This is a genomic window from Mucilaginibacter calamicampi, from assembly GCF_042676765.1.
GTDB classification, from domain to species: Bacteria; Bacteroidota; Bacteroidia; order Sphingobacteriales; family Sphingobacteriaceae; genus Mucilaginibacter; species Mucilaginibacter calamicampi.
In genome coordinates, this window is the sequence record NZ_JBHTHU010000001.1 from 518,191 (window position 1) to 748,876 (window position 230,686).

At 43.1% G+C, this 230,686-nt stretch carries 223 protein-coding genes and 2 tRNA genes (2 of these 225 running past the window's edge); 107 read left to right on the forward strand and 118 right to left on the reverse strand.

The window, feature by feature from the left end; translation table 11 throughout:
- The 4 genes from trpD to trpA form a co-directional block, all read left to right on the forward strand.
- Positions 1-294 carry the final stretch of an anthranilate phosphoribosyltransferase gene (gene trpD / locus ACFQZS_RS02285; protein ID WP_377096901.1) on the forward strand. 696 nt of this gene lie to the left of the window's left edge, so the window shows 294 of its 990 coding nt (coding positions 697-990); its start codon lies off the left edge, out of view; its stop codon occupies positions 292-294.
- A 1-nt stretch (position 295) separates the two neighbouring features.
- Positions 296-937: a phosphoribosylanthranilate isomerase gene (locus ACFQZS_RS02290; RefSeq protein WP_377096902.1), complete on the forward strand. Its 642-nt coding sequence runs from the start codon at positions 296-298 to the stop codon at positions 935-937.
- Positions 921-2,102, forward strand: a complete 1,182-nt coding sequence (trpB, locus tag ACFQZS_RS02295) for a tryptophan synthase subunit beta (RefSeq protein ID WP_377096904.1) — start codon at positions 921-923, stop codon at positions 2,100-2,102. Before ACFQZS_RS02290 ends, trpB begins: the two co-directional genes overlap by 17 nt.
- Positions 2,103-2,188: 86 nt before the next feature.
- A complete protein-coding gene (gene trpA / locus ACFQZS_RS02300) occupies positions 2,189-2,962 on the forward strand; it encodes a tryptophan synthase subunit alpha (RefSeq protein ID WP_377096906.1) in 774 nt (257 codons plus the stop codon).
- Positions 2,963-3,197: 235 nt separating this feature from the next.
- Here the strand turns inward: trpA and ACFQZS_RS02305 are convergent, their stop codons facing one another.
- On the reverse strand, positions 3,198-6,851 hold the full coding sequence (locus tag ACFQZS_RS02305; protein WP_377096908.1) for a carboxypeptidase-like regulatory domain-containing protein: 3,654 nt from the start codon (positions 6,849-6,851) through the stop codon (positions 3,198-3,200).
- Between the two features lie 247 nt (positions 6,852-7,098).
- Here ACFQZS_RS02305 and ACFQZS_RS02310 point away from each other — a divergent pair, with 247 nt between their 5' ends.
- A complete protein-coding gene (locus ACFQZS_RS02310; protein WP_377096910.1) occupies positions 7,099-9,045 on the forward strand; it encodes a glycoside hydrolase family 97 protein in 1,947 nt (648 codons plus the stop codon).
- A gap of 327 nt (positions 9,046-9,372) precedes the next feature.
- On the opposite strand, the gene ACFQZS_RS02315 is transcribed toward ACFQZS_RS02310, so the two are convergent.
- On the reverse strand, positions 9,373-11,991 hold the full coding sequence (locus ACFQZS_RS02315) for a TonB-dependent receptor (RefSeq protein ID WP_377096912.1): 2,619 nt from the start codon (positions 11,989-11,991) through the stop codon (positions 9,373-9,375).
- 323 nt (positions 11,992-12,314) lie between these two features.
- Between ACFQZS_RS02315 and mgtE the strand changes: the two genes are divergently transcribed.
- From mgtE to ACFQZS_RS02340, 5 genes are all read left to right on the forward strand, one after another.
- Positions 12,315-13,664 (forward strand): magnesium transporter, encoded by a 1,350-nt coding sequence (gene mgtE / locus ACFQZS_RS02320; RefSeq protein ID WP_377096914.1) that lies wholly within the window; start codon positions 12,315-12,317, stop codon positions 13,662-13,664.
- 40 nt (positions 13,665-13,704) lie between these two features.
- Entirely contained in the window at positions 13,705-14,016 is a 312-nt protein-coding gene (locus ACFQZS_RS02325) for a nucleotidyltransferase family protein (protein WP_377096916.1), read from the forward strand.
- Positions 14,006-14,341, forward strand: a complete 336-nt coding sequence (locus ACFQZS_RS02330) for a HepT-like ribonuclease domain-containing protein (protein WP_377096918.1) — start codon at positions 14,006-14,008, stop codon at positions 14,339-14,341. The genes ACFQZS_RS02325 and ACFQZS_RS02330 overlap by 11 nt, the downstream gene beginning before the upstream one ends.
- 27 nt (positions 14,342-14,368) lie before the next feature.
- Positions 14,369-15,382 carry a biotin synthase BioB gene (bioB, locus tag ACFQZS_RS02335; RefSeq protein ID WP_377096919.1) on the forward strand — a complete coding sequence of 338 codons (1,014 nt, stop codon included), beginning with the start codon at positions 14,369-14,371 and terminating at the stop codon, positions 15,380-15,382.
- Positions 15,383-15,648: 266 nt separating this feature from the next.
- Entirely contained in the window at positions 15,649-16,440 is a 792-nt protein-coding gene (locus ACFQZS_RS02340) for a murein L,D-transpeptidase catalytic domain family protein (RefSeq protein WP_377096921.1), read from the forward strand.
- Between the two features lie 71 nt (positions 16,441-16,511).
- Here the strand turns inward: ACFQZS_RS02340 and ACFQZS_RS02345 are convergent, their stop codons facing one another.
- Positions 16,512-18,044: a L,D-transpeptidase family protein gene (locus ACFQZS_RS02345; protein ID WP_377096923.1), complete on the reverse strand. Its 1,533-nt coding sequence runs from the start codon at positions 18,042-18,044 to the stop codon at positions 16,512-16,514.
- Positions 18,045-18,130: 86 nt separating this feature from the next.
- On the opposite strand from ACFQZS_RS02345, the gene ACFQZS_RS02350 reads away from it, so the two are divergent.
- On the forward strand, positions 18,131-18,646 hold the full coding sequence (locus tag ACFQZS_RS02350; RefSeq protein ID WP_377096925.1) for a DinB family protein: 516 nt from the start codon (positions 18,131-18,133) through the stop codon (positions 18,644-18,646).
- 9 nt (positions 18,647-18,655) lie between these two features.
- Here the strand turns inward: ACFQZS_RS02350 and ACFQZS_RS02355 are convergent, their stop codons facing one another.
- From ACFQZS_RS02355 to ACFQZS_RS02380, 6 genes are all read right to left on the reverse strand, one after another.
- Positions 18,656-20,431 (reverse strand): glycoside hydrolase family 9 protein, encoded by a 1,776-nt coding sequence (locus ACFQZS_RS02355; protein WP_377096927.1) that lies wholly within the window; start codon positions 20,429-20,431, stop codon positions 18,656-18,658.
- Between the two features lie 69 nt (positions 20,432-20,500).
- Positions 20,501-21,712: an MFS transporter gene (locus tag ACFQZS_RS02360; protein ID WP_377096928.1), complete on the reverse strand. Its 1,212-nt coding sequence runs from the start codon at positions 21,710-21,712 to the stop codon at positions 20,501-20,503.
- Between the two features lie 225 nt (positions 21,713-21,937).
- Positions 21,938-23,035 carry a chorismate synthase gene (gene aroC / locus ACFQZS_RS02365; RefSeq protein ID WP_377096930.1) on the reverse strand — a complete coding sequence of 366 codons (1,098 nt, stop codon included), beginning with the start codon at positions 23,033-23,035 and terminating at the stop codon, positions 21,938-21,940.
- A gap of 137 nt (positions 23,036-23,172) precedes the next feature.
- A complete protein-coding gene (aroA, locus tag ACFQZS_RS02370) occupies positions 23,173-24,453 on the reverse strand; it encodes a 3-phosphoshikimate 1-carboxyvinyltransferase (protein ID WP_377096932.1) in 1,281 nt (426 codons plus the stop codon).
- A 2-nt stretch (positions 24,454-24,455) separates the two neighbouring features.
- Positions 24,456-25,583, reverse strand: coding sequence for a chorismate mutase (locus ACFQZS_RS02375; RefSeq protein WP_377096933.1), 1,128 nt, complete (start codon positions 25,581-25,583; stop codon positions 24,456-24,458).
- 36 nt (positions 25,584-25,619) lie between these two features.
- Positions 25,620-26,531: a prephenate dehydratase gene (locus ACFQZS_RS02380; RefSeq protein ID WP_377096935.1), complete on the reverse strand. Its 912-nt coding sequence runs from the start codon at positions 26,529-26,531 to the stop codon at positions 25,620-25,622.
- A 449-nt stretch (positions 26,532-26,980) separates the two neighbouring features.
- Here ACFQZS_RS02380 and trxB point away from each other — a divergent pair, with 449 nt between their 5' ends.
- The gene (trxB, locus tag ACFQZS_RS02385) at positions 26,981-27,937 is read left to right on the forward strand and encodes a thioredoxin-disulfide reductase (protein WP_377096937.1); all 957 of its coding nucleotides are present in this window, start codon (positions 26,981-26,983) and stop codon (positions 27,935-27,937) included.
- Positions 27,938-28,006: 69 nt separating this feature from the next.
- Here the strand turns inward: trxB and ACFQZS_RS02390 are convergent, their stop codons facing one another.
- The 6 genes from ACFQZS_RS02390 to ACFQZS_RS02415 are packed head-to-tail and all read right to left on the reverse strand — an operon-like array spanning position 28,007 to position 32,921.
- The gene (locus ACFQZS_RS02390) at positions 28,007-28,696 is read right to left on the reverse strand and encodes a lycopene cyclase domain-containing protein (RefSeq protein ID WP_377096939.1); all 690 of its coding nucleotides are present in this window, start codon (positions 28,694-28,696) and stop codon (positions 28,007-28,009) included.
- Positions 28,696-29,160: a beta-carotene hydroxylase gene (locus ACFQZS_RS02395; protein ID WP_377096940.1), complete on the reverse strand. Its 465-nt coding sequence runs from the start codon at positions 29,158-29,160 to the stop codon at positions 28,696-28,698. Before ACFQZS_RS02395 ends, ACFQZS_RS02390 begins: the two co-directional genes overlap by 1 nt.
- A 13-nt stretch (positions 29,161-29,173) precedes the next feature.
- Complete coding sequence (gene idi, locus ACFQZS_RS02400; RefSeq protein WP_377096941.1) at positions 29,174-29,665, reverse strand: isopentenyl-diphosphate Delta-isomerase; 492 nt, start codon at positions 29,663-29,665, stop codon at positions 29,174-29,176.
- A 31-nt stretch (positions 29,666-29,696) separates the two neighbouring features.
- On the reverse strand, positions 29,697-30,533 hold the full coding sequence (locus ACFQZS_RS02405; RefSeq protein ID WP_377096943.1) for a phytoene/squalene synthase family protein: 837 nt from the start codon (positions 30,531-30,533) through the stop codon (positions 29,697-29,699).
- 4 nt (positions 30,534-30,537) lie between these two features.
- Complete coding sequence (locus tag ACFQZS_RS02410) at positions 30,538-32,034, reverse strand: phytoene desaturase family protein (protein ID WP_377096944.1); 1,497 nt, start codon at positions 32,032-32,034, stop codon at positions 30,538-30,540.
- On the reverse strand, positions 32,034-32,921 hold the full coding sequence (locus tag ACFQZS_RS02415) for a MerR family transcriptional regulator (protein ID WP_377096946.1): 888 nt from the start codon (positions 32,919-32,921) through the stop codon (positions 32,034-32,036). The genes ACFQZS_RS02410 and ACFQZS_RS02415 overlap by 1 nt, the downstream gene beginning before the upstream one ends.
- A 191-nt stretch (positions 32,922-33,112) precedes the next feature.
- Between ACFQZS_RS02415 and ACFQZS_RS02420 the strand changes: the two genes are divergently transcribed.
- The 6 genes from ACFQZS_RS02420 (at position 33,113) to ACFQZS_RS02445 (ending at position 40,841) form a co-directional block, all read left to right on the forward strand.
- On the forward strand, positions 33,113-35,431 hold the full coding sequence (locus ACFQZS_RS02420) for a family 20 glycosylhydrolase (RefSeq protein WP_377096948.1): 2,319 nt from the start codon (positions 33,113-33,115) through the stop codon (positions 35,429-35,431).
- Positions 35,432-35,437: 6 nt separating this feature from the next.
- Positions 35,438-36,139: a hypothetical protein gene (locus ACFQZS_RS02425; protein ID WP_377096950.1), complete on the forward strand. Its 702-nt coding sequence runs from the start codon at positions 35,438-35,440 to the stop codon at positions 36,137-36,139.
- Positions 36,140-36,254: 115 nt separating this feature from the next.
- Positions 36,255-38,330: a BatA domain-containing protein gene (locus ACFQZS_RS02430; protein ID WP_377096951.1), complete on the forward strand. Its 2,076-nt coding sequence runs from the start codon at positions 36,255-36,257 to the stop codon at positions 38,328-38,330.
- A 9-nt stretch (positions 38,331-38,339) separates the two neighbouring features.
- Positions 38,340-39,599: a dihydroorotase gene (locus tag ACFQZS_RS02435; RefSeq protein WP_377096953.1), complete on the forward strand. Its 1,260-nt coding sequence runs from the start codon at positions 38,340-38,342 to the stop codon at positions 39,597-39,599.
- 7 nt (positions 39,600-39,606) lie between these two features.
- The gene (locus tag ACFQZS_RS02440) at positions 39,607-40,275 is read left to right on the forward strand and encodes a hypothetical protein (RefSeq protein ID WP_377096955.1); all 669 of its coding nucleotides are present in this window, start codon (positions 39,607-39,609) and stop codon (positions 40,273-40,275) included.
- A gap of 17 nt (positions 40,276-40,292) precedes the next feature.
- Positions 40,293-40,841: a DUF4199 domain-containing protein gene (locus ACFQZS_RS02445; protein WP_377096957.1), complete on the forward strand. Its 549-nt coding sequence runs from the start codon at positions 40,293-40,295 to the stop codon at positions 40,839-40,841.
- A gap of 77 nt (positions 40,842-40,918) precedes the next feature.
- Here the strand turns inward: ACFQZS_RS02445 and rseP are convergent, their stop codons facing one another.
- The 11 genes from rseP to ACFQZS_RS02500 all read right to left on the reverse strand — a co-directional run bounded on the left by rseP (position 40,919) and on the right by ACFQZS_RS02500 (position 51,920).
- A complete protein-coding gene (gene rseP / locus ACFQZS_RS02450) occupies positions 40,919-42,244 on the reverse strand; it encodes an RIP metalloprotease RseP (RefSeq protein ID WP_377096959.1) in 1,326 nt (441 codons plus the stop codon).
- A 13-nt stretch (positions 42,245-42,257) separates the two neighbouring features.
- Entirely contained in the window at positions 42,258-43,442 is a 1,185-nt protein-coding gene (locus ACFQZS_RS02455; protein ID WP_377096960.1) for a 1-deoxy-D-xylulose-5-phosphate reductoisomerase, read from the reverse strand.
- Between the two features lie 53 nt (positions 43,443-43,495).
- Positions 43,496-44,995, reverse strand: coding sequence for a GH3 auxin-responsive promoter family protein (locus ACFQZS_RS02460; RefSeq protein ID WP_377096962.1), 1,500 nt, complete (start codon positions 44,993-44,995; stop codon positions 43,496-43,498).
- Between the two features lie 3 nt (positions 44,996-44,998).
- Positions 44,999-45,769, reverse strand: coding sequence for a hypothetical protein (locus ACFQZS_RS02465; protein WP_377096964.1), 771 nt, complete (start codon positions 45,767-45,769; stop codon positions 44,999-45,001).
- 6 nt (positions 45,770-45,775) lie between these two features.
- Positions 45,776-46,759, reverse strand: coding sequence for a glycosyltransferase (locus tag ACFQZS_RS02470; RefSeq protein WP_377096966.1), 984 nt, complete (start codon positions 46,757-46,759; stop codon positions 45,776-45,778).
- Between the two features lie 111 nt (positions 46,760-46,870).
- On the reverse strand, positions 46,871-47,839 hold the full coding sequence (locus ACFQZS_RS02475; protein ID WP_377096967.1) for a glycosyltransferase family 2 protein: 969 nt from the start codon (positions 47,837-47,839) through the stop codon (positions 46,871-46,873).
- Between the two features lie 663 nt (positions 47,840-48,502).
- Positions 48,503-48,973 carry a hypothetical protein gene (locus ACFQZS_RS02480; RefSeq protein ID WP_377096969.1) on the reverse strand — a complete coding sequence of 157 codons (471 nt, stop codon included), beginning with the start codon at positions 48,971-48,973 and terminating at the stop codon, positions 48,503-48,505.
- A gap of 115 nt (positions 48,974-49,088) precedes the next feature.
- Positions 49,089-49,958, reverse strand: a complete 870-nt coding sequence (locus tag ACFQZS_RS02485; protein WP_377096971.1) for a DUF4259 domain-containing protein — start codon at positions 49,956-49,958, stop codon at positions 49,089-49,091.
- A 312-nt stretch (positions 49,959-50,270) separates the two neighbouring features.
- On the reverse strand, positions 50,271-50,861 hold the full coding sequence (locus ACFQZS_RS02490; protein WP_377096973.1) for a hypothetical protein: 591 nt from the start codon (positions 50,859-50,861) through the stop codon (positions 50,271-50,273).
- The gene (locus ACFQZS_RS02495) at positions 50,848-51,345 is read right to left on the reverse strand and encodes an RNA polymerase sigma factor (RefSeq protein WP_377096974.1); all 498 of its coding nucleotides are present in this window, start codon (positions 51,343-51,345) and stop codon (positions 50,848-50,850) included. The genes ACFQZS_RS02490 and ACFQZS_RS02495 overlap by 14 nt, the downstream gene beginning before the upstream one ends.
- A gap of 47 nt (positions 51,346-51,392) precedes the next feature.
- Positions 51,393-51,920: a hypothetical protein gene (locus ACFQZS_RS02500; RefSeq protein WP_377096976.1), complete on the reverse strand. Its 528-nt coding sequence runs from the start codon at positions 51,918-51,920 to the stop codon at positions 51,393-51,395.
- 66 nt (positions 51,921-51,986) lie between these two features.
- Here ACFQZS_RS02500 and ACFQZS_RS02505 point away from each other — a divergent pair, with 66 nt between their 5' ends.
- From ACFQZS_RS02505 to rpmA, 4 genes are all read left to right on the forward strand, one after another.
- Positions 51,987-53,378 carry a dicarboxylate/amino acid:cation symporter gene (locus ACFQZS_RS02505; protein ID WP_377096978.1) on the forward strand — a complete coding sequence of 464 codons (1,392 nt, stop codon included), beginning with the start codon at positions 51,987-51,989 and terminating at the stop codon, positions 53,376-53,378.
- A gap of 275 nt (positions 53,379-53,653) precedes the next feature.
- A complete protein-coding gene (locus tag ACFQZS_RS02510; RefSeq protein ID WP_377096980.1) occupies positions 53,654-54,073 on the forward strand; it encodes a hypothetical protein in 420 nt (139 codons plus the stop codon).
- 71 nt (positions 54,074-54,144) lie between these two features.
- Entirely contained in the window at positions 54,145-54,453 is a 309-nt protein-coding gene (rplU, locus tag ACFQZS_RS02515; RefSeq protein ID WP_294794047.1) for a 50S ribosomal protein L21, read from the forward strand.
- Between the two features lie 101 nt (positions 54,454-54,554).
- On the forward strand, positions 54,555-54,986 hold the full coding sequence (gene rpmA, locus ACFQZS_RS02520; protein ID WP_377096982.1) for a 50S ribosomal protein L27: 432 nt from the start codon (positions 54,555-54,557) through the stop codon (positions 54,984-54,986).
- Between the two features lie 58 nt (positions 54,987-55,044).
- Here rpmA and ACFQZS_RS02525 read toward each other — a convergent pair whose 3' ends face one another.
- From ACFQZS_RS02525 to ACFQZS_RS02555, 7 genes are all read right to left on the reverse strand, one after another.
- The gene (locus ACFQZS_RS02525) at positions 55,045-55,482 is read right to left on the reverse strand and encodes an energy transducer TonB (RefSeq protein ID WP_377096984.1); all 438 of its coding nucleotides are present in this window, start codon (positions 55,480-55,482) and stop codon (positions 55,045-55,047) included.
- 131 nt (positions 55,483-55,613) lie between these two features.
- Positions 55,614-56,015: an energy transducer TonB gene (locus ACFQZS_RS02530; protein ID WP_377096986.1), complete on the reverse strand. Its 402-nt coding sequence runs from the start codon at positions 56,013-56,015 to the stop codon at positions 55,614-55,616.
- Positions 56,016-56,027: 12 nt separating this feature from the next.
- Positions 56,028-57,002 carry a polyprenyl synthetase family protein gene (locus ACFQZS_RS02535; RefSeq protein ID WP_377096988.1) on the reverse strand — a complete coding sequence of 325 codons (975 nt, stop codon included), beginning with the start codon at positions 57,000-57,002 and terminating at the stop codon, positions 56,028-56,030.
- Between the two features lie 20 nt (positions 57,003-57,022).
- A complete protein-coding gene (rnr, locus tag ACFQZS_RS02540) occupies positions 57,023-59,161 on the reverse strand; it encodes a ribonuclease R (RefSeq protein WP_377096990.1) in 2,139 nt (712 codons plus the stop codon).
- An 84-nt stretch (positions 59,162-59,245) separates the two neighbouring features.
- Complete coding sequence (locus tag ACFQZS_RS02545; RefSeq protein WP_377096992.1) at positions 59,246-60,937, reverse strand: ABC transporter ATP-binding protein; 1,692 nt, start codon at positions 60,935-60,937, stop codon at positions 59,246-59,248.
- Complete coding sequence (locus ACFQZS_RS02550) at positions 60,937-61,644, reverse strand: 3'-5' exonuclease (RefSeq protein ID WP_377096994.1); 708 nt, start codon at positions 61,642-61,644, stop codon at positions 60,937-60,939. Before ACFQZS_RS02550 ends, ACFQZS_RS02545 begins: the two co-directional genes overlap by 1 nt.
- Before the next feature lie 137 nt (positions 61,645-61,781).
- Positions 61,782-62,405 (reverse strand): YhcH/YjgK/YiaL family protein, encoded by a 624-nt coding sequence (locus ACFQZS_RS02555; RefSeq protein WP_377096996.1) that lies wholly within the window; start codon positions 62,403-62,405, stop codon positions 61,782-61,784.
- Positions 62,406-62,732: 327 nt separating this feature from the next.
- On the opposite strand from ACFQZS_RS02555, the gene ACFQZS_RS02560 reads away from it, so the two are divergent.
- The 4 genes from ACFQZS_RS02560 (at position 62,733) to ACFQZS_RS02575 (ending at position 67,111) form a co-directional block, all read left to right on the forward strand.
- Positions 62,733-64,043: an MFS transporter gene (locus ACFQZS_RS02560; RefSeq protein WP_377096998.1), complete on the forward strand. Its 1,311-nt coding sequence runs from the start codon at positions 62,733-62,735 to the stop codon at positions 64,041-64,043.
- A gap of 44 nt (positions 64,044-64,087) precedes the next feature.
- Entirely contained in the window at positions 64,088-65,125 is a 1,038-nt protein-coding gene (locus tag ACFQZS_RS02565; protein WP_377097000.1) for a LacI family DNA-binding transcriptional regulator, read from the forward strand.
- An 81-nt stretch (positions 65,126-65,206) separates the two neighbouring features.
- Positions 65,207-66,481 carry a hypothetical protein gene (locus ACFQZS_RS02570; protein ID WP_377097002.1) on the forward strand — a complete coding sequence of 425 codons (1,275 nt, stop codon included), beginning with the start codon at positions 65,207-65,209 and terminating at the stop codon, positions 66,479-66,481.
- A 57-nt stretch (positions 66,482-66,538) separates the two neighbouring features.
- Positions 66,539-67,111 carry an outer membrane beta-barrel protein gene (locus ACFQZS_RS02575; protein ID WP_377097004.1) on the forward strand — a complete coding sequence of 191 codons (573 nt, stop codon included), beginning with the start codon at positions 66,539-66,541 and terminating at the stop codon, positions 67,109-67,111.
- Here ACFQZS_RS02575 and ACFQZS_RS02580 read toward each other — a convergent pair.
- The 5 genes from ACFQZS_RS02580 to ACFQZS_RS02600 form a co-directional block, all read right to left on the reverse strand.
- On the reverse strand, positions 67,108-68,280 hold the full coding sequence (locus tag ACFQZS_RS02580; RefSeq protein ID WP_377097006.1) for a DUF3667 domain-containing protein: 1,173 nt from the start codon (positions 68,278-68,280) through the stop codon (positions 67,108-67,110). The genes ACFQZS_RS02575 and ACFQZS_RS02580 overlap by 4 nt on opposite strands.
- Positions 68,281-68,324: 44 nt before the next feature.
- The gene (locus ACFQZS_RS02585) at positions 68,325-69,584 is read right to left on the reverse strand and encodes a nucleoside permease (protein ID WP_377097008.1); all 1,260 of its coding nucleotides are present in this window, start codon (positions 69,582-69,584) and stop codon (positions 68,325-68,327) included.
- A 139-nt stretch (positions 69,585-69,723) separates the two neighbouring features.
- Positions 69,724-70,323 carry a bifunctional nuclease family protein gene (locus ACFQZS_RS02590; protein ID WP_377097010.1) on the reverse strand — a complete coding sequence of 200 codons (600 nt, stop codon included), beginning with the start codon at positions 70,321-70,323 and terminating at the stop codon, positions 69,724-69,726.
- A 30-nt stretch (positions 70,324-70,353) separates the two neighbouring features.
- Positions 70,354-71,331 (reverse strand): electron transfer flavoprotein subunit alpha/FixB family protein, encoded by a 978-nt coding sequence (locus tag ACFQZS_RS02595; RefSeq protein WP_377097012.1) that lies wholly within the window; start codon positions 71,329-71,331, stop codon positions 70,354-70,356.
- Between the two features lie 14 nt (positions 71,332-71,345).
- Positions 71,346-72,083, reverse strand: coding sequence for an electron transfer flavoprotein subunit beta/FixA family protein (locus tag ACFQZS_RS02600; RefSeq protein ID WP_377097014.1), 738 nt, complete (start codon positions 72,081-72,083; stop codon positions 71,346-71,348).
- Between ACFQZS_RS02600 and ACFQZS_RS02605 the strand changes: the two genes are divergently transcribed.
- The 4 genes from ACFQZS_RS02605 (at position 72,064) to ACFQZS_RS02620 (ending at position 74,912) form a co-directional block, all read left to right on the forward strand.
- On the forward strand, positions 72,064-72,471 hold the full coding sequence (locus tag ACFQZS_RS02605; RefSeq protein WP_377097016.1) for a heme biosynthesis protein HemY: 408 nt from the start codon (positions 72,064-72,066) through the stop codon (positions 72,469-72,471). The genes ACFQZS_RS02600 and ACFQZS_RS02605 overlap by 20 nt on opposite strands.
- Positions 72,472-72,476: 5 nt before the next feature.
- A complete protein-coding gene (gene chrA, locus ACFQZS_RS02610) occupies positions 72,477-73,670 on the forward strand; it encodes a chromate efflux transporter (protein ID WP_377097018.1) in 1,194 nt (397 codons plus the stop codon).
- 78 nt (positions 73,671-73,748) lie between these two features.
- Positions 73,749-74,228, forward strand: a complete 480-nt coding sequence (locus ACFQZS_RS02615) for a pyrophosphohydrolase domain-containing protein (protein WP_377097020.1) — start codon at positions 73,749-73,751, stop codon at positions 74,226-74,228.
- A gap of 3 nt (positions 74,229-74,231) precedes the next feature.
- Positions 74,232-74,912, forward strand: coding sequence for a pseudouridine synthase (locus ACFQZS_RS02620; RefSeq protein WP_377097022.1), 681 nt, complete (start codon positions 74,232-74,234; stop codon positions 74,910-74,912).
- A gap of 259 nt (positions 74,913-75,171) precedes the next feature.
- Here the strand turns inward: ACFQZS_RS02620 and ACFQZS_RS02625 are convergent, their stop codons facing one another.
- On the reverse strand, positions 75,172-75,642 hold the full coding sequence (locus tag ACFQZS_RS02625; RefSeq protein WP_377097024.1) for a hypothetical protein: 471 nt from the start codon (positions 75,640-75,642) through the stop codon (positions 75,172-75,174).
- Between the two features lie 103 nt (positions 75,643-75,745).
- Between ACFQZS_RS02625 and ACFQZS_RS02630 the strand changes: the two genes are divergently transcribed.
- Together ACFQZS_RS02630 and ACFQZS_RS02635 are read left to right on the forward strand one after the other, a co-directional pair.
- The gene (locus ACFQZS_RS02630) at positions 75,746-76,009 is read left to right on the forward strand and encodes a hypothetical protein (protein WP_377097026.1); all 264 of its coding nucleotides are present in this window, start codon (positions 75,746-75,748) and stop codon (positions 76,007-76,009) included.
- Between the two features lie 9 nt (positions 76,010-76,018).
- Complete coding sequence (locus ACFQZS_RS02635; protein WP_377097028.1) at positions 76,019-76,264, forward strand: DUF1456 family protein; 246 nt, start codon at positions 76,019-76,021, stop codon at positions 76,262-76,264.
- A gap of 95 nt (positions 76,265-76,359) precedes the next feature.
- Here the strand turns inward: ACFQZS_RS02635 and ACFQZS_RS02640 are convergent, their stop codons facing one another.
- The 11 genes from ACFQZS_RS02640 to spt all read right to left on the reverse strand — a co-directional run bounded on the left by ACFQZS_RS02640 (position 76,360) and on the right by spt (position 88,484).
- Positions 76,360-76,914 (reverse strand): CAP domain-containing protein, encoded by a 555-nt coding sequence (locus ACFQZS_RS02640; RefSeq protein ID WP_377097030.1) that lies wholly within the window; start codon positions 76,912-76,914, stop codon positions 76,360-76,362.
- Positions 76,915-77,017: 103 nt separating this feature from the next.
- On the reverse strand, positions 77,018-77,806 hold the full coding sequence (locus ACFQZS_RS02645) for a hypothetical protein (RefSeq protein ID WP_377097032.1): 789 nt from the start codon (positions 77,804-77,806) through the stop codon (positions 77,018-77,020).
- Between the two features lie 171 nt (positions 77,807-77,977).
- Entirely contained in the window at positions 77,978-78,916 is a 939-nt protein-coding gene (locus ACFQZS_RS02650; protein WP_377097033.1) for a phosphatase PAP2 family protein, read from the reverse strand.
- A complete protein-coding gene (locus tag ACFQZS_RS02655; RefSeq protein WP_377097035.1) occupies positions 78,917-79,537 on the reverse strand; it encodes a sterol desaturase family protein in 621 nt (206 codons plus the stop codon).
- Positions 79,538-79,544: 7 nt separating this feature from the next.
- Positions 79,545-80,117: a DUF4833 domain-containing protein gene (locus ACFQZS_RS02660; RefSeq protein ID WP_377097037.1), complete on the reverse strand. Its 573-nt coding sequence runs from the start codon at positions 80,115-80,117 to the stop codon at positions 79,545-79,547.
- Between the two features lie 7 nt (positions 80,118-80,124).
- Positions 80,125-80,841: a CDP-alcohol phosphatidyltransferase family protein gene (locus tag ACFQZS_RS02665; protein WP_377097039.1), complete on the reverse strand. Its 717-nt coding sequence runs from the start codon at positions 80,839-80,841 to the stop codon at positions 80,125-80,127.
- Positions 80,842-80,857: 16 nt separating this feature from the next.
- Entirely contained in the window at positions 80,858-83,410 is a 2,553-nt protein-coding gene (locus tag ACFQZS_RS02670; RefSeq protein ID WP_377097041.1) for a DUF5686 and carboxypeptidase-like regulatory domain-containing protein, read from the reverse strand.
- Between the two features lie 321 nt (positions 83,411-83,731).
- Positions 83,732-85,054: an inositol-3-phosphate synthase gene (locus ACFQZS_RS02675; RefSeq protein ID WP_377097043.1), complete on the reverse strand. Its 1,323-nt coding sequence runs from the start codon at positions 85,052-85,054 to the stop codon at positions 83,732-83,734.
- Positions 85,055-85,081: 27 nt separating this feature from the next.
- Entirely contained in the window at positions 85,082-86,068 is a 987-nt protein-coding gene (locus ACFQZS_RS02680) for an NAD-dependent epimerase/dehydratase family protein (RefSeq protein ID WP_377097045.1), read from the reverse strand.
- Positions 86,065-87,183, reverse strand: coding sequence for a hypothetical protein (locus ACFQZS_RS02685; RefSeq protein ID WP_377097047.1), 1,119 nt, complete (start codon positions 87,181-87,183; stop codon positions 86,065-86,067). Before ACFQZS_RS02685 ends, ACFQZS_RS02680 begins: the two co-directional genes overlap by 4 nt.
- 86 nt (positions 87,184-87,269) lie before the next feature.
- Complete coding sequence (spt, locus tag ACFQZS_RS02690; protein ID WP_377097049.1) at positions 87,270-88,484, reverse strand: serine palmitoyltransferase; 1,215 nt, start codon at positions 88,482-88,484, stop codon at positions 87,270-87,272.
- A 353-nt stretch (positions 88,485-88,837) separates the two neighbouring features.
- Here spt and ACFQZS_RS02695 point away from each other — a divergent pair, with 353 nt between their 5' ends.
- The 6 genes from ACFQZS_RS02695 to ACFQZS_RS02720 all read left to right on the forward strand — a co-directional run bounded on the left by ACFQZS_RS02695 (position 88,838) and on the right by ACFQZS_RS02720 (position 97,058).
- Positions 88,838-90,169, forward strand: coding sequence for a TolC family protein (locus ACFQZS_RS02695; protein WP_377097051.1), 1,332 nt, complete (start codon positions 88,838-88,840; stop codon positions 90,167-90,169).
- 42 nt (positions 90,170-90,211) lie between these two features.
- On the forward strand, positions 90,212-91,351 hold the full coding sequence (locus tag ACFQZS_RS02700; protein WP_377097052.1) for an efflux RND transporter periplasmic adaptor subunit: 1,140 nt from the start codon (positions 90,212-90,214) through the stop codon (positions 91,349-91,351).
- 22 nt (positions 91,352-91,373) lie between these two features.
- Positions 91,374-94,544 carry an efflux RND transporter permease subunit gene (locus ACFQZS_RS02705; RefSeq protein ID WP_377097054.1) on the forward strand — a complete coding sequence of 1,057 codons (3,171 nt, stop codon included), beginning with the start codon at positions 91,374-91,376 and terminating at the stop codon, positions 94,542-94,544.
- A gap of 313 nt (positions 94,545-94,857) precedes the next feature.
- Entirely contained in the window at positions 94,858-95,385 is a 528-nt protein-coding gene (locus ACFQZS_RS02710; RefSeq protein WP_377097056.1) for a hypothetical protein, read from the forward strand.
- Between the two features lie 113 nt (positions 95,386-95,498).
- Complete coding sequence (locus tag ACFQZS_RS02715; RefSeq protein ID WP_377097058.1) at positions 95,499-95,936, forward strand: hypothetical protein; 438 nt, start codon at positions 95,499-95,501, stop codon at positions 95,934-95,936.
- A gap of 144 nt (positions 95,937-96,080) precedes the next feature.
- Positions 96,081-97,058, forward strand: coding sequence for a Kelch repeat-containing protein (locus ACFQZS_RS02720; protein ID WP_377097059.1), 978 nt, complete (start codon positions 96,081-96,083; stop codon positions 97,056-97,058).
- Between the two features lie 921 nt (positions 97,059-97,979).
- Here the strand turns inward: ACFQZS_RS02720 and ACFQZS_RS02725 are convergent.
- The 3 genes from ACFQZS_RS02725 to ACFQZS_RS02735 form a co-directional block, all read right to left on the reverse strand.
- Complete coding sequence (locus tag ACFQZS_RS02725) at positions 97,980-99,236, reverse strand: aspartate kinase (protein WP_377097060.1); 1,257 nt, start codon at positions 99,234-99,236, stop codon at positions 97,980-97,982.
- Positions 99,237-99,294: 58 nt separating this feature from the next.
- Positions 99,295-99,762, reverse strand: a complete 468-nt coding sequence (locus tag ACFQZS_RS02730) for a GNAT family N-acetyltransferase (RefSeq protein ID WP_377097062.1) — start codon at positions 99,760-99,762, stop codon at positions 99,295-99,297.
- Positions 99,763-99,867: 105 nt separating this feature from the next.
- Entirely contained in the window at positions 99,868-100,557 is a 690-nt protein-coding gene (locus ACFQZS_RS02735) for a YggS family pyridoxal phosphate-dependent enzyme (RefSeq protein WP_377097064.1), read from the reverse strand.
- Positions 100,558-100,597: 40 nt separating this feature from the next.
- Between ACFQZS_RS02735 and ACFQZS_RS02740 the strand changes: the two genes are divergently transcribed.
- The gene (locus ACFQZS_RS02740) at positions 100,598-101,083 is read left to right on the forward strand and encodes a DUF4296 domain-containing protein (RefSeq protein ID WP_377097066.1); all 486 of its coding nucleotides are present in this window, start codon (positions 100,598-100,600) and stop codon (positions 101,081-101,083) included.
- 7 nt (positions 101,084-101,090) lie between these two features.
- Complete coding sequence (locus ACFQZS_RS02745) at positions 101,091-103,451, forward strand: endonuclease MutS2 (RefSeq protein WP_377097068.1); 2,361 nt, start codon at positions 101,091-101,093, stop codon at positions 103,449-103,451.
- Positions 103,452-103,697: 246 nt separating this feature from the next.
- Here ACFQZS_RS02745 and ACFQZS_RS02750 read toward each other — a convergent pair whose 3' ends face one another.
- Together ACFQZS_RS02750 and ACFQZS_RS02755 are read right to left on the reverse strand one after the other, a co-directional pair.
- Positions 103,698-105,233: a carbohydrate-binding domain-containing protein gene (locus tag ACFQZS_RS02750; protein WP_377097070.1), complete on the reverse strand. Its 1,536-nt coding sequence runs from the start codon at positions 105,231-105,233 to the stop codon at positions 103,698-103,700.
- 131 nt (positions 105,234-105,364) lie between these two features.
- Entirely contained in the window at positions 105,365-106,018 is a 654-nt protein-coding gene (locus ACFQZS_RS02755) for a metal-dependent transcriptional regulator (protein ID WP_377097072.1), read from the reverse strand.
- 157 nt (positions 106,019-106,175) lie between these two features.
- On the opposite strand from ACFQZS_RS02755, the gene ACFQZS_RS02760 reads away from it, so the two are divergent.
- A complete protein-coding gene (locus ACFQZS_RS02760) occupies positions 106,176-108,563 on the forward strand; it encodes a TonB-dependent receptor (protein ID WP_377097074.1) in 2,388 nt (795 codons plus the stop codon).
- A 362-nt stretch (positions 108,564-108,925) separates the two neighbouring features.
- Here the strand turns inward: ACFQZS_RS02760 and ACFQZS_RS02765 are convergent, their stop codons facing one another.
- From ACFQZS_RS02765 to ACFQZS_RS02780, 4 genes are all read right to left on the reverse strand, one after another.
- Complete coding sequence (locus ACFQZS_RS02765) at positions 108,926-109,342, reverse strand: hypothetical protein (protein WP_377097076.1); 417 nt, start codon at positions 109,340-109,342, stop codon at positions 108,926-108,928.
- A 144-nt stretch (positions 109,343-109,486) separates the two neighbouring features.
- On the reverse strand, positions 109,487-109,903 hold the full coding sequence (locus ACFQZS_RS02770) for a hypothetical protein (RefSeq protein ID WP_377097078.1): 417 nt from the start codon (positions 109,901-109,903) through the stop codon (positions 109,487-109,489).
- A gap of 85 nt (positions 109,904-109,988) precedes the next feature.
- Entirely contained in the window at positions 109,989-110,309 is a 321-nt protein-coding gene (locus tag ACFQZS_RS02775) for an RNA recognition motif domain-containing protein (protein ID WP_377097079.1), read from the reverse strand.
- A gap of 48 nt (positions 110,310-110,357) precedes the next feature.
- Entirely contained in the window at positions 110,358-112,175 is a 1,818-nt protein-coding gene (locus ACFQZS_RS02780; protein WP_377097081.1) for an AAA domain-containing protein, read from the reverse strand.
- A gap of 216 nt (positions 112,176-112,391) precedes the next feature.
- Between ACFQZS_RS02780 and ACFQZS_RS02785 the strand changes: the two genes are divergently transcribed.
- Positions 112,392-113,408 (forward strand): LLM class flavin-dependent oxidoreductase, encoded by a 1,017-nt coding sequence (locus ACFQZS_RS02785; RefSeq protein ID WP_377097083.1) that lies wholly within the window; start codon positions 112,392-112,394, stop codon positions 113,406-113,408.
- Here ACFQZS_RS02785 and ACFQZS_RS02790 read toward each other — a convergent pair.
- Positions 113,405-114,007, reverse strand: a complete 603-nt coding sequence (locus ACFQZS_RS02790) for a class I SAM-dependent methyltransferase (protein WP_377097085.1) — start codon at positions 114,005-114,007, stop codon at positions 113,405-113,407. The two genes, ACFQZS_RS02785 and ACFQZS_RS02790, sit on opposite strands and share 4 nt — an antisense overlap.
- A 196-nt stretch (positions 114,008-114,203) precedes the next feature.
- Between ACFQZS_RS02790 and ACFQZS_RS02795 the strand changes: the two genes are divergently transcribed.
- From ACFQZS_RS02795 to ACFQZS_RS02845, 11 genes are all read left to right on the forward strand, one after another.
- The gene (locus ACFQZS_RS02795; RefSeq protein ID WP_377097087.1) at positions 114,204-115,796 is read left to right on the forward strand and encodes a serine hydrolase domain-containing protein; all 1,593 of its coding nucleotides are present in this window, start codon (positions 114,204-114,206) and stop codon (positions 115,794-115,796) included.
- Between the two features lie 397 nt (positions 115,797-116,193).
- Positions 116,194-116,916, forward strand: a complete 723-nt coding sequence (locus tag ACFQZS_RS02800; RefSeq protein ID WP_377097089.1) for a hypothetical protein — start codon at positions 116,194-116,196, stop codon at positions 116,914-116,916.
- Positions 116,913-119,693, forward strand: coding sequence for a TonB-dependent receptor (locus ACFQZS_RS02805; RefSeq protein WP_377097091.1), 2,781 nt, complete (start codon positions 116,913-116,915; stop codon positions 119,691-119,693). Before ACFQZS_RS02800 ends, ACFQZS_RS02805 begins: the two co-directional genes overlap by 4 nt.
- On the forward strand, positions 119,668-120,894 hold the full coding sequence (locus ACFQZS_RS02810; protein WP_377097093.1) for a DUF4249 domain-containing protein: 1,227 nt from the start codon (positions 119,668-119,670) through the stop codon (positions 120,892-120,894). The genes ACFQZS_RS02805 and ACFQZS_RS02810 overlap by 26 nt, the downstream gene beginning before the upstream one ends.
- A 6-nt stretch (positions 120,895-120,900) precedes the next feature.
- On the forward strand, positions 120,901-122,121 hold the full coding sequence (locus ACFQZS_RS02815) for a DUF4249 domain-containing protein (RefSeq protein ID WP_377097095.1): 1,221 nt from the start codon (positions 120,901-120,903) through the stop codon (positions 122,119-122,121).
- Between the two features lie 11 nt (positions 122,122-122,132).
- Entirely contained in the window at positions 122,133-123,332 is a 1,200-nt protein-coding gene (locus tag ACFQZS_RS02820; RefSeq protein ID WP_377097097.1) for a DUF4249 domain-containing protein, read from the forward strand.
- Positions 123,333-123,341: 9 nt separating this feature from the next.
- On the forward strand, positions 123,342-124,472 hold the full coding sequence (locus tag ACFQZS_RS02825) for a DUF4249 domain-containing protein (protein ID WP_377097098.1): 1,131 nt from the start codon (positions 123,342-123,344) through the stop codon (positions 124,470-124,472).
- A gap of 1 nt (position 124,473) precedes the next feature.
- Entirely contained in the window at positions 124,474-125,661 is a 1,188-nt protein-coding gene (locus tag ACFQZS_RS02830) for a DUF4249 domain-containing protein (protein WP_377097100.1), read from the forward strand.
- A 7-nt stretch (positions 125,662-125,668) separates the two neighbouring features.
- Complete coding sequence (locus ACFQZS_RS02835) at positions 125,669-126,886, forward strand: DUF4249 domain-containing protein (RefSeq protein WP_377097102.1); 1,218 nt, start codon at positions 125,669-125,671, stop codon at positions 126,884-126,886.
- A gap of 64 nt (positions 126,887-126,950) precedes the next feature.
- Entirely contained in the window at positions 126,951-129,338 is a 2,388-nt protein-coding gene (locus tag ACFQZS_RS02840) for a hypothetical protein (protein ID WP_377097104.1), read from the forward strand.
- Positions 129,339-129,725: 387 nt separating this feature from the next.
- The gene (locus tag ACFQZS_RS02845; protein ID WP_377097106.1) at positions 129,726-131,204 is read left to right on the forward strand and encodes a TonB-dependent receptor; all 1,479 of its coding nucleotides are present in this window, start codon (positions 129,726-129,728) and stop codon (positions 131,202-131,204) included.
- A 30-nt stretch (positions 131,205-131,234) separates the two neighbouring features.
- Here ACFQZS_RS02845 and ACFQZS_RS02850 read toward each other — a convergent pair whose 3' ends face one another.
- From ACFQZS_RS02850 to ACFQZS_RS02865, 4 genes are all read right to left on the reverse strand, one after another.
- Positions 131,235-132,116, reverse strand: a complete 882-nt coding sequence (locus ACFQZS_RS02850; RefSeq protein WP_377097108.1) for a ThuA domain-containing protein — start codon at positions 132,114-132,116, stop codon at positions 131,235-131,237.
- An 82-nt stretch (positions 132,117-132,198) separates the two neighbouring features.
- Positions 132,199-133,125: a sugar phosphate isomerase/epimerase family protein gene (locus ACFQZS_RS02855; protein WP_377097109.1), complete on the reverse strand. Its 927-nt coding sequence runs from the start codon at positions 133,123-133,125 to the stop codon at positions 132,199-132,201.
- 144 nt (positions 133,126-133,269) lie between these two features.
- On the reverse strand, positions 133,270-134,283 hold the full coding sequence (locus ACFQZS_RS02860; RefSeq protein WP_377097110.1) for a cytochrome d ubiquinol oxidase subunit II: 1,014 nt from the start codon (positions 134,281-134,283) through the stop codon (positions 133,270-133,272).
- Positions 134,284-134,431: 148 nt separating this feature from the next.
- Complete coding sequence (locus ACFQZS_RS02865) at positions 134,432-135,745, reverse strand: cytochrome ubiquinol oxidase subunit I (RefSeq protein ID WP_377097112.1); 1,314 nt, start codon at positions 135,743-135,745, stop codon at positions 134,432-134,434.
- 304 nt (positions 135,746-136,049) lie between these two features.
- On the opposite strand from ACFQZS_RS02865, the gene ACFQZS_RS02870 reads away from it, so the two are divergent.
- The gene (locus ACFQZS_RS02870; protein ID WP_377097113.1) at positions 136,050-138,656 is read left to right on the forward strand and encodes a M1 family metallopeptidase; all 2,607 of its coding nucleotides are present in this window, start codon (positions 136,050-136,052) and stop codon (positions 138,654-138,656) included.
- Between the two features lie 113 nt (positions 138,657-138,769).
- Entirely contained in the window at positions 138,770-139,327 is a 558-nt protein-coding gene (locus tag ACFQZS_RS02875) for a DJ-1/PfpI family protein (protein WP_377097115.1), read from the forward strand.
- Positions 139,328-139,457: 130 nt separating this feature from the next.
- On the opposite strand, the gene mdh is transcribed toward ACFQZS_RS02875, so the two are convergent.
- Complete coding sequence (gene mdh / locus ACFQZS_RS02880; protein ID WP_377097117.1) at positions 139,458-140,396, reverse strand: malate dehydrogenase; 939 nt, start codon at positions 140,394-140,396, stop codon at positions 139,458-139,460.
- A gap of 395 nt (positions 140,397-140,791) precedes the next feature.
- Between mdh and ACFQZS_RS02885 the strand changes: the two genes are divergently transcribed.
- Positions 140,792-141,802 carry a glutamine synthetase beta-grasp domain-containing protein gene (locus tag ACFQZS_RS02885; RefSeq protein ID WP_377097119.1) on the forward strand — a complete coding sequence of 337 codons (1,011 nt, stop codon included), beginning with the start codon at positions 140,792-140,794 and terminating at the stop codon, positions 141,800-141,802.
- A 57-nt stretch (positions 141,803-141,859) separates the two neighbouring features.
- On the opposite strand, the gene ACFQZS_RS02890 is transcribed toward ACFQZS_RS02885, so the two are convergent.
- The gene (locus tag ACFQZS_RS02890) at positions 141,860-142,258 is read right to left on the reverse strand and encodes a gamma-glutamylcyclotransferase family protein (protein WP_377097121.1); all 399 of its coding nucleotides are present in this window, start codon (positions 142,256-142,258) and stop codon (positions 141,860-141,862) included.
- An 88-nt stretch (positions 142,259-142,346) separates the two neighbouring features.
- Between ACFQZS_RS02890 and ACFQZS_RS02895 the strand changes: the two genes are divergently transcribed.
- The 3 genes from ACFQZS_RS02895 to ACFQZS_RS02905 all read left to right on the forward strand — a co-directional run bounded on the left by ACFQZS_RS02895 (position 142,347) and on the right by ACFQZS_RS02905 (position 145,748).
- Positions 142,347-143,705: a glutamine synthetase family protein gene (locus ACFQZS_RS02895; protein ID WP_377097123.1), complete on the forward strand. Its 1,359-nt coding sequence runs from the start codon at positions 142,347-142,349 to the stop codon at positions 143,703-143,705.
- Between the two features lie 63 nt (positions 143,706-143,768).
- Positions 143,769-144,806, forward strand: coding sequence for a hypothetical protein (locus tag ACFQZS_RS02900; protein ID WP_377097124.1), 1,038 nt, complete (start codon positions 143,769-143,771; stop codon positions 144,804-144,806).
- 78 nt (positions 144,807-144,884) lie between these two features.
- The gene (locus ACFQZS_RS02905) at positions 144,885-145,748 is read left to right on the forward strand and encodes an HAD-IIA family hydrolase (RefSeq protein WP_377097126.1); all 864 of its coding nucleotides are present in this window, start codon (positions 144,885-144,887) and stop codon (positions 145,746-145,748) included.
- Here the strand turns inward: ACFQZS_RS02905 and ACFQZS_RS02910 are convergent, their stop codons facing one another.
- Both ACFQZS_RS02910 and ACFQZS_RS02915 read right to left on the reverse strand, forming a co-directional pair.
- Positions 145,749-146,327, reverse strand: coding sequence for a nucleotidyltransferase family protein (locus tag ACFQZS_RS02910; protein ID WP_377097128.1), 579 nt, complete (start codon positions 146,325-146,327; stop codon positions 145,749-145,751). It abuts the gene before it with no gap.
- Positions 146,324-147,466: an XdhC family protein gene (locus ACFQZS_RS02915; RefSeq protein WP_377097130.1), complete on the reverse strand. Its 1,143-nt coding sequence runs from the start codon at positions 147,464-147,466 to the stop codon at positions 146,324-146,326. Before ACFQZS_RS02915 ends, ACFQZS_RS02910 begins: the two co-directional genes overlap by 4 nt.
- 137 nt (positions 147,467-147,603) lie before the next feature.
- On the opposite strand from ACFQZS_RS02915, the gene moaA reads away from it, so the two are divergent.
- Genes moaA through moeB form a run of 5 tightly spaced genes read left to right on the forward strand, consistent with a single transcriptional unit; the run spans position 147,604 to position 152,513 of the window.
- On the forward strand, positions 147,604-148,593 hold the full coding sequence (gene moaA / locus ACFQZS_RS02920; RefSeq protein ID WP_377097132.1) for a GTP 3',8-cyclase MoaA: 990 nt from the start codon (positions 147,604-147,606) through the stop codon (positions 148,591-148,593).
- Positions 148,594-148,626: 33 nt separating this feature from the next.
- A complete protein-coding gene (locus tag ACFQZS_RS02925; RefSeq protein ID WP_377097134.1) occupies positions 148,627-149,829 on the forward strand; it encodes a molybdopterin molybdotransferase MoeA in 1,203 nt (400 codons plus the stop codon).
- A gap of 2 nt (positions 149,830-149,831) precedes the next feature.
- Positions 149,832-150,308, forward strand: coding sequence for a cyclic pyranopterin monophosphate synthase MoaC (moaC, locus tag ACFQZS_RS02930; RefSeq protein ID WP_377097136.1), 477 nt, complete (start codon positions 149,832-149,834; stop codon positions 150,306-150,308).
- Positions 150,268-151,458, forward strand: a complete 1,191-nt coding sequence (locus tag ACFQZS_RS02935) for an NTP transferase domain-containing protein (protein WP_377097138.1) — start codon at positions 150,268-150,270, stop codon at positions 151,456-151,458. The genes moaC and ACFQZS_RS02935 overlap by 41 nt, the downstream gene beginning before the upstream one ends.
- Positions 151,455-152,513 (forward strand): molybdopterin-synthase adenylyltransferase MoeB, encoded by a 1,059-nt coding sequence (gene moeB, locus ACFQZS_RS02940; RefSeq protein WP_377097139.1) that lies wholly within the window; start codon positions 151,455-151,457, stop codon positions 152,511-152,513. The genes ACFQZS_RS02935 and moeB overlap by 4 nt, the downstream gene beginning before the upstream one ends.
- A 14-nt stretch (positions 152,514-152,527) precedes the next feature.
- Here moeB and ACFQZS_RS02945 read toward each other — a convergent pair whose 3' ends face one another.
- Together ACFQZS_RS02945 and ACFQZS_RS02950 are read right to left on the reverse strand one after the other, a co-directional pair.
- Positions 152,528-152,947, reverse strand: coding sequence for a molybdenum cofactor biosynthesis protein MoaE (locus tag ACFQZS_RS02945; RefSeq protein WP_377097141.1), 420 nt, complete (start codon positions 152,945-152,947; stop codon positions 152,528-152,530).
- 13 nt (positions 152,948-152,960) lie between these two features.
- Entirely contained in the window at positions 152,961-153,203 is a 243-nt protein-coding gene (locus ACFQZS_RS02950; RefSeq protein ID WP_377097143.1) for a MoaD/ThiS family protein, read from the reverse strand.
- A gap of 303 nt (positions 153,204-153,506) precedes the next feature.
- On the opposite strand from ACFQZS_RS02950, the gene ACFQZS_RS02955 reads away from it, so the two are divergent.
- The 9 genes from ACFQZS_RS02955 to ACFQZS_RS02995 all read left to right on the forward strand — a co-directional run bounded on the left by ACFQZS_RS02955 (position 153,507) and on the right by ACFQZS_RS02995 (position 161,708).
- Positions 153,507-154,151, forward strand: a complete 645-nt coding sequence (locus ACFQZS_RS02955) for a redoxin domain-containing protein (RefSeq protein WP_377097145.1) — start codon at positions 153,507-153,509, stop codon at positions 154,149-154,151.
- Between the two features lie 106 nt (positions 154,152-154,257).
- Complete coding sequence (locus ACFQZS_RS02960; protein WP_377097147.1) at positions 154,258-155,154, forward strand: alpha/beta hydrolase family esterase; 897 nt, start codon at positions 154,258-154,260, stop codon at positions 155,152-155,154.
- 118 nt (positions 155,155-155,272) lie between these two features.
- Entirely contained in the window at positions 155,273-156,565 is a 1,293-nt protein-coding gene (locus ACFQZS_RS02965; protein WP_377097149.1) for a phenylacetate--CoA ligase family protein, read from the forward strand.
- A gap of 85 nt (positions 156,566-156,650) precedes the next feature.
- A complete protein-coding gene (locus tag ACFQZS_RS02970; RefSeq protein ID WP_377097151.1) occupies positions 156,651-158,201 on the forward strand; it encodes an HAL/PAL/TAL family ammonia-lyase in 1,551 nt (516 codons plus the stop codon).
- Entirely contained in the window at positions 158,198-158,926 is a 729-nt protein-coding gene (fabG, locus tag ACFQZS_RS02975) for a 3-oxoacyl-ACP reductase FabG (protein WP_377097153.1), read from the forward strand. Before ACFQZS_RS02970 ends, fabG begins: the two co-directional genes overlap by 4 nt.
- Positions 158,926-159,339, forward strand: coding sequence for a 3-hydroxyacyl-ACP dehydratase (locus ACFQZS_RS02980; RefSeq protein WP_377097154.1), 414 nt, complete (start codon positions 158,926-158,928; stop codon positions 159,337-159,339). The genes fabG and ACFQZS_RS02980 overlap by 1 nt, the downstream gene beginning before the upstream one ends.
- A complete protein-coding gene (locus tag ACFQZS_RS02985; RefSeq protein WP_377097156.1) occupies positions 159,339-160,460 on the forward strand; it encodes a beta-ketoacyl synthase N-terminal-like domain-containing protein in 1,122 nt (373 codons plus the stop codon). The genes ACFQZS_RS02980 and ACFQZS_RS02985 overlap by 1 nt, the downstream gene beginning before the upstream one ends.
- A 36-nt stretch (positions 160,461-160,496) precedes the next feature.
- Positions 160,497-161,201, forward strand: coding sequence for a tRNA1(Val) (adenine(37)-N6)-methyltransferase (locus tag ACFQZS_RS02990; RefSeq protein ID WP_377097157.1), 705 nt, complete (start codon positions 160,497-160,499; stop codon positions 161,199-161,201).
- A gap of 9 nt (positions 161,202-161,210) precedes the next feature.
- On the forward strand, positions 161,211-161,708 hold the full coding sequence (locus tag ACFQZS_RS02995; RefSeq protein ID WP_377097158.1) for a metallophosphoesterase family protein: 498 nt from the start codon (positions 161,211-161,213) through the stop codon (positions 161,706-161,708).
- A 168-nt stretch (positions 161,709-161,876) separates the two neighbouring features.
- On the opposite strand, the gene rnhA is transcribed toward ACFQZS_RS02995, so the two are convergent.
- Both rnhA and ACFQZS_RS03005 read right to left on the reverse strand, forming a co-directional pair.
- On the reverse strand, positions 161,877-162,347 hold the full coding sequence (rnhA, locus tag ACFQZS_RS03000; protein ID WP_377097160.1) for a ribonuclease HI: 471 nt from the start codon (positions 162,345-162,347) through the stop codon (positions 161,877-161,879).
- A 79-nt stretch (positions 162,348-162,426) separates the two neighbouring features.
- Positions 162,427-164,517, reverse strand: coding sequence for a heavy metal translocating P-type ATPase (locus tag ACFQZS_RS03005; RefSeq protein WP_377097162.1), 2,091 nt, complete (start codon positions 164,515-164,517; stop codon positions 162,427-162,429).
- A gap of 118 nt (positions 164,518-164,635) precedes the next feature.
- On the opposite strand from ACFQZS_RS03005, the gene ACFQZS_RS03010 reads away from it, so the two are divergent.
- Positions 164,636-164,709, forward strand: a tRNA-His gene (locus ACFQZS_RS03010).
- A 105-nt stretch (positions 164,710-164,814) separates the two neighbouring features.
- Here the strand turns inward: ACFQZS_RS03010 and ACFQZS_RS03015 are convergent.
- Complete coding sequence (locus ACFQZS_RS03015; protein WP_377097163.1) at positions 164,815-165,309, reverse strand: nuclear transport factor 2 family protein; 495 nt, start codon at positions 165,307-165,309, stop codon at positions 164,815-164,817.
- Between the two features lie 354 nt (positions 165,310-165,663).
- On the opposite strand from ACFQZS_RS03015, the gene ACFQZS_RS03020 reads away from it, so the two are divergent.
- Both ACFQZS_RS03020 and ACFQZS_RS03025 read left to right on the forward strand, forming a co-directional pair.
- Positions 165,664-166,281, forward strand: a complete 618-nt coding sequence (locus ACFQZS_RS03020; RefSeq protein ID WP_377097165.1) for an acetate uptake transporter — start codon at positions 165,664-165,666, stop codon at positions 166,279-166,281.
- Positions 166,282-166,300: 19 nt separating this feature from the next.
- A complete protein-coding gene (locus ACFQZS_RS03025) occupies positions 166,301-166,681 on the forward strand; it encodes an SRPBCC domain-containing protein (RefSeq protein ID WP_377097166.1) in 381 nt (126 codons plus the stop codon).
- Positions 166,682-166,814: 133 nt separating this feature from the next.
- Here ACFQZS_RS03025 and ACFQZS_RS03030 read toward each other — a convergent pair whose 3' ends face one another.
- A complete protein-coding gene (locus tag ACFQZS_RS03030) occupies positions 166,815-167,249 on the reverse strand; it encodes an OsmC family protein (protein ID WP_377097168.1) in 435 nt (144 codons plus the stop codon).
- Between the two features lie 86 nt (positions 167,250-167,335).
- Between ACFQZS_RS03030 and ACFQZS_RS03035 the strand changes: the two genes are divergently transcribed.
- Positions 167,336-167,812 carry a hypothetical protein gene (locus tag ACFQZS_RS03035; RefSeq protein ID WP_377097170.1) on the forward strand — a complete coding sequence of 159 codons (477 nt, stop codon included), beginning with the start codon at positions 167,336-167,338 and terminating at the stop codon, positions 167,810-167,812.
- Between the two features lie 79 nt (positions 167,813-167,891).
- Here ACFQZS_RS03035 and queG read toward each other — a convergent pair whose 3' ends face one another.
- Positions 167,892-168,830, reverse strand: a complete 939-nt coding sequence (gene queG / locus ACFQZS_RS03040) for a tRNA epoxyqueuosine(34) reductase QueG (protein WP_377097172.1) — start codon at positions 168,828-168,830, stop codon at positions 167,892-167,894.
- 68 nt (positions 168,831-168,898) lie between these two features.
- Here queG and ACFQZS_RS03045 point away from each other — a divergent pair, with 68 nt between their 5' ends.
- Positions 168,899-169,165, forward strand: coding sequence for a hypothetical protein (locus ACFQZS_RS03045; protein WP_377097174.1), 267 nt, complete (start codon positions 168,899-168,901; stop codon positions 169,163-169,165).
- Positions 169,166-169,237: 72 nt separating this feature from the next.
- On the opposite strand, the gene ACFQZS_RS03050 is transcribed toward ACFQZS_RS03045, so the two are convergent.
- From ACFQZS_RS03050 to ACFQZS_RS03100, 11 genes are all read right to left on the reverse strand, one after another.
- Positions 169,238-169,855 (reverse strand): GIN domain-containing protein, encoded by a 618-nt coding sequence (locus ACFQZS_RS03050; protein WP_377097176.1) that lies wholly within the window; start codon positions 169,853-169,855, stop codon positions 169,238-169,240.
- Positions 169,856-170,110: 255 nt separating this feature from the next.
- The gene (locus tag ACFQZS_RS03055; protein ID WP_377097178.1) at positions 170,111-171,034 is read right to left on the reverse strand and encodes a polysaccharide deacetylase family protein; all 924 of its coding nucleotides are present in this window, start codon (positions 171,032-171,034) and stop codon (positions 170,111-170,113) included.
- A gap of 90 nt (positions 171,035-171,124) precedes the next feature.
- Positions 171,125-172,147 (reverse strand): Holliday junction branch migration DNA helicase RuvB, encoded by a 1,023-nt coding sequence (gene ruvB, locus ACFQZS_RS03060; protein WP_377097179.1) that lies wholly within the window; start codon positions 172,145-172,147, stop codon positions 171,125-171,127.
- 224 nt (positions 172,148-172,371) lie between these two features.
- Positions 172,372-173,103: a polyprenol monophosphomannose synthase gene (locus tag ACFQZS_RS03065; RefSeq protein ID WP_377097181.1), complete on the reverse strand. Its 732-nt coding sequence runs from the start codon at positions 173,101-173,103 to the stop codon at positions 172,372-172,374.
- Positions 173,104-173,216: 113 nt separating this feature from the next.
- A complete protein-coding gene (locus ACFQZS_RS03070; RefSeq protein ID WP_377097183.1) occupies positions 173,217-174,926 on the reverse strand; it encodes a peptide MFS transporter in 1,710 nt (569 codons plus the stop codon).
- Positions 174,927-175,010: 84 nt separating this feature from the next.
- Positions 175,011-175,931 (reverse strand): hypothetical protein, encoded by a 921-nt coding sequence (locus ACFQZS_RS03075; RefSeq protein ID WP_377097185.1) that lies wholly within the window; start codon positions 175,929-175,931, stop codon positions 175,011-175,013.
- A gap of 26 nt (positions 175,932-175,957) precedes the next feature.
- Positions 175,958-177,145: an acetyl-CoA C-acyltransferase gene (locus tag ACFQZS_RS03080; protein ID WP_377097187.1), complete on the reverse strand. Its 1,188-nt coding sequence runs from the start codon at positions 177,143-177,145 to the stop codon at positions 175,958-175,960.
- A gap of 295 nt (positions 177,146-177,440) precedes the next feature.
- The gene (locus ACFQZS_RS03085; protein WP_377097189.1) at positions 177,441-177,614 is read right to left on the reverse strand and encodes an Arc family DNA binding domain-containing protein; all 174 of its coding nucleotides are present in this window, start codon (positions 177,612-177,614) and stop codon (positions 177,441-177,443) included.
- Positions 177,607-178,113 carry a hypothetical protein gene (locus tag ACFQZS_RS03090; RefSeq protein WP_377097190.1) on the reverse strand — a complete coding sequence of 169 codons (507 nt, stop codon included), beginning with the start codon at positions 178,111-178,113 and terminating at the stop codon, positions 177,607-177,609. The genes ACFQZS_RS03085 and ACFQZS_RS03090 overlap by 8 nt, the downstream gene beginning before the upstream one ends.
- A 10-nt stretch (positions 178,114-178,123) precedes the next feature.
- Positions 178,124-178,648 carry a hypothetical protein gene (locus ACFQZS_RS03095; RefSeq protein WP_377097192.1) on the reverse strand — a complete coding sequence of 175 codons (525 nt, stop codon included), beginning with the start codon at positions 178,646-178,648 and terminating at the stop codon, positions 178,124-178,126.
- A gap of 1 nt (position 178,649) precedes the next feature.
- Positions 178,650-179,507 carry an SPFH domain-containing protein gene (locus tag ACFQZS_RS03100; RefSeq protein WP_377097194.1) on the reverse strand — a complete coding sequence of 286 codons (858 nt, stop codon included), beginning with the start codon at positions 179,505-179,507 and terminating at the stop codon, positions 178,650-178,652.
- Between the two features lie 178 nt (positions 179,508-179,685).
- Here ACFQZS_RS03100 and ACFQZS_RS03105 point away from each other — a divergent pair, with 178 nt between their 5' ends.
- The 13 genes from ACFQZS_RS03105 to ACFQZS_RS03165 all read left to right on the forward strand — a co-directional run bounded on the left by ACFQZS_RS03105 (position 179,686) and on the right by ACFQZS_RS03165 (position 191,458).
- Entirely contained in the window at positions 179,686-181,752 is a 2,067-nt protein-coding gene (locus ACFQZS_RS03105) for an HD family phosphohydrolase (RefSeq protein WP_377097196.1), read from the forward strand.
- Between the two features lie 135 nt (positions 181,753-181,887).
- Positions 181,888-181,974: transfer RNA gene (locus tag ACFQZS_RS03110), tRNA-Ser, on the forward strand.
- Between the two features lie 252 nt (positions 181,975-182,226).
- On the forward strand, positions 182,227-183,549 hold the full coding sequence (locus ACFQZS_RS03115) for a site-specific integrase (protein ID WP_377097198.1): 1,323 nt from the start codon (positions 182,227-182,229) through the stop codon (positions 183,547-183,549).
- 83 nt (positions 183,550-183,632) lie between these two features.
- Positions 183,633-183,890, forward strand: coding sequence for a helix-turn-helix domain-containing protein (locus tag ACFQZS_RS03120; RefSeq protein ID WP_377097200.1), 258 nt, complete (start codon positions 183,633-183,635; stop codon positions 183,888-183,890).
- Between the two features lie 5 nt (positions 183,891-183,895).
- Entirely contained in the window at positions 183,896-184,198 is a 303-nt protein-coding gene (locus ACFQZS_RS03125; RefSeq protein ID WP_377097201.1) for a hypothetical protein, read from the forward strand.
- Position 184,199: 1 nt separating this feature from the next.
- A complete protein-coding gene (locus ACFQZS_RS03130; RefSeq protein WP_377097203.1) occupies positions 184,200-184,718 on the forward strand; it encodes an ORF6N domain-containing protein in 519 nt (172 codons plus the stop codon).
- A gap of 125 nt (positions 184,719-184,843) precedes the next feature.
- Positions 184,844-185,101 carry a hypothetical protein gene (locus tag ACFQZS_RS03135; RefSeq protein ID WP_377097205.1) on the forward strand — a complete coding sequence of 86 codons (258 nt, stop codon included), beginning with the start codon at positions 184,844-184,846 and terminating at the stop codon, positions 185,099-185,101.
- 10 nt (positions 185,102-185,111) lie between these two features.
- A complete protein-coding gene (locus tag ACFQZS_RS03140; RefSeq protein WP_377097207.1) occupies positions 185,112-185,717 on the forward strand; it encodes an AAA family ATPase in 606 nt (201 codons plus the stop codon).
- Positions 185,718-185,785: 68 nt separating this feature from the next.
- A complete protein-coding gene (locus ACFQZS_RS03145; protein ID WP_377097209.1) occupies positions 185,786-186,040 on the forward strand; it encodes a hypothetical protein in 255 nt (84 codons plus the stop codon).
- Positions 186,041-186,189: 149 nt separating this feature from the next.
- Positions 186,190-186,600, forward strand: coding sequence for a plasmid mobilization protein (locus ACFQZS_RS03150; RefSeq protein WP_377097211.1), 411 nt, complete (start codon positions 186,190-186,192; stop codon positions 186,598-186,600).
- Complete coding sequence (locus ACFQZS_RS03155; RefSeq protein WP_377097213.1) at positions 186,567-187,718, forward strand: relaxase/mobilization nuclease domain-containing protein; 1,152 nt, start codon at positions 186,567-186,569, stop codon at positions 187,716-187,718. Before ACFQZS_RS03150 ends, ACFQZS_RS03155 begins: the two co-directional genes overlap by 34 nt.
- 2 nt (positions 187,719-187,720) lie before the next feature.
- The gene (gene mobC, locus ACFQZS_RS03160; protein WP_377097215.1) at positions 187,721-189,616 is read left to right on the forward strand and encodes a conjugal transfer protein MobC; all 1,896 of its coding nucleotides are present in this window, start codon (positions 187,721-187,723) and stop codon (positions 189,614-189,616) included.
- 54 nt (positions 189,617-189,670) lie between these two features.
- Entirely contained in the window at positions 189,671-191,458 is a 1,788-nt protein-coding gene (locus tag ACFQZS_RS03165; protein WP_377097217.1) for a DNA topoisomerase, read from the forward strand.
- A gap of 150 nt (positions 191,459-191,608) precedes the next feature.
- On the opposite strand, the gene ACFQZS_RS03170 is transcribed toward ACFQZS_RS03165, so the two are convergent.
- Positions 191,609-191,803 (reverse strand): hypothetical protein, encoded by a 195-nt coding sequence (locus tag ACFQZS_RS03170; protein WP_377097219.1) that lies wholly within the window; start codon positions 191,801-191,803, stop codon positions 191,609-191,611.
- A gap of 24 nt (positions 191,804-191,827) precedes the next feature.
- The gene (locus ACFQZS_RS03175; RefSeq protein ID WP_377097221.1) at positions 191,828-192,169 is read right to left on the reverse strand and encodes a hypothetical protein; all 342 of its coding nucleotides are present in this window, start codon (positions 192,167-192,169) and stop codon (positions 191,828-191,830) included.
- Between ACFQZS_RS03175 and ACFQZS_RS03180 the strand changes: the two genes are divergently transcribed.
- Positions 192,168-192,701, forward strand: a complete 534-nt coding sequence (locus tag ACFQZS_RS03180; protein WP_377097223.1) for a LexA family protein — start codon at positions 192,168-192,170, stop codon at positions 192,699-192,701. The genes ACFQZS_RS03175 and ACFQZS_RS03180 overlap by 2 nt on opposite strands.
- Positions 192,685-193,938 carry a Y-family DNA polymerase gene (locus ACFQZS_RS03185; protein WP_377097225.1) on the forward strand — a complete coding sequence of 418 codons (1,254 nt, stop codon included), beginning with the start codon at positions 192,685-192,687 and terminating at the stop codon, positions 193,936-193,938. Before ACFQZS_RS03180 ends, ACFQZS_RS03185 begins: the two co-directional genes overlap by 17 nt.
- Positions 193,939-194,005: 67 nt before the next feature.
- Here the strand turns inward: ACFQZS_RS03185 and ACFQZS_RS03190 are convergent, their stop codons facing one another.
- Positions 194,006-194,974 (reverse strand): SDR family oxidoreductase, encoded by a 969-nt coding sequence (locus tag ACFQZS_RS03190; protein ID WP_377097227.1) that lies wholly within the window; start codon positions 194,972-194,974, stop codon positions 194,006-194,008.
- Between the two features lie 3 nt (positions 194,975-194,977).
- A complete protein-coding gene (locus ACFQZS_RS03195; RefSeq protein WP_377097228.1) occupies positions 194,978-196,498 on the reverse strand; it encodes an FAD-dependent oxidoreductase in 1,521 nt (506 codons plus the stop codon).
- Between the two features lie 172 nt (positions 196,499-196,670).
- On the opposite strand from ACFQZS_RS03195, the gene ACFQZS_RS03200 reads away from it, so the two are divergent.
- The 5 genes from ACFQZS_RS03200 to ACFQZS_RS03220 all read left to right on the forward strand — a co-directional run bounded on the left by ACFQZS_RS03200 (position 196,671) and on the right by ACFQZS_RS03220 (position 200,338).
- Positions 196,671-197,834, forward strand: a complete 1,164-nt coding sequence (locus tag ACFQZS_RS03200) for a zinc-dependent alcohol dehydrogenase (protein ID WP_377097230.1) — start codon at positions 196,671-196,673, stop codon at positions 197,832-197,834.
- 16 nt (positions 197,835-197,850) lie between these two features.
- Positions 197,851-198,645 carry an SDR family NAD(P)-dependent oxidoreductase gene (locus ACFQZS_RS03205; protein ID WP_377097232.1) on the forward strand — a complete coding sequence of 265 codons (795 nt, stop codon included), beginning with the start codon at positions 197,851-197,853 and terminating at the stop codon, positions 198,643-198,645.
- Between the two features lie 118 nt (positions 198,646-198,763).
- On the forward strand, positions 198,764-199,369 hold the full coding sequence (locus ACFQZS_RS03210) for an SOS response-associated peptidase family protein (protein ID WP_377097234.1): 606 nt from the start codon (positions 198,764-198,766) through the stop codon (positions 199,367-199,369).
- Entirely contained in the window at positions 199,369-199,956 is a 588-nt protein-coding gene (locus tag ACFQZS_RS03215; protein ID WP_377097236.1) for an alpha-ketoglutarate-dependent dioxygenase AlkB family protein, read from the forward strand. The genes ACFQZS_RS03210 and ACFQZS_RS03215 overlap by 1 nt, the downstream gene beginning before the upstream one ends.
- A gap of 40 nt (positions 199,957-199,996) precedes the next feature.
- A complete protein-coding gene (locus ACFQZS_RS03220) occupies positions 199,997-200,338 on the forward strand; it encodes a response regulator (RefSeq protein ID WP_377097238.1) in 342 nt (113 codons plus the stop codon).
- Here ACFQZS_RS03220 and ACFQZS_RS03225 read toward each other — a convergent pair.
- Together ACFQZS_RS03225 and ACFQZS_RS03230 are read right to left on the reverse strand one after the other, a co-directional pair.
- Positions 200,335-200,565 carry a KTSC domain-containing protein gene (locus tag ACFQZS_RS03225; protein ID WP_377097240.1) on the reverse strand — a complete coding sequence of 77 codons (231 nt, stop codon included), beginning with the start codon at positions 200,563-200,565 and terminating at the stop codon, positions 200,335-200,337. The two genes, ACFQZS_RS03220 and ACFQZS_RS03225, sit on opposite strands and share 4 nt — an antisense overlap.
- Before the next feature lie 2 nt (positions 200,566-200,567).
- A complete protein-coding gene (locus ACFQZS_RS03230; protein ID WP_377097241.1) occupies positions 200,568-200,762 on the reverse strand; it encodes a hypothetical protein in 195 nt (64 codons plus the stop codon).
- Positions 200,763-201,535: 773 nt separating this feature from the next.
- On the opposite strand from ACFQZS_RS03230, the gene ACFQZS_RS03235 reads away from it, so the two are divergent.
- Complete coding sequence (locus ACFQZS_RS03235; RefSeq protein WP_377097243.1) at positions 201,536-201,979, forward strand: Hsp20/alpha crystallin family protein; 444 nt, start codon at positions 201,536-201,538, stop codon at positions 201,977-201,979.
- A gap of 390 nt (positions 201,980-202,369) precedes the next feature.
- Here the strand turns inward: ACFQZS_RS03235 and ACFQZS_RS03240 are convergent, their stop codons facing one another.
- A complete protein-coding gene (locus ACFQZS_RS03240) occupies positions 202,370-202,900 on the reverse strand; it encodes a DUF1810 domain-containing protein (RefSeq protein WP_377097245.1) in 531 nt (176 codons plus the stop codon).
- Entirely contained in the window at positions 202,866-203,087 is a 222-nt protein-coding gene (locus ACFQZS_RS03245; protein WP_377097247.1) for a hypothetical protein, read from the reverse strand. Before ACFQZS_RS03245 ends, ACFQZS_RS03240 begins: the two co-directional genes overlap by 35 nt.
- Positions 203,088-203,180: 93 nt before the next feature.
- On the opposite strand from ACFQZS_RS03245, the gene ACFQZS_RS03250 reads away from it, so the two are divergent.
- The 3 genes from ACFQZS_RS03250 to ACFQZS_RS03260 are packed head-to-tail and all read left to right on the forward strand — an operon-like array spanning position 203,181 to position 203,927.
- Positions 203,181-203,309 (forward strand): hypothetical protein, encoded by a 129-nt coding sequence (locus tag ACFQZS_RS03250; protein ID WP_377097249.1) that lies wholly within the window; start codon positions 203,181-203,183, stop codon positions 203,307-203,309.
- Between the two features lie 5 nt (positions 203,310-203,314).
- Positions 203,315-203,593, forward strand: a complete 279-nt coding sequence (locus ACFQZS_RS03255; RefSeq protein WP_377097251.1) for a hypothetical protein — start codon at positions 203,315-203,317, stop codon at positions 203,591-203,593.
- 10 nt (positions 203,594-203,603) lie between these two features.
- Entirely contained in the window at positions 203,604-203,927 is a 324-nt protein-coding gene (locus ACFQZS_RS03260; protein ID WP_377097253.1) for a hypothetical protein, read from the forward strand.
- Between the two features lie 30 nt (positions 203,928-203,957).
- Here the strand turns inward: ACFQZS_RS03260 and ACFQZS_RS03265 are convergent, their stop codons facing one another.
- The 3 genes from ACFQZS_RS03265 to traK all read right to left on the reverse strand — a co-directional run bounded on the left by ACFQZS_RS03265 (position 203,958) and on the right by traK (position 206,768).
- On the reverse strand, positions 203,958-205,115 hold the full coding sequence (locus ACFQZS_RS03265; protein ID WP_377097255.1) for a hypothetical protein: 1,158 nt from the start codon (positions 205,113-205,115) through the stop codon (positions 203,958-203,960).
- Positions 205,115-206,086, reverse strand: coding sequence for a conjugative transposon protein TraM (traM, locus tag ACFQZS_RS03270; RefSeq protein WP_377097257.1), 972 nt, complete (start codon positions 206,084-206,086; stop codon positions 205,115-205,117). Before traM ends, ACFQZS_RS03265 begins: the two co-directional genes overlap by 1 nt.
- Positions 206,087-206,219: 133 nt before the next feature.
- Positions 206,220-206,768 (reverse strand): conjugative transposon protein TraK, encoded by a 549-nt coding sequence (gene traK, locus ACFQZS_RS03275; protein WP_377097547.1) that lies wholly within the window; start codon positions 206,766-206,768, stop codon positions 206,220-206,222.
- Between traK and ACFQZS_RS03280 the strand changes: the two genes are divergently transcribed.
- Positions 206,694-206,849, forward strand: coding sequence for a hypothetical protein (locus ACFQZS_RS03280; protein WP_377097556.1), 156 nt, complete (start codon positions 206,694-206,696; stop codon positions 206,847-206,849). The genes traK and ACFQZS_RS03280 overlap by 75 nt on opposite strands.
- Here ACFQZS_RS03280 and traJ read toward each other — a convergent pair.
- Genes traJ through ACFQZS_RS03305 form a run of 5 tightly spaced genes read right to left on the reverse strand, consistent with a single transcriptional unit; the run spans position 206,839 to position 209,907 of the window.
- Positions 206,839-207,822 carry a conjugative transposon protein TraJ gene (traJ, locus tag ACFQZS_RS03285; protein WP_377097259.1) on the reverse strand — a complete coding sequence of 328 codons (984 nt, stop codon included), beginning with the start codon at positions 207,820-207,822 and terminating at the stop codon, positions 206,839-206,841. The two genes, ACFQZS_RS03280 and traJ, sit on opposite strands and share 11 nt — an antisense overlap.
- Positions 207,819-208,457 carry a TerB family tellurite resistance protein gene (locus ACFQZS_RS03290; RefSeq protein WP_377097261.1) on the reverse strand — a complete coding sequence of 213 codons (639 nt, stop codon included), beginning with the start codon at positions 208,455-208,457 and terminating at the stop codon, positions 207,819-207,821. The genes traJ and ACFQZS_RS03290 overlap by 4 nt, the downstream gene beginning before the upstream one ends.
- Positions 208,444-209,043: a hypothetical protein gene (locus tag ACFQZS_RS03295; RefSeq protein WP_377097263.1), complete on the reverse strand. Its 600-nt coding sequence runs from the start codon at positions 209,041-209,043 to the stop codon at positions 208,444-208,446. Before ACFQZS_RS03295 ends, ACFQZS_RS03290 begins: the two co-directional genes overlap by 14 nt.
- The gene (locus ACFQZS_RS03300) at positions 209,030-209,677 is read right to left on the reverse strand and encodes a conjugal transfer protein TraI (protein WP_377097265.1); all 648 of its coding nucleotides are present in this window, start codon (positions 209,675-209,677) and stop codon (positions 209,030-209,032) included. Before ACFQZS_RS03300 ends, ACFQZS_RS03295 begins: the two co-directional genes overlap by 14 nt.
- Positions 209,674-209,907, reverse strand: coding sequence for a hypothetical protein (locus ACFQZS_RS03305; RefSeq protein WP_377097267.1), 234 nt, complete (start codon positions 209,905-209,907; stop codon positions 209,674-209,676). The genes ACFQZS_RS03300 and ACFQZS_RS03305 overlap by 4 nt, the downstream gene beginning before the upstream one ends.
- Before the next feature lie 164 nt (positions 209,908-210,071).
- Here ACFQZS_RS03305 and ACFQZS_RS03310 point away from each other — a divergent pair, with 164 nt between their 5' ends.
- Both ACFQZS_RS03310 and ligD read left to right on the forward strand, forming a co-directional pair.
- The gene (locus tag ACFQZS_RS03310) at positions 210,072-210,278 is read left to right on the forward strand and encodes a DUF3606 domain-containing protein (protein ID WP_377097269.1); all 207 of its coding nucleotides are present in this window, start codon (positions 210,072-210,074) and stop codon (positions 210,276-210,278) included.
- A 6-nt stretch (positions 210,279-210,284) separates the two neighbouring features.
- On the forward strand, positions 210,285-212,957 hold the full coding sequence (ligD, locus tag ACFQZS_RS03315) for a DNA ligase D (RefSeq protein ID WP_377097271.1): 2,673 nt from the start codon (positions 210,285-210,287) through the stop codon (positions 212,955-212,957).
- Here the strand turns inward: ligD and ACFQZS_RS03320 are convergent, their stop codons facing one another.
- From ACFQZS_RS03320 to ACFQZS_RS03350, 7 genes are all read right to left on the reverse strand, one after another.
- Complete coding sequence (locus ACFQZS_RS03320; protein WP_377097273.1) at positions 212,958-215,378, reverse strand: TraG family conjugative transposon ATPase; 2,421 nt, start codon at positions 215,376-215,378, stop codon at positions 212,958-212,960.
- Positions 215,365-215,673, reverse strand: a complete 309-nt coding sequence (locus ACFQZS_RS03325; RefSeq protein WP_377097275.1) for a DUF4133 domain-containing protein — start codon at positions 215,671-215,673, stop codon at positions 215,365-215,367. Before ACFQZS_RS03325 ends, ACFQZS_RS03320 begins: the two co-directional genes overlap by 14 nt.
- 68 nt (positions 215,674-215,741) lie before the next feature.
- A complete protein-coding gene (locus ACFQZS_RS03330; RefSeq protein WP_377097277.1) occupies positions 215,742-217,865 on the reverse strand; it encodes a xanthine dehydrogenase family protein molybdopterin-binding subunit in 2,124 nt (707 codons plus the stop codon).
- Positions 217,866-217,869: 4 nt separating this feature from the next.
- The gene (locus ACFQZS_RS03335; protein WP_377097279.1) at positions 217,870-218,856 is read right to left on the reverse strand and encodes an FAD binding domain-containing protein; all 987 of its coding nucleotides are present in this window, start codon (positions 218,854-218,856) and stop codon (positions 217,870-217,872) included.
- Positions 218,853-219,632, reverse strand: coding sequence for a (2Fe-2S)-binding protein (locus ACFQZS_RS03340; RefSeq protein WP_377097281.1), 780 nt, complete (start codon positions 219,630-219,632; stop codon positions 218,853-218,855). The genes ACFQZS_RS03335 and ACFQZS_RS03340 overlap by 4 nt, the downstream gene beginning before the upstream one ends.
- Positions 219,633-219,687: 55 nt before the next feature.
- Positions 219,688-219,981 carry a DUF4134 domain-containing protein gene (locus tag ACFQZS_RS03345; RefSeq protein ID WP_377097283.1) on the reverse strand — a complete coding sequence of 98 codons (294 nt, stop codon included), beginning with the start codon at positions 219,979-219,981 and terminating at the stop codon, positions 219,688-219,690.
- Between the two features lie 4 nt (positions 219,982-219,985).
- Positions 219,986-220,450: a hypothetical protein gene (locus ACFQZS_RS03350; protein ID WP_377097285.1), complete on the reverse strand. Its 465-nt coding sequence runs from the start codon at positions 220,448-220,450 to the stop codon at positions 219,986-219,988.
- Between the two features lie 98 nt (positions 220,451-220,548).
- Here ACFQZS_RS03350 and ACFQZS_RS03355 point away from each other — a divergent pair, with 98 nt between their 5' ends.
- The gene (locus tag ACFQZS_RS03355) at positions 220,549-220,755 is read left to right on the forward strand and encodes a helix-turn-helix domain-containing protein (protein ID WP_377097287.1); all 207 of its coding nucleotides are present in this window, start codon (positions 220,549-220,551) and stop codon (positions 220,753-220,755) included.
- A gap of 13 nt (positions 220,756-220,768) precedes the next feature.
- On the opposite strand, the gene ACFQZS_RS03360 is transcribed toward ACFQZS_RS03355, so the two are convergent.
- From ACFQZS_RS03360 to ACFQZS_RS03380, 5 genes are all read right to left on the reverse strand, one after another.
- Positions 220,769-220,888, reverse strand: coding sequence for an ATP-binding protein (locus tag ACFQZS_RS03360; protein WP_377097549.1), 120 nt, complete (start codon positions 220,886-220,888; stop codon positions 220,769-220,771).
- Positions 220,889-221,146: 258 nt separating this feature from the next.
- Entirely contained in the window at positions 221,147-221,701 is a 555-nt protein-coding gene (locus ACFQZS_RS03365; RefSeq protein WP_377097288.1) for a hypothetical protein, read from the reverse strand.
- Between the two features lie 73 nt (positions 221,702-221,774).
- Positions 221,775-223,940, reverse strand: a complete 2,166-nt coding sequence (locus ACFQZS_RS03370) for a hypothetical protein (protein ID WP_377097290.1) — start codon at positions 223,938-223,940, stop codon at positions 221,775-221,777.
- A 7-nt stretch (positions 223,941-223,947) separates the two neighbouring features.
- Positions 223,948-224,910: a FecR family protein gene (locus ACFQZS_RS03375; protein WP_377097292.1), complete on the reverse strand. Its 963-nt coding sequence runs from the start codon at positions 224,908-224,910 to the stop codon at positions 223,948-223,950.
- Positions 224,901-225,512 carry an RNA polymerase sigma-70 factor gene (locus ACFQZS_RS03380; protein ID WP_377097294.1) on the reverse strand — a complete coding sequence of 204 codons (612 nt, stop codon included), beginning with the start codon at positions 225,510-225,512 and terminating at the stop codon, positions 224,901-224,903. Before ACFQZS_RS03380 ends, ACFQZS_RS03375 begins: the two co-directional genes overlap by 10 nt.
- A gap of 116 nt (positions 225,513-225,628) precedes the next feature.
- On the opposite strand from ACFQZS_RS03380, the gene ACFQZS_RS03385 reads away from it, so the two are divergent.
- Positions 225,629-225,865, forward strand: coding sequence for a hypothetical protein (locus ACFQZS_RS03385; protein WP_377097296.1), 237 nt, complete (start codon positions 225,629-225,631; stop codon positions 225,863-225,865).
- A 324-nt stretch (positions 225,866-226,189) separates the two neighbouring features.
- Here ACFQZS_RS03385 and ACFQZS_RS03390 read toward each other — a convergent pair whose 3' ends face one another.
- The 4 genes from ACFQZS_RS03390 to ACFQZS_RS03405 form a co-directional block, all read right to left on the reverse strand.
- Positions 226,190-227,806, reverse strand: coding sequence for a hypothetical protein (locus ACFQZS_RS03390; RefSeq protein ID WP_377097298.1), 1,617 nt, complete (start codon positions 227,804-227,806; stop codon positions 226,190-226,192).
- Between the two features lie 19 nt (positions 227,807-227,825).
- Positions 227,826-228,578, reverse strand: coding sequence for a hypothetical protein (locus ACFQZS_RS03395; RefSeq protein ID WP_377097300.1), 753 nt, complete (start codon positions 228,576-228,578; stop codon positions 227,826-227,828).
- A 95-nt stretch (positions 228,579-228,673) separates the two neighbouring features.
- A complete protein-coding gene (locus tag ACFQZS_RS03400) occupies positions 228,674-229,312 on the reverse strand; it encodes a response regulator (RefSeq protein ID WP_377097302.1) in 639 nt (212 codons plus the stop codon).
- Positions 229,313-229,387: 75 nt separating this feature from the next.
- A protein-coding gene (locus ACFQZS_RS03405; RefSeq protein ID WP_377097304.1) for a tetratricopeptide repeat-containing sensor histidine kinase crosses the window boundary here: on the reverse strand, positions 229,388-230,686 show its 3' portion. 483 nt of this gene lie beyond the right edge of the window; 1,299 of the gene's 1,782 nt are visible here — the last part of the coding sequence; the start codon falls outside the window, past its right edge; it ends in the stop codon at positions 229,388-229,390.

Genomic DNA, 230,686 nt, shown 5'->3' on the forward strand with positions numbered 1-230,686 from the left:
ACTTTTTCATCAGAAGGTGAAAAGATATATTCGCCGGAAAGTTTAGGCTTTACCCGTTTAAATCCAACAGAAATTGCAGGGGGCAGCGATGTGCCGGAATCTGCCGCGATATTCAGCAAAGTTTTAAAAGGCGAGGGAACCGGGGCGCAAAACAATGTTGTATTGGTAAATGCAGCGCTTGCTATTAAAACTATTAAGCCATTAAGTAGTTTCGGCGATTGTTTTTACGAGGCGGAAGAATCGCTTATGCAAAGCAAGGCGCTTAAAAGCTTTAAGTTATTATTGGGCAATTGATATGAAAATTAAGGTTTGCGGGTTACGCGATGCGGAGAATATAAAAGCTGTAGCGGCGTTGGGTTCGGATTATATCGGGCTTATCCGTTATGATCTGTCTCCACGCTATGTAAACAACCTTGATGATGCCGGATTAAACGATATTCCTGAAACAATTTTAAAGACCGGTGTTTTTGTTAACGAAAGCGCAGAAAAAATACAGCAATTGATAGATGAGTATGGCTTAAACGCCATTCAGTTACACGGTAATGAAAGTGCCGATTTTGCCGCCGCATTCAAAAACAAAGTTGTAGTTTTAAAGGCGTTTGGAGTGGGTGAAAGCTTTGATTTTAAACAGTTAGAAAATTACGCAGGAAGTGTTGATTTTTTTCTGTTTGATACCAAGACAGCAGCGCACGGTGGCTCGGGCCAAAGCTTTAACTGGGATATTTTAAATGACTATCATTTAGATGTTCCGTTTTTTTTAAGCGGTGGACTAAGCATTGACAATCTGCACGAGATAGCAAGTATTAAACACCCGCAGTTTTACGGAGTCGACCTTAATAGTCGTTTTGAAACGTCGCCGGGAATGAAAGATATAGAAAAACTAAAAAAGGCATTTGCCATTGTAAAACAATACACCACGAATGAAATACGGAGTTAACGAGCAGGGCTACTACGGCGATTTTGGCGGGGCCTACGTGCCCGAAATGCTTTACCCCAATGTGGAAGAACTAAGGCAGCAGTACTTGTCAATAATTAGCGAGGCGGGTTTCCGTACCGAGTTTGATCAGTTGCTGAAGGACTATGTAGGCAGGCCGTCGCCGCTGTATTTTGCAAAGCGATATTCTGAGAAATACGGTGCAAACATCTTTCTTAAACGGGAGGACCTTAATCATACCGGCTCACATAAGATCAACAATGCCATTGGGCAAATCCTTTTAGCCAAACGCCTTGGTAAAAAACGCATTATAGCCGAAACCGGAGCAGGCCAGCATGGTGTTGCCACGGCTACAGTTTGCGCGTTAATGGGGCTGGAGTGTATTGTGTATATGGGCGAGATAGATATGGCGCGGCAGGCACCCAATGTATCGCGCATGAAAATGTTGGGGGCTAAGGTAGTTCCGGCTACATCCGGTAGTAAAACATTAAAGGATGCCACCAATGAGGCCCTGCGCGATTGGATTACCAACCCGGTTGATACGCATTACATTATAGGGTCTGTTGTAGGGCCGTATCCATACCCTGATATGGTGGCGCGCTTTCAATCCATCATCTCGTTTGAAACTAAAAAACAATTGTTTGAACAAACAGGTAGTGAACTGCCTCAGTACGTAATGGCATGTGTTGGCGGTGGCAGTAATGCCATAGGCATGTTTTATCATTTTTTAGATGAAGACAGCGTACAGCTAGTTGCCGTTGAAGCTGCCGGAAAAGGCGTAGACAGCGGCCACTCTGCCGCGACAACCTTTTTAGGCCGCGAGGGAGTTTTGCATGGTAGCCGTACCATTTTAATGCAAACAGATGATGGGCAGGTTGTTGAGCCTTATTCTATATCTGCCGGGTTAGATTATCCGGGCATTGGGCCGCAGCATGCACATTTGTACAAAATTAAAAGAGCGCAGTACGCCAGCGTTACAGACGACGAAGCCTTACAGGCAGGTTTGTTATGCTGCCAGTTGGAGGGTATTATCCCGGCAATAGAGTCGGCGCACGCGTTGGCGCAATTAGAGAAAATGAAATTTAAGGCAAACGATAATGTGGTGATCTGTCTTTCGGGCAGGGGAGATAAGGACCTGGACACATATATAAAACATTTTGGATATTAGGTAGACGATGGTTCATGGTTAATGGTTCATAGTAAAACATTGCAACCAACATCCATGATCTGTTAACTATCAGCTATGAACTAACCATGAATCGCTTAAACCAACTCTTTCAAGAGAAAAAGAATAACCTTTTATCCATCTATTTTACGGCGGGTTACCCCGGATTGAGTTCGACGCTGGATATAGCCGAAGCGCTTGAAAAAGCCGGTGCCGATTTTCTGGAGATTGGCTTTCCGTATTCCGACCCAGTGGCTGATGGGCCTACCATTCAGCATAGCTCAGAGCAGGCGCTTAATAACGGTATGACGTTGAATGTGTTGTTTGAGCAGTTAAAAGATCTGCGTAAACGTGTTAGCATCCCCATTCTGCTTATGGGCTATGTAAACCCTATTGTGCAGTATGGTGTAGAACGTTTTTGCAAAAAAGCGGCGGAGGTAGGGGTAGATGGCGTAATTGTGCCCGACCTGCCCATGTATGAGTATGAAAGCATGTACGCTCCATTTTTTTTAAACAATAACCTAAGCAACATATTCCTGGTTACTCCACAAACCTCGGCTGAGCGTATCAGGAAAATAGACGAGTTGAGTAACAGCTTTATTTACCTGCTGTCATCATCATCTATAACCGGGGGAAGTTTGAACGTGTCTGTTAATATTGAAGATTACTACAAGCGGGTAAAGGCAATGCAGTTGAACAATCCCACCATTATAGGTTTTGGCATTACTGATAAGGCATCATTTGATAAAGCCTGCGAGTACGCCAGCGGCGCTATTGTGGGTAGTAAGTTTGTTAAACTGTTAGGGGAGGAGAGTTACCTTCAAAAGATACCGGCCTTTATTAAATCTATAAAGCAAGCCTAATTACACTGTGTTTTACTGAATGCGGGTGTTGCAGCAATACAGGCAACACTTTGCAACACTTGCAACATTGGTTTTTGCATGTATTTGATTGTCAGTTTTTTATAACTATTGAATGTTTAAACATGCAACACTTTGCAACAGACATATTCGTCTGGAAATTTAGCTGTAAATTTGGTGTAATTGTCTGTATAACAGATTGTTGTAAATAGGTATAAAATACGCGCATGCAACACTTTTATTGGGTAACTGTATACTTAAATATCTGTTTGGCAATTCTTCCGTAATCATCTATCCCCTCAATAGTAACGCGGTAGGTGCTTGGTACGCTGTGAGTAAAATAACTTAGCCGCGCCTTTCCGTCTGTACCGGTGTTTACATTTGGATTCCAGTAAATGGTTGGCCGCCACCTATTAATAATGTTTGTGGATGTTACAGTATAATCAGGAGCGTAAAACTCGCGCGCGGTATCAAAACCGTTTTCAAACCGGAATAGTTTAACAGGCGATGTTTTTGTAGAGCCTGGCGCGTAATGTTCCTGTTCGAAGGTCCAGTAATCTAATTCGCCGCCTTTTGTAGTAATAACAACTACGCCATTACCGCCGCTCATACCATAAGCTGCGGCGTTGCTTCCCTTTAAAACTTCTACACTTGATACTTGCCCTGCCGAAATTGTTCTAAGCCCGTCAGGTCGTTCTATGCCATTAACAAAAACAGCCATTGGTTTGTTGCTTCTTCCACGTGCTACTAATGAGACGTTGTGCTGCGAATCTACAACAGCCATAACCCCACGCAGCTTTAAAGCAAGGCATTCGCCAAGACTACTTCCCTGGCAATCCAACAAGTCTATAAAGGTTACCACCTGGTCTGGCGTGCCACCCATGTTAGACGATCTCTCTTTGATCATATCCTTTATTGTTGGTTCAGTTTTTTTCTTTTCATTTATAAGTACCTCATTGAGCTGTATACCCAACATATTGCCTGTTTTTAGTTCTTCAATCCTTTTAGCAATTTTGTTTATGTACCGGTTAATGTCATCACTCATGGTTGTGTCAGTCATTATCTCGTCTGCAATAATCGGAGGCTCATATTTATCAATTGCCACAATCAGGCCTTTATTTTTGTCTTTCGCTACAGCGTAGAATGGCTCGCCTCTTTTAACCGGGATATTGTTAAAAATAAATTTGCCGTCCACATCTGAAACTGCAGTTAAAGCAGGCCCTCCCGTAGGAAAGAACAAACCAACTACACTTGATGCTGCAGGTTTTCCCTTAGCTGTAAATAATTGCCCACTCAGCAAGGAAGACGTGTCTTGCGGCACGTTAAGAACTTGCGATTGGCTTGACGCTTGTTTTTTACCGTTTTGTGTTTTAACAGTAAGTAGTAAATTATCCAGGCGGTTAAGCGTTTCTACATCCATAGCAGAAAGGTCATAGCTTAGATCATTTGTGCAATTTTTTAACTTAACGGTACTTAACAGATCATTAAATATATCTTTAGCGTTTATATCATTTACTGCTATATCCGCTTCATTATTTACCGCTACAGAAAAGTTGCCGCTTACGGGTCTGCCTTCCAGGTCAGTTACGGCAATACTCAGGTCAACTTTTTCATATGGTTTGTATATTGCCTTGTTAGAAGTAATTGCTACATTGAGTTTTCTGTTAGTTTGATTATATACCATTCTTTGTGCGATAACGTTGCTACCGGCGGCGTATAAATTAAACTGCAGCATACCTGCCGGGAGTTCTGTTTTTGAAATAACAATGCTGTCCCGGCCTGTAGCTAATAACTTATCTGCTTGATACTGTACTCTGTCAGCAGCTTTAATTACAAGGTTAAGAGGAGTTTGGCTATTGAGATCGGCAGTGTTGAGGTATACTATAATGTCATTATCATTTTGTTTTACAGCCATATTAACGCCGGCTGCCTGTGCCTGTTGTAAAGCAAAGCGTTTTTCTTGTCCGTTAGGTAATGTTAGCACCGCCCGGTATTTACCGTCTTTTTGTGGTTTTAAATTAAAGACGCTAACGCCGTTTTCATCGGTTTCAAATTTAGCTATATGGCTTCCAACCTCGTTGGCTATGTAGCCTGATGTTTTGTTAAGCGGTTTACCCAACGCCGAAACTTTAATTGCTACGCGCGAGTCTATATAATTAAGCAACGTACCTCCTTCCGGAAAAAACTGAAGTTTCAGGCTATCTGAAACAGACGGCGAATTTTGCGTTAGTGCATTACCATTTAACTTAGCCGGTGCCGAACTAAGGTTGGCTATAACAACGGTTTTGTAAAAAAAGCTGTTACCATTGCTTTGGGTATTATTAGTGTAAGCCCTCAGCATGTACGTGCCATTTTTAAACAGGCTGTCACTAAGCGCTATTTCTCCCCAGCTTATGCCCGCGTTTAAAGGTAAACGCAGATTCTTAACTATATTTTTCTTCCCGTCTATCAGTTCAACAAAACAAATTTTGCTATCTGTAGACGGCCTGTTATAGGCATCCACAACATATAGTTTCATCCAGGCTGTGTCGCCGGTTAAATACCAGGGCCTGTCCATTTGTATGTGGATCTTTTCAACGGGCATGGGCATCAGCAATTGGTTTGAGTTTGCCGCTAATGTTGTTTGCTCTTTTATATCTGCCGGTAACAGTTCTTCCGGTAACACATCGCCAACACGCTGCCAACCCCAAAAGCCCTCAATCATTACACCTTTTTGCGAATTTAGTGTGCCGTTTTTATTCAATACTATATTATCATCCAACTGATAAAGCCTTGAAATTTGCGCGTTTGGCACCGGGATATATAAATGTGCGCCGCTGTTTAAAAACTCTACAGGCTCACTTTTGCGAACATAACAAATGTAAAAACGGGTAGTATCATTGCGATTTACCAATAAGGGTAGATTTAAAACCCTGTTCAAATCCGAATTTTTAAGCAGCAACTCCGGATTAATAGGTTTAATATTAGCCTGGTCAATCATTATTCGGGATATACCTGCCAAACGGCCTCGCGCCGAACCGGAAATGTTATAGTTGGCTGTTTGACGCAACTCCGAGTCGGCAATTTTAAAAATCTTAAATCCTTGTCCCTCAGTAGTTCCGTTATAAAGACTTCTGAAAAAATGCTGCATGGAGCCATAGTAAACAGACGAGCGATTCTGTTCCCATTCTTTTTGTTTTTTTTCGTCGCCTTTCAGTTCCTCAAAATATATTTTGCCTTTGTAAGAAAATGATTGCTCTTGCCGGTTAAACGAAAACGAATTTAAGAGGTAATAGACATTATAACCCAACCCGGCATTTTCTATTTTAATAAAGTCGGTAGAACTGGCGGTTAAAGTGCCTGCGCCATTAATGTATTTGAACCTGAGTACATCACTATTAACAATTTTACTCTTTTTTGCAATGCGCGACTGTCCAATAAATACTTCTGTAAACATTTTTAAATAACGGGCGCGGTTTCCGTCGGGTTTAGCCGTTATCTTCGCTTCATTAAGCGAAATAGCGTCCGGCTTTAAAGTAAAGTTTATATTAAGTGATTTGGTTGAAATGGTGAGACGTTGTGTAATGGTTACAAAACCCATCATACGCACAAGCATTTCATAATTACCTGCAGGTACGCCGCTTAATTTAAACCTACCCTCACCGTCTGTACCTGCCGCCCATTTTGAGTTGCTTAAAAAAATCGTTGCGCCGGGTAGGGGCTGGCCGGTTTCGTCTGTAACGCGCCCTGTAATATTAAATAGGGTGCTGTCTGCCTGTATAGGGTTAGCTTTATTACCACTAAGTTCATATGCAAATGAGTGCTGAGCGCAAAACAATAAGCAAATACCCCAAAACACAGCAATAGCTACGCCATGCAAATAATTAAGAGTATTGATATGCTTACTATTCACTTTTTAGAGAATTGTGGCTGGTTAAGCAGTATAATTGGTTTATGGGTTTTGTATAGACTAAAGTTACTATAAATTACAAAGTATTATACCACTATTAAACTAAAATTAAATTTTTAGTTGGTAGCGCAACATCCTGCACTAACAAGGATATCCATTAAAAAAAATCGCGGAAAATAATAAGTGTTTTAAAAACAATTATACATTTGCTGTTAGTTGATCACAAACCATTCTGATACCAAACATTATTATGAAATTTTTTAATTCAGCGCTGCTTGCGGTAGGCTTAAGCGCGTTTACGCTTAACACGTATGCCCAGGACATTTCGGTTGTTAGCCCGGATAAGCAATTAAGTGTAAACATTACCGTAACTGATGGAAAACCGGCTTACTCGGTAACTTACAAAGGTAAAACCATGTTAGATAAGTCGCCTTTAGGCCTTACAACTAACGAGGGCGACTTTACTACGGGCATGAAATATTTAAGCAATACCCAGGGTGTTGTTGATAAAAACTATACACAGGACAAGATAAAACGCTCGCAAATACATTACGCGGCCAATAAGTTGATCTATGTGTTAGAGAACGCTAAGCAACGCAAATTGAATGTAGAGTTCCAGGTAAGCAATAACAATATAGCTTTCCGTTATGAGATAGAGCCAATGGGCGAACGCCTGTCATGCGTGGTTGAAAAAGAGGCTACAGGGTTTAAGTTCCCATCGGCCACAACTACCTTTTTATCTAACAACATGACGCCTATGACCGGCTTTGCCCGTACTGCCCCAAGTTATGAAAGCGCTTATGTTGCCGATGCGCCAATGGTAAAACCACGCCCTGCTACAGAAGGTTATGTGTTCCCCGGTTTGTTTCATGTTGGTACTGATGGTTGGGTGCTGTTGTCAGAAACAGGTGTATCTAGCCTTTACTGTGCTTCGCATCTGAGCGAGATATCTGCCGATGGTGTTTATTCAATTGAGTACCCGAATGTTAAACAAAACAATGGGTTCGGCTCTACCGGAGCCGCTATAGCTTTGCCGGGTTATACCCCATGGCGCACAATTACCGTTGGCGATAATCTAAAACCAATTGTAGAAACTACCATTCCGTATGATGTGGTTGATCCTTTATATAAAGCATCAAAGATCTACAAATACGGTAAAGGCACTTGGAGCTGGATACTATGGCAGGACAACAGCATGAACTATGCTGATCAGGTTAAGTTTATTGATCTGGCTGCAACACTTAAGTATGATTTTATTTTGATGGATGCTTTGTGGGATAAAAATGTGGGTAAAGAGAAAATGGCGGAGCTGGTTAAATACGCGGCATCAAAAAAAGTAGCCGTGTTTTTATGGTATAACTCGAACGGTCAGTTTAATGACGCACCGCAGGGGCCACGCAATAAAATGAATACCTCTATTGAGCGTAAAAAAGAAATGAAGTGGCTGCGCGATATTGGCGTGGTTGGCCTTAAGGTTGATTTCTGGGGTGGCGACAAGCAAGAAACCATGCGCCTTTACGAGGATGTATTATCAGACGCTAATGATTACGGCCTGATGATTGATTTTCACGGAGCAACCTTGCCGCGCGGCTGGGAGCGGATGTACCCTAACTACGTAGGCACAGAAGCGGTTTTGGCATCAGAGATGGTATATTTTAACCAGGGCAACCGTCAAACAGAAGCTGTTTATGCTACCTTCCACCCGTTCATTCGCAACGCGGTAGGCAATATGGAGTTTGGCGGAACATTTTTAAATAAGTATCTTACTAAAACCAATAAAGACAGGAGCCCACGCTTAACCACTGATGCTTTTGAGTTGGCTACAGCTGTTTTGTTCCAAAACTCGGTACAGTTTTTCGCGCTTGCTCCTAATAACCTTACAGATGTGCCGCCGTTTGAAATTGATTTTATGAAAACGGTACCCACTACCTGGGAAGAAACGCTTTACATTGACGGATACCCGGGTAAAAGCGCGGTAATAGCACGTCGTTCCCAGGGCAGATGGTACATAGCCGGTGCTAACGCGGGTAAAGAAGTTTTAAAACTGAAGCTTAACCTGCCTATGATTGCCGGTAAAAAAGTACAGCTTTATAATGACGACAGCGCTAAGGCCACTTTCACAAAACAAATTGACATAGCTAAAAACGGTGAACTGGAAATAGAAATTCAGCCAATGGGCGGGTTTGTAATAAAGTAATAATATCGAAATTTGAGTTAATTAAGCCCTGCAGTAGCAGGGCTTTTTTTGTGAATATTCTTTCCGCGCTTCATCGCAAGCGCAGCATAGCGACCTCCTTGGGACAGTCCGGCGACTTGTAAATCAGACATACGTGGCGGATAAGCTTAAAGAGATAGCCACGCTGCGCTCGCTATGACGTTGTTGGTTAAGAGGGGAATCGCACGACCCTTCGCTTCTTTTTTAATTTTTCGAACAACCACGGATCTAAAGCCTTTTTGTGTATGCTTGAAAACAAAAAAGGCCGTCCTTTCGGAGCGGCCTTCAACCTATCAATTGTATATAAACCTATAAAGAATATCTTAGAGTAATACCTAAAGTTCTTTGGTCGCCCAATACCCCTGCGTAATGGCCCGCGTTACCACCTGCCGGTAATAGCTGCTCAAAATAGTTTTGGTTAAGCAGGTTACGGCTCCATATGTAAGCGCTTATACCGCGGGTAGCCTTAAAGCCTAAACGGGCGTTAAGCAAGCCATAACCGGCTATGTTTAAATAAGCCGATGGAGAAGCGCTTGACGAGAATGATGAACGGAAAGAACCATCAGCCGCTAAAAAGAATTTTGAAGTAGTGTTACCCAGGAAGCTTGCATCAGTATCGTACTCAGCGCCCAACGCGCCTGCCCATTTAGAAACACCCGGAAGTGCTGCGCCGGAAATATCTTTAAACGCAGGTAACAAGCCGGTTTCTTCTAACGGAAGGGGGGCATTGGTGAACTTAACATACTTGGCGTTAGTATAAGCAGCGTTTCCGTAGAATGAGAAATGCTGGCTTACTTTATAATTACCATCCAATTCTACGCCTTTTACGTTCACTTTTTCGGCATTGGCAATGTAACCACGGTTAACGGTCAGGTCGGGCGATTGAACGTTGGTTTGGTAATTGTCTATATCCGAGTTGTGGAACGTAACGTTTAAAAGGAAGTTATTTACCGGTGTGCTTTTAAAGCCAATTTCGTAGTGATGGGTCTTCTCTGGTTTAATAACAGCATAATCTAAAATAGTTTTACCAGCCTCTGGCGATGGCAAACCGGCCACATTTACACCTACAGGCTTATAGCTTGTTGAGTAAGTAGCGAAAGCATTTAACCTGGTGCTTGGCCTGTAAGCGGCAGTTATTGAGTAAGTAAAATTGTTCTCGTCAATACTGGTGGTATAAGACTGGCTGCTGTACACACCGTTTTTAATTTTTTGCAATTCAGCTTTTACCGCTGCGCTGTAGCTGCTGTTAGCTATATCTAAACCACCTCTTGCCTGGCGATCATAAAATACATCCTTTTTATCATAGTTTATGCGCACACCCGGTACAATGTGGAAGTTTTTTGCCAATTCATAATCAACACTGGCAAAGGCCGCCGCGCTTTTTGATTTGATAGATGAGTTGGTATATATTCCGTAGCCCTCTAACAATCCCGGCGTAGCCCATAACTGATCGTTGGTGGTGCCTGGTGTATTAGCGTTGTTACCGGTTGAACTTTTTGAAAACCGTGCCTGCGCCGAGCCTGATTCTTCTGTACCTGTAGTTTTAACCTCCTGGTCCAGATAGAATACACCAACAACACCGCTCAGATTTTTAGCAAAGTCGCCTGCATAACGTACTTCCTGCGACCAGTTATGATGTTTTGATGGATTTTGTGATTTTGACAATACCGGTAGCCCTGTAAAATCGCGGTCGTTTGACGGATCCCAGTTCCAGTAACGATAGGCGGTGGTAGAAGTTAAAGTACCCGGACCGATCTTAAAATCGCCGTTTAATGAAACACCACCCAATTGGTTGCCTGATCTCCAAGGCGTATCATGATCTATAACACGGTCAAAAGCATTCAGGCTTGGCAGAGTGTACCCAAGATCGGCTATAATAGCGTTAAACTGACGATAAGCTGCCCGTTTGGTTGGCGCAACACCGGCAACTACCTGGGCATAACCCTCAGGCTTCTGATCAGACGCGTCTCCCGCTAAAGTGATGGATACATTATCAGATGGTTTGTATAAAAATTGTAAACGTGCGCCTAAGTTATTGATATCGTTTACTGCACGGCCGGTACGAACGTTTTGTACCAAACCATCGCGTTGCGTACCCGAAAACGATAAACGAGCAGCGATAGTTTTACTTAACGGACCGGTTATAGCAGCCTTACCCTGTACGTAACCGTAGTTGCCAAAACTGGTTTCGAAAGTATAACCTGGGGTAAAACTTGGCTTGCGCGTGGTGATATTAAAGGCACCTGCAGCAGTATTTTTACCAAATAAGGTACCCTGAGGGCCGCGTAACACTTCCACGTTTTCTACGTCGATAAAGTCAAATGTAGCGGCAGCAGGGCGTGCGTAATAAACGCCGTCTACATACACACCTACACCCGGATCTAAACCATCGTTAGTTAAACCGAACGGTGAGCCAATACCACGAATATTGATGCCTGTGTTACGGGGGTTTGATGTATACAATTGTAATGACGGCACAAATTGCTTAACGTAGTTAATGTTAAATGCGCCGGCCTGATCGATCTGCGCACCACCTACAACTGAAACGGGGATAGGAACATCCTGTAAAAGCTCCCGGCGGCGGCGTGATGTTACCACGATCTCGCCCAACAGATCATCTTCAACCAATGTAAGATCAATAGGAGTGGTTTGGAAAGTCAAAACCTGGAAATCCTGTGGTTTAAAACCAACAGATTTTACCTGAAGGTAAAAAGGAGGCTCCAGTTTGGGAGTAATGCTGAACACGCCCTGCTCATCCGCAGCAACAGCGATTGTTGTGCCTCTAACTGTTACGGTAGCCAATGGTACCGGCTCTCCTTTAGAGTTTTTTACAACACCTGTTACTACATTCTGTGCAAGTGCTGCCGGAGAAGAATAAACGAGGAAGGTTATTAGTAAGAATTTTATAGTGTTTTTTAGATGTTTCATTGTAATTATTGTGCTTTAATTTTTTTGATGTGTGTTATTGTTTAAGGTGTGGGGAACGGACATTAGCAACAACAACAGGATAAAGCGATTCGGCGGATGTAAAGTTTAATCATAATAATATATAAATTCTATAGATTTAGTCGACAAAAATATTAATTAAAATCGCTTCGTCAATATTTTTTTTAATTATTTTATTAAGATGTTAATTTACAGTTGTTTATGAATTGGATTAAAAGGATTGTGGTTTTAGAAAAAACGGTTAACAATAGCTTAGCACACACTTTTAATCTTACTTATTCCATATCAAATGCTTATTTTGCCGCATGCAATCTTTTGAAGTAGATAAGAAGGACCTGAGCCGTGTAAAAGCGGCCCTTGAGGGCGATGATGCCGGCTTAGCGGAGGTATTGCAAGATTACCATGCTTCAGAAATAGCTATATTATTTGAGCGATTACCCTCCGAAGCTCACGAGCGTATCATTAATATCCTGCCTACTGAAATTGCTTCAGAAGTTATTTCAGAAATGGATGAGGAGTCGCATCCGGAGGAACTGCTTATTAACCTTGATCCCGAAAAACGTTCTGAGATTGTAAGTGAGCTGGATTATGATGATGCCACCGACCTTATAGCCCAACTGGAAGAACACGAACAGCAGGACCTGCTGGAGAGTATGGATGAGGAAGATGCATCTAGCATACGCGCGTTATTAAGCTATGGCGAGAATACTGCCGGTGGTTTGATGAACTCCTCGCTGATAAAGGTCAATATCAGGCAGGATAAGAAAGGCGCGCTGGATGATATTATACGGCAATCTGAAGAGATGGAGGAATTTTACACCATTTATGTGGTGGAAGACGACGACACCTTACAAGGCGTGGTATCCATAAAAAATATTATAAAGGCACATGCCGATGCTAAAATAAGCAGTTTGCTAAAAGCCGACCCGGTTTATGTTAATGCGGACGTTGACCAGGAAGAGGTAGCGCGGCTGATATCGCAATACAACCTTACCACCATCCCCGTTGTTGATGATCACATGAAGTTGCTGGGCCGAATTACGGTTGATGATATTATCGACGTAATGGAGGAGGAGAGCACTGAGGACATTCTAAAGTTCTCGGGTGTATCAGAAGATGAGGAACTGAGCGGTAGCTGGCAGGATGCAGTAAAGAGTCGTTTGCCATGGCTGGTTTTAAACCTAGCCACAGGTTTTTTGGCGGCGGGTGTGGTGCGGCACTTTGCTTCTGTGCAGGTTGCCATTCCAACCATTGTAGCATATATGACTATTGTTAGTGGTATGGGGGGTAACGCTGCTACTCAAGCGCTGGCGGTAACCGTGCGCCGTATATCTTTAAGTGATTTAACAGATAGCCAGGCTTACAGAACTGTTTTAAAAGAATTTTCTGTAGGGTTGATCAATGGCGCGGTTAACGGGTTAATTGTTGGGGCATTTGCATTTGTTTATGACGGCAGCCCAATGATGGGTGTAGTTTTGTTTTTAGCCATGACAGGGAATCTTTTTATCGCAGGTTTAACCGGGGCAACAATTCCGTTGGTTTTAAAGCGGGTTGGAATAGATCCGGCGGTTGCATCATCCATTATCATCACCACGTTTACAGACTGTGCAGGTTTTTTCTTACCCTTGTGGTTTGCCAGCAAGTTTTTGCTGTAAGGTTAAAATAGTAATCGGTTTAATTGTAATTTTGTGAATTATGCTTCATCCGATAATACAGGCGCAATTACCAATTATTGTAAGGTTGTTTGAAACCCACAATGTAAAACGCGCCTATGCTTTTGGGTCTGTAATAAACGACAACTTTAACGACAGTAGCGATATCGACCTATTGGTTGATTTTGACGATACCGTAAATACGTTGGATAGAGGGAGAATATGGTGGGATTTGCATGACGAACTAAGATCTTTGTTCAACAGAGAGGTGGATTTGCTTATAAATGGGTCATTAAAAAACCCCTATTTACGTGCAGATATTGATGAGAAAAAGCAATTGATATATGCAGCGTGAATTAAAGAAGTATCTGTTTGACGTGCTAACATCTATTGAAAATATTGAACAGTTTGTTGGAACTAACAACGATTTTGAAAGTTTCAGCGGTAATCTTATGCTTCAACACGCCGTTGAACGAAATTTAGAAATTATAGGCGAAGCTGTAAATAATATACTTAAATTATATCCGGACATACAAATTACTGATGCGAGGAGAATTGTTGATACCAGAAATAAAATAATCCATAGCTACGATAATGTACATCCTGAGCAAATATGGAATATAATAATTAATCATTTATCAGCACTGAAGCGGGATACACAAACGCTTTTAGGAGGATAATTAATACTTATAAAAAATAAATACAGAATGACCGAAGTAAGACATAACTGGACCCGCGAAGAGATTGCTGAAGTATACCACACACCGTTGCTTGACCTTGTTTATAAAGCGGCGACTATGCATCGTGAAAATAAAGATTACGCAGAAGTACAGATAAGTTCGCTGATATCTATAAAAACCGGCGGCTGCCCTGAGGATTGCGCTTATTGCCCGCAGGCCGCACGCTATAATACAGGTGTTGATGTGCATGCCATTATGCCGAAGGAAGAGGTTATTGCAGTTGCAGAAAGAGCAAAAGCCGGTGGTGCTTCAAGACTTTGCATGGGCGCCGCGTGGCGCGAGGTGCGCGATAACCGTGATTTTGATAAGGTAATTGACATGGTGAAAGCCGTGAATGGTTTAGATATGGAGGTATGCTGCACCTTAGGTATGCTAACCGAGGGCCAGGCACAGCGTTTAGCCGATGCAGGCCTGTATGCTTATAATCATAACCTTGATACATCAGAAGACGATTATAAACGCATTATTACCACCCGTACTTATGATGATAGATTGCAGACACTGGAACACGTACGTAAAGCCAAGATCTCTGTATGCAGCGGTGGCATAATAGGTTTAGGCGAAACGGTTGAAGATCGCATCTCTATGATCAAAACACTGTCCAATCTACCTCAACACCCTGAATCGGTTCCAATTAACGCGCTTGTTCCTGTTAAGGGAACGCCGTTGGCAGAGCAGCCGCGCGTTTCTATATGGGATATGGTAAGGATGATAGCCACTACACGTATTGTTATGCCTAAAACGGTAGTACGCCTTTCGGCAGGCCGCACCGAAATGAGTACCGTTGAACAAGCTTTTTGCTTTATGGCGGGTGCTAACTCTATCTTTGCAGGAGAGAAACTGTTAACCACGCCTAACCCTTCATTTGATGAAGATATGGCTATGTTTGAGTTATTGGGTTTGTCGCCACGCAAAGCCTTTAAAAATGGCCGACATGAGATAAAAGAGATCAAGGAAATGAGTATTAATGAAGTGATATAACTTTATCTAAAAATAAAAGAAGAAAGGCCGGATATCCGGCCTTTCTTCTTTTATACTCACTATGTTTTAAACCTTTCCTCAAACTTGCTGTCATTGTATGGCTGATAAGATTAGATATTGAATAAGTATATTAAATTAATTTTTTAAGAAAATTAATTTACTTAATGGCAATATTGTGACAAGCAATAAGCCTATTGTTAAATATTATTCGTATATTTGTTCTATCCAATTCGCCACAAGCAATTTATAATTTTAAATTAGAAAATATGAGAAAACATTTTTGGTGGGTAAGCTGCGTTTTTTTGATGTTATGTGTTACAGTAATTAGCTGGGCACCTGCAGAAGGTAAGAAAGTTGTAGCGACCACAAAAAGCGGATACTCTGCTAAAGAGTTGTTTAATGAATACGTAAGTTCGGTTTATCAGGCTGCCAGCCTGAATCAAACCGGGTTAAGTCAGCAAGTATTTGAAAAAGCTTTAACCGGCTATTTTAACCTGAAAGCGGCCAACAAATTGTCGGAAAAAAGTGGAATAATAACCGTAGTTGATTTTACAAAATCAAGCCGCGAAAAACGCATGTGGATAGTTGATATCCTAAACAAAAAGTTATTACTTAACACATGGGTAGCACACGGACAGGGTAGTGGCAATGATATGGCCGACCATTTTTCAAATACCAATGAGTCGCACCAAAGCAGCCTTGGTTTTTATGTTACTGATGATGTTTATTTTGGTAAACATGGCCGCTCTTTACGTTTAGATGGTATGGACGCGGGTTTTAACAGTGCCGCACGTAACCGTGCTATTGTTGTACACGCTGCTGATTACGTTAGCCAGGGAGCGATAGCTCAGTTAGGCCGCTTAGGCAGAAGCCACGGTTGCCCTGCTGTTTCGCCGGAGGTTATTGATATGGTTATTAACAACATTAAGGGCAAAACCTTATTGTTTATTAATGGCAATGATACCAATTACACATCAAAGTATTTGAATGATGCGTTTGAAAGCAACTTTGCTTTTAATGCGGCACCTGCCGAAAAGGATTCATTGCCAAAGATCTAGTCAAACAAAAATATTTTTATACAAGAAAGGCGCTTCTAATTAGAAGCGCCTTTCTTGTATGCGTTGTGTTTTTAAACGGATATCATTTTGTTCATATGTGCATACAACACAATATCCAGGCCGTAAACATCCCGCCTGAATTGCAGGGTGCCGGTATCGTCAAGCCAGCAAGTTACGTAGGTAAGGTAAACCGGTACCTTTTTAGGAACGGCAATATCAGTGGGTTCGGTGTTATTACCGGCCATGTCTTTAACTATCCTGTCGTACTTTTCTCCGCTGCCAAATAATGCTAAAGCCAGTTCCTGTGGTTTCTCTAAACGCACACAGCCATGACTTACAGCGCGAACAGGTTTATTAAAGGCTAATTTTGCTGGCGTATCATGCAGATATACGCTGCTGCTATTGTTAAACAAAAACTTTATTTTACCTAATGCATTGCCATCGCCCGGGCGCTGTTTAAATGAATAGGTATCTGCAGGTGCACTTGCCCAATCAATGGTTTCCGGGTCGCTTACTTTTTCGCCATCCTTATAAACATCAATTCCTTCATTGTCTAAGTAGTAAGGGTCTCTTGCCGCAATTTTCATTATCTCTTTAGACGCGATGCTTTCAGGTATATTCCAAACAGGGTTAACCTGTACGCTGTGGATCATGCTATTTAATTGTGGTGTTTCACGAGAGAAAGGGCGATCGATCTTATCGCTTTCGTCGTACTCCGTTAATTTATCCTGCATGTCAACATTCCGGCCTTCCCCCACACAAACTTTCATATTCAGGGTAGAATGGCCATTTTCCATCACATCCAGGCGATAGTCAGGAATGTTAACCACCACATACTTATCAGCAGTTGGTTTATTTTTCCAACGCAATCTTTCCAGGTTTACCGCCAAAATTCGTTCACTTTCTTCGGCCGTCATTCCAGGTACCTGTGTGTTACCAGCCAATGCTTTTTGTAAGGCGATGTATTGCGGATCTTTAGGCTGAATGCTATCGAGGTAGTTTTTAAGGTTAGCAGTCTGAAAAACCTGCAGCATTGATAAGCTATCAGGGCGTTTAGTTTCTGTATAATACCGCTGATAAATACGACGCGGACTAATTACACCAAACTGCAAGGCGTTGGAGTAGTTAACCATGGCATTTGCAGTTAAAATTTCCAGTTCCGCTAAATCATGATAAGCCTCGTCTAAAGTTTTAATGGCTTTCTTATCATGCAATTTATTGATAAGCGCGTTGATTTGATCTGCCTGAAAAATTTTAGGGTTTAAGCCATGCGCTTTAGCTTTAAAAAGATATTCGTTAGCCGGATTAAATTTTTCCTTTATGATTTGATCCATCACAAAAACGGCATCGTAATCATTGTTCTTGTAAAACGGAAGAATAACTTGTCGCTGAGTAATTTTAGTCTTCTCATCCGCAAGTAATTTTTGAAACACTTCCGAGAAGCCCTCGGGGGTTACGTCTTTAAAAACCTTATTTTTACTGGCAGCAAAAAGTTGCTTACCCATGTCTGACCTGCTTTTTTTACAGGCCTGAAATGTAAATGCAGTTATTATAGCCAAACAGGCTATAAAGTATTTTATAAGCTTTGTATTGTTATTTATCATAAACTTTGATTTTTCGGAGTAATGCAATAGCTGTACCAATAAATAATTCAACAGAGATATTATAATAAACCACATAGAAAAATAATATGGCAGAACAGCATCAACGCGAAGTTTGGTTACGGGGGCCTTTACCCAATGTGCCCGCTTTGTTACAGCCGGTTGCACATGCGTTATTGCAGGCCAAAGAAGAAGTTAACAGGTTGATGGCCGATTTTCCGGAAATTTATTTATGGATTCAGCCCGTAGGTATGGCTTCGCCGGGCTTTCATTTGCAGCACATGGCGGGTGTTATAGACCGGTTATTTACTTACGCGCAAGCAGAGCCGTTAACGCAGCATCAGATGGATTTTTTGCATGGCGAAGGAAAAGCGCCCCAAAATCAGGACAGCGTTGCAGCTTTATTAGATGGTTTTGCAAAAAGGGTGGATGAAGCGGTTGAAAAGCTGAGCGCTGTTGATGAGGCTACGCTTACAGAAGTTCGCGGGGTAGGTCGCGCGCAAATACCTTCTACCGTGATAGGCCTTTACGTCCACGCTGCAGAACATGTTATGCGGCATTTGGGTCAGCTATTAGTTACTGTCCGAATGCTAAAGGGCGGCTGATGCTATAAATTATTTGGTATAACCTGCCGAAGTTTTTAGTGCCTCAATGGCATTGGCTAAATAAGCAAATGGTGCGTTCCAATTAATAGCTATTTCGTTAGAAGCGTAAGCCTGGTCATTATCAGACAGTGCGCGGTTAGGTATTTTTGTAGGTAAAGGTACCTTATCCTGTTGGCTTGGGTTTGGCCCGCCGGATAGTAAGCCCGGTACAGGGTCAACAACACCGTCGGCAACTGATTGGCGATGGTGGGGGTGCATAATGGGTTTATGGCCAAACCCGGTAACCAGCGAGTAACTTGTGCCGTTACGGCCCAGTAAATAATCTAAATTGGCTAATGCTGCGTTTAGGCATTGCTTGTTTTTTGTTAACAAATAAGCATTTATCAAGGCAATTCCCTGATTGGCAGCATTCGAGCTGCTTCCCCAATTAAAGTCACGGGCAGACCGCCCCATAGCTGTTTGATAAGCGGATAAGGTAGCGGGATTTGACAAGCTATCAGCAAAAGCAGTGAGTTTATCGCTTAATACAGGTATGACAGGTTTTAAAGATGAAGTTAAGCTGCCGCGATTGCGTAATAAACTATAGTAAGCCAACATACGCACCTGCGACCAGGATGGTATTGACAAACGAATATTATTCAACGCTAAATTTTTAAGATAAGCCTCATCTTTAGTAGTTATATACAATTCGGCAGCGGCCCAATCAAATTCATCGTCAAACCGGCCATCGCCATAACCGCCTGTAACTACTTTTGGTTCAAACTGCTTATTCATGGCATCCTGGTTATAGGCCATTTTTGGACTGGCCAATGCCCATTGCCAGGCACTTACTGCCGCTTTAAGGCACGAATCGGCCAAGCCGGGTACTTGTTTTTCAAAAGGTTTTAAAATTCTGCTCGCCTGGGCCATAACAGCAGCAAAATCAAGTGTGGCCGCTGTGCCTTTTTGTACTACATAACGTGGCATAACAGCCTTATCCGGCATTATCATCCCATCAAATGAGGCGTTGGTTAATTTATTGTATACACCACCATCATTTGGGTCCTGCATGGCTAACATCCAGCGTAAGTTCCATAAACATTCATCCAGTACATCAGGTAATTGATTGTTGCTTTCGGGGATATTTAAAGCAACGGTTTTCATGTGCGCCGGGAAATCTTCATACAACGAAAACAGCGTGCCCATGGTTATACCACTATTAACTATGTAGCTATTATAATCGCCCGCGTCATACCATCCGCGTGGAACAGAAATTATACTTCCTGCGGGCCGTTGACCAGTCGCGGCAGATGGGTGTACCAATACATCATTACCCATATGCCCGGCTGGTCGGGTCCATTTGCCTGCATATTTTTCAAGTAACGGGATAGAAGCCCGTTGATAATAAAACCCTTTTATAGCTGCCGCTGCTACTTTTTGATGAATATCAATATTAACAGCAAACGGATAGCTATAATTAGCATCAGGTACATTTAAAACATAATTTCCCGCTTGCTGTAAGGTTGAGAAATCAGCCAGGTAAATAGTACGGCCAGACAGATCTGGTTTTGCTGATGGCGTTAATGTGCCGCTAAATATTGTTTTACCATTAACTGCTTGTATAGTAAATTTCTGAGGGCGATCTGTAAGTATTATTGCAGTTTTTGGCGCTTTGGGATAAAACCCCAATTGGTTTAGACGAATACTATCTGACGCAGGTAAGCCCGATTGAGCATTTGCAAATGCCGCGACAAACATGCAGGCGCTAAATATCATACCCGCAAAAACGCTAAAGTGATTTTTCATGATCTATAATGGTTGCACTAATATACTAATGCAACCTTATAGTTGGAATAGTGGTTAAGCTTTAATAGCCTAAATTGCTGGGCGGCTCATTATCTTATAAAGATAATAGTAACCAATAGCCGCCAGGAAACTAATACCGCCAAATATCCACCATAGTAAATTAAAGCCGCCAAACGCTATTACATTGCTGCCGAAAAACGGCGCTACAATTTGAGCCGCAGACCATGACATGCTGTATAATGCAGCATACTCGCCGCGGTTGTGTGGCGTTGTACGGCTTATCCAGAAGGAATTCATAAAAGGCATGGCAAACATTTCGGCGAAGGTGACCAGTACAACCACAATTACAGCAGCCGCAGCCCCGGGTGGCAATATGTTCAGCAAAATGTAAGCGATGCCGCCCAAGCCCACGCCGCCAATTATGTAAACCATCTTATTACGCCGGCCTTCAAGTTTATGTATCATCACCATTTCAATCACTACAATTAACCCGCCGTTCAAAGCCATCAGGAAACCGATAAACTGCTCGCTAAAGTGCCAGTCTATTTTAAAAAATACCGGCTGCATAATCATAAACTGATAAAAGCATATGGCAAACAAAGTGGCCAATACTATAAAAGCCAAATAGATATTGTCTTTATAAGCAGATGTTTTTATAGTAGCTGTATCAGGCTTTTTTATGGTTTTAGCTACAGCTGCGCGGGGCATTAAAAATAATAGTAACACAGCCGCGACAATGTTGGTACAACCATCAACCCAAAACAACAAATGATAACTGAGCGAAGCTAAAAATCCACCTAAGCCACCACCAACCGCCCAACCCAGGTTTACGGCTAAGCGGTTTAAAGAGTAAGAACGGGTTTTGTTGGTATCATTGCTGTAATGAGCAATAGCAGCAGAATTTGCAGGGCGAAAAGACTCGTTACAAAGACTTAACACAAAAGTTCCAATGGCCAAAGCAACAAAACTTTGCAGAAATCCTATCAATATAAAAAACAGGCCACCGCTTAATAACGCGCCCACTTGCATGTCGTAAAAGCCTATCTTATCCACCAGTTTACCGCCTAAAAAAGCGCCTGCAAGTGCACCCACACCAAACAGCGCCATTATACTGCCTGCCTGTACAATGGTAAAATGTAATTGCTGAATGCAATAAATACTCATGAACGGTACCACCATAGTACCGCTGCGGTTAATAAGCATTACGATGCTTAAGTACCAGCTGTTTTTGGACAGGCCGCTGTAAGCGTCTTTATAAAGTTGTGCGGTGTAGGAAAGCATTGTGTATAGTTTAGCATGTGTATCTATTTACATGCTAAGGTTTATACGATGAGAATGAGAAAGGTAACCCAGACGGATAAACATTATTTTGCATCACCTACACTGAGAAAACCGGACAAATTTTACACCCTTTAAGAATTTGTAAAATTCACTAATAAAGCAAAAAGCGATGGGTGTACCCATCGCTTTTTAATCATAAAATCTTAAAATTCTATAAATCTCAGTTCAGACGGGTAATTGCGTATTCCGGTTTCGTAACCAATGGTCTGCAATCACCAACGCTGCCATGGCCTCTACAATAGGCACAGCACGTGGCACCACGCAAGGATCATGACGGCCCTTGCCTGATATCTCGGCAGCGTCGCCGGCGGCGTTAATGGTAGCCTGGTTGTGCATAATGGTTGCAACCGGTTTAAAAGCCACTTTAAAATCAATAGGCATGCCGTTGCTTATGCCACCTTGTATACCGCCTGAGTAATTACTGATGGTTTTGATATCTCCGGCCGCATTTTTAACAAACACATCATTATGCTCAGAACCCCTCATTTCGCTGCCTTCAAAACCCGATCCGAATTCAAAGCCGTGTACCGCATTAATGCTTAGCATAGCCTTACCCAGGTCAGCATGCAGTTTATCAAAAACTGGGTCGCCTAAACCAACAGGACAATTTAATATATGACAGCTTACTTTACCGCCAACTGTATCACCATCCTTGCGCACCGAGTCAATAAAAGCTATCATCTCGTTAGCTGTAGCCGGGTCGGCACAGCGAACAATGTTTTTTTCGCGTTCAGCTATAAAATCATCAGCGCTTAGTATCTCAACATTAGGCGCGTCAATTTTACCAACGCTGCTTACATGCGCTACAATTTCAATACCCTGTGTTTTTAGCAGTAATTTGGCTAAGGCTCCGGCAGCTACACGCGCGGCAGTTTCGCGCGCTGATGAACGGCCCCCGCCACGATGATCGCGGATACCGTATTTAGTTTGGTAAGTATAGTCGGCGTGCGACGGGCGGAAAACGTCTGTATTATGGCTGTAATCCTTTGAACGCTGGTCCTCATTTGGTATCAGCATCATAATAGGCGTGCCTGTTGTTTTACCTTCAAATACACCCGAAAGAATACGCACCGTGTCGCTTTCTTTACGCTGGGTTGTAATTTTAGACTGGCCGGGCTTACGCTTATCCAGTTCGCCCTGGATATAATTCAGGTCTACATCCAGCATAGACGGACAGCCATCAATTATTACCCCTATGGCTTCGCCATGCGATTCGCCAAATGTTGTTATCCTGAATAATTGCCCGAATGAATTGCCTGCCATATAGCCCCCTAACCCCCTAAAGGGGGAATGATTATTTAGCCCCCCAGCCCCCTAAAGGGGGAGCGATAAAATAGAAATCCTATTAGGGATAGGATAATAATAAATTTTGATTCCTCCAAAATTCCCCCTTTAGGGGGTTAGGGGGCTTCCACTTTAAATCCCACCTTCTCCAGATCTGTCCAGAACGCCGGGTATGATTTTTCAACAACTTGGGCGTCTTCTATTTCCAGTTCGGGTATCAGTAATGCTAAGGGCGCAAAGGCCATAGCCATACGGTGGTCGTCATAAGTTTTAATGAACATGCGCTCCGGAATGAATTTTCCGCCGCAATCCAGTGTGTATGTTTCATTATCCTCAATTAGTTTAACACCCATTTTGGCCAGTTCGTTCTGTAAAGCTGCCACCCGGTCGGTCTCCTTTATTTTTAAGGTTTCCAGTCCGGTAAAAGTAGCTTCGTGACCCAACGCGGCACAAACAACGATGACAGTTTGCGCCAGGTCAGGGCATTTTTTCAAATCGAACAGTTTTTTGCTGATAGGTTTTGCCTCTTTTTTTAGTAGAACGCCACCATCTTTAAACTGTGAGGTGATACCAAAGTTGGCCATTATCTCGGTAATAACGCTGTCACCCTGAAGGCTGTATGCCGTTAATCCGGTTAAAAAAAGTTCCGCTTCGTCAGCCAAAGCCGCTATGGAAAACCAGTACGATGCCGCGCTCCAATCCGGCTCTACCGGTAGCGCAGTTTCTTTAAACTCCTGGTGAGCAATGCTTATTACATTCCCTTCCCAGTTGTGTTTAATTCCGGCCTGCTCCAGCATGGCCAGGGTCATTTCAACATAAGGGCGCGATGTTAGATCGCCGTCAATATGCAGATCTAAACCCTGAGGTAGTTTTGCAGCAATTAGCAACAGCGCTGTAATATACTGACTGCTGATGCTGCCCTTTATGCTTACGCTATTGGTTTTTTGCTCCAGGTTGCCTTTGATATGGATAGGGGGAAAGCCCTCGTTTTCTACATAGTCTATCTCTGCACCCAACTCGCGCAACGCGTCAACCAAAATGCCTATGGGGCGTTGTTTCATACGCGCGCTGCCTGTTAAAATCACTTCTTCGGGCTGTAAGGTATAATAGGCAGTTAAGAAGCGCATAGCCGTACCTGCGGGACCGATGTTTACAGTTGTAAGTTGTGTGTTGTGTGTTGTAGGTTCTTCTGTGTCACCTGCAACTTGCAACTTATAACTTAGAACTTTTGATAACGTCACAGCGTCCGCAGCATCCGAAACGTTTTGCACCTTTACTTTACCATTGCTCAGCGCCTCAATAACAAGCGCGCGGTTGCACTCGCTTTTTGAGCCGGTAAGGTTAACGGTGCCGTTGGCGGTTTTGCCCGGCTTAGAGAGCAGAATATTAGCACTCATTATTAGGCGTGTGTAAGTTTCTCAGCTTGTTGACCTGCCTGATCTTTATTCATGATCTCTGTTTGCCTGCGGATAGACTCGTTGTGTACCAACTCTAAAAACTTCTCAGTAAACTCTTCGCTTAATTTCAAAGCCTTACCGTAGCTGATAGCCTTTTGTAAGATCTCGTCCCAACGGTTTACCTGTAAAATGGTAATGTTGTTATCACGTTTGTAAGTGCCTATTTCTTCAGCAATTTTCATACGCTCGGCAATTTTTTGGATCAACAGGTCGTCTATCTTGTCAATAGCACCGCGCAGATCATGCAATTTATCTTTAACAACAGCATCACCCACTTCCGGTTTACGCAATACCAAACGATCTATCAGATCAGCCAAAGCAGCCGGAGTAACCTGTTGTTTAGCATCTGTCCAGGCCACGCTTGGGTCAATGTGCGATTCGATAATTAAACCTTGCATATCCAGGTCAAGCGCTTTTTGCGATACGTAACCAATCAGATCACGGTTACCGGTGATATGGCTTGGGTCGCAGATAATTGGTAAATGCGGAGCCAAAGTTTTTAAATGGATAGCGATATCCCACATTGGCTCATTACGGAAAGCTGATTTTTCGTATGATGAAAAGCCGCGGTGAATAGCTGCTAATTTGGTGATACCCGCGTTATTGATACGCTCAATAGCGCCAATCCATAAAGAAATATCAGGGTTTACCGGGTTTTTAACCAATACCGGTATATCAACACCTTTTAAAGCGTCGGCAATTTCCTGTACAGTAAAAGGGTTAGCGGTTGAGCGTGCGCCCACCCATAAAATATCAACACCAGCGGCTAAAGCTTCTTCAACGTGTTTAGCGGTAGCAACTTCAACAGCGGCTGGTAAGCCGGTTTCTGCCTTGGCGCGTTTTAACCACTCCAGGCCAATGCTGCCAATGCCTTCAAACTCGCCGGGGCGGGTACGTGGTTTCCAGATACCTGCACGTAAAGCAGTTACTTTACCGGTGTTTTTTAATAAGTGGGCAGTCGCCACTAATTGATCTTCTGTTTCGGCGCTGCATGGGCCTGCAATTAAAAAAGGTTCATTAACGGCAGTTATCCAAGAGCTTAGCGGCTGTATGTTTAAATTAAGTTTCATCGTTTTAATTTGGTTGCGAATGTCTGTAAATCTGTTTTATTTATCTAGTTTTTTTATACTTATATACTTGCGTGCGGGTTTTTCGGCTTTTGCTGTGGTAACAGCTTTTTCGCCTTCTTCTTCATAGCGAAGATATTCGCCCAGAATGTTAAAGTTGTGGGTGTATTTAAGCACTTGTTTAACAGCGGCATCATACTGTTTGCTGTCTTCCCATTCTACATCAACATAAAAGTTATACTCGTGGCGCTTACCAAGTACCGGCATTGACTGAATTTTACTCATGTTAACACCCTGATCGGCAAAAATATTAAGCACTTTGGCCAACGCGCCCACCTGGTTACTTACCTGGAAGCATAACGAAGCCTTATTAGGTGTTTGTTTAGCTACGTTATCGTGCGTAGTCAATATCAGAAAACGGGTATAATTTTTTTTGTTTGATTCTATTCTACGCTCAATAATATCCAATCCATATAATCTGGCTGCAAGTACATTGGCAATAGCAACGGTATCTGTAAGCTGCTCATCGCGGATGCGTTTGGCGCAGGCAGCCGTATCACTGCTTTCTACAATTTTTAGTTGCGGGTATTCGTCCAAAAACTCATTACACTGGCGTATAGCCATTGGGTGCGATGTGACGTACTTAATTTGATCAAAAGCTACACCCGGCAAAGCCATTAAATGCAACTGGATAGGTAAGTAAACTTCGCCAACTACCGGAAAGTTATAGCCTAATAGCAGAGAGTAATTAGGCAGAATGCTGCCGGCAATACTATTCTCTATCGCCATAACAATATAATCTGCTTGTTTATTCTCCAGCGCAACAAATGTCTGCTTGAACGAGTCGCACTCAATCGTTTCAATGTTTTCGCCAAAATATTCAAATGCAGCCTGTTCATGGAACGATGCCCGTATTCCCTGTATAGCTACTCTTGGTTTATCTTTTTTCATAAATGCGCTTAAAGCAAAAAATCCCGGCTTTCTGGGCCGGGACTTTTCAATTTCTTGTTATATGTTTTGCATATTAGTCCCGGCTCGTACTGGTAAAGTAAAAGTAGTAGCCATAAAAATATGCATTGTTAAATTTCATTGTTGTTTTTATTACGATGCGAATATACGGTAAAAAACCATATGTCAATAGAAAATTTTTATTTTTTACAAAAAAGATTCCCAAACAGAATTTTATTTGGCGAATGTAGCCTTTCACGGTTTTATAAAGCAGGTAGTTTTAAATTTGCAGTAGGCATTTTTTCTAATTCTGAAATTACTGACGCGTATTTTGATTATACTTCCATTAACTTAAAACTGTTAACTAACCAAGCAAACTAACAATAAGCTGACCAATGCCTATTGCTGAGCACGGCAATAAAGCTTACTTTTGTTTGCAATTTTTAAAACTGATGTCTGAAAATATAGAACACGTTAAGTGCCTTATCATAGGTTCTGGTCCTGCAGGTTACACTGCTGCAATATATGCGTCTCGCGCCGACTTGAAACCGGTTATGTACACCGGCATGCTTGCTGGTGGCCAACTAACTCAAACTACCGATGTAGAAAACTTCCCCGGTTATCCGCACGGAATAATGGGGCCTGAAATGATGGAAGATTTCCGCAAGCAGGCAGAGCGTTTAGGTACCGAGATTCGTTTTGGTTATGTTAGCTCTGTTGATTTCTCAAGCCTGCCGCATAAAGTTGTGGTTGACGACGTGAAAACCATTACTGCTGATACCGTTATTATATCAACCGGGGCTTCGGCTAAATGGTTGGGTTTAGATTCTGAACAGAAATACAGTGGTTTCGGCGTATCTGCCTGTGCAGTTTGCGATGGTTTCTTCTTTAAAGGGCAGGATGTGGCGATTGTGGGAGCAGGCGATACCGCTGCCGAGGAAGCTACTTATTTAGCTAAATTGTGCCGTAAGGTTTACATGATAGTTCGCAGAGATGAGTTCCGGGCATCAAAAGCTATGGTGCATCGCGTACTGAATACCAAGAATATTGAACTGCTTTACAATACAGAAACCCAGGAGATATTAGGCGATGGACAAAGTGTTAATGGCGTAAGGGTTAAAAACAATAAAACTAACGAAGAAAGACAATTGGATATAACCGGTTTCTTTGTCGCTATCGGCCATCAGCCTAATACAGAAATATTTAAGGATTACATTCACATGGACGAAACAGGTTATATAAAAACCCGTCCCGGTTCAACCGAAACTAATGTTGAAGGCGTGTTTTGCTGCGGCGATGCCCAGGATCATATTTACCGCCAGGCGGTTACTGCTGCCGGTACAGGCTGTATGGCTGCGATCGATGCCGAGCGTTATTTAGCGGCGAAAGAGCACGTTGTAACTGCTTAATAATATTGAAGACTTAGAATAGATTGAAGCCGCCTTTGGGCGGCTTTTTTGTGCGGCGACTAACGATAATCAGGCCTTGCTTAAATTGCGTAACCATTGGTAAAGCCAGGTATTAATAAGCACCAGCCCCATTCCATAAAACACATCTTCAACAGGTATCGTCAATATCCGCGGACCCATAATGTGTTCGGGGTTGTACCAAACAACAGGAGCAGATAAACCTGTCCCGGTTAGTAAACCATTAACAATCAGGAAGGGGATGAGTAGGATGGCATAAACAACGTAAAACTGCCCAAGCCAGCTTACCTTTTTGTAATGAACTAATATTATTAAAACAGCCATTAACACAAAGGCCGATCCTGTGTAATACTGCTTATGAAAAATACCGGCTAAAATTATCAAACCGGTAACCAAACCATAGTTAATAAAAACGAGAGCGCCTTTTAAAATTGTGGGTTTAATAACCCTTGTAAGGCAATCAAAAGTAAATACGCAGGAGTAAGGAATGCAGATAAAGAAAAATATCTCTTCCAGTGGTAAGTTGCCAATGTAAATCCCCGTGAGGTAAGTTTTGTTAAAACCCCAAATGCCAAGGTGTGTAAAACAGCTATCCCAAATAACATAGCACAGGCTTGTTATAACTATAGCCGGGAGCAGTGCATACCAATACTTGTAAAGACCGCTACGCGGATGAAACGATACCAACAAAGGCACCAATACACTCAGCAGATCTATCAGCAGATAGGTGTATTTGATCATTAAGCAGCAGTTTTTTTATCCCGAAAATACTTCATCGGTACCCAAAGCATCCCAAAGCACTCTCCATGCTCTTTACCTAAATGTTTATGGTGCATTTTATGCGCCCGGCGTATACCCAGCAAGTAAGAGTTATTGGTATTACGAAACCATTTTATGCGCTGATGAATAAAAATATCATGTACTATAAAATAGCAAAAACCATAGGCGGTAATGCCAATACCTATATACAAAGCAAATGTGGCTTCGGTATAAATACCCAACGCTAAACAGGCAATCCCCGGCGTGGCAAAAATCAGGAAGAAAAAATCGTTATGCTCTAAAAATCCATATTGTTCCTTATGGTGATGATCCTCGTGTAAATTCCAAAGCAAACCGTGCATAAGGTATTTATGTGCCAGCCATGCCACGCCTTCCATTCCCAAAAAAGAACCTATTGCAATTAATATATATATAACAACCTGCATGGTATACTAATTTTTAATGCTTCAGACATATTTTAAACCACTCACTGTAATGCTCCGGATTTTTGACTAAGTCGTCCTCAAGTGCTTCCCTGCTAATATATTTAAATGAAGCAACTTCGCTTGCATCGGGGTTGGGCAGTTCGTCTGTTATGCCCATAAACACGTGGTCGTACTCATGTTCTACAAGTCCGTGATCTAATTCTGCCCGGTAGGTAAAACTGAACCAATAGGCCAGGTCACACACCATACCCATTTCTTCTTTAAGCCGCCTGTTAGCCGCATCTAAAAGTTTTTCGCCGGGCCGCGGATGGCTACAGCAGGTGTTGCTCCATTTTCCGGCCGAGTGATATTTTTCAAACGCCCGTTGTTGTATCAAATAATCGCCCTGCGTGTTAAACACAAAAATAGAGATAGCCCGGTGCAATATCCCCTTACGATGGGCCTCCATTTTTTCCATCACACCTAACTCTTGGTCTTTGTCGTCCACCAAAATCACACTTTCCATATAGTCATTTTAAAGGGGTGTTAAAATTCTTTTATATCCAGTTTAATTTATGCTTAAGCATTGTATCAAATAATAACGCAATTTTGCGCCGGTTAGATATGCGGAACCGCGTAGAAAAGACGTTGCAAGCACCGGCCAGCTTAATTTTTTCAAATAGTTGCTGATAGTAGCGATAGGCCAGGAACACCCCCCGGCGCGAGGAGCGTGGCAAATCACGAATACCTTTTAATGCTTCGCATAGGTCGGCTTCTATATCCATTTCTATCCTGCGTTTATCCGTTTCTGTAAATTGGGCCAGGTCAACTCCGGGAAAATACGATCTGTTAAGTTGCTGGTAGTCCGCGCCAATATCCCTCAAAAAATTGATCTTTTGAAACGCTGCACCCAGTTTCATTGCCCGTGGTTTTAGCTCGTTATAGGTTTGCATATCGCCACCTGTAAACACATAAAGGCACATTAAACCCACCACCTCTGCCGAACCCAATATATATTCTTTGTACTTCTCCTGGTCATAATTTTGAATGCCAAGATCCATTTGCATGCTGTAAAGAAACTGATTAATTAATTGATGGTCTATACCATACGCACGCACTGTTTGCTGAAACGAGTTAAGGATAGGGTTAAGACTAATGCCATTGCCTATCGCCTCAAAACAATCTTTTTTAAACTGATCAAGTAAAAGTTGTTTATCATAGTCGTGAAAACTATCTACTATCTCATCAGCAAGCCTTACAAAGCCATAAATAGCATAAATAGGGTCGTGCAGTTTCTTATCCAGAAAGCGGATGCCTAACGAGAAGCTTGTACTATATCGCTTGGTTGTTAATTTGCTGCACTCAGCCGATAACTGATCAAATTTCTCCTTCATGTGCTTAGCTTTTTAAATATTTTAATAATTGGTGCGCCGCTACATTGCCTGAAATAATAGCTGGTGGAACACCCGGCCCCGGCACGGTAAGGTGACCGGCAAAAAACAGGTTCTCTACTTTTTTATTGCGGATGGACGGTTTAAACAGCGCGGTTTGGCGCAAGGTATTGGCCAAACCATATGCGTTACCTCCAAAAGCGTTGTAGTCTGCCTGAAAATCAGCAATGCAATAACTCTTTTTGTAATCAATATCTTGGCTGATGCTTTCGCCGCAATAGGCCTCCAGGCGTTTTATAATGAGGTCAAAATACCGGGACCGTAGTTCTTCCGTGTCAATAATACCTACAGCCAATGGCATCAGTATAAAAATGTTTTCGTGGCCGGCGGGAGCTACGGTATTATCAGTTTTTGAAGTACAGCACACATAAAATAAAGGCTTTGATGGCCATTGTGGTTCGCGGTAGATCTCGTGAGCATGTGTTTTAAGTTCTTCATCAAAAAACAGGTTATGATGCTTAAGCCGGGCTATCTTTTTTTTAACACCAAGATAAAAAATAAGAGCAGAAGGGGCCATTACTCTATTTTGCCAATATGCGGGCGTGTAGTTGCGGTACTGCGTCTCAAGCAGTTGCTGGTCTATGTGATGGTAGTCGGCGCTGCCTATCACGCCGTCAACGGTATCATCACCAACGCTGGTATGGATTTGGCTTATTTTTTTATCCTTGATATCAAACCCCTTAACTTTTGCGCTGGTGTAAAACTTAACGCCCTGCCTTTCGGCAACAGTTTTCATGGCAGATATAACACTGCCAAAACCGCCTGCCGGATACCACGTACCCAGAGCAAGCCCGGCATAGTTCATCAAACTGTAGAGCGCGGGGGTGTCCTCTGCCATTGCACCTAAAAACAGGGCCGGAAACTCCATAAGCGCCCTGAGTTTAGCGTTTTTAAAATGCTTTTTTACATGCGCGCTAAGCGATGTGAACACCTGAAGCCTTAACAATCCTTTCGCCAGATCCATATCGGCAAACTCGGTAACGGACAGGCCCGGTTTATAAACCAATTTATTAATACCAATGTTATACTTGTATTTAGCTTCGCTTAAAAAGTAGCGTAAAGCTGCTGCACCGCCTTTCTCGGTTTGATCAAACAGGTTGATCAATTCTTCCAGGTTAGCGGGTACCTCAAATACATCATCCTTACCAAAAACAATGGCGTATTGCGGATCTAAGGCTTGTAGTTGATAAAAGTCGGAAGGTTTATAGCCCATATCCCCAAAAAACCTATCGAATACGTCGGGCATCCAGTACCAGCTTGGCCCCATATCAAAGGTGTAGCCATTGTCTGTTTTGAACTGACGAGCCCGCCCGCCTATGGTTTCGTTCTTCTCATAAACGCTTACCTCGCAACCGGCTTTTGCCAAATACGCCGCTGCACTCAGTCCGGCAAAGCCTGAACCAATAACTGCAACATGTTTATGCAATGTGGAAGTGCTGCTCATCAATTTGTTATAACCTGTTCCAATGCATCCGGTGATGCTATCCAATTAACGTTGGCCGGAAAACTTAATCCGCCCAGCACTTTTGTATTGCCTGATAAATAGATGTTAGCATGAGGGATCTGTGCCGATAACGAGTTGATATAAGCTTGTGCATTTCCCAATGGCCTTACCCGCGTCATAAAAAAAAGCAGGTTTTGCGGCTTAGTAGCCTCCAATGTATTTACCAGAGATGACAAAGGCACCTTAGGCCCCAGATAAATAACCCGTTGTCCATTTGCACGAAGTAAATAATTAGCCAATAGCAACCCAATATCATGGTCTTCATCCTCCGGCAAAAAAAGCAGCCAGCCCGGGGCATTGTTACGCTGATTTACAGTGCAACTGTCTACAGCCGCATAAATTTTTTGCCTGATAATGTGCGATAGGAAATGTTCCTGAGAGGCGCACAGTCCGCCGTTGAGCCACATTAAACCCATGCGTACAAGGGTGGGGTAAATAACTGATTTGTAAGTAGCCAACATGCCATTTTGTTGGATAGATGTGGCTATTAATGCACTTATTTTCTGTTCATTATATACTAAACTGTTGTTAATTATCTGCGATATGAAAAACTCGTGCCGGTTTTGAGCAGTGGCTTCCCTATCAATGTCTTGCTGCAATAGATCAGCCATATCACTGTTACTCAATCCGCAGGCACGCGATATTTTGTGCCCGGCATGATAAAGCCCCGAGATACATAGCAGTCTTCTTAACTGCTCATCATCATAAAAACGCGTATTGCCGGTAGTGCGTAATGGTTTGAGAGCGCCATACCTGCGCTCCCATATCCTTATGTTATGCACTGATATGCCCGATAGCTGCTCCAGATCGGAAATAGAATATTGCATTTTTGTCTAAATATTTACCTGCTAAATTTAGACAAATAACTTTTGATTGATCAAATTGTTTTACTACTATTTGGAATGATAAGGGCCGGAAAGCAACAACGAAACTTTGTGGCATTATTTTTACAGGGTATGTGCCCTAGTGTTTTAATAAAATTTTAAATTCACCAACTCAATTATTGATGAACCTGTTTATGTTGAAAAGAGCCCGGTTATTTCTTGGCATATTGTCTGTTTTTTTTACAACCGCTTTAAAAGCGCAAGATACTGACCCGAATATGGGTATAATACCGGCACCTGTTTCCGTTAAAAAAAATGCGGGCAATTTTGTGCTGAGTGGCCAAACCACATTGTTGGCCGATAGTATTGATAACAAAGCTGTTTTGTTTTTGGCAGACTATCTGCAAAATAAAATAGCGTTACGCGTTCAGCCCAAACAAAATTCGGGGCAAAGCAATGCCAATAGTTTAGTGCTAACAAGCATTGGTTCTGAAACTTTACCTGCAGATGGTTACCGCCTAAGCATATCGCCGCAAAATATTACCATAATTGGTAAGGGGGCGGGTTTGTTTTATGGAATACAAACACTTATACAACTTATTCCTACTGAGCGCGCTGCTGCCATTAATATCCCCTGTGCGCTGATAGAAGATTTTTCGCGTTTTAAATACCGCGGCTTTATGCTGGACGTGTCGCGACACTTTTTCTCGGTTGAGACGGTAAAGAAATATATAGACCTGATGGCGACCTATAAGTTGAATAATTTCCATTGGCATTTAAGCGACGACCAGGGATGGCGGGTTGAGATAAAGAAATATCCCAAGCTAACCGAGATAGCCAGCAAACGGGCCGAAACGCTTATAGGTAATTATCACGACCGCCAGCCCCAGCAATTTGATAGCACGCCTTATGGTGGCTTTTATACTCAGGAAGAGATTCGCGATGTGGTGCGTTACGCTGCGGCAAAATATATAAATATCATTCCCGAAATTGATATGCCGGGCCACTCTAAAGCTGCCCTGACGGCCTATCCTGAGTTTGGCTGCAATGCGCCCGACACCTACACGGTATCGGGCACCTGGAGCGAAAGACATGATGTGTTTTGCCCCACTGAGGCAACCTTTACTTTTTTGCAGGATATTCTGACAGAGTTAATGGCGCTATTTCCGGGTAAGTACATACATATAGGCGGCGATGAGGTTGCCAAGGACGATTGGAAAGCCAATACGTTTTCGCAGCAATTGATAAAACGCCTAAAGTTAAAAGATGAAAAAGGCCTTCAAAGCTACTTTATGCGCCGCATGGAAGAGTTTGTTAACTCAAAAGGGCGTGTGGTTATAGGCTGGGATGAGATATTGGAGGGTGGCCTTCCACCTAAAGCTACTATAATGAGCTGGCGCGGCGAAGCGGGTGGTATAGCTGCCGCGCAGCAAAATCATGAGGTTATAATGGCTCCGAGCAATCAAGCGCTTTATCTTGATCATACACAAGGAACAAATTTGAATACAGAACCCGTGGGTATTGGTGGTAATGCACCCATACAAAAAACTTACGCTTACAATCCTACACCTGCGCAGCTTACGCCAGATCAGCAGAAATATATTATAGGCGTACAAGCCAACTTGTGGAACGAGTATATTGCAACTCCCAATAAGGTAGAGTATATGCTGCTGCCGCGGTTTATGGCGCTCTCAGAAATTGCATGGACGCCATTGGCTAATAAAAACTTTACCGATTTTATGGAGGTAAGGATACCGCAACATCTGGCAATTTTAGAGAAAAATAACTATAACTATCGCGTGCCAACTGCTATTGGGGGCAAAGATACCATCATGTTTGGCAGCCAGTTAAGCGCGCAGCTTAAACCATCAGTAAAAGGGGCTAAAGTGTATTATACCATAGATGGTTACACACCAAACGAAACCGACCTGGAATACAAAGCGCCTATCAGTCTGAGTATTCCGCTAACGCAGTACCGCGAGTTGCAAACCGTGGTTATAACGCCGGGTGGAAAAAGAAGCAACGCCACCAAAACTGTTGTTTATAATAAAACACCATTTCCGCCGGTTGAATATACAGCCAACAGGGCCGGACTATTATATCAATTATTTCCCGGCAATGATTTTACTAACGTGCGTCAATTAAGCTTGTCTACCGCGCCTTTTGATACTTTGCAGGTGGTTAAAAGCTTTAATACTTTACCCTTCCGTAAAATTGCCAACTCGTTTGGTGTAATTTATAGCGGCTACCTGCGTGCAGATGAAGATGGCGTTTACGGCTTCTCAACACTATCTGACGATGGCTCGATGTTGTATATTGATGATGTGCCTGTGGTAGATAATGACGGAAGGCATTCGCCGTTAGAGAAAGGCGGGGCGGTTCCGCTGCAAAAAGGTTTTCATAAAATTACTATAAAGTATATTGATGTACGTATACCCGGAAAAATACAGGTATTTATGACCATGCCGGGAAAACCTAAAGGGGAGTTATCGCCCGAATCACTCTTTTATTAAATGTAGATGAAAAAGACCGCGATTTTTTTTATACCCGCGCTTTGCGCAATTATTGCTGCTTGTAACAACACCGAAAAACCGGTAGTTAAAGCGCCGGTCAATACCGCGCCGGCAGTAATGGCCCCATTCAGGTATCATAAGCTGGTAGAGGTATCGCCCGGGCAATATTATGATGTATTGAGTTGGGGTAGAGCTTCAACGGATACAGGATCTTTTGTCATCCTGCATTCTGATTCATCGGGTCGTAAATACAACACCACAACCGGAGATCTGGATGGCAAAATAGCCGAAGTTTTTAATACAGATATGGATGCCGACGGCAATCCGGAAATATTGATACAAGCTAAAAGTACCGATACAACTAAACGCGTAAATATTTATGCCTTTGAGTTCAATAACAATTCGGCACGTAAAATTGATTTCCCAAGCCTTAAAAGTTCCAAAGCTAACTACCGGGGGAAAGACAATTTTTATATCCAGGAAGGCAAATTAATCCGCGAGTTTCCTTCGTATACCGGCAATGGCAGCGAAGCGAAACCAACAGGCGGCAAGTTTAAACTACAGTATACTTTAAGCGGCAACGAGTTTGATATCAAAACGCTGGTAAAAGATTCGACATTGAAAGAAGAGCCGGTGGTGCAAGCCGCCCCAAAGAAAAAGGAAAGCACAAAGAAAAAAACCACCAAAAAGAAACGCCGGAGAAGATAGCGTTTAGGGGCTTTGTTGAAATGATTTTTGTGTTGGTGATATTCTCTTTACAATTGGTTTAAATATTTTGATGCTAATGCCTTTTTTGCATATTTGTATATAACCCATTAAGCCTGTGCATTTTTTATATCCTGCTTTTTTATTCGCGTTAGCGTCGCTTGCTATACCTGTAATAGTGCATCTGTTCAATTTTCGCAGGTATCAAAAGGTTTATTTCAGTAATGTACAGTTTTTAAAGAGCATACAAGAGCAACAGTCATCACGCCGCAATGTAAAAGAGCGGCTTATTCTGGCATCGCGTTTATTGGCATTATTTTTTTTGGTGCTGGCTTTTGCCCGCCCTTATCTACCCGGAAAACACGCGGAGATAGCTGGCCCGAGGCAGTTAGTAAGCATCTTTATTGATAACTCGTATTCCATGCAGAACCTTAACAGGGAAGGTTCATTGCTTGACGAAGCTAAACGCAGGGCTAAGGAGATAGCCGCGGCTTATACCAATAATGATCGTTTTCAGCTGCTTACACAGGATTTCGAGGGTAAACATCAGCGCCTGCTTACGCGCGCGGAGTTTTTTGACGAGGCTGATGCCGTTAAGATCAGTCCGCGTAACCACAAACTGCAGCAAATAATTTACAGGCAGCAAAGCCTTTTGGACATGCAGCCCGAGGCAGAGCGCTCTGTATATATCCTGTCCGATTTTCAAAAAAACATAGCTGACGCCAAACCTTTAAAAAGCGATACCAGCTTGCATATAAGCCTGGTTCAATTAAAGGCCAGCACGCCCGCTAACGTGGCGGTTGATTCTGTTTGGCTACTTAGCGCTATCCATCGCCCCGGTGAAACGGAGAAGATGTTAGTTAAGCTGCATAACTATGCAAACGAAGCATCGACGAAAATACCGCTCAAATTGAGCATAAACGGCGAACAAAAAGCATTGGGTGGTTTCACTATCCCCGCGCATTCTTCGCAAGTGGATACACTCACTTTTTCAGGCCTTACAGCCGGATGGCAGCGTGGCGAGATAAGTATGCAGGATAACCCTGTTACATTTGATAACCGCTTCTTTCTCAGCTTTAATGTTAAAGAGAAGATGCCGGTGCTGCTAATAGATGGGGGCGTTGCAAATCCCTTTTTAAAAGCAGTTTTTGGTTCTGATCCTTTCTTTGCGGTGAGCCGTGTACCTGAGGGCAATGTAGATTATGCCTCATTAAGTACTTATCCGCTTATTGCCATAAGCGATGTCCGTATGGTTTCACCGGGCCTGTCGCAGCAGCTAACTACCTATGTTAAAAAGGGAGGAACACTCGTTGTATTTCCCGCTACGGACGCCGACCTTGTTAATAACCGCTCTTTCCTGCAAAATTTAGGAGCGGCTTACCCTGAGCAGATGGCAACGGAGAATGTTAAGGTAACATCGCTTAATTTACAAAACCCGGTTTTTAAAGACATTTTCGAGGCGTTCCCTAAAAATCCCGATCTGCCGCTGGTTAAAAAATATTATCACCTTAATTCGGCAGTAAAAATGCAAAGCGAAAACGTGATGCAATTGCAGAACGGTTATTCTTTCTGGGCGGGATATAACAGCGGTGCGGGGAAAGTCTATGTATCTGCAGTACCATTAGCGGAGGAATTCAGCAATTTGCCCCGCCACGCTTTGTTTGTGCCGATAATGTTCAGAATAGCATTATTAAGCGGACGCGAGCAGCCCTTATTTTATAGCATGGGACATGACGATGTTATAGAAACCTTGCCTATACAATCATCAGAAAAGCAATTGTTAAAACTGACAAAAGCGGGTAAAAGTATTATTCCTGATGTGCGGCAACAGGAGGGAAGCACACTGCTTTATGTATCCGATCAATTGGAGGAAACCGGTTTATACGATCTGAAAAAGCAGGATAGCACAGTTGCCGTTATGGCTTTTAATGACAACAGGGCGGAGTCTGATATGAGCTACTACAGTACCGCAGACCTGGATAATATTGTACCCGAAGCGCGGGGCGTTATACAAACTACAAAGGCGTCGTTAAAAGATGTTATAGGTACATCAAATTTTGGCACGCAATTATGGAAACTTTGTATAATTTTGGCATTGGTTTTTCTGGCTGCGGAAATACTGCTGATAAAGTTCTATAAAACGGATCAGCGGATGCTTTTGCGGGACGAGGAGCCTACACCAGTCCACACATAAACAGCGCGAATGAATTTGCTTATCAAATCAGCTACAGTTGTTGACCCCAACTCACCCTTCAATCAACAAGTTGCCGATATTTTAATAGAAAAAGGAACTATAACAGCCATAGCCAAAGAAATTGAAGCCAAAGGCAACGTTTTTGATGCAAGGGGTAAATATGTAATACCCGGCTTTTTTGATCTTAACTGCAACATTGGCGAATTGGGCCTTGAGTCAAAAGAAACACTGCAATCTGGCACCAAAGCAGCGGCAGCAGGTGGTTTTACAGGCATAGCTTTAATGCCCAATACGCATCCGCCGGTCCATTCAAAGGCAGAAGTAGAGTATTTATCTAACCGCGCTAAAAACAATCTGGTTGACGTGTATCCACTGGGTACCATATCACATAAACGGGAGGGTAAAGATCTGGCCGAGATGTATGATATGTATCTAAGCGGCGCCAAGGCCTTTACAGACGGCACACGCCCCGTTAGTGACGCCGGCCTTATGGAGCGCGCGTTGTTATATACAAAGGGTTTTGAAGCGCTGGTTTTCTCTTATCCCGAAGATCCGGCGATAGCGGGTAAGGCCAAAGTTAACGAAGGGGAGGTTAGCACTTTGTTAGGTATGAAAGGCATCCCTTCACTGGCAGAAGAGCTTATTGTAGCACGTGACCTTTATCTGGCAGAGTACACGGATTCAAAAATACATTTCAGCACCATCTCAACAACCCGGTCTGTTGAATTGATCAGAGAAGCTAAGAAAAAAGGGATCAAGGTAACATGCGATGTAGCCGCGCATCACCTTGTGCTATCAGACCAGGCTTTAATGGGCTTTAACAGCCTTTATAAGGTAAAACCACCCCTACGTACCTCGGCAGATCTGAAGGCGCTTATAAAGGGCTTAAACGATGGTACTATTGACGCCATTGTAAGCCAGCATACGCCACACGAGATAGAGTTTAAAGATGTTGAATTCGAGGTGGCCGAATATGGCATGATAGGCCTGCAAACGGCCTTTTCTCTCGCCTTAAAGGCGGGATTGTCATTAGAAACAATCGTGCAGAAATTGTCTGTCAACCCACGGAATATATTAAGTGTTGAGGTTCCGGTTATAACAGAAGGCAAACCGGCAAATGTTGTTGTGGTTGATAAAAATGCAGAATGGCACTACAACAGGGGCAATAATTTTTCCACCTCATCCAATTCGCCTTATTTGGGCCAAAGTTTAAAAGGTAGCGTAATGCTCACCTGTAACAATAATCAATTGTTCGTATCTGATAAATAATAAAGCGATGATAGATCCTAAAGTTAATTCGGCCCTTAACGCTGCCATGCAGGCATTAACTCAATACGCAAATGCCGATGCAGGTAAATTGACCAGGCAATTAGAAGAGGTTTTTTCATTAGAAATGGACTTCTTAACAAAGGTAGATGCGCTGGACAAAACAGTTGACGATAATCCAAAACTGGAAGGTTTGCGCGAAATATTGTTTGATCTGCTGATGATCAACTTTTTTAGCGCCGATGTTAAAAAGCTGGAAGAAGATTACCTGGATAGTAAAGAGTGGGAGGATATTGAAGAAGAAACGCTTGACAGAGGTACTGAGCTGCTTAATTTATTACTATACTTGAATGAGTGCGCGGATGAAGACATAGCGCCCGAACTGGAGGATTACCTGAAAGAATTCTTGCTGGTTGACGAAGATGAGTTCCAGGACGAATATCGGATATATGAACCGGTTATAGCTAACCAGATACTAATGGAAAGCCCGCTTAAAGAAATTGCAAAGGTTGCCGGGAAACTGCCCGAAGATTCTGAGCTTAAAGAGATTTTTTATGCGATGATGTGTTTTTTTCAAAACCCTGAAGCGGACAAAGCGGAACAAGAAGCCATAGCGGAAAATGCTGAAGAAAAAGAGTTTTCAATGCCGGTATTCGCTATATTACAGTCGTTTATTTAAACCTTAAAAAATAAAATATGGAACAATTAGTATTACCCCCCAATCCTACTAAAGTGGCAACCAAATGGGCATTAATTAATGCATTAACAGCTATAATTATTACCTATTTAATGCATTTTTTGAATGTGCCGGTAAAGTCGCCGATACAATACATATCATATGTGTTCTTTATAGCGTACTTGTTTTTATCTCAAAAGGAATTCAAAGATCAACTTGGTGGTTTCATTACGTTTGGTCAGGCTTTTTCTACAGGTTTTAGATATGCCGTTTTTACAGGTTTGTTAACTGCCGTATTTATCTATCTGTATTATTCGATATTAAACCCTGAAGCATATGATAAGATCCTTGAGATAACGCAAACATCAATGGAAGAACAGAATGCGCCAAGCTCTCAAATAGAAAAGACCATGGATATTATGCGCAGCTGGGGCCCTTTACTTTCTGCATTCGGCGTGGCGGTGGGTTCGGCTATCATGGGAGCAATTGTAAGCCTTATAACCGCAGCAATACTCAAGAAAGAGCGTTCTCCACTTGATATTGCCGAAAGCGCTGTTGATCCGGAATAAGAATTAAGTTGCATAACAAAAAAAGGCCTTCCGTATATTCGGGAGGCCTTTTTTTGTTATAAGAAACTTTGTTTAAATCACTTTTTCAAAACCTGTTTCACAATATCATTGCCGAATACAAATACCATTAGCGAGATCAACAAAACAAATCCAACGATCTGAGCGCGTTCTAAAAATTTGTCGCTTAGTGGTTTTCCTTTTATCATTTCAATTATCAGGAACACTGCATGACCACCATCCAATGCCGGGATAGGCAACAGGTTGGTAAAGGCAAGTACCATAGAAAGGAAGCCTACCAGGCTCCAGAAATGCATCCAATCTAAAGTTGTACCAAACATATTGGCAATGCCCACAGGGCCAACAACTGCTTTGTTAAATTTAACATCGCCCGAAAATACTTTTGAAAGGCCTTTAATATTGTCTGTAAAAGTGCCCCAGGCTTTTGATGCACCAACCGGTAACGATCCAATTACTCCGTATTTTACCGTAACATCAGCCGGCAAATTGAAATCAGCATAAAAGCCAATAGTACCCTCTGCGCTTATCTGCGCGGTTAAATGCCTTGCGGAGTCTGCGCGTAAAACGGTAAGATATACAGCTTTGCCCTTGTTTTGTTTAAGGGTAGCCTGCAGTTCATCGTAAAATTTGATCTGCGTATTGTTGATAGCAATTATGCTGTCGCCTTTCAATAAACCGGCTTTTGCAGCTCCGCTGTTGGGTGTAACAGAATCAACCGTGAAGGTTGTACGGGGCCTTATGAATTGCTCAATTCCATAGTCTGCCAAATAGCCTATAGTGTTAGATGGAACCTTAAGCTCGAATGTTTTATTGTCTCGTTCTACAGTTAAAACACTATGATCAAGCAAAACCTTTGAGCTGATAAGTTCCTGAAAACGCTCTACCGGTTTGCCATTAACTGCTATAATTTTATCACCGGCTTTAAGTCCTATTTTTTCGCCTATAATACCCGGTGAAATTCCGTTGGTAACGCTGTTATTCGGAATGTAAGTTTCGCCCACTTTAGCAGTTATCATCCAAAAAATGAAAATGCCTAATACCACGTTAACAATTATACCACCCAACATAACAATAAGGCGCTGCCATGCCGGTTTTGAGCGAAATTCCCAGGGCTGTGGCGGGCCGGCCATTTGCTCGGTATCCATAGATTCATCTATCATGCCGGCTATTTTAACATAGCCACCCAAAGGCAGCCAACCTATACCGTATTCAACATCTTTATAAGTAAATTTAAACAGACTAAAATTCCAGGCGTCAAAAAACAAATAGAATTTTTCAACCCTTATTCCAAAAGCCCTTGCGGCTAAAAAGTGGCCAAGCTCGTGCAGTATCACCAAAATCGAGAGCCCCAGTATCAACTGGCCAACCATTATTACTATACCCATATGTTATTTTATATCAAATTGCAGCACCTTTAACGGTTTTATGCTGTATTATATTTTGCGCAAATATGCGTGTTTCTTTGTCAGTATTCAAATAGTCATCAAGCGTTGGACTATCAAGGTATGCGATATGTTTCATGCACGCTTCAATTATATCGCTTATTTCTAAAAAACCAATTTTATCGCTCAAAAAACCTGCAACAGCTACTTCGTTAGCCGCGTTAATTATACACGGCATGTTTCCGCCATCATTAAGCGCCTTAAATGCCAGGCCAAGGTTACGGAAGGTTTCGGTGTCGGGTTTTTCAAAGCTTAGGTTTGGATATGCCGTAAAATCAAACCGCTTAAAATTATTCTGTAAACGTGCAGGATAGGCCAAAGCGTATTGAATGGGTAACTTCATATCGGGCAAACCCATTTGCGCTTTTATAGAGCCATCATTAAACTGAACCATTGAATGAACAATAGACTGCGGGTGAACAATTACTTCTATCTTATCATTATCGATATCAAAAAGCCATTTCGCTTCTATAACTTCCAACCCTTTATTCATCAGGGTGGCGGAGTCAATAGTGATCTTGGCACCCATTACCCAGTTGGGGTGTTTAAGGGCATGCTCACGTGTAACTGTTGCCAAAAAAGCAGCGTCTTTACCCCTGAATGGCCCGCCGGAAGCAGTAAGAATAAGTTTTTCTATTGACTTATTATCCTCGCCAACCAAACACTGGTAAATGGCAGAGTGCTCTGAATCGACCGGTAATATTTTAACATTATGCTTTTTAGCCAGGTCGGTAATTAATTCGCCTGCAACAACTAATGTTTCCTTGTTTGCTAACGCGATGGTTTTACCTGCTTTAATTGCAGCGATTGTGGGCTGTAAACCGGCAAAGCCAACCATAGCGGTTAAAACTATATCAATATCCGGATGGGTAACGGCATCTATTATGGCACTAATACCTGCAATTACCTTAATTGGAGTATGGGCGAGTGCTTGTTTAACTTCGAGATACTTAGCGTCATCGCATATAGCTACATATTCCGGGTTGAATTGTAACGCCTGTTGTATTAGTAAATAAGCATTGTTATTTGCCGTCAACAGGAAAGCCTTGAACAAGGAGGGGTTTTCTGCAATTACTTCTAACGCCTGCGTACCAATACTGCCTGTTGAGCCAAGAATGGCTATATTTTTAGGATTGTTCAATTTCTATTATAAATGCATTACCACGAGAACCCGTAATAGCATGGTTTAAATTATTAATCAATATACTGCTGCAGCCCCTCTGCTATCTTTCTGTCGTTTGATAAACGGGGAACTTTATTTTGACCGCCAAGTTTGCCCTGCGATCGCATAAAGTTAATAAATGCATCTTTTTTTAGGCGTCTTATTATCAAAGGTTGCAAAATATTGCCATCAATAAGGTCAAAATAATAAATATTTTTTGCCTGTAGCGCCTTGTCAACTTTTGCAGCAAATGCGGGCATATCCAGTGGCTCGGCACCGAATTCAACAAGCCATTCGTGATAGGGTAGTTGCCCTTCACCCGGGTTTACCTGCGGTGCCACAGTAAATTCAACAATATCAATTCCCTCATTATTGGCAACGGTCATTAAAGCATGCTCTACCTCTTCACCAATAACATGTTCGCCAAAGGCAGAGATATAGTGTTTTATCCTGCCGCTTACTATTATCCTGTACGGATTTTTAGAAACGAATTTAACGGTATCGCCAATGCTGTAGCCCCAAAGCCCTGCGTTGGTATTCATTATCAACGCGTAGTTTTTATCCAGTTCAACATCTTCCAAACTTATACGGGTAGGGGTGTCGTTAAAATACTCGTCAGAAGGAATGAATTCGTAGAAAATGCCTGAATCAACAAGTAGTAAAAGCCCCTTCTCTTTTTGTGAGTCCTGAAAAGCTATAAAGCCCTCAGAGGCGGGATAGGTTTCAATGGTATCAATGGCGAAGCCAATACTCTCCTGTATGCGGGCGCGATAGGGTTCAAAATTTACGCCGCCGTAAACGTATAATTTAAAGTTAGGGAAGATGTCTTTTATTTTTTTACCGCCGGATGCAGCCGAAAGTCTGTCGAAATACATTTGGCACCAGGGTGGTATGCCCGATATGAGGCGCATGTCTTCCTTCAAAGTTTCCGCAACAATCGCATCAACCTTTTGCTCCCAATCATCAATACAATTAACATCATGACTTGGTAGCCGATTTTTTTGAAGGTAAGCAGGAACATGATGCGCTACTATACCTGATAGCCTGCCTGTTGGAATTCCGGCCTTTTCTGCCAGTTCAGGGCTGCCTTGCAGGAAGATCATTTTACCATCTACGAAGTCAGATTTGCCGGTCTCGTGAATGTAGCTTAGTAAGGCGTTACGTGCCGCCTTAATATGGTCGGGCATGCTCTCTTTGCTTATGGGGATATATTTTACGCCCGATGTTGTGCCTGATGTTTTGGTGAGATAGGCTGGTTTGCCGGGCCAAAGCACATTTTCTTCACCATCAATTACACGCTTAATGTAGGGGGTAAGCTCTTCATAATCGCGAATGGGGACAAGGCGCTTAAAATCATCATAAGTTTTGATCTGGTCAAAATGATGGGCACGGCCAAACGCGGTTTGTTTGGCCTGTTCTATTATTTGATGAAAAGTTTTCTGTTGGAGTAATACGGCGTTGCCGCGTATTTTGTTGATATCGCGGTTTACCCATGCCGCAAATACTTTGCTTAATATGGCTTTTAAACCCATAACTTAATCTGTCTCGGCAATGCCATCATCTATATCCTGGTGCGCATAAACCAATTTGCGGTAAGTTACCATTACCAGCACCTGCACGGTTGGAAACGCTATTACAAACCACAAATAAAAGGCAAGCCGTAAAATGAAGCTGTCTTCGTCGGGATCAAAAAGTTTAATGGATGTTAAGATAATCAACAGGGTGGCTACCATAAAACCTAATATGATAAGTACCACGCCGAGTGTCTTGAAAAAATGGTCCTTAGTTATTAAAAAGCTCTGCAGCAATGCTTCGTAAGCATGCGAGTCTTCGTCAACAACAAAGCAAACGCAAAATATAGATCGTATTAACAAGTAGCCAATTGCCACAGCTTCTAAAAACTTAGCTATATTTTGGATAACAGGCCAGTTTTGAAGCAGCAAATTAATAAACCAGAATGTTCCGATAAGCAATGAATAAGACAAACCAATTATAATGAAACGAAAAGCCATAGGGAAGGACGGCCAGATTTCTCTGAACTCAAACTCGTAGTATTGCTTGTCCATCAACGTAAGAATTAGCTTATAAAAACTTAACGCCAGGTAAGATTGTACCAGCATTTGTATAAAAAGAACCAGCAATTGATAACCTATCGAGTCGTCAAGTAAAACAAACGAGTTAACAAATTCGGTGAAACCAATAACCACTAAAGAAATAATGGAATATATGGCCAGGATGGCAAAATTGCCCCTCAGCACATTCCATGATGTCTTTATAGTTTCTGCAACCGAAAAAGGATGGTACATGATATATTATAAAGTAGGTACTTGTTTTTTTAACACAATGCGTTTCCAAAAATCCTGCATAAAGCCTAAACCATATGCCGTTAGCTGAATAAAGGAAGCCACCACCCCCAAAAGTGCAATTTTTAGCGATTTGTTTTTCCACCATGCGTGAAAAAATATTAACATAATTATCAGCGCCAGTATAATATTGAAAAATATGCCTAACGGAGGGTAAAATATGTTGCTCAGTATCATAAATATAAGAAAAACCGTAAAAGCTGCCGGGAAAAAATGAACCAATTTCAAAGTGTCCGGAAAGAACTTGTAGATATTGATACGGGCGCGGCCAAAAAAATGGATCTGCTTATAAAACTGCGCCAAATTAGTACGGCGCTTGTGATAAACCTTGGCCTCGGGTATCAGGCCGATCTTAAAACCGAAGGAGTGTATACGGATGCTATACTCAATGTCTTCGCCCAAACGGGTTATTTTAAAGCCTCCTGCTTTTTGCCATGCGGCTCTTGATAAGCCCATGTTGAAGCTGCGTGGATGGAACTGCCCCCCAATGGCTTTTTTATTGCCTCTGATCCCTCCTGTAGTGAACGGCGATGTCATGGCATAGCTAATGGCTTTTTGAGTAGGGGTGAAGCTTTCATGCGCCGCATCAGGCCCTCCGTAAGCGTCGAGCCAATGGGTAGCAAGCGAATCATTAACAATTTGAAGATAGTCTGGTGGTATCAGGCAGTCCGAATCAAATATTATAAAATAATCGCCTTTGGCGCGTTCAAACGCATAGTTACGGGCAAAACCCTGACCGCCGTTTTCTTTAACGTAGTAGCGCAGGTCGAGTTGATCCGTAAAACCTTTTACAATATCTGCAGCATCCAGTTTGGAGCCATCCTCTATAACCAAAACCTCAAAGTGTTTGTAGGTTTGCTGCACAAGCGTTTCCAGCAGTTCTTTTATCTCCTGCGGGCGGTTGTATAGGGGGATGATTACGGAGAAAAACATTTTGTTAATGTGCAGATATGCGGATTCGCAAATATGCAGATTGTTTGTGTTGACAATTATAGTTTAATGAAATTTTAATTTGCACATCTACTCATTTGCATATCTGCACATTCATATCACATCATCAATCTGGTATCTGTTACGGTCAGGCGCGCTACGGGCAACCAGTTCTGCAACAAAGCCTGTTAAGAACAGTTGTGACCCGAGTAATATTGCCACTAAAGCAAAATAAAACAAAGGGTTATCGGTAGCGTCGCGATACGGAATATGCAGGTGGTGCTTTGCATTTTGCCAAATGATATATTTCTTTTCCGCTACTATCCAAACAGCCAAAACAAAACCTAAAAGGAAGCTTAATGTGCCCATCAAACCAAAAAAATGCATGGGACGTTTGCCAAACTTGCCTACAAAGAATATCGATAGCAGATCTAAAAGTCCGTTGATGAACCTGCTCATGCCAAATTTGGTGGTGCCGTATTTACGAGCGCGGTGCTCAACAACCTGCTCGCCAATTTTGGTGAAGCCTGCCCATTTGGCTATAACCGGTACATAGCGGTGCATTTCCCCATATACCTCTATGTTTTTTACTACAGCCTTGCGATAAGCCTTTAAGCCGCAGTTAAAATCGTGCAGATTATCTATGCCCGACATTTTGCGGGTGGCCCAGTTGTATACTTTGGTAGGTATGGTTTTACTCAGCGGGTCATAACGCTTAGCTTTCCAGCCGGATACCAGGTCGTACTTGTCTTCGGTTATGCGGCGGTAAAGGGCGGGTATCTCATCGGGGCTATCCTGAAGATCGGCATCCATGGTGATGATAACATCGCCTTGAGCGTGCTCAAAGCCGGTATTAAGGGCAGCTGATTTGCCGTAGTTACGTCTGAACCTTACACCCCGAATAAACGGGTTGTTTAACCGCAGCTTATTGATCATATCCCACGAGCCATCGTTACTGCCGTCATCAACCAGAACTATTTCGTAAGTAAAATGGTTCTCGTCCATCACCCGGCTTATCCATGAGGTTAGCTCTGGTAGCGATTCTACTTCGTTGTATAAAGGTACTACTACTGATATGTCCATTTATAGGGCAGGGTGGGATAAACCCATGCAAAAATATAAAAATTGAGGAATGGTTAAGCTAATGTTAGATTAATGCCTTGTTAAAAGCTGTAAAATCTATTTAAATGCTTGTTATTTAGTGTATTGTTAAAATGAAAATCAGTAAAAAGTGGTACACCGTTTGGTACACTTTTGAGTATACTAAGATTTGAAAACGTTAAGCAAACTCCGCTGGCCTTCATTAGACTGTTATGCTTATCCTTGCTGCTCAAAATAAATTGTTTTTTTGTTGTCCTGTTTTCTGATTCGTAAAATCAAAACAAAATCTATAGAAATTGTGGTTCCTACCCAAACAAATAGCACAATCGGACTAAAATCTTCTGAAGCTGGAAATGATAGCAATTTTAAAGTGAGCCAGCTTTTAAAAATTATCGATAATAGATGTATTATAGTAAAGTAGACTTTATTGACTGCTTTATTAGAAAAAAAAGTTAATACGTCCGTCAACACAACAAAGAACATAATTGACGAGAATATTAAAAGGGATACGTTTTCAGGATTTTTAAAGACAAAAATTTGATGGCCCGCAGCCCCCAATATGGCTATCGATAGTAACCCAAAGAGTATAGAACTTATAATGTTTACTGTGACAGTTAATCTCATCTAAACGCTAAACAATGCTTTTCAATACGGATAATACCTTTCCTCTTCCTCCTTCAATCCAAACTCCTTTTTTAACATAAATAAAATTCCACTGCCAATCATCGTGAAAACTATACTTGCCACCCAGATCCAGTAACCCGACCGGTACTCTGTTATGTAAGATACCTTGCCGGGTTTTTGATCTGCTATTTCATTGCAAAGCAAAAAAGACAGGGATAAAACCGAGGAGGCGATGCTGAAGTAAAAGGCTTTTTTAATATCCTTTTTTAAGAACCACCAAACCGCCCACAGCAGGGGGTTGGCGTACCAAACCATACCGGCTACGCTTAAAATGCCGCCTATAGCGCCCAATGCCACCAAGGCTAATCCGTTCCAGTTGCCTCCGCAATTGCTTACGGTGCAAAACCCTTCTTGTGTTAGTGATATGATATAAAGTAATACGCCAAGAATGTAAACTACTTTAAGCGCTATGTTATAAGGTTTGTTTTGCATGGCTTACACCAAAACTAAATAAAAAAGCTGAAGGGTGCTGTTTCAGAGGTAGGAATTTTCGCTATCCACAACATAATTTTTTACGTCAGTGATATTTAGTTTAAAGTGATTGCTATCACCATAACTTCCACCATTTGCGTTTGGTAATTAATTGGGTTAACTTGATAGTCTTAATTGATTTTGGCTTTGTAGCTTCGGATGCTAATTGCATTTCAGCGGTGTCTTTCATATCCCACGCTGCTGAAAAGGAAGGCTTAAATAAGTAGCCTTTGCCACTATCATTTCGTATATCATATTCAACATTAACTGCAATTTTACCTACTACCTCATAAAATGCAGCATAATCTTTAAAGTATAGATCAGGGTAACGCCAGATAGCGTCGACATTGTCATCCCAATTGGCGAAATTACGTATGAGCACTTCAGACGCTTCAAAATCTCTGATTGATGGCTTTGTAACTTCATTGAGCCTTGTTGTTACCACAAGATTGCATGCAGTTTGTGGGTTATTGTCTGTTGCCAATATAACTGCCCCGCCATAATTGCCATTGTCCATTTTAAAAGCCAGGCAATCCCCGGTTTGAAATATGGGCGTTCTGTTCTTGTGCTTTTTACTTGATTTGGCTCTTGGCCTGTCTGATTGTATTTTTTGAAGAAATTTTTCTAAAACAGCTGTGCGTTTTTTAATATCTATGTGAGTCGCATCGTTGGCTAACCAAGTCTGTATGTCATCGCCAGAAGATATTATGTTTTCTATTTTTGACAATGTCTCGTTATCCAAGGATTTTGTTTCCCATAAGGCTAACCCAAGCGCAAACCAAATATTATTTCTGTCTTCGTCAACCTCAAGATTGTCGGCATTTTCATTCAATATGTATTTTGCAATATCGGCAGGCTGATTTCCCTTATTATATTGATCAAAGAACTCATCATACACATCCATGAAAGTATCATTCTCCTTTATTCCTGTTCCCCATGTGCCCATAATTGCTTACTAAAAATTGATAATTGTAGTATATATTGGTTGTTCCTAATTTAATTGTTTTTTGTACTAGTTGGACAAGTTATTGAATACGCCGATTTGGCTTGTAGGAAAGCGAGACTTTAGGACAAAGGTATAGGGAGTAACAATAAGGGGGGATTTATAAGTAGCGTTGAGTTTTAAAAAATAATTGTCATTCTGAGCGACGGCGAAGAATCTTGTAAACCATAGCAGTCCGAGCGCAGGATTAGTAAAGCGTGTAAGATTCTTCGCCGTTGCTCAGAATGACAACCTATCTTTCAACAACGCTATAAATTAATCAAACTGCTCCTGCAGCCTAACCAGTCTGTCAATCAGTAAATTCAACTTCTCCTGCTCAGATTTTACAAAATGCGAGCGGATGTAAAAGCTGCAAAACAATATAAATGCTATGTAACCACCGTAAGCAAAGGTTTTAAACGCTGCCGAAGCGCTTTGTAGCACCTCAAAGAAATAAAGCAGCAGGCCGGTGCTTATTAAAACAACGTAAAGGTTATATAACCAGCCGTAAACTTCGTTGCGGTTTTTTTGATATTCTTTAAGGCTTTGCAGGTACTCGGTGGGGTTAATGGTAACATCCTGTTTGCTGATAATGCGGTAATCTCTTACCATCATCATAATATATAGGGCCATGGTAATCAGAATAATAATTATTCCGGCGTAAGTAACCCAGGAGTTAAAAACAAAAAACAGCATAGCTGCTAACAAACCCGCCAGGCATATGCCCATACCTGTAATGTTCCAAAACAGCTTGCTGCTCATTCCACTAATTCCCCTCTTCACCTGCTTCAGCACATCATCTACTGAAAGCTGATCCCGCTTTGGCTGCTCTTGCCAAACCGACATTAAATGATCAAAGTCTTTCATACTGATTATATAATTCTGTTAACTTTTGTTTTATACGAAATATCTTAACCCGCAGATTGCCTTCGGATATGCCCGATATATCTGCAATCTCCGGGTAGGGCAGTTCATCCAGCACCATTGTAATGATGATCCTTTCAGACTCCTCCAGCTTTGATATACATTTATAAAGCAGTGCTACCTGCTCGTTCTTAGGCGAATAATCTTCCGGCTTGCTATCAGCAATCTCCGGCGTTAATTCGTCTTTAGCTTGTCTTTTTTCTGATCGTAAATAGGTTAGGCAGGTATTTACCGCAATGCGGTAGATCCAGGTAGATATCATTGCCTGATTGCGAAACTTATCCAGGTTTTGCCACACTTTTAAAAAAGTTTCTTGTAGCAGGTCATTCGCCGCGTCGTCATCGCCGGTATAACCATAGCATAAATGGTATATCTTTTTTGAGTTGGTTTGAAAAATCTGCTTAAAAACAGCTTCCTTGTCTGACACGTTCAGTTAATGATTTTTGTTATTGAGACGCGAATATAAGCACTATGTTACAACACGTAAACATTCTTGTTAAACCAGGGATGCTTTTTTTCGGCATTCTCTAACAGCAGTTCATATTCGCTTAGGTAGTCAGCCTGCACATCTTCGTGCAGTTTACCTATGGTGGTCTTAATCTTTTCTATCTGCCGGGTTAATATCAATCGCAAAGGTTTGTAGCTGCTTTTGCGGTCGGCATATTGCAGGTAGTTATTGCAAAAGTTGATCAGCAGATCTATCTCCGCTTCCTTTGCAGCTATAAATTTTGTGTATTTACCTATCAGCCTTAAAATTTTACGCAGATATTTTGCAGTATTATAGCTCTGTACGGGCAGCTGACTAAACATAAAACCCACCTCGGCTTTTACCTTTTCTATAAATGCCGCCTGGTTATCGGCCTCAAAAAGTAAATAAGCCAAAAGCTCCTTATTTTCTTTTTTATGGCGGGCCAGCCGTAAACACAGATCGGTTAATTGCAATGCAGATAAATGCTGCAGTTCTTTTTTTATATCCTGTAAGCCGTAAGTGCTGGTACTCATTTATGTGATTAATTTATTTAATTTTATCGCTGGCTACTACGCCCCATTAACTGATGTACTTAAATTATGAAAAAAAATAAACTCACCTTATATATATTTATAGCGCTGATAGCTGGTATTTTGCTTGGCTATGTATACAATACTTCGGTATTAAGTACCTATAATAACAAAATTAGTGCCGCCGAAACAGCTATAAAAACCATAAACAATACACTGGCCGCATCTGCCGATACCACCACCGCTGCATACAGTCAGTTAAAAGCAGAGCGCGCTGAACAAAACAAGATCCGCGCAGAAAACAACCAACTGCGCGAGGGCAAGGTAGAGTATTTTACAATTTTAAGCGATATTTTTCTACGCCTGATAAAAATGATCGTGGCGCCATTAGTGTTCACTACGTTGGTTGTCGGTGTAGCTAAAGTAGGGGATATTAAAGCTGTGGGGCGCATTGGTGGTAAAACCCTGCTTTGGTTTATAAGCGCTACGCTGGTATCGTTACTGTTGGGTATGGTATTGGTTAACTTTTTTGCACCGGGCGCGCACATGAATATTATGCTGCCCGATAGCCACCTGAGCACCGGTATTCAAAAAACAGCGCTATCATTAAAAGACTTTATTACCCACGTTTTCCCCAAAAGCTTTTTTGAGGCGATGGTAACCAATGAGATCTTGCAGATAGTTGTATTCGCGCTGTTTTTCGGAGTAGCAACAGCATCAATAGGCGAGAAGGGCGAGATTGTAATAAAAGCGATGGATGCCATTGCGCATGTTATAATGAAGATCACCACATCAGTAATGGGCCTTGCGCCGTTTGCTGTATTTGGTGCAATAACGGCTATAGTGGCCAAGCAGGGCTTAGGCATTATATCTACCTATGCAGTGTTTATAGGCGAGTTTTATTTTTCGCTGTTAATATTATGGCTGGTGATAATCTTTGCCGGATTTGTTGTATTAAAAGCGCGCGTGTTTAACCTGGTGGGTAAAATAAAAGATGCCATGCTAATTGCCTTCGGCACCTCAACCAGCGAGGCGGCTTACCCAAAATTGCTTATAGAACTGGAACGCTTTGGCTGCAGCAATAGAATATCCAGCTTCGTATTGCCGTTGGGGTATTCCTTTAACCTGGATGGCTCTATGATGTACATGACCTTCGCTTCTATTTTCCTGGCGCAGGCTTATAATATACACCTTTCGTTTGCGCAACAATTATCAATGCTTTTGGTGCTGATGTTAACCAGCAAGGGCATTGCAGGAGTGCCGCGGGCATCATTGGTGGTTATTGCAGGCACCATTGCCATGTTCAACATTCCGGAAGCTGGTTTGGCTTTACTAATAGGTATTGATCCCTTGCTTGATATGGGACGCTCGGCTACCAATGTTTTGGGTAATGCTATGGCAACGGCGGTTGTGAGTAAGTGGGAAGGGGAGTTGGAGGGAAGTGTTAATGATATTGAGTGAATGAGTGAGTTAGTGAATGAGTGAATGTTTCTGCTGCATCTCTAGTTCTATAAAATTAATCATTAAATCACCCATTCACTAATTCGCTCATTATTCCACTATTTGTATCTTTGCCGCCTGATTGAACTGGGGTTGTGAAATTAATCACTCATTCACTCAATCACTCATTCACTCATTATAACTCCATGATACAATTATCTAAGACAAAAAAAATACTCCTCGCGCTATGCATTATATTGCCATTTGTAATATACTGCGTGTATTATTATGCTATTATGATAAAGAATGCGCCGTATAAGTTTACAGAATTCGAGTCGTTTTCTTATCAATTTGGTCCCAGACAAAGTATGCTTAATAGCTATAATTCAAAGACAGGCGAATATCAATATGTAAACGACCGTGATTCGGTTGTTAAAACGCAGTTAAAACTGAATAAAGACGACCTGCTTTACCTGCACCGCAAAGCTGCCTCTTTAGGCTTTTGGGATTTCCCGGTTAACGAGATCGGCGACAGCATTAAAACAGGAAGGCAACCGCTTAGATATATAATAGAGTTTAAATATCAACGCAAAAGCAAACGGGTAACCTTTGATCAGAACTACGATAACGACCCTAAACTGATTGACGCCAACGTGAAGATGATAAAAGAAATAGAGCTGGTAATGGCGCAGGCAGAGGGAAGGCAGAAAAAGTAATTGGGTGTTGTTTATTGAAATTCTTATTTCTATATTTGCACCTCGAATTTTAAAACAATAATTAACAAACCATGTACGCAATAGTAAGTATAGCCGGACAGCAATTTAAAGTTGCTAAAGACCAGCAGATCTTTGTACACAGATTACAAGGTGACGAGGGCGCTAGTATTGAATTTGACAGTGTGTTGTTAGCGGAAAACGAAGGTAAATTCAAATTAGGTTCTGATTTGAGTGGCGCTAAAGTATCAGCTAAGATCTTGTCTCATTTAAAAGGTGATAAAGTAATTATCTTCAAAAAGAAAAGAAGAAAAGGTTACAAAAAGAAAAACGGTCACCGTCAGCAATTTACCAAGATCGAGATCACCGGTATAACATTATAATTTAGGTTGTACGTATTACGTTTTACGTTGTACGTAGCGATATTAAAATAAGGATTAACAACGTAGTACGTATAACGTAAAACGTATAACAAAATAAAAAGATGGCACACAAAAAAGGAGCCGGTAGTTCACGAAACGGCCGTGAGTCGCATAGCAAACGTTTAGGTATCAAGATATTTGGTGGTCAGCCTGCAATTGCCGGTAACATCATCGTTCGTCAGCGTGGTACTAAACACAATCCTGGCCTTAACGTAGGTTTAGGTAAAGATCATACTTTATTTGCATTGGCAGATGGCCAGGTAATTTTCAAAAAGAAAGCAGACAACCGTTCATATGTTTCTGTTATCCCTTTTGAAACTGCTCCGGTAGCAGAAGATGCTGCCCCTAAAGCAGCTGCAAAAGTTGAAGCAAAAGCAGTTGAAGTAGAAGCACCGGTAGCCGAAGAGGCTCCAAAAGCTAAAAAAGCACCTGCAAAAAAGAAAGTTGAAGAAGCAGAAACTGCTGCTCCTGCTGAAGAAGCCGCTGCTGAGTAATTAGCTAACGCGATAAAATATAAAAAGGCCCTTATCAATTTGATAAGGGCCTTTTTGTTTAAAGAATATTAAAATTATTATCCGGATCAACGTACTCCAGCAACTCAAAGTTGATGGGTATTGAGCATACCATACGTACCGGTATGCCATTTTTTGTGGCTGGTTTCCAACGGTCGAGTTTTTTTGCTACACGTAATATCTCTTTATCTTGTATTACGGATAAGCCCCGTACTACTTTCAGATCGCTCAGGTGGCCGTCGCTTTCAATCGCCATAATTAGATAAACTTTGCCTTTACGCAGGTTCATCCTGTCCCAATAAGTGTATGGGATGCGTTTTAAACGTTTATAAAATTTCTCCATGCCACCCTCAAACTGTGGCATATTATCTGCATCATTCAATGCAAGGTTCACACTGGTGTTGGCAGAGGTACCTTGCTGCGACCACGCGGATAAGGCAATAAAAACGGCAACGCAAGTAAATATCAGCTTTTTCATAACCGCAAATAAACGCTTGGTTAAAATTTGATTGGTTAAATAAAAATAAGAATTATCCAACGTCAAATCAAAAATAAAACTTGCCGTATCAGCTGGCATGTGTTTGGCCAGAAGGGAAGCAAGCCCACTGCTTAAAATTTCATCGGATATACAAAATTAATAGGGTAGGTAAATTGCGCGCGCACCGGCTCGCCATTGACTATACCAGGGCTCCATTTAGGCGAGATACCTACAACACGTAGCGCTTCGGCATCCAGTTCTTTCGCTACCGGACGGATTATTTTACCATTGGTAATGCTGCCATCTTTTTCAATCACAAACGTTACTATCACCCTACCTTGATTTCTTTTAAATCCAGACGCGGCCGGGTAATGGACGTTCTTCGCGATGAATGTAGCGAACGCACCAGTGCCGCCCGGAAATTCCGGCGCTTTATCAGTGGCGAGATATATTTTATTTGCAGTGGTGTCACTTTGCGCATTTACTGTAAATGCCACCAAAGTAATGAATAAGGTTAACAAGGTTTTTTTCATAGAACCAAATTACTAGTTTTCCCTAACCATTAAGCTATCCGCAAAACTTCTCAAATATTCTTTTTTTTCAGGGGCAAGCGCTAATTCATCAAGAGCAGCAAAGGCTTTATCAGCATATTTATGCATTTCGGTTTCGGCGTGTTGCCTTACATTAACGGCATTATATATGCTTGTAACTGCTTTTACTTTTTCGGTAGCATCATATTGCGATGCGGCAAGCCAGTTATCTAGTTCCGTCTTGTTTTTAGCGTCTGCCAGTTCAAGAGCCTTAATCAGCAGATAAGTTTTTTTGTTGGATAGGATGTCTCCTCCAACTTGTTTACCAAATTTCTCCGGGTCGCCATAAACATCCAGTATGTCATCCTGTAGTTGGAAGGCCAGCCCCAGGTTCTCGCCAAATTCTAAAAGCAGGTTGGCATCCTTCATATCAGCTCCGCCTACAAGCGCGCCTATTTTCAAAGCTCCGCCCAATACAACAGCGGTTTTAAGGCGTATCATCTCAATATATTCGCTGATATTTACATCATCGCGCTGTTCAAATTCCATGTCTAACTGCTGCCCCTCGCACACGCCCACCGCGGTATCATTAAATATATTTAAAATGGTACGCAGCAAATGGTCTTCCACTTGCATAATCAGCTTGTAGCCCTCAATCAACATCACATCGCCTGATAGGATGGCCGTATTGGCGTTCCAGCGCTCATGTACCGTAGTTTTACCACGGCGCAGGGGTGCCTTATCCATAATGTCATCATGCATCAGCGTGAAGTTATGGAACACTTCAATGGCCAGTGCAGGCGGCATGGCTTTTTCAATATCGCCATCAAACAGGTCGCAGGTCATAAGCAACAAGGCCGGGCGCATGCGTTTGCCGCCTAGGTCAAGTATGTAACTTATGGGTTCGTATAATTTAGCAGGATAAGGGGGGAAGTTGATTTTCTCAACAGCTTTTTGTATTAGTATTTGTAATTCTTGTATGTCTCTCATGTGTAAATGCCAGGCGTTTATCAATCCTGAACTAAAGAAAAATCTATCTGTTTTTTAGTAAGGTCAACATTTTTAACGCGGATCTTCACTTCATCACCCAGGCGGTAGGTTTTCTTTTTCCGCTGACCGATGATAGCGTAGTTTTTCTCGTCTAAAGTATAAAAATCATCAGAAATATCGCGCAAACGGATCATACCCTCGCACTTATTTTCAATTATCTCTACATACATACCCCACTCGGTAACGCCCGAAATAACCCCTTCAAAAATGTTTCCTACCTGATCCTGAAGATATTCTGCCTGTTTGTATTTAACAGATGCACGTTCGGCATCAGCAGCTCTTTTCTCCATTTGCGAGCTGTGCTGACTCATTTTTTCGTACATATCTTCGCTAACAGACTGGCCACCGTTTAGATAATGGAACAATAAACGGTGCACCATTACATCCGGGTATCGGCGTATGGGCGACGTAAAGTGTGTGTAATAATCAAACGCCAAACCGTAATGACTGCTGGTTTTGGTAGTATAAATAGCCTTCGCCATTGAGCGTATGGCCAAATGGGTTAAAACATTCTGCTCTTTTTTACCCTCAACATCTTCCATAAGGTAGTTAAGGGAGCGTGCTATCTCTTTATCAGATTTGGTATTGATCTTATACCCAAAACGCGCCGCAAACTGCGCGAAACTATTCAACGCATCCGGCTTAGGCGAGTCGTGCGCGCGGTATACGAACGTATATTTATGCTTACCCTTGCCTTTTTTGGCAATAAACTCTGCCACCTTACGGTTGGCTAACAGCATGTAATCTTCTATTAATTTGTGGGCATCCTTACGCTCTTTAATGTAAACGCCGGTAGGTTTACCTTTCTCGTCAAGCTTAAATTTAACCTCGGTTGTTTCAAAGCTGATGGCACCGTTTTTAAATTTACGGTCGCGCAGGATGTAAGCTAACTCGTTCAGCTTTAATATTTCGTCCTTAAAGTCACCTTCTTTGGCTTCAATAATTTCTTGCACCTCCTCGTACGTAAAGCGACGGTTGGAGTGAATAACCGTTTTACCAAACCATTCATTTACAATATTGGCCTGCTCATCCAGCTCAAATACAGCAGCGAAACACAGTTTATCCTCGTTGGGGCGCAATGAACATAGTCCGTTAGATAAGCGCTCAGGCAGCATAGGAATAACCCTGTCAACCAGGTAAACTGACGTTCCCCGCTCAAAAGCTTCTTTATCAAGCGCTGAATCGGGTATTATGTAGTGCGACACATCAGCAATATGCACACCTACTTCGTAATTGCCGTTCTCCAGCTTTTTAAACGATAAGGCATCATCAAAGTCTTTAGCGTCAAATGGGTCAATAGTAAAGGTGAGGGTATCTCTAAAGTCGCGTCGCTTTGCAACTTCAGCGGGAGTTATATCGGCTGAAATTTCCTCGGCATCTTTTTCAACTTCGGCAGGAAAGGAGAGCGGGAAACCGTACTCGGCCAAAATAGCGTTCATTTCGGTGTCATTCTCACCCTGCTCGCCTAATACGTGTTTTATACGCCCAACAGGGTTGCGTGCTCCAGCGGGCCAGTCGGTAATTTCTGCTACCGCCTTAATACCGTTTTTGGCAGAATTGAGCTCGCCCATCGGTATAAAGATGTCGTGCATCATTTTGCGGTCGTCGGGTATTAGAAAAGCGTACCGCTCAGACATTTTTACAACGCCGGTGAACTCGGTTTTAGCCCGTTGCAATATTTCAATTACCTCACCTTCCTGGCGGCGGCCCTTGCTTTTAGCGTATACATATACTTTAACGCGGTCGCCGTTAAGGGCATTGCGTAGTTTGCGGGGAGCAACAAAAATGTCGCTCTCACCTTCATCATCAGTTACTATAAAGGCTGATCCGTCATTAGTAAGATCCACCTTGCCTTCAACAAATGTTTTTAACTCAAGCAGTTGGAATTTACCCGGCGAGATCTCTTTTAACACCTGTTTAAACGTTTCGTCTTTCAGTATGTCGCCTATAACGTCGCGCGATTCAGGATCGCGGATATTTAGTTTAGCTGATACCTGTTTGTAGTTTAATGGCGTATTTCCATTTTGCTCAAAAACATCCAGCACCAGCTGGGTGAGCACTTTATTTATAGATGAATTGGTATTCTTTTTTTTAGACATAGGGTAGATAAATATTAAAAATGAGCGCATAACGCAACATTTTTATCAAAGATAATCAATTATAGCTACAAAGAAGTTTAGCAATTATACCGGTATCGCGTCAATCAATTTCTGCGTGTACTCATTTTTGGGCGCTGAATAAACATCATCAGGATAGCCAACTTCAACTATCTCCCCTTTGTTCATCACCATCATCCTGTCGGATATATGCCTGATCACAGCCAGATCATGCGAGATAAAAATATAGGACAGGCCTAGATCCTGCTGCAACTCACGTATAAGATTCAATACCTGCGCCTGTACAGAAACGTCTAATGCAGAAACCGACTCATCGCAGATGATAAATTTAGGCTGCAGGGCCAGCGCCCTTGCAATTACTATGCGCTGCCGCTGCCCGCCCGAAAACTCATGCGGATAGCGGTTAAAATGATCTGGCGATAAATTTACGCGCTCTAAAAGGTCCATTACCTTTTGCCTGCGTTGGGTGTTACTATTGTAAAGCTTGTGCACCTTAAGCGGTTCCATTATAGATTCGCCAATGGTTAATTGTGGATGTAATGAAGAATAAGGATCCTGAAAAATGATCTGCATATTGCGCCTTATCTCTCTCAATTCTTCACCTTTTAAACCACGTACATCTGTACCCTCAAATGTAATGCTTCCGGATGTTGGCTCTATCAGCCGTAATATACTTCGTCCAAGCGTTGTTTTACCACAGCCCGATTCGCCAACCAATCCCAATGTTTCTCCGGGGTACACATCAAAGCTTACATCATTAACTGCTTTAACAACCGTTTTATCACTACTGAATAAACCGCTACTTTGACCAAACCAGGTGCTTAGGTTGTTTACTTTCAAAATAGGCTCAGCGGAATAAAGTTTTTTTTGCCTGGCCAATATTTCTCCCGGTTTATAGCTATTCGCCGCGCGTATCGTTTCAATGGTTGCCGATTCATCTGCCAGAAAATCAGCAATTACAGGTAGTTTTTTTAAGCGCATGGCTATAGATGGACGACATGCCAATAACCCTTTTGTGTAAGCATGCTGTGGATTGTTAAATAAAGATGCAACATCACCCTGTTCAACAATCTCTCCTTTATACATCACCAGCAAACGGTCGGCTATTTGGCTTACCACCCCCAGGTCATGCGAAATGAATATCAAACTCATTCCGCGTTGTTCCTTCAGCTTTTGTAGCAGATCTAATATGGTTTTTTGTACGGTTACATCTAACGCGGTGGTGGGTTCATCGGCAATTAATATCTCCGGATCGGCAGCCAAGGCCATCGCTATCATTACCCGTTGTTTTTGCCCGCCTGATAATTGGTGGGGGTAACTATCAAAAATAGCTTCGGGGCGCGGAAGTTGCACTTCTTTAAACAACTCAATTGCTTTAGCCTTTGCCTGTGCTTTGTTTAACCCAATATGTAACTGAATAGCTTCAATTACCTGATATCCGCAGGTTAATACCGGGTTTAGCGATGTCATGGGTTCCTGAAAGATCATGGCCATGCGGTTGCCGCGAACGGAGCGCATTTGCTCTTCGCTTAAGGTAAATAAATTGACACCTTCTAATTCTGCCTCTCCGGATATGGCTGCGCCGGAGGTACCCAACAACCTCATTAAAGCAAGGGAAGTAACTGATTTCCCTGAGCCCGACTCGCCCACTATGCCCAACGTTTCGCCTTTGTTTAAGTTAAAATTAATACCTGTAACAACTTTAAAAATGCCGTTGCCGGTATTAAATTCAACAGTTAGGCCGGTAACTTTTATCATTAGCTTACAATAGTTATATTTTCATCGGCAATGAGTTCTTCACCACGGTACCGCCGTAACAGTTGCGCGGTTGCAATAACATCTTTTTGGCAATAGGTGCTTATACGCTCCAGTTGATTATCCTTCCAGTAAACATCGCCAACCATGCTGCCGTCAATGTCATCTTTTGGGGTGGGAATATTAAAAATAGTGGTGAGCAGGTTAAGCGATGTAAAGCTTTTATAATCGCCAAACTTCCATAACTCCATAGTATCTAAATGATTAATTTCCCATGGTTTTTTACCTGCTATTTCTAATTGCGAAGGCAGTGCCAGGCCATTTATCAGCATACGGCGGCACAGGTAGGGGAAATCAAACTCTTTGCCATTATGGGCACATAAAACCAGGGTGTTCGGCTGCGCCTTAAGCATTTTTATAAAGCTGCTCAATATCTCGCGTTCATCATGCCCGGCAAAAGATTTAATGCGCATACCCATATTGGCACCGCCGGTAAAAATGCCTACCGAGATGCAGATTATCTTTCCAAATTCCGCCCAAATTCCTGCGCTACGATAAAAGTCTTCGGCCGTTTCCTCTTTCCGGTTGTAAAGTGTTTTTTTGTCCCAAAGAAGTTTTAAATTTTCGGGTACCTCGGCGTGCGTACTGTATTGCGGAACGGTCTCAATATCAAGCACCATTAAGTTATTCAGATCGTATTGCTCAAGCATTTTAAAATGCAATTAATTTAAGGCAATATAGTAATTGTGCCGATGCTTATCCAAGCGGGTTTGCTTGTGGGTATAAAAATAGCAAAGGGTACCACTAGTGATACCCTTTGCTTAATACTATATAACGTTTAGTGATACTATAATTTCGCGGCTTTTACCTTAACCACTATCTTTTTATCTCTATCCGGTCCGTCGTCTGTTTTTATAGCAGGGCGATGTGATGTTTTAGGGAAGAATATTAATAAGGTCTCCGGGTCGCCAACAAAATATTCGCCTGGTAGTGAGCTTTCATAAAAACCAATGTCGCTGCCGGCGTTAAACGGGGTTGCCCATTTTGCATCTGCAGGTGGGGTCATCTTACCCATTTTTTCTTTACCGCGTATAACCATTTGCAGGTCAATGTATTTTTCATGTACTTCCCATCTGCTTACATCAAACGTTTTTAAAGGGCCATCGGTTGTGATGCCGTAAGCATTGGTTCCACTTACCGGTTTGGTACCGGTAGGCAGATCTTGCAGGTTGGTTGTAGCTAAATAGGTAAAAACGCTATCCCATAACGGTTTATTAGCGTGATATTGCGCTGCAAACTGAAGATAATCTACACTTTCAGAAAGTTTTGGTTTAAATCCGTTGCGCCATTCGCCTTTATCTGCCCAGGCTTTAGCTGTTTTCTCGGTCCATTTGGTTTGCGCAAACGCGCTGTTAACGGCCACACTTAAAATTAAAAGGCAAACCAGTTTGTAAATGAATGTACTTCTCATGTTTTTGAAATTCTGTTAAAGGGTCACTTAAAGTGAAATAATTGGATTTATAGACCAATAATACGAGTATTAGTTTAAAGTAGGCAAAGGCAAGGGTAAAAATTATGCTATAATAACATTGCAGTATCTGTTTTGCCTATTTCGATTTCGTAAAAATTAAGCCCTTGTATGCTTTTTAATTATGGCAACTAATTGTAAAATTGCCGATATAACAAACACAAACTGTTTATTTATTACCTGCTGAATGGTGTTTAAGCGGATTGTATTGTTAAATTTATAAACGCATAATATATATTGCGCCACACGCGGCGCTGTTAGTAAACCAAAATGAACCAAACAAAAACAGGTAATTATCGCTGGACGATTTGTGCATTGCTATTTTTTGCTACAACTGTAAACTATCTTGACAGGCAGGTAATTAGTTTGTTAAAATCAGACCTCACCACACAATTTAGCTGGGACGACGGCGATTACGCAAACATTGAGATAGCATTTAAATTATCATACGCAATTGGTTTGCTTATTTCGGGCAGGCTTATTGACAGGCTTGGTACCAAAATGGGTTATTTTTGGGCAACTGCCTTATGGAGTATATCAGCAGTTTGCCACGCTTTTGCAAACAGTACGCTTGGCTTTGCTGTGGTGCGTACTGCATTAGGTTTAAGCGAGTCGGGTAATTTTCCGGCGGCTATAAAAACAACTGCAGAGTGGTTCCCCAAAAAAGAACGGGCGCTTGCAACTGGTATATTTAATTCAGGAGCTAATATTGGCGCTATCATCGCCCCCTTAACAGTTCCATTTATAGCTGTAGCATGGGGGTGGAAATGGGCATTTATCATTACAGGATCTATCGGCTTTATATGGTTGGTTTTATGGCTGATATATTATGAAATTCCTGCTAAGCAAAAAAGAGTAACACAAGCGGAGTTGAACTACATCAATAGTGATATGGATGAAAAAGACAAGGCCGATAAATTAAAGGAGGATAACAAAGTATCGTGGTTTGCATTGTTAAAGTTTAAGCAAACCTGGGCTTTCTCTGTAGGTAAGTTTTTAACAGACCCTATATGGTGGTTCTATCTTTTTTGGTTGCCGGATTTTTTAGAGAGCCAGTACGGGTTAAAGGGTACCCAAATAGCCGTGCCTGTTGCGCTTGTTTACACGATATCTACGTTTGGCAGCGTGCTTGGTGGATATCTTCCAAAAAAACTTATTGATAATAACTGGCCGGTTTTTAAAGCGCGTAAAACTTCTATGTTAATTTATGCCATTGCCGTTATACCTATTGTATTTGCTCAAGTATTAGGCAACATAAGCATGTGGCTGGCCGTACTAATAATTGGTTTTGCTGCATCAGCTCACCAGGCCTGGAGTGCCAATATATTCACTACCGTGTCTGACATGTTTCCTAAAAAGGCTATAGGTTCAATTACCGGCATTGGCGGTATGTTCGGTTCTGCAGGTGGTGTTTTGCTGTCGTGGTTGGTACAGAAGAAAATGTTTATGCATTATCGCGAAATCGGCCAGATAGAAACCGCGTATTACATTATGTTTTTTGTATGCGGAGCGGCCTACTTACTCGCCTGGTGTATTATGCATTTGCTGGTACCAAAGATGAAACAGGTTGAGCTTGATTAATTAAATAGTATTATATATTTGTATAGTTTTAATAACACAGATTTATGAGTAGTTACAAAGCCTTAACCATGAATGATATTGCGAAAGCATTAAATCTTTCTGCGTCAACGGTTTCAAAAGCGCTTAGCGATAGCTACGAGATCAGTGAGAAAACCAAGCAACTGGTTAACGACTATGCTAAGCAAAATAATTATCGCCCTAATTTAATAGCCCAAAGCCTTAAGCAGGGTCATAGCAATTCTATTGGCGTAGTGGTGGCTTCTGTGGATAATCCATTCTTTTCGCAGATTATAAACGGAATTGAATCAGTTGCGTATAACGAGGGTTACAATATCATCATCACCCAAACGCACGAATCGCACGAGCTGGAAGTGCAGAACGTAAACCACCTGGCTCACCGCTCTGTTGATGGTATGCTGGTAGCTATATCAACAGAAACACAAAATATAGAGCACCTTAAAAAGCTGCAACAACAGGGACTGCCTATCATATTTTTTGACCGCGTAACCGACGATATGGACACCCATAAGGTTACGGTTGAAAATTTTAAAAGTGCCTACGACTCCACCGCTTATCTTGTCAGCCTCGGCTATAAAAGAATAGCGCATATAACATCTTTGGATGATACCTCTGTTATGCGCGAGCGTTTGGCGGGCTACGAAAAGGCTTTGGTTGACAATGGTTTTGAGGTTGACCAGGAACTGGTAAAGCATTGTCATGGTACCGGGCGCGACAGGACTAAATTAAAGGAAGCTTTAGACGAGCTGTTTGCTTTAAATGATGCTCCGGATGTTATTTTTTCGGCATTTGATAAAATAACCACGGTGGCTTTATCTCTGCTTCATGAAATGAAGAAATCAGTGCCGGAAGATGTGGCCTTATTAGGTTTTACTAATACCATATTGGCTGACATTATAAACCCGCCGCTTACAAGCATAACCCAACCTGGTTTTGAAATGGGTAAGGAAGCTACCAGAATGCTTATTCACCTGATAAAGGACGAACATTTAGTTACCAAGTTTGAAACCATTGTGTTGCCCACTGAACTGGTTGTGCGCGATTCATGTCCGCCTAAAAAGTAAGTTATTGTTTTAAATCCTTGTGAATACTTTATCAGTGAGGTGTTCTGTCCTCTAAAAATTATTACCGCAAACCAACCTTTCATGAAAAACAAATTTCTTTTCGTCTGCCTTACTTTGTTGTTAATACCTGGTTTTCTATTTGCCCAAGCTAATTTTCGCCCGGCAACAATTGTCAGAATAAATGGCGAAGCGATATCAGGGTTAGTTAAATATGAAGGATGGAGTAAGTCGCCTGCCAGCGTTGTATTTAAAAAGAATACGGCTGAGGCTCAGACCGAGTCGCTTTCTGCCAGAGATATAAAAAGCTTTAGTATAGATGGTGTTGAGGAGTATGTTGGCTATACTGGTTTTGTCAGTACAAATAAAAATGAAGGCCCTGAAATTCCTTACACTCGCGATTCGACAGTAAAGTCAGTTGCCGTTTTTTTGCGTGTAGTTTCAAAAGGTTCAAACGTTCAATTACTCGCTTATCGCGACGAAGTTAAGACAGCCTATTTTGTATCCGATAAAAATGAGACACCGGCGGAGTTAAAATTTTACCGGTATTATAATAATACCGACAGAATAGTTACTTCTGCACCATTCCGGCAGGTTTTAATTGGTTTGCTGGAAAAATACAGAGGAGCCGATCCTAAGTGGTTCAGCGAAGTTGGCGTGGCAGATTATAACCTTTCAAGCTTGCAAAAATTTATAAAAACCATTAATAACGATCAAACTCAAAATATTTCGACTGCAGGTTCTCGGTTTTTTATCGGTGCATCCGGCGCATACAAAAGAATAACCTTGTCGGGCCCCAAGGACTTCAGTTTTCAGCCTACTTCTATTGTTTCGCCCGTTATTAATTTGGGTTACGATTTTTATAGTAACAGGTTTGTACAAAGAACTATTTTGAGACTTGAAGCATCTGTAACGCAGGTTTCACCTACCATAAACGGCAAGTATTCTTATTTTAGGTATAAAACTTTACTTGTAAGTTTTAAGCCTCAGCTGCTCTACAATTTTGTTAACGATAAAAAGGTGAAACCGTTTTTAGGTGTTGGCGTTGGTATAAACATTCCGGCCAGTTCTTCTAACGGCGTTACCGCTACAGAAAGTGGGGTAGTTTTAAGTAACGGATTAGCTATTCAAGCCAAAGGCGAAAGCTTTAAAGCGTTGCAAGCTGGCGAGACCGTCAGAAATCCATATGGTGCAAATAACGTATTTATCACACCCGAAATTAAGGCGGGTTTAGCTTTCAATAAAAAGTTTGAATTGATAGCCTCGGGAACCTTAGTTTCTACATCACTTATACCCAGCTTTAAACACGAAATTTACACCTATTCAATCGGATTTAATTATTATTTGCAAAGCAAGTAACAGATTATTAATACATAATATCTTTTTACTTATAACTTTGTTTAAAAGCTCTATCTCATGAAAAAGACCGTATCTACATTATTACTTAGCGCAGTATTATGCTTGTCAGCATCCGCGCAGATATTGCCAAAATTTCAATTTGGCCTTAAGGGCGGCGTTAATTTAACCAGCCTGTCAAAATCGGGTACTTTTAAAAGCGATAATCAGGCGGGTTATTTAGGGGGGGTATGGATGCGTTTTGGCGCACTCGGTTTTAATTTTCAGCCCGAGGCCTACGTTACAAGCAAGAACGTTACCGTAGAGGGAAGCAACGCTAAATTTACCAGTATAGACGTGCCGTTGCTATTTGGCGGTAAAGTAGGGGCACTTGGCTTTGGAACCAGATTTTATACAGGTCCGCTGGTATCATTCGCCATTAATAAAGATCAGAATTTTGGTACAGCTGCTTCAAACGCGTTAAGGCTAAATTATAAAGATCAGAATTTTGCATGGGCTTTAGGCGCAGGTGTAGATATCCAGAAAATATCTGTTGATCTGCGCTATGAAAAAGGGCTCACCAGCCAAAGCTATGGTGCCGGTTCAACCAAAATAAACTTGTTTAACCTGTCGTTAGGGTATCGTTTATTCTAAATACCAAATATAGCGGTAATAATTACCAGCAATATTAAAGAGACGCATAAGGCAAACAGGTAGCTGAAGAAAAGACCTGTTGTTTTGGTTATTGTTCTGAAAACGCTCCTTTTATAAACTACCCGCAACGACCTGTAGAGATACCATAATACCGCTATAACGCCTGTTATATTTAAAAATTTGTCAAATCCTAGCCAATCATTCGGTCTTGCCATTTTTAACAGCATCCAAATGGTGAGGAACAGGAACATAAAACAATGAAAGTGAAACGCGAAGATGAGGTGCTCAACGTAATACTTTTTGTTTTTGTAAAAGGATATCTTAAGCATTAAAGCAAACAAGGGTAGCAATAAGAACATCATTTTAGGGGCATTATGTTTAATGCCCTCGTTGATCATTTCCTGGCCGTTTTCACCACCTTTTTCCTTCCATGCATATTTCTTTTTTTGGAGATATCGCTCCAAAAAATCGTCGCGTTTATCGGCAGGTAATTTTTGTTGATCATTCAGATATTTATCATAGCTGCCGTCATCGGTGGTGGCAATTACAAATTCAGATAAGCCATTGTAACTGTAGGTAGTATCCAAATCTCCCTTCTTGCCTTTTCTTACCCTAAATTTATTAAATACATATGTTGTATCTTGTTTACCGGCCTTATTGGTTCTAACGCTTATACTTTCAACAAACTCCGTGGTATCGGTTTTGCCGCCGTGTTGCAAGCTAATTCTGTTTAGGGTTGATTGGATAAGCTTTTTTTGTTCCATAGTAAGCACGGTGCTGTCTTTAACAGCATCTGCAGCGTTGGCCCGTTCTTTAGCAGCGTGTTTTTTACCGCTACCGATATTAACTACGTCATTATCTGAATGACTAAATAATAAAACAAAATAAACCAAACTGACAAAAATGTACATTTTAACCGGGTGCAGGTATTGCACACGCCTGCCGGCCATGTATTCGTTGGTTAATTTGCCTGGGCTAAAAAATAAAGGTTTTAGGGTATGAAAAAACTGATGATCAAAATGAAAGTAATCGCTTACCGCATGGGTTATCATGTGGCCAAAGCTTTCCTTTATTTGCAGATTTTCTTGCCCGCACGAGTGGCAGTATTTGCCCTGTAACTCACTTCCGCAGTTTAAGCAATCATTCTCTTGGCGGTAATGTTTTTTCATTGCCCGGTGATATATAATGAGGTTTTAAATTGTATTACTTTACATTAAGCATGCTTTATGGCATGTTTAAGCGCGGCATTGTGCTTGTATTTAAATACTAACGGGAAGATAATTGCTATCACGAGGGCATAGCCCGCAAAAGCCAGCCATATGCCGTGCCAGTTTTTACTGCCATTGCCAAGCGTAAAATAAGCGTCTATAATATGGCCACTAATTAAGCTGCCTAATAAAGCGCCAAAACCATTCACCATCATCATAAATAATCCCTGCGCGCTTCCCCTTATCTCGGGTGTTGTTTGCGTTTCAACAAACAATGATCCTGATATATTGAAGAAATCAAACGCCATACCGTAAACAATACAGGAAAGTATTATCATCCAAAGCCCATCAGCCGGGTTGCCAAAAGCAAATAAACCAAAACGCAATACCCACGCCAGCATGCTAAATAACATTACATACTTAATGCCGAACTTACGCAGAAAGAAAGGTATGGCCAGGATGAAAAGCGTTTCTGAGATCTGCGATATAGACATGATAATAGCCGGATATTTAACAGCTATGGTATCTTTATACGCGGGGTTGGCGTCAAAATCATGAATATAGGTATCGCCGTAAGCATTGGTAAGTTGTAATGCAGCCCCCAATAGCAGCGAGAAAAGAAAAAATACCGCGAAGCGGGAATCTTTAAATAGCTTAAAAGCATTAAGACCCAAATCGCCGGATGCTAGCACACCGGTAGCCTTGTTAAACAACGGACGGCATTTTGGCAGCGTGAAGGAATATAAACCTAATATCAACGACACTGCAGATGCTATATAGAATTGATTAGCGCTGGTTTCATTATGCGTTAAACTGACTGTCCATAATGCAGCGATAAAACCCACCGTTCCCCATGTGCGTATAGGAGGGAACTCCTTAACCACATCCATATTAAGATTTTTTAATGCTGAATAGCAAACGGTTATGGACAACGAAAGCGTAGGCATGTAAAATACCATGTTTAGCAGGATCACCCAGAAAAACAGGGTTGGATCATTTACCAAAGGTAAAGAGAAAAGCACAACAGCACCGCAGATATGCATTGCACCATAAAGCTTCTCGGCATTGATATAACGGTCTGCAATTATGCCTGTAATGGTGGGCATAAAGATAGCCGATATGCCCATGGTAGAAAATATGGCCCCAAACTGAGCGCCAGACCAGCCTTTATTTTGAAACCAGTAAGCACCTACGGTAAGTAGCCATGCTCCCCATATAAAAAATTGCATGAAATTTAGCAGTATTAAGCGGAACTTAATATTCATATGGGGGCCTTAGATATGAGGACAATAAAACAGTTAATTACGAGGGGAAATTAAGGAAATATTTCGGATTTCGGATTTGTGATTTCGGATTTTGTACTTCAACCCGATAAATCCGAAATCAAACATCCGCAATCCGATATCACGAAGCTTTTCTGCGGTTCAGCTCATCGCGAATTTTAGCTGCTTTTTCGTAGGATTCTTCCGCCAAAGCGTCTTGCAGTTTAGATTTTAGCTCATCATCACTTAGCGCAGAAAAACCCGCTACCGGATTTACCGGTGTAATATCCTCGGGCGTTTCAGAAATATTTTCAAGGTAAACAAACTCATTACCTTCAATAACTATCCCAGCGCTTGAAAGAATGAATTCGTAGGTATAGATAGGACAATCAAATCTTACAGCAAGAGCAATAGCGTCTGATGTACGGGCATCAATCTCCAAAGTCTTTTTACCGTCGGTACATATCAGCTTTGAATAAAATATACCATCCACCAAATTATAGATCACCACTTCCTGAATAGAGATGTGATAGGCTTCGGCAAAGCTTTTAAAAAGATCGTGCGTAAGCGGGCGACTGGGCGTCATTTTTTCAATTTCAATGGCAATGGCTTGTGCCTCAAAACTCCCTATAATAATGGGCAATCTTCTCCTGCCATTAATTTCGCCCAAAACCAGCGCATACGCGCCCGATTGTGTTTGGCTATAAGACAACCCTACAATATCGAGCTCTATTTTTTTCATATTATTACCCATCACAACCTTATTCCTGTTTTATGCTGCTTTTTTAAAGTTTTTAATAGCTGCTATCAATTTTGGTACCACTTCAAAAGCATCGCCAACAATGCCATAATCAGCTACCTTAAAAAAAGGTGCGTCAGGGTCCTTATTAATAACCACAATTGTTTTTGATGAGCTAACGCCCGCCAGGTGCTGTATTGCTCCCGAAATTCCTACCGCAATATACAAATTTGGGCTCACAGCTATACCGGTTTGTCCAACATGTTCGCTATGCGGCCTCCAGCCGGCATCTGATACCGGTTTTGAACAAGCTAAAGCCGCGCCCAAAATTTCTGCCAGTTCTTCTAACATGCCCCAGTTTTCGGGCCCTTTCATGCCCCTGCCGCCTGAAATGATGATCTCTGCCTCGGGCAAGGGAACTTTATCTGTAGTCTGCACAATTTCTTTCAGCATCGCCTTAAAATCCGGCTCATTCAATGTGGCGTTGAATGCTTCAATCTGTTCCGGTTTAACGCTATCAACAATTTTATAAGCGTTTGGCGTAAGCGATATCACTTTATTGGCTGATGTTAACTCAACCATAGCAAATGCTTTTCCTGAAAAGGCCGTTTTCTTAACAGTGAATTTACCACCATTTTGTATTGGTAATGCCATAACACCGTCGGCTACACCCGCATTCAGTTTAACACCTAAACGTGGTGCCAATCCTCTACCTGAAAATGAATTGGACAGAATAACGATTGAAGCGCCTTCGCTTTTAGCTACCTGGGCAATTACTGACGCGTAAGCCTGGTTGACAAAGTTTTTAAGTTTATCGTGAGATACAGTTAGGATCTTATCAGCGCCGTATTGAGCAAGTTGTTTCAGTTCCGCATTCTCCACATCGCCAATAGAGAGTGCTGTTAATGTGGTATTACTTTGATCGGCAATGGCACGGGCATAACTTACAACTTCAAAAGCTGATTTTTTGAAGCTGCCGCCGGCGTTTTCCGCATATACTAAAATAGACATAATTGAATTTTGATTTAAATAACACGCGCCTCATCATGCAGTAACCCCACTAACTGGTCGGGGTTATCTGCTGCCACCAATTTAACCTGCCCGCGCGGTGCCGGTGTTTCATAACCTATAATCAAAGAATTTGTTTCTACACTTACGGCATCAACAACGGTTAGCGGCTTGGTACGCGCCGACATAATGCCACGCATGTTGGGTATCTTAGGTTCGGTAACACCTTCTGCGCAACCCACAACCAATGGCAGGGGTATAGTTAAAATCTCTTTTCCGCCTTCAATTTCCCTTTCAACAATAGCGTTACCGCTGTCAATATCTAATTTTTTAGCGATAGAAACCGATGGGATATCTAATAGTTCGCCTAACATACCCGCGACCTTTGAGCCATTATAATCAATGGATTCGCGGCCTGTAAGTATTAGGTCAAAGCTGTTATCCTTTGCATATTTAGCTATTTGGCCGGCTACAAACAACGCGTCAAGCGGTGAGGCATTTACCCGCACAGCATCAGTGGCGCCAACCGCCAAGGCTTTGCGTATCGTAGGCTCAGTAGTAGCTTCACCAACATTAATGACGGTAACCGTGCCGCCGTTGCCTTCGGTAAGTTCAACAGCGCGGGCAAGGGCTATCTCGTCATACGGATTGAGTATGAACTGCACGCCACTTGTATTAAATTGCGTGTTGTTGTTGGTAAAAGTTATTTTTGTGGTGGTATCAGGAACATTACTTATGCATACCAGTACTTTCATAGACAAACAGGTTTTTACAAATTTAGACAAAAAAGGCATAGTTTTAAAAATGGAGATAAGCAGATTAGAGAAGCTACTGGAGTTTATTAAGAGCGAACCCAACGATGAATTTTTAAAATATGCGCTTGCTACAGAGTATCTGCGTTTAAATGAGACAGATAAAGCCTTGTATTACTATGAGGACCTGGTAAACAATCACCCTAATTATACGGGTACCTATTATCACTTAGGTAAACTTTATGAGGCGTTGGGGCGCAAGGATGATGCCATCACTACTTATCAAAGCGGCATGGCGGTAACCAAAGCGAAACGGGATAACCACGCTTTCTCTGAATTGCAGGCTGTTTACCGGGAAGCTGTTGGTGATGACGACGACGAGGATTGGTAGGACAAATGAATAAACGCAAACTTCTTTTTATACGCGACGTAATTTTTTACACGTTTACCGCTTTTGGAGGGCCGCAGGCGCACATAGCCATTTTGCTGCGCGAGTTTGTACAAAAACGCCGGTATATAACAGAGGAAGAGTTGGTTGAGTTAAACGCCCTTGCGCAGCTTTTGCCGGGCCCTTCTTCAACCCAAACATTAGTAGGCATAGCGTGGAAGGTGGGAGGCTTTCGCATGGCTATAATCACTTTTATTATCTGGGTATTCCCCTCGGCGGCCATTATGTGCTTTGCGGCCATCAGTTACAGCATGTTCTCCAATCATGAAAAGGTAGCTGCCGTATTGCGTTTTATGCAGCCAATGGCTATTGGTATAGTTGCTTTTGCCACCTACAGTTTTGCACAGCGTTTTTTGACAACCCGCACCGGCAAAATGCTTGCAGCGGGGTCTATGATAGCTACGCTTATTTTGCAATCGCCATACGCATTCCCCTTACTTATTTTATTAGGGGGGATAGTTTCTTCTGCTTTGGAAACGCAGCCGCAGGAGAATGAGTTGAGGGTAAAATTATTCTCTAATGTCAACCCCAATAAGGTTGCGTATTTTATTGGCATACTGCTGGCATTTGCTGCTTTGGGTGCAGTGATTAACCGTACATCGCCGTTTAGTTTACCCGTTAGGTTGTTTGAGAACTTTTACCGTAACGGGATTTTGATTTTTGGGGGTGGGCAGGTGCTGATACCCCTGATGTATACTGAATTTGTTGAGATGAAGCACTATTTAACCAGTGCCGAGTTCCTGTCGGGTTATGCCTTACAACAGGGTTTACCCGGGCCTACTTTTTCATTTACTTCTTTTCTGGGGGGCATTGCCATGGCTAAAAATGGCATCGGCGGACAAATCGTAGGGAGTATTATTGCCGTGGTGGGTATAAACATGCCCGGTTTTATATTGATAACATTCATTGTTCCGTTTTGGGATGATCTAAAAAAGATAACGCGTATTAAAAACTCTATGAGCGGCATCAATGCCGTAGCTGTAGGCTTTATGGCCACCGCGTTTATTTTACTCATGAAACCCTTCGCCACTAACTGGATGGCTTATGGCCTGATAGTGGCCACATTTTTACTTATGCGGTTCACCAAGATTAAAACGCCCGTAATTGTACTTATAGCAGTAGCGTTGGGTTTGATTTTTTAAACACCGCTCTCAAACTTACCAACAACTTGTAGTTTCACAGCCTCAATACTTAAATTAGTAGGCTCAATAAACATTTACATGGACATTTCAATAAAAGACCCAAGCCCATTAACCCAGGTAGCAGAGTTTCATACCACTTTTAAACACCCGGTATTGCCAAAGCCAATTATTCCGGCAATGGAGCGTTGCAAGCTGCGTATTGAGCTTTTAAGCGAGGAGCTAAAAGAGTTGCAGGAAGCTGTTGACAATAATGACATAGTTGAGGTAGCTGATGCCCTTTGCGATCTGCAATATGTATTAGCGGGTGCCGTACTTGAGTTTGGATTAGCCGAAAAGTTTAAGGACCTGTTTGATGAGGTGCATCGCTCTAACATGAGCAAAGCCTGTAAAACTGCCGAAGAAGCTGATGCAACCGTAGCGCATTACAAGCTAAATAATAACACCGATTCTTATCACCAAAAAGTGGAAGATCTGTTCCTGGTTTACCGTACGCCTGATAATAAAACACTTAAATCGGTTAATTATTCGCCTGCTGATCTGCGGAGCATATTAGGGTAGGGAATGCTCGAAATACTATACCGGGATGAGCACCTGATCGCCATCAACAAACCGCACGACATGCTGGTGCACCGCTCATCAATTGCTGCAGATGTTGAAGAGTTTGCTATGCAGATCCTACGCGATCAGATAGGAGCGAAGGTGTACCCGGCTCATCGCATTGACCGCAAAACAGGTGGTGTATTGCTCTTTGCATTGAATAAGGAAACCGAAAAAGCCATGCAGCAGCAGTTTATGAACAACCAGGTTCATAAAAAGTACCTGGCTATAGTCAGGGGGCATACCCCGGATAGTGGCGAGATCGACTATCCGTTAAGAAAAGAAAACGGCACCCTTCAGGATGCCTTTACTGCCTACCGCACTATCCAACGCGCGGAGTTGCCTGTGCCGTTGGGTAAGCATGAAACATCCCGCTACTCGCTTGTTGAGGCTGAGCCTACAACAGGGCGAATGCACCAGCTACGCAAGCATTTTGCCCATATCTTTCACCCCATAATTGGCGACCGTACCCACGGCTGCAACAAGCAGAACAAGCTATTTAAGGAAAAATGGGAAATGACCACCATGTTACTTCACGCTTCCCAGCTATCTTTTAAACACCCGGTGACTGATGAGTTGGTTAACATTAACGCGTCTTTGCAGCCAAAATTTGTGGATGTGATGAGCACTATGGGTTGGGCTTGATAAGCAGGGGGTGTTGCAGATATATATGCAACACTTTGCAACAACTTGCAACAGCGTTTTTTGTATGTTGTTGATTATCAATTTTTTATAACTATTGCATGTTTAAACATGCAACACTTTGCAACAGACGTATTCGTCAGGAATAATAGCTGTAAATTCGGGTTAATCATTTGATATTAAGCTAATTATAGTTTAACCATATTTAAAATTTTTCTGCAACACTTTCGAAGAGTTTTGTGCTTATATAAATTAGCCGGTATTATTTAATTAGTTGTCTTGCATTTTCAACTTGAGGAATAATAGTGCTTATAATCTCATCATATTTTGTTTTTCTGTCACCTGAAACATCGTAATAGCCCACTACAATGTTATAGTATTTTATTTCCTTCCAAAACTTGCCGTTATGAGAACCATGGATTGTTGATGTGTCGTTTAAAATATAATGACTCAAGGAATAAGTACCATACTTTTCTGTTTTGTAATCTTCCACACCTCCGCCGCCTTTTATATCATTAGTAACGTATATTACAGATCCGTCATTCATCCTGGCTTCACCAAATTTTTCCATAAGTTCTGCATTATGGTTTTGCCATTTTGCGATTTTGTGTTCAAAAGGAATTGAAAGTTTGTAAGCGTAGTCAGTACCCTGAAATTTGAGTTCGCGCTTCGAGGAGCAACTAATCAAAAGCAAAAATTGTATACTTATTATGGATATTCTAACTGCTTTCATTATTGATACCTGATTAAATATAAGGATTTTCTTTAAGCGAGCAATATTACTTCCTTACGTCAGTATTCCAAACAAACTTATTATACCTTTGTAGTGATACATCATGGCAGACCATATAACATTTAAACTTTATCGCGATAGCGATATACATACTATCACTATTACCGAAGTTAAAGAGGTTATCCCAGGGAAAAGTGCGATAAGCGGGGTTTTTAAGCTGACGGAGGGTAAAACTAATTTAGGAAACATCGTTTTTGACGATGCCATGAACCAATGGGAATACACCGCGTTGGGTGACCTTACCCACAAAGAGGCTGCAATTGTGGCTACTTATATAAAAGACAAAATAAAAGCACAATCTGTATAAGCGGCAAACATGAGCAATAACGACGTAATGAAAAAGCTTAGGGTAGCGCTTAAGTTTACTGATGATGATATTATAAAGGTGCTGGCGCTGGTTAACTTCCGGATAACCAAGACAGAGATAGGCGCTATTTTCAGGGCGGATGATCATCCTAACTTTAAACCCTGCGGAGATCAGATATTAAGGAATTTTCTAAACGGGCTTATTATACATCAACGTGGCCCGCGGCCACCGGCAAAGCCTAAAACGGATATTTAACTACATATGTCATTGCGAGGAACGAAGCAATCGCAAGGAGAAAAGTCCACATGCAAAGTTCGCGATTGCTTCGTTCCTCGCAATGACATTAGGTTTTATTCCCGCTCAATTATCCGCGCTTTCCCACTTTTTATAAGCTTCTTCACCTCATCAGAAAACTCTTCGCGGCCGCCAAAATCCTGCACCCAATAGGTGTTGTACCAGGCTACGCCAATTTCTTTAAAGCCCGGTTGCATTAAGTTATAGCAGTGTCCTTCGCTTTTAAACCAGCCATCGGTTACTTCTTCAATGCTTAGTTGCCCCTGTGCAATGTTTTCGCCTACCTGGTAGGTTCTAAAACCTTTACGGCCGTATCCGGCTGCTTCAATCCTGTCAACTATCTTACGGCCGTCTTTACTGTCATGGCTAAAGTAGCTTTTTTTATACATGTCCTTAGCGTGGCCCATTGCTGCATCTTCCAACTGCTCATTCCATACCAATGGTGGCGCGGGTTTCATATATTGTCTGCCGCAGTTGCAACCTTTTTGGCGAACCTTATTTATCCGTTCCAGAAACTCCTTTTTAAATTTATTGCCGCTTGGTATATCCTGTTTAGCGCCGGTACTTACTGAAAACAAAAAAACAGAAAGTGTCAGTATCAAAAATCTCATGCCGGTAAGACGCTGTGGACGTTTAGGGGTTTAACCTGATGCGTTTTTTACTGCTTTTTACGCCTCAAAAAAACAATTAAAAGTATAAGAATAATTGCAGCTATTATAAAGACGCTATTCTTTTGGAAGAAGCCGTGCGATCGGTCTTCCTGACCATTTTGGCTGGTACTTTTTTTTTAACATCGGCTGAGTCTGCTGCTGCATTTCTTGCGGCAATAGCCAGTTCGGCTTTATTTAAGCTATCGTCAATAAAGTTATGCCTGTCCATAGCTATAGTGCCTTTTTTGAAGTTCTTCATTCGGTTGTATAGCAGGGCAAAATTTAGCTGCACGGCAGATTCAGTACGCGGGTCTTGATTGGCTACGGATAGCTTTAAAGCCTCGTTTAAATCGCCCATGGCCAACGAGTAATCTTTTATATCCATTTTTATTGCTGCCAATTTGATCAACGATTTCATAACGTTAGGCACATCATTAATGGCTCTTGAGAATGTGTTTGATTGCAGAATGAACCATTTGGCCTGCGGATATACTTTTTTTGAATGATAAACCATTGCCAGGTTATCAAAGCAGTTGCGCATGCCGACGGTATCATCATACCGCGAAAACAGGTGCAAGGCCTTGTAGCTATAGTCTAATGCGTCATTTTGGTATTTAAGCTTGATCTTTTTGTTAGCAATGGTATCGTATTTTAAATATTGTACGGCTATTTCGGCATAAAGAAATGCCTTAACCGAATCATTCTGTGTTGAATCAACCTGTGATTTTAACATAGCTATCCTGTCTTCGGTAGATGATAGCTGTGTTTGCTTCAGGCTATCAATAGGAGGCAATGCCGCAAACGAGGTGGAGACGGTTATTAACGCGATAATAAAAAGGCAAAGTTTCTTCATAAAAAAATACACGCTGGTAACGGCAAATAATGGTATTCAAATAATGTGCCTGCTTTGTTGGCAAAGCAGAAAGCGTACTATGCGTATAAGGAGCGCAATAAAAGTATTCAGAAGATGAATGTAGGGAAAAATAAGTGTATACAAAAGTTTACACTATTTACGCAATGGTATTTACTGTATAACAGTTTCGTACCTGTCAACAAACTTGCGGAAGGGTTTTACTTTTTTTAAGATGAGGTTGAACAGGCTTATCCCCGCAACGGCGCAGGCTATGCCGGCCAGTACATCTAAAATATAATGGTGACTGGTGTAAATAGCAGTTAGCCATATACCCACCATTACCGTAGCCAAAATTACGTTAGCAAAACCCAGTTTGTTTTTTATGCCATAATAAACCACAATTATGGGATAGGCCGAATGCAGTGAAGGCATGGCCGCGAACACGTTAGAGCCCTTTTGGTAAATAGAACCGAACAGGTTAATGTGAAAATATTGGTCAAACCGCGCAAGGCCGCCGGTGCTACCGGGGGTATTAGCGTGAAAAACAAAGCCATGTTCTTGTATATACCAGGGCGGTGCAGCCGGAAAAGAGTAATAAATGACAAAGCCCAAAAGGTTTACCAAAAAAAACGTCATGGCAAAGCAAAGAAACTGCCGCCTGTTTTTAAAGAACAGAAAGGCACCAAAACCCAGGGGGACAGGGATCCAGCAAAGGTAAAACAGGCCGCCAATTATGTCTAATATATGCCTGGCATTTATTTTCCAATACTCATTTGGAGTAAGTATCTGGCCATTTACGTTTATGCCGAACAGCTTTTTTTCAAAATTGTACAGGTCGGCCATATGCACGGGGTTAAAAGTATAGTTGGGCAAGGCTTTCATGTAATCAAAAAGCATCCAGTATACTATAAACACGGAAAAGCCGATAATGAACTTGCGAGTTATATCTGATACATAAAAGCAGGCGTTGAATATGCCTACTAACACCACCTGATCTGACTTGAAGCCAACAATCCACGCCGATAGCAGTAAATACGCTACAGATAATAGCGTTACTGTTATTATTGAACGGGTATTAACTGCTAAACTGTGATTAACAGTGCCATTCATTTATTTCCTGATAAAATCTGAGCGGAAAATTTTATCCCAAAGGGGAGAAGTTACGCCATAACCTTTATCGGGATCCTGGTAATGATGAAGCATGTGGTGCTGCTTTATTTTTTTCCAGATATTGCCTTTAAAGTTAAAGTGGTGAATGGCGTAATGAGAAATATCGTAAAAAAGATATCCTAATATAAAGCCGGGGAAAAACGCGAAAACATAACTCTCCGGCAAAATAGCGTTAAACAAAAAGTAGAAGCCGGTTGCTAACGGAATACTTACCGAAGGTGGCAAAACCAGGCGCTTTGCATCGCTTGGATAATCGTGGTGTACGCCGTGGAAAATAAAATGCAAACGCAAGCCCAATTTGTTTTTTGGTACGTAATGAAACACAAAACGATGCATTATATACTCTGTAAACGTCCAAACAGCTAAGCCAATAAAGAAAAATTCTATGTAGGTTAAAATCCCAAGGTGCCTGTTAAAAAGCGCCATGTAGGTAGATGCCAGTATAACCGGAACAAATATATACAAGGGCACAGTGTAGTGCACCTTTGACAGGACTTCAAGCAGGTCGCTTTTAAACATCCTAACAGATTCCTGTGAATTTGATATATACTTCTTTTTCATAATGAAATCAAGGCTTAAAGCGGTGTATTATTTCTTTGCCGGTTGCTTGTTCTGTGCCTTTTAATTCAACATAAACAATGTTTGGCAACCAAAAAGATCCGCCTTCAACTTTTACAAAGATACGATTAAGCATGATTTGCTTTTGATCTGCAGTAACGAAAATATGATATTTATTATCATCGGCTTTTTTTAACACCAGCGGAAGCTTTTTGTACGATACAAACCTAAGGTCGAACTGCTCGTCATTCAATTTTTTTGAGGTCATACCATATGCAAATTTGCGCTGTATGTAATTCAAGTCCTCTTTTTGCCCTTTTTCTGCATATTTTATCCAGTAAATATGCAATGGCGCTTCAACATCAAGCTTCCCGCTTTTGTCAACGTTCAGATCGTATACAATAGTATTTGTATTCGGGTCACGCTGCACATAAAACATGGTGTTAGGGTTATCAGGCGGGGTGGGCAGTTTCTCCTCGTTTGATATAACCTTGGTGTTCTTGTTTTTTTTATCCTGTGAAATGGCCGGGTTTGGCGGCATTATATAAAAAACGGATAGTAATAGTGTAAAAATTAGCTTCATCAAAATATTAAACCTTTTCTTTCTCCAACAAATTCTTTTTTGCTTCTCTAAGGCGATTAAACGCGGTAATATTGGTTAAAACCGCGAGTATGGTAATAGGGATAGTGAATATTGACATGGTTTCAAAAACATGAAACTTTAATCCAAAAGCGTATAATTTATAGTCGCCACCTATGTATAAGGATGCTACGCCGCATAACATGGCACAAACCCCAATAGTTACCACCCGCTCCGGGCGCTGCATAACGCCGCCTTTACACTCAACACCCAGGCCTTCTGCACGTGCCCTTACGTAACTCACCATCATTGATCCTATTAAAGCAACAAAGGCAAAAATAGAGCTTAAAAAATAATGGTGTGCCACCAGATAGTAACAAATTCCTAAAAACATTATTAATTCGCTATACCTGTCAAGAACCGAGTCGTACAATGCGCCAAACGTTGATTTCATGTTGCCCAGGCGCGCCACCTGCCCGTCAAGCATATCAAACAGGCCTGCAAAAAGTATTAGGCCACCGGCCCAGCCTACGTAGGTAAGATCACCGCGATGGCCCCTTTCGCCGCCGATAATAAAAATTACAGCAACGCCCATGTTTAAAACAAAGCCTATAGTGGTAACCGCGTTAGGGGTAAGGCCAACTTTTATTAAAAGCTTAACAAACGGGTCTATTATTCTGTAAATCCCTAACTGTAAACTGGTTCTGATAGATGTTTGTTGCTGCATTCCCCCAAATTAACAATTAAAATTCAAATTTAACCCTTGCCCTGAAACCGTAAGGTGATACCTCCGGGTGGTCAAGATAACTAAAGCGCCTAACAAAGTCTACCCGCAAAAGTTTAAATATATTCTCTACACCAACACTACCTTCCATATAAGGTTCATTACCCAGGCCATAAGTAATTGGCGCGCCTGTAGCAGTAACCGGAAACTGAAATAATGATTTGTTTAGTGCCGGGTTGTTTGTATCGCTCAGCCCGCCTTTAATTGCTTTAAATGATGCAACTTCCCGCCATTGTAACTTTTTAAGCAAAGGTATTTTATTGAAAAAGAAACCCTGAAAATGCTGATCAATATTGATGCTGACATATTTATCACTTACAAACTCCAAAAAGTTCATCAGGTTATAAGAGTATAGATCGTAATTGAAAGACTGGTTTGCCCTGAATATGTTAAGCAAAGGATAAGGTACAGTGCTAAACATCCTGCCACCTTCAATAAATGTATCGGCCCAACCTAATTGCGATAAATATACCCGTTTATCAATACGCGCGTGCAGATTATGGTAGTTGTATTGACCACCAAAAAGTTTGTTGATACCGACAGTATAATCCACAGAGAAAATAGGATACTTGTTAGGGATAGGAATACGGTATAATTTGGTTGGGTAAAATTTCTCATTAGGCGCATACCTGAATGCAAACGTTGCATCGGTGGTGGTAAGATCCTGGATGCGCCCGGTGTTGTTTTGATAGTATAATGAACCTGCAGGCGTTTGCTTAAGATTTCTGAAAGTAAAGTTGTAGCTCAGGTGATTTTGAAACTCCCTTACATAGTCAAATTTATACAGATCGTTATATAGGTACTTATCGTTGGTTCCCCTTGTAAATGATAGCAGGATATTATCGCGTTGCACAAACTGCAACTGTGCGCCCGGCACCTTAGTATCCCGGTTAAAGCTGAAACGCACATAATGCTGCGGGAATTTATAGATGGATTTATTATTCAACGAATAAGTACCGCTTAAAAAATACTTCCATTTTTCATCCTTAAAGCCGTAGGCTAAATAGGTTTCAAAGTAATAACGCTTGCTCAGATCGGTTGTAGTACGGCCGCCTAAACGCAGTTTCAAACCTTCAACAGGGTTAAAGCTGTAAAAGGTGTTTGCAGGGCCCATCTCAAATGGTCCAAACGATTTATAGCCCGCCAGCAGAAGCGTAGCAATGTCCGCCAATCGTTGAAACGATTTCATATGGGTCAAGCTGTCGATGTTTGAGTATACCTTTGACTCAGCACCGGTCAGTTTATCCAGCCTGTTGTTTTCCCAGAACGCGTCAGGGCGTTTTTTCAGTTCATCAATTTCATCTTCGCTCTGTTTTTTAGTAAAAGCGGTATCTGGCGGGAGTTGGTTAATCCGGTAATTGCCGTAGCTAAACGTTCTTATACCAACCAGGCCCCCATTTCTTTTTTTGCCGGTTTTAAATTCGGCCTGGGTAGTACTTTTAATTACGTGATAGCGTCCGTCAGCGTTTTTTTCAAAGTCCTGACTAATATTCATCCACTCCAGGTAGTTAACGTTAATGTGGTTGTTAACGCCTAACTTAACTCTTTGTACAGCATAGTTGCTATCAATAGTTACATAGATCTTACCTTCAAATAAAATATCCGCTGTATTGCGTGGGGTAAAACTCAATTCAACCAATTTGCTGCTATCCGCAGTAACTATTGTATCAGTAATAAAAAACTTGTAGTAATTAGGCGAATTATCAGATATAGGGCTCAGAAAGTTCTTGGTAACCAGGAAAATATTATTTTCATAAATATCCACCTTGGCATACATGTTTTTTAAATAGTCGCCAAAACCATCGGCATCTATAAAGGCGCCAAGATCTGTCTTTTTGGTGCCTTTTATAATGGTGTTCTCGGCCTCAGGGTTTCTTCTGTAATAGTATTGCGACAGTTTTTCGTCCAGATAAAATGGTGTCAACGTTTTTCCCGGTACAGTTATACTATCGCGGTTGTCCAGTAAGAATGCATATTTTCTGAAAGCCTTTTTATCTGTAAGGGTGGTAGATAGGTTGCTCAACGCAAACTGCAGCCTGTCGTATTCCAGATACTCTACATAGTTATAGCGTTCAGGGCTGTTTTTAGCTTTGTTGGCAATAACGCGGCGGATAAGTTCAACAGCGGGGTTTTCGCGGTTACGGTACCTAACTTTGGCGCCAGATTTTATTTCAACTTCTGTTAATTCCTGCGCCGAACGTTGCAGGCTAATAGTACCCAAAGATTGCGTTTTACCCGGCTGGATATTCAGCAACATATCTTTATAACCAATAAAAGAGATCTTTACCTGCTGAAGCTGCCTGCTGGTGCTTAAAGTAAATTTGCCGTCGTTGTCTGTGGTAACGCCAATGGTAGTACCCGGAAATGATACAGTAACAAAAGGAAGGGTTTCTTTATCAGTAGCATCGATAACTTTTCCGCTAACTACAGTAGCCTGCGCAAACAAAAAAGTTGAATACAATAAGGATAAAGCTGCAACAAAAAGCGTCTTTAATAATAGTCTAAAATTCATCTAATAATATACTAACCAATTTGTAACCGCCTTTGCCACATCAATATCCTTTACCCCGGATATATCTAATTGTATACGCCGCTGCAAACCGGTTTTAAATTAAGCTGCAAAGATATGCAAAAATGCGTCAGACTTCTGTGGTCAAAAAGTCAAATAGTGGCCTGTCTTTTTGCTACACCTATTATACGCACTCAGGCGAATTTTAGATTGTTAACGGCCGCATTTGTTACCATAGTATCGCACCTGCCGTACAGTTAACAAAAAAGTCGTTATCGCAAGGTTAAATCATGCAATAACGACTTCAGTATTATTATTTTATGCCTATTGTGCTTCGGCCAATTCTTCGTAATAATCTAAACCCAGGTGAGTGATCAAATCTTCACCCATCATATGGCGCAGCGTGTTTTCCAACTTTGCCAGTTGTTTGAATATATCATTCTCAGGGTGCAAGCCAGGCGCGGTTTGTGGCGATTTAAGGTAAAACGACAACCATTCCTGTACTCCGCTCATATTAGCACGTTTAGCCAAATCGCAGAACAGCGCAAGGTCAAGCGCGATAGGAGCAGCCAGGATAGAATCACGGCAAAGGAAGTTGATCTTGATCTGCATTTTATAACCTAACCAACCAAAAATGTCAATATTGTCCCAGCTTTCTTTGTTATCGCCATGCGGCGGATAATAGTTAATACGTATTTTATGGTAAATATTGCCATAAAGCTCCTGGTTGTCCTCAGGTTTAAAGATATCTTCCAGTACACCCAGTTTTGAAACCTCTTTAGTTTTAAAGTTATCAGGATCGTCTAATACCAAACCATCGCGGTTACCCAAAATGTTATCAGAGAACCAGCCGTTAACGCCTAAAGAACGTGCAGCAAGGCCGGGGGCCAAAATGGTTTTCATTAAGGTTTGACCGGTTTTAAAATCTTTACCGGCTATTGGAGTTTGTGTTATTTTAGCCAGCTCAATAAGTGCCGGGATATCAACAGTAAGGTTAGGCGCGCCATTAGCAAATGGTATACCTTGTTTTAAAGCCGCGTAAGCATAGATCATGCTTGGCGATATTAATTTATCGTCGGCTTTTAAACCTGCCTCAAATTTATCTAAAGTGCTGTGCACGTCTGATGCTTCGTAGTAGATCTCGGTTGATCCGCACCATACTAAAACTATCCTGTCGCAACCGTTTGCTTCTTTAAAGTTTTGTATGTCTTCAATAACCTGTTGCGCTAATTCATAACGTGTACCTTGTTTTACGTGGGTGGCAGTTAAGTTTTTAGCATAATTTTGATCAAATGCCGCTTTCATCGGCACAACTGCTTCTAACTCCGGTTTTATTTTGGCCAGAAGGTCTTTTTCCAAAACCGCTGCTTTTGAAGCTGCTTCATAGACATTATCCGGGTATACATCCCAACCACCAAAAACCACATCGTTAAGACTGGCCAGCGGTACAAAATCTTTTATTTTGGGGCGTCTGTTCTCTGTTCTTTTACCTAAACGGATGGTACCCATCTGGCTAACAGAGCCTATAGGTTGTGATATACCTTTTCTAACGGCCTCAACGCCGGCAATTAACGTGGTTGCCACGGCGCCCAAACCCGGGATCAAAATACCCAGTTTGCCGTTGGCAGGTTGAATGTTACTCTTCATTATTGTGTAAATGTAAATTATATTTATTTAAAGCCAGTTGTTTTGTTTGTACCAGTTGATAGTCTCCTTAACGCCCTTATTTAGATCGTATTGAGGAGCAAATCCCATATCTTTACTTGCCGCCCCAATACTGCATATCCAATTAACCGCTGTAAGCTCATTTAGTTTTTCACGGTTCAGTATTGGCGCTTCACCTTTCAAATTACTTACTTTTTCGGCTATGGTTGCTATCAATCTCATAAAATTTACAGGAATGTGAAACTTAAACGTTTTTCCTGTCAAAATTTTTCTTGCTTCCGTACCTAAATCATACTTGGTATAACTTTTACCGTCGCTTAAATTGTAAGCCTGCAGGCCCCCGCTTTTTAATGCGGATATACATGCACTGGCCAGGTCTGTAACATAAATAAAGCTAAGCCGTTGTTCCGCCCGGCCTATATAGCCTTCAATCCGTTTGCTCAGCTGTTTAAAAAAAATAAAAATACCCGTGTCTCTCGGGCCATAAACAGCGGTTGGTCTAAGTATGGTATAATTTAACCCTGTTACGGTTTTTAACTTTTGCTCTGCAAGTAATTTGCTGGCACCATAAGCCGTTACGGGGTTGGGCGTTGTTTCTTCATTAATAACACCATCAATATTATTCAATGGGCCAATTGCTGCCAAACTACTTACTAGCACAAACTTTTTAACATCCACACCTGCTTCAACCGCCGCTTTGGCAAGATTCAAAGTATATTCAGCATTTATGGTATTATATTCCTCAATCGTTCGTGCGCGGGTAACGCCCGCGGCATGAATTATAAAGGTGTATTTTTTTTCTTGTATATCCTTTATCAGCGCGTCCGGATCATTATAAGCCAGGTCCGTATATTGAATATCAAATTCGCTCAGATGCTTTATATTGCTGCTCTTTCTAACTGCCGCAACCACTTCCATATCATTCCTCAGCGCTTCTTTTATCAGGTGATATCCTACAAAACCACTTGCACCGGTTATTAAAACCTTTTCCTTCATATCTGTTTCTGATACAAGCGGTATGTTTTATAAGGATTGCCTTTTATAGCTATAATGGCTTCGTTTATCATGGTATTGTTCTCCAGTGTCCATCCGGCTTCTGCCCATTTTAAACCCCTGGCGGTATAGTTTTTTATAATGGTACCGTATAAAACAGCCTCTATACCCATTTTGCGGTAGCCATCAATAACTCCCAAAGCGTATATGCGCAGGCTCTGTATCTTCTTTTTACCAAACAGCAGTTTAAAAATCCCTGTAGGCAGCAAGCGGCCGCGTTTTATGGTTTTAAATATCTCGTTATAATTTAAAAGCGCTAAACCAAATGCCACTATTTTACCTTCCTGCTCTGCAACCAACGCAAAGTCTCCGTCTAATATTAATTTCAAATCGTTAGCCAGATAGTTGAATTCGTCGTCGGTTAGCGGAACAAACCCTGTATTCTGGTCCCAGGCGGAGTTGTAAACCTCGCGAAGTTTAGCAGTTTCTTCTTTGAAGTTCTTTACATTTATTTTACGGATAACAATATTATTTCGCTTTAAACGCTCCTGTAAAGCATTAAGCAGGCGTACAGATTTATCATCGTAATTATTGCCGTCCCAGTGCCAGGCTATCAGGTCTACGTCCTTATCAAAACCAGCTTTGTCTATCAAATCGGCGTAGTAAGGGAAGTTATAAGTTTGCATTAAAACCGGCGAGCTGTCAAATCCCTTCACCAGCAGGCCACAAGGCTCGTTAGTTGAAAAGTTAACCGGGCCCAAAAATCTTCCTGTAACGCCTTTGTCCTTTAACCAATCCGCAGCCACTTTAAATAACAGATCAGCGGTTTCCTGGTCGTTTATACAATCAAAAAAGCCGAAGAAACCATCGTTAGCCTTGTTATACTCGTTATGCGCGTTGTTTAAAATAGCTGCAATACGGCCCGTAACTTTACCTTCCTGATAAACCAGAAAGCCCTGCAACTTATTATGTTTATGAAAAGGGTGCTTGGTTAACAGATCGCGCTGTGCTATAAACAGCTCGGGAACATAATAGGGATCATCTTTATATAGGTCGTGCGGAAAATCTATAAAAGCAGCCAGCTCTTTTTTTGAAACTACCGGAATTATTTTTTTCATTAAAAACGACTAAAGATAAAATTGGTCTATATAAAATGTGCGGCTATTTTTAATAGCCGCACATCTGCAAAAAATATGATAAATATTTAAATCCGTTCTTTTACACCCATACCAAGCGGCACACCAACCTCTTTAAATGCCCTGGTTATCTTTTCAACGGCCTCATCAATTTGTTCAAAAGTGTGAGTAGCCATTAAAGAAAAACGAAGTAAAGATGAGTCCGAAGGTACAGCTGGCGAAACTACCGGGTTAACAAATACGCCTGATGATTGCAGGTGCTTAGTAACCAGGAAGGTTTTATCGTTGTCGCGTACAAATATCGGTAGGATAGGGCTTTCTGTTGGGCCAAGGTCAAAACCTTCGTCCAATAAAAGTTTCATTGCATAATTGGTGTTGTCCCAAAGCTTTTGGATACGCTCAGGCTCAGATTCTATAATATCCAATGCTGCTATAACGCTGGCTACAGCTCCGGGGGTCATGCTCGCGCTGAACATTAGTGAGCGGGCCCTGTGTTTCATATAATCAATAACATCAGCATCAGCGGCTATAAAACCGCCTAATGATGCCAGGGACTTGCTGAAGGTGCCCATTATCAGGTCAACATCATCAGTAAGGCCAAAATGCGATGCTGTGCCTGCGCCCTTATGGCCAATAACGCCTAAGCTGTGCGCGTCATCAACCATTATGTTTACACCATATTTCTGTGCCAGCTCAACAATTTCGGGTAGTTTAACAATATCACCCTCCATGCTGAATATACCGTCAACAGCAATAACCTTAACCGCTTCTTCTGGTAGTAAGCTTAATTTACGCTCCAGATCGGCCATGTCATTGTGCGCGTACTTTATAACTTTTGAAAATGATAAACGGCTGCCGTCAATTAGCGATGCATGATCATACTCATCTAATATCAAATAATCGTTACGGCCGGTAACGCATGACAAAACGCCTAAATTTACCTGGAAGCCTGTGCTGAATAAAACGGCGGCTTCTTTACCTACATAACTTGCTAACCTGTCTTCTAATTCTACGTGTATATCAAGTGTACCATTCAAAAACCTTGAACCTGCACAACCGCTACCATACTTGTCAATTGCCTTTTTTGATGCTTCCTTTATTTTAGGATGATTAGTTAGACCAAGGTATGAGTTTGAACCAAACATCAGCACGCGCTTCCCCTCAATAATCACCTCCGTATCCTGGCCGGACTCGATAGGCCTAAAATAAGGATACAAGCCCTTCTCCCTGATCATTGCTGCATCTTTGAATTGAGCAATTTTCTCATGTAGTTTTTTAACCATGTATTAACCCTGCTTAAATTTTTTGTAAAAATACCACGAATAAGCTTATAACCTATATTTAGTATGTAAATTTTTTTAACATCATGTTTTTAAACACAACGCTATTCCCACTCGGCAAATTAATTAAATTTTTTATTTATTTGAGGAGTCAATTTTTAAATTTTTTTAAAAAGTACCAAAAAACGTTAAAAAATTGGCTGTTTATACCTGTAATGTATAATTTAGGTAAAATTTTTAATGCTGCTTTTTATTCGTTACAAATCCTCCCATCTTCGCAGCTCCTTTAGTTAATTAAACGATTGATTAATATAAACGTCCTCGCTCCATCCCAGGGCTTTATTATATCTGCATCTATGAAAAAAAAGTGTTTTCTTTTAATTATTTTAACCTACAGTATACCACAGTTGCTACTGGCGCAAACCGCCACAGACAGCTTACCGGCTGTAGTTTCGCTTAAACAAAGTATATCTTTTGCTTTACGCAACCAGCCGGCCATTAAGCAAGCCGCTATAGACAGGGCCATTAATGAAAGGGATATTGATATCTCACTATCATCGTGGTTGCCACAGATCAGCTCCACCAATCAGTACCAGCATTACTTTAAAGGCGGGCCGGTAAATGCTGCCCAGGTTAACGCGGGCGGAAGTGGTGGTGCTCTTCGCGAATTCTCAAGTTTAGGCGCTCAGCTCAATCAAACTATTTACAATAACGAGGTGTTGCAGGCATCAAAAGCGTCAACTTACAGCCGCTTGCTGTATCGTCAAAACGAAGTTAGTACGCAGATAGATGTAGTTTCTGATGTGAGTAAAAGTTTTTTTGATGTGTTACTGTCGCAAAAACGGCTTAATATCATTAATGAAAACATTGCCAGGCTGCAACGTAGTTTAAAGGATGCTACCAGCCGTTACCAGGCCGGCGTGGTTGATAAAATTGATTATAAGCAAGCTACCATAGCGTTAAATAACGAGGTAGCATCGCGCAAGCAAACTATTGAGGCTGTAAAAAGTAAAATGGCCACGTTGAAACAAATAATGGGTGTGCAGGCCAACAAAGATTTCTCGCTCACTTATGATTCTACCCGTTACGAGCAAGAGGCTATAATTGATACCAATCAGGTTTTAAGTTATACTAACCGTGTAGAGTATCAGTTGCTGCAAACGCAAAAAAACCTGCAGAACGTTAATGTTAATTATTACAAGTACGGCTTTTTGCCTTCTCTTTCGGCTATTGGTGCTTATAATATGTTGTTTTTAAACAACAGCCTCTCTAACTTGTACAGCAAATCGTTTACTAATGCTTACGCGGGGCTATCGTTAACCATACCTATTTTTCAGGGCGGGCGCAGATTGAAGAGTTTAAGTAAGGCGCGTTTGCAGGTTGAGCGTACCGATCAGGATATTTTAAATCAGCAAAACGTTATCAGCACACAATATGTGCAGGCGCTGGCGGCCTATAAAAGTAATTACACCAGTTGGAAAACACTTAAAGAGAATGTCGCGCTGGCCGCTGATGTTTACAACGTGGTAAGTTTACAATATCGCGAAGGGATTAAAACTTATCTGGATGTGATAGTTGCACAGGCTGATCTGCGTACTTCTCAGTTAAATTACTATAACGCGCTGTTCCAGCTATTGGCCAGTAAAATAGATGTACAAAAGGCTTTAGGAACACTGCCGGTTGAATAATATTAAATTAAAAAATTGTCTTTTATTATAATATAATACCTAATGAAAAAATATAATATCCAATTGTTTGCCGCAATTATAGCTTTGGCGATCACGTCATGTAAAGATCAGCAGGCCGCGCAAAATGCTGCACCGCCGCCAATACCTGTAGCAGTTGCCGAGGCGCAGAATGCCGACGCTGTTTATTACGATCAGTACCAGGGCACAGTAGTATCTACCAATAATGTAGAGCTGCGTAGCGCGGTGACAGGATTTATTACGGGCATATTTTTTAAAGAGGGCGATATAGTGCAGAAGGGAAAGACCCTTTACGAAATAGACCGGCGCAAATATCAGGCGGCTTACGCGCAGGCTAATGCCCAATTGATTAGCGCACAAGCAAATCTGACTAAAGCGCAGAAGGATATTGACCGCTACAATATGCTGTTAAAGAATGATGCCGTTGCCCGCCAAACTGTTGACCAGGCTACTGCTAATTACGAGATGAGCAAAAGCCAGGTTGAAGTAGCTAAAGCGGCTATTGAAAGCGCCAAAACAGACCTTTCTTATTCATTAATAACCGCCCCGGTTACCGGCCGTATTGGTATTTCGCAGGTAAGGTTGGGCTCGCAGGTTACGCCGGGTAGTACCTTGCTGAATACCGTATCAAGCGAAAACCCGATTGCCGTTGATGTGGTAGTGAATGAGCAGGACATCAATCGTTTTTACGAACTGCAGCGCAAGGTGACCGACTCAACTTTCAGGCTTCAATTATCAGACGGCACAGTTTACCATAAAAGCGGAAGAATACTGGCGGTAGACAGGGGAGTGAATAACCTCACCGGAACCATAAAGGTGAGAGTTGAATTTTCTAACCCGGATGGCTTATTAAAAGATGGGATGAGCTGTGTTTTAAAAGTTTTAAATAATGATTCGGGCAATCGCCTGCAAATACCTTATAAGGCTGTTTCTGAGCAAATGGGAGAGTTTTTTGTATTTGTATCGCATGATACTACCGCCAGCCAGCAAAAAGTTACGCTGGGTCCGCGCATAGGCAGCAATATAGTTGTAATGAACGGCATAAAGGCCGGTGATAAGGTAATTACAGACGGTTTTCAAAAACTGCGCGACGGTGGCAAAATAACATTGGGCGGTCCCGGCGCAGCTGATGCCGCAGGACAGGCAAAACCACAGGCAAAATAAAGGGCGGATAATATAATATAGAATGATAGCAGAAACTTTTATCCGAAGGCCTGTTACGGCCATCGTAATATCATTGGTGATAGTTATTGTGGGCATACTGGCAATAGCCACGCTTGCCGTAGGGCAGTATCCTGATATAACGCCACCAACCGTACAGATATCAGGTAACTACGTGGGCGCAGACGCCCAAACGGTTGAGCAAACCGTTGCGACGCCTGTAGAGATACAGGTGAACGGAACGCCCGGAATGACCTACCTGCAAAGTAACAGCACCAATAACGGCGCCATGAGCATGACCGTTAACTTTGAGCTGGGTACCGATATTAATATAGCCGCGCTTGATGTGCAGAACAGGGTGGGCATAGCAACACCAACCTTACCGCAGGAAGTACAACGCCTGGGCTTAACCGTGCGTAAACGTAACCCAAGTATTTTAATGCTGGTGGCCATGTTTTCGCCTAAGGGTACGCATGATGTAACCTTTACTGATAATTACGCCAATATTTTCGTTCGCGACGCGCTTTTACGTACCAAAGGAGTAGGAGACGTGATAAGCCGCGCCGATGACTTTAGTATGCGTATATGGCTAAAGCCCGATAAGTTAGCGGCCTTAGGCATGACAGCTGCCGATATAACCCAAGCCTTGCAGGAACAAAACGCACAGGTAGCTGCCGGAACTGTTGGCGCTACGCCGCAGTTAAAGGGACAGACATTTGAGTACAGCGTTTTGGTAAAGGGGCGTTTAACCAGTAAAGCCGAATTTGAGAATATAGTGGTACGCACCCAACCCGCTAACGGCGCTATAGTGCATTTAAGGGATGTGGCGCGTGTTGAGTTAGGTAAATTTAACTATGCCGGTAATTCTTACGTTGATGGCAAGCGGGCATCGTACCTGTTGGTTTACCAGGCACCTAACAGCAACGCGCTTGAAACTGCCGAGAATGTGTATGCCACCATGGATCAGATGAAGAAAAGCTTCCCGAATGATATTGCCTACATGGTGCCTTTTGAGGCGGTAACGGTGATAAAAGTTTCGGTGCACGAGGTGGTTGAAACATTGGTGATAGCCTTGGTGTTGGTTATTATAGTAGTGTTCCTGTTTCTGCAAAGCTGGCGCACAACGCTTATTCCGGTATTGGCTATCCCGGTATCTATTATAGGTACGTTCATTTTCTTTATTCCGCTGCACTTTACTATAAATACGTTAACGCTGTTTGGCTTTGTGTTAGCTATAGGTATTGTGGTTGATGATGCCATTGTTGTGGTTGAGGCCGTACAGCACTATATGGACGAGAAAAACATGTCGCCGGTTGATGCTACGCGACACGCCATGAAAGATATCTCGGCCCCGGTTATCGCCATAGCGCTGATATTGGCAGCGGTGTTTGTACCAGTTGGTTTTATACCGGGCATAGTGGGCAGGCTGTATCAGCAATTTGCTATAACCATAGCTATATCGGTAATAATATCGGCCTTTGTGGCGCTATCGTTAACACCGGCTTTGTGTATACTGATCCTAAAACCACATAAAATAGACGATAAGTCAAGAGGCCTGGATAGATTCTTTTACCTGTTTAATACCTGGTTTGACCGTGTTACCGGAAAGTATCGTAACGGCGTGCACCGGGGTATAAAGAACTCCAGGTTTGTAGTTGTTATTTTGATCTGCATTATTGTAGGTACGGTTTTCATGTTCATGAAAAAATCAACCGGCTTTATTCCGGTAGAGGATGAGGGACGGATCTACGTTACCTATGATCTGCCCGAAGCATCATCAACAGAAAGAACAGTGGCTGTTTTAAAAGATGTGATGACAACCCTTGACAGCGTACCCGAGATAGGGCATTATGCTGCTTTAGGGGGCCTTAACGTAGTTAACTTTGCAACAAAATCAAGCAGCGCCACCGTGTTTGTTCAGCTTAAACCCTGGGATGAGCGGAAGAAAACCTCGCTTGAATTGGTGGGTTATCTGCAACAAAAGTTAACTAAATACAAAGAAGCTAATGTAACTGTTATTCCGCCGCCGGCTATCCCCGGTTTGGGTAACAGCTCCGGTTTTGCATTTATGCTGGAAGAGAAAGAAGCTGGCGGCGATATAACAAGTTTCCAAACCGTGCTCAACAACTTTGTAGCCGAGGTGAACAAACGGCCTGAAATAGCAAAGGCATACAGTTTCTTTACTGCCAAAACCCCCGCATATCAACTTACAATAGACCGTGAAAAGGCAAAGCGCCTTGGCGTACAGATCAGCGATATTAATAACGCTTTGCAGGTTTACATGGGTAGCTCATACATAAATGACATGACTTTATATGGCCGCACGTTTAGAGTGTTGGCCCAGGCAGATACTAATTATCGCACTAATATTGACAATATAGGGCAGTATTTTGTGCGTAACTCTGTGGGTAATATGGTGCCGTTAAGTACCCTTACTACCTATAAAATGATGGAGAATGCGCCGCTTATAACGCACTTTAACCTGTTCAGGGCTGCTGAGATTGATGGTACAGCTAAGCCGGGCTACAGCAGCGGCGATGCCTTAAACGCGTTGGAAGAAGTAGCAGCGCAAACGCTGCCTCAAGGATATGGCTATGAGTTTACAGGTTTAAGCCGCGAAGAAAAGCTATCGGGTTCAAAAACTGTATATATCTTTATGCTATCTGTAGGGTTTGTATTCCTGTTCCTTGCGGCTTTGTACGAGAGCTGGTCCGTACCGTTCTCTGTATTATTAGCAGTACCGTTGGGTGCAATGGGAGCTATTCTGTTTCTTACATTTAATAAAGGGCTGGATAATAACGTATACGCGCAAATTGGTTTGATAACGCTGATAGGCCTTGCTGCCAAGAATGCCATTTTGATTGTGGAATTTGCAAAGGAGCGTGTAGATAGGGGAATGGAGCTGGAAAAATCAATATTAGAAGCAGTAAGATTACGCTTGCGACCTATTATAATGACATCGCTTGCCTTTATTTTGGGCGTACTGCCTTTGCTGTTTGCATCAGGTGCCGGAGCTATTGCGCGTAAAACTATCGGCTTTACTGTGTTTGGTGGTATGCTTGCAGCAACCTTGTTGGCTATTTTTATAGTGCCTGTATTGTTCTTTTTAATAACACGCGTTGCTTATGGAAAAGAAAAGCTGGCCGAATTGCAACGAAATTATAAGCCTGATCCGGAACACGACCCGCAGACTTAATAGGATATTGGTATAAAAAAGGCCTTCAGTGAAAATTGAAGGCCTTTTTTGTTTTATAAAGCAGGGTTTACCATACAAAATGAACTAAAAACAATGCACTATTCTTAATCTCACGCCAATTATATCAGCTTGTTCAAATAAATGCTTTCGCCCAAGCCAACCAATTTGAATATCAGCATTTAAGCCGCTCATTCTACAGTAAAATGGATCAGATAACAATTCGTTGAATGTTAAATTGTACAGTTTTTGGCACAATGGCAAAGTATTTGAAATAATACCGGCATTAATACTTACTTAAAAGATAGACACAACAATGAAAAAACTAACAAAATTAGCTGCTGCAGCTATAGTGGGTGTAGCACTTTTTATCGGAACAAATGCAAATGCACAATCAGATAGTAGACTACGTTTTGGAATAGCTGCAGAAGTTGGTGTACCTACCGGCGACGCATCTAATGGTTCAAACATTTATGCAGGTATAACTCCACGTTTGCAATATGGCGCTGACGAAGGATTAGCTTGGACCCTTACATCTGGTTTTTACAATTTCTTTGGAAAAAATTACACTGTTGGAAACACAACCTTTAAAGCTAAAGACGGCGGCTTAGTACCGGTTAAAGTTGGTGTTAAAGGGTTTTTTGCCGAAAATCTATACTTTGGTGCTGAAGCGGGTGCTGGTTTTGAAACTAATTCAGGTGGCAACACAAAATTGATCGTTGCTCCGGGTTTAGGTTATGCTAACGATAAGTGGGATATTTCTGCACGTTACGAAAACTTCTCTGGTCAAAGCAACAATTATGGCTTAGTAGGTTTGCGCGTAGCTTACGGGTTTAAATTGTAATAATAAGCATCTCTCACATTTACGCCTCCCGATTTTTCGGGGGGCGTTTTTTGTTTTAATGGATTGCGAAGGATTTTGCTGAATAACCCGTCTAAATTCGTAAATTTAAACGGATGAAAAATAGAATTGTATTACTTGCAGCGGCCCTGTTGTTCGCATCAGTTTTAAAAGCACAGCAACCGCCCCCGCCGGGTGGTATGCGCCTATCTCCGGAAGAAAGACTTAAAAGAGCTACCGAGCGTTTAGGAAAGGAACTTGCCCTTAAGCCTGACCAGAAACAGAAGCTTACAGCGGCTTTTAAAGATTTCTTTGCAAGTATGGAAAAGCTTCGTGGTGATGGGCCGCCACCACCGCCGCCGCCTCCGGGAAAGAAAGAAGACGTTGATAAATTGGTTGCAGCCCGCGATAAAAAACTAAAAACGATACTTACTGCCACGCAGTTTAAAAAGTACCAGCAAATAGAGAAGGAAATGCGGATGCGCAGACCGGGTGGTCCACCTGATGGAAGGGGAGGTCCTCCGCAAGGCCCGCCACCGCCGCCGAGGCAATAATCTATAAACGTAAACGCTATTGAGCTGCCTCAATGGCGTTTATTGTTAATACAGGTTTGTGTTATTTGAAGGAATATGATACATTTAATGCTTAAACCAATTAGGGCGTCTGTAACCTTAACGCAGGCCGCATTAGAAATTATTATGAAACGCACCGCACTTTTTATATTGCTTGTCTGCCTTTTTATGGACGCATCATACGCGCAGTTTGAGAAATACTCGTGGAAGATAATTGAAACAACCGGGAATTATATCCCACGCGAAGAGTGTGATTTTGTTGCGGTTAAAGACAAGTTCTATCTGCTTGGCGGGCGTGGGATAACCGACGTGAATATTTTCGACCCCAAAGCAAACACCTGGACTAACGGCGCAAAACCGCCCATAGAACTGAATCACTTTCAGGCGGTGGTTTATAAAGACGAAGTATATTTGTTGGGAGCCATGACGGGTCGTTATCCGCATGAACAGCCTGTTGCAAATATTTACATTTACACCCCTAAAACGGATACCTGGCGCACAGGTGACGAGATACCTGCCGACAGAAGGCGCGGATCTGGCGGGGTTGTGGTGTACAAGGATAAGTTTTATATGGTTACGGGCATATTAGATGGGCACTGGACCGGCAATGTTACCTGGTTTGATGAGTATGACCCGAAGACTGGCAAATGGACGAAACTGGCAGACGCACCTGCAGCGCGAGACCATGTACGGGCCGGGCTTATAGAAAACAAGTTGTATTTAATTGGCGGGCAACAATCCAACACTATGGAGAAGAAAGGGTTGACAGGTGTAGTTGCATCAGTTGATGTATTTGATTTTAAAACCGGAAAATGGAGCACAGAAACCGCCAAACTACCTACATTACGCGCCGGAAATACAACATTAGCTATAAAAAACGACCTGTTTATAATTGCCGGTGAAAGCGCCGCGCAACGTAAATCGCACAACGAAGTTGAAGTTTATAATGTTAAAACAGGTGTTTTTCGTACCATGCCACCATTGGTTGAGGGGCGCCATGCTGCCGGAGCGGTTGTTTACAAAAATAAAATTTACACGGTTGCAGGCGTGGGCAATTCGGGTGGTTCGCCGTTGTTAAAATCAATTGAGTTTTTTAGTGAGTGATATCTTGTTTTTATTTCCTTACACTAAGGTATACCAAAATAATATATAAGCTGAGCGGTTTTTATATCAATTGAATTTTCTGTGATCATTAATTGTCATCAATTTAGATATTTAATTTTTGCTTATTGCTGTTCATTCGCGATCAAACAATTCAATACCGGGAATTTTTGGTACACCAAATGGCGCACTTTTAGATACACTAAGCTATTTGCTATAAAGTTTTAAAAAGTTTAAAAGGGACGAGAAGCGTTTGCGCTCTATCCATACCCGACATTCTCGCGCCAGCGGGGGTAAAATCCTTTACACCCCAGACTTCAAACAACGAAGCGCGCAAAACCAGGTTAGCTGGGAGATCTACAACACTTCTTTATCTTAATCTTTTTTTTCCAATGCCTTTCTACTTTCCTTATATCTTCCAAAGAAACAATAAACGACGGTTTACCGTTCGTGTAAATCAATGTCCAGGAAAAACCATTAAAAGTATATACAACTTTAGATATCAGTGGTGAATTTTCAATATAAATTTTGTTATTTGTTGGTTCTTTCACATAAAAATATTTGTAGTTAAAATCGCCTTTATCCGGCTCAAGTATTTGTGTCAAAAGCATATGAATAGCGATGGCCTTTGTTGAATCTTCTATGTTACACAGTAACTTACTAAGTTTGTTTTTATCATGGATATTGAACAAGATCTTACCCTCATTGATTAGGTATACCTTTGCCACGAAATTTCCGTCGACAGAAACCGATTCCCAACCTAGTTTATTAATAAGGAAACAAGTAGAATCTATTTTAGCATTTTGATTTTGTGCAAATGCTGTATTTGTAAGCCATAGAAGGCATGCCAAATATCGGCACTTTATTGTCAACTGTGACAATATGGAAATTTTGTTGACACGTCTTTCATAATTAACCATCGAACTACTTCAACACCACCTGCGCCGTATTCCTACTCACCTGCTCCAATAAAACTGTTTTACCACGGCTTAAATATTTAAGCGTTGTTTCTCCGTAGTGCCTTACGGTTATTAAGGTCAAGCCGGTATTGTATCGTACTTTGTAGGCATCGTCAAAAACGGCTATTAACTTACCAAAGCTTTCCTCTTTATGGTCAATACAAATGCTAAAACTCAGCGCAGAGGTTTGCATAGTATTTACTTTGACGTTATTGGCGGCAAATCTGCCAAAAATGTCACTTAAATGATTCTCGGTTATAAAGGAATAATCTTTGGGAGATAGCGATAGCAATACCTGGTTCTGCTTTAAAATGATTACAGGCTTCTCAAAAACCGGGTTAACATTGCCGCCAATAACAGTACCCTGCGCTGTCGGATCGCCAAAAGGCTTAACCAGTAGCGGTATATTAGCATTTTGCAGCGGCTTAATGGTTTTTGGGTGAATGACTGTAGCGCCGTAATACGTCATTTCTATGGCTTCGTTATAGCTAAGCACATCAAACTTAACAGTGTCTTCAAAATATTTAGGATCAGCATTTAACACGCCCGGTACATCTTTCCAGGTGGTAACAGATTCTGCACCTAAACATGAAGCAAATATTGACGCGGTATAGTCTGATCCCTCGCGCCCTAATGTAGTTGTAAAATTCTCAGATGTCCCGCCTAAAAAGCCCTGGGTAATTACAAAACCTTTTTGAAGCAAAGCCGGTACATTTTTACTTATGCTCTCCCTGGTCTTATCCCATAATACCGTTCCCTCGCGATAGGTATTGTCTGTATGGATGTAGCCACGAACATCTAACCACTGCGTTTTTAATCCACTTTTATTTAAGTAGGCAGCCGCTATGCGTGTTGATACTAATTCGCCGATAGATACGATCTGATCATAAATGAAGTCGTAATCATCATGCGGTTCTTCTTCAATCATCCAGTCTATCTCAACAAAGGTGTTGGCCACTTCATCAAAAACAGGATGCGTAGCTTCAAACAGCTCGGCCATTATGATATAATGATATTGTTTTATGTCTTCAAACAGGCTATGCACATGCTCAGACCCATCAACATAAGCTTTGGTCAGCGCTTCTAAAGCGTTGGTGGTTTTACCCATTGCCGAAACCACAATCAGCAGTTGATTGTCTTTATACTGGTCAACCACGTTTGCCAGATTAGTAATACCTTTTGCATCCTTAACAGATGCGCCGCCGAATTTAAAAACGAGCATTATTTAAAGTATTGAATTATTGCCGTGTTAGGGCGTAAAAGTGATCTGTTTTTTTAACTTAATTATTTAGCAGTTTTTCTCTGGACACAGAAACGTTCAACCAGCCTGCTTCAATATTAGCCCCATACTTCTTATAAAAGTTAATGGCGGGTTCGTTCCAGTCAAGCACCTGCCAAACCGCACCGCTATATCCTTGTTTTTTGGTCTCATCCAATATCCGCTCAAGTAACATTTTACCTATGCCCTTGCCGCGCATGGTTTCTGTAACTAAAAGATCCTCCAGATACAAACGAAGGCCTTTCCATGTAGAAAAACGGATGTAATACAAGGCAAACCCAACTATCAGGCCATCCACTTCTGCAACGAAGGCCCGCCATACAGGTTTTTCGCCAAAACCGGCATCTTCAAATTCCTGCAAAGTAACGGTTACTTCCTCGGGAAATTTTTCAAAAACGGCAAGCTCATTCACCAGTTCCAGCAGGCGTGTGCAATCTTCTTTTACAGCATATCTCAGGTTTATTGTCATTGGTTATTAGTCATTTGGCATTAGTCATTGGTTATCAGTCATTAATGGAGGTGACCCGCTTTCTAAATAAATTCGAAATCGAACATCCGAAATCCGAAATCAAGATCAATTGTTTTTCCAGTGTTTTATTACGCGGCCTCCAAAAATTGTGCTGCCAACACGTATCATATTGCTTCCCTGTTCAATTGCTATTTCATAATCAGATGACATGCCCATGGATATGATGCTAAAGCTATTATCTTTTCGGAAAAAACTCTGCTTCAGCCCTTCAAAAAACGTCTTAAGCTCGTAAAACTCGTCTTTAAGTTGTTTCTCTTTATCTGTATTAGTGGCTATGCCCATAACCCCACGTATGCGGATGTTTTTTAGTTCGGCAAATTCATCGGCACGTAACAATTCAATCGCTTCATCAAAACCAAGGCCGAATTTAGTTTCCTCGTCTGCTATGTATACCTGTAGCAGGCAATCAATTACACGGTTGCTTTTTAATGCCTGTTTATTTATCTCCTGCAATAATTTTAGACTATCAACAGATTGTATCATGGATATAAACGGTGCGATATACTTTACCTTATTGCTTTGTAAATGGCCAATTAAATGCCATTCTATATCATTGGGCAATTGTTCTTGCTTCTCTACCAGTTCCTGCACCATATTCTCGCCAAAAACGCGTTGTCCTGCCTGGTAGGCTTCCATAACCTCGGCAGTAGTTTTAGTTTTTGATACAGCTACTAAAGCAACGTTTTGGCCGGCTATTTGGCTTTTTAAATTATTAATGTTATCGGCAATGCTCATTTATCGTAATTTTGTTCTTTTAAAACCGCTAAATTAAGTAATGCGCAAACATCTTATCTTGTTTTTTTTGGCTTTGTTTTTACTCGTTTCCTGCAAGGATGGTAAAACATCTGGTGATGTTATTGAAAAAGACAGAATGGTGCGTATATTATCAGAGGTTCACATAATTGATGGTACTATATCGCAACACGGTGCAAAGGATAGCCTTTATAAATATGGAACTAACCGCTACGGCCTGTTATTTAAAAAATATGGTGTAGACCCGGCTTTATTTAACAGAAGCGTAAAATATTATGCGGAAAGACCGGAGGAAATGACGGAGCTTTATGATAGCGTAGCCGTTTTATTGCAAATTACAAGTGATTCTCTGGATAAAATTCAGGCCAAAAAAATGCAGAATGAACTTAAGCAATTGCAGGAAAAAAATAACGCGGAGAATAAAAGGAGGGCTGACTCGATAAGCCGCGATTCAGCAAAAAAAGCTGCCCAACCCATTAAACTAAAAATAGATAGTCGAATTCATTAATAAATTGATGCTTTACCCGAATAATAGTATTGATAAGCTGGGTTTTACCGAGGTAAAGGAGTTGATAAAAGCGCATTGCCTGAGTGTTATGGGTCAGCAAATGGTTGACAAGATCCAGGTGATGAACAATTTTGACCTGATAAAGAAGTTTCTAAGTCAGGCAGGTGAGTTCAAAAGCATTTTGCTAAACGATGCCGCCCTGCCAATTCACCATTTTTTTGATATAAAATCATTAGCTAATAAAGCAAAACTGGAAGGCGCTTTTTTAACCGAGGAAGAGTTCTTTCAGGTACAGTCCTCGTTATCAACGGTGTTTGCGGTAATAGCATATTTTAATGAAAGGGAAGGGCAGTATCCTAACCTGGAAGCGCTGTTTGAGCATTTGCCTATTGAAAAGGCTATCCTGAAAAAGATAGAGCTGGTTATTGATCCAAAAGGGAAAATAAAGCCCAATGCTTCGCGAGATCTGGCTGATATCACATCAGGAATAGCCAAGGCAGAACAGGACGCCCGCAGAAAAATTGACCAGATATTTAAAAGCGCTTCATCAAACGGATGGACAGCCGATGGTTCCTTAACCATCAGAGACGGGCGGCTTTGTATTCCCTTATTGGCTGAAAACAAGCGCAAATTAAAAGGGTTTATTCACGATGAATCGGCATCAGGGCAAACCGTTTATATGGAGCCCGAAGAGGTTTTTACGCTGAATAACCTTATCCGCGACCTTGAATTTGAGCGCCGCCGCGAAATTGTGAAAATACTTACCGCCTTAACCAGCGAGTTAAGGCCGTATGTACCGCTCTTGCTATCCTACCATAGTTTGCTTACCAAATTGGATTTTGTTAGAGCCAAAGCACTTTTTGCTATAGATATTGAAGCAGACATGCCACAGGTGGTGAATGACGCTACACTTAAGTTAACTAATGCGCGCCACCCTTTACTGTTTTTAAACTTTAAAAAGGAAGGGAGAACAGTTGTTCCGCTTAATCTGAAGATTGACGACGGTACACGCATTGTTGTAGTGTCAGGACCTAACGCGGGTGGTAAATCTGTTTGTATGAAAACGGTAGGCTTACTGCAGATCATGGTGCAGTCTGGCCTGTTAATTCCGGCGGATGAAGCGAGCGAAGTAGGCGTATTCAAACAGTTTTTTGTTGATATTGGTGATGACCAATCGATCGAAAGCGATCTGAGTACTTACAGCGCGCACCTGTCAAAAATGAAAACCTTTGTTGAGCAGGCCAACGGCAGATCGTTAATATTGATAGACGAATTTGGTACAGGAACCGATCCGCAGTTTGGCGGACCGATAGCCGAAGCTGTATTAGAGTCGCTTAATAGTAAAAAGGTGCGCGGAATGGTTACTACGCACTACTCAAACCTAAAAATATTCGCCGGCAATACCGAGGGGATTGAGAACGCTTCTATGTTGTTTAACAATGTGGAAATGCAGCCGCTATACATTTTAGAAGTGGGTAAGCCGGGCAGTTCATACGCTTTTGAGATTGCTCAAAAGATTGGTTTGCCGCGCCAGGTGCTTGATCTGGCTAAAACCAAAATAAGCGCCGGACAAAAAAATGTGGATACCCTACTGGTTGGCCTGGAACGCGAGAAGAAGGAAATATTGGATACCCGTATTAAACTTGACCGCCAGCAAAAGCATGTAAACCTTTTATTGACAGAGAACGAAAAGCTGAAAAGCTATCTGGAAGAGAATAAAAAGGAACTGATACGAAAGGCAAAAGACGAGGCAAAAAACATCATTCTAAACGCCAATAAATTAGTTGAAAATACCATTGCCGAAATTAAAAGCAACAACGCAGATAAGGAGAAAACCCGCACACTGCGTGATAACCTGAGCCGCGAGCTGGAAAAGAACATTATAAAAGCGCCTGCACCAAAAGTTGCACCGGCTACTGATGAATTAAACGTTGGCGACTGGGTAAAGTTAACCGACTCGGAAACAACGGGGCAGGTAATGGAAATTGCCAGAGACAACATTATTATAGCCATAGGCGATCTTCGTACGGTAGCGAAAAGGAAAAGGGTGCAAAAAATCTCCAAATCAGCAGTGCCAAAAGAGATTCGCCGGAGTTTTAGTGCCCAGACAAGTGATCTGGCGAGTTTTAACCCGGAGATTGACGTACGGGGTATGCGCACCGAAGATGCAATAGCAGCCATAGAGCGCCTGTTTGATCGCGCCCTGATGATGGGTTACGGCAGTTTAAAAATATTGCACGGCAAAGGCGATGGCATATTACGCAAAATGATAAGGCAATACCTAAAGAAATATGATCAGGTTGACCGGCTGGAAGATGAACATGCCGACAGGGGCGGGGATGGAATAACTTACGTCTACTTGAAATAGAAAAAAGCTTTTTTTTAAATAAAATACAACCAAGCAAATTATTGCTCCGTATAACCTGTGAAAGAAACAGTGTAATATGCAATTTTCTGACAAAGATCATTATTCTGAAGTACCTGCAGGCGTTAAAATTCTGAACTGGGCGGTAGCTATCCTGATAGTTGTTGATCTGTTATGGATCATTTTTTAATAAAAAAACAAAGCCTGATAATTGCGTTACCAGGCGTCGCTTTTTATTATGACGTTTGATTAGCCAGCGCTTATAGAACCTCCGCTTTGTGTAACAACTGTTGTTGTTGTAAAAGTAGTTGACGTTTTATTTCCTTTATTATAAGTGCCACTCATAAACAGGCCATTAAAGTTTACTGTTGATCCCGACACGCTTCCTTCTGTGTAAACGTTATAAACAGTTCCGGCTTTTAGCTTAGCAGATGCAAATAATAAGGTGGTGTAATTTTTAGGAGCCTGAAAAGTTAAGGCTTCAACGCCATCTGCCGACTCGATATGTACTATTTGGTTGGCGTTTGCCCCGCTCATAACCAAAGCGCGAACAGTTGAAGTAGTGCTTGGCGCGCTGGTAGCGCCACCTGTTGCTACTAAAATACCACCTGTTATTTTCAGTACATGTGCATCACAATCAATTCCGGCTTCGGGAGCAATAGAGCCAATGGCTACCAGTTTGCCACCGGTCATGGTAAATGTTCCGTTTGAATCAACAGCGTCATTACCAAGACTTGATGCATAAATACTGCCCCCGTTTATGTAAACCGCTGTGCCGGCATTTATACCGTCGTCTTGTGATACAAGCTTAACATCGCCCTTATTTATAGTTACGGCCGCCAAACTTTCTAGCGCTTCGCCAACTGAAGTAACGGTTAATGCACCGCCGTTAATATTCAAATAAGGGACAACTAACGGATCAGTACCCGAATAATCCAATGTAATTCCTTTATCATCAGCATTAATAGTGGTATTCCCGTTGTTGAAAATTGCAAAGCCTTGTTCTACCTGAAGTCCGTCATCTTTAGCGGTTATTTTTACAACTCCGCCATCCACAACAAAATAATCGTTGGCATGTATACCATCGCCTTTGGCGTTTACTACCGTTACGTTGCCGCTACGGATGCGGATGTGGTCATCGCTTACAATACCATGCTTGTTGTTGCCGGTAATTTGTACACTACCCGTACCGCTAAATACTATTTGCCCTTCAGAAAATACGGTGCCTTTGGCATCTTCCGAGCCTATTTTCTTATACGTTGTTCCGTCAATAAGTGTATTTGTAGTGCCGGCGGCCAATACAATAAATGCCGTTTTTTCTGATTGGATGTTTATAGCAGGTCCGTCATCATTGGTAATGCTCGCGTTGTTTAGGGTAAGCTTAAACTTAAAATCGCTGTAAATTCTAAGCGAGCCGTTGGTGGTTGTACCTGTAACTGTATATTCAACATTGTCCACGGTAGAACGTATAACCAGGTCTGCGCCACTTTGCAGTATAGATACGCCTGTAACAAGCGGATTGGTAACAGTAGCGGTAGTTCCGTTCATGGTAATTGCTACGTTGCTTGTAAAGGTTGCATTCTCCACCAGATCACCAGGTTCCGCCCCAACAGCTGTTGAGCCTTCCGCTGTCCCTTTGGTAATTCCGGTACTGTCAATAACAGCGGTTGTTGATACGGGTGGTGTTGGCGTTTCGCCGCCGGAGCTCCCTTTTTTGCAGCTGACAAGCGCGGTAAACAAAAGTGTTATTAATGCAAGCGTAAGGTTTGTAGAAATTTTGTTCATAATAATAGTTTGAACAAAAATAAGCAATTATAAACCCTTGGTGCTAAACCGATTGATAAATTAACGTAACATTAATAATAAAAACATACGGAATTAACATTGGCCCTTAAAAGCCAAAAAACGCTCACTAATCAGCTTATCAATATATTTTCGCTGAATTTTTGGGAAACGGTAACGTTATCACCCTCATTGATCTTTATCACCAAAGATCCGTCGTAACTTATCTTTTCAATCACCTTTATTTGAGAGTTAATTCCGATGCCCAGCTTAACCAGGTATTGCAAAAAAGCGGTACTCGTATCCCGTACGGCCGCAACCCTGCAGTTAGCACCCGTTTTGGCATCTGATAACGTAACGGTGTAAGTTTTAGGGAGCTTGCCGCTAGCGGTAGGTATAGGATCGCCATGCGGGTCGTACTCGGGGAAGCCTAAAAACTTATCCAGCCTGTCAGCCAGTGTAGCATCGCTTATGTGTTCCAGCTCTTCGGCTATGTCGTGTATCTCGTCCCAGTGATAGCCCAGTTTCTCCAACAGAAAAACCTCCCACAAACGATGCTTGCGCATTATCAGTATAGAATCTTTTAAGCCCTGTTGGGTTAGGCGCGCGCCCTTTTTCTTATCATATTCTATCAGGTTTTTATCCGTCAGCTTTTTTATCATATCAATTACCGATGCTGCATTGTTACCCAATGCTTCGGCGATAGCAGTAGCTGTTATTTTCTCATCAGATTTTTGCGACAGTCTGAGAATGGCCTTAAGATAATTCTCTTCTGATAGTGTGTTCATCTTTTTTTTGGTTTACCCAAAACTATGTAAAATAATTTTAGTTAAATAAAATTAGGTATACCTAATTTTATTTATTTGTTTTGCAATATAATTTAATTTAGAAATGTTTAATACTTTGTTCAGGGTTTGTTTTGTATTGTTAACTATATGTTCGGCTATGGTAAAGGCCCAAACGGGTAGCATAAGCGGTAAGGTTGTTGTTAAAGATCAACCACTTGCAGCTGCATCTGTAAAGATAACAGGTACTTCAATCGGTATAAAAACAGATGAGAATGGATATTTCCGGTTAAATAATATATCCCCGGGCCAACATGAACTGCAGGTTTCGGCAATAGGTTACGCATCACAAAAGCAATGGGTAAAAGTTATGGCCGAATCTTCATCTGAGTTAACTATTGCCCTAACACCTGTTGAAACCAACCTGAACGAGGTAGTAATAACCGGTGTAACACGAGCCACGCAAATACGCAATAATCCTGTGCCTATAGCAGTAATGAATAGTAGGGCCATCAACAGTCAGGCTAACACTAATATAGTTGATGCCATCACCCGCAGCATCCCCGGTGTTAGCGCGGTAACTACCGGACCAAATATTTCTAAACCTTTTATAAGGGGATTGGGGTATAACCGCGTTTTAACTTTGTATGACGGCGTTAGGCAGGAGGGGCAGCAATGGGGGGATGAGCACGGTATTGAGATAGACCAGTTCGGCATAAGCAGGGTAGAGGTAATTAAGGGCCCAGCCAGCTTAACCTACGGTTCTGATGCTTTGGCAGGGGTAATTAACATGATACCTGATGTGGTTTACAAAGACGATAACAAATTACACGGCGATATAAGCACAGAGGCGCACACTAACAACGGCAGTTTAGGGGCATCATTGGGCCTCAATTATAAAAATGGCGATTGGAAGTATAGCGCGAGAAGCTCAGTGAAACGCGCTCATGATTACCGCAATAGTGTGGATGGCTTTGTTTACAATACAGGTTTTAACGAGCTTAATTTATCTGCAATGGCTAAGGTAGATAAACAGTGGGGAGCGTTTAAAATAGCTGCAAACTTATATAACAACCAACAGGAGATACCCGATGGCAGCCGCGATCAGTTTAGCCGCCGCTTTACAAAACAGGTTGATGAAGCGGGTACTGACGATATCACCAACCGGCCTATTGTTAGCGATGCTGAATTGCGATCGTATAAACTTTCACCTTTGTATCAGCATATACAACACTACCGCGTTTACACACACGGTGTATTAAATGTGGGGCAGGGAAATATAGACGCGCTTTTTGCCGTTCAGCAAAGCGTGCGCAGAGAGTATAACCATCCCACAGCTCCTGAGCAGCCGGGCCTGTATGTTGTGTTAAATACGCTCAATTATGATATCAAATATAACCTTCCTGAATTGCAGGGCTGGGAGGCCACTATCGGGTTAAATGGGATGTTTCAGGGCAACAGGAGCAAAAACGGTACAGCCTTCCCGATACCGGATTATAACCTTTTTGATGCCGGAACTTACGTGCTGGTTAAGAAAAAAATAGGTGATTTTAATGTTTTAGGTGGCTTGCGCTACGATAACCGGAATATTAACTGGAACGATTTTTACGTTGGGACGAACGCTGCCACGGGCTTTGAGAGGAAGGGCACAGCAGCAGATATCGCGGCAGGAGCACCTCTTCAATTTCCGGCTTTCTCTAAAGTATATCACGGCATCTCCGGGAGTGCAGGGCTTACCTATAATATAACAGAACGCGTTTTGTTAAAAGCTAACATAGCAAGGGGTTACCGTGCGCCTAATATTACCGAGATAGGCTCAAACGGTCTGGACCCCGGCGCGCATATAGTTTACCTGGGCAACCGCACCTTCGCGCCGGAATTTAGCTTACAGCAGGACCTTGGTTTCGCGGCTTATTTGAAAAATGTTGATATATCTGCCGAAGTGTTTAATAACAACATTACCAATTATATATTTCAATCTAAGTTAACAGACGCGGCAGGCAACCCGGTTATTATTGTGCCCGGTAATACCACCTACCAGTACCAACAGGCCGCCGCAAGGCTGTGTGGTGCAGAGTTAACGGTTAACCTGCATCCGCAGCAGCAAAAATGGCTTAACTTTAATAACAGCGTTGCTTATATAAGGGGAGTGAAGAATGGCGCGAATGGCACCCCTGCAGAATATCTGCCGCTTATCCCGCCACTACACGCGCGTTCTGAAATAAAGGCGATGATCAACAACTTCTACATAAAAGCCGCTGCAGATATGTACGCCACTCAAAACCGCTTTTACGCTACTGATGATACTGAAACGGCTACGCCAGGCTACAGCTTATTTAGCTTAGGTACCGGCATCACCGTGAAAAATAAAGCTGATAAAACAGTGTTTGAGCTGTCTGTAATGGCCGATAATATTTTTGATAAAGCCTATCAATCGCACCTTAACCGGTTAAAGTATTTTGAGTATTACCAAACATCACCAAATGGCCGGTATGGCATTTATAATATGGGGAGGAATGTTAGTTTCAGGCTTACGGTACCGTTTTAGAAGAACGTGGGGTGTTGCAGAAAAACAGGCAACAGTTTGCAACACTTGCAACAGTGTTTTTTGTACCTTATTGATTATAAGATTTTTATAAATATTAAATGTTTAAACATGCAACGATTTGCAACAGACGTATAAGTCAGAGAGGTTAGCTGTAAATAATTGCTATGTAATTCATTATTAGCATATTAAAAAATAAAAAAATTGTGCGCTTTTTTGGTATGGCTTGCAACAACCTATTGCTGTAAAATAAAGATAATGAGGCACGGCCAGGATTGGTTTTAATGTGGTTTAGGCACAAGTTGTCATTTCCCGCTTGCCCGGCCGGGAAACTTTGCGCCAGGGGGATTAGCCAGGCGAGGATACTATTTAGTTCTTTTTACAAACTCAAAACTCTTTGAAAAATAGTTTTTGTAAACCTTATATGATGAATCAAGATACACAACCTTCAATCTATATCGTTTATGTCCAAATTGCCACGGAGCTAAGATTTTTCTCAAAGGCAGGCTTATTATTTTTTTTTGTTGGGGCTTAATGTCGTTGATGAGCGCAGTTTTTTCCAGCGGTCGGGTGATGTCAATAGCTATACCACTCCAGCCATCGTCGTCACAACACTCTATGCCAATATAACAACCGTACTTATTGTTGCGGTCGTGATTTACAATGGCAAATTTGATATTTTGATTTTTATCATACTTTGCCGCCAAACCCTCAATTTCTATTATGTTATTATCGCTTTGTAAAGACAACAGTAACAACAGAAGGATAAATAAGCTTTTCATAATCGTCTCTATTTAATATTTTTCCGTCCCTGCAGCGTCTCCTGTAAGCGACCCTGCGGAGCACAATTCCATAGTTGTTAAAAGGCACGAGAAGCGTTTGCGCTTTTACCCTACCCGACATTCTCGCGCCAGCGGAGGGGGATATTATTTGGTTTTTTTTACCAACTGAAAACTCTTTGAAAAGTAATTTTTGTAAACCTTGTATGATGAATCAAGATACACAACCTTTAATCTATATAGTCTAAATCCAAATTGTCTTACATCTAAGATTTTTCTTAAAGGCAGGCTTATCGTTTTTTTTTGTTGGGGCTTAATGTCGTTGATGAGCGAAGATTTTGACAGTGGTCGGGTGATGTCAGTGACTAACCCTCGCCAGCCATCGTCGTCACAATACTCCATGCCGATAAAATAACCGTATTTGTTGTTGTGGTCATGATTAACTATGGCAAATTCGATATTTTGATTTTTATCATATTTTGCCGCCAAACCCTCAATTTTTATTACGCTATTATCGCTTTGTAGAGGCAACAGTAACAACAGGGGAATAAATAAGCTTTTCATAATCGACTCTATTTAACACCATTTCGTTATTCGGCAAGCCTGGAGGCTTGCCGGGCGGGATTAACAGTAGCTAAGGTCGGGGTAATTAATTACGCTGCAACCTCGGCCGCTTATTAAATGTTTTGGGTGGATATTTTGGTCGGCTTGGGGCTTTCTTTTGTTGGTCTTCTTCTACAATATTCAATAGTAAATCACGTCCGGCAATTTGGGTTCCGTTTAGTGCTTCCATAGCCTGTTCTGCTCCGGCACGGTCAGTAACTTCTAAAAAAGCATAGCCTTTGCAAATTTTTGTTTTTTTGTCGCGTACAATTTTTATTGTCTGTACATCAGCATAAAGGGCAACCCGCTGCACAATTTCCATCTCCGTCATATCAAGCGGAAAGCCGCCTATAAATAATTTAACCATTACTATTGTTTGAAAACTTTATAACCTAAAGATATACATTTTGTTTTATTAATATTCCCACACACTTTCATAGCCGCCCAGGTTTTCTGCATAGGCAATAAGCTCAGCATAAAAAGGAGTTTGCGCAAGCGTAGCGCTATCGCCCACCATTACAAGCTTAAGCCTGGCGCGGGTCATGGCAACGTTCATGCGGCGGTAGTCGTTCAGAAAGCCTATAACGTTGCTGCTATTGCTCCGCGTAAGCGATATATATATCACATCGCGCTCCTGGCCCTGAAAGCCATCAACTGTATTTACCTCTGCCGCATTTCCGGCTAACAACTCTTTTAATAAATTAACCTGCTCTTTATAGGGGGCAATAACAGCTATGCTCAGGGCCGCAGGGTAATCCATTGCTACAATATGCCTGACTATAAACGCAGCTTCCTCCGGGTTAATTGTGCTGGTTCCTTCGCTTTGCTCTTCATAACCTGCGCCCGCGGTATCTATAAAAGTAAATGGCTTATCGTTGTAATTTAAAACACGGTTAGCCACACCTGGGTGTGCAACCAACCTATTCTCATAAAACTTTACCGATGAAAAACCCATTATCCGGCTGTTCATGCGGTATTGTTCTTCCAGCAAGGTAACAGCGTGTGGTTGGAGTGTCGCGCATTTTTCTAACAGGGTAGTGCTCAGGCCCTTTTGCTGCGACTTTACAGTAGGAGGGAGTTGCAGGTGATCGCCGGCCATAACAAGGCGCTGCGCCTTTAAAATAGGGATCCAGGCGGCGGGTTCCAACGCTTGCCCGGCCTCGTCAATTACAACGGTGTTAAATTTTAAGTTTTTTATGGTGTAATGGTTGGCTCCAACCAGGGTAGCTGTAATAACCTGCGCTTTGCTTATCACATCATCGCTTATAAACTCCTCTATTTTGGTCGCGTCGCGCGTAATACGATGGGCCTCATCAAATAAGGCTTTACGTTGCTCACGCTCTGCTTTGCCGAAGTTACGCTTGTACTTATGCGCCATGTTTTTAAACTCCGACGCGTTCTTTTTTAGCTTTTTTACATCCTTTATCTGGCTGTGCTCTGCCATGCGGCTTTCCAAAGTAAGGCGCTGCAAACGCTCTGTTACCCTTACCGGATTGCCTATACGCAGTACATTTAAACCATTTTCATCCAGTTTTTCGCTTAGTAGATCAACCGCGGTATTGCTGGGCGCAACAACCAGTATTTGCGGCTCCCCCCGCTCAACCAATACCGTAATAGCGGCTACAAGGGTAGTGGTTTTGCCTGTTCCAGGCGGACCGTGTACAATGGCCAGATCCCGAGATCCTATAATGTTGGCAATAGCGTTTTGCTGGGATGTGTTTAAGGCAGCATTTGTGTAGGGTATCCGGGCTATCGCAGCATTTTCACTTCTTGTAAGCACTTTAATTAAATGGCTGTCTGTTTTTTCAGCCTGTTTAAGGGCGGCCTGCATTTCGTTGTAACTGTGGTTATCAAACAGCAGGTCAACGCCCAATTTGCCATCGCTTGCCCAATCGGGTAGTTCTTCCGTTAGCAGCGTGATCCGCATACGATCAGCGCCAACATAGGTAACGTTTCCATTCAGCCGGTCGGCATTATCATGATTAGAAAACAAAGCGACAGAGCTGCCGAAACGCAGTTGATGGGGTAGGTCTTTATGGGTAGTGCGCTCAACTTCTATGCTCAGATAATCGCCACGTGTTGGTTCGGTATTGCGTATGGCAATAGGGTACCAGCACAGCCCTAATGCCCGGCGCTGTGCCGCGCCGGTGCCTGCTGTAAGGCTCGCAAAAGCCGTCTCATCAGCAGAACGCTCAATGGCCAGTAAATCTAAAAGCGCTTTAAAGTAACTCATAAAACAAGGGCGCAAGTATAGGTAAAAAATGAATTCTGTATTCAATACAGAAATTTATGCGAGCCATAAAATAGATTGAAAATTTTTCAATATTTTATCTAATATTTCTTTAAAATATTTATAATCAAATTATTGTAATATTTACTTATACTAAAACTTTAAATTTTAAAATACCTCTGTTATTCAGTAATTTTGATGTTGTAACATTTATTTATTATGGAAATAGGGATAGATAGTTTTGCATCGGCCATGTATGGCTCCAACCATTTAAGCAGCGTTGATGCCATGGCGCAACTGTTGGAGCGCATTAAACTGGCCGACGAGGCAGGTCTGGCGGTATTCGGAATTGGCGAGCATCATAAAAAACAATTCCTTGATTCTGCCACCGCTGTTATACTGGCTGCTGCCGCCGCACAAACAAAAAATATACGTTTAACCAGCGCGGTAACCGTGCTTAGCGCTGCCGATCCCGTGCGCATTTATCAAAGCTTCGCCACGCTTGATCTGATCTCAAAAGGCCGGGCAGAGATAGTGGTGGGACGAGGATCATCTATAGAAGCATACCCATTATTCGGTTTTAATTTAAATGATTACGACGCGCTTTTTAAAGAAAAACTGGATCTGCTTTTGCAAATAAGAGATAATGAGTTTATCACCTGGCAAGGCAGGTTCAGGGCGCCATTAGATAATCTGCCTGTTTACCCCAGGGCATTGCAGTCCAACCTACCCATATGGTTAGGCGTTGGTGGCACACCCGCGTCATTTGCGCGTGCCGGTACGTTGGGGCTGCCGTTAATGGTGGCAATTATTGGTGGCGATACCCATCGGTTTAAACCATTGGTTGACCTTTACCGCGAGGCGGGACAACGCGCCGGTTTTACGCCTGAACAATTAAAAGTAGGATTGCATTCACCGGGCTATGTGTCTGACAATAATGAGCAGGCGGTTGAGGAGTATTATCCGGGTTATGCAGAGCTTTGGACAAAACTGGGTAAGGAGCGTGGCTGGCCACCTGTAACAAGGCCGCATTTTGATTCGTTGATAGCGCCAACTGGTGTGCTGGTTGTTGGCGGGCCAGAGCGCGTTGCCGAAAAGTTATTGCGCCACAGCGAGGCATTAGGCGGGGTTGACCGTTTTACTTTTCAAATGGATAACGCGGGGTTAACGCACAAGCAATTGATGAGATCTATTGAATTGATAGGCGAGAAGGTAATACCGCTAGTAAATGCTTAGCGGTACATCCAAACGGTGTAATCCTGGTCGTCGTAATCGTCTTTAAGTATAACGGTATTGCTTAATGTTCGGCAATAAACTATTATTATCTCCGGCTCATACGATACCAGTAACCCGCTGCCGGGTACATATTTCAAAAGATTGAATGCCAGCCCCGCTTTGCAGCTTTCAAATAATCTGCTTATCGCTTTAAAAATATACCCCGAATCGTTGCTGCCATAATTGAGTGAGCCGCTGGCGAAAACATAATCGACTACAGGCAGATCGGCATTCATGAAATTGCGGGCTATGAATGTAACGCTCGGCAGGTGCCCATATCTATTTTTAGCTTCTTCCATTAGTTCGGGTATTTGCTCAACACCATAATAATGTGCAGGTTGGTTATCCGTTGTCAGAAATACCAGGAGATCGGCGTAGCCGCAGCCGGCATCTAAAATGGTTTTGCCCTTTAAGTCGGCTATACCCGTTAATGCTTCAAAACGTATTTGCTGATCATTGTAATTTAGCCAACCCAGCGCCAGGCTGCTTTCACTGCCATGCAATGCGGCCATGTTGCGATGGTAGTTGAATACCGCGCCCGAATCGTCTAAAGAGTGCATACTTCAAACTTAATAAAAATAGCCGTTTGCATAAGGCGGGTACCCGCATAATACATGGCTAATTAAATACATAGCACTTATTGTGCTTGCTTATTATATATATTTGATAGGTTTTCCAATTATAACCACAATCCTTTTTTCTGGTTTTTAAACGCCTGCAAAGGCAATAGCATATTAATAATTAATTGTTTGCATTATGACAGAAGTGAACACAAGAAGAAAATTTATTAAGCAAATTGGCTTAGGTACAGCCGGATTGGTTGTTGTGCCGTCGTTATTATCGGCGTTTCCGGCCTCGGCAAAAGGGGTTAACAATCTGCCCCGCAGCACGCCCGAAGCACAGGGTGTATCATCAGAAGCGTTAAGCAAGTTGTTTGACGCTATGGACGCCAGCGAAATTGATTTTCATAGCATTATGGTAATGCGTAACGGCTTTGTAATTGGCGAAGGATGGTGGGCCCCTTACGCTCCGCAATACAAGCATAGCTTATACTCGTTAAGTAAAAGCTTTACTTCATGCGCTGTAGGTCTGGCCATTAACGAAGGGCATTTTACAGTTGAAGATAACGTTACCAAGTTCTTCCCTGAGCTTTTACCTGCGCAGATAAGCCCCAATTTAGCTGCCATGAAGGTTAAGCATTTGCTAACCATGAACACAGGTCATAAAACCGCACCCAACTTAGCCGGCGCTAACTGGGCCAAAACGTTTTTGGATACGCCTGTTGAGTTTGAGCCCGGTACCAATTATGTGTATAATACTTCGGCTACCTACATGTTATCTGCCATTGTAACAAAAACTACCGGTAAAACCGCGTTGGAATTTTTACGGCCGCGCATACTTGAGCCTTTAAAAATTGAAGGAGCCGATTGGGAGGTTAGTCCGCAGGGTATCAATTCCGGCGGGGTAGGCCTGAGGGTGCGTACTGAGGATATAGCAAGTTTTAGTCAGCTTTATTTGAACAAAGGCAAATGGAACGGTAAGCAACTGATACCGGCTTCGTGGGTTGAAGCATCAAGCAAAAGCTACTGGGATTTTAAAACTAATCCGTTTGGTGGTTCGTCGCCTAAGGAAAAGGATGACTGGCAACAGGGTTATGGTTACCAGTTTTGGCGCACCAAACATAACGGTTTCCGCTCTGACGGGCTTTACGGCCAGTTTGGTATTATATTGCCTGATGAAAATTTAGTTGTTGCCATAACCGAAGAAAGCTTTAAAACCCAGCAAACGCTTGATTTTGTTTGGGACATACTTTTACCGGGACTTACAAAAGGTAAACTACCAGCCAACAGCGCGGCGTTAGCAACCTTAAAGGATAAACAGGACGCGTTAAAAGTAGATTTTAAGGCAGGCCAAAATTCCTCTCCTTTAGCCGGGACAGTATCTGGCAAGAAAATAGTTTTAGAGAGCAATACATTAGGCGCAAAGGCGGTAACATTCAACATCGCTAACAATAACTGCGAACTTACCGTGCATTATGACAATGGAGACCGTAAATTAAATTATGGTTTCGGCAAATGGGAGTTAGCTAAAAATGGCAAGGTAATGTACAAGCAACTGCCTTTCCCGGTACCTGGTTTACCTGATGTAAGCACCGAGGTGGCAGGTATGGCTACCTGGAAAGATGCCAATACCCTTTATCTGGCTGACCGCCCGGTTGAAACCGTGAACAGCGATTCGCTCACCGTTACTTTTGATGGCAGCAATGTAAAGCTGGCCCTGCTTAACAGCGTAGTTGAAGCAAGAAAACAAAAAGACCCACGCCCGGAACTAACCGGTAAAATAGCCTGATAAGAATTGAACTTAATTTAAAAAGGGTAAAACAGATACGTTAGTCTGTTTTACCCTTTTTGTTTTTATGTTTATATAGGGCATTTTATCCGGAAATAGCTCAAACAACTAAAAATTTAATTTAAAAATGACTAGGGTTAAATGCGTTTATAATACTCCTGTCAGTATAAACGCGTCTAACCCCCAAAGCACAATATCATACTTATAACGATTTTAACCAATATGTAAATCCAGGCAACAAGATTCGGTTTACCTAACCCGTATTTAACATTATCAAAAATTGGTGTAGCTTGAAAGCTAACCGACTTACAGTCAATATTTTAGTTATGTATTAAAAAATTAGTTACCGATTATTTTTTTAAACTAAAAGTTGTATGTTTGATTTATAACCTACTTTATGACCAGAAAATTTTTGACCCTAACTATCTTATCTTTAGTTACAACCTTTCGGTGTGCTTTGGCCCAGCAACTACCAGACAGTACGGCGTATAACACGGCCTTAGCTTACTATACCAGTTTTTCTGGCGACCAATCTGTAATATTTGATGGCAATGAATATATAGATGTGCGCAGCCACAAAGGCACCGTTTTTTTTATGGATAAAACGGATTGGACAATGTCAACTATAGTTTACGAGGGGAACGCGTACAAAAACATCCCCGTTTTATACGATAGTTTTAATGATGTAGTGGTGGCATTACGCCGGGATAGTCAAACAAAGTACGTTTTACGGCCCGATAAAACCACACACTTTACCATAGGGGGGCACAGTTTTACACGTGTGGCTTCAACCGAATTTAAGAATGCCGGTAAGGATAATTACTATGAAGAACTGTATAACGGCAAAAGCAGCGTGATAGCCAAAAGGAGTAAAGCGCGTAGCGAGAATATAACCATACAAGAGGGTATCAAAATAATATTTGATGATGTAAATGTGGTTTATATAAAAAAAAATAACATCTATAACCCGGTAAAGAGCCGGGGCGACGTGCTGAAATTATTTAAAGATAAGGCCGACGAATTAAACAAATACATTAAATCAGCAGCTGTTAATTTTAAAGAAAACAGCGAGCAGGCCATTGTAAAACTCGCAACCTATTACGACCAACTTTCGCTATGAAATTATTTTATCTCCTTATCGTAAGTTTTTTATTTTTCATAGCGCCATCTTTTGCGCAGGATAGACTGATCACGGTTAACTTTCAACAGGCTGGTATTAAGCAGGTAGTAGCCGATATTGAAAGACAAAGCGATTATTATTTTTATTATGATGCCGCTCAGTTTGACAGCTTGCGCGTAACGCTAACCGCCGAACGTAAACCACTTACCGCCATTTTAGACGAGGCTTTTAAAAATACGGCCTATAAATACACCATTAATTACAGGCAGGTTTTTTTAACCAAAGCCAGGGTTATTGATGCAACCGTGGTTGACCAATATTTTGCCGGAACCGTAAGTAACGCGCCCGTTGCCGCTGCTGTGGCTGGTGCCGGTGCAAATGATCCGGGCCGGGCAAATGATGATACGAAAGAAAAGGCCGTAGATGCTGTATCTGAAAATAAGGTATACGCGATAGGTATCCCTACAAATAGAATTACGCCGGGCAAAGCTACGCTTACAGGTTATTTACGTGATATCAAATCTGGCGAACCGGTTGTTGGGGCAAGTATTTATATACCAGCAACACAACAGGGCGTAGCGACAGATCCATTTGGTTTTTACACGGTAACGCTGCCAAAAGGCGCTAATACAATGCAAATAAAAGGCATGGGTATGCGCGATACTAAACGCCAGTTGATGGTTTATGGAGATGGCAAGCTGAACATTGAAATGCAGGAACAGGTAACTACCTTAAAGGAGGTGAAGATATCTGCAGAAAAAGTAGCTAACGTTCGCAGTACAGAAATGGGCGTTACCCGCCTGGATATTAAAGCTATAAAGCAGGTGCCAACCGTGTTTGGCGAAACAGATGTTTTACGTGTTGTTTTAACATTGCCGGGCGTACAAAGCGTTGGCGAGGCCAGTACCGGATTTAACGTACGGGGCGGCGCGGCCGATCAGAATCTGATCTTGTTTAACGATGCTACTATTTATAACCCGGCCCACTTCTTCGGGTTCTTTTCTGCTTTTGACCCCGACCTGGTTAAAGATGTAGAACTATATAAAAGCACCATCCCCGAAAAATACGGAGGTCGTTTATCATCTGTTTTAGAAGTTAACAATCGCGAAGGTAACCGTAAAAAATATACCGGTGCGGCATCATTAGGTTTACTTACCAGTCGTTTGTATGTAGAAGGACCTATAGATACCAATAAAACATCGTTTATTTTTGGTGGCCGTACTACCTATGCCGATTGGTTATTAAAAAGCCTTAAGCAACCATCATACAAAAACAGCAGCGCATCTTTTTATGATCTGAACTTGGGTATCAACCATACCATCAACGAAAAAAATCAATTATACCTATCTGCATACATAAGCAGTGATGGTTTTAAACTAAACGGTGATACAAGCTACAACTACGGAAACAGGAACCTATCGCTAAAATGGCGACACACCTTCAATAACAAACTATTCGCTGTTTTTAGTGGGGGTTATGATTACTATATGTATGGCATAAAAAGCGATGTAAGCCCTATAAACGGCTATAAATTTGATTTTAATATCCGGCAGCTAAACTTCCGTACGGATTTTAATTATTACCTGAATCCTAAAAACACGCTTAATATTGGCGTTAACAGTATTTTGTACAAACTTAACCCTGGTGCTAATTTGCCATGGGGCGAAAAGTCAATTGTTAAGCCTGATATTGTACCTGCTGAGCAAGCGCTTGAAAGCGCGCTTTACATAGGCGATAAAATGGATCTGACCTCCAATTTATCCGTTAATTTAGGTATGCGTTTCTCTATGTTTAATTACCTGGGCCCGCAAACTGTGAATACTTATGCGCCCGGACTACCAACAACGCAGTATAATGTTACCGGTGCCAATACTTATGGCAGCGGGAGCGTAATAAAAACATACGCCAATCCTGAAATACGGACATCTGTGCGTTACATTATTTCTGATGATTTTTCTGTTAAAGCAAGTTATAATACGCTTAGACAGTACATCCATTTGTTATCAAATACAACTGCCATTTCGCCCACGGATGTTTGGAAGCTTAGCGATCCTAACATAAAACCTCAAAAAGGCAGTCAGGTGTCGCTGGGGCTATACCGCAACTTTAAGTCAAATACGATAGAAACTTCGGTAGAGGCTTATTACAAAACGCTTGATAATTACCTTGATTACCGCAGCGGTGCTAAATTGGTGCTTAACCATAATATTGAAAATGATGTTTTACCGGTTAAAGGAAAATCATACGGTATAGAGTTCTTTTTAAAGAAGACCACAGGTAAATTAAACGGCTGGATAAGCTATACCTACTCGCGCATTTTACTGCAGCAGAACGATAAGAACCTGGGCGAATTAATTAACAACGGCAATTGGTATGCTGCTAATTACGATAAGCCACATGCTGTTAATCTGATAGGTAATTATAGGTTCTCGCACCGTTATAGCATATCTTTCAACGGTGTGTATAGTACGGGCCGGCCAATTACTTTGCCTATAACACGTTTTTACTATGCGGGTTCTGAGCGTATTTTTTATTCTGATCGTAATCAATACCGTATACCCGATTATTTCAGGTTTGACCTTTCGGCAACATTTGAACCTAACCACCGCATTAATCAACGTTTCCACAGTTCGTGGACCGTTGGTATTTACAATTTAACCGGAAGACATAACCCTTATTCAACCTACTATGTATCCGAAGGTGGTAAGGTTAACGGTTATCAGCTTTCAATTTTTGCGTCGGCTATACCTTTTGTTAGTTACAATATTCGTTTTTAATATGAATGCCGGTCAGCCATACAGAACGTTAACATTGCGCGTGCCATTTGTTTTAATGGCGTGTGTATCGTTATATGGTTGTAAAGAGAAATACCTGCCCGAGATTAAAGATGTAAGCCCTAATTACATTGTGATTGACGGATTTATAAATACCGGGAGCGATTCGACGATAATTAAGGTTAGCCGCACTTTTAAATTGGAAAGTAAAGCAGTTGTGGCACCGGAAAGAGGGGCCATAGTTATAGTAGAAGCTGAGGGAGCAGCAAGCTATACGCTGCCTGAGCTATCATCAAAGCCGGGTGTTTATGCTATACCTTCAATAAGCCATGATCAAACAAAAAAGTACAGGTTAAGGGTGCGTACCAAAGATAATAAGGAGTACTTATCTGATTTTGTGGAGAGTAAAGTGTCGCCACCGGTTGAATTGACTTACGATTTTAGGCACGGAAATTTAAATATATGTACTAATACTCAGGATGCCACCGGCAAAAGCCAATATTATAATTATACCTATAATGAAACTTGGCAGTACAGGGCACCACAAGAGTCAGTGATAAAAATTGAGAACAAGCAGCTGGTTTACAGGCATTATCCTCAGGACGATATCTATAACTGTTATCACCATGTACCATCAAGTAAAATTACGCTGGCAACAACAACTACGCTTAAGGAAGATAGGTTGGCTGATAATTTAATTATAGAAATACTTCCAACTTCGCAAAAAGTAAAAATTGAATACAGCGTGCTGGTTAAGCAAACTGTGCTTACCAGGGCGGGTTTCGATTTTTTTGAAACCCTTAAGAAAAACACGGAACAGGTGGGGAGCATATTTGACGCGCAACCTTCGCAAATTTACAGTAATATAAGGTGTATCACCAATGCAGCCGATGTGGTTATCGGATTTATAAGTGCCGGTACGGTTACCGAAAAAAGGATACTATTGGTGGCCAACAATTTTCCTTTTCCTTTTGAAGGACGTCTTTCTGATCAATATTGTGAAGACCACGCAGAAATACTCAATACAAGCCAACATAAGGCTTTACTGTTTGATCCGACGCAGTCAGAATACATACCAATACAAACTTATCGGGATCCATGGCTGCCGCTTCCGAACAATATTATAGCTACTAAGCTTTGGGAATGTGCAGATTGCCGGGTACAGGGTGGGACGAATATTGTTCCTCCGTATTGGATATATTAAACTACTATGAACATGTATAATTTAAAATATAGTAAAAACGTTAAAAAGGGCTTTGGGCTTGTTTTGGCACTATGCGTTTTACTTTATGCTTGCAAAGAAAAATACCTGCCTGCTGTTAAAGATGTAAACGTAAATTACCTGGTAGTTGATGGTTTTATTAATACGGGTGCCGATTCAACCATCTTTAGCATTAGCCGCACGTTTAAATTAGATAATAAGGCAACTGTTGCGCCCGAAAAGGGGGCGATAGTAAACCTTGAAAGCGACGGTGGGTTGAGCTTTGCACTACTGGAACTACCAATTAAACCCGGCACATACGCCATACCTGCACTAAACCTTGATCAAACAAAGAAATACAGATTAAGAATACGCACAAAGGATAACAGAACATATTTATCAGATTTTGTCGAAAGTAAAATATCGCAGCCCATTGACGACGTAAAGTATGACTTTAAAAATGATAATTTAAATGTTTACACCAACACCCACGATGCATCTGGAAAAAGCGTGTATTACCGGTATAGCTATATAGAAACCTGGGACTATCAGTCGGTATTCAGGTCCTATTTAAAAGTAGAAAATCACCAGCTTAAAGAGAGAGATGTTAACATTCCCGGTGATTTTATTTACTACTGCTGGCAAAACAAGCCCTCGAACGAAATTGTATTGGGTGCCACAACTTCATTAAACGAAGACCGGCTTAACGATTTTCGGGTTATCAATATTCCATCAGTTTCGGCCAAAGTAAAAAGCGGTTATAGCGTGCTTATTAAACAGCATGTATTAACCAAAGAAGCTTTTGAGTTTTGGGAGAACATGAAAAAAAATACCGAGCAGGTGGGCAGCGTATTTGATGCCCAACCTTCGCAACTGCGGGGCAATATTCATTCGGTAACAGATAACTCAGAAATTGTGATAGGTTTTATAAGCGCCGGCACTGTCACCCAAAAGCGACTTATGCTTTCGTATTTTCAATTACCGAAAGAGTGGAAAGCGCCGCCTGTTGATAAAACTGAATGCGAGGGAACTAATGTTACCTTTATGTTTGGTACCAGCCAATACCAAAGCGCTATCCTTACCCCTGATAAATCAGCTTTTATACCAGTAGAATATTTTTATGTAGACAGAGTGGGCATTGTTGGTATTGTAGCTAACAGTAATTTTAGATGTGTAGATTGCAGAATACAAGGCGGCACCAATATAAAACCATCCTACTGGATTGAATAGGTATTATGCGGATGAGAAAATTTAAATTTATAATTAGCTTAACAACCGCAGGTTGGATGCTTTTGGCTGTATGTGTTTTTATTAGTGCCTGCAAAGAAAAATACGTCCCGATAATTAACGACATTAATCCTAATTACCTTGTTGTAGATGGATTTATAAACATAGGGGCAGATTCTACAATATTCAAAATTAGCAGGACCTTTAAGCTTGAAAGTAAGGCGGTTGTTACACCCGAAAGAGCAGCCATTGTTGCAGTAGAAAGTGATGCGGGGCAAAGTTATATACTGCCGGAGTTACCTGCAAAACCTGGTACATATGCTGTGCCGGCGTTAAATCTTGATCAATCAAAAAAATACAGATTACGGGTGCGCACAAAGGATAACAGAGAGTATTTGTCAGATTTTGTTGAAAGTAAGGTATCACCCCCGGTTGAGTTAACTTATGACTTCAGACATGATAATCTAAACATATACTCAAACACCCGGGATGTAACAAGTAAAAGCCGTTATTATAATTACACTTATACAGAAACGTGGCAATACAGAACAAAACAACTCTCTGAATGGAAAATTGAAAACCATCAATTGATAAAAAGAATGTTCCCTAAAGACGATATCTTCAATTGCTTCCATTATGCGTCTTCAGGCAGTATTAACATAGCCTCAACAGTTACACTTACCGAGGACCGCCTGGCTGATAATCTGCTTGTGGATATACCATCAACTTCTGAAAAGGTGGGTATTGAGTATAGCATTTTAGTGAAACAGACCGTGCTTACAAAAGATGGATTTGAATTTTACAACACACTGAAAAAAAACACGCAGAATGTGGGTAGTATATTTGACGCGCAGCCTTCGCAGCTTTTCGGCAATATACATTGTACAACTAATCCGGCCGAAGTAATAATAGGTTTTATAAGTGCGGGTACAGTGACAGAAAAACGCATTACACTGGTGGCCAATAGTTTCCCTTTTACCTTTATCGGGCCATTGCCAGACCGATATTGTGATGAGCAGGTAGACACGCTTTATATATCTACCGGTGAGGTTAAACGTTTATTAACAGACCCAACAGAGTCAGAATATATTACACTTTATGAGCTAACAGGGCCGGCTGGTATTTATGCTTACACAGCAACAAAGGAGCGTTTTTGTGTGGACTGCCGGTTGCAGGGTGGAACCACAGCCGTTCCGCCTTTTTGGATACATTAATTATTGTACATGTTAACCTTTAGCCACGGCAAACATATAAAAGCAAAAATCAGCCTGATTATTATGGGTTGTATTGTGCTTTATGCCTGCAAGGAAAGGTTTTTGCCCGAAATAAAAGATAACAATCTTAGTTACCTGGTGGTTGAAGGTTTGATCAATACAGGGGCCGATTCAACAATATATACGTTAAGCCGCACCTTTAAATTAGGTAACAAACCAATTGAAGCCCCCGAAAAAGGGGCCATAGTGCAGGTGGAAAGTGAGGCCGGAGGAACTTATGTGCTACCTGCGCTACCTAAACCCGGAAGATACGGCAGACCCTCATTAGGCCTTGATCCGACAAAAAAATACAGATTAAGAATTAGAACTACGGATAAAAGAGAATACCTGTCTGACTTTGTAGAAAGCAAAACTTCCCAGCCGTTTGAGCTAAAACATGTTGTTGGTGATACAACACTTAATTTTTATTTAACCACGCATGACCCTGCAGGAAAAAGTATTTATTACCGCCACAGTTATATCGAAACATGGGAATATCAGACAGATCTGATCTCTTATTTCAAGATAGTAAATGACAAAAGGGTGCCGAGGGAATTCCCGCAAGATGATATCAGTACATGCTGGCATACATTTCCTTCGCATGAAATTATATTAACATCAACAGCTAATCTTTCAGAGGACAGATTGAATGACAAGCTGATACTTTCTATTGGTAGTACCGAAAAAAAAATAAATATTGAATACAGTATTTTAGTTAAGCAATCTGTTCTAACGCGTGAAGGCTTTGAGTTTTATGAAAGCTTACGAAAAAACACAGAAAGTGTTGGGACGATATTTGATGCCCAACCTTCGCAACTCTTTGGTAATATTAGATCAACAACAAATCCTTCAGAAACAGTTATAGGGTTTATAAGTGCCGGATCGGTAACTGAAAAGCGGTTTATAATTCAACTAAAAGACTTCCCGTCTAATTGGTTTGCGTTAGATGATAAATCGATATGTGAAGAGTCGCTTAGGATGCCCACAGATATACGCCAGCCATTTATAGTTGTTGGAATTACGTCTAGCACCAACTATCTTTATTGTGCAGATTGCATATACTCTGGCGGAAACAGAGTAAGGCCACCTTATTGGAAATAGCATGAGAAAAGGTATATGTATATATATTGTACTCAGTACATCTTTCGCCGCTCTGATGCAACTGCAGGCCTGCAAGGAAAAATATACGCCTGTTACGCAGGATATTAACCCTAATTATTTTGTTGTAGAGGGTTTAATAAACATGGGCGCAGATTCAACTATATTTACATTAAGCCGCACCTTTAAATTAGATAATAAGGCCGTTGTTGCACCGGAAAAAGCCGCTATTGTGCAGGTAGAGAGCGAGGCTGGCAATACTTATGTGCTGCCTGAACTTGTAAAAAGCGGTAACTATGGTCGCCCGTCATTGGGGCTTGATCCAACAAAGAAATACCGTTTACGCATCCGCACAAAGGACAATAAGGAGTATTTATCAGACTTTGTTGAGAGCAAAACATCGCCGCCGGTTAAGTTAACTCATGATTTCAAAAACAATAATTTAAATATTTACTCAACCACGCGTGATGCAAGCGGTAGGAGCCGGTATTATCTTTATAGTTACGTAGAGACCTGGCAGTATACAGCTCAGATCTGGTCGTACTGGAAAGTGGTGAACCATCAGATGGTCAGAAGGGATTTTCCGGCAGATGATGTTTATAATTGTTGGCAGATTGTACCATCTGGTAATATCGTTTTAGCTTCAACGTCAAATTTAACAGACGATAATTTAGCAGACAATTTTATAGCCGATTATCCGTCAAGCTCATCAAAACTGGGCATTAAATTCAGTATCCATGTTAAGCAAACAGTGCTTACTAAGGAAGGCTTTGATTTTTGGCAGGCACTGAGGAAAAACACCCAGCAGATAGGAAGTATATTTGATGCGCAGCCATCGTTATTGTCGGGCAATATCAAGTCTACCGCAAACCTCAATGAAGTAGTAATAGGCTTTGTAAGTGCAGGCACAACCACAAATGACCGGCACACGTTGAGTTATACCGACATGCCCTCCACCTGGGTTAAACCCGCTATTGATTTGACCGGATGCCTGGAAAGTGTAAAAGACCTTATCATTGCAAGAGGAGATGTAAATACCTTTATAACCGGCCCCGCAAAACCGCTTTATTTTCCTATTTATGAAATTCCGGATGGAAAAGGGGGAATAGCGGGTTATACTGCGTCAACCAGAGAAGAATGCGTTGAGTGCCGCGTGCAGGGGGGAGTAAATGTTAAACCCTCTTATTGGTAATTTATCAATGAGGACCGTAGCAACATATAGATATTTACTGACAGGCAGCGGCCTTATACTACTGGTATGCCTTATAATGTACGGTTGCAAAGAAAAATATGCTGCTCCTGTTACAGATGTTAATCCCAACTATTTTGTAGTAGAGGGTTTGATAAACACGGGTTCAGACTCAACTATATTTACGTTAAGCCGCACCTTTAAATTAGATAATAAGGCAGTTGTTGCACCGGAAAAAGCAGCTATTGTGCAGGTAGAAAGTGAGGCCGGTAATGTCTATGTACTACCCGAACTTGTAAAAAGCGGTAGTTACGGTCGTCCGGCATTAGGGCTTGATCAAACAAAAAGATATCGTTTACGCATCCGTACGAAGGATAACAAGGAATATTTGTCAGACTTTGTAGAGAGTAAAACATCGCCTGCTATTGACGATATTAAACTTGAGTTTAGAAACAACATTATGTTTATAAACGCTAATACACATGATCCATCCGGAAAAAGCAGATACTACCGGTATAGCTACATAGAAACCTGGCAACACGATGCCCAGATACAGGCCCTTTTTAAAGTTGAGAATCATCAGATATTACTCCGGAACTTTCCTGAAGAGGATATATATCACTGCTGGACTACTGTGCCGTCCAGCAGCATTATTTTGGGTGCTACCACCGGCCTTACAGAAGATCGTTTGGCTGATAAAAGGTTGATCGGGATCCCGGCTTTATCACCAAAACTAACCGCTGAATACAGTATTTTGGTTAAGCAAAGTGTTTTAACAAAAGAGGCATTTGAATTTTTGGAAGCTATGCAAAAAAATACCGAAAGGGTAGGTGGTATTTTTGATGCTCAACCTTCGCAGCTATTTGGAAATATCCGGTCAGTAACTAACTCATCAGAGGTTGTTATTGGTTTTATTAGTGCGGGCACTTTAACAGAAAAACGTTTCACAGTTACACCGGCCGACCTGCAGGATGGTTACTGGCATCAAAAGGATTCTCTAATTTATTGTTTTGAAGGGGTTGAAAGACTTTTATTTAAGGACGCAAGATTTGGCGACCGCGTTAAAAATGAACTAACCGGCCCCGATAAACCTTATTACATTCCCATTAACGTGTATTGGCCAGCAGGTGCTCCTATGTTAACGGGTTATTATGCAACGTCGTTAACTGAATGTGTAGACTGCCGCATGCAAGGAGGAACCAATAAAAAACCTACGTTTTGGAAGTAATATGATAGTAAAACAGCCCTTTACAAGGCATAATAAATATAAAACCACCTTATTGGTAATAAATATGACAAGAATGAACCCTTACCTTTTATCAAAACGAATGCTTGCATTGGCATTTTTAATTATTGCAGGTATTAGCGCCAATGCGCAAAGTTTAACCGAACTTAAAGCCAATGTTGAGAATTATAAGAAGCAAGTTTTAAAAGAAAAGCTTTATGTGCACGTAAATAAAGATTTTTACCTTACAGGTGAGATACTTTGGTTTAAGGTATACAACGTTGAGGGTGCATCTCACATTCCTCTTGATTTGAGCAAAGTTGCCTATTTAGAATTGTTAGATAGCAAGCACGCGCCTGTGCTGCAAACTAAGGTAACACTGAAGAATGGGCAAGGCGCCGGATCAATTTATCTGCCCGCATCGGTAGGTGCCGGAAATTATGTGCTGCGTGCATATACCGCATGGATGAAAAATTTTGATGCCGATAGCTATTTTGAAAAGGCAATAACGGTTGTCAATCTATCTCAGGAGCCCGAAAAGGCACAATTGGCTGCCGCGGATTTTGATGTTCAGTTTATGCCGGAAGGGGGGAATCTGGTAGAGGGCCTTAATAGTAAAGTGGCAGTTAAAGTGAGCGATAACCGTAGCCGCGGCGTAAATTACAAAGGAGCAATAGTTGACCAGAGCAACGATACAGTGGCTCGGTTTAGCCCGTTGAAAATGGGGATAGGCGCGTTTTCATTCACACCAACCACAGGTAAAACCTATAAAGCGGTTGTAAAAGTTGGCAGTAGGGTAGTAACTAAATCTTTACCTGCAATAAGTGCCGGTGGTTATGTTATGCAAGCCGAAGACAAAGGTGCAAGCTGGGACGTGACCGTTAACAGCAAAAATAACAACCCATCAGAGCATCTATATCTTTTGTTGCACAATAGCGCAAATGTACAGGCAGCAACAGAATTAACGCTGACTAATAATTCGGGACGCTACACTATAGAAAAAAGTAAACTTGCTGATGGTGTTAATCAGCTGACGGTATTCAATGCACAGCGCCAGCCGGTTGCAGAGCGGCTTATCTTTAAGCGCCCGGGTAAACAGCTAAAAATTGATGCCAAAACAGATGCTGCTTCCTATGATAAGCGTCAAAAGGTAAGTCTTGATGTGAGTACGCTTGATGAAACAGCAAAGGCACAGGCATCGTCGCTTTCTGTTTCTGTTTATCGCCTTGACTCTTTACAGCGGGCAGATGAGGCCGGTATTAATAGCTTTGTTTGGTTAAGTGCTGATGTTAAAGGCTTGGTTGAGTCGCCAGATTACTATTTTAAAGACGATAGCAAAGAAACTAATCAGGCCATTGACAATTTGCTGCTGGCACAAGGATGGCGGGCATTTAACTGGACCGAAGCAACATCGGCGAAAAAACCTTCGTTTCAATTCGCGCCGGAATATGACGGGCAATTGGTGAGCGGAACAATTAGTAACCGCACAACGGGGCGTCCGGCACCTAATACATTAACCTATATATCGTTCCCCGGAACAAAGGCGAGGTTATTTTCTGCCCGTTCTGATGCTCAGGGGCGTTTCTTTTTCAACTCAGGCTTTGTATATGGCGCCAACGAGGTTGTTTTGCAAGTAAACCATTTTATAGACAGTACCACCTACAAAATTGACCTGGCAAGCCCTTTTTCTGATAAGTTTTCAACTACCTCATTACCTGCATTTAATGTTTCTCCGGTACAGAAACCATTATTAAGCGAGCATAGCTTAAGCATGCAGGTTCAAAATACCTACCAGTTAGCGGGTATGAGACAGTTTTATTCTACAGATACCGACTCGACATCGTTTTACGGAACACCGGCTAAAAGCTTTGTATTAGACCAATTTACCCGCTTTACAACTATGGAAGAGGTGATGCGCGAGTTCGTTTCGTACATATTTTTAGTAAGGAAGGATAAAAAACTGTATTTGAAAGCGTTTAATCAACGCGGTGTGTTTAACGATGAACCATTAGTTATGGTTGATGGCGTGCCTGTGTTTGACAATAATAAAATTTTTGAGGTAGATCCTTTAAAAGTTAAAAAAGTAGATGTACTACCTGAGCGTGTTTTTAAAGGCGATGCTGTTTTTGAGGGTTTAGTTAACCTTACTACTTACAAAGGAGATATGAACAGCTTTGAGCTAAATCCTAAAGCTGTTTTACTTGATTATGAAGGTTTACAATTACAACGGCAATTTTATTCGCCTGTTTATAACAGCGGCGATGAAAAAGCTTCGCGTTTACCTGATTTTAGAAACGCGCTTTATTGGAACCCCGATCTGAGCACAGCGCAGGATGGAAAAGTAAACACAAGCTATTTTACATCAGACATACCTGGAAAATATATTGGCATATTGCAGGGTATGGGTAACAACGGCCGCAGTGGGTCTGCTTATTTTTCATTCGAGGTTAAATAATAACAGTTATCCAGTAAAGGAATCATTGATATAGGGCCGGATCTAAACTGATTGCTGATCAGTTAGGTCCGGCTTTTTTTTGAATGCAATGTCATAAGCGCGATAACGCTGTTTGTCATTCTGAACGCAGTGAAGAATCTTATAAAATCGACTAGCCAAGCGCTTGGCATAACATGGTTTATAGGATTCTTCACTGCGTTCAGAATGACAAACTTTTTTGTTAAATCAAATAAGGAGAAACAACTTTATGTTTGATACCTTAATGATATAAAAGCATTTATTTCTTTGCGTTTTTTCTAAAGCAGGCTGTTAAACATTAAAAAAATCGTATTTTTATATCGCTCAAAAAAGATACTGTTAACGGCATTCTTTTAAATCTGTGAAAATATGGCTGTTACCTACAATAAGGACCTCGGAACAAAACAAAAAGCACTTGCTGTAAATTTAGACCCGCGCATATATGGCTCGTTTGCTGAAATTGGAGCGGGGCAGGATGTAGCAGCAAATTTTTTTAAAGCTGGGGCCTCTTCAGGTACTATAGCCAAAACAATGTCGGCGTATGATATGGTTGTTTCTGATGCCATATACGGAACCCAGAAAGTACGGCGCTATGTTAGCGAGCCGCGCCTGATGGCGATGCTGGAGCATGAATATGGTTTAATAGTTGAACGGCTTTCGGCACAGCGGGGTGAGAATACTACTTTTTTTGCCTTGTGCGATACCATATCAGCCCTTAACTATCATAAAACCAACGAAGGGCATGGATGGATGGGGCTTAGATTTCAGCTGAAACCCAACGGCCCTTATAATGATGTGGTGTTGCACGTGAAGTTGTTGGATAATGACAACAATATGCAACAGCAGGCAGTGGGTGTTTTGGGTGTGAATTTGCTCTATGCCTGTTTTTATTATCACGAAAATCCACCGCTGTTTCTATTGTCATTGATGGATGATCTTTCAACGGATCGCATCCAGATTGACATGATCCGTTTTGAGGGGCCCGATTTTGAAAAGGTAGATAACCGTTTAATGAGTCTTCACTTAGTTAAATACGGCTTTTCTGATGCAGCTGTGTTTGGTCCCGATGGTGAAAATCAGCAACCATCAGAAGCACTTTATAAAAAGCACGCGGTAGTTATCAGAGGGCGTTTCCGGCCGGTTATCAATGTGCACCTGGATATGCTTAACACAGGTGTAAAGCAGTTTATGCAGGAGGCAGATGTGGATAAAGACAATGTGATGGTGGTTGCCGAACTAACGCTGCAGTCATTAAAGGAGCGGGATGCTGATCCATTGGCAGAAATTGACGAAAAAGATTTTCTTGACCGGGTAGATATACTTTGCTCACTTGGGCAAACGGTAATGATATCCAATTTTCACGAATATTATAAACTGGTGGCTTACCTTTCAAAAATCACCAAGCTTAAGTTAGGTGTTGTGCTGGGTTATCCCAACCTGGAGTATATTTTTGCCGAAGAGCATTATCAGGATCTGCAGGGCGGAATCCTTGAATCATTCGCTACCTTGTTCAGCCGCAAAGTAAAACTGTTTATTTATCCTACTTTACGCGATGGTGTGATATATAATTGTTTAAGATTTAATCCACCGCCGCATCTTATTGATCTGTATCGCTACCTTATTGCCAATAATAAGATTGAGGATATAAGGCATTATAGGGAAAGCAACCTCAATGTACAAACAGACAAGGTGCTGCAAATGATAAAGCAAGGTACAACAGGATGGGAAGAATACGTTCCGGCAGAAGTTGCTACGATGATAAAAGACAGGTGCCTGTTTGGCTTTGCCTGCGAAACTCCGGATAAAGTGGCATCTGCTACAACAATAAGCGGCGAGAATACCGATTAATTAGCCGCTAATTACGCACATAAAGGCAATTTATTTTATTGGCTCATTAGGCCCCGTAGATGGCGGCAATTGTAGTTGCTTTGCAGCTGTTTTAACGCCCCCGGCAGGAACATCAATGCCCGTTGTCCACACAATGGCGTTCAATACAAAGCGCAGATAGTTTTCATTCAGAAAAGCAGAATGATAATCCATGCCACCCCAAAGAATACCGCGCGCGCCTTTTTTCTCGTATGCAGACGCTATGGCAAATGGCTCGTCGACAACTCCCTGATTTGTTTTTTCTGCAAGGCCGCTCAGCAAATCCGTCCGGTAAGGATCTCCGGCATTTACCAGCAGTCTGGAAAATATCTCATCCTTATAGGTAAAAGCCCCAACACCACGCATAATGGGATGTTTCTTTCCGCTTTCCATAGGTGTTACCACCCAATTGCCGGCCGGGTTATGTGTATAACCTTCTAACCGTGCCTGGCCAAACCAATCCATATAATATTGGGATGCTTTTTGATTGCTGGTTGATATTGCCCAGTGCAAAACCATTATGCCCATGCCGTGCTTATGCAGGCTGTCTACCTGTGCAAGGTAATCTAATGTAGCTTTATCGTAAGTTTTTGTGTTACCATTGCTTGGCGGAAAAATAGGGTGGGTGCGCAAGGCCGAACTTGATTCGGCGCTGCTTTCTATAATAAGCGCATCAACACCTTTCAAATCTTCAATATCAAGGGCGCTTCTTTTATAAAGAAACTTGGTAATAATTTTAACACCTTTAACATTGGCTATGCTGTCAATGCAATGCTGTAATACTAATAAGTCGAGCTTGGTTTCGTGTCTGCCGGGTGCTCCGTGATCTTTAGGGCCGGCCAAAAAGTATATGGTTTTAGTTGGTACATTTTGTGAATATGCGCGGTTATGCATTGCACAAAACGATATAACCATACAAAAAACCGAAAGTGTTGTTGTTTTCAATATACCGTTGCTCATATCAGAATTTTTTTAACTATGCCTTTATGTTGGCTTTAATACGCTCAACCATAAATTTACCAATGTCGTCAGTACTAACCCCTTGAGGTATAAATCCCCACTGGTTCATTATATAAGCGCCTTTAAAACCCATGCTTTCAGTAAGCTGTATGCATTTATCAAAGTCGTACTGAGGGGTTGTTATCTTGCCATCAACCAACGCGATATTTGATACTTTGGCTGATACCGCATATGCATGTGGTATTATCTTAGCCAATGAATCGTACATGGTGGTGGGGTTATTATAGTTGCCAAAATCGGGTTGGGTATATAAGCCCTGCGCGCCTTTTATTATTTCAAGGTGTTTATCCGGATCTCTTTCAATGCCGGAGTGGTTGGCAGTTATTATAGTTATATTCTTAGCTTTTGCTACAGGTACCAGTTCCTGATAAGATTTAATACTTTGCTCTACCGAAGCGTTTCGCGGGCCTCCGGGATTCACGCGCACACATTTAGTGCCTAAAATGGCTGCTATATCCAACCATTTTTTTACTTGTTCAACGCCGGCTTTGCGTCTTTCTTCATCAAGCGTAGCCAAATCATAGGGTGTCCTGTCGGCCGGAGAGGTATCTATCTGAAAATTTAACAGTTCACTTCCAGCCGCTTTAATTTTTCCTTTTAAATCGTTTAAATAGCCTTTATCAAACGACATTAAATGATCACTCCAAAATTCCAGCTTTTTTACACCGAACACATCGCGGTGATGTTGTGGCATATCCAGCAAGGTAAGTTCGTTAGTTACCACCATCTCTGGCCGCGTTTTAATTTGATTGCGGTATAGGAGGGTGCCCATACCAATGCGGTCCATTACGTCTTTTGCCGGTAAAATACGGGCTATGGCAGGTGCCGCTGCTACGCTAAATGCGAAACCTGATGTGGTAGCAATAAATCTTCTTCTGTTCATTTGAAAAATCAAACGTTAATGTTTGCGCTATAGAAACGCCGTTAATTGGTTTTACCAAATATATCATTTAGCACAGCTAACGCAAAGCATTGTACTTAGAATGTTACGGTGAAAAAGGCGCGGAAAAATCAGCCCGATTATTGGCTAATCGTGGTCGGTATGACCGCGGAAACTGTAAAAAAGATAGCCAAGCGCCGGAAGAATAAAAAGACTGCCAACAAGCAGCGCGCCTCCGAGGGTGTTAATAGTATTTGCCGATGCGTGGTCGGTCAATAAAGATAAATGATCGCCGTTTTTTACGGTAATAAAGTAAGGGTAGTGAGTATACCCAACAGAAAGTAAGATCATGCTTACCTGGAAGGCCGCATATACTCTGATTATGTGCTTTTTCTTTCTGTTGATACCCACCCAAAGCATAACTAATGATATGGAAGCCAATACAACAGCAGTTAAGCTAACGGGATTGCCAAAGATCCACTTAGCCATTCTGATGTTGTTAGTTTCTGCGGCCAGAAAAACCAATCCGCCGCAAAAGAACGCTACAATGTTTAGCACTTTAGCTTTTTTAACAAAGCGTTTAACATCAAACTCGTCTTCAGCTTCGCCTATCAGGTAAATGGCGGCCAAAAATCCGCAAAGCGCAACTGTAAATAACCCCACCGCTACCGAGAACCAATTTAACCAGTTAAAAACATACGCGTCGGCAAAGCCGGCGGCGCCGGTGTCTATTTTTCGTGATAGCGCGCTTCCTGCTATGATCCCCAAAAACAGCGGCGTTAAAAAACTGGAATAAACAAATATTCTGTTATAAAGCGTTTGGGTGCGATATCCTTTTACAGCATCGTAATGGCGGAAGGTAAATGCTGTGCCGCGTGCTATAATGCCCATCAACATAGCTAAAATGGGGATGTGCAGATAAGTACACATAACGCTATAGATCTGCGGAAATCCTACAAATAAAATTACCACCGCAATAATTAGCCACATGTGGTTAGCCTCCCATACCGGCCCGATAGCTTGGTAGCTGGTAGACCTCGTACGCTGCCGGTTAGCTTCGGATGTAAAAAGCTCAATTATACCCGCGCCAAAATCTGCCCCGCCCAACAAAAAGTAAAGCAGTATAGCCAGGCACAGAAAGAGGATAACTATTGTTAACATTGTTTAGTCATTGTATCATTGGTCGTTAGTCATTGGTCATTAGTCACTAGTCATTATGCGTTTGTTCAAAACATTCAATAACCAATCTTTAATCTTCAATAACTAATCTTTATAAATTCAATAATCACTCATTCACTAATTCCCTCATTCACTCCTTAACGTCATACACCACCGGCACCATTTTAATTTGCCTTTGCAGCAACACAATTACGGCAACGCTTAGCGTAAAATATATAAAGGTGAAAAGATAAAACGAGTACTGTATGCCGGGCATGGGTGTAACAGCGTCGGCGGTGCGCATAACATCCTGTATTATCCAGGGTTGGCGACCCACTTCCGTTACCGTCCAGCCGGCCTCCAATGCTATAAAACCAAGCGGTGTAGCAAAGATGAAGAGCTTTAAAAACCAGGGTTTAAATAGCCAATTGTGTTTTTTCCATATACAGATGAGGTATAAAACTCCTATGGCCAGCATTATCATACCCAAGCCCACCATTATCTGGAAAGCATAATGGGTAATAGCAACAGGTGGCTGCTCGTTGGCAGGTATCTGATCCAGGCCTTTAACCGGGGTTTTAAAATCATCATGCACCAAAAAGCTAAGCAGGCCGGGTATTTCTATACCATAATTTACTTTTTTGGCGACAGTATCTGGTATGCCACCTATTACCAGCGGCGCGTACTCCTGAGTATGAAAATAGGCTTCCATAGCGGCCAGCTTAGCGGGTTGCCTTTTGGCGGCATGCTTGGCAGATATATCGCCGCTTATGGGTTGCAACAGCGCCGCAATGGCACCAAACACAATAGCAATTTTAAAGGCGCGGGTGTGGAACGATATGTTTTGCTTGCGAAAGATCATTAAAGCGTGAATACCGGCTACGGCAAAGCCTGTGGCGGCAAAGGCGGCAATCGTCATGTGCAGCGATTCGCTGAACCAGGCGCCGTTAAACATGGCTTTAATGGGATCTATATTGGTGTATTTGCCATTGATGTAATCAAAACCCGAAGGGCTGTTCATCCAGGCATTGGCAGATACCACCAATATGCCCGAGAGTATCCCGCTTACACCCACCAAAACACCGGTAAGCCAGTGGAACCATTTGTTAAATTTGTTCCATCCGTATAAAAAGAACCCCAACGCTATCGCTTCAATAAAAAACGCCACACCCTCTAATGAAAATGGCATCCCGAAAATCGGCCCCGCATGCAGCATAAATTTGGGCCACAACAATCCCAGCTCAAAAGAAAGCATAGTGCCCGACACAGCCCCGGTCGCAAAGAAAATAGCCACGCCTTTGCTCCATGCCTGGGTAATGTTTTTATAAACGATGTTGCCGGTTTTAATGTATTTGTAATGCGCTATCGCCATAAAAACAGGCATCACCATCCCAATGCACGAGTAGATAATATGAAAGCCCAATGATAGGGCCATTTGCGAACGGGCGGCTAAAAAATCATCCATAGTAATGATGAATAAACTATGCTAATATAGGCCAAACGGTATTAATACTGTTACATATTATATTATTCTGTGTCTATTATAAATAATACATAATGATTTTAAACTAGCATTTATATGATTCTTAAATAGGATTTGTAGGATTAGATGATTATAAGATTTAATGTGAGTTTATAATCTAACTTAAAATTAAACGTTACCATTAAATTGCAGATATTCACAATAATATTTTCAAGCAAAATTAACCCTGCAATCATCTAATCCAGTAAATCCTGATTCAGACAATTAGCTATAGTTCATACAAACAATGAAGTTATCCGAATCCCTTTTAGCGGCGGCTCTTATAGCGGCTACCTTTACCGCCAATGCCCAAACCGTAGCGCCTGCAGCGTCAAAGTACGATCAGCACCAGGTTTTTAAGCCCTTATTTTATCCTGACAAAGCTAACGAATACCGCACCGCAGGCGGCGCGCCCGGCATAAAATACTGGCAAAACCGGGCAGACTATAAGCTGGATGTTACGCTTGATACGGTAAAAAACCGGGTTAGCGGTAGCGCATTAATAACCTATACTAATAACAGCCCGGATGCTTTACCATTTTTATGGCTGCAATTGGATCAGAATATTTTCAGGGAAGATTCGCGCGCGCAGGAGACAAGCAATGTTAACGGTGGCCGCTTTGCTAACCGAACCTATACCCAGGGTGATGAAATAAAAAGCGTAACCCTAATTGCGGATGGTATAACCACTAAGGCAGATTATTTGGTTACCGATACCCGCATGCAGATAAAACTGGCATCGGCGCTAAAACCTACAGGGGCTAAGTTGCAGATAAAAATTGATTACGCTTTTGAGATCCCGGAGTACGGTACAGACCGCATGGGTCGTATGGAAAGCGTAAACGGCTGGATCTACGAAATTGCGCAATGGTACCCGCGTATGGAGGTTTATGATGATGTAAGCGGATGGAACACCATTCCCTATTTAGGCGCGGGAGAGTTTTACCTGGAATACGGCGATTTTGACTACACCATTACCGCGCCGGGTAATATGCTGGTAGTAGGATCTGGCGAGTTGGCTAATCCTGCCGAAGTTTATACAGCCGCAACTATTGCTAAGTTGAACGCGGCCAAAGGCAGCGACAAAACGCTGATGATACGTAGCGAAGCAGATATTAATAGCGGCGCTAAGTTCGGCCTTGCCAAAGCCAACCTTACCTGGCACTTTGTGTGTAAAAACGCACGGGATGTGGCCTGGGCGGCTTCAAAGGCATTTGTATGGGACGCGGCACGCATTAATCTGCTCAGCGGCAAAAAAGCTTTGGCACAGTCTGTTTATCCGGCAGAGAATGGTAAACCAGAAGGCTGGGGCCGATCAACAGAGTACGTAAAAGCTACCATAGAGCAATCATCAAAAAGATGGTTTGAGTATACCTACCCGGTTGCTACCAATGTGGCGGGCGTTGTAGGAGGGATGGAGTACCCAGGGATTGTGTTTTGCGGCGCAGGCGATCTGGGCAGCGCGCTTTGGAACGTAACCAACCACGAGTTTGGGCATAACTGGTTCCCGATGATAGTTGGTTCTAACGAGCGTAAATACGCCTGGATGGACGAAGGTTTTAATACTTTCATCAATAATTTGGATACCAAAGAATTTAATAAAGGTGAGTACTTTGAGAGAGAGGACATTCAAAAACAAGCCCCGGGCATATTCGGCGAAGACGCGGAACCTATTATGAGTTTGCCCGATGTGATACAGGAGAATTATTTAGGCAATGCCGCCTACAATAAACCCGCACTGGGCCTTACTATTTTGCGCCAACAGATATTGGGCGAAAAACGTTTTGACTACGCCTTTAATACCTATATAAAACGCTGGGCCTTTAAGCACCCTACGCCGTGGGACTTTTTCCATACCATGGATAATGCTGCGGGCGAGGACCTGAGCTGGTTTTGGAACGAATGGTTTTTAACCACATGGAAGCTGGATCAGGCAGTGCGGCAGATAGATTATGTGGAAGAAGACCCTAAAAAAGGCGCGTTAATAACTATTGAGAACGCTGAAGAAATGGCCCTGCCGGTAACCATTGAGGTAGTTGAGGAAAGCGGCAAAACTGGTACGGTAAAACTTCCGGCAGAAATATGGCAGCGCGGCGGCATCTGGACGTTTTTATATCCATCAACAGGTAAACTAAAAATGGTTACTATTGACCCTGAACATACGCTGCCTGATATTAACCCCAATAACAACTACTTTAGCGGGCAACTGGTTGAAGCCGGCGTAACGGCAGCGGGTGTTGTAAAAAAATACCTTGATGCCATTGGTGGCGCACAAAAGATAAGTGCTTTAAAAGATATAAGTATTAATGCCGAAGGTAATTTGCAGGGCACTGCCTTAAAAATGCAAAGTGTTTATAACGCGCCGGCGCAGTACGCATATAATATTACCGCCCCGGCCTATAATAATGCTCCGGTACTGCAAATTGCCAGCAACCGCGATAGTTTAAGGATAAGCCAAACCGGGCGTGAATACCCTATTGATAAGGCTACAGCAGAGCAGGTAAAGGCGCGGTATTCTTTCTTTCCGGAATTACAATTTGATAAACCTGGTTACCGCCTGGCTCTTGAACCGAATATGCAGGTGGTAGGCAAGGGCTTGGCGTACTTGATAAACATTACCTATCCCGGTGGTACGGTGGTTAAAGCTTATTTTGACGAAAATACTGGCTTGAAAGTTAAACAATACACCGATGTGGCCGGCGCAAGCATAACCGAGTGGAGTGATTACCGCGACACCCCGGCAGGTATTAAAATACCATATAAAATTGCCACCAACCTGATTGGCCAGCCGGTTGATTTTGATGTAAAGGAGGTGAAGGTGAATAGCGGGGCAGGAGCCGGGGTGTTTAAATAGTCTTTGAGGAGTTAGGATTATTTTAAAGATGTGTTATAGAGAAATGGGAGGAGAGTCACCTTCCAAACGCAGGGTCCTCTGCGGGAGACCCTGCGTAGACGAAATAATTTACAATGAAGATCGCATATATAATTTTTAATCAAATTACCTGGCTTGATCTTATCGGTATTTATGATCCTATTAGCCGGCTAAAATCAATGAACTATCTGCCGGATCTATCCTGGGATATTTGTGGTTTTACAGATACAGTAAGCGATAGCTTTGGTTTAGAAATAAAACCTGATAAAGTGCGTAATCCACTTAATGATTATGACGTTATAATTGTTCCCGGTGGATTAGGAACCCGTCAATTACAGTTTTACGATGAGTTTTTAAAATGGATAAAAACAGCCGTTGACGCACCTTATAAAATATCGATTTGTACAGGCAGCCTTATTTTAGGTGCCGCGGGTTTTCTTGAAAACAAGAAAGCGACAACTAATTACCAGGAGTATGCTGCTTTGAAACCGTATTGCAGAGAAGTTACTGAAGATAGAATTGTGGATGACAATAAGACAATTACCGCAGGTGCAGTATCGGCATCAATAGACCTTGGATTGTACCTGTGTAATAAATGGGCCGGAGAAAGCGCTGCAAGCTCCATAAGGCAACGGATGGATTATCGCGGGTAATAATTTACGTCCCCGTAGGGTCTCCTGCAAGAGTCCCTGCGGGAGGAGAAGCACCGTCCAAACGCAGGGATGAAAACACAAAAAAAGCCTCTATCGAAAGATAGAGGCTTTTATATAAAGCGAAACGTTGCTAGATCAGATTACTGTCTGCTAATACCTGGTTCATGTTACGTACAGCATCCGCGCTTTTGTTAAAGGCAGCTTGCTCATCAGCAGTTAAGCTGTAGTCAACAATTTTCTCCCAACCGTTCTTGCCCAAAATAACAGGCACAACTAATGAGATGTCTGACTGACCGTACTCGCCATCTAAAGCCACACCGCAAGAAAGCAGTTTCTTTTGATCGCGTACAATGGCTTCAACCATAAACGCGGTACCTGCGCCCGGTGCGTACCAGGCAGAAGTACCAATTAATTTGGTTAAGGTAGCACCGCCAACCATTGTCGCAGCAACAACTTTATCCTGTTGCTCTTTACTTAAAAAGTTGGTAACAGGTACGCTGTTCCAATAAGCGTGATTGATCAACGGGATCATAGTAGTATCGCCGTGACCACCTATAACTACAGCGTTAAGGTCGGCAGGAGAGCAGCCCAGTTCCTGGCTCAGGTAATATTTAAACCTTGCAGAGTCCAGCGCGCCACCCATACCTATAATACGGTTTTTAGGCAAGCCCGAAGTTTTAAGGGTAAGGTAGTTCATGGTATCCATTGGATTAGATACAACTATAATAATGGTGTTTGGAGAGTGTTTTAAAACGTTCTCTGTAACACTTTTAACAATACCGGCATTGGTGCCTATTAACTCTTCGCGGGTCATGCCGGGTTTGCGCGGCAAACCTGATGTAATTACTACTACTTCAGAATCAGCAGTAGCAGCATAATCATTGGTAACACCTTTAATTTTTGTATCAAACTCTAAAAGAGCGGCGGTTTGCATCATGTCAATAGCCTTGCCTTCAGCAAAACCTTCTCTGATGTCTAATAAAATTAATTCTTCGGCTAACTCTTTCCTTGCAATGTTATCCGCGCAAGTAGCGCCGACTGCACCGGCACCAATAACGGTTATTTTCATGATTTATATGATTTTATTAATAGATGAATTATACAGAGCGCAATTTTAATAAAAAATATACAATACTCTCTGCAAACCAGTTAAATAATACAAACATAATACTAAAACGGTTTAGTGATAATAAATGTATTGTATCTGGTGCAGGAAATTGCTCAATATAAACCTCGAATTTTTACTGCAATAGTCCTCAAACACAAGCGAAGCATAACTCATTGCTTAAACAAATTGGGTTTTTAATATAATTTGGTAATTTTTTTATGTGATTTTAAATTTTTTGATTGTTTTTGTGATAATATTTGCAAAAAATAGAATTATTATTTTAGATTTGTCTGCATAAAGCGATTTATACTGTTAAAAATCGCAATTTGAATCAAACTTTACAAATTACATAAAAAATGGCAACAAAACTCGAGTACATTTGGCTTGATGGGTACAAACCAACTCAAAGCCTGCGTAGTAAAACAAAAATTGTTAAAAGTTTCAGTGGAAAAGTAGAAGATCTGGATAACTGGAGCTTCGATGGTTCATCAACTGAGCAGGCACCAGGCGGTTCATCAGATTGTATCTTGAAGCCAGTGTATACTTGCCCTGATCCTGGAAGAAAAGACGCTTACCTGGTAATGTGTGAGGTGTTGGATTCAAAAGGTCAGCCACACGAGTCAAACGGTCGTGCCCTTATACAGGATGATGACAATGATTTCTGGTTTGGTTTTGAGCAAGAGTATTTCCTTTGGGATCCTGCTACCAACAAACCACTTGGTTTTCCAAGCAACGGTTACCCGGCACCACAAGGCCCTTACTACTGTTCTGTAGGAGCTAATAACGCTTACGGTCGCGAGATTGTTGAAGAGCACTTAGACGTATGTTTGGAAGCAGGCTTAAACGTTGAAGGTATCAATGCTGAAGTTGCTGCAGGTCAGTGGGAGTTCCAGATCTTCGCTAAAGGCGCTAAGGAAGCTGGTGACCAGATCTGGGTTGCACGTTATTTATTAGAAAGAATAGGCGAGAAATACGGAGTATCAATTAACTGGCATTGCAAACCGCTTGGTCAATTAGACTGGAACGGTTCTGGTATGCACGCTAACTTCTCTAACACCTTATTACGTACTGCTAACAGCGAAGCTAAATTTAAAGCAGTTTGCGAAGCTTTCCGCCCTGCGGTTGCTGAGTGTATAGCTGTTTACGGTGCTGATAACGATCAGCGTTTAACAGGCAAACACGAAACTGCTTCTATCCATGACTTCAGCTATGGCGTATCAGATCGTGGTGCTTCTATCCGTATCCCTCTGTATGCTGTTGATCACAACTGGAGCGGTTATCTGGAAGATCGTCGTCCTAACTCTGCTGCCGATCCATATAAAGTTGCTGCAGTTATCATCAAAACTGTTAAAACAGCTAAAGTGTAATCACTCTAAAACTTACATAATCAAATCCCTTCCGGCGAAAGTTGCGAAGGGATTTTTTTATGCTTTTAAGTATGCGGAGTAATCGCCTGTAATAATTTCTGTTAAGCCGTTAACGGGTAGGTTATAAAGATATATCCAACATTCAATTGATTTACTCTCAATTGTCACTGTTTCAAGTTGGCGTATAAATAAATTGGGTTGTATTTGTTCGGCACCAAAGCCTTCATAATCGTCTAATATGTCAAAATCGTTTGCGGGGTTATTTAAGCAGTAAATTCTACCTTTTATATCATATCCCGCATCATCGGCAATTGCGCCGGGGTATTCGCCGCAGTTATACAATCTTCCTTTAAAAATAGCGATGTCTACAAAGTCGGCGTTATGCAATAGGTAGCGGCCAAACTCGTTATTACCGTCAAGCAAAGATCCATAAACAAACAGCAGATTATTATTCATTAAACTAATATAAAGTTTTAAGGTTATAGCTGATAAAAGTTTATAATAACAGCGTTATTAGCTATCTTGGTACAGTTTAATTTCGACCATGAACGAACAGCAAATTTCTGCCTATTTGCAGGAAAACAACATACAAAAAATAAAATTTGCCTTTGCGGATATTGATGGCGTATTGCGCGGAAAGGTTATTCACAGCAAAAAGTTTCTTGATGGCTTAAAAAACGGCTACGGCTTTTGCGATGTGGTTTTTGGTTGGGATAGCAGCGACAATGCTTACGATAACGTAACGCTTACCGGCTGGCACACCGGCTACCCCGATAAGCCCTGCTATATTGATCTGTCAACCTTTCGTACCGTGCCGTGGCAGGATGATATACCGTTTTTTCTTGGCGATTTTAGCGGGGACAATCAGAACGGTTTAGCCGCATGCCCCCGTAGTCTTTTAAAACGAATTACAGCTGAGTGCGAATCACTAGGCTACCACCCGGAATTCGCGCAGGAGTTTGAATGGTTCAATTTTAAGGAAACACCGCAATCTTTAAGCGATAAAAGCTTTATCAACCCGCAGCCATTAACACCTGGCATGTTTGGTTACTCCATTCTGCGCACATCAGAGAATAGCGAATTCTATTATGATCTGTACAATCAGTTATCGCAGTTCAATATTCCGGTAGAGGGTTACCATACAGAAACAGGCCCCGGAGTTTATGAAGCGGCAATAATGCACAGCCATGTAATAGAAGCGGCAGATAGGGCGGTGCTGCTTAAAAGCGCAATCAAGGAAATAGCCTATAAGCACGGCATAATGGCATCGTTTATGGCTAAATGGGATGAAAACCTGCCGGGTTGCGGCGGCCATGTGCACCAAAGCCTATGGAGCGCCGACAAGGCAAGTAACCTGTTTTATGATGGCAACGGCGTCAACAAAATGAGCGAGCTACATAAACAGTACTTGGCAGGCCAGTTGTATTGCCTGCCGCATATTATACCTATGTACGCGCCAACCATAAACAGTTACAAACGCCTTGTGGAAGGAGCGTGGGCACCTACAACTATAACCTGGGCAGTTGAGAACCGTACAACAGCGTTAAGGGTTATTAATACATCTGAGGCTTACACCCGACTTGAAACCCGAATTCCCGGTGCTGACACCAATCCTTATTTGGTAATGGCAGCTGCACTCGCCTCAGGTTTATATGGCATCAAAAACAAACTTAAATTAGAAACACCGCAAACCATTGGTAATGGGTATGCCAATGCCGGTAATGGTAAAATAGCAGCTAACCTGTTTGATGCATCAGTTGCTATGAAGGATTCGGCAGTTGCAAAGGAGCTGTTTGGCGCAGCATTTGTTGAACACTTTACGCAAACCCGTTTTTGGGAATGTAAACAATTTAACAAAGCGGTAACTAACTGGGAGTTGAAGCGGTATTTTGAGATTATTTAATGATATATATCATATAATTCCTTCGCCTGCGTTATATTTGCCGCCCTTGTGGCAAAAGTTCAAATGGATCATTCTTTAATCATAAAAAAAGCCTGGGAAGGTTACGATGCTTCAAAAACCATTAAAAGTATTGAAGACATTAGCGCTATGGTGTCTACCAACCGGGTATTCAGGATCACGTTTGATGATGATGATATTATTATAGCCAAGTTCTCCTATTTCGGAAAATTTGAGAACTTTAAAGAGGATCATCGCATTATACACAGTCTGTCTAATAACTTACTCTATCCTTTTGAAAACGTATTAGCCAAGTCGCTGGTAAAAAATAACCGCGTTTACATTTATCATTACAAGCAGGGTAAAGCGGATGCCTGGGTAGTTTTCTACAACCCAACGCGTATTCTTGATCGTCTTCCCCGCCGCCTTGAAGAGCATCACATTATCAAACTTGGGCAGCAGGTTGGTAAGTTTCATAAAGCGTGCAAGCATATAAAAAATGTACTGCCAAAATCTTCAAAAACGCTTCGTACTGATATTTATTCGCTGATGCATCAGTTGGAGGTTAACGAAAAACAGTTTGGGTCTGCCATGAAAGCTGATTTTTTGAAATACCATTGCGAAACTTTCCTCAAAAACCGCTCAAAATATACCATGAGCTCGTTTGATATTATCCCCGTTTTCATTGATTGGAACATAGGTAATTTTTCTGTGGATAGTAATCAGAATTTGTACTCGCGTTGGGATTATGACTGGTTCAGGATGAGTTACCGTGTGTTGGATTTTTATTTTTTGAGTAGGGTAGTATCTGACATTGGCGATAGAACTGTATTTAGCTATGGCATTAATACTTTAAATGAAGATCGTTTTATACTTTTCCTTCAGGAATACCATAAAGTTAACCCACTTACCGCTAACGAGGTGCGTTTTTTGAAAGAGGCTTATCGTTTTTTTATTCTGAACTATGTTATGAAGGATGGAAAATACTTTTTTGCCGAGCAATATGCCAAAAAGCTGCAAGCCGAGGCGTTTGAGGTTTATCTCCCATCAGTAGATCGCGATTTTGACGCTGAGAAATTGGTGAGCGCATTAGGGCTTTCTTAAGCCTGGTGTATACAGCATGTATTTGCTGCTTAAAATGATATATTTGAAGCGTCACTATCTAATTCCCTTAAATACAATATGCAGCGCGTTGATAATTTCAAGACCATTATTGATAAATATGATGTAGTTTTTTTTGATGCATTTGGCGTGTTGAAAAACTATACCGGCTTAGTTAAAGGTATTGAAAGGACTTTTGAGTATCTGGCTGAGCAAAATAAGGAGTATTATATAGTTACCAATGATGCATCGCGCAGTCCGGAGCAGTTGGCAGCGTCTTATCATTTATTGGGTCTTAACGCCATTACAGCCGATAGGATAATTTCATCGGGGATGCTTACCAAAGAGTACCTTGATCTGAAAGTGCAGGATGGAATAGTAGCCTATTTAGGTACCGAAAATTCTGCCCATTACATTGAAAGTTCGGGCTTGCATACCATCCCTGTAGCGCATGTTAACGAAGATAATTTTGATCAGGTAAATGCGCTTATATTTTTAGACGATGAAGGTTTTGACTGGCGTAATGATCTTAATACGGCTGTAAATTTGCTGCGTCGCAGGCCAATACCGGCTATAGTGGCCAATACTGATTATGCATACCCTGTATCTGTGCAAAATGTAGCGGTAGCAGTTGGTGGCTTAGCAAAAATGATAGAAGATATTGTAGGTAAGGCGTTCATACGTTTTGGAAAGCCCGATTCGCAGATGTTTATGTTTGCTTATGATCTGATTAGGGATTACCGGCCTATCAACAAAAAAGATATTGTAATGGTAGGCGATACCCTGCAAACCGATATTTTGGGCGGAAACAAATATGGTTTAGATACAGTGTTGGTACTGTCAGGAAATACCCGCGCGCAGGATGCTAATGTAAGAATAAACTCTACCGGTATTGTTCCAACTTATATATGCGAGTCTGCAGTGGTTGAGCGGGATATGTTTTAATTAACTATTAACCAACCGGTCGTAGTCGTCGGGGGTATCAACATCAAATGCACCCTCGGGGAAAGGCAATTCTACCACAGCATTAGAATATTTTTGCAATATTTTTTTAGCTCCTTCGTTCCCCCGCATCTTTAACAGATCGTCAAAAAAGGAGTTGTCAAATAATACCGGCGGACCCAAGGTGTTATTATAAGCACTTGCAACAATTTTCCCTGGTGTAGCCTTTTCTATTAATTGATTAATAAAATTTTGATCAACAAGCGGTTGGTCAGTGAGCATAAATAATACCGATGAAATTTCCGGTTGAATTTTTAGCAGCTCTTTTAAACCATAGCTAATGCTTGTGCCCATGCCCAGCGCCCAGTCTTCGTTCACAAAAACCTGTATGTTGCTAGTACCAATAGTGGAAGAAATATTTAGCGCATTTGCGCCCAAAACAACGGCAATTATATCGCTGTGAGAGCCAAATGCGGTGTTGATGGCGTTTTGTAACAACGTTTGGCCTCTGAAAAGCAGGTTTTGTTTGGCCTTACCCATGCGGCTTGATGAACCTGCTGCCAAAATTATAATGCCGGTCATAACGCTTGTTTAATTATCTGGTCGGCGCGGTCGTGTATAAAGGTTTTGTTGCGTAAGGATACAGCTACACTTTTCTTTAAAACTGCTTGTATTTCCGACAAGATAGACAGCGCGATCTCGTCAGCATTTTCTGATCCTATTGCCAACCCCGCCGGGCCATAAACGTTTTCCAATTGATCAGTAATAATCTCTACCCCCTCATCACGCATATCATTAAGCATCCGGTTTAAACGCTTTTTTGGCCCAAGGCAACCTACATAAGTTAATTGTAGTGGCAGCAATTGCTTTAACATGGCCATATCGTAATTAAAGTTATGCGTCATTAGTACTACAGCTGTTCTGTCGTCAAAAGTCAGTAATGGTAAAGCCTGATCGGGTTTAGCAGTAATAACCTTAGCTGTTGGAAACCGGCCCGAAACCGCATAATTAGCCCGACCGTCAACAACGGTAACTTGCCAGCCTAAAACCGCAGCGAAGTTCATCAACGGAATTGCATCATTGCCTGCCCCAAAAATTACCAGTGAAACAGCTGGCTGCAACAACTCTACAAAGCAAGTAAACTCAGCGTCGTAAGAATAAGCTTTTGTTACCGAGTTGCCATTACGCAGCACATAATGCGCATCATCAATCACGGCGTTTTTTACAATTTCATCAGGGAATTCGTTGGCTATAAACTCGTCGTCTGATAATAACAGGCAGGTGCCGGGCTGTTCTTTTTTCTTGTCCTTTAACGAGAAAAGCGTAGCGATAACCACCGGACGCCTACGGCCCAGAAACAATTTGAACAGATTTATTGGGCTATTATCATTGTTTGTGGATAATGGTTCTATTAAAATATGGATGATGCCGTTGCATCCCAAACCAACACCAAATTTGGCGTCATCATCGTCGGTGGTATCATAAGTAACCAGCATGGGGCGGTTTTGTGCCATGGCTAAACGCGCTTTTCGCAAAGCGTCACCCTCAAGGCAGCCACCACTTATAGCACCGGTTAGCTCACCATCATCAGCTATTAACATGCGTGCCCCGGCATGGCGGTAGGACGAACCCTCCACATGCACCACAGTTGCCAAGGCTGTTTGCTTGCCAAGCGCGGTAGCCTTATCAAAAGCGGTAACTATGTCGTGCAGTTCTTTCATCCAAACAAATATAAACGAATGTTTGGAGCCGGGGTAACTAATAACAGCCACATTTTTGCGATAAAACGACAATTAAAACACACGGCATACCGCGGATATGCTTAATTTTACCATAACATAAAATAGGATACAGCTAATTGCTAACAGATAATCACGGCAGAAAACTCAACTACCTGCGCCTTGCGGTGACAGACCGGTGCAACCTGCGCTGTTTTTATTGCATGCCCGAGGAGGGGCTAAACTGGCTCTCGCGCGAGGAACTGATGAGCTACGAAGAAATGATGCGCGCCTGCTCACTTTTGGTGAAAATGGGTATAGAAAAGATACGCATTACCGGTGGCGAACCATTTGTGCGCAAAGATATAATGAACCTGCTGGCGGGCATATCCAAACTAGACGGTTTAAAGGACCTGAGTATGACCACCAACGGCGTACTAACCGCGCCTTACGTTACTGAAATGAAAAAGTTGGGCATTACTGATGTAAACCTTAGTCTTGATACGCTGGATCCTAATCGTTTTTTTACTATTACGCTGCGCGACGAGTTTGACAAGGTAATGGATACCATGCAGGAGTTGCTTCGCAATGATATGACGGTGAAGATAAACGCTGTGGTGATGGCCGGTAAAAACACCCAGGATATTATCCCGATGGTTGAATTAACTAAACACCTGCCTGTAAGTGTGCGCTTTATTGAGGAAATGCCTTTTAACGGCGATGGGCATGAGTATAAAGGTTTAGAATGGGATCACACCCGCATACTAAATGAGATACAGCAACATTTCCCGACTATAAAGAAAAGCATTGACCCGGTAAACTCAACCGCCTACAATTACGATATACCTGGACATAAGGGCAGCGTTGGTATAATTGCCGCTTATTCGCGCACTTTTTGCGGTACATGTAATCGCATCCGTATTACTCCGCAGGGGACGCTTAAAAATTGCTTATACGATGATGGCGTGATGAATATTAAAGACCTGATGCGGGCGGGTAATGATGATAAGCAGTTAGAACGACATTTACTTACAGCCTTTGGTAAACGTGTAATGGATGGCTGGGAAGCAGAACGCCAAAGGGTTGAAAAAACGGGAGTGCATGAATCAATGGCCACAATAGGTGGGTAAAACGCCGAATATCTATTAATATAAACTAATACTATGGTAACGGTGGAGCAAGCCGAGGAACTGATATTGAACAACGCCGGTGATTATGGCGCTGAAATAATTTTGTTCAACGAATCACTGGGACGTGTTTTGGCAGAAACTATTAAAGCTGATCGCGACCTGCCGCCTTTTAACCGTGTGAGCATGGATGGTATCGCCATAAAATTTGCTGACTTTGAACAAGGGATAAAAACGTTTAAAATAATAGGCATACAAGCCGCAGGCGACGCCCCGGTAAATGCTACGCAACCGGGCGAATGTGTTGAAATAATGACGGGTGCTGCATTACCCGGCGCTGTTGATACGGTGATAAGATATGAAGATCTGGAAATAAGCGATGGTAAAGCCACTTTGCAGATCGGGGATATAAAAAAAGGACAGAATATTCATTTTCGCGGCGCAGACAGGAGAGAGGGGGATATAGTTTTAACGCCGGGCCGCGTTATAACCCCTGCCGTTATAAGCATGGTGGCGTCAGTAGGTGAAACGGAATTACGCGTTAAACGGAAACCACGTGTGGTAATTGTCTCATCGGGTGATGAACTGGTTGATGTTGCTGCAAAGCCATCACCCTACCAAATAAGGCGCTCAAACAATTACATGGTAAAGGCGGTACTTGCCGGATTGGGAATTGATGCCGCTATGGTTCATATTCCCGACGAGCCAGAGGCAATCAAATCAACTTTACAGCAATGCCTGGTAAATTTCGATGTGCTGTTGCTTAGCGGTGGCATATCTATGGGTAAATTTGATTATATCCCGCAGGTTTTGAAGGATTTGCAGTTTGAGCAGATATTTCACAAAGTACAGCAACGGCCGGGTAAACCCTTTTGGTTTGGCAAGCACGAAAACGGAGTTGTTGTATTTGCTTTTCCGGGAAATCCAGTGGCAACTTTTATGTGTACTCAACGGTACTTTATACCCTGGCTTAATAAAACTTTAGGTGCGGAAAGCAAACCTGCCGTTTATGCAGCTTTGAATGAGGACATAGCGTTTGAACCCGCACTGCAATATTTTTTACAGGTAAAATTGAGTTTTGGAGACGACGGCAGATTGTTTGCTACGCCTGTTGAAGGCAATGGTTCAGGCGATTTTGCTAATTTAGCAGATACGGACGCGTTTATGGAGCTGCCTTTAAACAAAAATGAGTTTAAAAAGGGCGAGGTTTATCGCGTATGGATGTTTAATCAGCAGTAATAATGACAGAGTTCTCCCATTTAGACAAAACAGGCAAAGCCACCATGGTTGATGTTTCTGCCAAATCTGTAACGCACCGTACTGCAACGGCGCGTGCGGTAGTTTTTTTACCTCAGGTAGTTTTGGATCAGTTAAAGGATGATGACTTGACCACCAAAAAAGGCTCAGTATTTCAAATCGCGGTAATTGCCGGTATTATGGCTGCAAAAAAAACAGGCGACCTGATACCCCTTTGCCATCCTATCGGGATGGATAACTGTAAAATAGATATTAGCTTGAATAATGATCAGGAGGTTGTGATTGACTGTACCGCCAGTATTTCTGCAAAAACGGGTATTGAAATGGAGGCTTTAATAGGAGTCAGCGTTGCGGCTTTAACCGTCTATGATATGTGCAAGGCGCTAAGTCATGACATTGTTATAAAGGAAATACAACTAATTGAAAAAACCGGAGGTAAGCGTGACTTTAAAAGATCATAAAAAACACGCCGCGCTGGCAAAACCTTCAACCGGTAATTTCGGTAGAAATGAGTGGGCTATTGTGGGTGCGCCATGTGTTAATATTAAACTATTAGCCAATGACGTTATACAAGCGCTATCGCCGAAATACAAATGCGCATATGTTGATGCGTCACATAACGACGAAGTGGTTTCTCTTCCCGGTCGTTTAGCTGCGGGTGCTTATTTGGAATATGTAGACCAGCAAAACCACCATCAGTTTAATTATAATACCCAACTGTCGCCGGCTGACCTGAAACAAAATTTTAGCGATGCTGATATGGTGCTCGTTAACGGTAACCACCAGCAGGCTAAAGCCCAGGTGGTAATTATTCATCCCAACAAAGTAGCATCGTTGCAGAAACGTTTAGATCAGCTCACAAACGTTCAGTTGATATTATTGGCTGAAGGTGCCGATGACGTTTTCGATTTTGTTAAAGAAACTCTAATTAACTGGCAACAAATTCCGCTTTACAGATTGAGCGAAACAGATAAGATAATCGCTTTTTTTGCAGAAAAAATGGAGTTAAGCAAACCGCCTTTAAAGGGCCTGGTTTTAGCTGGCGGCCAAAGTTTACGAATGGGGCACGACAAAGGTGCGGTAAACTGGCACGGTACGGAACAACGTTATTATTTAGCAGACTTGCTCGGATCGTTTTGCAGTGAAGTATATTTATCCTGCAGGGCAGAACAAGCCCAAACATTTGACAGCCAATATCAAACCGTTGAAGACACATTCACAGGCCTGGGGCCGTTTGGAGCTATCCTGTCTGCCTTTAGAAAAGACCCAAACAGCGCCTGGCTGGTAGTTGCCTGCGATTTGCCTTTGCTGGATAGACTTGCCTTGCAATATCTTGTTGATAATCGTGATACATCGGCGGTTGCTACGGCTTATAAAAATGAAACGGAAGGCTTTCCCGAGCCACTGATCACTATTTGGGAGCCAAGAGCTTATCCGCGTTTGTTAAACTATCTGTCTCAGGGGTATTCTTGCCCGAGGAAGGTTTTAATAAACAGTGATATTAAACTATTGCAAGCGCTGGATAGCAAAGCGCTGACAAACGTTAACACCCCGGAGGAGTTAGAAGAGATAAAAGAACAACTGAAGATCAAAAATATATCAATGCAATGAATGCATACCAGCTAAGATATAGCTGCCAGATAGCCTTACCCAACTTTGGCGAAAGCGGACAGAAGCTGCTGCAACAAGCTAAAGTATTGATAGTAGGTGCGGGTGGACTTGGATGCCCCGCTGCTCAGTATCTGGCTGCTGCCGGTGTAGGCACTTTAGGTATTGCGGATTTTGACGTTGTAGGGATAAGTAATCTGCACAGGCAAATACTATACACCCCGGCCGATGTTGGACAAAAGAAAGCGACTGTTGCGGTACAGCGTTTATCACAGCAAAATCCTAACGTAGCGGTTATTGTACATGAATTAAAGGTGACATCTGATAATGTAACAGCCCTAATAAGCGATTACGATGTTATAGTGGATGGTACAGATAACTTTGAAACACGGTATTTACTTAATGATGCCTGCGTAATTGCAGGGAAACCTGTTATCTATGGCGCTATTTATCAATATGAAGGGCAGGTTGCCGTATGGAACGTGAAAAATGCGGATGGCACCATGTCACCTAACTACCGGGATCTTTTTCCACAGGTTAATGCAAGTTTAATACCTAATTGCGCTGATGGCGGCGTTATTCCTACGCTGGCGGGTATTATAGGGTGTATCCAAGCGAACGAAGCTATTAAATATATTACGCAAACAGGTGAGTTATTAGCTGGAAAAGTGCTGGTATTTGATGCGGCTTCAATGCAAAGCCGTACCATTAAAATTGGCCACAGTACACAAACCAATATTTCACAACTTACAGAAACAACTACTATTCCAGTAATGACGGTGGCGGAGGTTAAAGCAGGTTTAGCTGAAGATGCTTTGGAACTTGTCGATATCCGCACAGACCAGGAACGCGATGAAATAAATATAGGCGGTTTGCATTTTGAGGCCGATGAGTTTGATGATCATTTAGCTTATTTAACAAATGAAAGGGTAAAAGTCCTCTATTGTTCGTCGGGCAAGCGGAGTGCCGAGGTGGTAAAGCTTATTAGGCAAAAATTTCCTGATGCAAAGGTGTTTTCGCTGGATGGTGGCTTGAAAACGTGGTTTGAAAGCGTATAAACTTCGGTCGAATGTTAGGGATGAGCTGCGACCCACACCTCGCCATCCTCAAAGATCTCTTTTTTCCAGATAGGGACAGTTTCCTTAAGTGTGTCAATTATGTAGCGGCAGGCATCAAATGCAGCTGCACGATGGGCAGCGGCTACAGCAATTATTACAGGTATTTCGCCAATTTGCAAAACGCCGGTTCTGTGATGAATTAATATTTTTTGCACCGGCCATTTAGCTAAGGCCTGCGCAGCAATCTTTTCCATCTCACTCAACGCCATTTTTTCATAAGCCTCAAATTCCAGTCGCATTACAGCTTTGCCTTTAGTTGCGTTTCTAACTGTGCCAATGAAAACGTCAATACCGCCGGCATCAGGGGACATAACCCATCCCGCGCATTCCTGTATGTTTAAGGTTGATGGTGATATTTTTATATTGGTGTTCATTTTTGATTTTTTATCAGCCACCGCTAACAGGGGGAATGATGGCTATTTCGTCACGCTCGTGAATGGTGTCACCATCCAACGCATATTCATTATTTACGGCTATCATATAAGTAGAAAGCTGTTTTAACCGTGGATAGCTGTGCTCAAGCGCATACCGCAGGTTAGATACCGTGGCGTCATTAGGCAGTTCAGCAACAGTTGAAGAGCCATTGAATATCTCTTTGGCTATACCGAAAGCAAGCACATTAATCTGCATTTTAATTTTTTATACAAATATGCAGCATTATGTACTATTACTGTACAATACTTCGATTAATACAGCATTAAGAAAATTATTTAAAAAAATATATAAAGTATATAGATTTAGTAGTATATTTGTTTGTTGTTATAAAACGCAGTAATTATCAGATGAATAGCATAAACACCGGCTCCTTATGCAAAGCGCTTACAGGCTGTAAAGAGATGTATGGTTTATGTAATTGTTGTAACTGAACATAGTGCCTTTTTACATAGGTAAGTTTCGACACAACTAATTTTTCACATTTATTCCTGAACAAAAATGACAACTACAACATTAAAATATCCTTCTTTCGATCTTTTAGAAGTTAATATAGACAGAGATCTATCTTATAAAAGTTACCAATCGTTAAAACCTGTTAAAACGGGGGATACGATCTCGCGCTTAGCCTTTGATTTCAGCTATTCGCGCTGGCAAAACTTTTTAAACGGTACCACAGATGATACATTTGTTGCTACTAAGCAACTGTATGGACAGCCAATAGTTATCAGTTTTTATTCAAGGCATTGGCATGGTAAGGGAATTGAATACTTAAAACAACTAAATAGTTTACATAAAGAAGTTAAAGCTAATGGCGGGAATTTAATTGTAATTAGTGCTGAAGATTTTACTGAAGACCTTGCTGAAATGGCATTGTCCAATAATCTTTCTTTAACTATTTACTTTGATCCCAAAAATGAAATTGCTGAGCAAATGGGCGTTTACTCTGAAAATGACCCGATATGGAACTGGTTTGCAGGCATAGATAGCAATGCGCCTTTACTGTCAAGCTTCGTTGTCGCTAACGAAAATGTTATCGTATTTGATCATAACTACCGCGATTATGATGAAGTTTTATTAAGCCGCGATCTTATAAAAGCTGTAGGCGACTCAACATATATCAGCAATTTATTATTATCTGCATAAGTTTTCAATTTTTCATAAGTGAAAGCCGGTTGTTCTGCAACCGGCTTTTTTTTGTCGCTTTTACATTTAGTTAAAACTGTAACTACGTTTACACCGTTGATAGGTTATGAATATTCGTATCGCGATCTTTACCTGGATACCTGTTTTGTTTATTACGTCAACAACCCACGCTCAAACTAATTCGCAACAAATTACCGAACAGATTACTGTTGACGGTATGAAGCGTAAAATAGTTACTTACATTCCCGCTAATGATAAACCCGCGCTAATGCCGGTTGTTATAGCGCTACATGGTGGGTTTGCTACGCCCAAAGCCATGTTTAGACTTGCCGATTTTCGTTCTTTAGCTGATAAAGAAAAGTTTATAGTGGTTTGCCCTGCATCAAAACGCATGTGGCATGACGGCGCCGACAGTAAAGGCATTGACGATGTAAAGTTTATTGATGAAGTGATAACCTATATGATAAAAAAATATCGTGCAGATCCCCAAAGGATTTACGTAACGGGTATATCCAACGGCGGCTTTATGACTTCGCGCCTTGCCTGTCAAATTCCGGATCGCATTGCCGCTGTAGCTGTGGTGGCAGCAACACTGGATGTTGGCGAGGGCTATGACCTAAAAAACCCAATGCCGATTATGTATATACACGGCACCAGCGACCCAATAATTAGTTACAATGGCGGTAAATTATTTGGACGTAAAATGTTTTCGCATCGCGATATTATTGAGAAGTGGGTGAAGATGAATGATTGTTATCCTGAGCCGTTGGTGAGCGAAATTAGGGATAATGCCGGTGATGGAACAAAGATCTTTAAGCAAGAATACGTTAACAAAGTTAACGGGTTAAAAGTGATAAGCTACACCATTGAAAACGGCGGGCATACCTGGCCCGGCGGCAGGCAGTATTTCCCGAAATTTATTATCGGGAAAACAACACATAACCTTAATGCATGCCAAACCATTTGGGATTTTTTTAAGACCTGTACCCGCAAGCAAACATAAATATCCAATTACTACCCGCTTAAAAGTGCTTTTATAGATATATTAGCGCATTAATTTGCGTTTTTATATTGCCCGTTAAAACAATTCCGCTGGCATTTGTTATCCTCCAGAAATATATATGAGTATCCAGTTAACAGCCGATAAATTAAAATTAAAGCAGGAACAAAAGCTACAACAACTGTTAGCTTATCTTAATAATCATTCGCCTTTTTACCGCGAGCTGTTCAATACAAACGGCATTGATATCAATGCAATAAAAACGCTGGAAGACCTAACAACTCTGCCAATAACCAACAAAGAAGACCTGCAAAAACGCAACGAAGATTTTTTATGCGTACCGAAACAGCAGGTAATAGAATATGCTTCCACGTCCGGAACTTTGGGTAGCCCGGTTACTATAGCGCTTACTGAGAATGATTTGAACAGATTAACGCTGAACGAATATAATTCATTTGTATGTGCAGACGGAGTGTCAGATGATGTATATCAATTGATGCTTACGTTGGACAGGCAGTTTATGGCTGGCATAGCATACTACTCGGGTTTGCGTAAGTTGGGTGCAGGGATAATAAGATTGGGCCCTGGTGTACCCGCCCTTCAATTGGAAACCATACAGCGATTAAAGCCAACAGCTATAGTTGCAGTGCCATCTTTTATTTTAAAACTGATACAGTTTGCCAAAGACAATAACATCGATCTAAATAATACATCAGTAAAAAAAGCCATTTGTATTGGTGAGAATATCCGCAACAGCGATTACTCCTTTAATATTTTAGGAAAGAAAATTACAGAGAACTGGAACATTCAACTCTATTCTACCTACGCATCAACAGAAATGCAAACGGCGTTTACAGAATGCGGACAGGGCAGAGGCGGACATTTGCAGCCTGATCTGTTAATTGCTGAGTTGCTTGATGATAACAACCAACCCGTACCACCGCTTACCCCCGGCGAATTAACCATAACTACTTTAGGTGTTGAAGGAATGCCTTTATTGCGTTATAAAACGGGCGATATCTGTATGTACGACGAAACACCATGTGCTTGTGGCAGAAAAGAGATTAGGCTTTCGCCGATAATTGGCCGTAAAAAACAGATGATCAAATTTAAAGGCACTACTTTGTATCCGCCTGCCATGTTTGATCTGTTAAATGAGATGGAAGAGGTGCTCGACTATGTGGTTGAGGTTTATTCAAACGAGATAGGCATGGATGAGGTTTTGCTGCACCTGCTGCCCATGGATGATACAAAGGCATGCGATAACAGGATACGTGCTTATCTGCAGGCTAGGCTAAGAGTTAGTCCGCATGTAAGTTATATAGGGGTTGAGGCCTTGCAAAAAATGCAGTTTCCCGAGTCCGTGCGAAAAGCAGTAAAGTTTATTGACAGGCGAACGAGAGACGAAAACTAAATACATACCGTTTAATATAAACAACTATTAAACAGTTGCGTATTTTTACATTTACCAACTAAATTAAAAACACTACAATTTGCCCATGATACTTATTGGACAAGGCAAACTAACACTAAAAAAATTTTCTGAGATAATATTTAACAAGCAGGAGGTTGAGTTAGACGCGGCGGCAATCGAAAATGTAGAAGAGAACTTTAAGTTTTTACAAAGCTTTTCATCTAACAAATTAATATACGGTATTAATACCGGCTTTGGGCCAATGGCTCAATACAAGGTAAGCGAGGAAAATTTATTGCAATTGCAGTACAACCTTATCCGCAGCCATAGCTCAGGCAGCGGGGCGCTATTATCGCCTGTTTTTACCAAAGCTTTAATGGTGGCGCGTTTAAACAGCCTGATACAAGGCTACTCCGGCGTTCATCCCGACATAATAAATCTGCTTAAGCAGCTCATTAATAATGATATAAGCCCATGTGTTTTTGAACATGGCGGCGTTGGCGCAAGCGGCGACCTGGTTCAGCTGGCGCATCTGGGCTTGGTGCTGATAGGCGAGGGGGAAGTGGTTTATGAAGGTAAATTACAGCCTACTACCGATGTTTTTGCAAAGCTGAACATACAACCTTTATCCATTAAAGTGCGCGAAGGCCTGGCTACCATAAATGGCACATCCGCCATGACCGGAATTGGCATGGTAAACATTGCAAACGCGGAGAAACTACTGGGCTGGTCTGTTATGTTATCCGCCATTACAAATGAGGTGGTAAAAGCTTATGATGATCACTATTCGCACGAGCTGAATATCGTTAAACATCACGAGGGGCAAAATAAAGTTGCTGCAACATTACGCAACATACTGCAGGGTAGTAAAATGATCCGGAGCCGTACCGATCATTTGTATCACCCCGATAATATAGATCAGGAGGTTTTTGAAGATAAGGTGCAGGAATATTATTCCTTACGTTGTGTTACTCAAATATTGGGGCCTGTTTTAGACACAATTGCAAACGCCGAACATGTTTTGGTTAATGAAATAAACTCGGTTAATGATAACCCGGTTATTGACCATCATAATGGCAATGTATTCCATGGCGGCAATTTCCATGGCGATTATGTATCGCTCGAAATGGATAAGTTAAAGATTGCTATCACCAAGCTATCCATGTTATCTGAGCGGCAGTTAAATTACATATTGAATGATAAGCTGAACCAAAAATTCCCGCCGTTTGTCAATCTGGGTGTTTTAGGATTTAATTTTGGCATGCAGGGCGTACAGTTTACCGCCACATCAACCGTTGCCGAAAATCAAACTTTATCTTTCCCGATGTATGTCCACAGTATTCCGAATAACAATGATAATCAGGACATTGTGAGCATGGGATGTAACGCAGCTTTAATAACATCGAAGGTGATTGACAACGCTTTTACGGTATTGTCTATTCAGTTAATGAGCCTTTTACAGGCGATAGATCATTTAAATTGTGAGGCTGAAATGGCACCAATTACCCGCGGGATATATAACAATGTCAGGGATATTTTTCCTAAGTTTATTGAAGATACCCCTAAATATAAAGACATGGAGCGCGTGAAACAATATCTACAATCAACCACTGCATTAGCTACAGAAATTGTATGAAATGTGCATTGGTTACCGGAGGATCAAGAGGTATAGGCAAGGCTATTTGCTTAAAAATGGCCGCTATGGGCTATTACGTGCTGGTTAATTACAAAAGCAATGTGGTAGAAGCTGAAAATACGCTCGCGCAAATAAAACAGGCTGGTGGTAACGGCGAATTACTTGCTTTTAATGTTGCTGATAGGGAACAGATTAAGGAAGTAGTACAAGGCTGGATAAATAACAATGAAAGTGCAGACATTGAAGTGCTTGTTAACAATGCCGGCATACGTGATGATAGCTTTATGGTGTGGCTGAAGGACGAGCAATGGGACAGTGTAATAAAAACAAGTTTAGATAGCTTTTTCTATGTTACCCGCCTGGTGCTGGAAGAAATGATGTTGAACCGTTTCGGGCGCATTATTAACGTGGTATCGTTATCGGGCATAAAAGGTTTACCGGGCCAAACTAATTACTCGGCAGCAAAGTCCGGTGTAATAGGGGCTACAAAAGCCCTGGCGCAGGAGGTAGGCAGAAGCGGTATTACAGTAAACGCTGTAGCGCCCGGCTTTATTAAAACGGATATGACAGATGGCCTGGATGAAAAGGAACTGCGAAGAAACATCCCAGTCAATCGCTTTGGTTTGCCCGAAGAAGTAGCTCATGCAGTAGGCTTTTTAGCGTCAAAAGAAGCATCGTACATAACGGGAGAGGTTTTATCAATTAACGGAGGATTGTATACTTAATGGACGATTTAGATATCCTGTCGCTAATACCTCAAAAGCCACCATTTGTTATGGTGGATGAACTGATTTTCTCTGACGACAACATTACGCGTACTAAATTTATTGTTCGTGCTGATAATGTTTTTGTAATTAACGGCGAGTTTAGCGAAGCGGGTTTGATGGAAAACATGGCGCAGACAGCGGCTGCCGGCTCCGGAAATATGGCGCGCATAGAAGATCGCCCAGTTACAACAGGCTACATTGGGCAGGTTAAAAACTTTGAGGTTGTTGAGTTACCAAGAGTAGGCGATGAATTACTAACCGAGATAAAAATGGAGGTGCAGGTTTTTGATGCCGCTATAGTATCAGGCAAAGTATGGTGCCAGGACAAACTGCTGGCGCAATGCGAAATGAAAATATTTATTAACCAGTAATGCGTTCCGTTTACATAGCTGCCGACAATATTGTTTCGCCCATTGGTGATACTACTAAGCGCAACATGGAGCAGTTAAAGGCCGGTGTCTCGGCAATAGGCCTGCACAACAATATCGACATTTGTCCAACCCCCTTTTATGCATCTTTATTTAGCGGAGATAATTTTAAGAGCGATAATGCATACACCAAATTTGAAAAACTGCTTATCGCATCAGTAAAAGACGCGATTGATACGTGTGATGTTGACCTGACCGATGAGCGAACCATTCTTATACTTTCATCAACCAAAGGAAATATAAGTTTATTGGAAACAGAGCCCAATCGACCTGATCTAAAATCGCGGATAGCATTATATACATCTGCTAAATTGGTCGCAAATCATTTCGGCTTTAAAACCCAACCATTGGTCGTTTCAAACGCTTGTATATCTGGTATTATGGCCATTTTAACAGGTTTGCGCCTGATACAAAACGGGAGTTATGATAATGCAGTAGTAGTTGGTGCCGATGTAATAACAAAATTTGTATTGTCCGGCTTTCAATCATTTCAAGCCGTTAGCAACGAGCCCTGTAAACCGTTTGATGCTAACAGGACCGGAATTACATTAGGCGAAGGAGCCGCAACCCTTATCCTTACTGCTAATCCCCAATTTAGCAAGGAGATCAAAGTATTATCAGGGGCCGTAAGTAACGATGCCAACCACATTTCAGCACCATCGCGCACCGGCGAAGAGCTTTGCCAGGCGATTGAAAAGTCAATGGATGATGCCGGCTTATCTGTTCAGAATATAGAGCTTGTTTCTGCACACGGAACCGCCACCATGTATAACGATGAGATGGAGGCCAAAGCCCTGGCTTTAGCCGGATTGAGCAATATTCCAACTAATAGCCTTAAGGGTTTCTACGGCCACACTTTAGGCGCGGCGGGACTTATTGAATCCGTAATATCTCTGCAATCGCTTAAAGAGAATGTTATACTACCCACGCCGGGCTTTGAAACATTGGGTGTAAGCAGCTCAATAAATATCACTACTCAATTATCATCATCACCTTTAAAAACATTTTTAAAAACGGCTTCCGGCTTTGGTGGCTGTAATGGCGCGTTGTTATTCAGTAAATAGCTTGTTAGCGCCGCTCTTTTTTCTTATTTTAAGCTGATGTTTCAATTTAAGCAGTTTAGTGTTGATCAGAGCAACTGCGCCATGAAGATAAATACCGACGGCGTATTGTTAGGCGCGTTGGCTGAAGCAAATGATCCCGCATCTATCCTCGATATCGGAACCGGGACAGGTGTTATTGCCCTGATGCTGGCGCAACGGTTTATTAGCGCGAAGATTGATGCCGTTGAGATTGATGAATTAGCTGCAGCCACTGCTGCTGCGAATTTTAAAAACTCGCCATTTGCTGATAGGTTAACCTGCTACCCATTGTCATTAGAGGATTATAGCAACGGGCATCCAAGTAAAAGATATGACCTTATTGTTTCTAATCCGCCGTTTTATATCAACTCATTACATTCGCCCGAAAAGCAGAAGCAACTAGCCAAGCATGCTGACCAAAACTTTTTTGAAAATATGCTTACTGATGTTTCGAATCATCTTTCTGATGCAGGCACCTGCTGGCTTATTTTACCGCTGCAAACAACAGTAGCGGTAAAAGCTATAGCGGGTTCTGTAGGTTTGGTTATTAGAAAAATTATCCATGTACGATCGTTCGCCGATAAAGAGGCTCATAGAGAAATACTGGCACTGAGTTTTGGAAGCCATAAGTTAGAGGAAGAGCAGTTCGTTATCTATGAATCAGCAGGCATATATACGCATCAGTACAAACATGCGCTTAGAGAGTTTTTTACAATATTTTAGTATGTACAGATGATTCGCATCGGCCTTATATCAGATACACACGGATTTTTAGACGACCGTGTTTTTAAGCATTTTGAAAACTGCGATGAGATATGGCATGCCGGCGATTTTGGCACTATTGAGTTGGCCGATAGGCTAGCTGCGTTTAAACCCCTGCGCGGCGTTTATGGCAATATTGATGGGAAGGAATTAAGGTTAAGTTACCCTGAGAATTTACGGTTTAATTGCGAGGGCTTAGATGTATGGATGACACATATAGGTGGCTATCCTGATAGGTATAGCATAGCGGTTAAGAACGAAATTTATACTAACCCGCCGGGGCTGTTTATTTGCGGTCACTCGCATATTTTAAAAGTCATGTTTGATAAGAAAATAAATTGCTTGCATTTAAATCCGGGAGCCGCGGGGAAGCAGGGATGGCATAAAATACGCACGCTAATGCGTTTTGCCATAGCAGAAGGAAAAGTGAAGGATCTGGAAGTTATAGAGCTGTATAATGATCTTTAAAACAATATCGCCTTTTTCCTTAATACCCTTCACCAGCGCTCGGCTATATTTATTGGTTCTGAAAACATGGTGAACAAGGCAGAGGAAATGATGTCGTTCTTTTCGCCACAGCAAACCAAAAAGAACTTTAACGGCGATGTGGTAATACAGTAGGTATAGTTTATACGCTTACAACAACCCGCCTTTACTCGCTTCCATTTCAAAAACAGAATCTATCAGCAACTCCTTTTGCTTAGCGGCAGCAACAGCTAACTGGTCGCAACGCTCATTCTCGGGGTGGCCGTTATGACCGCGTACCCAGTTGAATTTTACGTTGTGGAGCTTGCTTATCTCCAGGTATCTTAGCCAAAGGTCCTTGTTTTTTTTGTCCTTAAAGCCCTTTTGAAGCCAGCCGTACACCCAACGTTTCTCAATTGCATCAATAACGTATTTTGAATCAGAACTTATCAGAACGTCTTGATTGGGCTTTGTTAGCGCTTCCAGTCCTTTAATAACAGCCAACAGCTCCATGCGGTTGTTGGTGGTTTTGCGGAAACCTTCAGAAAGTTCTTTATAGTGTTTACCCGCACGCAATATTACTCCATACCCTCCCGGACCCGGGTTACCGCTCGACGCTCCGTCTGTAAAAATTTCAATCATTAGCCCCCCAGCCCCCTAAAGGGGGAGCAAGCGGTGGTCAAAAATAGAAAATAAATACTATCGTTCCCCCTTCAGGGAGTTAGGGGGTTAACTTTTTCCTTTTCAGCCGCAAAGAGTTCCCTATTACCACTACGTCCGAAAAAGCCATAGTAAACGCGCCCATCATCGGGTTTAAAAACCCTAAGGCAGCTACAGGAATGGCTATTATATTATAAGCGAATGCCCAAAACAGGTTTTGTTTTATGGTGAGCAATGTATGCCTGCTTATCTGCAGAAATTTAACAACTGTGCTTAAGTCGTTGTTCAATAAAACTACCCGTGCAGATTGAATAGCAATTTGACTGGCGCCATTCATAGATATACCCACATCGGCGCGCGTAAGGGCGGGAGCATCGTTAATGCCGTCGCCTATCATCAGGGTTTTGCCTTTCTTTTTGTAAACGTCTATTATGCTAAGTTTTTCGTCAGGTAGTTTTTCGCCATGCACATCATCAATGCCTATTGCCGAAGCAACTTTTATACAGCGATTTTTTTTATCTCCGCTTAGCAGTACAGGTTTTATACCCAGCTTCTTTAATGCTGCAATTAAACCCACAGCTTCAGGTTTAATAGTATCGTCTATCGCTATCTGCGCCAGCAGTACCTGGTTTTTATAAAGCGATAAGTTATAGTCAGTATCAGCAACCTTACCCGCCCCTAAAAAGTAGCTGTTACCCTGCACATCCTCGGCGCGCATACCCAATCCTTTTTCTTCAGTTGCCGAACGAATTATAGTTTTGGTTTGCGGCAAGCTCTTCAACTGTTCTACTAACGACACTGCAATTGGGTGATTAGATCGTTCCTCAATAGCAGTAATAATACCCCTCACTTCTTCAAGACTAGCGCCATCAGTCAGTTTAATATCGTGTATGCTGAATTTACCTGTGGTAAGTGTACCTGTTTTATCAAACACTACGTATCTGGCATCGGTAACCGCTTCAACTGTATCGCCGCCCTTTATCAGAATGCCATTTTTAGCAGCCCGGCCTAAGCCAACCATAACGGCTGTAGGAGTTGCCAGCCCCATAGCGCAGGGGCATGATATCACTAAAACCGCTATAGCATTCATCAGTGAAGTCTGCAGGCTCAGGTCTCTTACGAAATAAGTGAGCAAGAAAGTGATAAGCGAAATGAGTATAACCGCCGGCACAAATATAGCCGCCACCTTGTCGCCTAGTTTTTGCACGGGTGGCTTGGCCGCCTGGGCTTTCTTCATCAGCTCAATAATTTGCGACAATGTTGTGTTTGCCCCCACTTTTGTGGCCAGCATGGTAATATTGCCTTTGATGAGCAGTGTGCCCCCTATCACCCTGCCGTATTTCTCTATTTCTACAGGTACGCTTTCGCCTGTCAGCATGCTTTCGTCAACCGAGGCATCGCCCGACAGTACCTCACCATCCACCGGGATCTTATCGCCATGATTAACTATCAAAGTATCACCGGGGCGTACATCTTTAGAGTTTATAACTTCTACGCTGCCATTGATAACGCGGTTGGCGGTGGTTTGCTGGATTTTCATCAGGTCCTTGACTGCCGACGTGGTTTGATTTACAGACCGCTTCTCGAAAACGTTACCAAGCAGTACCAGTGTGATAATAGTTGCGCAGGTTTCGTAAAACATATAGCGTGGCCCCAGGTGTTGCAGCGTTCCTGTTAAACTATACAAAAAAGCGGCCGTAGAACCGATAAATATCAGCACATCCATATTAGGTACACCGCCTTTTACCGAGTTGAAGGCGCTTTTGCCAAAATGCATGCATCCCACAATAAACACCGGCAAGCACAAGCCCAACTGTACCCAGGGCAAATGCAGCACATGCCAGGGTAGCACCATATGAAGCAATAACGGGGCGGTAAATAGCGCGCAGAAGATAAATTTGTTCTCTACCTGCTCGTAAAATTTGGGTGAGTGCAGCGCCGGGTCGTCAACTACTTTAAAGCCGAGGCCCTCTATGTCTTTTATAATTTGAGGCAGGGGTAGGGTGGCGTTATTGGAGAATTTTACTTCTTCGCCTGCAAAATCAACTGAAATATCCCGCAATCCCTTCTTTTCCAATAACCTGTGGATAGACATGGCGCAGTTGTTACAATGCATCCCGGTTACATTCAATTCAATCAGTTGTTCTGCCATACCACAAATTTACTTGTTGTTTAGACGCGTTCTAAATATTTAGCGTAAGACTTTTGTAATTTTAAAAAATAGCTTGACTTTAACGCTCAATTTTATACATTTGCACTCCCAATACGCGGTAGATGTAGCTCAGTTGGTTAGAGCATCGGTTTGTGGTACCGAGGGTCGTGGGTTCGAGCCCCATCATTTACCCAAAAGCCTCTCATGAAAATGAGAGGCTTTTTTTACACGTTTATTTTTTGCAGTTTCCTGTCCAGGTACGGGCTCGTGAAAGGGATCTGCGGAGCATTAAACTTCCTAATTTACCGGCGGCACATCAGCCGGTGGCAGTAATTTAAAGCCCTGCCTTGCATATACCACCCATTTGCCATTTTCTTTTTTCCAAACCATTAAAACGCCTAAAGCCAGTTTACCCGGCTCAGCTTTACCTTTTTGATGCACACCAAAAAGTTTTTGTCTTACAATGCCGGTATTGCCGTGCACGTCAATGGTTTGGTCGGTAGTTTTTAATTCTAAAAATTTCCAGCTCTTGGTAGCCAATGAATCAACAAACCCACGTTTGGTCTGGATATCGCCGTTGGAATGTCCGTAGCTAAGTACATCTGACGTAAGATCATTCAGCGAATCAAGACTGCCAGATTTTGTGGCTGCTGTAAAATCATTCACGCGTTTTTCAAGTTCGACTTTATCCGCTGCCGGGTCGCTGGTTTCCTCTTTTTGCGCAGCAGGTTGTGTACATGCGGCAATGGTAAACAAAGAGATAGCCAGTAATAAGTAATTAAGCTTTTTCATAAAGGTTTTTATTTGTAATTGGATAAACGAATGTAAGTTAAATTCTGAAGTCACCCGCCGTTTCACCTCATTTTTAAGCTGCTTTAAACCATTTATTAAGACGGTTAGATTCGAAGTCTATATTGATGATAAACTTATCCCAGTGGGAGAATCGTACATGCAGCAGGTAACAGATTTAAGATCTAACCTTAGAAAGTAAGTAACGTAATAATATTTTTGGCCGGGCTTGCCGGGAGGGGTTGATAAAAGATCAATGATGTACGACACGGACTTATGTGCAGAATGCGTTTTAAAAAATGATGGTATAACAACCGCGTTAACCACTTGCTAAATTGGTTTAAATAGCTAACTTGCATGTATAAACCAATTATAAACCCTTTTAATCCTAACAATTTTTTTATGAGTACCCCAAACGCTATAGCCAATCCGGCTCCATTAGGTTTGTGCGCTTTCGGCATGACCACCATCTTGCTTAACATTCACAATGCAGGTTTTTTTGAATTGAACTCCATGATACTGGGCATGGGTATTTTCTACGGCGGCCTGGCGCAGGTAATAGCCGGTGTAATTGAAGCAAAAAAGGATAATACTTTCGGCCTTACTGCCTTCACTTCATATGGCTTTTTTTGGTTGTCTTTAGTGGGGCTACTTGTAATGCCTAAGTTGGGCTGGGCTGAAAAAACATCAGATACAGCTATGGCCGCTTATCTTTCGGTATGGGGTGTCTTTACCCTGTTATTATTTTTCGGCACGCTACGTTTAAGTAAAGCGTTGCAGTTTGTGTTCGGATCATTAGTTATATTGTTTGCTTTGTTAGCCTATAGCCGTGCCACAGGTAATGCATCCATAGGCAAACTTGCCGGTTACGAAGGAATTATTTGCGGTGCATCTGCAGTTTATACTGGTATAGCGCAGGTGTTAAATGAAGTTTATGGCAGAACAGTTTGGCCATTAGGTCCTGTACAAAAATAATTTGCCGTAATTTGCGGCTGTGAAAGACTTTAAAAAATATTATATAGTTCCGGCTGCGCCGGATGAGGTGTACCTGGCGTTAACTAGTGCGCCAACCATTCAGTTATGGACGGGCGATGTAGCCGAGATGGACGCTACGCCCGGTGGTGAGTTTTCTATGTGGGATGGCAGCATTGTAGGGAAAAACATTGAGCTGGAACCCGGCAAAAAGATAGTGCAGCAGTGGTATTTTGATGGGCAGTCTGACGATTCTATCGTAACCATAAAACTGCATGCTGACAAGGCCGGAACGTCTGTAGAGTTGCGCCATACCAACATACCAGATGCTGATTATACAGATATAAGTGAAGGCTGGACCGATAGCTATTTCGGATCGCTGATAGATTTTTACGAGGATTAGAAAGGAAACGAAATAAAAACATTCAAAATGTCATCTCGAACGATAGTGAGAGATCTATACATTAGTATTTCGCCATGCATGGCATGTGTATAGATCTCTCCTTGGGTCGAGATGACATTATGTTTATTGTGAATTACGCTGTCACTTCCGGGTGAACAAACACCCTAGAAGTAATTTGAGCACCGGCTTTCTCTAATGTTGCAGATACGGAGCAATATTTTCCCAATGAAAGATCAACCGCTTTGGCGGCTTTATCCGGGTCAATATCCCCGTATAGGTGAAACTCAATATCAACAGTTTTCCATAGCGATGGCTCAACACCCGCTTCACGGTCGCCATTTACCACCATTTTATAATCTTTTACATCTTGACGTTGCTTTTTCAATATGGCGATCACATCAATAGCAGAGCAGCCTGCCAAACCCATTAACAAGATCTGCATAGGACGCACACCGTAATCAAGGCCGCCGCTTTGCGGACTGCTATCCATTTTAACTATATGTCCGTTCTCATCTTTGGCTTCAAAGCCAAAATCGCCGTTAACACGGCTTAATTCAATTTTTGCCATAGCACAAAGTTAATAACTAACAACCGTATTGTATTTGATCTAGTTTAAGTTTAATGTAATTTTAAACGCATATTATGCCCGCCACAATGAAGAAAATACTTTTTGCGTTACTGCTCTCAGGTTTTACCCAAGCCGGTTTTACGCAGGGAAAACTGATCTCCTACGAAGAGATACAGTTTATGCTGCACAACAATATTAACCGCGATGATAGTTTGCTGTTGGGTAAAGGGTATATCCAAAAATCAAAGAACGAAAAAAAACGCACCAGGGAGTACACCCTGGCCACTAACAGGGGAACCTATATTAATTTAACACTGCGTGCTGATGGTCGTCGTTTATTTATGGAGTTGGCAACCAACGATATACAACAGCATGATGTGTTGTTAAGTTCGATAGGGCAGTACCCGCACAAGGAGGAAAAAATGGGGGATATGGATATTTACGTGTTGAAAGACCTGGGCAGCATTTACATTACCCAAACCGAGAATGTGCCTTACGACCCTATGAAGAAAAACTATTTGATACAAATAGCGCCGGATAAAAATGTAATGGCGTTTGATTAGGGGTGTAAGATTAGTGATTGAAGATTAAAGATTAGTTGACAGTATTTGTACTCACCTGCGATTAGTGCTTAACCAGGGGTTAGAGATTAGCCTTCAAAAACTCAATATTTCTTTTAAGCCCCGAAAACTTGGTGCGCTTAACTGCCGATTTTTGAAATACCTTTTGAAAAACGTCCTCAGTAATTTCGGTTAGATCTTCCCGTTTTAAACCTAGCAGATCGGGATGGGGGTCAAAAGCCGGCTCGGTATGAATTACTGAAAATCTGTTCCATGGGCATACGTCCTGGCAAATATCGCAGCCAAACATCCAGTTATCCATTTTGCCTTTAAACTCGGTGGGGAGTTCGTCTTTTAGTTCAATAGTAAGGTAAGAGATACAGCGGCTGCCGTCAACCACATAGGGGCCAACAATAGCGTCGGTAGGGCAGGCATCAATACAGCGGGTGCAGGTGCCGCAATGGTCGGCGGTAGGTTCAACGTCGTACTCCAGCTCAATATCCACAATCAACTCTGCTAAAAAAAAGAAAGAGCCAGAATTCTTGTTTAACAGATTACTGTTTTTACCCACCCAGCCAATACCCGCCTTTTTGGCCCAGGCCTTGTCTAACACCGGCGCAGAATCAACAAAAGCACGGCCGCCTACTTCGCCTATCCGTTCATTAATTGTAGCTAACAGTTGCTTTAGCTTGTCTTTTATAACTGTGTGATAATCTTGCCCATATGCATATTTGGATATCTTGGGTGCAAGCGGATCTGACTGTGCAACGTCTGTATAATAATTAAGCGCAAGCGAAATAACAGATCTGGCACCATCAACCAGCAAGCGCGGGTCAAGGCGCTTATCAAAGTGATTTTCCATGTATTGCATCTTGCCATGCATGCCGGCATTAAGCCAGGCCTCCAGGCGCGGTGCCTCTTCCTCTAAAAATTCAGCTTGGGCTATGCCGCAAAACATAAAGCCCAGCTTTTTGGCTTCATCTTTGATTAGTTTGCTATATGCCGACCGGTTTTGCTGCATTTGGAGCAAAGATAGCACAATTTAAAAACAGACTATTTGCAACATTGTTAAACTCAAAACATTAAACCATGGAAAACTTAAATAACGGCCCAATAGATGAGCAGATCACCAACAACGATAATGCTGTGACCAACAAAGATGGCGACAATATGCTTGAGCAGGAGGAAGGCGCAAACGTACAGAATAAACCGGACGACGTAAGAGTGCCGACGGTAACACCCGGAGCAAGCGTAGCGAGTAACGAAACAGCAAGTGATGAAGAGGTTAGCGCGGAAGATAATAAAGACGACGATCCATCAAACACGCACAGCGGCCCTAAAGGTGAAAATCTTTAATTTTTGCAAGGCATTAAATTAAAAAGCCCCTTAGTGTATCTCACGGAGGGGCTTTTGCTTGAGGTAGGTATATTATAAACTCGCGGTTACTACAGCGCCTTTTTCTATAATTGTAAATTTGGATGCTTTAATTTCTCTTTCGGTGCTGGTGTAAGCCTCCAACTCATCCTTGTTAACAGCGGCAGTTGAGCTGTAATCTAAATGGTAATTTTCAATCATTCCTGATAAAGTAGCTTGAGCCTGGTCGTTCACTGCAATGTTAGCTGCAACAGCATCAACATCTAAAGAGGCGATAGCGTTGTCATTTAACTTAATATTAAGTGACAGGGCAGAAAGTTTGTTATTGTATGATTTAATTATAGCGTTATCATTTGCGGTAATAGCACGTAAATCGGTTACGGTAACTATTACAATAAGTGCGTCGGTTTTGTAAGATGCTATGCGTAATACGCCATCTTCGTTTTGAACAAGAGCGTTATCGCCATAATAATCATTATAAACTTTTACGCCGTCTTGTTTACCATTGGTAATATAAACCTCTACGTTTCCGCTGGCTTCAATTTTGCTGATGCTGCCAACTTCTGTTAAAGTAACTGCACCGCCGTCGGCTTTAGTGCTAGCAAATGCATAGGTGGTTGAGCTTATTAATAATACGATAGCTGCGATAATGGTTGAGAATTTGGTTTTCATTGTCTTTCTATTTTTAATGAGTGAATTTTTTTATTGTTATTTTAAATACACCTCTATGACTAACTGAAAAACAAAAAGTTAAGTTGCGGTTGGTGTATAATAGACAACAAGGGTTGTTGTGTAGGCAAACACCACGATTGTGTCGTCAATAAATCTTTATAAGAAACGGGATCAAAAAAAAAGCTGCCCGTAAAGGCAGCTTTAATATTTTGTTCCCATTCAGTCCAAAGGACTCCTGTGGAGGGGAATAGGGGGTTAATAACTATTCTTAATAGCGTTATGTAATGTCTTGGTACTCCAATATCCGCTATCCAAAATACGACGGACAGTCATTAGCGGATCATTCGGGTCACGTTTTTCTGCTAACTGGAAAGCCATTTTGAAACCGCGTTTGTGCAGCTCAGGTAAATTAGCTGAATTCCAAATACCGAAAGGGTATGCAAAATAAGTTATCTTTTTACCGGTTATTTCTTCCAGCTTGGCAGTAGGCTTGTCTAATTGGGTAACCCAATCATCGGTTGGTTTAAGCGTGATCTTGCCATTTTTCCCTAAAATTTTAAGTGATGAGGTATGCGACAAGCGGTCAAAACGATGATGATCCCACGTGTGGCTACCAATTACATTACCGGCATCAGACAGTTCTTTTATCTGTTCCTTGGTCATATAATTTGGTCGTCCTATTGATACGGTCATGATAAAATATACAGCCTTAAAGCCGTATTTTTTCAATTCCGGCGCGGCAATGGTAAACTGATCCAGATCGGTATCATCAAAAGTTAACATAATGGGCTTGCTTGGCAGCGCTGCGCCTGTAGTTAAGTAAGCATACAACTGATCAGGCAATATGGTATGGTAACCGCTGTCTGCAAGGCTTTTTATTTTTGCTTTAAAAGCTGCAACCGGCACAATATAATCCTTAGCACCTTTTGAATCTTTCGGCCGCCAGTCGCGTATTTGGTGGTAGCAAAGTATAGGCACCTGTTTACGCGCCATAATAGCCTCTTTGTCAATTTTTACAGGGCCTGATGGTGCAGCTGGCTCTGGCTCCTTAGCAACTTCGGTATTAGCTTGGGGCGTAGCATTAGAATCACCCAACGAAGCGGTTTTCTCTGATTTTGATTGGCATGAAGCTGCAATCAACAAGGTTGCAGTTAGCAATAGGTGGTAAGATTTTAACATAGTAGTTATAATGCAAAAGGCCAGTTAAAGTTTTGGCGGGCCACAAATATATTTTTAATTTATTTTGTTGGTACGCAATTGATGAAAAGTTTAAAACAAAGAGGGTGTACCACCGGGTTTTATTCTGCCCAAATGCCTGTAAGCACTTTCAGTAGCTTCGCGACCGCGGGCTGTACGCATTAAAAAGCCCTCCTGTATTAAAAATGGTTCATATACTTCCTCAATAGTACCTTCATCTTCGCCAACAGCTGTAGCAATAGTTTTAAGGCCTACCGGGCCGCCTTTAAACTTATCAATAATGGTGGTCAATATCTTGTTATCCATTTCGTCCAACCCGTGCTCATCAACATTTAAAGCATTAAGCGCGTATTGCGCTATAGCGGTGTCAATATTTCCGTTACCTTTTATCTGCGCAAAGTCGCGTGTGCGTCGCAGCAATGCATTGGCTATACGGGGGGTACCGCGGCTGCGGCGGGCAATCTCATAAGATCCCTCATCGCTTATTGGTGTTTTTAATATGGATGCAGAGCGAAGAATGATAGTAGTAAGCAGCTTGGCATCGTAATACTCTAAGCGCGAATTAATACCAAAGCGCGCCCTCAAAGGTGCTGTAAGCAAGCCCGACCGGGTAGTGGCTCCCACCAAGGTAAATGGGTTCAACGATAATTGTACAGAGCGGGCGTTAGGGCCGCTCTCCAGCATAATATCTATTTTAAAATCCTCCATCGCCGAGTAGAGATACTCTTCGACTAAAGGGCTTAAACGGTGTATCTCGTCAATAAACAAAATGTCGCCGCTTTCCAGGTTGGTTAACAAACCGGCCAAATCGCCGGGTTTATCTAATACCGGGCCGGATGTTATTTTTATACCCACACCCATTTCGTTAGCAATAATATGCGAAAGTGTAGTTTTTCCCAAGCCTGGCGGCCCATGCAGTAAAACATGATCCAGCGCTTCGCCGCGTTGGCGCGCCGCTTGTACAAATACCCTCAGATTGGCTAAAATTTTATGCTGACCGGTAAAATCCTCAAAAACCTGCGGCCGTAATACCTTTTCAATATCGCGTTCGGCAGGAGTGAGGTGCTCCAGGTTAGGGTCTAAATTTTCATTCATTGCCAACGAAATTAGTATTTTTTATTTTTATTTTTATTTCGGATTTCGGATGTTCGATTTCGGATTTATATATAGCGTTTGTAATGTAGAATTTTCCTTTCAAAAACCTGACATCTAATGTTGAGACCGTAAAATACCGCAAATTAGAAGCTAAAGGGGATGTAAGATGAAAAATAGGGTTGAAAAAACAAATCCGAAATCGAACATCCGAAATTCGACATCAGTTACCCTTCCGGATATTTCCTGAAAATAGCATTGATACGCATCTGTATCACACCAAGAAAAGCCTCTTTAAATATGCCTTTTGACATTTTAGATGTCCCGGCAGTACGGTCGGTGAAGATGATAGCGACTTCCTTAAGGCTAAAGCCATGCCTTACAGCGGTATATTTCATTTCTATCTGAAAAGCATAACCTACGAACTTTATCTTATTCAGCTCTATGGTTTCTAAAACATTACGCTTGTAACACATAAAACCGGCAGTAAAATCCTGTATTTTAACTCCGGTAATAAAGCGTACATACACAGATGCAAAGTAGCTCATTAATACACGCGCCATGGGCCAGTTCACTACGTTTACGCCCTTGATGTACCGCGAGCCCACAACAACATCGGCCCCATCTACACAAGCTCGCCGTAACCGTAGCAGGTCTTCCGGATTATGAGAGAAGTCGGCATCCATCTCAAATATATAATCATATTTATGCTCAATGGCCCACTTAAAACCATGGATGTAAGCAGTACCAAGACCTTGTTTTCCCGCACGTTCCTCTATAAACAGGGAGTCGGGGTAGGTGTTTCTTATGGATTTTACAATTACGTTGGTGCCATCCGGCGAACCATCGTCCACTATAAGGATATGGAAATCATGAGGCAACGAAAATATCTTACGAATCATCTTTTCGATGTTTTCGCGCTCATTATAGGTAGGGATAATAACTAAGCTATCAGGCACTTATTAATTTAGATAATGCTGCGTTAAACTTCGGCTAAAATAACAGAAATAGCGGCTATAAAAAATAAAAAAGCAGGAGGTTAACTCCTATATAATTAACGCTAATTTGCCAATTATCTTACCCCGTGCATCATTTTCTTTAAAATCCCCGATATTATAAATAGAACAATTGATGCTATTCCGGCAAGAGTGACGAATACCATGAAGAATTCATAAAGATTATGAATTGTAAAACCAGCAAAAGTTGGATAATTGATATCAATATTGCTTTTTGTTAATTCCGCGATTTGTTGAACGGTTGGAATAATTTTCTTCTCGAGGACTAATTGAAGATCAATTCCTTTAGACGCCGCAATTGCGTATTTGTCGCCTGTAGGAGGCATAATAGATCCTAATGTGCCTGCCAATGCATAACCAGCAGCGTTACCTAAAAACCATACGCCCATTAACAAAGAGGAGAATCTTTTTGGGGCCAGTTTTGCTACCAGAGATAAGCCTATTGGCGATAAACAAAGTTCTCCTAGAGTATGAAATAAGTACATTACAACCAGCCATACAACCGCCAACTTACCTGTAGTGCCCAAATCTTTAACCTGTACGGCAATAATATAGTACCCAATAGCTAATAATAATAAGCCTATTGCTTGCTTAACAGGCGAAATTGGCTCAAGTTTGCGTTTCTGCAGTTTTATCCATAACCAACTAAATGGAAATGCAAAAACAATTATAAAAAACGAATTTGCGTTTTGAACCAAACTCGGCGGCATTTGCCATCCAAATACAGTAGTATCAGTTTGTTTATCTGCAACAAATGTTAACGACGAACCAGCCTGTTCAAATGCAGACCAAAAAAATATTACGAAAAAAGCAACAACGTATAAAACCAAAATACGGTCGCGCTCTATTTTTGTAATAGATTTATCTGTAAGTATTAAAACCGCCAAGCTAATCCCTGACGCATAAATGAAGGGATATATCCAACTTTTTATCGGATTGTCATCTAACGAAAGAAAATGTATACCGAAAAATAGAAATATAGCTAATATCGCTACGGAAAGAATCGATGTTTTAGAGAATTTAGCTTTCTCAGCCTCGCCGGTAGGGCTGAGAACAGAGCCATCATGTTTAGGTTTGATACCGACGGGGTTGCCGGTTGGACCTTTAACAAACTTGTTTTTTAAAATAAAAAACATCAGCGTGCCTACAAACATTGCCAGGCCAGCGGCAAGAAAACCCCATTTAAAAGCTTCCACTATCCGAACCTCGCCGTGTTTAATATCGCCAAGTAAGGGGCATATTGACATTCCTAATAGTGCACCTACATTTATGCCCATATAAAAAATGGTGAATGCGGAGTCGAGTCGTGTATCACCTTTTGCGTAAAGTTGACCCACCATTGAAGAGATGTTGGGCTTAAAAAATCCGTTGCCAAAAATGATTACTCCTAATGCTGTCCACATTACAACTTTAGATAGATCAATATCCGAAGCATAAGTATAGCCGCTGACAAATAAAAGCAATTGCCCTATTCCCATCACTGTGCCTCCCAAAATGATGCAATTGCGGTTTCCTAAATATCGATCGGAAATATATCCACCTAGCATGGGAGTTAAGTAGCACAATCCAAGAAAGCCGCCGTATATTATAGCAGCATCTTTGTCAGAAAAAGCAAGTGCGTTAACAAGGAACAATGAAAGCAGGGCACGCATCCCATAAAAGTTGAAGCGTTCCCACATTTCGGTAGAAAATAATACATATAATCCCTTGGGATGTCCTTTTTGAGGTAGCGCCTCAATGCCCGCTATTTCCGGTTCAGTGCTCATAAGATCAGTTTAATGGGACGAAATTACTATTTATATCGTGAAAAAAAATTTCCTCTCAATTTAACAAATTGTTGGCGTATATAACTACTGTACAGGTTTTTTTGTGATGGGCTTAACTTCAAGCTTTGGCGGTGGCAGCTGACCAGGGTCTATAAAAGCGGCATCACTCTCGTTAGGCACATTGCGCATATCCAGGTTTTCGGTAAGTTCCCATCGGCCGTTTTTAAGGCGGTAACCATTGTAGGATAGGTCGGGACCGTAGGTATCCGGCTGATCCTTCATTTTTTTATCAGGAGGAACTAAATTGTCAAAAACAATCAGGTTCTCACCCGGAACATACCTGAGCAGCATAGATGCCTGGCGGGTGTATTGAAAAACCAAACGACTGCGCTTTTTGTCCTTACCATTAAAAACCGGCATGCCTAACACCGGTTTATCATTTTTAAAAGAAAGTACGTCTATCACCTTTTTGGTTGATCTGTCTGTATAACCTTTCCACCCTAACAATACGTAATGCGGATTGGCTCCCTGCACAGGTATTATGGTATAGTATTGCGCGCCGTACCACTTTGAATTATCGGTAACGGTATCTTCAGGATGTGCGATAAGCGGGGAATAATCTTCTAAAGGATATAATTTTAACGCGCCGCCGGTGTTCATTTGTATAGCGCCGTAAAAGCGGTAGCTGCCATCATCGTTAGCAATATGCCAGCTAAAAATGCGGAAGCGGCTATCAGGCGAGTTAAGTATGCTGACGGATTGTAGTGAATCGAACTTGTATAAAAAAGAGTTTGGCGTTCTGAGCGCACTTACCAGCGTTTTTATAAAAGTGTAATTGGCATTTTTACGCGCCAATTCGTCGGGATTATTAATAAACGTATTACCTAAACTTTTCAGGCTATCCCGGTACATGTTTAATGTTGCCAGGTCCTTTTGCTGAAACTGCGCAAAGGCGCTGTAAAAGGTAAATATCGCTAACAGCGTAATGCAGAACTGTTTGATCACTATCTATGCCGGTTATGTATGGTGTTTTAACGTAAATTTTCAATAACAATTGCACTGGCCCCGCCACCGCCGTTACAAATGCCCGCGGCACCGTATCTTCCGTTATTTTGCTGCAGCACATGGAGTAAAGTAACCATGATCCGCGCTCCCGAAGCCCCCAGCGGGTGCCCCAGCGATACCGCGCCACCGTTAACGTTTACTTTTGAAGCATCTAATGCCATTTGCTGGTTGTTGGCAATGGCTACTACAGCGAAAGCTTCGTTTATTTCAAAAAAATCAATGTCAGTTATGTTTAAGCCTGCCCGGTGCAGGGCCAGTGGTAGCGCTTTGGATGGGGCAGTGGTAAACCATTCGGGTGCCTGCTGGGCATCTGCGTAGGATAAAATGCGGGCAAGGGGTTTCAAACCCAATGCTGTGGCTTTCTCTTCACTCATTAAAACCAGTGCCGCGGCTCCGTCATTTAATGTAGATGCATTGGCAGCTGTAATGGTACCGTCTTTTTTAAATGTGGGTTTTAATGACGCTATCTTTTCAAACTTTACCTTTTGTGGTTCTTCGTCTGTGGATAGGAAGGTGCTGCTGCCCGTTTTATCTTTTAACTCAACAGCAGTGATCTCATCGCTGAATTTCCCCTCTGCCTGTGCTTTTAATGCGCGTTGGTAGGATAGAACCGCGTAAGCATCCTGCTCTTCGCGACTTATATTGCATTCGGTTGCGCAAAGTTCGGCGGCTGAGGCCATGTGGTAATCATTGTACACATCCCATAAACCGTCTTTAAGCAACCCATCAGTAAGCTGCCCGTTGCCCAGGCGGTAACCCGTGCGGGCCTTATCCAGATAGTACGGCACATTGCTCATACTCTCCATGCCGCCGGCTACTATAATATCATTTTGCCCAAGGGCGATGCTTTGCGCGGCCAGCATTACCGCTTTCATGCCAGATGCGCAAACTTTATTTACCGTGGTAGCCGGCAAATAGGGCAGACCCGCGTACATAGCTGCCTGAGTTGCCGGTGCCTGGCCCAAATTGGCCGATAGCACATTCCCCATAAACACCTCCTGTACCTGCGCCGCAGATATACCCGCCTTTTCAATAGCCGACGCTATGGCCAGGCCACCCAGTTGTGTAGCGCTGAATGATGCCAGTGTGCCCCCGAAACTCCCTATAGGTGTGCGGGTAGCGGCCACTATTACAACTTGCTTTTGGTGCGACATATCTATGTAAAACTAAAGCAAATATTTTAAAAAAAGCGCTTACACCAAAAACGGCGCTGTTGCAAGAATAAGTGCAACACTTTGCAACACCCTGCAACAGTATTTTTAGCAAGTATCTAATAATTAAACTTTTACGAGTATTTGATGTTTAAACATGCAACACTTTGCAACAGACGTATTCGTCTGCACGATTAGCTGTAAATTTAATCTAACTCATTAAATATCAGATAATTGAAATGAGGTAAAAATTGATTTTTTTTGCAACACTTTTTCAGGCGTTTTACACACCAAATTTTTAGGTTGAAGGTGGTTTTTTCACCTTCGCCGTTTTTTTACGCGCAAGCAAAGCCTGCTGCAGCAGGTATTCTATCTGCCCGTTGGTGCTTCTAAATTCGCACTCGGCCCATGCTTCAATCTCTTTCAGCATATCAGGGTTTACACGTAATACAAATGCCTTTTTTTCAGCCACCTTCAGAATTGTCTAAGTTTAACTTAAATGCTATAAATACAAGGGCAGAAAAATAGGGTATCCCAACTGCTCTTTTGTTGAAGGTTACCGGAACCTTGCCTGATAATGATCCAAACATTAGCCGTATCAATTCATTGTCAAACTTATCTTTCCAAACATACTCGCCCTTCCAAACAGATGGGGCGCTGTATGTAAAGGCGCTACCATCACTCAAAATTAACTTTGTATGCCCACTAAGCAATTTCCTCTCAATCGTCCCCACAATACTTCCATCAGATCTTGTAATTTCAAGGCCGCCGTTCCATAGATTTTTTATGCTTAGCGCCTCATCAGTGGTTTCAAAAACAGTGGTGCCCTGCCAAAAACCTTTGGTGTAAATTTTTGCATAAACAAATACGTTGTCGGTAAGTTCATAGTTAGCCTTGTACCATTTTGGTTGTATTATCCAAAGCTCATTGGTTTTAAGCCTGCTTACCGGTGCTAAAGCATAATAATCCATAACCTCTAATTTATTGTGTAGCTGCCGCGCGGGCATTTTTCATCAATCTTAAATGTATGCCGATAAGCGCCAATAACAACAAGTTCTCTTTTTCTTTATCAGGATTGATCATAGTTACCGCAAAAGGTTTTGAATATTCAAACCTGCTGGTTATTGTCATTAGTTCGCCTTCTGCACTCATCCAACTCGTCTTTCTTGTAAAAATGCCCGCGCCGGGTGTGCGTACAAACCACGCTGATAGGCCGCTATTCAATTCAAGTTCGGTTCTGTTATCCCAGATATTCCTTTTTAGCTTCCCTATAACTTCGCCGTTAAGCAGCAGTTGCAGGTTAAAGCCAAAAAAGGTGACTTTTTTTAAAGTATATACACCTGTAGCTGTTTCTATACCGCCTTCTTTATATCCAAAGCTGGGGCGGCTTAACTTGCCGTACTCAAATTGTCCGTCTGTTAATATATGATCAGGTTGCCAAAAACCACTACGTATTACGGTAAGTTCCGCGGTACGTAACTGGTTTATATTTCTATAATCACTCATATTAATGATATAAAGTGCCTGTATTTACAATTGGGTTCACCGCTTTGTCGCCGCAAAGTACTACCAGCAGGTTGCTTACCATAGCTGCTTTGCGTTCTTCGTCCAGCTCAACAATGTTCTTGTCTGATAATTTTTGCAATGCCATTTCAACCATGCCAACCGCGCCTTCAACTATCAGCCTGCGTGCAGATATGATTGCCGAAGCCTGCTGCCTTTGCAGCATAGTATGGGCAATTTCGGGCGCATAGGCCAGGTGCGATATCCGGGCTTCTAAAACCTCAATACCGGCCGGCTCAAGGCGTTCATTCAATTCCTTTTCTAACAATAAGCTTACCTGCTCTGCACCATTGCTTAGCGTAATTTGCTCATGCTCATCGTCCATATTATCGTAAGCAAAAGAGTTGGCCAGGTGCCTTACAGCTGCCTCGCTTTGGATATTTACATATTGCAGATAGTTTTCAACTGCAAACAGGGCTTTTGCAGTATCCTTTATGCGCCAAACAATAACCGCGGCAATTTCTATAGGATTACCATGCTTGTCGTTTACTTTAAGCTGTTGGCCATTAAGGTTAAATGCTTTTAAGGATACCTTTTTTTTAGTTGTAAAAGGGTTAACCCAAAAAAAGCCGTCTTGCTTTACAGTGCCTACATACTTGCCAAACAGAACTAAAACTTTTGATTCGTTTGGGTTAACTATTATCAAACCCGGCAGTACAAGTAAAAAATTAATAAAACCTACAACAACAGCTGTTATAAAGTTTTGATTAACTATGCAATAACCGGTAACACCCAGTAATAACAGAAACACTATCAGGGTTAAATAGCCTGAGGGGGGATTTAGAATTTTTTCAGTATTCATGATTTTTACGATTTAAATTGATATCATAAAGATATCAAAAATTAGATTACATATACAAGAAAAAAGTTACAGCTATTTAAAAATATTTTGTTTAGCTGATGATCTTGGGGGAGGCTATGCACAAGAAAAACCTACATGTGGTTAAAAATTAGTTATTTTTGGATGCTCAAAAAATTAAATGGCTAAATTCTCCACTTCGCGCCAAAAAGCCGCTTTGCGTAAATACGCCCGTAACATTAAGTATTTAATGGTTTTAGTATGTACTATAGTAATAGTATTTACCTTACCAAAGCAGGTTAAGTTTAGCTATGAAATTGAGAAGGGCCGTATCTGGAATCAGAAAGACCTGGTATCGCCGTATAACTTTGCCGTACTAAAAACTCCGAAGGAGTTGGAGGTTGATAAAATGGTTGCGCTAACCAACGTTAAGCCGGTTTATCAGCTAAACGCCGACATTGCACAGCAGCAAATAGCCGGTTTTAAGGCTGATCTGGATATAAAATGGCACGGTGCAAACATTAGCGACGATAAAAAGGCTAAATATATTGCAACCGGCGTTGGGCTACTCAATACGGTTTATAACAAGGGCGTTTTAACCTTGATCAGCAAGTATGTGCATAACGGGCAGGGATACAATATTAATGTGCTCGACAAAAATATCGGCACAGAAAAAAACACCGCCGAACTGTTTACCCGCGAAACCGCTTTGCAGTTTTGTGGTACTGAACTGAGCCTGCAGCCCGATCTGGATAAGGCTTTTCTATTAGACCTGCTGCAAACACGTATTCAAAATAACATAGTTTATGATGACCGGCTTACCTTAAACATAGAGAATGATGCGCTGTCAGATCTTTCGTTAAGCAATGGCATGGTGCAAAAAGGCGAGGTAATTGTTACTAAAGGCTCGGTAGTTAATGATGATGTTTATCAGAAACTGCAATCATACAAAAAAGCATTTGAAGATAACGCCCGCATAAAAGGCAGCCCTAAACTGGTATTGGCAGGGCAGTTTGTATTGGTGGCAATAGCCATAGTATTGTTAATGGTGTTCCTTTACCTGTTTAGAAGGGATATTTATGATGATAACCGTTTGGTGGGGGTGATATTGCTGGTTATAACGGCTATGCTTTTCACCTTGTCAATGGCTATCAAGTTTGAGCTGCCCAACATGTACTATATCCCTTATTGTATAGTACCTATCATTATCCGCATTTTGTTTGATACCCGCCTGGCGCTTAATATCCACATGCTGGTGGTGCTTATGGCCGGCTTTTTTGTTCCTAACAGCTTTGAGTTTGCCTATTTTGAGATAACCGCGGGTATGGTATCTATTTATAGTATTAAATACCTGGCGCGCCGCGAGCAGTTCCTTATTTCTGCCCTGATCATTATGATCACCTACTTTATGGCCTTTTTGGGTATTTCGCTTATAAAAGAGGGCACATTGGTTGATCTGGACTGGGTAGGCTTTGTGCCATTTATTGTAAGCGTGCTATTAACGCTCTTGGCTTATCCGCTTATTTATTTGTTTGAGCGGATATTCTCTATCACTTCTGATATTACCCTTATTGAGCTGACCAATACCAACGCGCCTTTGCTGCGCGAGATGGCTTTTACGGCACCGGGTACCTTTCAGCATTCATTACAGGTGGCCAACCTGGCCGAAAATGCTATTTATGCTATTGGTGGCAATGCCTTGCTTGTTAGGGCAGGAGCTTTGTATCATGACATTGGTAAGATGGATAACCCGCTGTTTTTTATTGAAAACCAAAACTCGGTATTTAACCCGCACGATAAGCTGCCTTATGAGGAGAGCGCCCAGGTTATAATAAGGCACGTAAGCCGCGGTATAGAAATGGCGCAGAAGGGCGGAATACCCGATATTGTTATTGATTTTATACGTACGCACCATGGCAACACCCGGGTTGATTATTTTTATCAGTCGTTTTTGAAGAATTTTCCGGAGAAGATAGTTGACGAGAATACCTTCAGATATCCGGGCCCGATACCTTTCTCTAAGGAAACCGGCGTATTAATGCTGGCCGACTCGATAGAAGCTGCATCACGCTCTTTAAAACAACCTGATGAACCGTCTATCAACAATTTGGTAGACCGCATAGTTAAGTATAAGCTGGATCAGGGCCAGCTTAATGACAGCGATATTACGTTAAAGGACCTGGAGACCATTAAAACCATTTTTAAGCGCATGCTGATGAGTATTTACCACGTGCGCATTAACTATTAACAGCAAGTTTAAGGCCTGCAGATATTTTTATTGCCTTATAAACAGCGTAATAAATTAATACCTGAAATTTTTTTTTGCCGACTTATGCTAATTACTATATTTGCAGTCCCTGAAAAAGGGGGTGTTATTTAATACGGTGAGGTGCCTGAGAGGCCGAAAGGATCAGTTTGCTAAACTGACGTACGGGAAACTGTACCGAGGGTTCGAATCCCTCCCTCACCGCAAATTAGCAGCTCAAAACTACGCAAAAACCTGTAAATCGTTGATTTACAGGTTTTTTTGTTTTAACGCGAAACCAAAAAAAACGGCAAAACGCATAACTTTAATGAGTTATTCAGTGAGTAAAATGACAATGCGAAAATTTACTCACTGGAAGTGTCGTAAAGCACTGAATGACAACGTGTTCAGTAAATGAACATCTTGACTTTTGAGGCACTCATTTCGATATTTATTCATATAAAATCGTGAGTGATCATGCTTGAAAAAACATTAGGTTTACTGTTTTACCTGAAAAAACCGAAAGAATACACAGGAGGGTCTGTATTAATCTACCTGCGAATTACTGTTGACGGCGTTCAAAAAGAAGTGTCCACCAAACGTTTTTGTGAACCAGAGAAGTGGAGTTCTAAGGCCAATCGTGCCATTGGTAACAAAGAAGAAGTTAAAAAACTTAACGCCTATCTTGATCTCTTGCAAAATCAGGCGTATGATGCCCGTACCCATCTCATTGACCGCGGCAAAGTCGTGACCGCCCAGGCGATCAAAAATATCATATCCGGGGAAGACCAGCGCCAATGGATGCTCTTAACGCTTTTCAGAAAGCACAACCAACAACTGGAAGGAATGATCGGCAACGGAGTAGCCAAAGGCACACATATAAATTTTGAAACGGCTTATAAGCATGTTGCCAATTTCCTGAAAGCTGAATACAAAGCTGATGACATCAACATCCTGTCGCTGGACCTGGAGTTCATCAAGAAATTCTATCACTGGTTAAGGATGGAGAAAAAGCTCAACCGCAACTCCGCCTTAAAGAATATCGCCAACATGAAAAAGATCGTGCTGGATTGCGTGGATAATGGCTGGCTGCTGGGCGACCCCTTCGCCAAGTTCGACATGAACCGTGATGAAGTAAACACCATCTATCTGACCAAAGAAGAAGTGCAACGCATTGCCAATAAAGAGCTCAGGACTTCCCGCCTCAGCCGGGTAAGGGATTTGTTCATCTTCTCTTGCTTCACCGGCCTGTCCTTTATTGACATGAAACAGCTTAAACGCTCCGAGGTCAGCATAGCGGCCAACGGTGAATTGCGTATCAGCAAGAACCGTCAAAAAACCGGAACAGCGGCTGTTATTCCGCTGCTGCCGATCGCCAAAGGCATCCTGCAAAAATACGCGTACGACGAGCATTGTATCATTACCGATATGCTGCTGCCGGTTTTAAGCAATCAGAAATACAATAGTTATCTGAAAGAAATAGCCGAACGCTGTGATATTGAAATTGAACTCTGCTCCAAGATCGCTCGGAATACTTTCGCCACAACCATCACCCTGGCCAACAACGTGCCGATGGAAACTATCAGCAAAATGATGGGTCACAAAAGCCTGCGGCAAACTCAGCATTACGCCAAAGTACTCGCTATCAAAGTCAACGAAGACATGGCCGAACTGAACAGGAAATTACAGGACAGCGATTTCTTCGCAAATTCTCCCATTCTGAGCGAAGATGCCGGGCCTGTTGAATTTGAACCGACGCAAAACCGCTTAAAAAACACCCACTCCGTCCACAAGGGTTGAAAGAAGCTGCGCTGACCTGATCAAATTTGAACCCCGCATTCAGGTAATGCGGCGGTTCAAACTCATATTTAACTTAGAAACCTATGGCAGCAGAAATCATCACCAAAGAAGATTTAGCAGAGTTCGAAACCAGGCTCCTGGAAACCATCCGGAAAATGCTCGGCAATACCGCCGAACAACCCCGGAAATGGTTACGGAGTGCGCAGGTACGCAAACTACTGAACATATCACCGAATACACTGACCAGCCTGCGTATACATGGTATCATTAAATTTACCCGCGTAGGCGGTATCATGTACTACAACCAGGATGATATTAACAAAATGCTTACCGGCAAATAAGAATTATGAAACAGCTGAATGCACTGGCAGGCTTCATGATCCTCGCCGGAAAGAATGCCGACGTATTACCCACTCACATCAGTTTGTACCTCGCCCTGTTCTGGAGTTGGAAACAACATGGTTTTTGTGAACCTTTCCCCATTTACCGGAAAGAGCTCATGACGATCGCGCATATACATTCCATCGCAACCTATCATAAGTGCATAAAGGACCTGATCACCATGGGGGCGATAAAATACATTCCGTCTTACGACTATTACCGGGGCAGTCTGATCTATCTCAGCGATATCGCCCGCAAAACAGCTTAACATGAACACGATCACCCACGACCACCGGATCGCCGAAAAGATCTATCTCATCCGCGGCATCAAAGTCATGCTCGATAAAGACCTCGCCGAAATGTACGGCACCATTCCTATCCGCCTGCGTCAGCAGGTCAAACGAAACATGGAGCGTTTTCCCGAACATTTTATGTTTCAGTTGACGGAGCAAGAGGCCGGCGCCATGGTATCACAAAATGTGATACCTTCCCGGCAGGCGCTGGGCGGGACACTACCTTATGTCTTTAGCGAGCACGGCATCCTGATGCTCGCCAACGTGATCAAAAGCCAGCAGGCCATTGCCATGAGCATCAAGATCATTGAAGTATTCGTCAAGTTCCGGGAAATGCTGATCTCGCAAAAAGACCTGCTGCTCAAATTTGAGCAACTCGAGAAATTGATGGTTCAGCACGATGACGACATTCAACTGATCTTTCAAACCCTGAAGCAACTGATCCAGCAAAAGAACGAACCTCGCGAACCCATCGGGTTCAAACTCCAAAGCTGATCTTCCTTTTTTGTGCCAGGCAGCTAGCAAGCTAATGCCACATAATGCTATCAACCTATCATTATATCACCGCCCTTTGGTGGCAGTGTTGAAGTAGTGGTTATCAATCAACACAATTTTGTGGCATGATCAAACGCAAAGCCAGACGCACTTCTAAGCCAACGCCGATAAAAGCGAAGCCGATTACCCAGCAAGGTTTTGGCCATGAAATACCGCCCGAACCGGCCCTGGTACACATCTATTTCGAACAGGCCGGATTTCCCCGGGAAGCCCAGCGTTTCCTCAAAGCTTTCACGGGAACGAACTGGTGCGGACCGCAAGGAAAGCCGTACAGGAACTGGAAAGTACTGGCCAGCGCCTGGATCAAAAAATTAACCCGATAAAATTTTAATCATGCCAAAGATCATCACCATCGCCCATCAAAAAGGCGGCGTCGGCAAAAGCACCCTCGCCATCAACCTCGCCCTGTGTTTCCGGGACCAGTTATCCGTCGCCTTAGCCGACACCGACCTGCAGGGCAGCCTGTATCATCTCAAAAACGAATTTCCGGGCCTGACCATCGTCAGCCTGGACAAGCTCCGTGACATCCGGCAAATGACCCATGACCTCCTCATCATCGATACGCCGCCGTACCTGTCCAACCGCCTGTCCGAACTGTTCCTGCACTCCGATCTCATCCTCGTGCCCACCAAAGCAGGTTTCTTCGACGTCATGGCGATCCGCTCGACGCTGGCCCTGATCCGGGAAGCACAGCTGCAAAGGCCGCAGCTCCAGGCCGCTATCGTCCTGAACATGATCAAGCACCGCTGGGGGATCAACAAAGACATTACCGCCCTGCTCACAGAAATGGGAACACCCCTGCTCGGGAGCGTCATCCATGACCGGGTTAGCATCGCCCGCTCATCCATCACCGGCGGTATCCTGAATGGCGGAGACCCTAAAGCCCAAGCAGAAATCATGGCGCTGGCCGAAGAGATCGTCGCGCTGATAGTAAGGTAAATTTATAGCTACATAGCTAAATAGTATGCTATCAAGCTAAGCCCCTAGCAACCTATAATGCTAAATCCATGGAAGATTATAAAAACAAACTCGGTGCACTTGCCGGCAAGCTCAAACAGGAACGGCCCCAAACGCCCATACAGCAGGTACAGCCGGTCAGAGCGAAGGCACCGAAAGAAAAGGAAGTACAGTTCAATAACTGGCTGCCCAAATCGCTGATCAAGCAAGTCAAACGCTTCGCCCTGGAACAGGAGCGCACCATCAAAGATGTGCTCATCGAAGCGCTTCAACATTATTTAAAAACCAACAGCAAATCCACCTGAAAACACCTCAGGGAGAGCTCAGACCGCCCGCTTCGCAGCAGTCAGCAAGATGTACGTTTGTCTGACAAACGCATCTTGCCCCGGCTCCCGGGGACGAAACCGCAAGGCGAAAAGCACTCCAAAGTCGTGTTTTTTGAAAGCTAAAGATCATGGAAAAACAAGAAGAGAACCGCAGTCGAAGGGTCATTACCCGCTTCAAACCACAGGAATATGAACTGCTCGAAAGCCGCTTTAAGAAGACGATGTTTCGTAAGCTGAGCGAGTACACCCGCAACGTGCTGCTCGAAAAAAGCGTCACCGTTACCTATCGCGACAAAGCCATGGATGACATCCTGGAAGAACTCATCCTGCTCAAGAGGGAGTTGAACGCGGTCGGCAATAATCTGAATCAGGCCATTCGCAGTATCAACGCGGCGCATGGTCAGGCAGGAGCGGAACTCTGGCGTAACCTGCTCTCCACGATCAGCAGCCGGGTGGAACCAGCAATTAACCAGATCCGGCAGCAGCTCAATCAATATTCAGAAATATGGTCGCGAAGATCAAAAGCGGAAAAAGCCTGAAAGGCGCGCTGAACTATAACGAGAACAAAGTGAAACAGGGAAAAGCCACACTGATCCATGCACCCGGCTTTTTAAAAGATCCGGCCAATATGAATTTTTATGACAAGCTGCACCGGCTGAGCGACCTGGCCGCGCGGAACGAACGCAGCAAAACGAATACGGTGCACATCTCGCTCAACTTCCCCAGCGGTGAAAAACTGCCGACCGAACGCTTGCAGCAGATCAGCGACGATTATATGCAAGGCATCGGATTCGGAGACCAGCCTTACCTGGTCTATCGTCATACGGACGTCGGCCACCCGCATATCCATATTGTCAGCACGAACATCAAAGCCAGCGGAGAGCGGATCAGCCTGCATTACCTGGGGCAGAACCAGTCGGAGAAAGCGCGTAAAGCCATAGAGCTGAAATACAGCCTCGCCAAAGCCCAGGAACAGCCCCGGCAAAAAACCGACAAATTGAAAGCTGTTAAAATTGACTATGGCCAGGCCGAGACCAAGCGGCAGCTCACTAACGTGATCAACCAGGTCATCCGCGAGTACAAGTTCACCAGCATTCCCGAATTCAATGCCGTACTTCAGGGCTACCATGTGCTGGCAGACACAGGCGCCAGGGATTCGCGCATGAACGCCAAAGGCGGCCTGCTTTACTGGCTGACCGGTGAGCAGGGCGATAAACGGGGTGTGCCGATCAAGGCCAGCAGTATTTATGGGCAGCCTACGCTTAAAAACCTGAAAGAACGTTTCCGCCTGAATGAAGCCTTGCGTAAACCCTTGAAGCCCGGCCTCATTCAGGTCATTGACCAGGCACTTAAACAAGCCACCGCGAAAGAATTCCAGTTAGCGCTGCAAAAACAGCATGTCGAAGTGCTCTTCCGGCAAAACGCTGATGGCCGCATCTATGGCGTCACTTTTATCGACCACCAACACAAAGCCGTTTTCAACGGCAGCGATCTGGGCAAAGCCTACAGCAAAACTACGCAACCAAGCCAGCCGCCTATGGTATACCCGGAAACCAACAGTGACAGCCTGATAGACATTTTATTCCAGCCCGAACAACAGGACCTCACTGGCCTTAACAAGATCAAAAAGAAAAAACGTAAACGCCAAAATCTATAGTTATGCCAACCGGAGAAAACGAACAAGCCCTCAGAAAGATCATCGACTTCACGCGACTGCTCAGCATCGCCGTCCTGTTCATTCACTTTTACCTGCGTTGTTATACGACCTTTCAGCAATTCGGACTCACCCATACGATTACTGACCGTATTCTGCAACCCGTAGCACGGCTGCCGATGTTCAGAACGATAATGATTGCTAAAATCAGCGCGCTCAATCTGCTGATCATTTCCCTGATCGGCAGCAAAGGCAAGAAGGACGAGAAGATCAGGCCGAAAACGATCGCCACGTACCTCGTGGCAGCACTCACCTTATATTTTATAAGCAACCTATTCGCAGCGGCGCACATCACCTATATGTCGGTTACGACTTTGGGTTACCTGTTGTTTATGACCGGCGGTGGCCTGCTGTTCCGGCTGCTGAAACTGCGCCTGGACGGTGATATTTTCAATAAAGACAACGAATCCTTTCCGCAGGAGCAACGCCTCCTGGAGAACGAATATTCTATCAACCTGCCCGCTGAATACCTGTTCCGCGGCAAGCGTTTCAAAAGCTGGATCAATATCATCAACCCCTTTCGCGGTACTTTGGTCGGCGGCAGTCCCGGCGCGGGCAAGTCCTATTTCGTGATCCGGCACCTCATCACCCAGCACATCGCCAAAGGTTTCGCCATGCTCATTTATGATTTTAAATACGACGACCTGAGCAAGATCGCTTATAACGCGCTGCGCAAACATGGCGGCCGGAGTTTTTACGTCATCAACTTCGAGCACATCATGCACCGCAGCAATCCCTTGGAGCCGGAAACAATGCTGGACATCACCGACGCGATGGAAGCGGCGCGGACGATCATGCTCGGCCTGAACCGGGAATGGATCAAAAAGCAGGGCGATTTCTTTGTCGAGTCGCCCATTAATTTTATAACGGCGCTGATCTGGTTCCTGAAAAAATATGATGGCGGCAGATACTGCACCTTGCCGCATGTGATCGAACTTTCCCTTGTGGACTACAAGGAATTGTTCGCCGTGCTGACCAGCGAACCCGAGATCGAAGTGCTGATCAACCCCTTTATCTCCGCCTGGAAGAATGAAGCCTACGAACAGCTGGAAGGCCAGATCGCCAGCGCGAAGATCAGTTTAGCGCGGCTCTCCTCGCCGCAGCTCTATTACGTCTTAAGCGGCAATGATTTTTCGCTGGACATTAACAATCCTAAGGAACCGAAAGTCGTTTGCCTGGCCAACAACCCGCAGAAGTCACAGGTTTACGGTGCGGTGCTTTCGCTCTATGTCAACCGCATCAACAAACTCGTCAACCGCAAGCGCCAGCAGAAATGCAGCCTGATCTTTGATGAGTTCCCGACCATTTATTTCAATGGCATCGATAACCTGATCGCTACCGCGCGGTCAAATAAAGTAGCGGTGACCTTAGCGGTGCAAGACTATTCTCAATTAAAAAAAGACTATGGACGAGAGCAGGCCGAAGTCATCATGAACATCGTCGGTAATATTATTTGCGGTCAGGTGACCGGCGATACCGCCAAGCAATTGTCGGAGCGCTTCGGCAAGATCAACCAGCAAAAACAGAGCGTGTCCATCAATAGCAATGATACCTCGGTCAGCCGTTCGACACAACTGGACTATGCCATTCCCGCTTCAAAAATTGCAAGTTTGTCCTCCGGTGAATTTGTCGGTATGGTCGCTGATGATCCGACTAACAAGATCGACCTGAAAACTTTCCACTGTCAGATACAGAATGACCATGCAGCCATCGAACACGAAGAAAAAAGCTATCAGTCCATACCCCCGGCCAGAACCGTCCGCCAGACCGACATACTGACGAACTATCGGGGCATCAAAGAAGATGTCTGCTATCTGGTTGAAGAGCTGGCCAATCACTGATTTATCCACAACCATTGTACCACCTTTTAACGTTTACTAATTTCGCCACAACCTATGAAAGTTATTATCGCCGAGAAACCATCAGTCGGGCGTGAGATCGCCAAAGTATTTGGCGCTACAACCAAACATGACGGGTACATGGAGGGCAAAGGGTATACCTTTACCTGGGCTTTCGGACATCTGTTACAACTGGCCGCGCCACAAGAATATGGTTATTATGGCTGGAGCGTGCAAAATCTGCCCATGCTGCCGCCTAAATTCAAGTTATGCCTGCGGAAAAAGGATGGCAAAGATGATCCTGGTGCCAGAAAACAATTAGACATCATCAGCAAATTATTTGACGAGGCCACTGAGATCATCGTAGCTACGGATGCCGGGCGGGAAGGTGAGCTTATTTTTCGCTATATTTATTATTTCCTGAAATGCAAAAAGCCTTTTAAAAGGCTGTGGATTTCATCCCAGACAGACGAAGCCATCAAAGAGGGTTTCAGGAATTTAAAGCCGGGTACTGATTACGATACGTTGTTTAATTCCGCGCACTGCCGTTCACAATCGGATTGGCTGGTGGGGATGAACGCTACCCAGGCCCTGAGTCTGGCATCGGGCAACAAAGGCGTTTTATCGCTCGGCAGGGTACAGACCCCAACACTGGCGATGATCTGTGCACGCTATCTGGAAAACAGAAATTTCGTACCCGATCTGTATTACCAGGTAGCCATTCAGCCAGATAAGGATGGGCAGCGTTTCCGGGCTATTTCTGAAAAAAACTATAAAACCAAAGATGAGGCGCAGGCGATCCTGGATCGGGTGGAGGCTACCGGAAACATCCTGTCCGTTGAAGCCAAACCGCGTAAAGAGCCGCCGCCACTATTGCATGACCTGAGCAGTTTACAGCAAGAAGCCAACAAGCGCAAAGGGTTTACAGCAGACCAGACCTTGGGCTTGCTACAGAATTTATATGAGGGCAAACTAATTACTTACCCCCGCACTGGCAGCCGCTACATTGGTGATGATGTATTCGCTGAAGTACCCGGCCTGATTAGCAAACTTATTGATCATTCAGCATTCGGTAAGCAGGCCACGCTTTTGAGCGAAGCTAAACTGAACAAACGCAGCGTAAATGCTAAAAAGGTAACGGATCACCATGCTCTGCTTACTACCGGAATAGCGCCGTATCAGCTCACGCCCGATCTGCAAGCTATTTATGATATGGTTGCGGGCCGTATGCTGGAGGCATTTAATCAGGATTGTATTAAAGAGACCACTAAGATTACGGTATTATCCGGATCTAAGTTTATGGCGAGTGGCACCGTTATCCAAACACCGGGCTGGCGTGCAGTATTCAATGAAAAGGAGGAAGAAAAACAGGATGGCGAAAATGCAATGCTGCCTAAAGTTGTGCAGGGAGAGAACCTGCCTATACTGAATAAAGCGGTGCTGGAGAAACAAACCAAGCCAAAACCGCTTTATAACGAAGCCAGTTTATTAAAAGCCCTGGAAACAGCGGGTAAGGAAATTGAGGACGGGGAACTACGGGAAGCCATGAAAGAAAGCGGGTTAGGCACACCAGCTACCCGCGCGGCAATCATCGAAACGCTCATCATCCGTAAATATATTTTGCGTGAGAGGAAAAACCTTGTACCCACCGAGACCGGCCTGGCAGTTTACAACATTGTTAAGCATCAACGCATAGCTCAACCCGAACTAACAGGCAATTGGGAAAAAAGGCTGGAGGAAATTCGCGGTGGCGCTTCGGTAAATGAGTTCCAGGAAGAGATCAAAGCCTATACCAGGTTGATCACTCAGGAACTATTGCAATCTGGCAAAGCCATGAAAGCTTAGCTGCCTTTAAAACAACTGCCCTGCTCTTTTTTCGGTCCTGAATCTGCCGCAGGTATTGCAAAAAAAGGTCTCTTTACGTTCCGGCTCTGCCCGTCAGAAACACAACCATATTAGTACTTTCGAGATTGTCGGTTACCAATAGCTAGCCGCTCATTTCTGGTTGGGCAAAGTCACCAGTTTTTCAACAATGGCCCGTAAAAGGTGCACATCAGTAGCCTCCGCATTTCCCAGCGAGCGGTAGCTTCCTTCTTCATCGGGTTCAAACGTAAAGCTTTCCTCATCGATCAAGACCACAAAGCGATGGGTAACCCCAGCGCTCGAATCGGGCTTTAAAAGTATGTTCATTGACCGGTAACACAAAAGGCTCGTTCATGCCACTAAATTAGGTTTTCCGAATAATTTAGCCGACTCCTGTGGAAAAAGCGCCGAGTCACGCGGCACCTCTTTGACATACAGTTCCGTTTCCAGCAAGGTCGTAAAAAAGAAATCCATGGCATGCTTGACCAGTGCGACCTCTACGAGGACCTCGGTTTGAAAAACAAAAACTTTTTCCGGTACAAAACCGCCTTTTACACGGTATTGCGTGGCCAGGCCGTAAGCCGTTCCTGCCGCTGAGTTCTGCTGATCCTTTTCAAAAATCGTGATCCGTACCTTTTCCTCCAGATCATGAATCTCTGTTCGTTTTCCTGCCGTCAATACCTGGTATCTCATGTTATTTCTGTTGTGTTTACAAATTTATGCTAAAAATATTAGCAAATACAAATCGGGCTTGATATTTTTGAAGCCTGTTAAAAAGAAGGAAAGAAGAATGCTGCGACTGAAGAAACACCGGCAAAAAAGAGATGTACTGGGTTTTCGTTTGCCGATGCTGACGCATGAGGAACCGGAGCTGGATATTGCCGAGATCATTGTGATGGACCCCGACAATACGTTTTATATGCGCATGGGGAGCGGCGCTATGAGCGGTTATCATATTCTGCAGGATCATGTGCTGGTGATCGACCGTACCCTCCAGCCTGTGCCGGGCAGTATCGTGGTTTTTTTTCATGAAGGGGAGTTTTATGTGCGGGAGTATGCGCCGGGCGGCGCAAAACTGCAGCTCAAAGCGGATACGCCGTCCGATACGGTGGAGATCGAGAATTCCCTGAACTGGCAATGCTGGGGCGTGGTCATGCTTTCTCTAAACCCGCTTTTACAGCCACAACACCGTATGGGGAGGTACAGCCGTGTTTGCGCATGTTGATATCAATAACTGTTATGTCAGTTGTGAACGGCTGTTTAACCCGACGCTGGAGAACCGCGTGGTCGTGGTGCTGTCAAATAATGACGGTTGTGTGATCGCGCGCAGTAACGAAGCGAAGGCGATCGGCATTAAGATGGCGGATGCGGAGTTTATGGTGAGGCAGAACCTGAAAGAGAACAACGCGGTTATTTTCAGCAGTAATTATGCGCTGTATGCAGATATGAGCGCGCGGCTGATGAATAACCTGGCAAGGTATACTTATACATTGATGGTGTATAGCATTGACGAGGCTTTTCTGGCGCTGGGGAACCTGCCGGGCGTCGACCTGGAAAAACACACGGCGGCGATCAGTGAAAATGTGATGCGGCATACGGGTCTGCCGATCACGGTGGGCGTGGGGCCAACCATGGCGCTGGCCAAACTGGCCAATAAAGCGGCTAAAAAACAGAAGAAAGATTACCTGGTGCTGGACACAGGTGACAAGATCGATGCAACGGTAAAAGACTTTCCCATTGAAGATGTCTGGGGCATCGGCCTGCAGTACTATCATAAATTGATAGATTTTGGCGTGAAGACCGCGCAGGACTTCCGGGAACTGAAAGCTGATTTTGTACGGCAGCACATGACCGTTCAGGGCTGGCGTTTGCACCAGGAATTATGGGGCAGGCCCTGCAATGTCGTTAAAGATATCGCCGAACGCTCCAAAGGCATTGAAAGCAGCCAGAGTTTCAATAGCTATCAAACCGAACTCGAACCTATCGAGGAAGCGGTCTCGATGCATGCAGCAACGGTTGCCCTGAAGCTGCGCCAGCAGCAAAGTATGGCGCTGACGCTCACCATCTATTTGCGTACGAACAAACACAATGTCAAGCATGACCAGCATTACCCGAGCATTACGGTCAAGGTACCTTTTGCGGCGAACAGTACGCACCAGTTGACACGGGTAGCCGTGCAGGCCATGCGAGCCATTTATCAGCCGGGGTATAATTACCTGAAATGCGGGGTGCGGGCAACCGGCATCATTCCTGAAGGTGAGGTGCAGTTTCACCTGTTTACCAGCTATGAACATGGGAGAGAGCAGCAACTGGCCGAACTGATGGACACGCTTAATGACCGTTACGGGCGTGGAACGCTACGCCTGGGTTCAGATAGTTTTGAGCGCAAGTGGGCGATGAAGCAGGATTACCTGAGCAAGCAGTACACGACCAACTGGAAAGATATCCTTGTCGCGCGTTGATTCCGAGAGGATTCATAAAATTCTGCTTGGTTTTCACAGCATTGGGTCCGAGAGTATCGGCAGTGTTTTAATTTCTTTGCTTACTGATAATATAACCTGCTGTCAACCCAATTAACGCGGCGCTTAGCAAATATTTACGATGCACTTTCGGTTTGCCGGGCCATCCAAACCTGCCATGACTGCTCATGCCATAATCGACGGTGTTGAAAACATTCCCATCAGTTAAGGCTATCGGGTCTGCGTTTTTCAGATAGCGGCGCATTACCAAGCCTGTTATTTTTGTCATAAGCTCCGGAAATAGGGCGTGCCCGAATTTCAGCAATAAAGAAACGCTGCCCACATAAGTATTCGATTTCGGGTGGCGGGCCACCTCAACCATAGCCTGTGCAACACGCACCGGGTCATAAACCGGCGGTGCGGGTTTTAACGCCTTGCCCGTGTAGTTGCCCGCGTGCTCAATCCCTGGTGTATCTAAAAAAGCCGGAAAAAGATCACATACTATAACATCCGGCCATTGGGTTAACTCACCTTTCAGCGCTTCTGAAAATCCGCGAAGGCCAAATTTAGCAGCGGTATAACCAGCCCCGTAAGGCACAGGCAAAAAACCACCTATTGAAATATTGTTAATAAGCACGCCATATTGCTGGGCTTTAAAAAAAGGCAGTACAGCATGGGCTCCATTCATGTATCCCAGCAAATTGGTTTTAACAACCTGCTCATGCACAGCCATAGGTGTTTTATCAAAATCTCCTGCAGCTAACACGCCCGCGTTGTTTATCCAAACATCAATACCGCCAAAGGTATCATTGGCTGCGTTAGCCAATGCTGTCATGTCTGTTGCGTTACTTGTATCTGTAGGCACTACCAAAACTTCTGCACCTAAGCCTTCGCATTCTTCTTTTACATCATTCAACGCACTTTCATTACGGGCCCCAATAACCAGTTTGGTACCGCGTTGCGCAAACTCCAAAGCAGCCGCACGGCCCGCGCCGCTTGATGCACCCGTTATCACTATTACTTTATTCAGCAGTTCCATAAGCTATTGTTCAATTTTTGAAAGGTTACGTGTGGCCGGCCCGGTTAAAACATTGCCATCAATGTCATAACGTGCGCCGTGGCAAGGGCAATCCCAGGTTTTTTCTTCGCCATTCCAGTTTACTATGCAGGCAGCATGTGTGCATACCGGACTAAGCGCATGAATATTACCCTCATCATCGCGATAAGCAGCTATCTTTTCACCATCAACCTCAACCAGTTTGCCGGTGCCGGGTTGCAGGCGTTTTAATGAGTCGGTCTCTTTAAAATTAAACCTGTCGGCCACAAAATGATAAGCCACATCAGCGTTTTCTTTAACAAATTCTGTAAAGCCGTCAATTGGTTTTACCCTTGCCGGGTTAAAAAGGTCAGCATATCTATTATTCTTGCCCTGCACTAAATCACTTAAAATTTTTGCGGCTACACTACCCAGCATCATACCATTACCGTTATAACCGGTAGCGCAATAAATGCCATCAGCCGCTAAAGGCTGTTTTCCAATGTAAGGCAAACCATCTACCGGAATATAATACTGACTTGACCATTTGTACTTAACAGACGATACGCGGTAGTATTTTCGGATATATTTCTCAAGTTCGGCAAAGGCTTTCTCTGGGTCGTCATGCCCGGTTTTATGGTCGTTGCCACCTACCAATAACAAATACTGGCCGTTAATAAAGTGCGTACGTAGGTAATGATACGGCTCCTGGCTATCATAAATCAATGCGTCGGGATATTTATCGCCTTTTAGTTTTACTGCAATAACATAACTGCGGTAAGGCGCGCATTCAAAGTTAAATACGTTGATGTTGGGCGGCATGTGTGTGGCATAGATCACATTTTTTGCGCGGATGTTGCCCGCAGTGTGTACGCCATCCTTTGTTTCTAAACCTTGTATAAGCATGTTTTCTTTAATAACTCCACCCGCATTTACATATTCCTTACATAAGGCATAAAGGTATTTAATTGGGTCAAACTGTGCCTGCTCATCAAAAACAAGCGCCTTTTTATAGGGCACGGGTGTGGGTACATCTTTACTGTAATGCACCGCAACTTTCACTTTCAGGGCACCATCGTATATATCCCTTAGCTGCTCTACTTCATCATCGGTTTCAGCATAAAGAAATCCGGGTTTTATCTCATAGTCGCAAGCTATTTTGTAATTATTCACATTGCTTTGTATCAAGTCAAAGCCTTCGCGTACGGCATCTGCAAAAAGCTGGGCACCTTCTTCGCCAAAAGCGCTTTCAGCTTCGGTATAAGTGGTGTCGGCAAATGTGTTAATGTGGGCACTTGTCCCCCCGGTAGTACCAAAACCTATACGGTTAGCATCTGCCAGTATAGTTTTCTTACCGGCATTTTGTAATAAAAGCGCAGCCGTTAACCCGGTTATACCGCCGCCAACTATAAGGCAATCATATGTCAGGGCGTGTGTATTTTCAATGTCTGCCGTTAGCGGCGCTACATTATTTTGCCATGCGCTCACATTTGCGCCGTCGCGTGGAATGTTATTTGTTGTATTCATGTTTTTCATAAGCAGATTCTAAAACGCTATAAATTCCGTGCCCGGATTTTCCTTTTAACCGATCCCATTAAAAGTTTTTAATCTTTTTTATTGAAACAGATATAACCTGCAGTTGTTGAAAAAGTATTATAAAGAAATTTATTTAATCAAAAATTATCAAAATCCACTATTTATGAAAGCAGCCGTATTTCACAAACCTGGCGATATCCGCTACGACACTATGCCCGACCCGCGACTGGAGCAGGCTACTGATGTGATTCTGAGAGTTACATCAACCGCCATTTGCGGCTCTGACCTGCACATTTTAAGCGGCGGCGTGCCGCAGCCCAAACCCATGATAATGGGCCACGAGTTTATGGGCATTGTTGAAGAAGTAGGAGCCGAAGTAAAAAACCTTAAAAAAGGAGACCGTGTGGTAGTGCCTTTCCCAATTTCATGCGGACAGTGCTTTTTTTGTAACCATGGCGCCTCGCCTGCTTGCGAAAACTCCAACTACAAACATTACGGCCCTGAAGGCGATATGTTAGATGGAAAAGGTGCTGCCTTGTTTGGTTATACAGATTTGTATGGCGGTTACTCCGGCGGGCAGGCCGAGTATGTTAGGGTACCTTATGCGGATATCAGTCCGCGTGTAGTACCTGATAATATGAGCGACGAACAGGTGCTGTTTTTAACCGATATTTTTCCTACCGGGTGGTCGGCGATTGATTGGGCGCAAATGAAAGGCGGTGAGGTGGTTGCCATATTTGGCTCGGGTCCGGTTGGTTTAATGGCGCAAAAAGCGGCCTGGATTAACGGAGCAAGCCGGGTTATTGCAATTGACCCGTTAAACTATCGCCTTGAAAAAGCTAAGGAGGTTAACAAAGTAGATACGCTTAACCCGGATGAGGTGGATGTGGTTGAAGCCATCCGCGAAATGACGGGTGGCCGTGGTGCCGACGTTTGTGTAGACGCGGTGGGTTTTGAACCGGAGCGCAATTTTGTTGACAAGGTAAAGGCGGCCGTTAATTTTGAAGTAGGCAGCATGAAAGTACTTGACCTTTGCTTTAAAGCCGTTCGCCGTATGGGTACAGTTTCTATTATGGGCGTGTATGGTTCGCCTTATGATAATTTCCCGCTGCATAGAATATTCGATAAAGGCATCACCCTAAAAATGGGGCAGGCACCGGTGCTTAATTATATAGATCATTTAATAGGACTGGTGAAAGAAGAGAAAGTAGTGCTTGACGACATCATCACCCACACTTTACCGCTAAGCCAGGTTGCTCACGGCTACAAGATATTTGATGAGAAAAAAGAAGACTGCGTGAAAGTAGTGCTGAAACCAGGAGAATAATTTAAAAAATAGACCTATGGAAAATCAAAGAAAAACAGCGCTTATAACTGGTGGAACCAGCGGTATAGGCAAAGAGTTAGCTAAGTTATTTGCTAATGATGGCTATAACCTGATACTGGTAGCCCGTACGCAAAGTGACCTGGATAGTACCGCTGATGAGTTACGCACGTTGGGCGTAGAGGTTACCACAATTGCTAAGGACCTTTCAAAAATGGAGGAAGCGCGCTCGCTTTGCCAGGAAGTAACACAACATGTTGATGTATTAGTGAATGATGCGGGGCAGGGCGTATACGGCTTATTTAAGGACAATGATATCGAGCGCGAACTGGAGATCATTCACTTGAACATTTGCGGGTTGGTCATACTTACCAAGCATTTTGTACAGCAAATGCTATCACTAGGGGACGGTAAGGTATTAAATGTTGGTTCGATAGCCGGTAAGGTACCAGGCCCTTGGCAAGCTGTATATCATGCTACCAAAGCGTTTGTGCTATCGTTCACTTCAGCTATCCGCGAAGAAATGGCAGATAGCGGCATAACTTTTACCGCGCTGCTGCCCGGCGTTACTGACACGGATTTCTTTAACAAAGCGGGAATGAATGAAAGCAAAGCCATCCAGGACAAAGACGCGATGGCTAACCCTGCGGATGTAGCCAAAGACGGTTATGATGCCTTGATGGCAGGAGAAGACCGCGTTACATCCGGCTTTAAAAATAAAGTGCAGGTCACAGCCTCAAATTTAATGCCTGATGCCGCGTTGGCGCATCAGATGAATGAACAGCAAAAACCGGTGCAACAGGAAAATCATTAAAGACCAAGATAACGCAAACCAACCTGGCAACTACGGTTGCCGGGTTGATATTTTCGGGACTATTCAAAGATTAATTTATTACTAAAATAATTAGTATTTTTGTTCGTTTACAAAGATTATGTGCGGACACGTTGAGATAGGCGAACAGAAAGATATTAAGATTATTAAGCGGGACGGCAGTTCGTATACCGCGAAAACTGCCGGGGGAAATCCCGGAAGTATGCTGCCGGTGGTGACCGATGCGATGCCTTCGAAGGTGCAGGAATTCAGGTGGGGGCTGCTGACGGGTGACGATGATAAGATCCATAGTAAAAACAAGCATGCGCGGATAGAGTCGCTTTTTACGGTGCCCTTGTGGCGGCAGGAAGTGGGACGGAGGCATTGCGTGGTCAGGATACAGGCATTTTTTGAGTATAATAAAACACAGAATATTACTTATAAGATCGAGCGGGCCGATGGGCAGCCTTTTTATATCGCGGGACTATGGGATGTCTGGCTGGATGTGAAGACAAATGTATTACTGCCGACTTTTGTGATGATCACTTTACCGCCGAACCGGGCGATGGCGGAGATTCATGATCGGATGCCGGCGATATTGGAACGCGGGGACGTGAAGACCTGGATCAATGGAAGTTTGTCGGGGCCGGAAAGGGTAAACGCCTTGCGGAGCAAACCCTGTTTGCCGGAATATTTGAAGATCAGTGTGCACAAGGATCATAACTGATGGAACAGTTGGCGCTATTCCCGGAAGCGGGACGGAGTAAAGGATTGCCAGCGCAGTTGCTGGATTACATACCCAACTTTATAAAACCTGAGAACGCTGACAAATTATTAAGGTTTTTTATTGAAGATATACCTTGGAAGCAGACTAAGCAGAAGTTATGGGATAAGGAATACCTGACGCCGCGGTTGACTTGCTGGTATGGGGAAACGGAGCGGATCGCGGGTGCCTTGCCCTGGACACCGGAATTACAGCAGATTCGTGAAATGGTAGAACCGCTGGCCGGCATAAAATTTAATAGCGTGCTAATAAATTATTATCGCGATGGCAATGACTCAGTTGCCTGGCACAGTGATAAGGAAAGCATCATGGGCAGCCAGCCCACGATCGCTTCGGTGAGCTTCGGTCAGGTGCGCAACTTTGATATCCGCAATAAAAACAATCACCAAGAACATTATTCGGTTAAACTGGAGCACGGTTCGCTATTGTTGATGAAGGCAGGCTTGCAGGAATACTGGGAGCACCGCGTGGCTAAATCGGCTCGTACCATGAAAGCCCGGGTCAATCTGACATTTCGTTTAGTCATTTAAAAGAAGATTATTAAATTCGGCCATGGCCCAACACAGGATAATGATCATTGATGATGAAGCGGAAATATTAGAGCTGCTCCGCCATGTTTTACAGGAGGCTGGCTATGAGGTCATGACAGGAAGGGATGTCACTGACCTGTATGAGATTGAAAAGGATCCGCCCGACCTGCTACTAGTGGATAACTGGCTGGAAGGAAAGACGGGTCATGACATTTGCTATCACCTGAAAACCACGCCGAAAACAAGCGACATCCCGGTGTTGCTTATTTCTGCGACCCCGAACCTGGCACGAACCGCCGAAAGCTGCCTGGCAGACGATTTTATCGCCAAACCTTTTGAAATTACGGAACTACTCGAAAAAATAAAATCCAATTTAAGTTAATTTCCAAACAGCTGCGTTTGATTCAGGCCGGGCGTAACTTCCTCAAAAGGATATTTCCCTTTAATGTGCCGGTTGAACCAGATGCCTTTGACCATCGTCGACCGCATTTCTTTGAACACGTTTTCAGGCACCTGAAGGTAATGATAGATCTTGCCCGAATGGTAAGTGATCTCCAGAATCTGCCGTTCTGCCAGGTAGTTATAGCTTTTAATAACTGCGGAAGGCATGATCACTTTTCATTTTCCGGGATCTCTTCCGGATGATGTTCAAAATGGATCCGCGCCAGTTTCAGGCCGGTGGCGATGGCTTCACCTTCGTTGTGCGTAGTTTTTAAGACCTCATTGGCGATCTCTACGGCTTTATCGCGCAGGTAGTTGGGTTGATTTTTGTAAGATGGCGGGTAGTCGCCGTTATACCAGGGCATAGTTCCTCCTTTTTAAATAGTTCCTGCAATTGCCGTGCCTTTTTTTATGGGGAGAAAGCGGTGGATGTTGTAATAATTACGTTCGAAACCAGGTCCTAGTGCGTAGGTCGTTTTCGTAATTAACCCTCAATAATTGTGGAATTTAACAGCGGCAATGTATTGTACAACTTTCGCCTGCGGGAATGCTACAGATAGAAACCGGCCAGCCGGAGTCGGCAGTTGAGGTTTATGCAGGCTTGACAAGATGCTGCAAACGACTTTTAAAAGTTCCTGGCTGCCTGGTAAATCGCGTTGTCTGCCGAATACAGCTGACCGGTTAAACGGGTGTGAAGCGCCTTACAGCTGGCGGTTAAAGTGAATGACGATGGCACCCTATCAGATTTTAAGTTCGTTGACGCGTTAACAGTCGGCTGTATTTCCAATTATAAGTCTGGGGTAGTTAAGTACCACATTTAAATCCTACTCGTTCCTTCCGGATACAACAGTCCTTGAATATCATCGGCGAGCCGAAAGAGTGCAGCGGCAAACACCGGACAAACAATGGCATGAAAACTGGCAAACAATAAAGCGGAGGTCAGCAATGAATTGTTGTTCCGAAACAGTTATAAAGTTTTCGTGAAAAGTTGACATTTTAGCTGAAATTTTTTCACTTTTTCTGTAAAATTTTCAGCTAAAAAAGGCGGTTTTCGCTGTTGGCACATAAGTTGAAATAAGGTACTTAGTTTAATTAACTAGTAAGTTTCATTCATTAATTTATTAAGGAGGACAGACCTATGACATTGGTTAAATTTAATCCCGAAAAACGTAACAACGGTTCATTAATGCCAGGCTTTAATGACGTATTTGAATCCATTTTCAACGACACCTTTTTTAATGACCGTATGGTGGCACGTGTGCCGGCGGTCAATATTAGCGAAAGCGAAGACCATTTCCATGTGGAGCTGGCTGCGCCCGGCTTGAAGAAAGAATATTTCAAGCTTAACCTGGCACACAACGTTCTGAACATTTCGGTGCAGCAGCGCAATGAGCAGGACGATAACGGGAAGAATTACAGCAAGCGCGAGTATAGCTATACTTCCTGGGTGCGCTCGTTTACGCTGCCGGAAAGCGCCAATGCCGAGCAGATCGAGGCCGCTTACACCGACGGCGTACTAAAGATTGATATCGCTAAACGCGAAGAAGCCAAAGCGGTGCGCCGCCAGATCGAGATCAAATAAGCATTTTCTTATATTTTACAAATGGGCCCCTCTGACTGGGGCCTTTTTTGATTTATTGAATCATGATCAGAAATTTTGATATTCTGATCAGTTTTCGCGCCATCCTGTTTCGAGATTTGCGGACAATATTTTCTGGGACAAGACCGGCTTTTGGTCGAAACGATATGTGAAGAGTTGAGGGACGTGGCAGATACTACGGACCATGCCGTGCTACACCTTTATTTGGTGGAAACGGTAGATGAACTTCCCCAAACCATTAAAACCGTCGGCTGTAAACTCAATGACCCTTTGCGGCCATTGCCAGGTGATCACCCGTGAAATATTTCGGGCGAACGCACTTGGTGATAGCGAACAATAATGGTTCCTTTTTTTGTTTCTTTTTGCTGAACTTCAAGACTTTAACAGCTCAAGTGTGCGCGAATCTCGCTCACCGTTATAAAACTTATCCAGCACCCAGGCAAAGACCGGAGAGCTTCCAGAAATAACATCAAATAAAGTCATGCTTGATCTAAGTTTCAGATGATCAGGATTATCAAAGACTTCTAAGGCATCGTTGGTTTGCAATGCCAATAGTGCCTGGCAAATGTTGATCAGCCGGATGCCTAAAGTTTTATCCAACAAAAAGTCGGTTGCTTCACCGATATCTCGGATGGCGTAGCGCTTTGACATTTCTGTTAAACCCAGACCCGCGATCTGGGGGAAGATGTACCACATCCAGTGGCTGCGTTTGCGCCCGCTTTTAATCTCATTTAATGCTACGTCATAATCTGTGCGCTGGGCATCTAGAAATCTTTTTAAATTGCTCATCAGCATAATTTTTAAATTAAGGTGACCCCCTGCGGTTCTGTATTCTAATGATAAGTCCGGACTTATTTTATAACTTGTGTTAATCCAGAACGACCTGCCATTGCTGCGTGTCATTCAGCAGGTAACCAAGGCCGTCACTCATTTCATGAACTTCTGTCTGGTAGTTTTCGCTGAAGTGGGTGTGCAGTTCATGAACCGGGCCACCGTTTTCCCGTTTCAGGTAGATCAGCAGTGAGGCCATGTTAGGCGCTACGTCTTTCAATTGCTCATAATCACTTTCTTTTACAAATGCGGAACTCATGTATTTATCTTGTTTACTACTTATTCTACAAGTCAAATCAGTGATGGTTTTAAATTAAGCCAACTAAAACTGGAATGATTTGTTAGCATCGTTATGAAATCGATGCTTTTTTTCGGTGACAGCCTGACGGCAGGGTATGGCCTGGCACGCCCGGAAGTGGAATCGGTGCCCGCGCTGATCCAGCAGCGAATCGACGCGGACGGACTCGCTCAGCTAATTTAAAGGCGATGATAACGGAGGTCAGGAATCGCTGGCCGGAAGTTAAAATAGCACTGATGGGCATGTCTTTGCCGCAGGAACTATTATTTGGACGGGGAGCAGGTTTTCACGACTTGTATGACCGGCTGGCAGCGGCCGACCCGGCGCTGGCGTATGTACCTTTCTACCTGGACGGCGTGGCCGGACAAGGTCACCTGAACCTGCGCGACGGGGTGCACCCGAATGCAGCAGGTTATAGAAAGGTGGCGGAGCATATCTGGCCGGTAATTCAAACTTTATTGATTTAGTGATAAACAAATGAGCTGGAGCTGTCCGAAATGCGAACGTGAATTGCCCCGGAAAGATTACCGGCATTATTGCCAGCGGGTCGACCTGGATAGTTTGTTCCAGGGGCGTTCGCGGGAACTGGTGCTGGCCTTTGATAAGATCATGGCCGAGGCTGGAGAAAGCGATAGAAAAGACAGTAAGGCCAACGGCGACGAACTGAAAGGAGAGTTAAGAGATTTTCTGGAAGTGCATAATCCGCATCTGAAAAATACGGACAATGGCGAAAAGATCATTCAAGATAAAATTGGCGGCAGGTCTACTTATTATACGGAAAGCCAGGAGCTGTTTACTTAAAAAGTCCCCGACACGGCCGGGGACTGATTTTCAGACGCTCATTTTCTTACCCCTGGACTTTTTTTTTGACTCCTCCTGGGTTTGCGTTTCGGCCTTTTTCTGCTCCTGTTTCACCTCCGGCTTTTTATAATGCTCCAGTTGCTGCGGCTCGCCCTTATAATTCGTGATGTTCACCCGGTGCTCGGCCGGATTGGCCTCTAAGAAAAGTTTGACCGTTTTACCTTCACGTACCGCTTCGACCTGGTGGCGGTTGCCTTTTTCAAGTGATTTCATCAGCTTATCGCGGGCGCCTTCTTCGCCGATACCGACAATGTCCATTTTGTCAATGGCGCGTTCGGGTTTGTAGTTCCAGCCCTCGGAAAACGTATTGAGTTTGTGATTGCCGTTCTCGGTCTTGTTGTCTTTATCGAGCGTGATCCAGGCCTTGTATTTTTCGCGTTCCTTGTTCTCCAGCTCTTTGTGAACTGCCCGTCCGTCCATCAGGTTATAGGCTTCTTTGGCGGTGATGCCGCTGCCCTTGTTGATGTAAAAGGTCTGCTGCATGTCTTTGTCCCGCAGGGAGGCATCGTACTTGTTAAAGAAGTACATCTCGTTCTGGTCGCCCTTCTTGAAATGCAGCGTGTAGTCGACGCTTTGTTTGTTGTACTCGTTGGTGGCGGCGAGAGTAAACTCGGGCGTTTTGGCCTTGATCTGTTTTTCCAGGGCTTCGTTCATTTGCTCGCCAAACCCCAGGTTCAGCAGCTGTTTTTGCAGGTAACTTAAATTTTCAGTGTTCATGATATCGAATGTTAATTGATTATTATTCTCATTGGGTGCAAGGCCGATACTCACACGGACCTGCTGACGGTTCATGGGTTCACCGGAGACAGCGGCGCTGACGTCCTCGCGCCTGAGCCGGTTGGTGAGTAAAATATGCGCTTCGTGGACAGGCACATCAGGTGCGAAGACCTGGTCAACAAGCTGGCTGCCTTTGGCCAGCACGACGTCGTAGCTGTGCAACTGCAGCTCGCCCAGATAATCTTTGTCCAGGTTGATCTGGATGCGGGCATTATCCCGGTCTGTATAAAGGGAGGCATAGTCATATTCCGTCTGCATGGCTTCACGTAACTGGTCGACGATGCCGGGTTCTTTAAATCCCAGACCGGCCAGTTGTGTTTTGAGCTCATAAAAGTTGATGGCGGTTTCCATTACTTATTGATCTTCAGCAGGACAGGATATTTGTCCTCCAGTTTGACTTTGATCTTCTTGATCTTTTTACTGAACAGACCCTTAGCGGCATTGATACCGCCGGCGGCGGCCTGTGCGCCAAGGCTTTGATCCATCGTCAGGAACTGCATGGATTGCAGCGCGTCGCTGCTGCCGTTGGCCGCTGCGCCGCCGAGTTCGGCTTCGGGGGCGGGAATGCCGGGCATACCGTCCAGGCTGAAGACGGTCAGGTTGACCGGGATGATCTGTTTATCCAGCCTGATGTTTTGAATGCTCAGGAGCAGTCGCTGGTTGGTGACCGAACAAACGCCAAATAGTTGCTGTCCTTTAGGTAACAGCTGGTTTTTGATGGTGACCGTATCCGTCAGTTTGAGTTTGACGGCGCTCCCGTCAGCTACCTTTTGTTTGCCATCGATGATCGCCGGAATGGCTTTGAAGGGCCGGTTATCAACAGGTTTTTCGGGCGTTTTGACCGAGCCGGGATTTTGAATGGCCTGCAACTGCGTGAGCATCTGGCTGAGCTGCGCGATCTCGGGGTCTTCCCGTTTATTTGTTTTTACGGAACCTGTCATCTGGTTCAGCTTTCGGATCTTTTGTTCCGTGACATAATCGGGTCCGGGCATCGGTTCAGCCAGCTGCTGGTTCAGCTGCGCGAGTTTTTCCTGAATCCGTTGGGCGCTTTGGTCGGCTTCGGGCCGTTCGGAAACGGTGGCCAGGAAGCTTTGACTGATGCCGGTTTGGGCAGAATCGTGCGAGGCGGCCTGATAGACCGCAAGTTTGTCGTTGCGCTGGCCTTTTTTGAACTGCGCTTCGGGCAGGGTAAGGTCGATGCCGCGGATAGCGGTCTTCTGGGTTTTTGTTCCGGAGCCGCCGCCGAGCGCCCAGAAGGCGAGGGTGAGGAAGGGGATCACCAGAAGGGGTAATACCAGGAGGAATTTGCGTTGTTTGTTCATGGCTTTTCTGTTTTAAGTGAATGACGACCGATGAATTGTGGTGTATCGGCCATCTTTAAAGTGACCTGTTGATCGTGTATGGAAACAATCAACAGGATGATATATATTGCTGTTAATAGGATAGTTATGGCTTTCATCTTGTAATAGTTGTATCGCGGTTGACCAGGGTTTCCCAGCGTTCGATCAGGAAGCCGTGAGGATTGTTGTCCGAGCGGCTCACATTACGCAGGTAACCCTGGGTGATGAGTAATTTATTGATGGTGGACGTCGCGCGGATCAGTTTCTGGATGGCGAAGCACCGGAAAGTATAGGGATACTGATCCATATGGAACTGGATGCTGTCGACCTTGATTTCCTGGCTGATATTGCCCGAGATCAGGTTGTTGTAATAGCTTTTTTCCTTCAGGCCGTTATATTGATTACGCGCGCTCTCATCGGCCAGGTAAAGCGCTTTGCCGATATTCGTTTCGATAACTTTCTCGTCGGGATCCAGCGTAAAGAAGTAATGGTGGAACATGCGGATATGATCGCGGGCCTCGACGGGTATATTGTCCTTACGATCAGCAGCAAAGGCTTCGAGCGCTTTGCCATTGGCCAAAATATATATATGATTATTAGCGGATTTGGCGAATGCATAACTTTTATAAAGCGCGAAGCCGCTGATGAGGAGGCAGGCGATGATCAGCAAATAGCTGAAACGCTTGATGTGCTGGAAGGCCGTTTCGATATTTTTGAGATGGGTGAACATGGGCTTATTTTTTAAAGAGTTGAGCGCTGAGGGCGTTGACTTTATTCAAGAGGCCATTGCCGCCGCCAGGGTTGATGATGTAACCGGCAACGGAGGGTACGGTGAAGTAGCCGATGGTGCCGATCAGTAGAAAAATGAGGTAGGCGGTGTCGGTGGCGCTGAAAAAGGTGTCTCCGGCCTGGTTAACCTGCCGGATGTCGAGTTTGAGCATGTTTTCCTGCACCTTACCGATGATGGCGCCGAAAATATTGGCGACGGGCAGCCACAAAAATACATTGACATATTTGGCCAGCCAGGTATTCAGCGTAAACTGGAAGCCGTCAAATACACTCAGGCCTAACACTAGTGGACCCAGAATAGCGAGTACAATAAGATAGAAGGTGCGAATTGTATTAATGCATAAGGCTGCAGCCTGAAATACAACCTGCAATATTTCGCTCATCCATTGTTTGACGGTATTGCGGAAGTTGTAACTGGCTTTGGCCATTGCGAACTTCATGTCATTGCCGATACCGGCAAAGACGCCTTCTTTGCTGCCGTTGGGATCATCCGGATGGGTGTATTTGTACCATTTGTCCCGGTCGCCGTCACCATCATCGCCCACATACATTTGCCAGGCATCGGTCTTTTGGATGGCGGCCTGCTTGGCGGCCAGGAGTTTCTGAATGGCGAGGTCGGAATTTTTGACCATCGCGCCGGTGGCGCTGACGGTCGGGCTCAGGACACCGTTCATAACGGCAATGAGCGTAGGAAAGAGCAGGATGGCCAGGCCGATGCCGAAAGGACGCATTAAGGGGTAAAAGTCAATGGGCTCCGCCGCCGCGATCCTTTGCCAGACGCGGGAGCTGATGAAGAGCAATGCGCCGAAGCCGGCGATGCCACGGCCTACGCCGATGAGCTGGCTGCAAAGGGGCAACATCTCGTTATAAACGGTATTGAGCGTCGCCTGCAGGCCGCCTATGTCATTTGCGATCTGTAAGAACATCATTTGTACAGGTTTTTTAAGGTTTGTATATCGTTTACGTCTTTCGTCCGCTGCAGGGACAGCAGGATGCCCTGCCGGTTGAACTTGCGCAGGAAGTTCAGCTGGTCGCTGCTGCCGGCATATAAGCGGTCGATACTTTGCAGGCGTTCGGCGTCGGACATGCGCAGTTGGCCGGCCGTCAGGATCGTTGCAAGCTCATCGAGGTCATTCAGGCTTTGGTTGATGAGCTTGCTGTAGACATTGCTCATATAAGCGAGTTCATCGACGCTGAAGCTGCCGCTTTGCCGGAAGTTGTGGTAGTTGCGTTTGTATTCGCTGACGAGGCGGGCCTGCTGGCTGATGATGTCCGCGACGCGGGCGTAGTTGCGGACGGTCGGGCTGACGGCCAATAAACCGCTGAGGAAAACGTTATGCAGGTCGAAGTTGCCTTTGGAGATACCGGATATGGCGCCGTAGCCCTGCTGATAGATCTGGTAACCGGTTTTCATATCGGAGAGGATGGCTTTGAACTGGGTGAGTTTTTCAATGTTGAGGATGAGCTGCTCGATCTCCTGGGCCTGCCCAAAGGATTTTACTGTGATGCAAAGCATCACCAATATCAAAGCCCCACGGCGCCTGAGTGTCTTAATGGTTTTCATATAATCCCTTTAAAGTATTGATGTCAATAATTTCTTTAAGCTTTTGGATGTCAAGCTTTTTAAGCGTGGTGTTGAAGTTCCGTGCGAACTGCAAATTGGAAAGCATCGCCGTATGGATCACGTTCAATTGTTCGAACCGCTCGGCATCACTCATTTGTGTTTTGCCGGATAGAACAGCACCCAACTGATCGAGCTGTTCATTGCAGTCTTTGAGTAATGCGGCTTTAACAGTAACCAAATAATCCGTTTTCCATTCGCTGGTCTGACGGTTAATGTCGATTTGCCGAACCATGATCTCTTTGACCTTTGGATTGGCTTTCAATGCCGGATCGACATTTTTCAGGCGGTCATAATACACCGTATGCAACTTAAGTTCATCACCCACGTAAGCGGTAATTGAACCCAAACCACCTTTGGCGACCTGGTAGCCGGTGCGTAAATAGTTACTGTAGGTATTGAGCGCCGCGATCTGCGCCAGCAGGTATTTTCGCTGCGTTTTCTTTTGCGAGAACCATTCCGCAAAAGTCTGGGCGCTTGCGCTGCAACTCAGCAGCATAAGCGCAATGCTTATTTTAATGAAGGTCATAATAATTCTTTAAGGTTTGTAATTCATTCAGGTCCGAAGCCCTACGCAGGCTGAGCATTTGGTTCTGGCTATTGAACTGTTTCAGGTCATTATAATTCTCATCCAGTTGATCGTCCGCTTTGGTAATGAGTTCCAGTCTTTGCGCGTCGCTCATCTGGGTGCGACCCGCCGTAGCGATACTGATGAGCTCGTCGAGGTTCTTCAGGCTGGCTTCCAGGATACCTGAATACACCTGCTGCATGTGCAGCAACTCCTCCACGGTAAAGTGTTTGTCGCCTTTGAACAATGACCACGCTCTTTGATACTGTCCGACCAGCGCGGTTTGTTTCTGCGCCAACTCCTTAATGCGGCGGTAATCGCTGATAAAGGCCTTGATCTGCCAGAGCTCTTTATAATAGCCGCTGTACAGGGTTTGCTGCTTGTCTGTCCAGTTGGATATCTCGTTGAGGCGCAGTTTGGACAGCGTATTTTCGATCTGCTTCTGCGCGTTCTGCAGCCAAATGGTTTCGTTCTGCAAACGCTGGATTTTCAGGTCAATGGCTTTGATGACTTTTTTGACCACGGTACCGACAATGGGTATTTGTGCTTTGGCGGCGCTTGTACACAGCAATAATATGATCAGAAACTTTTTCATGACACTTGCTGATAAATGGTTTGACCAGGAACAAGCTGATGATCGCGAAACAGGAGTTCAGGTGCATCCGGGCTAAGCAGGCCCCACTGCCTGACTTTGTACTGTTTGAGCGGCAGTTGGTTCTGGCGGACCTGCTGATATGGATTTTCGACATGTGCGCTATATGTGCCGCCATAGTTGGGAAAGCGGCAGGCTGCGAGCAATAGTAAAACGGGCAGTGGCTTCTTCATACCACAAAGTTGGCCCGTAGAAAATGCCGGATATCCACCCTGCCATTACAGGTGCGTTATTTTTAACACGATAGAAAACAGGCGATGCAAAGGCATACTTAAAACATTCCTATTGCGTGAACTGTATTTATTAGACTGGATCACAGCAGACAAATATCAAGATCATGGACAACACAGCGAAAACAGGAACACCCGATAGCAAAACAATCAACCTTAACGAGGATTACGAAATAAAGTACTGGACAAAAGAACTTAATGCCAGTAAGGAAGAATTGACAGATGCTGTCAACGAAGTTGGGAAATCTGCAGAGGCTGTGAGGGAATATCTGAATACGAGAGATCTAAACGCGAAGTACCCACCGTTAACGTAATGAATTATGGGTCTTAAGGAATACGTTAAAAAGCGCGACTTCAGGAAAACTGCCGAACCTAAAGCAGGTCGCAGTAAGGATAAAGACCATCTGATGTTTGTTATTCAGAAACATGATGCTACACGTCTGCACTATGACTTCCGTCTGGAGATGGACGGTGTTTTGAAGAGTTGGGCTGTTCCTAAAGGCCCATCATTAGATCCTAAAATTAAACATTTAGCCATGATGGTGGAAGACCACCCCTTTGATTACCGGAACTTTGAAGGCATAATTCCTGAGGGTGAATACGGTGGAGGTACCGTTATCGTTTGGGATCAGGGAATTTATGAACCTATCGGGGAAATCAAAGGAAAGAAAGCGCAGGAAAAGCATTTGCTTAAACAACTGGAATCGGGTTCGGTCAAGATCAGATTGCATGGGGAAAAGGTCAAAGGCGAGTTTGCGTTAGTAAAAACGCATGGTATGGGCGAGAATGGTTGGCTACTTATCAAGCACAAAGACGAGTTCGCTACTACTACCGACATTACCAAAAAGGATAAGTCTGTGCTTTCAGGAAAGAACCTGGAACAGATGGAAAGAACAAGTGAAAAGGTTTGGGCTAACGGTCAGGAAGAAACACTAAAGCCTGACGAGGAGTTAGCGGATAAGGTAGAAGCTGAAGAGCCAGAAGAAGTTGATGTAAAAGCTATTCTAAAGTCTGCACCTAAATCAAGCGCTCCCACTAATGTGAAACCTATGAAAGCAACACTGGTAGACGCTCCCTTTGATGAACCAGGCTGGCTGTTTGAAGTGAAGTGGGATGGCTACAGAGCAATTGCGATACTGGACAAGAAAGATGGTGTGCAACTCATCTCCCGTAACAACCTTCCGTTTGAAAAGTATTATCCTATCAATCAAGGTCTGGCAACGTGGAAAATGAATGCTGTACTCGACGGTGAACTTTTGGTACTTAATGATAAAGGTATATCCGATTTCGGAGCTATGCAGAACTGGCGTAGTGAAGCAGATGGTAACCTGGTCTTTTACATATTTGATATTCTGTGGTATGAAGGTAAAAATCTGATGGGTTTACCTTTAGCAGAACGTCAGGCTGTACTTCAATCGATACTACCTAGCGATAATGACCACATTCGTCAAAGCAAGATATTTGATGCAAATGGTATTGATTTCTTTTCTGCTGCTGAAAGGATGGGTTTAGAAGGCATCATTGCCAAGAAAGCAAATAGTGTTTACACATCCGATCTCCGGAGTAAAGAGTGGTTGAAAATAAAAGTTCAGCGGCGACAGGAAGTGGTAATAGCCGGCTTTACCAAAAATGAAGGCACTGGTAAAGCTTTCAGCGCGTTGATTTTAGGGGTGTATGATGCGAAGGGTGCGCTTCAATTCACAGGTAAAGTAGGGACCGGTTTTTCTGACAAACTTCAAAAGGAGATGATGGCACAGTTCAAACCGCTCATTACCAAAGACAGTCCGTTTGATTACGACGTCGATGTGGATAAACCTACCCGTTTCAGACCTAAGCGTATGGGCGCTAAGCCGACTTGGCTGAAACCTGAACTAGTTTGTGAAGTTGCTTATGCGGAAGTAACCGGTGATGGCGTATTCAGACAAGCCTCCTTTAAAGGTATGCGGGAAGACAAGAAAGCTAAAGATGTTGTACTGGAGAACCCGGCTGATACCGGAACAACTGTGAAAGATGCTGCGCCAGCGGATCTGGCGCTTGCGCCTGTCCGGAATACAGAAAGAAAAACCCTGCTAAACCCGACAGAGGACACCCAGGTTAAAAAGATTTGCGGTCATCAGCTCAAGTTTAATCACGTGACCAAGTTGTACTGGCCGGAAGATAAAGTGACCAAGGGCGATATGCTGAATTATTATTACAAGGTGGGCGAATACATTATGCCTTACCTCAAAGACCGGCCCATGTCGCTTAACCGCTTTCCGGGTGGTATTCATGGCAATAGCTTTTATCAAAAGAATGTAACAGACAAGGCACCGGATTGGGCTAAGACGTTTCACCATGTTACGGATGAGGGCAAAGAAACCAATTATTTAGTAGGGACCGACGAAGCAAGCTTGTTGTGGATGAATTCACTGGGATGTATTGAGATCAATCCCTGGTTCAGCCGGGCGCAGTCTCCGGATAATCCTGATTATTGTGTGATCGATCTTGACCCTGATAAACATACTTACGACCAGGTTGTACAGGCAGCTTTAGAAGTTAAAAAGGTACTGGATGCTATTGGTGTGCCTGCTTATCCAAAAACGTCGGGTTCCACCGGTATGCATATTTATATTCCTTTAGGGGCTAAATACTCTTATGATCAATCCCAGATGTTCGCCAACATCGTTGTAAAGATCGTTCATAAAGAAATTTCAGAGTTTACAAGTCTGGAACGCAGCATAGCTGCCCGTAAAGGAAAGATGTACCTCGACTACCTGCAAAACCGGCCTGGTGCTACGATCGCCGGACCGTATTCACTTCGCCCCAAGCCGGGCGCAACCGTTTCAATGCCGTTAAGCTGGGAAGAGGTCAAGCCAGGTTTAACGATCCGGCAGTTCAATATTCATAATGCGATCGACCGCCTAAAGGAAACCGGAGACCTGTTCCACGGTGTATTGGGTGAAGGAATTGATCTTGCGGCAGTTATAAAGAAATCGCAAAGTATTTTTGGATAATCAGTCATTTTGAACAATCCGGGCTATGGCTTTTTTAATATCACCATATTGTTCCGTATACCGCTGCACTTTCGCTTTTTCGCTGGATTCGGTGGTATAGGTCCAGTATTCTTCGGGGCTGACCTCGGTACGGTAGACACGGGATAGCTGGCCGTTCAATGAAATGAACACTTCTTTGTATTTATAACGCTCATCGTTGGCTCTGTTTATACTCATGATCAGCGCGGTCTCTTTGTCGGTGATGCCGAGTAGCTGTTGTATCTTGGGAAAGTCGTTCTGGTATTTACGCTGGTCGAGGAGGATCTTGCAGTCGCTGTTGTTGATGATGGCTTGTTTAACGACAGGTGAGGAGATGATGTCTTCGATATCCTGGGTAACGACGATGGCTTCGCCAAAGTATTTTCTTACGGTTTTGAAGAGGTATTTGATGTATTCGGCCATGCCTTCCCGGGCGATGGCTTTCCAGGCTTCTTCGATTAATATCATCTTCCTGATATCCTTCGGCAATTTTCTCATTTTACTGACAAAGGTTTCCATAATGATCAATGTAACTACCGGAAATAAGATCGGATGATCCTTAATATTATCTAATTCGAAAACGATAAAGCGTCTGTTCAGCAGATCAAGATTTTCGGTGGCGTTCAAAAGATAATCGTACTCGCCGCCACGATAGTAAGGACGCAGGACAAACAGTAAATTGTCGATATCGAAATGGTTATCCTTCACCTTACTTTGTTTCATGGTGTCATAGAATGGCCCCTTTAAAAATTCATAGAAACTATTGAAGCCAGGTTCAGGACTGGTTTGATAATAATGATAGAGTGCATCGCTGATGGCGATGTATTCAGAGCGCAGCACGCCCTCATCTTCTTTTTTCCATAGCGCGAGGATCATGGCTTTTATGCTTTCGCGTTTCTCGGTATCGAGCGTATCGCCCGGGGTAACATAGAACGGATTAAAGCTGATGGGGTTATTCTCGCTGTAGGTAAAATAATACCCGCCTACGAAGTCACAGAGGCCTTGGTAAGAGTGGCCGAGATCGACCAGGACGATGTGCGCGCCTTGTTCATAATAGGAGCGCAGCAGGTGATTGGTAAAAAAGCTTTTGCCGCTGCCGGATGGACCTAAAATGAATTTGTTCCGGTTAGTGATGATGCCGTTTTTCATAGGTTCATCAGAAAGGTCAACATGAAGGGGGCTGCCGCTTAAACGGTCCCCGAGGCGGATGCCGCAGGGCGACAAAGACGAACGGTAGTTCGTTTCGAGATTGAGGAAGCAGCAGGCTTGTTCGGCGAACGTGTCAAAAGTGTCGTTCATCGGAAAATCGCCCGCATTGCCGGGCAGGCCGGCCCACCAGAGTTGCGGCGCGCCGTCGGTTTCCTGTCGTGGTTGCGCATCCAGTTGGGCAATGGCGGAACTGACTTTGTTACGGGTGTCCTTGGGATCGCCCCAGGCGAGGATATTGAAATGGGCTTTGACCGGAAGCCGCTGCTGGCTGATCGCTTCGTGCAGGAACTCGTGAGTGGCATCACGGCCGATCGCGTTTTCGCGGGAATAGGCCGAGAGCGATTGCAGCCGCAACTTTTTCGCTTCCAGTTTCTTTAATGTCTTGGGACTGTCTTCGATAAAGATGTATTGGTTGTAGATGTGGTTGCAGTCCAGTAGCGCACCGATGGGACTGGCGAAGCCGGTGCTGAATTTGGTTTTATCGGTGCTGTATTTATCATAAGTGATCCGGGCAGCGCATTGAGCGGGCAGGTCTTCGGCATCTGCAAGGGTATAAAGCTGGCATTGATGATCCCCAATGCGCAAATCTTCTTTTAAATGAATGTCTTTGAGCACAGGCTGATCGTTTTCGTTCAACAGAAAACAGTAGCGTTCCAGTACGCCGGGAACCTCTAAGGTGCCGCTGAGTTCATTATCCGTGAGTCGAATCAAAGTAAGCAAGCCGGAATCTTCGAGCACGCGTTTAAATTGGCCGCAGCTGTCTTCAAATTCCCGCAATAAAGCTGCGGATATGCTTTGTGCAGGAACGAGTTTTTTACGCATCAGACCGCTGACGGCGCTGGTGACCGGTTTATAGCCCAATGGGCGTCTCGTAATGTATAAATGGCAATGATGAGCGAGATAGGGGCGCTCATTAAAAAAGCGTTCGCTGGCATGACCCAGAAAGGTTTGTTCGGCAAACTGCGCTTTGTACTGATCTTCCACGAACCAGTCCTGTTTATGAAAGATGCTCTGCTTGGGCAATAGCTTGATGGCTTTGACCCAGGTCTGGTGCAGGGCCACGTATTCATCATTGGAGAGGGTAAACAATTCTGGAAGTACGACGCGATAGCCAATGGTCATGTCACCCTGCCCGGATAACAGGGTATTGTTTTCCGTTTTGTAAATGGGGAAGATTTGCTCAGCGTTTTTCATAAAAGAGTTTTCTGGATTTGAATTTCAGGTAGATGGGCAGATAACGGCGGGCCTGATGTTTCATCAGACCATGCTGACCATATTTGTGGCTCAGGCCAAAAACTATGTAGAACAAGTAACTGCCGGAGGCGGAAATGATCAGGATGCAGAGATAAACGGCGAGGCCGATCAAATAAAGTATGGCGAAAAGGACAAGCAGGGCCACCAGCCCTCCGCCGAGGTAGCCGATGTATTGCGCTTTCAAACCCTTGAATTCAATAGGTTCATTGATGCCTTTGTTGATGAAATAATTCATACAGGCAAAGTTGCACGCATCGGGCTATCTTACGTCCACACCTGTTGGGCAGGTGGTAATATTTTGGCTTAAAGCAGTTTGTCGGGTGTGATCGGAACATCCCTCACTCGCTTGCCTGTCGCATTGAAGATAGCGTTCGCAATTGACGCGGCCACGCCGGTGATGCCGACCTCGCCAATGCCTTTGATGCCCATTTTGTTAACGACCCCATCAGCTTCCGTTACAAAAAGCGCATCCATTTTGCCGATATCCATATTAACGGGGACGTGGTAGTCTGCCAGGCTCCGGGTGGCGAAGTTTCCCCAGCGCGGGTCGATCAGGGATTCCTCGGTCAGGGCCATGCCGATTCCCCATACGTTTCCGCCGATGATCTGCGAGCGGGCAGTTTTGGGATTGAGGATCTTACCGGCACCTGTCACCGCTAAAAAGCGGCTGACTTTGACCATGCCCGTCAGGCTGTTGACGCGGACTTCGGCAAAATTGGCGTTGAAGCTGTGAGAGGAGTATTCATTGGCCTGGGCCGGGGCTTTGGCGTCTGCCCGCGTTTCAAAATTGCTGATCTGTTCAGATTGCATGAGCTGATAAGCCGTTGGCCGCACAAAGAACTGCTTGCCGGATTTGGCGAGCAATTCGTCGGTGATCTTTTCACAGGCCTCATTAACTGCATTGGCAAAACTGGCTGCGCCGACCGAGCCGACCGAACCGGCCGCTGCCGGGAGGTCAGAGTCACCCAACTTAACGGTAATGTCCTGCACCTTCATTCCGAGGCCGTCGGCAGCGGTCTGTGCAAGGATCGTGAAGGTACCTGTGCCCAGGTCAGATGCCGCGATGGATACAATTGCTTTTACGGCATTGCCGCTGCGGGTTAATTGCAGGCTCGCTGAGCTGGGTCGCTGGCGGGCAGGATAAGTGCCGCAGGCCACACCATAGCCGATGAGCTCATCTCCAACCTGGTAACTGCGGGGTTGCTGCCTGCGTTTATCCCAGCCAAATGCTTTGGCGCCTTCCTGCAGGCACCTGATGGTAGCGCGTGTCGACCAGGGCTTGCCGTTGTCGGGATCCTTTTCCGGCTGATTTTTTAAGCGCAGCGTGATGGGATCCATGTTGAGCTGGTGGGCAAGTTCATCGATAGCCGACTCCAGCGCGAAGCTGCCGGTGGAATGACCGGGACCGCGGGTGTAGGTCGGCAAAATAAGGTTCATCGGCACGACACGATAACTGACCAGCAGATCAGGTACATCGTACATGATCTTCGCGCCCTCGCCGCAGCCTTCAATATATTCGTCATTGATCGCGGTATGCGTGGTGATTTCGTGGGACAGGCTGGTCATTTTACCATCCCGGGTTGCGCCGATGCTGATTTTCTGGTAGTTCTGCTGGCGCAATCCTACGGAATTAAACATTTGCTGCCGCGTGAGTGCCAGTTTAACGGGCCGTCCTGCGGCTTTAGCGGCGACCGCCGCCAGCACCAGGTTGGCCCATTGCCCGCCTTTGGACCCAAAGCCACCTCCGATAAAAGGGGAAACGATGTGCACCTGCTCGGGTTTAAGATTCAACGTGGCTGCGGCTGATGTCTGTGCCCCATTAATGATCTGGGAGCCATTGTACAGGGTAAGCTTTTCGCCTTCCCATACCGCGACGGTGCTGTGCGGTTCCATAGGATGGTGGTGTTCGATCGGGGTATGGTAGGTACCCGCAAATTGCACAGGAGCCTGATCAAAGGCTGCTTTTGCATTACCCCGTTTATGATCGGCCAGTTCACGGCCTTTAGGAAGTCCTGCCTGGGGCATCAGTTTTTCAAAATCGGTATTCGCTTCTGCAGTAGTGTAATCCACTTTGGCCATTTTAGCGACGTATGTCGCCTGTTCGAATGTTTCCGCTACTACCATGCCGATGTGCTGTCCGTAAAAGTAAACTTCGGGACCTTGTAACAGGGCGCCGCCCCGCAGGCCGCCCCGCACATTTAGTTTGGGTGCATTTTCATGGGTGATGACTGCCAATACACCCGGCATTTTTTGCAGTTCCCCCGTGTTGATCGCGTTGATTTTACCCGCGGCAATCGTACTTTTAAAGATTACCGCGTAGGCCAGGTTCTTAGCCGGATAATCTGTAGCGTAGGTCGCCTGTCCGGTCACTTTCAGCAAACCGTCGATCCGGTTGATGGCTTTGCCTATACTTTTATTCTCTTCCATAAGTTTAACCTTTAAGCGCTGTTTGGAGCGCGCTGATCAGCGTTCGTTTACCGAGTTCGATTTTGAATTTGTTGTGGTTCAGCGGTCTGGCTTCCTGCATAGTGATTTCAGCCGCCTTACTGAAGTTATCCACGGTTGCTGCCTTATTCTTCAGGAATTGTTCTGCAGCTTTCAGTGCCCAGGGCTTATGCGCTACGCCACCCATCACCAGTTGGCTGGACAGGATAGTGTTGCCCTTAAGTACCAATCCTGCCGCGACGGAGACCAGCGCAAAAGCATAGGAGTTCCGGTCCCGCACTTTTAGATAAGCGGAATGTGCTGCAAAATCATTAGGTGGCAGTTCTATGGCGGTGATCAGCTCGCCGGTTCGGAGGGTATTGTCGTGCTGCGGCTGCTCGCCGGGTAAGCGGTGAAAGTCTTCGATAGGAATACTGCGCGTGGTACCGCCCGGCTGAAGTACTTTTACCCGGGCTTTCAACGCGGTTAATGCAATTGCCATATCAGAAGGGTAGACGGCCACACAATTTTCCGACCATCCGAAAATGGCATGCATGCGATTAATGCCTTGCAGGGCCGCGCATCCGCTGCCGGGTTCCCGTTTGTTGCAAGGCATGGCTGTATCGTAAAAGTACGTGCAGCGGGTACGCTGAAGCAGGTTACCCCCGTTGGTCGCCATGTTCCTTATCTGTGCCGATGCGCCGGCCAGTATGGCTTTTGTAAGTAAGGGGTAGTTTTTGCGCACCAGCGGGTGATTCGCCGCTTCTGTGTTTTTACCAAGGGCGCCGAGACTGATGCCGCCTCCTGTAATCGCTGAGATGCTGTTTAATTTTAAGGAATTGATATCGATGAGCTCATCCGGGCGCGCCACGTCTTCTTTCATCAGATCGATCAGGTTGGTGCCGCCCGCGAGAAATCTCGCGTTGGGATTGCTTTGGGCGAGGCCGACCGCTGTTGTCGGTGTTGATGCGGTTGTGTACTTGAACGGTCTCATAAGGTTTGCCAGTTAGGTTCTTCACTTTTTCCGGTTTGGGCGGCCTGAATGGCGTCCACAATATTTGAATAGGCGCCGCAGCGGCAGATATTGCCGGACATCCGTTCCGCAATCTCTGTTCTGCTCAGCACAACAGGTGCGGGAGTCGTACGCACATTGGCCGTTGCATAACTGGCCTGTCCTTCTTTCGCTTCCTTCATTAAGGCCACTGCCGAGCAGATCTGTCCTGATGTACAGAAGCCGCACTGAAAGCCGTCATGGTCTAAAAATGCCTGTTGCACCGGATTGAGCTGTCCATCTTTAGCCAATCCTTCAACGGTAATGATGGTTTTTCCTTCACAGGTAGCTGCCAATGTCAGGCAGGAGAGCACGCGGTTTCCCCCGGTTATTACCGTACAAGCCCCGCACTGTCCATGATCACAACCTTTTTTAGAACCGGTCAGACCCAGCCGTTCCCGTAGCGCGTCCAGCAGGGTCATGCGGGAGTCGACGGTGATATGCACAGGATTGGCATTCACTTTAAAGCTGACATTTACACCGTTCTCGATCGCAAATGCAGGCAGCTCCTCGATCTCACCTAGGGCCACGCCGCGGGCGAAGGCGCGTTGGGCGCCGATCAGGTGGCCCGCCAGTAAGCCGGCGGAAGCCAGTCCGACCAGTTTAAGAAAGTGCCTCCGGTTCAGACCGGAATCGATGATTTCCCGGTAGTCTTCCGGCATGAGGTCACCGAAGAGTTTTTGCTCTTCTTCGCTGAGTTGCGTAGGCTTATCGTTCATAAAACAAAGGATTGTTTTACCATAACAATAAGCGGGTGCTATAGTTTGCGGATTGTTAGACGCCAAAAAAAGATTTGAGCACAGTAGCCACGACCACCAGGAAGATACAGCTGCCGAACCAGCTGCTTGCGACCTTGCCGGTATCCGGTTCGCCATCGTTCCATTTTTTATAGACTTTGATCGCGCCCACCAGCCCCACTATGGCGCCGATGGCGTACATGAGGTTGGTACCGGTGGAGAAATAGCTTTTGACCTGAGTAGTCGCTTCGTTAATGCCGGCATTGCCGTCCTGCGCTGCTGCGATCATCCCGATTAGCAGCAGGCCGCTTGTCATGCTTAGTTTTTTCATAGGTTTAAAATTTGGGCCATTCGTGTTCTTCAATAGGGAAAGGGAGTTGTTTTGCCAATGGTCGGATGACCTTGAGGTCGATCTCGTCTTCATAAGGCTCATACTTTGCCAGTAGCACACCCAAGAGCGAAAGAAATCCGGTTTTGTCCGGCGTATCGCGAAAGGCTTCGACCAGGCTTTGGGTTTCAGCCAGCAACTCATCTGTTGGGCCGCAAAGAAGTGTGCTGTCACTGATATCATCTGGCTGGCTGTTACCGAAAGAGAGTTCTTCTGGATCAAGCCTGGGGTTATCCTGTTTAACTGCGCCCAGCACAGGAGCGGAGCTGACCCAGGAGGAGGGATCCGCTTTAGTTTGAAAACGCCCCATGATTTTGTCGCGGTAATAGCGCAATAGCACGTAGCCATACCAGGCTAAGGTCAGCAGCAAGACCGTAGTGAAATATTGCTGCCAGGAAATGGTGTTCAACATATGCTTTTCGTTTGATGAAAAGCAAAAATCGGCTGCTAAAGCGGCCCGGAAACAACAGCATCTAACAAGGTGGGAGTTTTTTATTTATCTTGCAGCCCATGTCGCGTACTATACACGTTATCGCAAATATCCGCAAACTGAGGGAATCCCGTCGTTACAGTCAGAAGTACATGGGGAGTACCCTGGGTGTGTGTCAGAATGCCTACGGGAAAATTGAGTTGGGGCAGACCAAACTAACGGTCGAAGATTTTCTCTCCATAGCGGATACGTTGGGCGTAGCACCGGAAGTACTGATGCGCGATTAAACGATCTGGCGAATTAGTCGATCAACGGCAATGTAAACCAGAACGTGCTCCCTTCGCCAATTTCGCTTTCAACACCGATCTCACCGTCATGTTTGCGGATAATTTCCGCGCTGATGTAAAGACCAAGGCCTATGGTATGCGTGGACGATTAACCAGGATCGGAAAGCAGCGGCCTTCATAGCGGCTGCCGCTGGATTTGCTTTAATATCATTGCTCGTTACAAGCTTTGGCAACGTTCCTATTAACCAGCAGATCAAAGTACAAAATGCTGGTCTCCACCCTGTAGTTACAGGTGTGTATGTTTTTTGTCCGAGCGAAGATGTCGCTGGGAAGGCGATGTATAGCATAAGTAAAGACTGACAACCAAGTCAGTCTTTACTCGGTAATAATTTTACAGACCGAAGCCATAAGCCACGCGCAGGGCTGTTATACCGTCGCTACCACCGCTGCCAGCGTAGTTTTCAAAGCGGGCTCCGACATCCCATCTTTTGCTAGCGTAACCAAATCCCGGAGACCATAAAAAGTAAATGGGTCCGCCGCCATCAGCCACTTCAAACCCTAAGCCAGCTTCGCCTGCCAAATAAAAGTTTTTACCTATAAAATACTTGAAACCCGCTTTAACGGGGATGATATCGGATTTGCGTTCGTAGGAAAAGCCCGAAAAGCTGCCGGAGGCCGGATAGGTAATTGTTTTAGGAAAAAAATGATAAATTCCACTCGTGAATGTCAAGGCAAATTTTTCGGAAACGCCGTACTGTAACCTTGGCGTAATACCCAAACCGAAATTTAAGCCTCTGGCGGTATTGCCGATCGGTAAGATTCCGTCAACGCCTACGCCGAAGCGAAGTTCACCGGAGTTGCCTGATTGCGCGTTAACATTATGCACCGCCAATAGGAGCGTTACTGATAAAATGATGTAAATTACTTTGGATGTTTTAGTTATCATAGCTGTGGATTAAAAAATTTGTAAAAGGTTTAGTTAAGACAATCCAAATAGGATCTACCCCTACAAGTGTTAATTATTTACCCAGTTTTATACGGTATCCTAAACGAAGGGCAAACTCTTTATACTGCGATTGCAGCCCGTAATCTTCAAATTTAATACCTGTTTCAAGTCCGATTTTAAAACTGAACCCCGCTGATACTGCATACATTAAAGAACGATAAGGCAATTTTACAGTTCGATCGGGAAGACCCGAAAAGTTGTTTCGGCCTATATAAGCCTCGTTTCCAATTGCCGAACCTATTTCGCCGGCGATATAAAAATTTTTCCCCGTTTTTAGCCGGATGCCCGCTTTAATGGGTACCAGGTTCACAGGCAATGCAGCATCATTAATCCTGTCTGAGGTTTCAACACCATACTTTTTCTGAATGCTAAAGTGTGTATAGCCGGATGATATTGTTCCGGTGAGGTTTTCGCCAAGATCACGCTGAACGGAAAGCTCAGCTCCGGTCACCATGGCATAAGGTTCATCCCAGCCAATCCCACCCGTGGCTGCCAATCCCAGGTACCAGCTTTGTGAATTGTCTGTCACTTTTTTTGTCGGTTTAAAAACAGAATTAAAAGCGATGCCGACCTGCCAGCCAACCCAATTTCTTGTCTGATGGCCATTATTGCTAATGTACAACGGCAGCGGACCAGCGCCGAATTCAGGAAGATTGGTGATGTTTTTATAACCGTCTAAATGCCAGGTACCGCTATGGTTATAATGATTGACTGTAGGACCACCAACGATACTAATATTTTTCGAGAATTGGAAGTTGAGCAGCAATTTGCCTTGTGTCCATCTATCGTCCCATAAGCCAGTATTCGCGAACTGGTAGTTCGCTTCAGCGGAAAGATAAACTTTATCGCTGAACATAAAATCATGACCAATGCCCAGCCCAAACGAATAGAACTTTTGATCAGCGGAGATATTGGCGCTGGTCAACAATTCACTGTAAAAGGAATGGGTGCCGGTTTTTAAGGAAACATTCGTATTGCTCATGTCACTGGCCGAATAGGTTACTTTATAAAAACCGTTACCTATGAAATTGAGCAGCCCTATACTGGCGCCCTGGGAGGTATCGGCAACATTCACGAGCCCGATCTGTAAGCCTTTTAGCCGACGCGTTTGATTATGTAAGGCGCTCAACTGAAGACCGGATAATTGTGTGCCTGCATTATTGGTGAAAAGGGCCAGTTGTGCGCCCCTGACCGTGTCCATCGCCCGGTTATGTGCCCCGGCAAGCTGTAAACCGGTTGCATTACCACCAGCCAGGTTAAAAATACCGGCCATTTGAAGATACCGTGCATCTCTTTTATTGATATTAAACAAACCACCGACTTCCAGGCCATTCACACCGGCAGTATAGCCGCCGACAAGATTCAGGGAAAATTTATTAACCACCTGCGGACTGAACATCCCATGTGTGCTCAGTCCCGGCGTTAATGAAATTTGATAAGAGCGATTGGCAAAGAAATCCGGTATGTTCATGCTTTGGATCATTTGCCGGGTCGAGATAAACAAACGGCCTAAACCGGTCCGTTCTACACGATTAGTTTGATCAGCCACTTTTTCATACGCTGATTTATCAGCGCGGGAATTTACCAAAACCGTTTCCAGAAAATGTAGGGTAGTGTCGTGATAGAGACGTTTGCTCGCAGTAACGGTGATCGGTTCCGGCGCGCTCATTCTTAATTTGAGCTTGAAATAGCCATGTTCATCTGTTAACGCAGACACCAATTGCTGCTTTTCGTACACGCTGGTATTCATCAGTCGCTCGCCTGTGTGGTCATCCACTACAAAGCCGCTCACCGAATAGGTGTTACCTTCAGCTGTTAGATCTGTATTGATCAAAGCAAGATGCTTTAATGCTTCGGTGATGATAACATAGTTTTTTCTTTCTTCGAAGTCATACCTTTCTTTAAATAGTTGGTTTAAAATGACCGATATCGGCCGGTCGTTGCTCACCACAGTAACTAAGCTATCCTGTGGCAGCAATCTGCCATTGTAAGCAAAGTAAAAACCGCCTTTTTCGCCGATCTCTTTGAGTACTACGCTTAGTTTGGTATGTTGGGTGTTGATGGAAATGGATTTATTCAATAAGCTTTGTGCATTAACCTGAGCAAAAATCCCCAAAATAAGTATTGTCATCAGGCAGACTTTTATCTGTTTAGCATCTGTTATCCAAAGTTTCCTCATCGGGTTATCACTTAATTACAATCGCACCGTTCTTTTTTTCTACTGTCACTCCGAACGTCCGGCTTATGATCACCAAAATATCGTCCAATGATTCATCCTTGAAAGTAGTGTTGAGTTGCAGCTCGTTCAATTCTTTTCTGCTGATGACAATTTTGCTTTCATACGCTTCATTAAGCACTTCCACCAAACGCCAGAGCGGTGTATTATCTGCTACAAATTCCTTGCTTCTATAATAATTATATAGCCGGTCGGGATTCTTTTCTTTCCGGAACAACAGTGGGTTTTGTTTAACCAATACTTTTTCTCCCGGCTTTAGTGAAACTGTATTTCCATTCCGTGTTACCTGCACGATTCCGGTCTCGACGATCACTTCTATTGCATCAGCTTTGTTCTTTACATTAAACGAAGTGCCTACTACCTTGATCGTTGTGCTGCCTGTGCTGATGATAAAAGGCATTGCTTTGTTTTTGGCCACATTAAAAAAAGCCTCGCCCCGGGTCAGAATAACATTCCGTTTCTTGCCGCGAAACCTAATGGGATATTTCAAGGAAGTAGCCTTATTTAGGGTAACTATTGATCCGTCGGAAAGCGTGTCGACTTTAACTTCATTCTTGGTGATAAGTTGTATCTCTTTAAAATTACGCTGATATAAATAAAACAAACCGCAGCCGACAAATGATAAAATTGCTGCCGCGATTTTTAGCCAGGAATTTTTTCTGTTAAGTGGAACTACTTTATCATCTTCAGCTTTTTGCATTGCTGCCTTTTCTTTAAGCTTTTGTAGAGATACCTGTGGATCTAAAGTCCCGATATAATTAATATTCTTACTCGTTTCCCATATTGCCCGGAATTGCTGATACCGCTCATTATTGGCCGGATCGGAATTTCTCCATGTACTTATTTCTTCAGCAGTTGCCGGGGAGACTTCACCTAAAATGTGGCTGACCAGTAGGTCATCGTTTATTTCCATATCTTCCAATTAAATAGGTATAAGATATTTACCAATAGCATCATTAAAATAACCGGCAGATAATCCGCCAGTTGTATGCGCAATTTTTTAAGTGCACGGCTCATTTGTGTTTCGACCGTTTTAACGGATAAGCCTAACTGCGTAGCGATCTCTGCATATTTTAATTCTTCGAAACGGCTCAATTGAAAAATGGTTCGGCACTGTTCAGGCAGCTCATTAATAGCTTTCTTGAGGCGTTGTTCCAATTCCTGGTATTGTAATTTAGCCAGCGGACTTTCTGTTTTATTGCTCATGGCTTTAATGTTTTGGACTTCAAAGGAGCTTTTGACTTTTTTACGTTTGATATAATTCAGGCATTCGTTATTGACCGACCGGTATAGATAAGCCTTTAATGAAGTATGAATATTAAGCGGCACCTTCTTTTCAAGCATTTTTAAAAACACCTGATGAACCATTTCTTCAGCCATAATGCCGTCATGCACCATAGTATAGGCATATCGGAATAAGGCCGGATAATGCTCTAAATATATCCTGTCAAATTCTTTTTCATCCAAAATCAGATCAAAACCGGAAGTGCCGTTATCAATATGGGTTGTATGCAATTGTGTTTCTTAAAATTTGGAATCTATCAATATGATTAACAGACAACCGAAGATAGGTTAACCCTTACAACGATCGAAAATAAAATTTGATCTTAACCGGATGATTGAGGTTAGAAATGAGAATAAGGGGCGGTGGATTAAGTCCGGAACAATTGGATGAGTTGTGTGAGGAGAACGGGAAGGAGTTAAAGGATGGTGGAGCGGCGATGATAGCTTATGTGAAGATGCAGTTCGCAGATATGACGGAAGAGGAGCAGGCTTTTTATTATAATGCTTTATTGAAGTATTGTGAACTGGATACGCTGGCGATGGTGATGATCTATGAGGGGTGGAAGGATCATTTGTTTGATTAGATGAGAGGGTTGCTTAGTCTTTTAGGGCGGTGGGGTGGGCCCTTATGGGTGGGATACTTTATTGAGGCGGAACTGGAGTTTTCGGTGTGATTTACCTGGATGAATTGGTTTGATTGACAAGCAGAAAAGAATATCCCACTTGTACGTTGAATTGAAGCAAACCATTCCTGGACGATCTATTACGTTACCAAACAGCAACTTTGACGCCGGCAGTATATTTATTCGTGCGGAGGCATTGGCCGGTCTGGAAAAAAACATCATACGCCATTTACCGTTAAAAGCCGCCAACCTATCGGACTGGCGGCCTTTGTGTTAATGGAAATATTATTCAAATACATATTTAGCCAGCCACAATTTCTTAAAATCCTCATCGTGACCGATGTAGGTTACGCTGTTTTCGGCTTTGTTAAAGTACGATTGAAAATCCTTACGTAGGTAATAATTCTCATCTCCGAGGGTTTTAAACTCACTTATTGTATTAGCTGCAAGGTCTATTTTTGCAATGCGCGGAAAATAAACTGCGTATAAAGATGGTGAACCACCACTGTACGCGCTCAAAAACGACTGGTAACCCTTAACGCCCTTTACTTCTTTAATTTCCCAGTACACACTTTTTCCATCTTTGCTCAGGCGAAAATCCTGCAGCATATCAAATATCTCGCTCTTTTTATCATTGTTCAGCTTGCCTACGCCGAACTGTGTTTTAAGCTGACCTGCCTTATCAAAGTAAAGGCACACCAGATCTTCATACGTTTTTACCGGGTTACCCATACCCATATTAACAGAGCCTGTTAGTTGCCCGGCTATTAAATATTCCTGGTTAGGCGTTACGAAAAACCTTTCTACAATAAATTTATTCCCCTTATAAACAGATGCGCCTTTACCTGATGCCACGAATTTTGATTTAAAGGCATCAATAGCCGCGGTTGAAGCAAAATCAAGTTGATTGCCGGTAAATTTCAGCAGATGGAAACTGCTCATCTTTTCTTCGGCATTTTTTTGCCATTTCATATCCACCTTATTTTCTCCGCCTTGTGTAAAACCGGGGTTATAAATAGAAGCATGCTCCGAAAAAACTTCCCCGTAAGCATCTGTTGATTTGGTAGATGTTCCGCAGAAATAAACAGAGCCCATGGCTTCATTTACATTCATAATGAGGAGGTTAGTCGATGGGCTTTTAAAAGCTACTTTTGTTTTAAACTCACCTTTTTGGCTGTACCTAAAATAAGTGTAGCTGCTGGCATCGCCGTTACCCTTTTCTGGGGCAAACACCATTGCAATGTCATTGCTTTCCTGCAGCTGATCACAATATACCAGCGTTTGCGCACCGGCCAGATCAACAGGCGTCTCTTTTACTTCAAGACTGCTGTTAACATTCAATACATAGTATTGGTTACCCAGCTTTTTATCTTTATTATCATTAGCCGCCAGTATAAAAAGATCGTCCTGGGTACCTTGTGTTTCAGTTACAAATGAAGCGTAACCCTTGTACGTTTTGCCGTTATCATTCTTAGGCTTGATGGCTTCGTTTTGCAGCACTTTGCTAACAATGTAAGCCTGTTTTTCATGACTCCAGCTTTTTAACAGCTCTTTCCGGCTAAGTTTAAGTTTCATGCTTAATACATCAAATGATGATGTGCCGCCCACATAGGCATAAAATTGGGTAACGGTGACATCAGGCTTCTCTTCTTTTGCCAGGTTGGTGTTCTCCACCTTAACAAATTTATTAGCAGCATCAAAACTGTAGGTTTCAAAGAGCGCATCGCTGTTCTTTTTTTCGCCCGGAATTTTATAGGTGATGCTCAATGCATTGTTTGTGTTTTTAACGTCGTATAAATAGCCTTTATAAGCTTGCTTTGAAAGCTCTTTTACGGTCTCCTGGGCTTTAATTTGCGTTGCGATTAGCAATAACAGCAATGGCAATAAACTGATCTTTTTCATTTGTTAAGTGATAAGCAGATTAAAGTGTGCGTTTAGCTATGAATGTTCCCTGGTTATCTGAACCTTTATAAGTTCCATCAATTTGATCGGAAGTAACCACGCCGGTAACCGTAGTAGTAAGGCCGCAGTTACAGTTAAGGGTATTGCCGCTTATTGTACCGTCGACAGTTGAGATTGCGCCCGAAGCATTGTCTTTTGACAGGGCGAACCACGTGTTGGTTTTGCCTGAGGTTATGATATTAAGCACAGAGCTTTGCAATGCGCCCGAAGTTTTCTTACCCTCGGTTGTACCCAGGTAACATTTTATCAGGTTGTCTGATGTTTCTTTTATAAGGGTAAAAGCTATGTTAGGGTGGCCGGGAATGGTATAAGAGGAGGTAGAAGGATTACTGCCGTTGGCCTGAACCGTAAAAGTGAATGAATAGTTCTGCCCGCCTGCAGTACCTGTAAATGCCGCATTTAATGGTGTGCCGCTTGCCCACACGGCTGTAGAGGTCATGTTGATGGTCTGCCCATCCAAAATTAACGTAGCTGCAATGGTTGAACCGCCGTTTAATACGTCGATACTAATTGTTCCGGTTGAGCCTACTACTACGCCTTTGTAAACGCCTTTGCTTAGTGCATTATTTTCAGCTTTGGCATCGGGCGTGGTTTTACAGGTGGTGCAGGTAAATGCGGGTTCTTCGGGTTGCTTGTCTTTTTTGCAGCTTACTGCGCTCAACAGTATGCAAGAAGTAAGTACGTAATAAATGCTTTGTTTTAGTGTTTTCATGATTTTGCTTTTAAGGGTGATTTTTGATTCTCAAACCTAATCAGCAATCAGGGGGGCATCAATTACACTTTAGTTGTAATTGTAAAGGCAGGATACTACCAGGTGATACCACCTTTGGTAACTTTATTAAGCGCGTCGGTACGCGAATTTACCTGTAGCTTATCATAAATATTGTGGATATGCTTACGCACAGTTTCTATACTAATGTACAGAAAGCCTGAGATCTCTTTATAACGATATCCCTCTGACAGGTATTGTAAAATTTCCTGTTCACGGACGGATAATTTCTGCAACTCGGAATTGGCGTTTTTGTCGGGCTGAAAGGAAGCAACAACTTTACGTGCTATCTGGCTGCTCATGGGGGCACCGCCGTTATAGGCATCAGTAATGGCGTCTAATATTTTTATTGGCGAGGAAGATTTAGAGATATAGCCGGCAGCACCCGCTTTAAGAGCATTGAAAATGCTCTCGTTATCTTCAAGCGAAGTGCACATTACAAAGTGTGTATCCATACATTGCTGCTTTAGTTGGCTAACACAGCTTATACCGGATTGCCCGGGAAGATGGATATCAACCAACACTACGTCCGGGTTAAGCAGTGGGATGGAAGTAATAGCGTCTTCGGCGTTTTCAAAAGCGCCTGCACAGCTAAAGCCGTTGCTGCCGTTTATTAAAACAACAAGCATATCGCGCAGCTCGCGCTGATCTTCTATTATTGCCACATTTATTGCCATGCTATAAAATTATACCTATACAACAATATTATCAATTACACTAAAGTGGTATTATAGTATTGGCGCATTTGCGCGTTAAGCCAATTGTATGCTGGTTTGTATGGTTGTACCCTGACCTAAACCGGAGGTAATCATAAATTTCCCGCCTATTGATTGCATACGCTGCTGCATATTACGCAGGCCATTACCTTTACGTTTCAGTTCATCGGCTTCAAAGCCTTTGCCGCTATCGGTAATACTCACTGTGAGCATGCCGTCCTTAAAAGTAAGTCCAATGGTAATTTTATCACAGTTGGCATGTTTAACGCAATTATGAAGGGCCTCTTTAGTGGTTAAAAAGATATTGCGCTGTGTTTGCTGCGATATCCTGACATAAGGCACGTCGTGCTGAATATCGAGTTCCGTTTTAACTGCCAGGCCCTCCAGGTAATCTGAGCAGTGTTCGCGTATCCTGGCCACTAAATTATCCAGCGTGGCATTTTCAGGGTTAAGCACCCAGATAAGGTCGCGCATGTTATCCACCAGTTCCTGCGATATTTGTTTTATAGTGCTGATTTCCTTTATGCCGTATTCGCTTGTTTTTATTTTGTCTTCAACCATGCCCGACATCAGGATGATCTTTGACAGTCCGGAGCCCATATCATCGTGTATATCCTTGGCAATACGTGTGCGTTCCTGTTTTTCGGTATCTGATATCGCCTTCAGTTTATCTAACTGCTGCCTGGCGCGCTGCCGGTTGTTATATAAATAACCAAAAATTAGCAGACTGATAGCTATGCCGGTTATGGTGAATACCTGGTAATTTCTTTTTTGGAGCAACAGTTGCTGCTTTGCTATATTAAGGGAACTTATCTGCTGCTGCTGCTGTAGTGTAACTATTTGATTTTCCTTTTTCTCTGTTTCATACCGGGTTTGCATTTCTGCCATCTGGCCGGAGCGTTCCAAATTGATATAATCTTCTTTAACCGCGATAAACTTATTCTTCAACTCATACGCTTTTTTCAGATCGCCCATCCCCGCATAGTCTTCCGCCAAACTACCGTAGGCTTCTACAACAATGTTGGTAGCTTTAATTTCCTCGGCTATTTTTAAGGCTCTCTGGTTAAATTCTACGGCTTTGGGATAATTGTTCATTAAAGCATAAACGTTGCCCATATTGTTCAAGTTAGCCGCTACAAAAAAGCGATCGCCCAGTTTCTCAGAAGATTTTAGCGAACGGTTATAATAATCGAGTGATTGAGGGAATTTTTTTTGGAATTTATATACGATCCCGATATTATTAAGGCTGAGCGCAATTCTGTCGGTTATGTTCAATTTTTGATAAATAGCCAGCGCTTTTTTATAAACCGCCAGGGCATCATCATACTTTAATTG

Excerpts from the sequence above, each read along its gene's own strand:
- ACFQZS_RS02800 (WP_377097089.1), top strand. The coding sequence starts at position 116,194 with ATGACCAGAAAATTTTTGACCCTAACTATCTTATCTTTAGTTACAACC.
- ACFQZS_RS02910 (WP_377097128.1), bottom strand. The coding sequence starts at position 146,327 with ATGACCGGCATTATAATTTTGGCAGCAGGTTCATCAAGCCGCATGGGT.
- ACFQZS_RS03165 (WP_377097217.1), top strand. The coding sequence starts at position 189,671 with ATGAAAGTTATTATCGCCGAGAAACCATCAGTCGGGCGTGAGATCGCC.
- ACFQZS_RS03015 (WP_377097163.1), bottom strand. The coding sequence starts at position 165,309 with ATGAAAAAGCTTAATTACTTATTACTGGCTATCTCTTTGTTTACCATT.
- ACFQZS_RS02605 (WP_377097016.1), top strand. The coding sequence starts at position 72,064 with ATGCATACCAGTACTTTCATAGACAAACAGGTTTTTACAAATTTAGAC.
- chrA (WP_377097018.1), top strand. The coding sequence starts at position 72,477 with ATGAATAAACGCAAACTTCTTTTTATACGCGACGTAATTTTTTACACG.
- ACFQZS_RS03300 (WP_377097265.1), bottom strand. The coding sequence starts at position 209,677 with ATGAAAAAGTTTCTGATCATATTATTGCTGTGTACAAGCGCCGCCAAA.
- ACFQZS_RS02560 (WP_377096998.1), top strand. The coding sequence starts at position 62,733 with ATGAACCAAACAAAAACAGGTAATTATCGCTGGACGATTTGTGCATTG.
- ACFQZS_RS02790 (WP_377097085.1), bottom strand. The coding sequence starts at position 114,007 with ATGCACTCTTTAGACGATTCGGGCGCGGTATTCAACTACCATCGCAAC.
- ACFQZS_RS02945 (WP_377097141.1), bottom strand. The coding sequence starts at position 152,947 with ATGAACACCAATATAAAAATATCACCATCAACCTTAAACATACAGGAA.
- ACFQZS_RS02600 (WP_377097014.1), bottom strand. The coding sequence starts at position 72,083 with ATGAAAGTACTGGTATGCATAAGTAATGTTCCTGATACCACCACAAAA.
- ACFQZS_RS02325 (WP_377096916.1), top strand. The coding sequence starts at position 13,705 with ATGCTTCATCCGATAATACAGGCGCAATTACCAATTATTGTAAGGTTG.
- queG (WP_377097172.1), bottom strand. The coding sequence starts at position 168,830 with ATGCAGCAAAACCGGTCGGCATATAGCAAACTAATCAAAGATGAAGCC.
- ACFQZS_RS02350 (WP_377096925.1), top strand. The coding sequence starts at position 18,131 with ATGGCAGAACAGCATCAACGCGAAGTTTGGTTACGGGGGCCTTTACCC.
- ACFQZS_RS02950 (WP_377097143.1), bottom strand. The coding sequence starts at position 153,203 with ATGCAGATTAATGTGCTTGCTTTCGGTATAGCCAAAGAGATATTCAAT.
- trpB (WP_377096904.1), top strand. The coding sequence starts at position 921 with ATGAAATACGGAGTTAACGAGCAGGGCTACTACGGCGATTTTGGCGGG.
- ACFQZS_RS02785 (WP_377097083.1), top strand. The coding sequence starts at position 112,392 with ATGGAAATAGGGATAGATAGTTTTGCATCGGCCATGTATGGCTCCAAC.
- ACFQZS_RS03105 (WP_377097196.1), top strand. The coding sequence starts at position 179,686 with ATGGCTAAATTCTCCACTTCGCGCCAAAAAGCCGCTTTGCGTAAATAC.
- ACFQZS_RS02775 (WP_377097079.1), bottom strand. The coding sequence starts at position 110,309 with ATGGTTAAATTATTTATAGGCGGCTTTCCGCTTGATATGACGGAGATG.
- ACFQZS_RS02840 (WP_377097104.1), top strand. The coding sequence starts at position 126,951 with ATGACAAGAATGAACCCTTACCTTTTATCAAAACGAATGCTTGCATTG.
- trpA (WP_377096906.1), top strand. The coding sequence starts at position 2,189 with ATGAATCGCTTAAACCAACTCTTTCAAGAGAAAAAGAATAACCTTTTA.
- ACFQZS_RS02995 (WP_377097158.1), top strand. The coding sequence starts at position 161,211 with ATGATTCGCATCGGCCTTATATCAGATACACACGGATTTTTAGACGAC.
- ACFQZS_RS02505 (WP_377096978.1), top strand. The coding sequence starts at position 51,987 with ATGAAAAAAAATAAACTCACCTTATATATATTTATAGCGCTGATAGCT.
- ACFQZS_RS03375 (WP_377097292.1), bottom strand. The coding sequence starts at position 224,910 with ATGGAAATAAACGATGACCTACTGGTCAGCCACATTTTAGGTGAAGTC.
- mdh (WP_377097117.1), bottom strand. The coding sequence starts at position 140,396 with ATGAAAATAACCGTTATTGGTGCCGGTGCAGTCGGCGCTACTTGCGCG.
- ACFQZS_RS02640 (WP_377097030.1), bottom strand. The coding sequence starts at position 76,914 with ATGAGATTTTTGATACTGACACTTTCTGTTTTTTTGTTTTCAGTAAGT.
- ACFQZS_RS02570 (WP_377097002.1), top strand. The coding sequence starts at position 65,207 with ATGAAAAACAAATTTCTTTTCGTCTGCCTTACTTTGTTGTTAATACCT.
- ACFQZS_RS02620 (WP_377097022.1), top strand. The coding sequence starts at position 74,232 with ATGCTCGAAATACTATACCGGGATGAGCACCTGATCGCCATCAACAAA.
- ACFQZS_RS02290 (WP_377096902.1), top strand. The coding sequence starts at position 296 with ATGAAAATTAAGGTTTGCGGGTTACGCGATGCGGAGAATATAAAAGCT.
- ACFQZS_RS02420 (WP_377096948.1), top strand. The coding sequence starts at position 33,113 with ATGTTGAAAAGAGCCCGGTTATTTCTTGGCATATTGTCTGTTTTTTTT.
- ACFQZS_RS02900 (WP_377097124.1), top strand. The coding sequence starts at position 143,769 with ATGGATCATTCTTTAATCATAAAAAAAGCCTGGGAAGGTTACGATGCT.
- ACFQZS_RS02625 (WP_377097024.1), bottom strand. The coding sequence starts at position 75,642 with ATGAAAGCAGTTAGAATATCCATAATAAGTATACAATTTTTGCTTTTG.
- ACFQZS_RS02795 (WP_377097087.1), top strand. The coding sequence starts at position 114,204 with ATGACAGAAGTGAACACAAGAAGAAAATTTATTAAGCAAATTGGCTTA.
- ACFQZS_RS03255 (WP_377097251.1), top strand. The coding sequence starts at position 203,315 with ATGATAACGGAGGTCAGGAATCGCTGGCCGGAAGTTAAAATAGCACTG.
- ACFQZS_RS03080 (WP_377097187.1), bottom strand. The coding sequence starts at position 177,145 with ATGTCGCACCAAAAGCAAGTTGTAATAGTGGCCGCTACCCGCACACCT.
- aroA (WP_377096932.1), bottom strand. The coding sequence starts at position 24,453 with ATGAGTGCTAATATTCTGCTCTCTAAGCCGGGCAAAACCGCCAACGGC.
- ACFQZS_RS02345 (WP_377096923.1), bottom strand. The coding sequence starts at position 18,044 with ATGATAAATAACAATACAAAGCTTATAAAATACTTTATAGCCTGTTTG.
- rnhA (WP_377097160.1), bottom strand. The coding sequence starts at position 162,347 with ATGATTGAAATTTTTACAGACGGAGCGTCGAGCGGTAACCCGGGTCCG.
- ACFQZS_RS02730 (WP_377097062.1), bottom strand. The coding sequence starts at position 99,762 with ATGACAATAAACCTGAGATATGCTGTAAAAGAAGATTGCACACGCCTG.
- ACFQZS_RS02425 (WP_377096950.1), top strand. The coding sequence starts at position 35,438 with ATGAAAAAGACCGCGATTTTTTTTATACCCGCGCTTTGCGCAATTATT.
- ACFQZS_RS02695 (WP_377097051.1), top strand. The coding sequence starts at position 88,838 with ATGAAAAAAAAGTGTTTTCTTTTAATTATTTTAACCTACAGTATACCA.
- ACFQZS_RS02470 (WP_377096966.1), bottom strand. The coding sequence starts at position 46,759 with ATGTTTTTCTCCGTAATCATCCCCCTATACAACCGCCCGCAGGAGATA.
- ACFQZS_RS02745 (WP_377097068.1), top strand. The coding sequence starts at position 101,091 with ATGCTTTACCCGAATAATAGTATTGATAAGCTGGGTTTTACCGAGGTA.
- ACFQZS_RS02310 (WP_377096910.1), top strand. The coding sequence starts at position 7,099 with ATGAAATTTTTTAATTCAGCGCTGCTTGCGGTAGGCTTAAGCGCGTTT.
- ACFQZS_RS02510 (WP_377096980.1), top strand. The coding sequence starts at position 53,654 with ATGATAAAGAATGCGCCGTATAAGTTTACAGAATTCGAGTCGTTTTCT.
- ACFQZS_RS03320 (WP_377097273.1), bottom strand. The coding sequence starts at position 215,378 with ATGAAAAACGCTGAGCAAATCTTCCCCATTTACAAAACGGAAAACAAT.
- ACFQZS_RS02820 (WP_377097097.1), top strand. The coding sequence starts at position 122,133 with ATGAGAAAATTTAAATTTATAATTAGCTTAACAACCGCAGGTTGGATG.
- ACFQZS_RS02475 (WP_377096967.1), bottom strand. The coding sequence starts at position 47,839 with ATGGACATATCAGTAGTAGTACCTTTATACAACGAAGTAGAATCGCTA.
- ACFQZS_RS02530 (WP_377096986.1), bottom strand. The coding sequence starts at position 56,015 with ATGAAAAAAACCTTGTTAACCTTATTCATTACTTTGGTGGCATTTACA.
- rplU (WP_294794047.1), top strand. The coding sequence starts at position 54,145 with ATGTACGCAATAGTAAGTATAGCCGGACAGCAATTTAAAGTTGCTAAA.
- ACFQZS_RS03305 (WP_377097267.1), bottom strand. The coding sequence starts at position 209,907 with ATGAAGAAGCCACTGCCCGTTTTACTATTGCTCGCAGCCTGCCGCTTT.
- trxB (WP_377096937.1), top strand. The coding sequence starts at position 26,981 with ATGTCTGAAAATATAGAACACGTTAAGTGCCTTATCATAGGTTCTGGT.
- ACFQZS_RS02660 (WP_377097037.1), bottom strand. The coding sequence starts at position 80,117 with ATGAAGCTAATTTTTACACTATTACTATCCGTTTTTTATATAATGCCG.
- ACFQZS_RS03205 (WP_377097232.1), top strand. The coding sequence starts at position 197,851 with ATGGAAAATCAAAGAAAAACAGCGCTTATAACTGGTGGAACCAGCGGT.
- ACFQZS_RS03235 (WP_377097243.1), top strand. The coding sequence starts at position 201,536 with ATGACATTGGTTAAATTTAATCCCGAAAAACGTAACAACGGTTCATTA.
- ACFQZS_RS02755 (WP_377097072.1), bottom strand. The coding sequence starts at position 106,018 with ATGAACACACTATCAGAAGAGAATTATCTTAAGGCCATTCTCAGACTG.
- ACFQZS_RS03130 (WP_377097203.1), top strand. The coding sequence starts at position 184,200 with ATGAACACGATCACCCACGACCACCGGATCGCCGAAAAGATCTATCTC.
- ACFQZS_RS02375 (WP_377096933.1), bottom strand. The coding sequence starts at position 25,583 with ATGAAACTTAATTTAAACATACAGCCGCTAAGCTCTTGGATAACTGCC.
- ACFQZS_RS02595 (WP_377097012.1), bottom strand. The coding sequence starts at position 71,331 with ATGTCTATTTTAGTATATGCGGAAAACGCCGGCGGCAGCTTCAAAAAA.
- ACFQZS_RS02380 (WP_377096935.1), bottom strand. The coding sequence starts at position 26,531 with ATGAAAAAAGATAAACCAAGAGTAGCTATACAGGGAATACGGGCATCG.
- ACFQZS_RS03100 (WP_377097194.1), bottom strand. The coding sequence starts at position 179,507 with ATGAATACTGAAAAAATTCTAAATCCCCCCTCAGGCTATTTAACCCTG.
- aroC (WP_377096930.1), bottom strand. The coding sequence starts at position 23,035 with ATGGCAGGCAATTCATTCGGGCAATTATTCAGGATAACAACATTTGGC.
- ACFQZS_RS02780 (WP_377097081.1), bottom strand. The coding sequence starts at position 112,175 with ATGAGTTACTTTAAAGCGCTTTTAGATTTACTGGCCATTGAGCGTTCT.
- ACFQZS_RS03230 (WP_377097241.1), bottom strand. The coding sequence starts at position 200,762 with ATGCCCTGGTATAACGGCGACTACCCGCCATCTTACAAAAATCAACCC.
- ACFQZS_RS03215 (WP_377097236.1), top strand. The coding sequence starts at position 199,369 with ATGGAACAGTTGGCGCTATTCCCGGAAGCGGGACGGAGTAAAGGATTG.
- fabG (WP_377097153.1), top strand. The coding sequence starts at position 158,198 with ATGAAATGTGCATTGGTTACCGGAGGATCAAGAGGTATAGGCAAGGCT.
- ACFQZS_RS02545 (WP_377096992.1), bottom strand. The coding sequence starts at position 60,937 with ATGATAAAAGTTACCGGCCTAACTGTTGAATTTAATACCGGCAACGGC.
- ACFQZS_RS03055 (WP_377097178.1), bottom strand. The coding sequence starts at position 171,034 with ATGTTAAAATCTTACCACCTATTGCTAACTGCAACCTTGTTGATTGCA.
- ACFQZS_RS02410 (WP_377096944.1), bottom strand. The coding sequence starts at position 32,034 with ATGAGCAGCACTTCCACATTGCATAAACATGTTGCAGTTATTGGTTCA.
- ACFQZS_RS02650 (WP_377097033.1), bottom strand. The coding sequence starts at position 78,916 with ATGAATGGCACTGTTAATCACAGTTTAGCAGTTAATACCCGTTCAATA.
- traJ (WP_377097259.1), bottom strand. The coding sequence starts at position 207,822 with ATGATGTTCTTACAGATCGCAAATGACATAGGCGGCCTGCAGGCGACG.
- ACFQZS_RS02465 (WP_377096964.1), bottom strand. The coding sequence starts at position 45,769 with ATGTACCATCCTTTTTCGGTTGCAGAAACTATAAAGACATCATGGAAT.
- ACFQZS_RS02860 (WP_377097110.1), bottom strand. The coding sequence starts at position 134,283 with ATGTTAACAATAGTTATCCTCTTTCTGTGCCTGGCTATACTGCTTTAC.
- ACFQZS_RS03210 (WP_377097234.1), top strand. The coding sequence starts at position 198,764 with ATGTGCGGACACGTTGAGATAGGCGAACAGAAAGATATTAAGATTATT.
- ACFQZS_RS02770 (WP_377097078.1), bottom strand. The coding sequence starts at position 109,903 with ATGAAAAGCTTATTTATTCCCCTGTTGTTACTGTTGCCTCTACAAAGC.
- ACFQZS_RS03155 (WP_377097213.1), top strand. The coding sequence starts at position 186,567 with ATGGTCGCGAAGATCAAAAGCGGAAAAAGCCTGAAAGGCGCGCTGAAC.
- ACFQZS_RS03395 (WP_377097300.1), bottom strand. The coding sequence starts at position 228,578 with ATGAAAACACTAAAACAAAGCATTTATTACGTACTTACTTCTTGCATA.
- bioB (WP_377096919.1), top strand. The coding sequence starts at position 14,369 with ATGACCGAAGTAAGACATAACTGGACCCGCGAAGAGATTGCTGAAGTA.
- ACFQZS_RS03250 (WP_377097249.1), top strand. The coding sequence starts at position 203,181 with ATGAAATCGATGCTTTTTTTCGGTGACAGCCTGACGGCAGGGTATGGC.
- ACFQZS_RS02445 (WP_377096957.1), top strand. The coding sequence starts at position 40,293 with ATGGAACAATTAGTATTACCCCCCAATCCTACTAAAGTGGCAACCAAA.
- ACFQZS_RS03265 (WP_377097255.1), bottom strand. The coding sequence starts at position 205,115 with ATGGAAACCGCCATCAACTTTTATGAGCTCAAAACACAACTGGCCGGT.
- ACFQZS_RS02835 (WP_377097102.1), top strand. The coding sequence starts at position 125,669 with ATGAGGACCGTAGCAACATATAGATATTTACTGACAGGCAGCGGCCTT.
- ACFQZS_RS03190 (WP_377097227.1), bottom strand. The coding sequence starts at position 194,974 with ATGGAACTGCTGAATAAAGTAATAGTGATAACGGGTGCATCAAGCGGC.
- ACFQZS_RS03245 (WP_377097247.1), bottom strand. The coding sequence starts at position 203,087 with ATGAGTTCCGCATTTGTAAAAGAAAGTGATTATGAGCAATTGAAAGAC.
- ACFQZS_RS02670 (WP_377097041.1), bottom strand. The coding sequence starts at position 83,410 with ATGAATTTTAGACTATTATTAAAGACGCTTTTTGTTGCAGCTTTATCC.
- ACFQZS_RS02675 (WP_377097043.1), bottom strand. The coding sequence starts at position 85,054 with ATGAAGAGTAACATTCAACCTGCCAACGGCAAACTGGGTATTTTGATC.
- ACFQZS_RS03150 (WP_377097211.1), top strand. The coding sequence starts at position 186,190 with ATGGAAAAACAAGAAGAGAACCGCAGTCGAAGGGTCATTACCCGCTTC.
- ACFQZS_RS02525 (WP_377096984.1), bottom strand. The coding sequence starts at position 55,482 with ATGAAAAAGCTGATATTTACTTGCGTTGCCGTTTTTATTGCCTTATCC.
- ACFQZS_RS03030 (WP_377097168.1), bottom strand. The coding sequence starts at position 167,249 with ATGGCAAAAATTGAATTAAGCCGTGTTAACGGCGATTTTGGCTTTGAA.
- mgtE (WP_377096914.1), top strand. The coding sequence starts at position 12,315 with ATGCAATCTTTTGAAGTAGATAAGAAGGACCTGAGCCGTGTAAAAGCG.
- ACFQZS_RS03295 (WP_377097263.1), bottom strand. The coding sequence starts at position 209,043 with ATGACCTTCATTAAAATAAGCATTGCGCTTATGCTGCTGAGTTGCAGC.
- ACFQZS_RS02700 (WP_377097052.1), top strand. The coding sequence starts at position 90,212 with ATGAAAAAATATAATATCCAATTGTTTGCCGCAATTATAGCTTTGGCG.
- ACFQZS_RS02390 (WP_377096939.1), bottom strand. The coding sequence starts at position 28,696 with ATGATCAAATACACCTATCTGCTGATAGATCTGCTGAGTGTATTGGTG.
- ACFQZS_RS02740 (WP_377097066.1), top strand. The coding sequence starts at position 100,598 with ATGCGCAAACATCTTATCTTGTTTTTTTTGGCTTTGTTTTTACTCGTT.
- ACFQZS_RS02615 (WP_377097020.1), top strand. The coding sequence starts at position 73,749 with ATGGACATTTCAATAAAAGACCCAAGCCCATTAACCCAGGTAGCAGAG.
- ACFQZS_RS03195 (WP_377097228.1), bottom strand. The coding sequence starts at position 196,498 with ATGAATACAACAAATAACATTCCACGCGACGGCGCAAATGTGAGCGCA.
- ACFQZS_RS03140 (WP_377097207.1), top strand. The coding sequence starts at position 185,112 with ATGCCAAAGATCATCACCATCGCCCATCAAAAAGGCGGCGTCGGCAAA.
- ACFQZS_RS03370 (WP_377097290.1), bottom strand. The coding sequence starts at position 223,940 with ATGAGGAAACTTTGGATAACAGATGCTAAACAGATAAAAGTCTGCCTG.
- rnr (WP_377096990.1), bottom strand. The coding sequence starts at position 59,161 with ATGTCTAAAAAAAAGAATACCAATTCATCTATAAATAAAGTGCTCACC.
- ACFQZS_RS02550 (WP_377096994.1), bottom strand. The coding sequence starts at position 61,644 with ATGCTTGAGCAATACGATCTGAATAACTTAATGGTGCTTGATATTGAG.
- ACFQZS_RS02500 (WP_377096976.1), bottom strand. The coding sequence starts at position 51,920 with ATGAGTACCAGCACTTACGGCTTACAGGATATAAAAAAAGAACTGCAG.
- ruvB (WP_377097179.1), bottom strand. The coding sequence starts at position 172,147 with ATGAATGAAAATTTAGACCCTAACCTGGAGCACCTCACTCCTGCCGAA.
- rseP (WP_377096959.1), bottom strand. The coding sequence starts at position 42,244 with ATGGGTATAGTAATAATGGTTGGCCAGTTGATACTGGGGCTCTCGATT.
- ACFQZS_RS03135 (WP_377097205.1), top strand. The coding sequence starts at position 184,844 with ATGATCAAACGCAAAGCCAGACGCACTTCTAAGCCAACGCCGATAAAA.
- ACFQZS_RS02355 (WP_377096927.1), bottom strand. The coding sequence starts at position 20,431 with ATGAAAAATCACTTTAGCGTTTTTGCGGGTATGATATTTAGCGCCTGC.
- ACFQZS_RS02340 (WP_377096921.1), top strand. The coding sequence starts at position 15,649 with ATGAGAAAACATTTTTGGTGGGTAAGCTGCGTTTTTTTGATGTTATGT.
- ACFQZS_RS03330 (WP_377097277.1), bottom strand. The coding sequence starts at position 217,865 with ATGGAAGAGAATAAAAGTATAGGCAAAGCCATCAACCGGATCGACGGT.
- ACFQZS_RS03365 (WP_377097288.1), bottom strand. The coding sequence starts at position 221,701 with ATGATAACTAAAACATCCAAAGTAATTTACATCATTTTATCAGTAACG.
- ACFQZS_RS02315 (WP_377096912.1), bottom strand. The coding sequence starts at position 11,991 with ATGAAACATCTAAAAAACACTATAAAATTCTTACTAATAACCTTCCTC.
- ACFQZS_RS03070 (WP_377097183.1), bottom strand. The coding sequence starts at position 174,926 with ATGAGCACTGAACCGGAAATAGCGGGCATTGAGGCGCTACCTCAAAAA.
- ACFQZS_RS02665 (WP_377097039.1), bottom strand. The coding sequence starts at position 80,841 with ATGCAGCAACAAACATCTATCAGAACCAGTTTACAGTTAGGGATTTAC.
- ACFQZS_RS02440 (WP_377096955.1), top strand. The coding sequence starts at position 39,607 with ATGATAGATCCTAAAGTTAATTCGGCCCTTAACGCTGCCATGCAGGCA.
- ACFQZS_RS02460 (WP_377096962.1), bottom strand. The coding sequence starts at position 44,995 with ATGGGTTTAAAAGCCATATTAAGCAAAGTATTTGCGGCATGGGTAAAC.
- ACFQZS_RS02645 (WP_377097032.1), bottom strand. The coding sequence starts at position 77,806 with ATGAAGAAACTTTGCCTTTTTATTATCGCGTTAATAACCGTCTCCACC.
- ACFQZS_RS02990 (WP_377097157.1), top strand. The coding sequence starts at position 160,497 with ATGTTTCAATTTAAGCAGTTTAGTGTTGATCAGAGCAACTGCGCCATG.
- ACFQZS_RS02585 (WP_377097008.1), bottom strand. The coding sequence starts at position 69,584 with ATGAATATTAAGTTCCGCTTAATACTGCTAAATTTCATGCAATTTTTT.
- ACFQZS_RS03220 (WP_377097238.1), top strand. The coding sequence starts at position 199,997 with ATGATCATTGATGATGAAGCGGAAATATTAGAGCTGCTCCGCCATGTT.
- ACFQZS_RS03325 (WP_377097275.1), bottom strand. The coding sequence starts at position 215,673 with ATGAATTATTTCATCAACAAAGGCATCAATGAACCTATTGAATTCAAG.
- ACFQZS_RS02765 (WP_377097076.1), bottom strand. The coding sequence starts at position 109,342 with ATGAAAAGCTTATTTATCCTTCTGTTGTTACTGTTGTCTTTACAAAGC.
- traM (WP_377097257.1), bottom strand. The coding sequence starts at position 206,086 with ATGAACAAACAACGCAAATTCCTCCTGGTATTACCCCTTCTGGTGATC.
- ACFQZS_RS02575 (WP_377097004.1), top strand. The coding sequence starts at position 66,539 with ATGAAAAAGACCGTATCTACATTATTACTTAGCGCAGTATTATGCTTG.
- ACFQZS_RS02825 (WP_377097098.1), top strand. The coding sequence starts at position 123,342 with ATGTTAACCTTTAGCCACGGCAAACATATAAAAGCAAAAATCAGCCTG.
- ACFQZS_RS02710 (WP_377097056.1), top strand. The coding sequence starts at position 94,858 with ATGAAAAAACTAACAAAATTAGCTGCTGCAGCTATAGTGGGTGTAGCA.
- moeB (WP_377097139.1), top strand. The coding sequence starts at position 151,455 with ATGAATGCATACCAGCTAAGATATAGCTGCCAGATAGCCTTACCCAAC.
- ACFQZS_RS03335 (WP_377097279.1), bottom strand. The coding sequence starts at position 218,856 with ATGAGACCGTTCAAGTACACAACCGCATCAACACCGACAACAGCGGTC.
- ACFQZS_RS03095 (WP_377097192.1), bottom strand. The coding sequence starts at position 178,648 with ATGAGTGATTATAGAAATATAAACCAGTTACGTACCGCGGAACTTACC.
- ACFQZS_RS02915 (WP_377097130.1), bottom strand. The coding sequence starts at position 147,466 with ATGAAAGAACTGCACGACATAGTTACCGCTTTTGATAAGGCTACCGCG.
- ACFQZS_RS03145 (WP_377097209.1), top strand. The coding sequence starts at position 185,786 with ATGGAAGATTATAAAAACAAACTCGGTGCACTTGCCGGCAAGCTCAAA.
- ACFQZS_RS02655 (WP_377097035.1), bottom strand. The coding sequence starts at position 79,537 with ATGAAAAAGAAGTATATATCAAATTCACAGGAATCTGTTAGGATGTTT.
- ACFQZS_RS02555 (WP_377096996.1), bottom strand. The coding sequence starts at position 62,405 with ATGAGAAGTACATTCATTTACAAACTGGTTTGCCTTTTAATTTTAAGT.
- ACFQZS_RS02850 (WP_377097108.1), bottom strand. The coding sequence starts at position 132,116 with ATGCATAACCGCGCATATTCACAAAATGTACCAACTAAAACCATATAC.
- ACFQZS_RS02580 (WP_377097006.1), bottom strand. The coding sequence starts at position 68,280 with ATGAAAAAACATTACCGCCAAGAGAATGATTGCTTAAACTGCGGAAGT.
- ACFQZS_RS02885 (WP_377097119.1), top strand. The coding sequence starts at position 140,792 with ATGGCAACAAAACTCGAGTACATTTGGCTTGATGGGTACAAACCAACT.
- ACFQZS_RS02565 (WP_377097000.1), top strand. The coding sequence starts at position 64,088 with ATGAGTAGTTACAAAGCCTTAACCATGAATGATATTGCGAAAGCATTA.
- ACFQZS_RS03280 (WP_377097556.1), top strand. The coding sequence starts at position 206,694 with ATGATTATTAGCGGATTTGGCGAATGCATAACTTTTATAAAGCGCGAA.
- ACFQZS_RS02395 (WP_377096940.1), bottom strand. The coding sequence starts at position 29,160 with ATGCAGGTTGTTATATATATATTAATTGCAATAGGTTCTTTTTTGGGA.
- ACFQZS_RS02955 (WP_377097145.1), top strand. The coding sequence starts at position 153,507 with ATGACAACTACAACATTAAAATATCCTTCTTTCGATCTTTTAGAAGTT.
- ACFQZS_RS02405 (WP_377096943.1), bottom strand. The coding sequence starts at position 30,533 with ATGAAGGAGAAATTTGATCAGTTATCGGCTGAGTGCAGCAAATTAACA.
- rpmA (WP_377096982.1), top strand. The coding sequence starts at position 54,555 with ATGGCACACAAAAAAGGAGCCGGTAGTTCACGAAACGGCCGTGAGTCG.
- ACFQZS_RS02680 (WP_377097045.1), bottom strand. The coding sequence starts at position 86,068 with ATGAAGGAAAAGGTTTTAATAACCGGTGCAAGTGGTTTTGTAGGATAT.
- ACFQZS_RS02870 (WP_377097113.1), top strand. The coding sequence starts at position 136,050 with ATGAAGTTATCCGAATCCCTTTTAGCGGCGGCTCTTATAGCGGCTACC.
- ACFQZS_RS03310 (WP_377097269.1), top strand. The coding sequence starts at position 210,072 with ATGGACAACACAGCGAAAACAGGAACACCCGATAGCAAAACAATCAAC.
- ACFQZS_RS02480 (WP_377096969.1), bottom strand. The coding sequence starts at position 48,973 with ATGCAAAACAAACCTTATAACATAGCGCTTAAAGTAGTTTACATTCTT.
- ACFQZS_RS03050 (WP_377097176.1), bottom strand. The coding sequence starts at position 169,855 with ATGAAAACCAAATTCTCAACCATTATCGCAGCTATCGTATTATTAATA.
- ACFQZS_RS03005 (WP_377097162.1), bottom strand. The coding sequence starts at position 164,517 with ATGGCAGAACAACTGATTGAATTGAATGTAACCGGGATGCATTGTAAC.
- ACFQZS_RS02980 (WP_377097154.1), top strand. The coding sequence starts at position 158,926 with ATGGACGATTTAGATATCCTGTCGCTAATACCTCAAAAGCCACCATTT.
- ACFQZS_RS02845 (WP_377097106.1), top strand. The coding sequence starts at position 129,726 with ATGGCTGTTACCTACAATAAGGACCTCGGAACAAAACAAAAAGCACTT.
- mobC (WP_377097215.1), top strand. The coding sequence starts at position 187,721 with ATGCCAACCGGAGAAAACGAACAAGCCCTCAGAAAGATCATCGACTTC.
- ACFQZS_RS03350 (WP_377097285.1), bottom strand. The coding sequence starts at position 220,450 with ATGTTGAACACCATTTCCTGGCAGCAATATTTCACTACGGTCTTGCTG.
- ACFQZS_RS02685 (WP_377097047.1), bottom strand. The coding sequence starts at position 87,183 with ATGAAAAAAATAATTCCGGTAGTTTCAAAAAAAGAGCTGGCTGCTTTT.
- ACFQZS_RS03045 (WP_377097174.1), top strand. The coding sequence starts at position 168,899 with ATGGAAAACTTAAATAACGGCCCAATAGATGAGCAGATCACCAACAAC.
- ACFQZS_RS02705 (WP_377097054.1), top strand. The coding sequence starts at position 91,374 with ATGATAGCAGAAACTTTTATCCGAAGGCCTGTTACGGCCATCGTAATA.
- moaC (WP_377097136.1), top strand. The coding sequence starts at position 149,832 with ATGACAGAGTTCTCCCATTTAGACAAAACAGGCAAAGCCACCATGGTT.
- ACFQZS_RS03175 (WP_377097221.1), bottom strand. The coding sequence starts at position 192,169 with ATGAGATACCAGGTATTGACGGCAGGAAAACGAACAGAGATTCATGAT.
- ACFQZS_RS02435 (WP_377096953.1), top strand. The coding sequence starts at position 38,340 with ATGAATTTGCTTATCAAATCAGCTACAGTTGTTGACCCCAACTCACCC.
- ACFQZS_RS03385 (WP_377097296.1), top strand. The coding sequence starts at position 225,629 with ATGAGAATAAGGGGCGGTGGATTAAGTCCGGAACAATTGGATGAGTTG.
- ACFQZS_RS03240 (WP_377097245.1), bottom strand. The coding sequence starts at position 202,900 with ATGACACGCAGCAATGGCAGGTCGTTCTGGATTAACACAAGTTATAAA.
- ligD (WP_377097271.1), top strand. The coding sequence starts at position 210,285 with ATGGGTCTTAAGGAATACGTTAAAAAGCGCGACTTCAGGAAAACTGCC.
- ACFQZS_RS03035 (WP_377097170.1), top strand. The coding sequence starts at position 167,336 with ATGAAGAAAATACTTTTTGCGTTACTGCTCTCAGGTTTTACCCAAGCC.
- ACFQZS_RS02630 (WP_377097026.1), top strand. The coding sequence starts at position 75,746 with ATGGCAGACCATATAACATTTAAACTTTATCGCGATAGCGATATACAT.
- ACFQZS_RS03290 (WP_377097261.1), bottom strand. The coding sequence starts at position 208,457 with ATGAAAACCATTAAGACACTCAGGCGCCGTGGGGCTTTGATATTGGTG.
- ACFQZS_RS03400 (WP_377097302.1), bottom strand. The coding sequence starts at position 229,312 with ATGGCAATAAATGTGGCAATAATAGAAGATCAGCGCGAGCTGCGCGAT.
- ACFQZS_RS03225 (WP_377097240.1), bottom strand. The coding sequence starts at position 200,565 with ATGCCTTCCGCAGTTATTAAAAGCTATAACTACCTGGCAGAACGGCAG.
- ACFQZS_RS02805 (WP_377097091.1), top strand. The coding sequence starts at position 116,913 with ATGAAATTATTTTATCTCCTTATCGTAAGTTTTTTATTTTTCATAGCG.
- ACFQZS_RS03180 (WP_377097223.1), top strand. The coding sequence starts at position 192,168 with ATGTTATTTCTGTTGTGTTTACAAATTTATGCTAAAAATATTAGCAAA.
- ACFQZS_RS02865 (WP_377097112.1), bottom strand. The coding sequence starts at position 135,745 with ATGGATGATTTTTTAGCCGCCCGTTCGCAAATGGCCCTATCATTGGGC.
- ACFQZS_RS02985 (WP_377097156.1), top strand. The coding sequence starts at position 159,339 with ATGCGTTCCGTTTACATAGCTGCCGACAATATTGTTTCGCCCATTGGT.
- ACFQZS_RS03355 (WP_377097287.1), top strand. The coding sequence starts at position 220,549 with ATGTCGCGTACTATACACGTTATCGCAAATATCCGCAAACTGAGGGAA.
- ACFQZS_RS02925 (WP_377097134.1), top strand. The coding sequence starts at position 148,627 with ATGGTAACGGTGGAGCAAGCCGAGGAACTGATATTGAACAACGCCGGT.
- ACFQZS_RS03260 (WP_377097253.1), top strand. The coding sequence starts at position 203,604 with ATGAGCTGGAGCTGTCCGAAATGCGAACGTGAATTGCCCCGGAAAGAT.
- ACFQZS_RS02830 (WP_377097100.1), top strand. The coding sequence starts at position 124,474 with ATGAGAAAAGGTATATGTATATATATTGTACTCAGTACATCTTTCGCC.
- ACFQZS_RS02815 (WP_377097095.1), top strand. The coding sequence starts at position 120,901 with ATGAACATGTATAATTTAAAATATAGTAAAAACGTTAAAAAGGGCTTT.
- ACFQZS_RS03390 (WP_377097298.1), bottom strand. The coding sequence starts at position 227,806 with ATGAAAAAGATCAGTTTATTGCCATTGCTGTTATTGCTAATCGCAACG.
- ACFQZS_RS02535 (WP_377096988.1), bottom strand. The coding sequence starts at position 57,002 with ATGAGAGACATACAAGAATTACAAATACTAATACAAAAAGCTGTTGAG.
- ACFQZS_RS02720 (WP_377097059.1), top strand. The coding sequence starts at position 96,081 with ATGAAACGCACCGCACTTTTTATATTGCTTGTCTGCCTTTTTATGGAC.
- ACFQZS_RS02970 (WP_377097151.1), top strand. The coding sequence starts at position 156,651 with ATGATACTTATTGGACAAGGCAAACTAACACTAAAAAAATTTTCTGAG.
- ACFQZS_RS02965 (WP_377097149.1), top strand. The coding sequence starts at position 155,273 with ATGAGTATCCAGTTAACAGCCGATAAATTAAAATTAAAGCAGGAACAA.
- spt (WP_377097049.1), bottom strand. The coding sequence starts at position 88,484 with ATGGTTAAAAAACTACATGAGAAAATTGCTCAATTCAAAGATGCAGCA.
- ACFQZS_RS02590 (WP_377097010.1), bottom strand. The coding sequence starts at position 70,323 with ATGAAAAAAATAGAGCTCGATATTGTAGGGTTGTCTTATAGCCAAACA.
- ACFQZS_RS02725 (WP_377097060.1), bottom strand. The coding sequence starts at position 99,236 with ATGCTCGTTTTTAAATTCGGCGGCGCATCTGTTAAGGATGCAAAAGGT.
- ACFQZS_RS02485 (WP_377096971.1), bottom strand. The coding sequence starts at position 49,958 with ATGGGCACATGGGGAACAGGAATAAAGGAGAATGATACTTTCATGGAT.
- ACFQZS_RS02905 (WP_377097126.1), top strand. The coding sequence starts at position 144,885 with ATGCAGCGCGTTGATAATTTCAAGACCATTATTGATAAATATGATGTA.
- ACFQZS_RS02855 (WP_377097109.1), bottom strand. The coding sequence starts at position 133,125 with ATGAACAGAAGAAGATTTATTGCTACCACATCAGGTTTCGCATTTAGC.
- ACFQZS_RS03340 (WP_377097281.1), bottom strand. The coding sequence starts at position 219,632 with ATGAACGATAAGCCTACGCAACTCAGCGAAGAAGAGCAAAAACTCTTC.
- ACFQZS_RS02735 (WP_377097064.1), bottom strand. The coding sequence starts at position 100,557 with ATGAGCATTGCCGATAACATTAATAATTTAAAAAGCCAAATAGCCGGC.
- ACFQZS_RS02895 (WP_377097123.1), top strand. The coding sequence starts at position 142,347 with ATGAACGAACAGCAAATTTCTGCCTATTTGCAGGAAAACAACATACAA.
- ACFQZS_RS03090 (WP_377097190.1), bottom strand. The coding sequence starts at position 178,113 with ATGGATTATTATGCTTTAGCACCGGTAAGCAGGCTTAAAACCAATGAG.
- ACFQZS_RS02750 (WP_377097070.1), bottom strand. The coding sequence starts at position 105,233 with ATGAACAAAATTTCTACAAACCTTACGCTTGCATTAATAACACTTTTG.
- ACFQZS_RS02415 (WP_377096946.1), bottom strand. The coding sequence starts at position 32,921 with ATGCAATATTCTATTTCCGATCTGGAGCAGCTATCGGGCATATCAGTG.
- ACFQZS_RS03170 (WP_377097219.1), bottom strand. The coding sequence starts at position 191,803 with ATGAACATACTTTTAAAGCCCGATTCGAGCGCTGGGGTTACCCATCGC.
- ACFQZS_RS02960 (WP_377097147.1), top strand. The coding sequence starts at position 154,258 with ATGAATATTCGTATCGCGATCTTTACCTGGATACCTGTTTTGTTTATT.
- ACFQZS_RS03345 (WP_377097283.1), bottom strand. The coding sequence starts at position 219,981 with ATGAAAAAACTAAGCATGACAAGCGGCCTGCTGCTAATCGGGATGATC.
- idi (WP_377096941.1), bottom strand. The coding sequence starts at position 29,665 with ATGGAAAGTGTGATTTTGGTGGACGACAAAGACCAAGAGTTAGGTGTG.
- ACFQZS_RS02635 (WP_377097028.1), top strand. The coding sequence starts at position 76,019 with ATGAGCAATAACGACGTAATGAAAAAGCTTAGGGTAGCGCTTAAGTTT.
- ACFQZS_RS02330 (WP_377096918.1), top strand. The coding sequence starts at position 14,006 with ATGCAGCGTGAATTAAAGAAGTATCTGTTTGACGTGCTAACATCTATT.
- ACFQZS_RS02875 (WP_377097115.1), top strand. The coding sequence starts at position 138,770 with ATGAAGATCGCATATATAATTTTTAATCAAATTACCTGGCTTGATCTT.
- ACFQZS_RS02715 (WP_377097058.1), top strand. The coding sequence starts at position 95,499 with ATGAAAAATAGAATTGTATTACTTGCAGCGGCCCTGTTGTTCGCATCA.
- ACFQZS_RS02890 (WP_377097121.1), bottom strand. The coding sequence starts at position 142,258 with ATGAATAATAATCTGCTGTTTGTTTATGGATCTTTGCTTGACGGTAAT.
- ACFQZS_RS03125 (WP_377097201.1), top strand. The coding sequence starts at position 183,896 with ATGAAACAGCTGAATGCACTGGCAGGCTTCATGATCCTCGCCGGAAAG.
- ACFQZS_RS02760 (WP_377097074.1), top strand. The coding sequence starts at position 106,176 with ATGGTAAAGGCCCAAACGGGTAGCATAAGCGGTAAGGTTGTTGTTAAA.
- ACFQZS_RS03020 (WP_377097165.1), top strand. The coding sequence starts at position 165,664 with ATGTATAAACCAATTATAAACCCTTTTAATCCTAACAATTTTTTTATG.
- ACFQZS_RS03200 (WP_377097230.1), top strand. The coding sequence starts at position 196,671 with ATGAAAGCAGCCGTATTTCACAAACCTGGCGATATCCGCTACGACACT.
- ACFQZS_RS02360 (WP_377096928.1), bottom strand. The coding sequence starts at position 21,712 with ATGCTTTCCTACACCGCACAACTTTATAAAGACGCTTACAGCGGCCTG.
- ACFQZS_RS03115 (WP_377097198.1), top strand. The coding sequence starts at position 182,227 with ATGCTTGAAAAAACATTAGGTTTACTGTTTTACCTGAAAAAACCGAAA.
- ACFQZS_RS03120 (WP_377097200.1), top strand. The coding sequence starts at position 183,633 with ATGGCAGCAGAAATCATCACCAAAGAAGATTTAGCAGAGTTCGAAACC.
- ACFQZS_RS02490 (WP_377096973.1), bottom strand. The coding sequence starts at position 50,861 with ATGAAAGACTTTGATCATTTAATGTCGGTTTGGCAAGAGCAGCCAAAG.